The organism is Pseudoalteromonas marina, from assembly GCF_000238335.3.
GTDB classification, from domain to species: domain Bacteria; phylum Pseudomonadota; class Gammaproteobacteria; order Enterobacterales; family Alteromonadaceae; genus Pseudoalteromonas; species Pseudoalteromonas marina.
In genome coordinates, this window is record NZ_AHCB03000005.1 from 1,268,773 (window position 1) to 1,499,458 (window position 230,686).

The 230,686-nt window shown below is 38.7% G+C and carries 218 protein-coding genes, 2 tRNA genes and 3 pseudogenes (2 of these 223 running past the window's edge); 130 read left to right on the forward strand and 93 right to left on the reverse strand.

What is annotated here, in order from left to right:
• The 3 genes in view from PMAN_RS05885 to serS are tightly spaced (at most 9 nt apart) and all read left to right on the forward strand, a layout consistent with a single transcriptional unit that may run on beyond the window.
• Positions 1–689, forward strand: partial view of a replication-associated recombination protein A gene (locus PMAN_RS05885; RefSeq protein ID WP_010556383.1) — the 3' portion only. 655 nt of this gene lie to the left of the window's left edge; only the last 689 of its 1,344 coding nucleotides appear in the window; its start codon lies beyond the left edge, outside the window; the stop codon is at positions 687–689.
• Positions 682–1,062, forward strand: a complete 381-nt coding sequence (gene crcB / locus PMAN_RS05890) for a fluoride efflux transporter CrcB (protein ID WP_010556384.1) — start codon at positions 682–684, stop codon at positions 1,060–1,062. The genes PMAN_RS05885 and crcB overlap by 8 nt, the downstream gene beginning before the upstream one ends.
• Before the next feature lie 9 nt (positions 1,063–1,071).
• A complete protein-coding gene (serS, locus tag PMAN_RS05895; RefSeq protein WP_008127231.1) occupies positions 1,072–2,376 on the forward strand; it encodes a serine--tRNA ligase in 1,305 nt (434 codons plus the stop codon).
• A gap of 246 nt (positions 2,377–2,622) precedes the next feature.
• Here serS and PMAN_RS05900 read toward each other — a convergent pair whose 3' ends face one another.
• Entirely contained in the window at positions 2,623–3,585 is a 963-nt protein-coding gene (locus tag PMAN_RS05900; RefSeq protein ID WP_010556385.1) for an integron integrase, read from the reverse strand.
• A gap of 242 nt (positions 3,586–3,827) precedes the next feature.
• On the opposite strand from PMAN_RS05900, the gene PMAN_RS05905 reads away from it, so the two are divergent.
• The 9 genes from PMAN_RS05905 (at position 3,828) to PMAN_RS19115 (ending at position 7,727) form a co-directional block, all read left to right on the forward strand.
• Positions 3,828–4,181, forward strand: a complete 354-nt coding sequence (locus PMAN_RS05905) for a hypothetical protein (protein WP_010556386.1) — start codon at positions 3,828–3,830, stop codon at positions 4,179–4,181.
• A gap of 107 nt (positions 4,182–4,288) precedes the next feature.
• Entirely contained in the window at positions 4,289–4,636 is a 348-nt protein-coding gene (locus tag PMAN_RS05910; protein WP_010556387.1) for a hypothetical protein, read from the forward strand.
• 102 nt (positions 4,637–4,738) lie between these two features.
• Positions 4,739–5,239: a hypothetical protein gene (locus PMAN_RS05915; protein WP_010556388.1), complete on the forward strand. Its 501-nt coding sequence runs from the start codon at positions 4,739–4,741 to the stop codon at positions 5,237–5,239.
• Positions 5,240–5,319: 80 nt separating this feature from the next.
• On the forward strand, positions 5,320–5,694 hold the full coding sequence (locus PMAN_RS05920) for a hypothetical protein (RefSeq protein WP_010556389.1): 375 nt from the start codon (positions 5,320–5,322) through the stop codon (positions 5,692–5,694).
• Positions 5,695–5,781: 87 nt separating this feature from the next.
• A complete protein-coding gene (locus PMAN_RS05925; RefSeq protein WP_010556390.1) occupies positions 5,782–6,192 on the forward strand; it encodes a hypothetical protein in 411 nt (136 codons plus the stop codon).
• Positions 6,193–6,317: 125 nt separating this feature from the next.
• Positions 6,318–6,509: a hypothetical protein gene (locus PMAN_RS05930; protein WP_010556391.1), complete on the forward strand. Its 192-nt coding sequence runs from the start codon at positions 6,318–6,320 to the stop codon at positions 6,507–6,509.
• 143 nt (positions 6,510–6,652) lie between these two features.
• A complete protein-coding gene (locus PMAN_RS05935) occupies positions 6,653–6,943 on the forward strand; it encodes a hypothetical protein (protein WP_010556392.1) in 291 nt (96 codons plus the stop codon).
• 322 nt (positions 6,944–7,265) lie between these two features.
• Positions 7,266–7,415 (forward strand): pepsin/retropepsin-like aspartic protease family protein, encoded by a 150-nt coding sequence (locus tag PMAN_RS19110; RefSeq protein WP_010556393.1) that lies wholly within the window; start codon positions 7,266–7,268, stop codon positions 7,413–7,415.
• Positions 7,416–7,478: 63 nt separating this feature from the next.
• The gene (locus PMAN_RS19115; RefSeq protein WP_010556394.1) at positions 7,479–7,727 is read left to right on the forward strand and encodes a hypothetical protein; all 249 of its coding nucleotides are present in this window, start codon (positions 7,479–7,481) and stop codon (positions 7,725–7,727) included.
• A gap of 63 nt (positions 7,728–7,790) precedes the next feature.
• On the opposite strand, the gene PMAN_RS05945 is transcribed toward PMAN_RS19115, so the two are convergent.
• Entirely contained in the window at positions 7,791–8,972 is a 1,182-nt protein-coding gene (locus tag PMAN_RS05945; protein WP_010556395.1) for a PQQ-dependent sugar dehydrogenase, read from the reverse strand.
• On the opposite strand from PMAN_RS05945, the gene PMAN_RS05950 reads away from it, so the two are divergent.
• Positions 8,957–9,409, forward strand: coding sequence for a hypothetical protein (locus tag PMAN_RS05950; protein ID WP_010556396.1), 453 nt, complete (start codon positions 8,957–8,959; stop codon positions 9,407–9,409). The genes PMAN_RS05945 and PMAN_RS05950 overlap by 16 nt on opposite strands.
• 80 nt (positions 9,410–9,489) lie before the next feature.
• Here the strand turns inward: PMAN_RS05950 and PMAN_RS05955 are convergent, their stop codons facing one another.
• Together PMAN_RS05955 and PMAN_RS05960 are read right to left on the reverse strand one after the other, a co-directional pair.
• The gene (locus PMAN_RS05955; protein WP_010556397.1) at positions 9,490–10,689 is read right to left on the reverse strand and encodes an Nramp family divalent metal transporter; all 1,200 of its coding nucleotides are present in this window, start codon (positions 10,687–10,689) and stop codon (positions 9,490–9,492) included.
• 282 nt (positions 10,690–10,971) lie between these two features.
• Positions 10,972–12,234 carry a valine--pyruvate transaminase gene (locus PMAN_RS05960; protein ID WP_010556398.1) on the reverse strand — a complete coding sequence of 421 codons (1,263 nt, stop codon included), beginning with the start codon at positions 12,232–12,234 and terminating at the stop codon, positions 10,972–10,974.
• Between the two features lie 235 nt (positions 12,235–12,469).
• Here PMAN_RS05960 and PMAN_RS05965 point away from each other — a divergent pair, with 235 nt between their 5' ends.
• Both PMAN_RS05965 and PMAN_RS05970 read left to right on the forward strand, forming a co-directional pair.
• Complete coding sequence (locus tag PMAN_RS05965; RefSeq protein ID WP_010556399.1) at positions 12,470–13,510, forward strand: endonuclease/exonuclease/phosphatase family protein; 1,041 nt, start codon at positions 12,470–12,472, stop codon at positions 13,508–13,510.
• Positions 13,511–13,668: 158 nt separating this feature from the next.
• A complete protein-coding gene (locus PMAN_RS05970) occupies positions 13,669–14,088 on the forward strand; it encodes an MAPEG family protein (protein WP_010556400.1) in 420 nt (139 codons plus the stop codon).
• A gap of 58 nt (positions 14,089–14,146) precedes the next feature.
• On the opposite strand, the gene PMAN_RS05975 is transcribed toward PMAN_RS05970, so the two are convergent.
• Both PMAN_RS05975 and PMAN_RS05980 read right to left on the reverse strand, forming a co-directional pair.
• Positions 14,147–15,994, reverse strand: coding sequence for an ABC transporter ATP-binding protein (locus tag PMAN_RS05975; protein ID WP_021032430.1), 1,848 nt, complete (start codon positions 15,992–15,994; stop codon positions 14,147–14,149).
• 141 nt (positions 15,995–16,135) lie between these two features.
• The gene (locus PMAN_RS05980; RefSeq protein ID WP_010556402.1) at positions 16,136–16,969 is read right to left on the reverse strand and encodes a hypothetical protein; all 834 of its coding nucleotides are present in this window, start codon (positions 16,967–16,969) and stop codon (positions 16,136–16,138) included.
• Between the two features lie 285 nt (positions 16,970–17,254).
• Between PMAN_RS05980 and PMAN_RS05985 the strand changes: the two genes are divergently transcribed.
• A complete protein-coding gene (locus PMAN_RS05985) occupies positions 17,255–17,659 on the forward strand; it encodes a GFA family protein (protein WP_010556403.1) in 405 nt (134 codons plus the stop codon).
• Here the strand turns inward: PMAN_RS05985 and PMAN_RS05990 are convergent, their stop codons facing one another.
• Positions 17,660–18,463 carry a polyamine aminopropyltransferase gene (locus PMAN_RS05990; RefSeq protein WP_010556404.1) on the reverse strand — a complete coding sequence of 268 codons (804 nt, stop codon included), beginning with the start codon at positions 18,461–18,463 and terminating at the stop codon, positions 17,660–17,662.
• 292 nt (positions 18,464–18,755) lie between these two features.
• Here PMAN_RS05990 and PMAN_RS05995 point away from each other — a divergent pair, with 292 nt between their 5' ends.
• The 3 genes from PMAN_RS05995 to PMAN_RS06005 all read left to right on the forward strand — a co-directional run bounded on the left by PMAN_RS05995 (position 18,756) and on the right by PMAN_RS06005 (position 21,646).
• Positions 18,756–19,169: a hypothetical protein gene (locus PMAN_RS05995; RefSeq protein WP_010556405.1), complete on the forward strand. Its 414-nt coding sequence runs from the start codon at positions 18,756–18,758 to the stop codon at positions 19,167–19,169.
• 527 nt (positions 19,170–19,696) lie between these two features.
• A complete protein-coding gene (locus PMAN_RS06000) occupies positions 19,697–21,085 on the forward strand; it encodes a M28 family peptidase (RefSeq protein ID WP_010556407.1) in 1,389 nt (462 codons plus the stop codon).
• Between the two features lie 117 nt (positions 21,086–21,202).
• Positions 21,203–21,646, forward strand: a complete 444-nt coding sequence (locus tag PMAN_RS06005; RefSeq protein ID WP_006792842.1) for a DUF4826 family protein — start codon at positions 21,203–21,205, stop codon at positions 21,644–21,646.
• Between the two features lie 42 nt (positions 21,647–21,688).
• On the opposite strand, the gene PMAN_RS06010 is transcribed toward PMAN_RS06005, so the two are convergent.
• The 5 genes from PMAN_RS06010 to mnmA all read right to left on the reverse strand — a co-directional run bounded on the left by PMAN_RS06010 (position 21,689) and on the right by mnmA (position 26,513).
• Positions 21,689–22,147 (reverse strand): GNAT family N-acetyltransferase, encoded by a 459-nt coding sequence (locus tag PMAN_RS06010; RefSeq protein WP_010556408.1) that lies wholly within the window; start codon positions 22,145–22,147, stop codon positions 21,689–21,691.
• Positions 22,148–22,163: 16 nt separating this feature from the next.
• Positions 22,164–23,321: a ribosomal protein uL16 3-hydroxylase gene (locus PMAN_RS06015; RefSeq protein ID WP_010556409.1), complete on the reverse strand. Its 1,158-nt coding sequence runs from the start codon at positions 23,319–23,321 to the stop codon at positions 22,164–22,166.
• A gap of 87 nt (positions 23,322–23,408) precedes the next feature.
• Positions 23,409–24,779: an adenylosuccinate lyase gene (purB, locus tag PMAN_RS06020; protein WP_006792839.1), complete on the reverse strand. Its 1,371-nt coding sequence runs from the start codon at positions 24,777–24,779 to the stop codon at positions 23,409–23,411.
• Between the two features lie 31 nt (positions 24,780–24,810).
• On the reverse strand, positions 24,811–25,413 hold the full coding sequence (gene hflD, locus PMAN_RS06025; protein WP_006792838.1) for a high frequency lysogenization protein HflD: 603 nt from the start codon (positions 25,411–25,413) through the stop codon (positions 24,811–24,813).
• Complete coding sequence (mnmA, locus tag PMAN_RS06030; RefSeq protein ID WP_006792837.1) at positions 25,413–26,513, reverse strand: tRNA 2-thiouridine(34) synthase MnmA; 1,101 nt, start codon at positions 26,511–26,513, stop codon at positions 25,413–25,415. The genes hflD and mnmA overlap by 1 nt, the downstream gene beginning before the upstream one ends.
• A gap of 343 nt (positions 26,514–26,856) precedes the next feature.
• On the opposite strand from mnmA, the gene PMAN_RS06035 reads away from it, so the two are divergent.
• The gene (locus tag PMAN_RS06035; protein ID WP_010556410.1) at positions 26,857–28,128 is read left to right on the forward strand and encodes a sensor domain-containing diguanylate cyclase; all 1,272 of its coding nucleotides are present in this window, start codon (positions 26,857–26,859) and stop codon (positions 28,126–28,128) included.
• A gap of 193 nt (positions 28,129–28,321) precedes the next feature.
• Here PMAN_RS06035 and PMAN_RS06040 read toward each other — a convergent pair whose 3' ends face one another.
• Genes PMAN_RS06040 through PMAN_RS06070 form a run of 7 tightly spaced genes read right to left on the reverse strand, consistent with a single transcriptional unit; the run spans position 28,322 to position 31,458 of the window.
• Complete coding sequence (locus tag PMAN_RS06040) at positions 28,322–28,759, reverse strand: NUDIX domain-containing protein (protein ID WP_008127293.1); 438 nt, start codon at positions 28,757–28,759, stop codon at positions 28,322–28,324.
• Positions 28,752–29,435 (reverse strand): pseudouridine synthase, encoded by a 684-nt coding sequence (locus PMAN_RS06045; protein WP_010556411.1) that lies wholly within the window; start codon positions 29,433–29,435, stop codon positions 28,752–28,754. Before PMAN_RS06045 ends, PMAN_RS06040 begins: the two co-directional genes overlap by 8 nt.
• A complete protein-coding gene (locus PMAN_RS06050) occupies positions 29,435–29,764 on the reverse strand; it encodes a TusE/DsrC/DsvC family sulfur relay protein (protein WP_006792832.1) in 330 nt (109 codons plus the stop codon). Before PMAN_RS06050 ends, PMAN_RS06045 begins: the two co-directional genes overlap by 1 nt.
• Before the next feature lie 3 nt (positions 29,765–29,767).
• Entirely contained in the window at positions 29,768–30,034 is a 267-nt protein-coding gene (locus PMAN_RS06055) for a DsrH/TusB family sulfur metabolism protein (protein ID WP_006792831.1), read from the reverse strand.
• Positions 30,031–30,387, reverse strand: coding sequence for a sulfurtransferase complex subunit TusC (gene tusC / locus PMAN_RS06060; RefSeq protein ID WP_010556412.1), 357 nt, complete (start codon positions 30,385–30,387; stop codon positions 30,031–30,033). Before tusC ends, PMAN_RS06055 begins: the two co-directional genes overlap by 4 nt.
• The gene (gene tusD, locus PMAN_RS06065; protein WP_006792829.1) at positions 30,384–30,737 is read right to left on the reverse strand and encodes a sulfurtransferase complex subunit TusD; all 354 of its coding nucleotides are present in this window, start codon (positions 30,735–30,737) and stop codon (positions 30,384–30,386) included. Before tusD ends, tusC begins: the two co-directional genes overlap by 4 nt.
• A gap of 55 nt (positions 30,738–30,792) precedes the next feature.
• Entirely contained in the window at positions 30,793–31,458 is a 666-nt protein-coding gene (locus tag PMAN_RS06070; protein ID WP_006792828.1) for a Bax inhibitor-1/YccA family protein, read from the reverse strand.
• A gap of 249 nt (positions 31,459–31,707) precedes the next feature.
• On the opposite strand from PMAN_RS06070, the gene PMAN_RS06075 reads away from it, so the two are divergent.
• From PMAN_RS06075 to PMAN_RS06175, 21 genes are all read left to right on the forward strand, one after another.
• Positions 31,708–31,798, forward strand: a tRNA-Ser gene (locus PMAN_RS06075).
• Between the two features lie 51 nt (positions 31,799–31,849).
• Positions 31,850–31,940, forward strand: a tRNA-Ser gene (locus tag PMAN_RS06080).
• Between the two features lie 336 nt (positions 31,941–32,276).
• On the forward strand, positions 32,277–32,657 hold the full coding sequence (locus PMAN_RS06085; RefSeq protein ID WP_008127308.1) for a hypothetical protein: 381 nt from the start codon (positions 32,277–32,279) through the stop codon (positions 32,655–32,657).
• A 128-nt stretch (positions 32,658–32,785) separates the two neighbouring features.
• Positions 32,786–33,244, forward strand: coding sequence for a GAF domain-containing protein (locus PMAN_RS06090; protein ID WP_010556413.1), 459 nt, complete (start codon positions 32,786–32,788; stop codon positions 33,242–33,244).
• Positions 33,244–33,522 carry a hypothetical protein gene (locus PMAN_RS06095; RefSeq protein WP_006792822.1) on the forward strand — a complete coding sequence of 93 codons (279 nt, stop codon included), beginning with the start codon at positions 33,244–33,246 and terminating at the stop codon, positions 33,520–33,522. The genes PMAN_RS06090 and PMAN_RS06095 overlap by 1 nt, the downstream gene beginning before the upstream one ends.
• Positions 33,523–33,537: 15 nt before the next feature.
• Positions 33,538–34,185, forward strand: a complete 648-nt coding sequence (proQ, locus tag PMAN_RS06100) for an RNA chaperone ProQ (protein ID WP_006792821.1) — start codon at positions 33,538–33,540, stop codon at positions 34,183–34,185.
• Between the two features lie 25 nt (positions 34,186–34,210).
• A complete protein-coding gene (gene prc / locus PMAN_RS06105) occupies positions 34,211–36,235 on the forward strand; it encodes a carboxy terminal-processing peptidase (protein ID WP_006792820.1) in 2,025 nt (674 codons plus the stop codon).
• A gap of 179 nt (positions 36,236–36,414) precedes the next feature.
• Positions 36,415–37,878, forward strand: a complete 1,464-nt coding sequence (gene nhaC / locus PMAN_RS06110) for a Na+/H+ antiporter NhaC (protein ID WP_010556414.1) — start codon at positions 36,415–36,417, stop codon at positions 37,876–37,878.
• Between the two features lie 46 nt (positions 37,879–37,924).
• The gene (gene pepN, locus PMAN_RS06115) at positions 37,925–40,519 is read left to right on the forward strand and encodes an aminopeptidase N (RefSeq protein ID WP_010556415.1); all 2,595 of its coding nucleotides are present in this window, start codon (positions 37,925–37,927) and stop codon (positions 40,517–40,519) included.
• A complete protein-coding gene (locus PMAN_RS06120) occupies positions 40,520–40,741 on the forward strand; it encodes a DUF2835 domain-containing protein (protein WP_008127316.1) in 222 nt (73 codons plus the stop codon).
• 253 nt (positions 40,742–40,994) lie between these two features.
• Positions 40,995–43,091 carry a DUF1302 domain-containing protein gene (locus tag PMAN_RS06125; RefSeq protein WP_010556416.1) on the forward strand — a complete coding sequence of 699 codons (2,097 nt, stop codon included), beginning with the start codon at positions 40,995–40,997 and terminating at the stop codon, positions 43,089–43,091.
• 13 nt (positions 43,092–43,104) lie between these two features.
• Positions 43,105–44,469 (forward strand): DUF1329 domain-containing protein, encoded by a 1,365-nt coding sequence (locus PMAN_RS06130; protein WP_010556417.1) that lies wholly within the window; start codon positions 43,105–43,107, stop codon positions 44,467–44,469.
• 128 nt (positions 44,470–44,597) lie between these two features.
• The gene (locus PMAN_RS06135; RefSeq protein ID WP_010556418.1) at positions 44,598–45,593 is read left to right on the forward strand and encodes a WD40/YVTN/BNR-like repeat-containing protein; all 996 of its coding nucleotides are present in this window, start codon (positions 44,598–44,600) and stop codon (positions 45,591–45,593) included.
• Positions 45,593–47,914, forward strand: coding sequence for an efflux RND transporter permease subunit (locus PMAN_RS06140; protein ID WP_006792813.1), 2,322 nt, complete (start codon positions 45,593–45,595; stop codon positions 47,912–47,914). Before PMAN_RS06135 ends, PMAN_RS06140 begins: the two co-directional genes overlap by 1 nt.
• A 208-nt stretch (positions 47,915–48,122) precedes the next feature.
• Positions 48,123–52,964, forward strand: coding sequence for an NAD-glutamate dehydrogenase (locus PMAN_RS06145; protein ID WP_010556419.1), 4,842 nt, complete (start codon positions 48,123–48,125; stop codon positions 52,962–52,964).
• 120 nt (positions 52,965–53,084) lie between these two features.
• The gene (gene pyrD, locus PMAN_RS06150; RefSeq protein ID WP_010556420.1) at positions 53,085–54,095 is read left to right on the forward strand and encodes a quinone-dependent dihydroorotate dehydrogenase; all 1,011 of its coding nucleotides are present in this window, start codon (positions 53,085–53,087) and stop codon (positions 54,093–54,095) included.
• Positions 54,096–54,217: 122 nt separating this feature from the next.
• Complete coding sequence (locus PMAN_RS06155) at positions 54,218–54,748, forward strand: cell division protein ZapC (protein ID WP_010556421.1); 531 nt, start codon at positions 54,218–54,220, stop codon at positions 54,746–54,748.
• A gap of 90 nt (positions 54,749–54,838) precedes the next feature.
• Entirely contained in the window at positions 54,839–56,956 is a 2,118-nt protein-coding gene (gene rlmKL, locus PMAN_RS06160) for a bifunctional 23S rRNA (guanine(2069)-N(7))-methyltransferase RlmK/23S rRNA (guanine(2445)-N(2))-methyltransferase RlmL (RefSeq protein WP_010556422.1), read from the forward strand.
• A complete protein-coding gene (locus PMAN_RS06165) occupies positions 56,949–57,188 on the forward strand; it encodes a glutaredoxin family protein (protein WP_006792808.1) in 240 nt (79 codons plus the stop codon). Before rlmKL ends, PMAN_RS06165 begins: the two co-directional genes overlap by 8 nt.
• Positions 57,189–57,203: 15 nt before the next feature.
• The gene (gene uup, locus PMAN_RS06170) at positions 57,204–59,117 is read left to right on the forward strand and encodes an ATP-binding cassette ATPase Uup (RefSeq protein ID WP_010556423.1); all 1,914 of its coding nucleotides are present in this window, start codon (positions 57,204–57,206) and stop codon (positions 59,115–59,117) included.
• Between the two features lie 11 nt (positions 59,118–59,128).
• Positions 59,129–60,874 (forward strand): DUF3466 family protein, encoded by a 1,746-nt coding sequence (locus PMAN_RS06175; RefSeq protein WP_010556424.1) that lies wholly within the window; start codon positions 59,129–59,131, stop codon positions 60,872–60,874.
• Between the two features lie 70 nt (positions 60,875–60,944).
• Here PMAN_RS06175 and PMAN_RS06180 read toward each other — a convergent pair whose 3' ends face one another.
• Positions 60,945–61,448, reverse strand: coding sequence for a DUF2062 domain-containing protein (locus PMAN_RS06180; RefSeq protein ID WP_006792805.1), 504 nt, complete (start codon positions 61,446–61,448; stop codon positions 60,945–60,947).
• Here PMAN_RS06180 and PMAN_RS06185 point away from each other — a divergent pair.
• Genes PMAN_RS06185 through tcdA form a run of 7 tightly spaced genes read left to right on the forward strand, consistent with a single transcriptional unit; the run spans position 61,428 to position 68,888 of the window.
• Positions 61,428–63,695, forward strand: a complete 2,268-nt coding sequence (locus tag PMAN_RS06185) for a DNA internalization-related competence protein ComEC/Rec2 (protein WP_010556425.1) — start codon at positions 61,428–61,430, stop codon at positions 63,693–63,695. The genes PMAN_RS06180 and PMAN_RS06185 overlap by 21 nt on opposite strands.
• Before the next feature lie 60 nt (positions 63,696–63,755).
• Positions 63,756–65,495: a lipid A export permease/ATP-binding protein MsbA gene (gene msbA, locus PMAN_RS06190; RefSeq protein ID WP_010556426.1), complete on the forward strand. Its 1,740-nt coding sequence runs from the start codon at positions 63,756–63,758 to the stop codon at positions 65,493–65,495.
• 2 nt (positions 65,496–65,497) lie between these two features.
• Positions 65,498–66,478: a tetraacyldisaccharide 4'-kinase gene (lpxK, locus tag PMAN_RS06195; protein ID WP_010556427.1), complete on the forward strand. Its 981-nt coding sequence runs from the start codon at positions 65,498–65,500 to the stop codon at positions 66,476–66,478.
• Positions 66,468–66,665, forward strand: coding sequence for a Trm112 family protein (locus tag PMAN_RS06200; RefSeq protein ID WP_006794732.1), 198 nt, complete (start codon positions 66,468–66,470; stop codon positions 66,663–66,665). The genes lpxK and PMAN_RS06200 overlap by 11 nt, the downstream gene beginning before the upstream one ends.
• Positions 66,653–67,414 (forward strand): 3-deoxy-manno-octulosonate cytidylyltransferase, encoded by a 762-nt coding sequence (kdsB, locus tag PMAN_RS06205; RefSeq protein ID WP_010556428.1) that lies wholly within the window; start codon positions 66,653–66,655, stop codon positions 67,412–67,414. Before PMAN_RS06200 ends, kdsB begins: the two co-directional genes overlap by 13 nt.
• Positions 67,415–67,421: 7 nt before the next feature.
• Positions 67,422–68,090, forward strand: a complete 669-nt coding sequence (locus tag PMAN_RS06210; protein ID WP_010556429.1) for a TIGR01621 family pseudouridine synthase — start codon at positions 67,422–67,424, stop codon at positions 68,088–68,090.
• Positions 68,091–68,888: a tRNA cyclic N6-threonylcarbamoyladenosine(37) synthase TcdA gene (tcdA, locus tag PMAN_RS06215; RefSeq protein ID WP_010556430.1), complete on the forward strand. Its 798-nt coding sequence runs from the start codon at positions 68,091–68,093 to the stop codon at positions 68,886–68,888.
• 6 nt (positions 68,889–68,894) lie between these two features.
• Here tcdA and PMAN_RS06220 read toward each other — a convergent pair whose 3' ends face one another.
• The 3 genes from PMAN_RS06220 to PMAN_RS06230 form a co-directional block, all read right to left on the reverse strand.
• Positions 68,895–69,311, reverse strand: coding sequence for a SufE family protein (locus tag PMAN_RS06220; RefSeq protein ID WP_010556431.1), 417 nt, complete (start codon positions 69,309–69,311; stop codon positions 68,895–68,897).
• Between the two features lie 33 nt (positions 69,312–69,344).
• Positions 69,345–70,571: a SufS family cysteine desulfurase gene (locus PMAN_RS06225; RefSeq protein ID WP_010556432.1), complete on the reverse strand. Its 1,227-nt coding sequence runs from the start codon at positions 70,569–70,571 to the stop codon at positions 69,345–69,347.
• Between the two features lie 110 nt (positions 70,572–70,681).
• Positions 70,682–71,968 (reverse strand): citrate synthase, encoded by a 1,287-nt coding sequence (locus PMAN_RS06230; protein ID WP_010556433.1) that lies wholly within the window; start codon positions 71,966–71,968, stop codon positions 70,682–70,684.
• A gap of 421 nt (positions 71,969–72,389) precedes the next feature.
• On the opposite strand from PMAN_RS06230, the gene sdhC reads away from it, so the two are divergent.
• The 8 genes from sdhC (at position 72,390) to sucD (ending at position 82,245) form a co-directional block, all read left to right on the forward strand.
• Positions 72,390–72,767 (forward strand): succinate dehydrogenase, cytochrome b556 subunit, encoded by a 378-nt coding sequence (sdhC, locus tag PMAN_RS06235; protein ID WP_074210168.1) that lies wholly within the window; start codon positions 72,390–72,392, stop codon positions 72,765–72,767.
• Positions 72,758–73,105 (forward strand): succinate dehydrogenase, hydrophobic membrane anchor protein, encoded by a 348-nt coding sequence (sdhD, locus tag PMAN_RS06240; RefSeq protein WP_006794724.1) that lies wholly within the window; start codon positions 72,758–72,760, stop codon positions 73,103–73,105. The genes sdhC and sdhD overlap by 10 nt, the downstream gene beginning before the upstream one ends.
• Positions 73,106–74,878: a succinate dehydrogenase flavoprotein subunit gene (gene sdhA / locus PMAN_RS06245; RefSeq protein WP_006794723.1), complete on the forward strand. Its 1,773-nt coding sequence runs from the start codon at positions 73,106–73,108 to the stop codon at positions 74,876–74,878. It begins immediately after the preceding gene.
• Between the two features lie 10 nt (positions 74,879–74,888).
• Positions 74,889–75,605 (forward strand): succinate dehydrogenase iron-sulfur subunit, encoded by a 717-nt coding sequence (locus PMAN_RS06250; RefSeq protein ID WP_006794722.1) that lies wholly within the window; start codon positions 74,889–74,891, stop codon positions 75,603–75,605.
• A gap of 90 nt (positions 75,606–75,695) precedes the next feature.
• On the forward strand, positions 75,696–78,515 hold the full coding sequence (gene sucA, locus PMAN_RS06255; protein WP_010556434.1) for a 2-oxoglutarate dehydrogenase E1 component: 2,820 nt from the start codon (positions 75,696–75,698) through the stop codon (positions 78,513–78,515).
• 3 nt (positions 78,516–78,518) lie between these two features.
• Positions 78,519–80,030 (forward strand): 2-oxoglutarate dehydrogenase complex dihydrolipoyllysine-residue succinyltransferase, encoded by a 1,512-nt coding sequence (gene odhB, locus PMAN_RS06260; RefSeq protein WP_010556435.1) that lies wholly within the window; start codon positions 78,519–78,521, stop codon positions 80,028–80,030.
• Between the two features lie 176 nt (positions 80,031–80,206).
• Positions 80,207–81,373 (forward strand): ADP-forming succinate--CoA ligase subunit beta, encoded by a 1,167-nt coding sequence (gene sucC, locus PMAN_RS06265; protein WP_006794719.1) that lies wholly within the window; start codon positions 80,207–80,209, stop codon positions 81,371–81,373.
• Complete coding sequence (gene sucD, locus PMAN_RS06270; RefSeq protein ID WP_010556436.1) at positions 81,373–82,245, forward strand: succinate--CoA ligase subunit alpha; 873 nt, start codon at positions 81,373–81,375, stop codon at positions 82,243–82,245. Before sucC ends, sucD begins: the two co-directional genes overlap by 1 nt.
• Positions 82,246–82,306: 61 nt before the next feature.
• Here the strand turns inward: sucD and PMAN_RS06275 are convergent, their stop codons facing one another.
• Positions 82,307–83,377 (reverse strand): DUF3083 family protein, encoded by a 1,071-nt coding sequence (locus tag PMAN_RS06275; RefSeq protein ID WP_010556437.1) that lies wholly within the window; start codon positions 83,375–83,377, stop codon positions 82,307–82,309.
• Positions 83,378–83,595: 218 nt separating this feature from the next.
• Here PMAN_RS06275 and glnS point away from each other — a divergent pair, with 218 nt between their 5' ends.
• Positions 83,596–85,254, forward strand: a complete 1,659-nt coding sequence (gene glnS, locus PMAN_RS06280; protein ID WP_010556438.1) for a glutamine--tRNA ligase — start codon at positions 83,596–83,598, stop codon at positions 85,252–85,254.
• Between the two features lie 102 nt (positions 85,255–85,356).
• On the opposite strand, the gene fur is transcribed toward glnS, so the two are convergent.
• The 5 genes from fur to PMAN_RS06305 all read right to left on the reverse strand — a co-directional run bounded on the left by fur (position 85,357) and on the right by PMAN_RS06305 (position 87,894).
• On the reverse strand, positions 85,357–85,800 hold the full coding sequence (gene fur / locus PMAN_RS06285; RefSeq protein ID WP_006794887.1) for a ferric iron uptake transcriptional regulator: 444 nt from the start codon (positions 85,798–85,800) through the stop codon (positions 85,357–85,359).
• A gap of 186 nt (positions 85,801–85,986) precedes the next feature.
• Positions 85,987–86,514: a flavodoxin FldA gene (gene fldA / locus PMAN_RS06290; RefSeq protein WP_010556439.1), complete on the reverse strand. Its 528-nt coding sequence runs from the start codon at positions 86,512–86,514 to the stop codon at positions 85,987–85,989.
• Positions 86,515–86,528: 14 nt separating this feature from the next.
• On the reverse strand, positions 86,529–86,807 hold the full coding sequence (ybfE, locus tag PMAN_RS06295) for a LexA regulated protein (protein ID WP_002962928.1): 279 nt from the start codon (positions 86,805–86,807) through the stop codon (positions 86,529–86,531).
• Between the two features lie 2 nt (positions 86,808–86,809).
• Positions 86,810–87,031 (reverse strand): DUF2788 domain-containing protein, encoded by a 222-nt coding sequence (locus PMAN_RS06300; RefSeq protein ID WP_006793041.1) that lies wholly within the window; start codon positions 87,029–87,031, stop codon positions 86,810–86,812.
• Positions 87,032–87,126: 95 nt separating this feature from the next.
• The gene (locus PMAN_RS06305) at positions 87,127–87,894 is read right to left on the reverse strand and encodes an alpha/beta fold hydrolase (protein WP_010556440.1); all 768 of its coding nucleotides are present in this window, start codon (positions 87,892–87,894) and stop codon (positions 87,127–87,129) included.
• Between the two features lie 244 nt (positions 87,895–88,138).
• On the opposite strand from PMAN_RS06305, the gene seqA reads away from it, so the two are divergent.
• The 7 genes from seqA to PMAN_RS06340 all read left to right on the forward strand — a co-directional run bounded on the left by seqA (position 88,139) and on the right by PMAN_RS06340 (position 96,317).
• Complete coding sequence (gene seqA / locus PMAN_RS06310; RefSeq protein ID WP_010556441.1) at positions 88,139–88,729, forward strand: replication initiation negative regulator SeqA; 591 nt, start codon at positions 88,139–88,141, stop codon at positions 88,727–88,729.
• Between the two features lie 9 nt (positions 88,730–88,738).
• A complete protein-coding gene (gene pgm / locus PMAN_RS06315; RefSeq protein WP_010556442.1) occupies positions 88,739–90,376 on the forward strand; it encodes a phosphoglucomutase (alpha-D-glucose-1,6-bisphosphate-dependent) in 1,638 nt (545 codons plus the stop codon).
• Between the two features lie 78 nt (positions 90,377–90,454).
• Positions 90,455–91,507: a succinylglutamate desuccinylase gene (gene astE, locus PMAN_RS06320; protein WP_010556443.1), complete on the forward strand. Its 1,053-nt coding sequence runs from the start codon at positions 90,455–90,457 to the stop codon at positions 91,505–91,507.
• Positions 91,508–91,773: 266 nt separating this feature from the next.
• Positions 91,774–92,988: a thiamine pyrophosphate-dependent dehydrogenase E1 component subunit alpha gene (locus PMAN_RS06325; RefSeq protein ID WP_010556444.1), complete on the forward strand. Its 1,215-nt coding sequence runs from the start codon at positions 91,774–91,776 to the stop codon at positions 92,986–92,988.
• Entirely contained in the window at positions 92,988–93,965 is a 978-nt protein-coding gene (locus PMAN_RS06330) for an alpha-ketoacid dehydrogenase subunit beta (protein WP_010556445.1), read from the forward strand. Before PMAN_RS06325 ends, PMAN_RS06330 begins: the two co-directional genes overlap by 1 nt.
• Before the next feature lie 8 nt (positions 93,966–93,973).
• Complete coding sequence (locus PMAN_RS06335; RefSeq protein WP_010556446.1) at positions 93,974–95,536, forward strand: dihydrolipoyllysine-residue acetyltransferase; 1,563 nt, start codon at positions 93,974–93,976, stop codon at positions 95,534–95,536.
• Between the two features lie 415 nt (positions 95,537–95,951).
• Entirely contained in the window at positions 95,952–96,317 is a 366-nt protein-coding gene (locus PMAN_RS06340; RefSeq protein ID WP_010556447.1) for a DUF805 domain-containing protein, read from the forward strand.
• Between the two features lie 56 nt (positions 96,318–96,373).
• Here the strand turns inward: PMAN_RS06340 and PMAN_RS06345 are convergent, their stop codons facing one another.
• Entirely contained in the window at positions 96,374–97,546 is a 1,173-nt protein-coding gene (locus PMAN_RS06345) for a putative manganese transporter (RefSeq protein WP_010556448.1), read from the reverse strand.
• Positions 97,547–97,667: 121 nt separating this feature from the next.
• Complete coding sequence (locus tag PMAN_RS06350) at positions 97,668–99,293, reverse strand: M28 family metallopeptidase (RefSeq protein ID WP_010556449.1); 1,626 nt, start codon at positions 99,291–99,293, stop codon at positions 97,668–97,670.
• Positions 99,294–99,411: 118 nt separating this feature from the next.
• Here PMAN_RS06350 and PMAN_RS06355 point away from each other — a divergent pair, with 118 nt between their 5' ends.
• From PMAN_RS06355 to PMAN_RS06365, 3 genes are read left to right on the forward strand one after another with little or no spacing between them, the layout of a single operon-like run.
• Positions 99,412–100,224 carry a DUF3025 domain-containing protein gene (locus PMAN_RS06355; protein ID WP_010556450.1) on the forward strand — a complete coding sequence of 271 codons (813 nt, stop codon included), beginning with the start codon at positions 99,412–99,414 and terminating at the stop codon, positions 100,222–100,224.
• On the forward strand, positions 100,221–101,009 hold the full coding sequence (locus tag PMAN_RS06360) for an ABC transporter ATP-binding protein (protein ID WP_010556451.1): 789 nt from the start codon (positions 100,221–100,223) through the stop codon (positions 101,007–101,009). The genes PMAN_RS06355 and PMAN_RS06360 overlap by 4 nt, the downstream gene beginning before the upstream one ends.
• The gene (locus PMAN_RS06365; protein ID WP_010556452.1) at positions 101,002–102,210 is read left to right on the forward strand and encodes an ABC transporter permease; all 1,209 of its coding nucleotides are present in this window, start codon (positions 101,002–101,004) and stop codon (positions 102,208–102,210) included. Before PMAN_RS06360 ends, PMAN_RS06365 begins: the two co-directional genes overlap by 8 nt.
• Positions 102,211–102,308: 98 nt before the next feature.
• Here PMAN_RS06365 and PMAN_RS06370 read toward each other — a convergent pair whose 3' ends face one another.
• From PMAN_RS06370 to PMAN_RS06395, 6 genes are all read right to left on the reverse strand, one after another.
• Positions 102,309–103,148, reverse strand: a complete 840-nt coding sequence (locus PMAN_RS06370) for a UDP-2,3-diacylglucosamine diphosphatase (RefSeq protein WP_010556453.1) — start codon at positions 103,146–103,148, stop codon at positions 102,309–102,311.
• A 162-nt stretch (positions 103,149–103,310) separates the two neighbouring features.
• Positions 103,311–105,035 (reverse strand): proline--tRNA ligase, encoded by a 1,725-nt coding sequence (locus tag PMAN_RS06375; RefSeq protein WP_010556454.1) that lies wholly within the window; start codon positions 105,033–105,035, stop codon positions 103,311–103,313.
• An 88-nt stretch (positions 105,036–105,123) separates the two neighbouring features.
• Positions 105,124–105,828: a tRNA (N6-threonylcarbamoyladenosine(37)-N6)-methyltransferase TrmO gene (tsaA, locus tag PMAN_RS06380; protein WP_033035435.1), complete on the reverse strand. Its 705-nt coding sequence runs from the start codon at positions 105,826–105,828 to the stop codon at positions 105,124–105,126.
• Between the two features lie 180 nt (positions 105,829–106,008).
• On the reverse strand, positions 106,009–106,578 hold the full coding sequence (locus PMAN_RS06385; RefSeq protein WP_010556456.1) for an outer membrane beta-barrel protein: 570 nt from the start codon (positions 106,576–106,578) through the stop codon (positions 106,009–106,011).
• Positions 106,579–106,827: 249 nt separating this feature from the next.
• Positions 106,828–107,292 carry an acyl-CoA thioesterase gene (locus tag PMAN_RS06390; RefSeq protein ID WP_010556457.1) on the reverse strand — a complete coding sequence of 155 codons (465 nt, stop codon included), beginning with the start codon at positions 107,290–107,292 and terminating at the stop codon, positions 106,828–106,830.
• A gap of 101 nt (positions 107,293–107,393) precedes the next feature.
• Positions 107,394–109,040 (reverse strand): electron transfer flavoprotein-ubiquinone oxidoreductase, encoded by a 1,647-nt coding sequence (locus PMAN_RS06395; RefSeq protein WP_010556458.1) that lies wholly within the window; start codon positions 109,038–109,040, stop codon positions 107,394–107,396.
• Between the two features lie 220 nt (positions 109,041–109,260).
• Here PMAN_RS06395 and PMAN_RS06400 point away from each other — a divergent pair, with 220 nt between their 5' ends.
• Both PMAN_RS06400 and PMAN_RS06405 read left to right on the forward strand, forming a co-directional pair.
• Positions 109,261–110,010 carry an electron transfer flavoprotein subunit beta/FixA family protein gene (locus PMAN_RS06400; RefSeq protein ID WP_006793021.1) on the forward strand — a complete coding sequence of 250 codons (750 nt, stop codon included), beginning with the start codon at positions 109,261–109,263 and terminating at the stop codon, positions 110,008–110,010.
• Entirely contained in the window at positions 110,011–110,937 is a 927-nt protein-coding gene (locus PMAN_RS06405; RefSeq protein ID WP_010556459.1) for an electron transfer flavoprotein subunit alpha/FixB family protein, read from the forward strand.
• 140 nt (positions 110,938–111,077) lie between these two features.
• Here the strand turns inward: PMAN_RS06405 and asnS are convergent, their stop codons facing one another.
• Positions 111,078–112,475 carry an asparagine--tRNA ligase gene (gene asnS, locus PMAN_RS06410; RefSeq protein WP_006793019.1) on the reverse strand — a complete coding sequence of 466 codons (1,398 nt, stop codon included), beginning with the start codon at positions 112,473–112,475 and terminating at the stop codon, positions 111,078–111,080.
• Positions 112,476–112,772: 297 nt separating this feature from the next.
• Between asnS and PMAN_RS06415 the strand changes: the two genes are divergently transcribed.
• Positions 112,773–113,207, forward strand: a complete 435-nt coding sequence (locus PMAN_RS06415) for an ATP-binding protein (protein WP_008131176.1) — start codon at positions 112,773–112,775, stop codon at positions 113,205–113,207.
• Positions 113,208–113,209: 2 nt separating this feature from the next.
• Here the strand turns inward: PMAN_RS06415 and PMAN_RS06420 are convergent, their stop codons facing one another.
• The 6 genes from PMAN_RS06420 to bioA form a co-directional block, all read right to left on the reverse strand.
• Positions 113,210–113,839, reverse strand: coding sequence for a Vat family streptogramin A O-acetyltransferase (locus tag PMAN_RS06420; RefSeq protein ID WP_010556460.1), 630 nt, complete (start codon positions 113,837–113,839; stop codon positions 113,210–113,212).
• Positions 113,840–113,869: 30 nt separating this feature from the next.
• Positions 113,870–114,880 carry an ABC transporter ATP-binding protein gene (locus tag PMAN_RS06425; protein ID WP_010556461.1) on the reverse strand — a complete coding sequence of 337 codons (1,011 nt, stop codon included), beginning with the start codon at positions 114,878–114,880 and terminating at the stop codon, positions 113,870–113,872.
• A gap of 13 nt (positions 114,881–114,893) precedes the next feature.
• Positions 114,894–116,393 carry an ABC transporter permease gene (locus PMAN_RS06430; RefSeq protein ID WP_010556462.1) on the reverse strand — a complete coding sequence of 500 codons (1,500 nt, stop codon included), beginning with the start codon at positions 116,391–116,393 and terminating at the stop codon, positions 114,894–114,896.
• Positions 116,393–117,433 carry an extracellular solute-binding protein gene (locus tag PMAN_RS06435; protein WP_010556463.1) on the reverse strand — a complete coding sequence of 347 codons (1,041 nt, stop codon included), beginning with the start codon at positions 117,431–117,433 and terminating at the stop codon, positions 116,393–116,395. The genes PMAN_RS06430 and PMAN_RS06435 overlap by 1 nt, the downstream gene beginning before the upstream one ends.
• Positions 117,433–118,245, reverse strand: coding sequence for a hypothetical protein (locus PMAN_RS06440; protein WP_010556464.1), 813 nt, complete (start codon positions 118,243–118,245; stop codon positions 117,433–117,435). Before PMAN_RS06440 ends, PMAN_RS06435 begins: the two co-directional genes overlap by 1 nt.
• A 214-nt stretch (positions 118,246–118,459) precedes the next feature.
• A complete protein-coding gene (gene bioA, locus PMAN_RS06445) occupies positions 118,460–119,767 on the reverse strand; it encodes an adenosylmethionine--8-amino-7-oxononanoate transaminase (protein ID WP_010556465.1) in 1,308 nt (435 codons plus the stop codon).
• A 95-nt stretch (positions 119,768–119,862) separates the two neighbouring features.
• Between bioA and bioB the strand changes: the two genes are divergently transcribed.
• From bioB to htpX, 5 genes are all read left to right on the forward strand, one after another.
• Positions 119,863–120,903, forward strand: coding sequence for a biotin synthase BioB (bioB, locus tag PMAN_RS06450; RefSeq protein WP_010556466.1), 1,041 nt, complete (start codon positions 119,863–119,865; stop codon positions 120,901–120,903).
• Positions 120,904–120,916: 13 nt separating this feature from the next.
• On the forward strand, positions 120,917–122,068 hold the full coding sequence (locus PMAN_RS06455; protein ID WP_010556467.1) for an aminotransferase class I/II-fold pyridoxal phosphate-dependent enzyme: 1,152 nt from the start codon (positions 120,917–120,919) through the stop codon (positions 122,066–122,068).
• Positions 122,065–122,898: a methyltransferase domain-containing protein gene (locus PMAN_RS06460; RefSeq protein ID WP_010556468.1), complete on the forward strand. Its 834-nt coding sequence runs from the start codon at positions 122,065–122,067 to the stop codon at positions 122,896–122,898. Before PMAN_RS06455 ends, PMAN_RS06460 begins: the two co-directional genes overlap by 4 nt.
• Before the next feature lie 25 nt (positions 122,899–122,923).
• On the forward strand, positions 122,924–123,607 hold the full coding sequence (bioD, locus tag PMAN_RS06465) for a dethiobiotin synthase (protein WP_010556469.1): 684 nt from the start codon (positions 122,924–122,926) through the stop codon (positions 123,605–123,607).
• 140 nt (positions 123,608–123,747) lie between these two features.
• A complete protein-coding gene (gene htpX / locus PMAN_RS06470; RefSeq protein ID WP_010556470.1) occupies positions 123,748–124,611 on the forward strand; it encodes a protease HtpX in 864 nt (287 codons plus the stop codon).
• Between the two features lie 76 nt (positions 124,612–124,687).
• Here htpX and gloA read toward each other — a convergent pair whose 3' ends face one another.
• On the reverse strand, positions 124,688–125,215 hold the full coding sequence (gloA, locus tag PMAN_RS06475) for a lactoylglutathione lyase (RefSeq protein WP_008131158.1): 528 nt from the start codon (positions 125,213–125,215) through the stop codon (positions 124,688–124,690).
• 338 nt (positions 125,216–125,553) lie between these two features.
• On the opposite strand from gloA, the gene PMAN_RS06480 reads away from it, so the two are divergent.
• The 8 genes and pseudogenes from PMAN_RS06480 to PMAN_RS06515 all read left to right on the forward strand — a co-directional run bounded on the left by PMAN_RS06480 (position 125,554) and on the right by PMAN_RS06515 (position 129,197).
• A complete protein-coding gene (locus PMAN_RS06480; protein ID WP_006792994.1) occupies positions 125,554–125,772 on the forward strand; it encodes a hypothetical protein in 219 nt (72 codons plus the stop codon).
• Between the two features lie 99 nt (positions 125,773–125,871).
• Positions 125,872–126,282, forward strand: a complete 411-nt coding sequence (locus PMAN_RS06485) for a cytochrome c oxidase assembly factor Coa1 family protein (RefSeq protein ID WP_010556471.1) — start codon at positions 125,872–125,874, stop codon at positions 126,280–126,282.
• A 62-nt stretch (positions 126,283–126,344) separates the two neighbouring features.
• Positions 126,345–126,743, forward strand: coding sequence for a hypothetical protein (locus tag PMAN_RS06490; RefSeq protein ID WP_010556472.1), 399 nt, complete (start codon positions 126,345–126,347; stop codon positions 126,741–126,743).
• Positions 126,744–126,970: 227 nt separating this feature from the next.
• A complete protein-coding gene (locus PMAN_RS06495; protein ID WP_010556473.1) occupies positions 126,971–127,282 on the forward strand; it encodes a hypothetical protein in 312 nt (103 codons plus the stop codon).
• Between the two features lie 173 nt (positions 127,283–127,455).
• Complete coding sequence (locus PMAN_RS06500; protein ID WP_010556474.1) at positions 127,456–127,788, forward strand: hypothetical protein; 333 nt, start codon at positions 127,456–127,458, stop codon at positions 127,786–127,788.
• An 18-nt stretch (positions 127,789–127,806) separates the two neighbouring features.
• Positions 127,807–128,347: pseudogene (locus tag PMAN_RS06505) on the forward strand (GNAT family N-acetyltransferase).
• 199 nt (positions 128,348–128,546) lie between these two features.
• Complete coding sequence (locus PMAN_RS06510; RefSeq protein ID WP_010556477.1) at positions 128,547–128,780, forward strand: hypothetical protein; 234 nt, start codon at positions 128,547–128,549, stop codon at positions 128,778–128,780.
• A 108-nt stretch (positions 128,781–128,888) separates the two neighbouring features.
• The gene (locus PMAN_RS06515) at positions 128,889–129,197 is read left to right on the forward strand and encodes a DUF6419 family natural product biosynthesis protein (RefSeq protein ID WP_010556478.1); all 309 of its coding nucleotides are present in this window, start codon (positions 128,889–128,891) and stop codon (positions 129,195–129,197) included.
• Positions 129,198–129,401: 204 nt separating this feature from the next.
• Here PMAN_RS06515 and bktB read toward each other — a convergent pair whose 3' ends face one another.
• The 3 genes from bktB to PMAN_RS06530 form a co-directional block, all read right to left on the reverse strand.
• Entirely contained in the window at positions 129,402–130,592 is a 1,191-nt protein-coding gene (gene bktB, locus PMAN_RS06520; protein WP_010556479.1) for a beta-ketothiolase BktB, read from the reverse strand.
• Between the two features lie 390 nt (positions 130,593–130,982).
• On the reverse strand, positions 130,983–131,585 hold the full coding sequence (locus tag PMAN_RS06525) for a hypothetical protein (RefSeq protein WP_010556480.1): 603 nt from the start codon (positions 131,583–131,585) through the stop codon (positions 130,983–130,985).
• A 196-nt stretch (positions 131,586–131,781) separates the two neighbouring features.
• Positions 131,782–132,486 (reverse strand): metal-dependent hydrolase, encoded by a 705-nt coding sequence (locus tag PMAN_RS06530; protein WP_010556481.1) that lies wholly within the window; start codon positions 132,484–132,486, stop codon positions 131,782–131,784.
• 225 nt (positions 132,487–132,711) lie between these two features.
• On the opposite strand from PMAN_RS06530, the gene PMAN_RS06535 reads away from it, so the two are divergent.
• Positions 132,712–133,134, forward strand: coding sequence for a hypothetical protein (locus PMAN_RS06535; RefSeq protein WP_010556482.1), 423 nt, complete (start codon positions 132,712–132,714; stop codon positions 133,132–133,134).
• A gap of 27 nt (positions 133,135–133,161) precedes the next feature.
• On the opposite strand, the gene PMAN_RS06540 is transcribed toward PMAN_RS06535, so the two are convergent.
• The 3 genes from PMAN_RS06540 to PMAN_RS06550 are packed head-to-tail and all read right to left on the reverse strand — an operon-like array spanning position 133,162 to position 136,494.
• Positions 133,162–134,796, reverse strand: a complete 1,635-nt coding sequence (locus PMAN_RS06540; RefSeq protein WP_010556483.1) for a sensor domain-containing diguanylate cyclase — start codon at positions 134,794–134,796, stop codon at positions 133,162–133,164.
• A complete protein-coding gene (locus PMAN_RS06545; protein WP_021032431.1) occupies positions 134,789–135,229 on the reverse strand; it encodes a type 2 periplasmic-binding domain-containing protein in 441 nt (146 codons plus the stop codon). The genes PMAN_RS06540 and PMAN_RS06545 overlap by 8 nt, the downstream gene beginning before the upstream one ends.
• 2 nt (positions 135,230–135,231) lie before the next feature.
• The gene (locus PMAN_RS06550; protein WP_242032457.1) at positions 135,232–136,494 is read right to left on the reverse strand and encodes a hypothetical protein; all 1,263 of its coding nucleotides are present in this window, start codon (positions 136,492–136,494) and stop codon (positions 135,232–135,234) included.
• A gap of 234 nt (positions 136,495–136,728) precedes the next feature.
• On the opposite strand from PMAN_RS06550, the gene PMAN_RS06555 reads away from it, so the two are divergent.
• The 4 genes from PMAN_RS06555 to PMAN_RS06570 all read left to right on the forward strand — a co-directional run bounded on the left by PMAN_RS06555 (position 136,729) and on the right by PMAN_RS06570 (position 142,456).
• A complete protein-coding gene (locus PMAN_RS06555) occupies positions 136,729–137,544 on the forward strand; it encodes an ABC transporter ATP-binding protein (RefSeq protein ID WP_010556486.1) in 816 nt (271 codons plus the stop codon).
• Positions 137,544–138,992 carry an ABC transporter permease gene (locus PMAN_RS06560; protein ID WP_010556487.1) on the forward strand — a complete coding sequence of 483 codons (1,449 nt, stop codon included), beginning with the start codon at positions 137,544–137,546 and terminating at the stop codon, positions 138,990–138,992. Before PMAN_RS06555 ends, PMAN_RS06560 begins: the two co-directional genes overlap by 1 nt.
• Positions 138,989–140,260 (forward strand): DUF3526 domain-containing protein, encoded by a 1,272-nt coding sequence (locus tag PMAN_RS06565; protein WP_010556488.1) that lies wholly within the window; start codon positions 138,989–138,991, stop codon positions 140,258–140,260. Before PMAN_RS06560 ends, PMAN_RS06565 begins: the two co-directional genes overlap by 4 nt.
• Positions 140,261–140,344: 84 nt before the next feature.
• Positions 140,345–142,456, forward strand: a complete 2,112-nt coding sequence (locus PMAN_RS06570; protein ID WP_010556489.1) for a TonB-dependent siderophore receptor — start codon at positions 140,345–140,347, stop codon at positions 142,454–142,456.
• Positions 142,457–142,539: 83 nt separating this feature from the next.
• Here PMAN_RS06570 and PMAN_RS06575 read toward each other — a convergent pair whose 3' ends face one another.
• Together PMAN_RS06575 and msrA (PMAN_RS06580) are read right to left on the reverse strand one after the other, a co-directional pair.
• On the reverse strand, positions 142,540–143,454 hold the full coding sequence (locus PMAN_RS06575; RefSeq protein ID WP_010556490.1) for a 2OG-Fe(II) oxygenase family protein: 915 nt from the start codon (positions 143,452–143,454) through the stop codon (positions 142,540–142,542).
• Between the two features lie 174 nt (positions 143,455–143,628).
• Complete coding sequence (msrA, locus tag PMAN_RS06580) at positions 143,629–144,228, reverse strand: peptide-methionine (S)-S-oxide reductase MsrA (protein WP_010556491.1); 600 nt, start codon at positions 144,226–144,228, stop codon at positions 143,629–143,631.
• 226 nt (positions 144,229–144,454) lie between these two features.
• On the opposite strand from msrA (PMAN_RS06580), the gene PMAN_RS06585 reads away from it, so the two are divergent.
• Positions 144,455–144,649 (forward strand): CPXCG motif-containing cysteine-rich protein, encoded by a 195-nt coding sequence (locus PMAN_RS06585; protein WP_010556492.1) that lies wholly within the window; start codon positions 144,455–144,457, stop codon positions 144,647–144,649.
• A 57-nt stretch (positions 144,650–144,706) separates the two neighbouring features.
• Here PMAN_RS06585 and PMAN_RS06590 read toward each other — a convergent pair whose 3' ends face one another.
• Positions 144,707–144,907, reverse strand: a complete 201-nt coding sequence (locus PMAN_RS06590; RefSeq protein WP_006792973.1) for a hypothetical protein — start codon at positions 144,905–144,907, stop codon at positions 144,707–144,709.
• Positions 144,908–144,998: 91 nt separating this feature from the next.
• Between PMAN_RS06590 and PMAN_RS06595 the strand changes: the two genes are divergently transcribed.
• Together PMAN_RS06595 and PMAN_RS06600 are read left to right on the forward strand one after the other, a co-directional pair.
• Positions 144,999–145,487 carry a GNAT family N-acetyltransferase gene (locus tag PMAN_RS06595; RefSeq protein WP_010556493.1) on the forward strand — a complete coding sequence of 163 codons (489 nt, stop codon included), beginning with the start codon at positions 144,999–145,001 and terminating at the stop codon, positions 145,485–145,487.
• A gap of 15 nt (positions 145,488–145,502) precedes the next feature.
• On the forward strand, positions 145,503–146,384 hold the full coding sequence (locus PMAN_RS06600) for an alpha/beta hydrolase (RefSeq protein WP_010556494.1): 882 nt from the start codon (positions 145,503–145,505) through the stop codon (positions 146,382–146,384).
• 210 nt (positions 146,385–146,594) lie between these two features.
• On the opposite strand, the gene PMAN_RS06605 is transcribed toward PMAN_RS06600, so the two are convergent.
• On the reverse strand, positions 146,595–147,803 hold the full coding sequence (locus PMAN_RS06605; protein WP_010556495.1) for a porin: 1,209 nt from the start codon (positions 147,801–147,803) through the stop codon (positions 146,595–146,597).
• A 517-nt stretch (positions 147,804–148,320) separates the two neighbouring features.
• On the opposite strand from PMAN_RS06605, the gene PMAN_RS06610 reads away from it, so the two are divergent.
• The 5 genes from PMAN_RS06610 (at position 148,321) to PMAN_RS06630 (ending at position 155,795) form a co-directional block, all read left to right on the forward strand.
• A complete protein-coding gene (locus PMAN_RS06610) occupies positions 148,321–149,910 on the forward strand; it encodes an ABC-F family ATPase (RefSeq protein WP_168371069.1) in 1,590 nt (529 codons plus the stop codon).
• A gap of 205 nt (positions 149,911–150,115) precedes the next feature.
• Positions 150,116–150,598, forward strand: coding sequence for a 5-(carboxyamino)imidazole ribonucleotide mutase (purE, locus tag PMAN_RS06615; RefSeq protein ID WP_006792966.1), 483 nt, complete (start codon positions 150,116–150,118; stop codon positions 150,596–150,598).
• Between the two features lie 2 nt (positions 150,599–150,600).
• The gene (locus tag PMAN_RS06620; protein ID WP_010556497.1) at positions 150,601–151,749 is read left to right on the forward strand and encodes a 5-(carboxyamino)imidazole ribonucleotide synthase; all 1,149 of its coding nucleotides are present in this window, start codon (positions 150,601–150,603) and stop codon (positions 151,747–151,749) included.
• A 261-nt stretch (positions 151,750–152,010) separates the two neighbouring features.
• A complete protein-coding gene (locus PMAN_RS06625; protein WP_010556498.1) occupies positions 152,011–153,174 on the forward strand; it encodes an endonuclease/exonuclease/phosphatase family protein in 1,164 nt (387 codons plus the stop codon).
• A gap of 119 nt (positions 153,175–153,293) precedes the next feature.
• Positions 153,294–155,795 (forward strand): S9 family peptidase, encoded by a 2,502-nt coding sequence (locus tag PMAN_RS06630; protein WP_010556499.1) that lies wholly within the window; start codon positions 153,294–153,296, stop codon positions 155,793–155,795.
• A gap of 44 nt (positions 155,796–155,839) precedes the next feature.
• Here PMAN_RS06630 and rrtA read toward each other — a convergent pair whose 3' ends face one another.
• Positions 155,840–156,463 carry a rhombosortase gene (rrtA, locus tag PMAN_RS06635; RefSeq protein ID WP_010556500.1) on the reverse strand — a complete coding sequence of 208 codons (624 nt, stop codon included), beginning with the start codon at positions 156,461–156,463 and terminating at the stop codon, positions 155,840–155,842.
• A gap of 64 nt (positions 156,464–156,527) precedes the next feature.
• On the opposite strand from rrtA, the gene ggt reads away from it, so the two are divergent.
• From ggt to PMAN_RS06650, 3 genes are all read left to right on the forward strand, one after another.
• Positions 156,528–158,306 carry a gamma-glutamyltransferase gene (gene ggt / locus PMAN_RS06640; protein WP_010556501.1) on the forward strand — a complete coding sequence of 593 codons (1,779 nt, stop codon included), beginning with the start codon at positions 156,528–156,530 and terminating at the stop codon, positions 158,304–158,306.
• Between the two features lie 137 nt (positions 158,307–158,443).
• Complete coding sequence (locus PMAN_RS06645; RefSeq protein ID WP_008133030.1) at positions 158,444–160,138, forward strand: NAD-dependent malic enzyme; 1,695 nt, start codon at positions 158,444–158,446, stop codon at positions 160,136–160,138.
• Positions 160,139–160,316: 178 nt separating this feature from the next.
• Positions 160,317–161,042: an SIMPL domain-containing protein gene (locus PMAN_RS06650; RefSeq protein ID WP_010556502.1), complete on the forward strand. Its 726-nt coding sequence runs from the start codon at positions 160,317–160,319 to the stop codon at positions 161,040–161,042.
• Here PMAN_RS06650 and PMAN_RS06655 read toward each other — a convergent pair.
• Complete coding sequence (locus PMAN_RS06655) at positions 161,030–162,397, reverse strand: DUF2254 domain-containing protein (RefSeq protein ID WP_010556503.1); 1,368 nt, start codon at positions 162,395–162,397, stop codon at positions 161,030–161,032. The genes PMAN_RS06650 and PMAN_RS06655 overlap by 13 nt on opposite strands.
• Positions 162,398–162,549: 152 nt before the next feature.
• Here PMAN_RS06655 and PMAN_RS06660 point away from each other — a divergent pair, with 152 nt between their 5' ends.
• The 4 genes from PMAN_RS06660 to PMAN_RS06675 all read left to right on the forward strand — a co-directional run bounded on the left by PMAN_RS06660 (position 162,550) and on the right by PMAN_RS06675 (position 165,302).
• The gene (locus PMAN_RS06660) at positions 162,550–162,924 is read left to right on the forward strand and encodes an MAPEG family protein (protein WP_006792956.1); all 375 of its coding nucleotides are present in this window, start codon (positions 162,550–162,552) and stop codon (positions 162,922–162,924) included.
• Positions 162,925–162,938: 14 nt separating this feature from the next.
• Complete coding sequence (locus PMAN_RS06665) at positions 162,939–163,574, forward strand: sulfotransferase (protein WP_010556504.1); 636 nt, start codon at positions 162,939–162,941, stop codon at positions 163,572–163,574.
• A 106-nt stretch (positions 163,575–163,680) separates the two neighbouring features.
• Positions 163,681–164,253, forward strand: a complete 573-nt coding sequence (locus tag PMAN_RS06670) for a MiaE family protein (RefSeq protein ID WP_008133023.1) — start codon at positions 163,681–163,683, stop codon at positions 164,251–164,253.
• Between the two features lie 272 nt (positions 164,254–164,525).
• Positions 164,526–165,302, forward strand: coding sequence for a DNA/RNA non-specific endonuclease (locus tag PMAN_RS06675; protein ID WP_010556505.1), 777 nt, complete (start codon positions 164,526–164,528; stop codon positions 165,300–165,302).
• 281 nt (positions 165,303–165,583) lie between these two features.
• On the opposite strand, the gene PMAN_RS06680 is transcribed toward PMAN_RS06675, so the two are convergent.
• From PMAN_RS06680 to PMAN_RS06705, 6 genes are all read right to left on the reverse strand, one after another.
• Positions 165,584–166,543 (reverse strand): sugar-binding transcriptional regulator, encoded by a 960-nt coding sequence (locus PMAN_RS06680; RefSeq protein WP_006792952.1) that lies wholly within the window; start codon positions 166,541–166,543, stop codon positions 165,584–165,586.
• Positions 166,544–166,719: 176 nt separating this feature from the next.
• Complete coding sequence (locus tag PMAN_RS06685; protein ID WP_010556506.1) at positions 166,720–167,730, reverse strand: ABC transporter ATP-binding protein; 1,011 nt, start codon at positions 167,728–167,730, stop codon at positions 166,720–166,722.
• A 10-nt stretch (positions 167,731–167,740) separates the two neighbouring features.
• On the reverse strand, positions 167,741–168,571 hold the full coding sequence (locus PMAN_RS06690; protein ID WP_008133015.1) for a carbohydrate ABC transporter permease: 831 nt from the start codon (positions 168,569–168,571) through the stop codon (positions 167,741–167,743).
• Between the two features lies 1 nt (position 168,572).
• Entirely contained in the window at positions 168,573–169,445 is an 873-nt protein-coding gene (locus PMAN_RS06695) for a carbohydrate ABC transporter permease (RefSeq protein ID WP_008133013.1), read from the reverse strand.
• 138 nt (positions 169,446–169,583) lie between these two features.
• A complete protein-coding gene (locus PMAN_RS06700) occupies positions 169,584–170,891 on the reverse strand; it encodes an ABC transporter substrate-binding protein (RefSeq protein WP_010556507.1) in 1,308 nt (435 codons plus the stop codon).
• Positions 170,892–170,997: 106 nt separating this feature from the next.
• Entirely contained in the window at positions 170,998–172,326 is a 1,329-nt protein-coding gene (locus PMAN_RS06705) for a hypothetical protein (RefSeq protein ID WP_033035459.1), read from the reverse strand.
• A gap of 447 nt (positions 172,327–172,773) precedes the next feature.
• On the opposite strand from PMAN_RS06705, the gene PMAN_RS06710 reads away from it, so the two are divergent.
• The 5 genes from PMAN_RS06710 to PMAN_RS06730 are packed head-to-tail and all read left to right on the forward strand — an operon-like array spanning position 172,774 to position 178,374.
• Positions 172,774–173,157, forward strand: coding sequence for a response regulator (locus tag PMAN_RS06710; RefSeq protein WP_010556509.1), 384 nt, complete (start codon positions 172,774–172,776; stop codon positions 173,155–173,157).
• Positions 173,158–173,169: 12 nt separating this feature from the next.
• Complete coding sequence (locus tag PMAN_RS06715) at positions 173,170–174,075, forward strand: AAA family ATPase (RefSeq protein WP_010556510.1); 906 nt, start codon at positions 173,170–173,172, stop codon at positions 174,073–174,075.
• Positions 174,076–174,080: 5 nt separating this feature from the next.
• Complete coding sequence (locus PMAN_RS06720; protein ID WP_010556511.1) at positions 174,081–175,070, forward strand: DUF58 domain-containing protein; 990 nt, start codon at positions 174,081–174,083, stop codon at positions 175,068–175,070.
• Complete coding sequence (locus tag PMAN_RS06725) at positions 175,067–177,043, forward strand: transglutaminase TgpA family protein (RefSeq protein WP_010556512.1); 1,977 nt, start codon at positions 175,067–175,069, stop codon at positions 177,041–177,043. The genes PMAN_RS06720 and PMAN_RS06725 overlap by 4 nt, the downstream gene beginning before the upstream one ends.
• 8 nt (positions 177,044–177,051) lie before the next feature.
• Positions 177,052–178,374 carry a Na+/H+ antiporter family protein gene (locus PMAN_RS06730; protein WP_010556513.1) on the forward strand — a complete coding sequence of 441 codons (1,323 nt, stop codon included), beginning with the start codon at positions 177,052–177,054 and terminating at the stop codon, positions 178,372–178,374.
• 180 nt (positions 178,375–178,554) lie between these two features.
• Here the strand turns inward: PMAN_RS06730 and PMAN_RS06735 are convergent, their stop codons facing one another.
• From PMAN_RS06735 to PMAN_RS06745, 3 genes are read right to left on the reverse strand one after another with little or no spacing between them, the layout of a single operon-like run.
• Positions 178,555–178,986: an acyl-CoA thioesterase gene (locus PMAN_RS06735; protein ID WP_006792940.1), complete on the reverse strand. Its 432-nt coding sequence runs from the start codon at positions 178,984–178,986 to the stop codon at positions 178,555–178,557.
• A 5-nt stretch (positions 178,987–178,991) separates the two neighbouring features.
• Positions 178,992–179,810: a M23 family metallopeptidase gene (locus PMAN_RS06740; RefSeq protein WP_010556514.1), complete on the reverse strand. Its 819-nt coding sequence runs from the start codon at positions 179,808–179,810 to the stop codon at positions 178,992–178,994.
• Positions 179,803–180,660, reverse strand: a complete 858-nt coding sequence (locus tag PMAN_RS06745; RefSeq protein WP_010556515.1) for a 6-carboxytetrahydropterin synthase — start codon at positions 180,658–180,660, stop codon at positions 179,803–179,805. The genes PMAN_RS06740 and PMAN_RS06745 overlap by 8 nt, the downstream gene beginning before the upstream one ends.
• A gap of 203 nt (positions 180,661–180,863) precedes the next feature.
• Here PMAN_RS06745 and fabA point away from each other — a divergent pair, with 203 nt between their 5' ends.
• Complete coding sequence (gene fabA / locus PMAN_RS06750) at positions 180,864–181,379, forward strand: bifunctional 3-hydroxydecanoyl-ACP dehydratase/trans-2-decenoyl-ACP isomerase (protein ID WP_006792937.1); 516 nt, start codon at positions 180,864–180,866, stop codon at positions 181,377–181,379.
• A 68-nt stretch (positions 181,380–181,447) separates the two neighbouring features.
• Here the strand turns inward: fabA and rmf are convergent, their stop codons facing one another.
• On the reverse strand, positions 181,448–181,618 hold the full coding sequence (gene rmf, locus PMAN_RS06755) for a ribosome modulation factor (RefSeq protein ID WP_004586522.1): 171 nt from the start codon (positions 181,616–181,618) through the stop codon (positions 181,448–181,450).
• 365 nt (positions 181,619–181,983) lie between these two features.
• On the opposite strand from rmf, the gene acuR reads away from it, so the two are divergent.
• The 3 genes from acuR to PMAN_RS06770 all read left to right on the forward strand — a co-directional run bounded on the left by acuR (position 181,984) and on the right by PMAN_RS06770 (position 184,150).
• Positions 181,984–182,619 carry an acrylate utilization transcriptional regulator AcuR gene (gene acuR, locus PMAN_RS06760; RefSeq protein WP_010556516.1) on the forward strand — a complete coding sequence of 212 codons (636 nt, stop codon included), beginning with the start codon at positions 181,984–181,986 and terminating at the stop codon, positions 182,617–182,619.
• Between the two features lie 49 nt (positions 182,620–182,668).
• A complete protein-coding gene (acuI, locus tag PMAN_RS06765; RefSeq protein WP_010556517.1) occupies positions 182,669–183,661 on the forward strand; it encodes an acrylyl-CoA reductase (NADPH) in 993 nt (330 codons plus the stop codon).
• 72 nt (positions 183,662–183,733) lie between these two features.
• Entirely contained in the window at positions 183,734–184,150 is a 417-nt protein-coding gene (locus PMAN_RS06770) for a VF530 family protein (RefSeq protein ID WP_008126969.1), read from the forward strand.
• A 136-nt stretch (positions 184,151–184,286) separates the two neighbouring features.
• Here the strand turns inward: PMAN_RS06770 and PMAN_RS06775 are convergent, their stop codons facing one another.
• Entirely contained in the window at positions 184,287–184,718 is a 432-nt protein-coding gene (locus tag PMAN_RS06775; RefSeq protein WP_010556518.1) for a DUF3859 domain-containing protein, read from the reverse strand.
• A gap of 158 nt (positions 184,719–184,876) precedes the next feature.
• Here PMAN_RS06775 and PMAN_RS06780 point away from each other — a divergent pair, with 158 nt between their 5' ends.
• Both PMAN_RS06780 and PMAN_RS06785 read left to right on the forward strand, forming a co-directional pair.
• Positions 184,877–185,881: a YHYH protein gene (locus PMAN_RS06780; protein WP_010556519.1), complete on the forward strand. Its 1,005-nt coding sequence runs from the start codon at positions 184,877–184,879 to the stop codon at positions 185,879–185,881.
• Positions 185,882–185,884: 3 nt separating this feature from the next.
• On the forward strand, positions 185,885–186,406 hold the full coding sequence (locus PMAN_RS06785) for a hypothetical protein (protein ID WP_010556520.1): 522 nt from the start codon (positions 185,885–185,887) through the stop codon (positions 186,404–186,406).
• 53 nt (positions 186,407–186,459) lie between these two features.
• Here PMAN_RS06785 and PMAN_RS06790 read toward each other — a convergent pair whose 3' ends face one another.
• The gene (locus tag PMAN_RS06790) at positions 186,460–188,271 is read right to left on the reverse strand and encodes a protein kinase domain-containing protein (RefSeq protein ID WP_010556521.1); all 1,812 of its coding nucleotides are present in this window, start codon (positions 188,269–188,271) and stop codon (positions 186,460–186,462) included.
• A 208-nt stretch (positions 188,272–188,479) separates the two neighbouring features.
• Between PMAN_RS06790 and PMAN_RS06795 the strand changes: the two genes are divergently transcribed.
• Positions 188,480–190,495: a TonB-dependent receptor gene (locus PMAN_RS06795; protein ID WP_010556522.1), complete on the forward strand. Its 2,016-nt coding sequence runs from the start codon at positions 188,480–188,482 to the stop codon at positions 190,493–190,495.
• Positions 190,496–190,638: 143 nt separating this feature from the next.
• Here PMAN_RS06795 and PMAN_RS06800 read toward each other — a convergent pair whose 3' ends face one another.
• The gene (locus PMAN_RS06800) at positions 190,639–191,313 is read right to left on the reverse strand and encodes an NADPH-dependent FMN reductase (protein WP_010556523.1); all 675 of its coding nucleotides are present in this window, start codon (positions 191,311–191,313) and stop codon (positions 190,639–190,641) included.
• 182 nt (positions 191,314–191,495) lie between these two features.
• On the opposite strand from PMAN_RS06800, the gene PMAN_RS06805 reads away from it, so the two are divergent.
• On the forward strand, positions 191,496–193,013 hold the full coding sequence (locus tag PMAN_RS06805; RefSeq protein WP_010556524.1) for a leucyl aminopeptidase family protein: 1,518 nt from the start codon (positions 191,496–191,498) through the stop codon (positions 193,011–193,013).
• A gap of 43 nt (positions 193,014–193,056) precedes the next feature.
• Here the strand turns inward: PMAN_RS06805 and PMAN_RS06810 are convergent, their stop codons facing one another.
• The 13 genes and pseudogenes from PMAN_RS06810 to PMAN_RS06870 all read right to left on the reverse strand — a co-directional run bounded on the left by PMAN_RS06810 (position 193,057) and on the right by PMAN_RS06870 (position 202,221).
• Entirely contained in the window at positions 193,057–193,641 is a 585-nt protein-coding gene (locus PMAN_RS06810) for a lipoyl domain-containing protein (protein ID WP_010556525.1), read from the reverse strand.
• Between the two features lie 137 nt (positions 193,642–193,778).
• On the reverse strand, positions 193,779–194,792 hold the full coding sequence (locus PMAN_RS06815) for a DUF5924 family protein (protein WP_010556526.1): 1,014 nt from the start codon (positions 194,790–194,792) through the stop codon (positions 193,779–193,781).
• 697 nt (positions 194,793–195,489) lie between these two features.
• Positions 195,490–196,041, reverse strand: coding sequence for a cytochrome b (locus PMAN_RS06820; RefSeq protein WP_010556527.1), 552 nt, complete (start codon positions 196,039–196,041; stop codon positions 195,490–195,492).
• 403 nt (positions 196,042–196,444) lie between these two features.
• A pseudogene (locus PMAN_RS06825) lies at positions 196,445–197,022 on the reverse strand (transposase); the annotation flags it as partial.
• An 85-nt stretch (positions 197,023–197,107) separates the two neighbouring features.
• On the reverse strand, positions 197,108–197,446 hold the full coding sequence (locus PMAN_RS06830; protein WP_010557375.1) for a TonB family protein: 339 nt from the start codon (positions 197,444–197,446) through the stop codon (positions 197,108–197,110).
• A gap of 116 nt (positions 197,447–197,562) precedes the next feature.
• Entirely contained in the window at positions 197,563–198,129 is a 567-nt protein-coding gene (locus PMAN_RS06835) for a hypothetical protein (protein WP_198434403.1), read from the reverse strand.
• 122 nt (positions 198,130–198,251) lie between these two features.
• A complete protein-coding gene (locus tag PMAN_RS06840; RefSeq protein ID WP_010557377.1) occupies positions 198,252–198,578 on the reverse strand; it encodes a hypothetical protein in 327 nt (108 codons plus the stop codon).
• Positions 198,579–198,679: 101 nt separating this feature from the next.
• Positions 198,680–199,387, reverse strand: a complete 708-nt coding sequence (locus tag PMAN_RS06845) for a hypothetical protein (protein WP_010557378.1) — start codon at positions 199,385–199,387, stop codon at positions 198,680–198,682.
• 120 nt (positions 199,388–199,507) lie between these two features.
• Entirely contained in the window at positions 199,508–199,753 is a 246-nt protein-coding gene (locus PMAN_RS06850) for a hypothetical protein (RefSeq protein WP_168371076.1), read from the reverse strand.
• Positions 199,754–199,836: 83 nt separating this feature from the next.
• Positions 199,837–200,469 carry a hypothetical protein gene (locus tag PMAN_RS06855; protein ID WP_010557380.1) on the reverse strand — a complete coding sequence of 211 codons (633 nt, stop codon included), beginning with the start codon at positions 200,467–200,469 and terminating at the stop codon, positions 199,837–199,839.
• Positions 200,470–200,576: 107 nt separating this feature from the next.
• Complete coding sequence (locus PMAN_RS06860; protein ID WP_010557381.1) at positions 200,577–200,975, reverse strand: hypothetical protein; 399 nt, start codon at positions 200,973–200,975, stop codon at positions 200,577–200,579.
• A 138-nt stretch (positions 200,976–201,113) separates the two neighbouring features.
• Entirely contained in the window at positions 201,114–201,521 is a 408-nt protein-coding gene (locus PMAN_RS06865) for a hypothetical protein (RefSeq protein WP_010557382.1), read from the reverse strand.
• A gap of 121 nt (positions 201,522–201,642) precedes the next feature.
• Positions 201,643–202,221 carry a hypothetical protein gene (locus tag PMAN_RS06870; protein WP_033035854.1) on the reverse strand — a complete coding sequence of 193 codons (579 nt, stop codon included), beginning with the start codon at positions 202,219–202,221 and terminating at the stop codon, positions 201,643–201,645.
• A gap of 241 nt (positions 202,222–202,462) precedes the next feature.
• On the opposite strand from PMAN_RS06870, the pseudogene PMAN_RS06875 reads away from it, so the two are divergent.
• Positions 202,463–203,392 (forward strand): annotated as a pseudogene (locus PMAN_RS06875) (integron integrase).
• 276 nt (positions 203,393–203,668) lie between these two features.
• Here PMAN_RS06875 and PMAN_RS06880 read toward each other — a convergent pair.
• From PMAN_RS06880 to PMAN_RS06910, 7 genes are all read right to left on the reverse strand, one after another.
• On the reverse strand, positions 203,669–204,439 hold the full coding sequence (locus tag PMAN_RS06880) for an SDR family oxidoreductase (protein ID WP_010557385.1): 771 nt from the start codon (positions 204,437–204,439) through the stop codon (positions 203,669–203,671).
• 9 nt (positions 204,440–204,448) lie between these two features.
• A complete protein-coding gene (mmsB, locus tag PMAN_RS06885) occupies positions 204,449–205,348 on the reverse strand; it encodes a 3-hydroxyisobutyrate dehydrogenase (RefSeq protein WP_010557386.1) in 900 nt (299 codons plus the stop codon).
• Positions 205,349–205,358: 10 nt separating this feature from the next.
• Complete coding sequence (locus PMAN_RS06890; RefSeq protein ID WP_033035860.1) at positions 205,359–206,510, reverse strand: enoyl-CoA hydratase/isomerase family protein; 1,152 nt, start codon at positions 206,508–206,510, stop codon at positions 205,359–205,361.
• On the reverse strand, positions 206,510–207,295 hold the full coding sequence (locus tag PMAN_RS06895; RefSeq protein ID WP_010557388.1) for an enoyl-CoA hydratase: 786 nt from the start codon (positions 207,293–207,295) through the stop codon (positions 206,510–206,512). The genes PMAN_RS06890 and PMAN_RS06895 overlap by 1 nt, the downstream gene beginning before the upstream one ends.
• 10 nt (positions 207,296–207,305) lie before the next feature.
• Positions 207,306–208,463 carry an acyl-CoA dehydrogenase family protein gene (locus tag PMAN_RS06900; protein ID WP_010557389.1) on the reverse strand — a complete coding sequence of 386 codons (1,158 nt, stop codon included), beginning with the start codon at positions 208,461–208,463 and terminating at the stop codon, positions 207,306–207,308.
• A gap of 134 nt (positions 208,464–208,597) precedes the next feature.
• Positions 208,598–210,088, reverse strand: a complete 1,491-nt coding sequence (locus PMAN_RS06905; protein WP_010557390.1) for a CoA-acylating methylmalonate-semialdehyde dehydrogenase — start codon at positions 210,086–210,088, stop codon at positions 208,598–208,600.
• 91 nt (positions 210,089–210,179) lie between these two features.
• Positions 210,180–211,361, reverse strand: a complete 1,182-nt coding sequence (locus PMAN_RS06910; protein WP_008131011.1) for a thiolase family protein — start codon at positions 211,359–211,361, stop codon at positions 210,180–210,182.
• 330 nt (positions 211,362–211,691) lie between these two features.
• Between PMAN_RS06910 and PMAN_RS06915 the strand changes: the two genes are divergently transcribed.
• From PMAN_RS06915 to PMAN_RS06955, 9 genes are all read left to right on the forward strand, one after another.
• Positions 211,692–212,126 carry a MerR family transcriptional regulator gene (locus PMAN_RS06915; RefSeq protein ID WP_010557391.1) on the forward strand — a complete coding sequence of 145 codons (435 nt, stop codon included), beginning with the start codon at positions 211,692–211,694 and terminating at the stop codon, positions 212,124–212,126.
• Between the two features lie 54 nt (positions 212,127–212,180).
• Entirely contained in the window at positions 212,181–213,356 is a 1,176-nt protein-coding gene (locus PMAN_RS06920; RefSeq protein ID WP_008131008.1) for an isovaleryl-CoA dehydrogenase, read from the forward strand.
• 10 nt (positions 213,357–213,366) lie between these two features.
• Positions 213,367–214,974: a carboxyl transferase domain-containing protein gene (locus PMAN_RS06925; RefSeq protein WP_008131006.1), complete on the forward strand. Its 1,608-nt coding sequence runs from the start codon at positions 213,367–213,369 to the stop codon at positions 214,972–214,974.
• Between the two features lie 14 nt (positions 214,975–214,988).
• A complete protein-coding gene (locus PMAN_RS06930; protein ID WP_006794187.1) occupies positions 214,989–215,759 on the forward strand; it encodes an enoyl-CoA hydratase/isomerase family protein in 771 nt (256 codons plus the stop codon).
• A gap of 8 nt (positions 215,760–215,767) precedes the next feature.
• Entirely contained in the window at positions 215,768–217,759 is a 1,992-nt protein-coding gene (locus PMAN_RS06935; protein WP_010557393.1) for an acetyl/propionyl/methylcrotonyl-CoA carboxylase subunit alpha, read from the forward strand.
• Positions 217,759–218,661, forward strand: coding sequence for a hydroxymethylglutaryl-CoA lyase (locus tag PMAN_RS06940; RefSeq protein WP_010557394.1), 903 nt, complete (start codon positions 217,759–217,761; stop codon positions 218,659–218,661). Before PMAN_RS06935 ends, PMAN_RS06940 begins: the two co-directional genes overlap by 1 nt.
• A 102-nt stretch (positions 218,662–218,763) precedes the next feature.
• Positions 218,764–219,462 carry a CoA transferase subunit A gene (locus PMAN_RS06945; protein ID WP_006794184.1) on the forward strand — a complete coding sequence of 233 codons (699 nt, stop codon included), beginning with the start codon at positions 218,764–218,766 and terminating at the stop codon, positions 219,460–219,462.
• A gap of 14 nt (positions 219,463–219,476) precedes the next feature.
• On the forward strand, positions 219,477–220,133 hold the full coding sequence (locus PMAN_RS06950) for a 3-oxoacid CoA-transferase subunit B (RefSeq protein WP_006794183.1): 657 nt from the start codon (positions 219,477–219,479) through the stop codon (positions 220,131–220,133).
• A gap of 330 nt (positions 220,134–220,463) precedes the next feature.
• The gene (locus PMAN_RS06955) at positions 220,464–221,345 is read left to right on the forward strand and encodes a LysR family transcriptional regulator (RefSeq protein WP_010557395.1); all 882 of its coding nucleotides are present in this window, start codon (positions 220,464–220,466) and stop codon (positions 221,343–221,345) included.
• 1,003 nt (positions 221,346–222,348) lie between these two features.
• Here PMAN_RS06955 and msrA (PMAN_RS06960) read toward each other — a convergent pair.
• Positions 222,349–223,638: a peptide-methionine (S)-S-oxide reductase MsrA gene (msrA, locus tag PMAN_RS06960; protein ID WP_010557396.1), complete on the reverse strand. Its 1,290-nt coding sequence runs from the start codon at positions 223,636–223,638 to the stop codon at positions 222,349–222,351.
• A 245-nt stretch (positions 223,639–223,883) separates the two neighbouring features.
• Between msrA (PMAN_RS06960) and pxpB the strand changes: the two genes are divergently transcribed.
• From pxpB to PMAN_RS06980, 4 genes are all read left to right on the forward strand, one after another.
• Complete coding sequence (pxpB, locus tag PMAN_RS06965) at positions 223,884–224,534, forward strand: 5-oxoprolinase subunit PxpB (RefSeq protein ID WP_010557397.1); 651 nt, start codon at positions 223,884–223,886, stop codon at positions 224,532–224,534.
• A 3-nt stretch (positions 224,535–224,537) separates the two neighbouring features.
• Positions 224,538–225,467, forward strand: a complete 930-nt coding sequence (locus PMAN_RS06970) for a 5-oxoprolinase subunit C family protein (protein WP_010557398.1) — start codon at positions 224,538–224,540, stop codon at positions 225,465–225,467.
• Between the two features lie 320 nt (positions 225,468–225,787).
• Positions 225,788–227,461, forward strand: coding sequence for an asparagine synthase B (asnB, locus tag PMAN_RS06975; RefSeq protein ID WP_010557399.1), 1,674 nt, complete (start codon positions 225,788–225,790; stop codon positions 227,459–227,461).
• Positions 227,462–227,837: 376 nt separating this feature from the next.
• The gene (locus tag PMAN_RS06980) at positions 227,838–229,418 is read left to right on the forward strand and encodes a BCCT family transporter (protein WP_010557400.1); all 1,581 of its coding nucleotides are present in this window, start codon (positions 227,838–227,840) and stop codon (positions 229,416–229,418) included.
• 56 nt (positions 229,419–229,474) lie between these two features.
• Here PMAN_RS06980 and PMAN_RS06985 read toward each other — a convergent pair whose 3' ends face one another.
• Positions 229,475–230,179, reverse strand: a complete 705-nt coding sequence (locus PMAN_RS06985) for a 3'-5' exonuclease (protein ID WP_010557401.1) — start codon at positions 230,177–230,179, stop codon at positions 229,475–229,477.
• A gap of 3 nt (positions 230,180–230,182) precedes the next feature.
• A protein-coding gene (locus PMAN_RS06990; protein ID WP_010557402.1) for a DUF294 nucleotidyltransferase-like domain-containing protein crosses the window boundary here: on the reverse strand, positions 230,183–230,686 show its final stretch. 1,392 nt of this gene lie beyond the right edge of the window; the window shows 504 of its 1,896 coding nt (coding positions 1,393–1,896); its start codon lies beyond the right edge, outside the window; its stop codon occupies positions 230,183–230,185.

Sequence of the window (230,686 nt, forward strand, 5' to 3'; positions counted from 1 at the left end):
ATTTAACCACCGAGCATAACGGCACATATAACGTAGATGAGCACGTATTAAGCCAAGTACTGCCTACGCATTTGGCTAAATACGATAAAGGCGGCGATGAATTTTACGATTTAATCTCGGCTTTTCATAAATCGGTACGAGGCAGTTCACCCGATGGTGCGCTGTATTGGTATTGCCGTATTTTAGCCGGTGGTGGCGACCCACTTTATGTAGCAAGACGTTTACTTGCCATTGCCACAGAAGACATAGGTAACGCAGACCCACGTGCGATGGAAGTGGCATTAAACGCTTGGGATATATTTCAGCGTGTAGGCCCAAGTGAGGGCGAACGCGCCATTGCACAAGCCACTTTGTATTTAGCCAGCGCACCCAAAAGTAATGCGGTTTATATGGCGTTTAATCAAGCAAAAGCTGATGCCAAAAATGAGCCAAGTTACCCAGTGCCTGAGCATTTACGCAATGCACCAACCAACTTAATGAAAGACTTAGGTTATGGCGCAGAGTACCGTTATGCGCATAACGAAGAGGGCGCCTTTGCCGCCGGTGAAAAATACTTACCACCAGAAATGGACGGCAAGGAATATTACCTACCAAGCGATCGCGGCCTTGAGCAAAAAATTAAACAAAAACTCGATTACCTAAAAGAGCGCGATGCGCAAAGCCCACTTAAACGATACGAAAATGATTAAACTTTATATGATGATCGCCCTTGGCGGTGCCTCAGGGGCTTGTTTACGATTTTTTATTAGCGAAACCATGCTAAAACTCCTTGGTAGGGGATTCCCTTTTGGTACGTTGGCGGTTAATATTCTGGGTTCATTGTTAATGGGCGTTTTATACGGTTTGATAGATAAACAAATTATCACTGTAAGCCCCGCTAAAACCCTTATCGGTATTGGCTTTTTAGGTGCATTAACCACCTTTTCAACATTCTCAATGGACTCGTTGTTGTTGTTACAACAAGGTCACTTTATTAAAATGGCCCTCAATATCATCTTAAATGTGATGGTCTGTATTTTTATGGCTTGGCTGGGCCTTCAGCTGGTAATGCAAAAAGGTTAAAAAACTAACATGTTAGATTCTAAATATTTACGACAAGACGTTGAGCAAACTGCAGCACGCTTAGCGGCTCGTGGCTACGAGCTTGATGTTGCAAAAGTGACAGAACTTGAAGAGCAACGCAAAACATTACAAGTAAAAACGCAAGAGCTTCAAAGTCAACGTAACGCCAGTGCTAAAGCCATTGGCCAAGCAAAAGCGAAAGGCGAAGACGCACAGCCGCTATTAGACGCAGTGGCAAATTTAGGCAGCGAATTAGACGCAACTAAAAAAGCGCAAGACGAAGTACTCAACGCGATTAACGACATTGCTTTAGCAATTCCAAATTTACCAGACGAATCAGTACCAGAAGGCGCTGATGAAGACGACAACGTTGAAATACTTACCTGGGGCACGCCTAAAAAGTACGACTTTGAAGTAAAAGATCACGTAGATGTAGGGCAAGACCTAAACGGCCTAGATTTTGAAATGGGCGTTAAAATTAGTGGCGCACGTTTTACAGTAATGCGCGGCCAAGTAGCACGTATGCACCGTGCACTAACGCAATACATGTTAGACACCCACACAGACACAAACGGCTATACAGAAATGTATGTACCGTACTTAGTAAACAGCGCAAGCCTATACGGCACAAGCCAATTACCTAAGTTTGCAGGCGACTTATTCCATACATTAGGCCTAGTAAACGACGACGGTGAACAACAAGCTGGCTTTAGCTTAATCCCTACAGCAGAAGTACCGTTGACTAACAGCGCACGCGACGAAATTTACGACGAAAGTGATTTACCGATTCGCTTAACTGCGCACACACCATGTTTTAGAAGTGAAGCGGGCAGCTACGGTCGCGATACACGTGGTTTAATTCGCCAGCACCAGTTTGATAAAGTTGAACTAGTACAACTAGTTAAACCAGAAGATTCAATGCAAGCGCTTGAAGAGCTAACAGGCCACGCAGAGCAAATTTTACAAGCATTAGAACTACCATACCGTAAAGTAATTTTATGTATGGGCGACATGGGCTTTGGCGCAGCTAAAACATACGACTTAGAAGTATGGTTACCGGCGCAAGATACCTACCGCGAAATTTCGTCTTGTTCAAATATGGTCGATTTCCAAGCGCGCCGTATGCAAGCTCGTTTTCGCCGTGAAGGTGCTAAAAAGCCAGAGTTACTACATACACTAAATGGCTCAGGTTTAGCCGTTGGCCGTACACTAGTTGCCATACTAGAAAACTACCAACAAGCTGACGGTTCAGTAGTCGTACCAGAAGTATTACGCCCATACATGGGTGGACTTGAAGTGATTGGTAAAGCTTAAAGTACTAGCTATTAGTTTTTAGCTATAAGCTCTAAGTTTTAAGTAGAAAAGCCGCTGTTTTAAACGAACAGCGGCTTTTTTGTGGGTAAAAGGTTAAAGGGAAAAGGTTCGAGGTTAAAGGTAAAAGCTGAGATATTAATTCGCAGTGAAATTCATTGTGTAAGGATCGGCTTCATACATTATCGGCGCTATTTTGTATAAGGCGTACTTTAACGCGTGACACACAATTAAAAACTTTTGCTGGTTTTATAATCTCGAAAATGGGCTTACAACACCATTGGCTCCTTGCTGTAAAACATGAGTATATATTTGGGTTGTTCGCACATCACTATGGCCTAATTGTGCCTGAACCGTACGAATATCAGCGCCACTTTGCAATAGGTGCGTTGCAAATGAATGGCGTAAGGTATGTGGTGTAACGTGTTTCCTAATTTTTGCATCGTCAGCAGCCTGTTTAACAGCGCGTTGTAATTGCTTTTCATCAATATGATGACGCCTCAGCTGCTTACTCTCAGGATCAATGCTTAATTTATGTGATGAAAATAAATATTGCCAACCTAATTGTCTGTTATGGTTTGGATATTTTTTACGTAACAAATGCGGCATGTAAGCGCCGCTATATAAAGGGTTTTTCAGATCTAATTGCAGGTAACTATCAACTAATTGTATTTGAGAACGTAATTGCGGTATGAGCTCTACTGCAAGCGTCACAACACGATTTTTACCTCCTTTGCCATCCCAAATTCGAATGCAGTTATAGTCAAAGTCAATATCGTGTACTCGTAAACGCAGTACCTCCATTAATCGCATACCACTGCCATAAAGTAGTCCACAGGGTAAATAATGCTTCGCAGAGCACACTTTAAAAAAATTATTTATTTCCTGCTGCGTTAAAACTATCGGTAGTTTAGTTGCTCGTTTGCTCTTAATAAAACCTAATGATAATGAGAGTGGCTTTTTAATCACTTCTTTAAATAAAAAGCTCAACGCATTTAAGGCTTGTGCTTGAGTATTAGGAGCAACATTTTGTTGGTTGACTAAATGATTTAAAAAAAGTTCGACCTCATTATCTCCCATCGTTGTTGGGTGCCTCATAGAGTTAAAACGAATAAACGAAGCTATCCAGTATAAATACGCTTTAATGGTACTTTTAGCATAACGCTTTAGATACATTTGTTCGGCTATCATAGTTAAAAAAGGTGATTTCATGATATGAATCTCTAGCAAAATTTAACTGTATATATAGACAGTGCATATTGTTTTGTCCAATATTACTGATCTCAACCATTTCGGTGTATTTTCGCACTGATTAAAAATAATTTTCAGTTAACTAATTGTTTACAGGTGTTTATTTGATGGTTAAGATAAATGCATTGTAATTTATGGACATTTGTCGGTTTATAAAACGACAAATGTCGTAGACAAAATTGTTATAACTCACGAGGGAAATTGTGCCAAAATCAAAATTTATCATATTTCCAATTTTAGCAATTATTTCCTCAATTATTATTAAGCTAATAATTAATCTGCCTAGTGATGAAAATGATAAAAAATTTGTGTCAGTTTCCTACTTGGTCAAGCAAAATGAAATTACGAATAAGGCATTAGAAGAAGCATTTGTAAGACAGGTGGAAACTCATAATATCGCAGGGATTGTTGAAATATTTAATAAATCCCAAGAGCATAATGTAATTATGACTAGTGTCTTATTGAAGGCTTTTGATGCTGTAGATGCAATCGCAAATTTAATATTAATATTGTTAGTGATTTACGTAGTATTTGTGTATATCAAACGTGAGTTATAACAAGGCGCTTAATCGGACGTTTAACAGTTGGCTGGCGTTCGTTTCACTCACTAATTTTAGCCAACTATTAAACGCCGCTTAGCTTGGCGTTATAAAGCAAGGGAACTATGCGCTATCTAATCATTATTCTTGTCTCTTTAATTTCATCAAAAGGCTACACTCTTGATGAAGTAGAATACTGTCGAAGTGTCCCTTCAAAAGAAGATATGTTTTTGGGTGATATATCAACTTCAGATAATTTAGTTCTAAAGCTTAACAACCCTACATGTATTATGTTGCCAAGTATGGATTACAAAGCTGTTTATATAGATACAGTGAAGTTAATTGATTCTAAGCTTAAATTATCCAAAGATTTGAAAAAACAAATTAGAGTCAAAGGTGAAACTAGGTTTGTAATATCAAATAATGGAATTATTGAGATATTGCTGACAGTTAACGGTGTAAATGCTTTATAACAAGTTACTCAAAAGGACAAATAACAGTTGGTTTTTGCTCCTTCGTCGCTTATTTTAACCAACTATTATTTGCCTCTTAGTAAGGCGTTAGGTGAAATGAGAATGCGGCTAATATTCGCTATATTTATATCTATAACAATAAACTCAGGTTGTAGCCTGCTTGAGACCTCAGCTACTGTAGGATTAGCCTCTGGTCATGTTGTATCTCAATCAAGTAAAGAAGCAGCTGCACAGATAGCACCTACTTTATATGCTGATGAGATTAATATAACGGAATTAAAAAGCACTATCTGTACAACACTAGATTCTAAATTTGGAAACCGTTGGTATTATATGGGCAGTGACGATGAGTATGATTATGTGGTTACTTATCCATTTATAAAGTCACAGCAGATATATAAAATACTACGAGGTGCATTGTTTTTAAATCAGACGTTTGAAGTAACCCAAAACAAAAATGATTGGATAACGATTGTAAAATACAATTATATGAACCCAGCAAACAATCACTTCCATTGGCAGTTAGAATGCAATGCTTCTACTAGCAGTAATTTAAAATTTGGTGATTTTTCACCTAACAAGTCATTTCAGCAGGACAAATAACTGTTGGCTTTGCTCCTGCGTCGCTATTTTAGCCAACAATTATTTGCCTCTGAATGAGGCGTTATGTTGCTGGGTAAGTTATGGCCTCTTTAAAATCATTAAAAGGTGCGGCGTACGATATTGCGCACCATGCTCAGAGTGGATTGAGTTATTTACACCCATATATTGGCCAACTGTGCGAAGAAAAAGGATTAATTGAAGCTAGCGTCAATTTATTGGATAGCAATCCTTATCCATGTGAACTTCGCAGAATTGATCAATTGGAATCGTCGTGTATTGCATTGCAAGAGAAGTTCAAGGACATTTTAGCCAAGTTAAACTTACTACTATCTGAAGTACGTGGTTTGCATTTGAAATTTAGCTTTTCTTCAAGTATGGATGATTATTATACATGCTCTGTTGAGAGCACACTATTGAAGCAAGATGGAGCAAAGTTTGTTCAAAATGTTAGGTAGGCAACATAACAAAAACATAAAGACGGATTTGGCGGAAAAGCGCCGCCAAACCGCTTATGTAAAGTGTTAGCAGTACAGGAAAGTTCAGTGTTAGAAATAGGTGTCGAGGAAAAATCAGGAAATTTTATTGGGAGTGTAATTCACCTTCCATCTAATGCCTTGGTCAAAAGTTCATCTAAAACAGCCGAGAAAGCCGTATCTTTGTGTTTACGAGATCTTAGTAATCAACTTTCTAAATTACAGTGGTTTTATATCCAAGTATCTGAAGGTGTAATAACTGAATTATCAATAAATGGTCTCTTTGATTTTTCTTGTTCTGCCGTGAGTGTTACCTCATTTGAGGAGTATCTAGATAGTCAAAAAGTTATGCTTTCTTCTCTCCATCAATTTAGTTTCAATAACAAAAACTATTCTGGTTATGTTTGTAATCCCAATAGCTATCAGAAACTTATCGAGAGTATTTTAAATAATTCAGAGTTTGAGTTATCGTACTGCTAACAAGGCATTCAACAGGACTAAAAACAGCGGGCTTTTCGCTTCGCTCCATTTTAGCCCACTATTTTTAGCCCGTTAATTGGGCGTTAGCAGTACAAGAATCATTTCAATTAATGGAGTATATTTTCATGGAACAGAAAAGTGGTAAGCCTCAGTTAAAAGAATCTAATGACAATCTAGATCTTATTCGGATGCAAACCGAAGTTGCACTTGTAGATTCAATGACAAAATCAAAAACATTAACAATAATGGTAGTTGTTGGTGTTCTAGCGTTTTCTGGTTTTGCGTATTTTTTATATAAAATGGCTGGTATGCAATAACTTATGGAATGTACAGCTAACAAACTGTTAAACAAGGACAAAAAACAGTTGGTTTTTGCTCCTTCGTCGCTAATTTTAACCAACTATTTTTTGCCTGTTAACAGGGCGTTATACGTACTGCGATATAGGTGTAAATTTTGAGGATGACGAAATTCGATAGATATTTAAAAGCCTATTTCGACTTAAGTGATGAGTTTAAAAACTTGGACAATGAAACTATCCGAGAGTTAGTTAAAGGTTGGGAGCAATCACTTAAACAAATTGAGGATTTCGTTACTTCAAAAAAAGTAACAAAATCACAAATGGTATCAGGTTTGGAACAAGGGTTACGTGAGATTCCGGAGATTATCTGTGACTTACCCAGCCCAATTAAAGAACAGGCGCTATTAATGTATAATCAGGCTGTGCTTAAAACAATCCCGGAACTTGAGTAATGTACGTATAATTAAAGGTTGGGAGCAATCACTTATGAAAATACAGGGGGCAAATCTTGACTTCAGACATCAAGTCGCAATTAACTCGAAGTAACTTTAGTTTGTGCATTATTTTCCTCTTAAAGCGAAGCGCCTCTCACCCTCTTTGTTAATAAACTGGCTCTAAAAAAATTAGTTTTTGTTTTTTTAGCTTAAAAATCTCTGCCATATTTTAACTGCAAATGGGATGTAAGTGAAAAGCCACTGGCTTACTATTTATTCTGTTGTTTTGGAAGGTAACTGCAGTAAAGTGTTAGTTAATTAACCTAAATAAGGAACATTCATGGAATTAGCTAAAGCTACAAGCTTGCAATTTGAAGTATCAGAAACAGGTCATCAAATTGTTCAGGCTGAAATAAATGGGCATACAGTACGTTTAATTTTAGATACAGCGGCGGGTGCATCTGTTTTAGATAGAGCATGTATTAAATAGCTTGGAATACAAGAGGCACTAAGCGAAGAAAATGACGCAGGTTTAGGTACAACCGAACACGAAATGGGCTTAACAGACGTTGTAAAATTTGAACTGGCAGGGCAGGTGTATAAAAGTACGCAGTTTGTATCACTAGACCTAGACCATGTTCAGGCCGCTGGTGGTGGCAATTCAATACATGGGTTATTAGTCTCGCCATTTTTTAGAAAATACCAAGCCATATTAGATTTTGGTACTAATACACTGACAATTAAACTAAATGAGATAAAGGGGTCAAATCTTGACTTCAGACATCAAATTGCAAATAGCTAAAGCGTCCTAATATAACCCATTATATTTCTCTAAAAGCGGAGCGCCTCAAATCCTCTTTGTGAATTAATCAGCTTTAAACAACATCAGCTTAGCATCTTTCCCATCAGTTAATATGGCTACATTACCTTGAGTAGTTACAAATACATCTCTTAATCGTCCTGTTGCTTCTGGAAATACATGCGACTGGGTGAATTTACCATTCGCTAAATTAACGCTGTAGAGTTTTTTATCTACAAGCGTGGTGATGAGCACATGTTTTTGAAGCGAAGGGAATGCGGCGTGTTTAGAGCCATAATACGCCATACCCGATGGAGCGATTGATGGCGTCCAATCTACGCTTGGTTTTTGCATGCCTGGGTAGTCTCTAAATGGAGATATGCGCGCTTGCGAGTAATCGTCACCGTTTGTAATGACTGGCCAACCGTAATTATTTCCAGCCGTTAAATAATTTAGCTCGTCGCCACCTGCGGGGCCATGTTCGTGGCTTACAATTTGTTGCGTGTCATAGTCGTACACTAAACCTTGAAGGTTACGGTGCCCATATGAATACACTGCATGAGCTGTTGGGTTTTTGTGGTCAATAAAAGGGTTATTTTTGGGTGTTTTGCCATTTGCTGAAATGCGCAGTGTTTTGCCAAGCTGGCTAGTTACTACTTGTGCTTGCTCTCTGTAGTCAAAACCATCGCCACTTGAAAACAGTATAGTGTTATCGGGGAGAATAAGGGCGCGACCAGAGTAATGTTGTGGTGTGTCTTTATCTGTGGCTACGTTGTAAATGATGGTTGGCGTTGTAAAACGTGTACCGTTGAAGGTAGCTTTAGCTATTACGAGCCTGTTTGCATCAAGATTGCCTTGGGCGTAGGTAAAAATAACTTCTTTGGACTTAGCAAAATTAGGCGTGAGTACTATATCAAGTAAACCACCTTGACCTGCAACGTATAAACCTTCAAGTGGTAATTTTATTCTACTTTGCTCGTTATTTTTAATAACCACTACGTGGCCGTCGCGTTCGGTTATTAACCATGTGCCATCGGGCAGTTGCACCATACTCCAAGGCGAGTTTAGCTGTGTAGCGAGTGTTTGCGTTGTATATTGTTTTTTAGGTAATGCATTGTTTGCATTGACGTTAAATGAGAAGAGCAGGAATAGTATAAAAAGCGAGATGCATTGTTTACCGCGCAAGCCTTTGCTACTGTATGAAAAATTATTTAGTTTAAATTGAGATAACCATGTTGTTTTTAACACGCATACTCCCTTCATTTTTAGTTGCTTGGTTACTAACGTTTACGCTTGCTAGCTTGTTTCATAGCCAATACGTTGTCAATCAATTAGTTAATGTAGGTGTAGTTGTGGAGTTTGCAGACCGTGTTAATTTAACACTCGAAGATTGGTTAGGTTTACTTCCTACGTATGGCGCTATTATTGCCCTTGCACTCACTATTGCTTTTTTAGTGACTTGGTTTATTAATAAAAAATTAAAAGCACATAGTACTGGGCTGTTTGTTATAGCGGGTATAGCCGCTTTTGCGACGGCGCTCATTGCGATTGAGTCTATTATGAATATAACCATTATTGCTGGCGCAAGAGGGTGGGGCTTTTATTTACAATTGGTTGCAGGCGCTATTGGCGGTTACGCGTTTGCAAAACTAATTAAAGTATTTGAAAACATAAAGTTAAACTAAGTGTTTTTTAAGGCTAGTTCCTTAGCTAAAGCCGCTGTTTAATGAAAACCACGGCTTTTTAAAACCCTTTTTATACTTTATTAAAAAAATAAACCAATGAGTTTGTAACTACTTAAGCCAAAAATAAGCATTAACACAGGTAGAGTAACTAGGTTTAAAATAAACGAGTTGGTAAATTTCCCCATGACCGATTTTTGATTTACTAACCACACTAAGTAAATAGTGATAACAGGAAGTAATAAACCATTAGCTGCTTGGGCAAATATTATAACTGCGACAGGGTCTAACCCAAGAGATGCTACCGCAGCACCAAATAATAAGATGATAATAGCAACGCTTTTAAAGCGAGTACTTGCCATATCGTTTGACCAACCTAACATACCACATACGGCATAGGCCCCAGCAAGCGGCGCGGTTATTGCGCTAGTTAGCCCTGCGGCAAACAACCCTATAGCAAAAAAGTAATGGGCTCCATCACCGAGCAAGGGCTCTAGTTGTACTGCCATGTTTGCTGCGCTAATTTGCCCTGCGTTTGTTCCATAAAAAGCGACCGACGCGGTAGATAAAATAGCTAATGTGATTACACCACCCAAAGTAATTGAAAGGCCAGTATCAACATTGGTTTGCTTAATTACTTTTTGTAAGTCACTTTTGCTGTCGTGCTTAGCTGCTAAAACGCCAGAGTGCAAAAACAGGTTGTACGGCACTATGGTTGTACCAACCAACGCTAAAACAGTTGTTATTGAGCCTTCGGGCAAGCTTGGCGTAAAGCCTGACAATATATCAGCCAGTGATGGTGAAGCCATGATCAATGTCGATATAAACACCAAGCTCATTAAAATCACTAATACTATAAGTGCGTTTTCTACCACTTTATGTTTGCCGCTATAAAGTAACCCGGCACTTAAAAAAGCAATTAGAGGGGTCCATATTTGCGGATTAACGTTTGGAAATATGCCAATTAATCCCATACTCGCGCCACTTAAATTACCCGCTTCGTATGCTGCACTGCCAACACCTATGGCGCTGATCACTAAAAATATGGCTAACGATTTAAATAGCGGGGTTTGAATATTTGCCCTAAGTGCTTGCGCTAAGTCTTGGCCTGTTGCAACGCCAAGGCGTGCCGCCATTGATTGCAGTAATATAGTGGCAATAACTGAAAATAGTAATGTCCAAATAAGCGCAAAACCAAAGTTTGCGCCTGCCACACTGGCTGTAGTGATTGTACCTGGCCCAATAAAGGCAGCAGTGACGAGTAATCCTGGACCTAATCGCATAATTTACCTTAATAGTGTTATTGCATGTTGCTATTTAAAGTTACACCTAACGTTTAAAACCAATAATTATACGCCAAGCCTGTTGTGTATTGCCGCCACTTAAAATAAGTGCGGTGCAGCTATAGACATTTATTTACGGGTGCTTTTATGTAAGCATATGCTAAAAAAGGTCGAGTAGGATACCAATTTATATATAAATTTAAAGGGGATAGAACGCGTTTGCATGAACTTTAAACGAGTATGAGGGTATCAATTAAACTCATAATGACACTGTATGTGTATTTACATTATGAGTGTTTTAATTGCTTCTAGGCCTTTTTTGAGCGTTGCTTCATCGGTGGCGTAATTAATACGCACGCATTGATGTTTGTGCTCCCAGCTATCTTCAATACCTATAAAAAAGTTGTGGCCAGGAATTATATACACATCTTGTTTTTTTAGTTTTTGGTAAAGCTGTTCGCTAGTTATTTTTAAATCTTTAAACCATAGCCACATAAAAAATGCGCCTTCTACCTTATGTAAATAAACCGGTAAGTCAGCAAATATTTCATCAAATAGGCTAACAGCGACCTGTGCTTTATTTTTATAAAAAGGCAAAATGGTATTTTTACACAGAGGCAGTAGTTTATTGTCTTTGATTAAGCGGGTGACTAAGCTTGGCCCAAAACTATTAGGTGATAACACCATAGCGCCATTAACGCGGCTAATTGCTTTAATAATCTCGTTATTGGCAACCACTATACCGGTGCGCAGGCCTGGTAAGCCCAGTTTTGAAAGTGACATACACAATATAATGTTTGAGTTCCAGATTAGGTTTGCATCGGTATAAATACAGCCAGGGAATGGGTCGCCATAGGCGTTATCAATAATAAGGGGGATATTGTATTGCTTTGCGAGCAAATCTAGTTGATGAACTTCATCGTCGGTGATTACGTTACCCGTTGGGTTGGTAGGGCGCGACACACATAATGCGCTTATGCTGTTGTCGTTGGCAAGTACAGCCTTAACCGCATCAAAATCAATTACATATTTAAACCGTTTAGAGCCGTTTGGTGTATTTAGTATTTCTATTTCGGGTTTAATGGCCACAAACATATCGTCAGTTAAACCTTGGTCGGCATAGCCTACGTATTCTGGCGCAAGTGGAAAAAGTACTTTTTTATGGCTGCCATCAGCCATTTTTCCTGCAAATAGGTTAAATAAAATAAAAAAGTTAGCTTGGCTACCATTTCCTAATGCAATATTGCTCGCTGTTAAATTCCACGCATATTCTTGTGTTAACTGATTGGCAAGGGCTGCTCTAAACTCATCGTTACCCGTTGGGCCATCGTAAAGGCCCATTATTTGAGCTATTTTATTATTTTTTACTAAATGATTTAGCTCGTTAATAAACGCTGTGTTTACTTGTGGCACAGAGGCGGGGTTGCCTCCGCCAAGCATCACTAAATTAGGGTTATTACTGTTTTTAGCATTACCAAGATCTTCCATTAGCTGTGTAATGCCATTGGGTTGAGTAAATTTGCTGCCAAAGTGTGAATAGTTCATAAAACCTAATACATTTAATAAATTAGGCAAAGAGTATAACGTAAAAAAACGGAGTAAATTTATAGATGAGAATAATTCACGACTTATACATACGGCCTTCCTGCGTTATAATCATTGCAGTATTAAATGTAGGTGTTTAGTTATCAATAACCCAAATAAAATAAACGACGAATCAGTTAACTTCCCCACAGAGCCTGTAATTAATAATACCGAGCTTAAAATAGCCACCTTTAATTTGTTTAACTACCTTGAACCACCTAACGCCTATTACGAATTTGAACGTATATACACCGCTGAGCAATGGGCAAGAAAACAGCGCTGGATCACCGAATACATAAACGAGCAGCAGCCCGATGTAATTGGTTTTCAGGAAATATTTAGTATTGAGTCACTTAAAGAATTAATGCTAAACCAAGGTTATAACCATTTTGCTGTAGTTGATAAACCCCATGTTATAGATGATTTTATTTTTAAGCACCCTGTTGTTGGTATTGCCTCTAAATACCCGATTATTGATGTAATAGCAGTGGAGCATGATGAGGAACTCGCATGCTCACTTGGTTTAACACAGGCGTTTTCATTTAGTCGTAAAGTACTCAGGGCCACAGTTACGTTACCTCACTTAGGAGATACAGATTGCTATGTAGTGCACTTTAAATCTAAGCGGGGCATGCTTGAGGTAGACGAACACAATAAAGCGGTAACAGCCGAGCAAAACATTGTCGATATTTTAAAAGCGAATGTAGCAGGGAGTTGGGGCTCAACAATTCAACGTGGCAGCGAAGCGACTTTACTCATGATACAAATGATCACCCGACGAGAGGCGACTCAAAACCCCATGGTATTAATGGGCGATTTTAACAACGACCTTGCTGATGGTGTACTTAACCACCTGCTAACCAATACATTAAGGTTTGCGCCCGCAATGGATGCCAAAGCCTACCTAGCTAAGTACTGTTTGTATGATTCGTGGGCATTATTTGAAAAACTAGTAATTACTGGTGATGATGCTCAACAAGCAAATAACAGTGATGGTGAAAACACTGCTCAAACAGCACGACTAACGCGTAAAGCAACTCACTACTTTGGTACAAGCAGCTCAGTGCTTGATTATATTTTACTGTCGTGCGAGTTTGACCCAAGCTACGATGATAGTTTTTTTGAAGTAAGTAACCATAATACGTACGACAGGCATTTAATTAACCCCGAATATGAGCGAGACGACTTAACCACTGACCATGGCGTTGTGTGTATTACTTTAAACCTCAGAACTTAAAAAGCCCGTTGTAAAATGGCACTTGGTAATATGTAGTTATTACAAAAGTAATTTCCAACATATTGCAAGCTACTGAATAGATATAGTTTTTATTTGGTATTTAATTTGCACAAGTAATGCAGCTTTAATTACTTAGTTTTAAAATAAAGGATTTAACAATGAATGACGTGTCTTTATCTGCTTATTTAGGGTTCTACTTTTACTTAATTATGCTGGTGGTGCAGTGGGGTGTTGCGACCTTTAGCAAGGCCAAGGAGCCTGGTGCAGTGCCGGGTAAAATTAGCGACGATTTATCGCACGAAAGCTTTATATTTAGAGCGCACCGTACGTTTCAAAATACATTAGAAAACAGCGCACTATTTATAGGCACGGTGTTATTTGCATTTGTAATTAATTACCAAAGCGCAATTTTTGCAATGTGTGTGTGGGTGTATGTAGTTGCGCGTTTAATTCACATGATTTTATACTATGTGATTGCAACAGAGAAAAACCCAAGCCCGCGTACGTATTTCTTTTTAATTAGCTTTATTGCCAACATTGTGATGTTGGTACTAATAGGTTTTCGTTTGGTAGCTTAATAAATAAAAACCGACGTTTTAGTGTTAGTACTACTACGTCGGTTTTTTGTATTAAGTGTTATTCTACCCCAATAAATCCACCTGTTTGATGAGCCCAAAGGCCTGCATATATGCCCCCTTGTGCAATGAGTTCATCGTGTGAGCCTTGCTCAACGACGCCACCATTATCTAACACGATGAGTCTATCCATTTGTGCAATGGTAGACAGCCTATGTGCTATAGCGATAACCGTTTTTCCTGTCATTAAATCATCAAGGCTTGCTTGAATAGCCGTTTCAACTTCTGAATCAAGTGCACTGGTCGCTTCGTCTAAAATAAGAATAGGGGCATTTTTAAGTAACACTCGTGCAATGGCAATACGTTGGCGTTGACCGCCTGATAAAGTTACACCACGTTCGCCAACCTGTGCATCAAACCCCTTATTGCCTTTTGAGTCTTCTAAATCGCTAATAAAATCGAACGCTTTAGCTTGTTTTGCGGCGTTTAACATTTCAGCTTCGGTTGCATCGGGGCGACCGTATAAAATATTATCTTTAACAGAGCGGTGAAGCAGAGAAGTGTCTTGCGTTACCATAGCAATATAGCGGCGAAGACTTTCTTGGCTTACGTCAGTAATATTTTGCCCGTCAATCTTAATTGTGCCAGAGTCGGTATCGTAAAAGCGCAGTAGTAGGTTAACAAGCGTTGATTTACCCGCGCCAGAGCGGCCAACTAAACCTATTTTTTCACCGGGTTTAATATTAAGATTTAACCCATGCATTACCGGACCACGGTTAGTTTCGTTGGCGGCTTTGCCATAATTAAAATGTATATCTTTAAACTCAATACTGCCATGGGTTACTTCAAGGGTGTTTGCGTTTGGTTTATCGTCTACTTTTATTGGGTTTGATAATGTTTTCATACCATCGGTGGCGGTGCCAATATTTTCAAACAGGCTGCTTATTTCCCACATGATCCACTGCGCCATACCGTTTAACCTAAGCGATAAACTAACTGCAACAGCTATAGCGCCAGCACTAATTGCACTCATTGACCATAAATAAAGCGATAATGCGGCAACACTAAATACCAACAAATAGTTAAGCGTATTAATAGCAAAGTTAAGGCTGGTCACTAAGCGCATTTGTTTATATACGGGTTGTAAAAATACATCCATGCTTTGCTTGGCGTACTGCTCTTCGCGTTGGGTGTACGAAAAAAGTTTAATAGTTGAAATGTTAGTGTAGCTATCAACAATACGGCCCGTCATTTCTGATCGCGCATCGGCTTGTGAGCTGGCAATTTTTTTAAGTTTAGGTACAAAGTAAACCTGTATTGAAGCATACAAAGCAAGCCATACAAGCAAAGGGATCATCAAGCGCCAGTCAGCTTCAGCCACTAAAAACACCATAGCGCCAAAATAAACCACTATGTACATAAGTACATCAAGCAGTTTCATTACCGCCTCGCGAACAGCTAAAGACGTTTGCATTACTTTGGTAGCAATACGTCCTGCAAATTCATTTTGGTAAAAACTTACACTTTGGCGAAGTAAATACCGATGCGCTGACCAGCGAATCGACATAGGGTAATTACCCAATAAGGCTTGATGCAAAATAGCGGCGTGAAAGAACACCACAATAGGCAAAACGACTAACAGCATAACAGCCATTTTTATCAGTTCAGTTTTTTGCTCTACAAATAGGGTTTGTGGTGTATGGGTACTTAGCCAATCAACCAATTGGCCCATATAACTAAATAACGATACTTCTAAAATTGCTAACAGCGCAGCACTTATCGACATAAGCACTAACGAGAGTTCCATGCCCTTGGTGTAATGGCGGCAAAACGCAAATAAAGTAGAAGGCGGCTGAGTGGGTTTTTCCTCAGGAAATGCGTTGGTCATTCTTTCAAAGAGTCGATACATTTTAAAAACTTAAATAGCAAATAATGTGAAGTATCATACCATTTATGTATTTTTAAATGCAGTTTTGTATTAACTAACATGAGCTTTAGTTGAGAGATTTTATATCTAAAATTCAGGTTAGTTATTACTTATACAGGCTTTTTATCTAACAGGGTTTGAAAGGTTAATGCCTCGGCTCATATATAAGTCATCGTATTTTAAACCGCCGTTACCATAGGGCTTTTTAGCCGGACCAGTATTTGCGTTTGCCAAAAAGTAAATAAGTGGTTGTTCACGTTTCATTCTAAATTTTGCATTTTTATACACGAGTGTTTGCGTTGTAAACTCACCGCCAAGAACATACACATTGTATTGTTGGCCTTGCATTTTTGTAGGCGCGTTATTCACTACATACCAGATGCTGTACCATTGATTTGTATTAAGGGGCTTTGCTGATTGGGCGGCGTTGTAGTTTTGAATGTTGCTGTAACCTTTATCTGTTTTGACCATTAAAGCGCCATCGTTTTTAAATCCATTCGACTCGGCTTTGTCTGTTACACGTAAGGTAGGTTCAAACGCATTGTAACCATGCTTTTTAATTTCATTAGGTTGTAAGTTACTTAAGCCAAAAGCGTGATTGTTAGGAAACGCTTCTACATTTATGCGCGTAAAAAATGTATAGGTTTCTCCTACTTCAACTACTTTTGGTAGCTTAGTAAAACTGAGTGCTTTTCGATTACCAATAATGCCTTCGGCGGCTGGTTTTTTTAATAAGTAATGATTTGAGGATTCAGCCTCTCGTGAAATTTTTGTCACTTGTGGGTTGGCTATGTATGGATTGGTTTGATTGTCTGTATCAGCTTTTTGCCATGTTAGCGTTTGCGTTTCAAAATTATCGATTAACAGCCATTGATTTGTGGAAGGGTGTTGGTGATTTTGGCTGCATGCTACTAACGTGATTAACCACATTGGCAGAAGAACGTTTTTATAGCGCATTGTTTACTCTTTATTTAATTGTTATTGATAGCATAAACAGGAATAAATTATTATTGGTAATAACATATTGTTGAATAAATTAAATTTTACATTACCAAATCGTGGTTTATTTATAACCAATAACTGATTTATTGTAAACCAAAATAATTTAACGCGCTTAAGTTTAAGCAAAAGCTATATAAATTTTGTAGTCGCGCCCAGTAAATAACTATAACTTATTCATATCAAATAACTTTATAGTTAACATACGCCTGTGCTTATTTTTGAAATTAATAAGGAAGTGTTATGTATTTAGGCTCTTGTTTGTGTGGAAAAGTAAATGTGAAAATTACAGGCAATATTACCAGTATTATTCACTGTCACTGTTCTTTGTGTAGAAAAAATAGCGGAACAGCGTTTGCTACAAATGGTTTTGTAAACGCTGATGAGTTTTTAATCACTCAAGGGCAAGACTCATTAAGTGGATACGCGTTTAAACCCGGTAGAACACGGTATTTTTGTGCCTGCTGTGGTTCGCCTATTTATAGCGAAAATACCAGTGATAAAAGCCGTTTTCGTATTCGATTAGGTTTACTGGATTCAGATATTGCAGAAAAACCTATATCTCATAATTTTGTTACATCAAAAGCGAATTGGGAACAGTTAGAAACCAGTTTGCCTTGCCATGAAAAGCATGAACCCGGTCGCTAATTAAAAAGATTCAATGTGGTAAATATGATTAATATCTTGATATAAATTGGGAGCAAGATGCTTAAAAACGTCAGAATCTTGAATATTGTCGACGGTAATGTGTTTTAGTGAGCTAGGGCTTAAAACAATAACAATGTTTTTGTACTCATTAAATTCAACAAGTGCGATTGCTTTAAAGTACTTTCTTAACAAGGCCAACAACAGCTGTAACTCTTGACCTGTTTTAGGGTTTAAGTTGAGTGTTATTTGACTGCTTGAATTGCAACAGCGCGTCATATTTTGCCAAAAAAGAGCGCTGTTTAAAAATGGTTGGTGGTACTCTCCACTGAATATGTCGATGGTGATCACATCGTATTTAATTTTACATTGCTGGATAAATTGCTCTGCTGACTCTAAAAATACAGAGTGTGGTTTTGGCAAATAAAAATGTGTTTGTGCAATTTCAACCACATCTGGGTTAATTTCAACGGTGTTAAAGGTGTGTAGAGTATTTAAAAATTTTGTTTTATTGAAAAGATAATAGATAACTCGCTCTACGCCCGCGGTTCCCAACCCTAAATTTAGCATTTTAAGATTGGTTACCGGTTTTAATAAAAACAGCAGCATGCTTTGATTTACAGGTACCAAAACTTGCTCTGATTTGCTTTTGCTCATTACGCCCTGAATAACAGCATCTTGTTCACGTTTTTCGTCTAGTGTTAACCAACGGTATTGCGCGTTTTCATAAACATAGATAGGACCAAGCGTGGTTTGCTTAAATTGTACAAGGTTACATTTTAACGTTTCATTTTTTAACTGGCGCATACTCTTACTTTTTAAATTGACTACTTAACCGGAACTCTGATTAAGTGATTTACTAACGTGTTAAATCATGATGATAATTAAATTTTACTAGTCTGGGATTTTTAATAAAAACAAGGCGAATTTACCGGCAATAGGTGCTTGGGATCGCTCTATTATCCAGAGTCTAAGTTTCTTAGTTTGGCACGAAAATAAAAAGTTTACTTAAGTTATTTGGTTATAAATTTATTGATTTGCTTTACCGTGTAGTATTTTGGTTTAAATTAAATCATTTAAAAAATTCAAGGAGAGAAAAATGGGATTAATTTTAGGCCCTGTGCTGTTAATTTGGTTTGCTATTTTTATTTACTCAATTCGACTCGGTTATTTGCTTATTTATAAAAATATGGCTTTAGAGATCACGCTAATTACTTTCACCGTTGCTTTAGTTGGTGCTATTGCCTTTGTATTTTATGGTTACAGGCAATTTATAAATGAAACGTCGTTGTGGGCATTTGAAATACCCAGCTATTTTGTATTCAACAAATTTGCAATATTCACAGCTGTTTTGGCTTTATGTTTACATTTTTTTTCTACTAGTATGCAAACAAGCGCAGCCGTTAATTGTGTGGTGTTTATACTTTTGTTTATGTTTTCTGCTGCAGTGTTATTAAGTGTGGGGTTACATGACCGTTTTATAGGTTATAACAATATCCAACTTACTCATTAATTCAAGGGTAGAAGATGAGATCGTTTATTTGTGCTGTACATTTTGTGTGTGCTCAATGGCTAAAAAAAGTTGACCCAAATAATACGCAAACGGGGTACAAGGCGAGTGTCCTAATCGGTATGGTGCTATCTATTTATATTGGTTTATTTGCTCTTTTCTTTTATTTTGATTATGTAAAATTACTTACTGATTCCGTTAGAAATAATTTAATCGTGTTCAGTACACTTTATTTAGCGTTAATTTTAGGGGGTATGCATTTAGCGTTGGGTAACGCTGTTGATTATAAAAGCAGAGTTCGTGCAAGGTTGAATACAACAGTGCTTAGGCATTACACGCTTGGGTTAAAACTTTGGATATTTGGTCTGATACCTTACTTCATAACTTTGGTAACTATTTTTATATTGAACTCGAATTAGTACTATTCTTTTCTGCGCTTTAGCGTGCTTATTTTCGTATCTACCTCAAATTAATTGCGATATACAAATACATAGGTAATTGTAAACCAATAAAAATAAGGAGCTACATAAATGCTTAAACCATCAATCAAATTATTAAAGCTAAGCATGCTTGCGTTTGCTTGCTCAGCATCAAGTGGCGTTATTGCGGCTGATATGCAATATAAAGATCAACAAAATCTGCATGATATTGCGGCAAGTGTGTCAGCAGAGCGAATTGGCAGCGATATTCAAACGCTGGTGGACTTTGGTACACGTCATACACTTTCAGAGACTAAATCTGACACTCGAGGTATTGGTGCTGCTCGACGTTGGATTAAAGCTGAGTTTAAAAAAATATCCGCACAATGTGGTGGGTGCTTAGAGATTATTGAGGTATCAGACACTATTTCAGGCGAAAAACGCATACCTGATCCTGTTGAGGTGGTGAATATTGTTGCTATTCAACGCGGCAGTACTGAACCAAATAGAATGGTGATGATGTCGGGTGATATAGACTCACGTGTAAGCGATGTAATGGATTTTACTAGTGACTCTCCTGGCGCTAATGATAATGCATCTGGTGTTGCTGGTGTTATTGAAGCGGCACGCGTACTGAGTAAATATAAATTTAATGGCTCTGTGGTTTACGCTGCGTTATCAGGGGAAGAGCAGGGGTTATTTGGTGGTAAAATTTTAACCGCGCACGCTCAAAAGAATAACTGGCAAGTACATGGTGTTTTAAATAATGACATGATTGGCAATATTACCGGTATAAATGGAGTGACTGACAACACAACCGCACGTATTTTTTCAGAAGGTACACGTGTTGTTGAAACAAAAGCACAGGCTCGAACTCGTCGATTTACGGGTGGTGAGGTTGATTCTGCAAGTAGAAATTTAGCCCGTTATATTGACACTGTTGCTGATAGGTACATCCCCAACCTTGATACAATGCTTGTTTACAGGCTAGACAGGTTTGCACGAGGCGGGCACCATCGTCCATTTAACGATGCTGGGTTTGCAGCAGTGCGCATAATGGAAACAAACGAGCATTATGATCGTCAACACCAAGACCTACGAACAGAAAATGGCATTACATATGGCGATACGATTGACGGGGTTGATTTTGATTATGCAGCTAAACTAACATCACTCAATGCGGTAACTATGGCATCTATGGCTTGGGCTCCAGCCCCTCCTAAAGACGTTAAAATTACTGGCGCAGTAAAGGCTAGTACTTCGATTTCGTGGCAAAAAAGTAATGATGACACAATTGCCGGTTATAAAATATATTGGCGTTACACAAGCGAGCCGCAATGGCAGTTTAGTAAATACGTTGGTAATGTTTCTGATTTTACACTTGAGAATGTAGTAATAGACAATTATTACTTTGGTATTTCATCTGTTAGTCATGATGGTTTTGAGTCGCCCGTTGTGTTCCCTGGGGATGTTGGTTCGTTTGACCATAATATAAAATAGCAATTTGTATAAAAACAAAGCAGTCAGAGTTTTTAAAGTGCAAGCAGCCTGTTTTATGCTTGCACCTTATTTACTAAGACCTTACAGTGTTTAAAAAGAAGTAATAAGGTCATTACAATGGAACAACAACAAAAACAATTAACACCTGAAGAGCAAGCACTAGCTGAGCAACAACGTGTTGCATGGCAACGTGGATGTTTTCAAACAGCACAAAAGTATTTAGCAGAAAAAGGCATTATGCCTAAATCAGTAGTTGAGCAAGACAGCAGATTTTTAGCCCCTATTTGCGCCATGTGGAAATTTAAAGCGCAAAACGGAAAAACGTATTGGGTAGTTACAGGTCAATTACCAACAGACCATGCTGAAGTGGGTGCAGCGTCAGATGCGCGTGATGCCATGCGTTATTTTTCATTGCAATGGCAGTTAAAAGCAGACCAGATAATGAGTGCGGGCGCACGCGATAAAACACAGGCAGACTTTGCTAACCTATTAGTGAAAAGAGCACATGGCCTTTACGAGTTATACGATAACGACAAACTGTGGGCTCACGAACCAAAGTAATCAAAAAAGGGTAATCAAGCTTTGATTACCCTTACAACTTAATTAATGAACTAGTGTGAAAGGTGCTGTATCAGCACACCTAACCGGGCATTTCATTCTTTGCCTAGGTATACCTGCCTCCATAAACACATTACCCTGTTTTATAAAGCCGTTACGTTTAAATCGTTCAACTTCGTGTAGAACACAATTAACGCTAATTGATTCAATACCTTGTTCTACTGCTATGTCAAAAATATAATTAAGTAACGAGCAGTAAACATCTCGGTTTCTGTGATCAGGCAGTACAGCTAACCGTCCAATTAAGCCATCATTACATAGGCGGGCTGTTGCGACGGGACAAAAGCTGTCGTCTGTAACAAGCACATGCAAAGCTAATTTATCGAGGTTATCGAATTCAACGCGTTTAGGGATATGTAATTCGTAAACAAATACACGCTCCCTTATTTGTTGTAACTCATTTTTTTGTCGATCCCATTCAACTTTGTTTATACGATAACCCACAATTGCCTCCTACTTGTTACTCTTGGTTTGCGTTAAACCAAATGCCTTCATTAACAAGTATAGTAAACATTTGAACAAAAACTAGACTATTTTGAGCGTTAGCTAACTCATTAGTATTAAACTCGGTTTCGTCCGTTAGTAATTTTACTGCTGCTATGTCCCCGATAGGAAGAGTGAAATTGTCACCATTAATACTTACTAAAAGCTCATTTTCACACAGCTGATAAATTGCTCGTGTTCCACCTACACGTTCAAAAATAGTATCTGGCTCTGCCAATTCGTTTGCTATTTGCTCTTGGGAAAAAGCAGGTTCTACTGGTGCCAAGTCCATTTCATGTTTGGGTTGGCTTAAAGTTTTGCCAAGCCATTGCTTGAAAAGACCATCATCTTCTAGCATTGAGGCGATAAGATGCTTAACCTTTTCAACTTCATTATTTGTAAGCTCACCTTTTGAGGCTCTTGTAACTAAGTTGTGGTCTGTGTAGCGTTTTTGACCGCTTTCAGTATCAATAACATGATCGGCAAAGCTTGATAGTAAATCTTGCTGATTTGGTGCTCTAAAACCAACAGAGTAATTAAGTGCATTTTCAACCGCGTAGCCTTCATGCGGGCAGCCTGGTGGAATATATAAAATATCACCGGGCTCTAAAATGCAGTCTATGACTGCTTCAAAGGCTTCAACTTGCAATAATTTTTTATTTTGAGCAAATTGCTTAAGAGTTGGGTCGGGTAGTCCAACTCGCCAATGACGCTTTCCTTCACCTTGAATAATGAAAACATCGTATTGATCTAAATGCGGGCCAACACCCCCATTAGGGGTAGAAAAGCTGATCATTAAATCATCAATGCGCCAGTTAGGGATAAATCTGAACGGTTCTAGCAGCTGGGCTGCCTCTGGATGCCAGTGGTCGACTGCTTGCACTAATAACGTTGAATTTTCCTCTGTGAGTAAATCAAAGTCCTCGAATGGCCCTTGATGGGTTTGCCAGTCGTTATTGTGATTTGTAACAATACGCGATTCAATAGCGTCTTCCATTGCTAAGCCAGCAAGTTCGTTTGCATCAAGTGGATCTTCAAAGTGACTAAACCCTTGTTTGATCAAAAGAGGTTTTTTTTGCCAAAAGTGGGTTAAAAATTCTTGTTCAGATAAATCGTTTATTTTTAATTGATACATACGTTTGCCTGCCGGTAATTGCTTTGCTTTTTATACAAAAAAAGCGAAAGGATAACCCTTTCGCTTTTTGATAGTGGTGATTGATAATTAAACTAAATCATCAATAAATTCAACCGCACGGCCAATGTAATTAGCCGGTGTTAGTTTTTTCATTTCTACTTTAGCAACTTCAGGAAGATCTAAACCATCGATGAAGTCAGCCATTATTTCTTGATTTACGCGCTTTCCACGGGTTAAATCTTTAAGTTTTTCGTATGGCTTTTCAATGCCGTATTTACGCATAACTGTTTGAATAGGCTCTGCGAGCAATTCCCAGTTCTGGTCTAGCTCTTCAAGTAAACGTGGTTCGTTAACTTCAAGCTTGCTAACACCTTTAAGCGTTGATTGATATGCAATAAGCGCATAACCCATACCCACACCAAGGTTACGTAGCACTGTCGAATCGGTAAGATCACGCTGCCAGCGAGATACAGGCAGTTTTTGTGCAAGGTGTGCAAAAATTGCATTTGCTAAACCTAAGTTACCTTCTGAGTTTTCAAAATCAATAGGGTTAACTTTGTGTGGCATAGTTGATGAGCCAATTTCGCCAGCAATGGTTTTTTGCTTAAAGTGGTTAAGGGCAATGTAACCCCAAACATCACGGTCAAAATCAAGCAAAATAGTATTAAAACGTGCAATTGCATCAAATAATTCTGCAATGTAATCATGTGGTTCAATTTGTGTGGTAAACGGGTTCAATGTTAAACCTAGGCTCGATACAAACTTATCTGCATGAGTATGCCAGTCGTAATCTGGATAAGCGCTAAGGTGAGCATTATAGTTACCAACAGCGCCATTTACTTTACCAAGCATTTCTACTTGCGCAATTTGATCGCGTTGACGCTTTAAACGCATGTATACGTTTGCAAACTCTTTACCCATAGTTGATGGTGTAGCAGGTTGTCCGTGCGTACGAGTCATCATTGGCACTGCTTTGTACTCAATTGCTTTTTCTTTGATGGCGTTAAGTAATTGGTCACAGTATGGCAATAATACGCTGTCACGTGCTTCAGTTAACATTAAACCATGTGATAGGTTGTTAATGTCTTCTGAGGTACATGCAAAGTGAATAAATTCGTTAATAGCATGTAGCTCTGCGTTATCAGCTACTTTTTCCTTTAAAAGGTATTCAACGGCTTTGACGTCGTGGTTAGTTGTTCGTTCAATATCCTTAACGCGCTGCGCGTCGGCTTCACTGAAGTTATCAACAATAGCGTTTAAAAGTGCATTTGCTTGGTCGCTAAATGCGGGCACTTCTTTAATGTCGCTTGCTGCAGCTAACGCTTGCAACCAACGCACTTCAACAATTACACGGTATTTAATTAATCCAAATTCGCTGAAAATACTGCGTAGTTCAGTGGTTTTGCTGCCGTAGCGACCATCAACTGGCGAGATAGCCGTTAACGCTGAAAGCTCCATAATAACTCCTAAATTTTTGTTTGAACGATAATTAAATTTTTGCTTTAGCAATGGCGATTATTTTTCTTTTTGCAAAGAAAAAATGACGGCGTTTACCGCCCATTTGTCGCCACAATACTGCACTTCTGATGCCGGCAAGTAGTAATGCGCGGATTTTATTTTGAGTGAGTTGCTGTTTTAATAACTCGGGTTTACCATAAACCTGTATTCGATGCCCAAGGGGGCTTAGCACCGACGAGTATATATCTGCCAAACCGGCAACAACGGTGTCATCGGTTATAGCAAAATGGTCTAAACGACGATGAATATCATCAATACGTTTACCTAATTCGTTTAAGCTTTTGTCGTTTGCGCTAAGTGCTCGCTCAAGCTGCATTAAGCCACCTACATATTTTACAATCTCAACGTCTTTCTGAGCGCCCGCTGATAGCTGTTCCATCAACGTTTTGTAGCCATCTCGTAAATTATGAGTGCCTTGATATACATCTTCGGGTGATGCTGGCGATGTTTGTACAATACTAGACAGCAATATGTCTAAATCGTGTTCATTATTACTGCCGTATTGCGCTATTTTTTGTACTTGTTTAGCGGCTTGGCACATAGCGGCAAGCGCCATAACTTGGTGTTCATTCATTACTTGATCACCGAGTCAATAATACCGCCGCCTAAGCAAACTTCTTGCGCATAAAATACCGCAGACTGACCTGGTGTAACCGCTTTTTGAGGTTCATCAAATAACACACGGGCCATACCGTCATCACCAACAAGCAAAGTACAGTTTATATCTTCTTGACGGTAACGTGTTTTAACTGTGCAACGCGTTGTTCCTTTTGGACCTACACGGTCTACCCAGTGAAGTTGGTTAGCATTTAGACCATTACTATATAGGCGAGGGTGGTCTTTACCCTGGCCAACAATAAGTACGTTACGCTCGACATCTTTGTCTACAACGTACCAAGGTTCGCCTGAGCCTTCTTTCATACCGCCAATTAATAAGCCTTTTCGTTGGCCAAGTGTGTGGTACATTAAGCCTTCGTGCTCGCCAACGTTATTACCTTCAGTGTCTTCAATAACACCTGGTTGGGCAGGTAAAAATTTTTGTAAAAAGTCTTTAAACTTACGTTCACCAATAAAACAAATACCAGTGCTGTCTTTTTTATCATGTGTGATTAAATCTTGCTCTTCAGCAATACGGCGAACTTCTGGCTTGGCTATATCGCCTACAGGGAATAGCGTTTGAGCAATGTGTTCATGACTTAACGTGTATAAAAAGTAACTCTGGTCTTTGTTGTTATCTAAACCACGGCACATCACATATTTGTCGTCCCGAAGCTCACGACGCACATAATGGCCTGTCGCAATAAAGTCAGCTCCGAGTGCTTGTGCAGCAAATTCCAAGAAGGCTTTAAATTTGATTTCCTTATTACACATAATATCGGGGTTAGGCGTGCGGCCTGCTTTGTACTCTTCTAAAAAGTATTCAAATACGTTATCCCAATATTCAGCTGCAAAGTTAACAGTATGAAGTTCGATACCTAACTTGTCACACACTGCTTGCGCATCTTTCAGGTCTTCTGCAGCGGCACAGTACTCGTCATTGTCGTCTTCTTCCCAGTTCTTCATAAACAGGCCTTCTACTTGGTAGCCTTGTTGTTGTAACAAATATGCAGATACTGAAGAATCAACACCGCCGGACATACCAACGATGACTTTAATGTGACTATTTTCGCTCATGAATAATTTCGCTTATACAGATTACTGTTAACTTGGAAAGGCCGCGATTATAGCATGTATTTTGTTTGCGCTTAAAGAGACTAACAAGGCAAACCTTACAATTAGTGAGTAATTTATTAATATAATAAATAGCTAAGATACCTAAGGCGCTTACATAACATTTTTTTGATAAAAGTTGATTCTAATTCTACGCTTAACGTACAGAACAAAATACGAGCCATATGTTAAAAATTAATAATAAGTTCTTTAAAAGTGATTAGAGTATATATACACTCATTAATAATAAAGTTTGATGGGTTAGCCCATTCAATAAGCTGTAAAATATAATCAATGGAATGAATATATGAATCACGCATACAAAATTAATAAAATTAGATCGTTTGTAGAACAAAACAAACACCAAGTAAATCTTATCTCAAATAAGCTTTTAATCATAAACCTGCAAGAATTAAAAAAGTCAGCCTACCATCTTTTTTATGAACTAATAAAATTCAAGCATGTTCAGCAAGCTCAATCCCATCACCAAATCAGTGATTTGTTTAATTTAATTAAAAACACTACAGAAGTGCTTAGCCTCGAAATGAAGCTTTTAGATAAATTAGAACACTGGTGGCTAGAATGGTATTTTGCTTTACAAATGCATGAACAATTGAGCGCTGAAAGCAAAGAAATGCCGATGAGCTTTTTATCACGCAGTACCTTAAACCCAATGCGAAAACATGAGATAAGTCACTATGCTAAATTATTTTCCGTGCTCCCTATGCCAGTGTGTAATGTGTGTAGCAAAACCGGTGATATTCTTAGAGTAAACCAACGGTTTGTAGATGTGTTTGGTTATACTGTTGAGGATGTGCCTAACCTACATGCATGGTGGAAAAAGGCCTACCCAGATCCGCACTACAGAGTGCAAGCTCAAAATTTATGGTCTGAAGCTTTAAAAAAAGCGAAAAGTAGTAATGACGATATACCTGCCAATAACTACACAGTTGCACGTAGTGATGGCACTCAAGTGGTTATGGAGGTATCGGGCATAAAGATAGGCGAAGAATTTTTAGCCGTATTTAAAGATGCAACCGAGCGAATAGAGGCTGAGGATATTTTAAGGGATATGGCATTTTTGGACTCATTAACCAAAATTGCCAACAGGCGTCGATTTGATGAAAAACTTGCCCATGAATTTGATAAAGCAAAGGAATGTGAAGGGGCAATATCGTTAATAATTATTGATGTTGATTTTTTTAAACAGTTTAACGACCGTTACGGACATTTGGCTGGGGATTCTTGCTTATATGAAGTGGCTCAAACTATTGCTTCGACAGTAAACCGTCCTGAAGACTTTGTTGCCAGATATGGTGGTGAAGAGTTTGTTGTATTGCTCCCTGATACTGATAAGGAAGGTGCATTATTTATTGCTGAGCAAATACAAAAGGCCGTTGAAAGTTTAGCAATTGTGCATGAAGATACCTACAGTGGCTTTTTGTCAGTGAGCATGGGCGTTAACTCAACGGCTAGTTCCCAAGACGATAAGGTAAGCTTTGTTAAAGGAGCCGACAACGCACTGTATTATGCAAAAGAGCAAGGCCGAAACTGTATTGCACTACACTCTGAAAGTTAGATTAAATTTTTATTACAAAGGTTTAGGTGAGGGGGTAGCGATGGCGTGAAAGTTTTGCTCTATTTTTACTTATACTTACATGGATGCAAGTCAGAAGAATAGCGCTGGAGCAATTACACACCCCACGTCACTAAGTAATCCCTCTAGGCAGAGTAAACTTTAAAACAGACCATTAATATGCCTTAAATTTTTATTAGTTGTAAATAGTATCTAGGCTTAATAGCGGACGCGTTACCGAGTCATCAATGCACTTTTGAACGAGCGGACTTCGCAGTGGTAAAGATTTAACTTTCTCTAGGTTGAACCAATGGGCACTTATAATATCATCATCAATAGGGTTAAGTTGTTGGTTGGTGCCACTAGCATCAAATAAAAAACAAAACCTTAGGTAATGAACGCCGTTGTCAGCGTACAAGTTATAAACACCTAAAAAGCCTGTAGGGGTGAGCGATAAACCTGTTTCTTCATATAATTCGCGGCTTGCTGCTTGAGCTAGTGTTTCGTTCTTTTCTAAATGACCAGCCGGTTGATTATAGCAAATTTGCTTAGTAAATTTATCGCGTTCTTTTACTAATAAGTATTCGTTATGGTTTTTAACTATTGCGGCTACTGTTACATTTGGTTTATGCATTAATGCTACCTTTAATGATTTTATATTCACCAGTATTAATGTCGTCTAAAGTGTAATTACCTATGCTGTAACGAATTAGCCTAAGAGTAGGATGGCCAATGTGAGCTGTCATTCGGCGAACTTGTCTATTTTTACCTTCATTAATGGTAATACTGAGCCATGAGGTAGGTATAGACTTTCGTTCACGTACAGGGGGAGTTCGTTGCCAAATGTTAGGCTCTTCTATCATTTTTACATTAGCAGGCAGTGTGAGCCCATCTTTAAGCTCAACGCCTTTACACAAAGCTTGTATTGACTCAGTCGAAGGCTCACCTTCTACTTGAACCCAGTACGTTTTATTGGTTTTTTTATTAGGTGCTGTTAATGTATTTTGTAGTTTCCCGCAGTTTGTGAGCAGCAATAAACCTTCGCTATCGCGGTCTAACCGTCCTGCAGCATATACATCCTTGATAGGAATAAATTCAGCTAGCGTCTTTCTGTCTGCATCGTCTGTAAATTGACAAAGCACATCAAATGGCTTGTTAAAAAGTACAATTTTTTTGTCTTTAGCGTCTATTTGAGGTTTTATTTCTCTTTTGTTTGTAGGCTTTTTAATTGCACTTCTAGAATACGTGCGACCCGTATTACGCTTGGTTAAGGAAGCGGGGGGTTGCTTGTTACTCGATTTACTTCTCATTAAATACACCTTGCTGGTTTTGGTAATCCAGCAATTTTTGTGGCTTGTTTAGCTGGGCCTTTTGGAAACAATTTATAAAGGTAAATACTATTACCTTTATCTTCTCCGAGTGCTTTGGCCATGGCTTTTACTAGCATTCGGATGGCTGGACTTGTGTTGTATTCAAGATAAAATTCGCGGACGAAGTTAATCACTTCCCAGTGTTGTTCGCTAAGCGATATGTTTTCTTGCTCTGCAATAATGGGGGCTAGTTGCTTAGACCATTGTGTATGGTCGAGTAAATAACCTTGCTTATCTGTGTCTATTGTTTGTTGGTTAAATTCAAGCATGGGTTACCAAGTAATTAATTGCGTAGAGGTTAAAGTAAGAGACACAAACTCGTCATAGCTAATGGCAGTGTCGTTATTTGATAGCTTAATTGCACGAACGAGTGCGTCCTCTTCAAGTACTAAGAGGGTGTCTGAAAATTGTTTAAATTGTTTATTAGCAAAGCATGCGTCACCTAAAAGCAATATACGGTCATCAGCACAAATTAAGTTTTCTAGCTGGTTAGCAGAATAGTAATTTAATGGTTTTGAAAAAATATGTAGTGTGCTCATAAGGTCACCACGTGATGTTGTTTTTTGATAAGTGTTTGTTGTTCACCAAATGTAACCGCGTGCGCGTCTATGAGTAAATCAGTTTTACTTAGACCATAATCAAGGAGCGATTTTTCACATACATAGATGTTTTCTACGTCATAAATTTCTAGCGTTTTAATGTTTTTAAAAAAATCTTTAATACCTATGGTGGAAGGGGTTTGATTCTTTTTTAATGCTAAAACAGCGGGGCCACTAAATAACCAGCTTATATTTTGATCGACAGCAGCAAAAATCAACGTCATATCGAGGGCATCGCGCAGGTTAAGATCATCAAATGGGCTACTTTGACTCATTACTAATACATTAATCATTTAAATTGCACCCATTTATCAGCGTCGCTTACAAGCATTGCGAATTCAGCTAAACCTGCAACAGAAAATACGCCTGTGTTTGACGTATCTAAGCCTCTTTTTTCTGCCGCGGTTACACACAGCATAAGATTAATATTTTGACTTGATAGCGCCTGCCATAATGCGCTAATTTGAAGCTCGTCAGAGGCTAAGTCAAAATGTGTTGATGCATGATAAACGCCTTGCTGATACAAAAATATTGCGTCTATGGTGTGCCCTTGAGATAAACACGCATTAGCAAACTTAATTATGCGTTGGCTGGTGTCGTGATCTGATGGTGGTGTGTGTAATGAAAGAACAAATCGTGCCAAAACAATTCCAATAAAAAAGCCCCAATAAAGGGGCTATTTTAACAGAACTATTTAATTAGTCATCACTTGCGCCAAGTAGGTGCAGTAGTGAAGTAAATAGATTGTACACATTTAGGTATAAAGATACTGTAGCGCGAATGTAGTTAGTTTCTCCGCCGTTAATAATGCGGCTTGTATCAAATAAAATTAAGCCAGACATAATTAATACAACCGCAGCGTTAAGCACCATAAACATTAAAGAACTACCGATGAATATGTTAACAATGCTTGCAACAATAACCACAATTAGGCCAACCGTTAAAAAGCCGCCCATAAAAGAGAAGTCTTTTTTGGTGTTGAGCGCATATGCAGATAGACCAAAGAAAATAAGTGCTGTTGAACCAAGAGCTTGCATTATAAGCATTGGGCCATTAGGCATGGCAGCGTAATGGTTTAACATTGGACCTAAACCAGCCCCCATTAAACCTGTGAAAGCAAATACCCAAAATACACCAGATGCGGTGTCAGCTTTTTTGTTTACAACAAATAATAAACCAAACGAAACCAGTGTGAACACAATTCCCATAAAGTAAGGTAATTGTAGTGCCATTGAGATACCGGCAGTCACTGCACTAAATGCAAGTGTCATCGCAAGTAAAAAGTAGGTGTTTTTAAGTACCTTGTTTGTTTCAATGGTAGACATTACCGGTTTAGCGGTATTGTACGATTGATTAAACGCCATTGTAGAGCTCCTTTAAGTGAAACGTGTGTTTCGATAATTTAACTAAAATTAGATTACCAACTCTTATATGTTTGGGCAAACCTTTGTGGATCAATAGACATTAATTTTTAAATTAAAGTTCATTTAACCACCAAAAAGAAAGTTTTTGTTTTATCTTTGAACAAATTAATTGTTTTTTAAGCACTTAAGCAATTTTTTTAAAAAAAAGCTTCACAAAGCCAACGGGTTTCCCTATTATGCAGGCCGTGCGGAGAGATGGCAGAGTGGTCGAATGCACCGGTCTTGAAAACCGGCATAGGTTTGTAGCCTATCTAGGGTTCAAATCCCTATCTCTCCACCACTTATTACAATAACTATGAGTACACTCTTACTTGTAGTTTATAGCACTTTAGGAGAGATGGCAGAGTGGTCGAATGCACCGGTCTTGAAAACCGGCATAGGTTTGTAGCCTATCTAGGGTTCAAATCCCTATCTCTCCACCATTATATTAAAGCCCGCAAACAGCGGGCTTTTTTGTTTTTTGAATTTGACTATCAATTGCAATTGGCATTTATGTTTGATCAATTTTAAAATTAAGCATGAAGCTGAAGACATCAAATAACTCTCCTGTTTAACATCTGAAAATGAATCACCTGTCTTGTTACTCAAAAGCAATAACTTTACCTTTATTAAAATTATTAGCCGGGAACGGTAGGTCGTTTGTTGTTTAATGTGTTTTATTTTTGTTCGTAATTTACGACCATAGTCTCTGTTTCTAACTTTGGGTTCTTGGTGCATGCTTATAAATAGAGTTTAAGTGTGTTGTTAAGGATTATTAAATGAAACACCAATTAGCAAAAAGCGTTGCGCTTTCATTACTTTCTCCTGTGATTGTGGGTAGCCTATTAGGTATTTATTATTCAATAACGCTACAAGGTGAATTTGTCTCTATATTTTTTTCATTATTGATGACGGCCATATCTAATGCGCATATTGTTGGCTTAACAATGGCTGCATTTGTTGTCCCAGGCTATTTATTAATGTTTAAATATTCAAAAGTAAACTATTCCGGTGTTTTAACGCTTGGTTTACTTGGTGGTGCTATTTTTAGCTTTCTTTTAAGTGCCTCCACAGGCGAAATATTTTTAATAAATAGTGTTATGTCAGCAATAGCGGCAGGGCTGTTTTTATTTGGTCTTCGTAAAACTTCAAAATCATAATCGCTTTTTTATTAACCAAGGGCGTACTTAAACTACGGAAATTCCTTTTTTTTACCTGCAAAAGGTTCCAATTTTTCACCACAAAGAGTACCTTTAACTACTGTATGTTTAATAAGAAGTAGTTTGGTATGCAAAAGCACGATTTTTACCAGTCATTAGTTAAACAAACTGAATCGCTGATTGCCGGTGAGTCGAATGTAATTGCTAATATGGCAAATATAAGCGCGCTGTTATTTACCTCTTTAGATGATGTAAATTGGGCGGGCTTTTACTTTATTGATTCGCCGTCAGAATTAGTACTAGGCCCATTTCAGGGTAATCCAGCATGTATTCGTATTCCAGTAGGAAAGGGTGTATGTGGGACGGCTGCGGCTACGTTGCAAACACAACTAATTGAAGATGTTCATGCATTCGACGGGCACATTGCCTGCGACGCGGCATCAAACTCTGAGATTGTTGTACCTATCATGAAACATGGTAAAATATTTGCAGTGCTAGATATTGATAGCCCTAGTATTTCTCGGTTTGATACTGATGACAAAGCGGGATTAGAAGCATTGGTTAAATGCTTTGAGGCTAGCTTGTAATGAAAGATTTGCTAAATGTTCAGGACTACCTGTTTGCTATACAAGATGTAGGCGATTGGGAAGGCGAAGAAGAACATGTAGCGGAAACGCTCAATGATTTGATTCACATTGCTTGGGACAAACTCCCAGATGATTTAGATTGTGAATCAATCGATGAAATAATAAATGGTATTTGGGAACACCTTCGAGGTGATATGGCTGTACTTGAAGCCGATTTCGAAGAACTGGTCGACTGGGTAATACACTATGTTGATTCGTCCCTTGATGAAAAGATGTGAAAAATAGGTTCTAAAATGGAAACCACAAACAAGCTAAAAGATATTAATGAAGTATTGGAGTTCTTGTACCAAGAATTTCCACAATGTTTTAAACAAAAAGACGGTATCAAACCGCTTAAAGTCGGTATTTTTAAAGATATTGCTGAGCGTATTGAAGGGTCTGAAAAAGTAAGTAAGACTCAAGTACGTCAAGCATTAAGAAAATACACGTCTAACTGGCGTTATTTAGAAGCTGTGACAAAGTCGGAGTTTCGTATTGACCTTGATGGCAATGAAGGTGAAAAAGTTGAGCAAGAGCACATTGATCATGCTCAAAAAGCACTAGAAGAAAGCCGTGCAAAAATGGCGAAGCGCAAGAAACAACAGCGTCCACGTCAAGACTCAGATTCTAAAAACTTTAAGAAAAAGCCTGCACATGCAAACAAGGGCGCTGATAAAAATGCGTCAGCTAGCAAAGCAACTAAATCTGCACCAGCTAAACGTTCAGGTAAAATTGAACCTTTACCAGCAACAGAGGTCAAGGTTAATAACAAGGTTAAAGTTAAACTAGGCCAAGCACTTGTAAATGCAGTAATCACTGAAGTAAATAAAGACGACGTTCATGTTGAGTTAGTGACTGGTATGCAAGTTAAAACCAAAGCAGACAGCTTATACACTGTTTAAGTTGTACATAAATTAAGGAGTTTGTATGAGTAAAAAGTTTACGCTCATTCCGGTAGTTGCAGCCCTGTTTTCAGGTTCATTATTTGCTGCTGTAGAGCCTGTCACCATTGATGATTTACCTCTACTCAAGCAAGAAAGTCAACATGGCACTGCCAGTAAGCGCGTGGCAAGCTTATTTACTCGTTCACACTATATCCCGGTTCGATTTAACGATGAACTTTCTAGTAAAGTGTACGATCGTTACATCGAATCCCTTGATTTTAATAAAAGCGTTTTTTTAGCCAGTGATATTGCATCCTTTGAGCAATATCGCGATAGCTTTGACAACGCTTTAACTACCGGCAAGCTAGGCTTTACGTTTGATATTTTTAATTTAAGCCTAAAGCGCCGTTTTGAACGTTACGAATATTCACTTTCTTTATTAGAAAATGAAATGACGTTCGAAAAACAAGATGAATACTTTTTTGATCGTGAAGATGCAACGTGGCCAACATCGCAAGCAGAGCTAGACGAGATCTGGCGAGAGCGTGTTAAGTACGATGCACTGCGATTAAAAATGACTGGTAAAGATTGGGAAGGAATCAAAGAGGTTCTTACCAAGCGATACAAAAACGCTGAAAAGCGTCTAGTTCAATCTAACTCAGAAGATGCATTTCAAATTGTTTTAAATTCTTTAGCTCGCACGATTGAGGCGCATACGTCTTACCTATCACCAAGACGTGCTGAACAATTTAAAATGGATATGGACCTAGAACTTGAAGGCATTGGTGCTGTACTAACTCCTGACGAAGATTACACCGTAATTCGTAGTCTTGTACCAGGTGGTCCTGCAGACAAAACCGAACAAATTAAAGCAGATGACCGTATTATTGGCGTAGCACAAGACGGTGAAGATTTTACCGATGTGATTGGCTGGCGTTTAGACGATGTTGTAGATTTAATAAAAGGCCCTAAAGGCACGAAAGTACGTTTGCAATATTTGAAAGGTGCAGATGCTCATGGCACACCTAAAGTGGTCGAAATTACTCGTGACAAAATCCGTCTTGAAGACAGAGCTGCAAAGTCAGAAGTGTTTGAAGCTAAATATTCTGATTTATCAAGCAAGATCGGGGTTATTGAAATCCCAGGTTTTTACAATAATTTGTCTAAAGACGTAAAAGTTGAGTTAGCTAAATTAAAAGAGGCTAAAGTAGACGGTATTATTATCGACTTACGTCAAAATGGTGGTGGTTCGTTATACGAAGCGACCCAGCTTTCTGGCTTATTTTTCGATCAAGGTCCTGTTGTACAAATACATACTCTAAATAACCGAATTGAAGAGCAAAGAGATCGTGATGGAGTTACTTATTACGACGGGCCATTAACGGTTTTAGTTGATCGTTACAGTGCGTCTGCATCTGAGATTTTTGCCGCTGCAATGCAAGATTATGGTCGCGCTGTTATTATTGGCGAACAAACATTTGGTAAAGGCACTGTTCAGCAACATAAAGGTCTTGCAAGAGCGTATGATCTTTACGATAACCCATTAGGTAGCGTGCAATACACCATAGCTAAATTTTACCGTATTAATGGCGGCAGTACTCAGCACAAAGGTGTTATTCCTGACATTTCATTTCCATCGGCTATAGATCCTGCCGAGTGGGGTGAAAGTAAACAAGATAATGCACTTCCTTGGGATAGCATTGTTAAAGCAAAATATAAAAAGTTAGGAAATTTAACTCCAGTTATTCCTTACCTAGAAAAGCAGCATAAAGATCGTATTAAATCTGAACCTGAGTTCGGCTACGTGTTTGATGATATAGCGTTGTACAACGAAGAAAAAGATCGTAAAACGATTTCTTTAGTTGAAGCCACGCGTATTAAAGAAAAAGAAGAAGGTGAAGCGCGTGCATTAGTTCGTACAAATGAGCGCTTGAAACGATTAGGTAAAGATCCGGTTGAAAACCTAGATGATGTACCAGATGTAATTGATGAGCTTGACCCGTTCCTTGAAGAAGCGGCCTTAATTACTCAGGACTACATTAACTTTGGTCGCATCGCCAAAAAGTAAAAACTGGTTTTACCACTACAAAAAAGGCGCTCGTGCGCCTTTTTTGCTACCTATCACAGCCTAAATTGTTATAATCTCTAACTATTAAAAATTGAGCCGGCTTAGAAATGCTCAGTTAATACGCACTAAGTGCTAAAAATAATAATTAAACACGCTGTATGTGTGTAGGAGTCTCAACTTTGAACCCATTGGATGATAAACCAGTAAAACCCGCCTCATTTCTTGATGCATTAATTCCTATTTCAGTTTTAATTTGCTTGTTAGGGGCTGCGGTTTACTTATTTGGTGACAACTCGTCATCTGGACCAAACCAAATTGCACTTTTATTTGCAACCTTCGCAGCTGCTCTAATTGGCCTAAAAAACGGCTACACGTGGAAAAAGCTTGAGCAAGCTATGATAGAGGGGATAACACTTTCTCTTGGCGCTATACTCATCTTATTAATGGTAGGTGCTTTGATAGGTACTTGGTTGTTATCGGGCACAGTACCAACGCTAATATATTATGGCCTGCAAGTGATTAACCCTAGTTGGTTTTATGCAGCAAGTTGTTTAATTTGTGGCATTGTGGCTATGAGCATTGGTAGCTCGTGGACCACTGCAGCTACAATTGGTGTCGCTTTATTAGGTGTTGCTACGGGTCTTGGTTTAGATCAGACAGTTACAGCTGGTGCTGTTATATCTGGTGCGTATTTTGGTGACAAACTAAGCCCACTCTCTGAAACAACTAACTTAGCGCCCGCAGTGGTTGGCTCTGACTTATTTGAACATATTCAGCATATGCTATGGACAACAGTTCCTAGCTTTGTGATTGCGCTTATTATATTTATATTTATGGGCTTTAACGCAACGGCTTCTAATGAGGCTGGGCGTTTAGACGAAATTACGCTAATTTTGGAGCAAAACTTCAATATTGGTTTTGAGATGCTCATTCCTTTAATTGTGCTTTTAGTGCTAGCAATTAAAAAAATGCCTGCTTTTCCTGCTATTTCTATTGGTGCTGTGGTTGGTGCTGTTTGGGCTATGCTATTTCAGTCTGACTTAATTGGTTCTCAAATTGATACTTCTCAAGGCGAAGTGGTTGGGTATTTCAAATTAGTATGGACGACATTTTTTGACGGTTTTAGCATCGATACCGGTGATGACAAAATGGACTCACTACTTAGCGGTGGCGGTATGGCGGGAATGTTAACAACGACGTGGTTAATTATGACTGCGCTTATGTTTGGCGCTATTATGGAAAAAACAGGCTTGTTAGACATTTTCGTAAAAAGTATTTTAAAAATAGCGAAAAGTACAGGGTCTTTAATTGCCTCGACAATTGCGACGTGTATTGGTACTAACCTCATTGCAGCCGATCAATATATTGCTATTGTGGTTCCTGGACGTATGTTTAAAGATGAATATGAAAAGCGCGGTTTAAAGCCAGTTAATTTATCTCGTACCTTAGAAGATGGCGGTACGATTACCAGTCCACTTATTCCTTGGAATACATGTGGTGCTTACATGCAAAGTGTACTTTTAATAAACCCTTTCGATTACGCACTTTACGCTTTCTTTAACTTAATTAATCCCGTTCTAGCTGTTATATATGCGTATCTCGGTATTAAAATTTTACGTATTAAGCCGAAACAATCAGCCTAAATTTAGTAGCGCCTCTTCATATAGAGGCGCTTTTTTTGGAGTAATCATGACCGACTCAAAAACCCCTCAAGCTCAATATCTCAAAGACTATAAAGCACCAAATTTTTTAATAGACCACACAGACTTAACGTTTGATCTTCAGCCTACAAATACAACGGTAACAAGCGTACTGACGTTAACGCGTGTTGGTGATAATCAATCACCTCTGATTCTAGATGGCATAAATTTACGTTTAACGTCCTTATCGATAGATGCGATTGAGATAACAGATTATAGCGTTGTTGATGAGCAGCTAATTATTAATAACTTACCAGAGCGTTGTAAATTACGTATTGTGACTGAGATATCTCCTGAGACAAATACATCTTTAGAAGGTCTTTACTTATCTGGTGGAGCGTATTGTACACAGTGTGAGGCGCAGGGCTTCAGAAAGATAACATATTACATGGATCGTCCTGATGTGTTGTCTACGTTTGATGTGACTATTATAGCTGATTCAAGTTATACGCATTTATTATCTAATGGTAACCAAATTGACAAAGGTGAGACACCTGACGGCCGTCATTTTTCTAAATGGCAAGACCCATTTAAAAAACCAAGCTATTTATTTGCATTAGTTGCTGGTGATTTTGATGTATTAAACGATACCTATACAACTAAAAGTGGCCGAAAAATTGATTTAGCATTATTTGTAGATAAGGGTAATTTGCCTAAAACACCGCATGCGATGCAATCCCTTAAGAAATCTATGCAATGGGATGAAGAGCGTTTTAATTTAGAATATGACCTTGATATATACATGATTGTAGCCGTAGATTTCTTTAATATGGGTGCAATGGAAAACAAAGGCTTAAATATATTTAACAGTAAATGTGTTTTGGCCAATCAAGAAACAGCAACGGATAAAGATTACCATACTATTGAGTCTATAGTAGGTCATGAATACTTTCACAATTGGACTGGTAATCGTGTTACGTGCAGAGATTGGTTTCAGTTATCACTGAAAGAGGGGCTCACTGTATTTAGAGACCAAGAATTTAGTAGTGATCTTGGATCGCGTGCACTCAACCGCATTGATGCTGTTAAGGTGATGCGTACGCATCAGTTCAGTGAAGACGCAGGTCCTATGGCGCATCCTATTCGACCGGAAAAAGTTATTGAAATGAATAACTTTTATACCGTAACAGTATACGACAAGGGTGCTGAAGTAATCAGAATGATGCATACCTTGCTTGGTGAGGTTAACTTTCAAAAAGGGATGACGCTTTACTTTAAACGCCATGACGGTCAAGCAGTTACGTGTGACGACTTTGTCAGTGCTATGAGTGACGCATCGGGTGTTAATTTAGAGCAATTTAAGCGTTGGTATAGTCAGGCGGGTACGCCTCGCTTAAATGCTGTAGAACATTACGATAGTGCCTCAAATACCTACACACTAACCATAGAGCAAAATGCACCGATTAATCAGCCCGATAATAAACCGTTGCACATCCCGTTTGCTATTGAGTTGTTGGACGAATCTGGCAGTAGTATCGAATTACAGTACAAAGGTTTAAAAGTTAGTAATGTGCTTGATGTTACCGATAAAAAGCAGAGTTATACTTTTGAGAATGTGACTTGTAAACCTGTTGCCGTGTTGTTAGAAGACTTTTCTGCTCCGTGTATCCTAACCCAACAAACAACTGAGCTTGAGCTTTTGCATATTATGCGTTTTGCACGAAGTGATTTTTCACGTTGGGATGCACAGCAACAATTGTTTATAAAAGCGGTAAAAGCAGCAATTAACTCAGATACACAATCTCAATTAAGTGACGAGATAATTGAAGCCTTGCGTGTTTTAATTGTTTCAAAACAAGGCGATTTAGCGTTAATTGCTGAGTTATTAAAATTACCTAGCTTTGACACTTTAGCCGCAGAATTTGAAATTATTCCTGTTGATGAAATTATTCGTGTTGTAGCACAGTTCGAAATACAAATTGCCACAAGCCTTAATGATGAGCTTATCGCATGTTTTGGTTCATTACATGACGATGGTAGCATAAGCGCCGAAGCGGTTGCTGTGCGCTCACTACAGCAAATTTGCCTGCATTATGTTGCAAAGGTGCCGAGCAAACAAACAGATAAATTTATTAATCTAGCTGCTAGCTCGTCAAATATGACCAATGTATTGGGGGCACTTAGCGCTGTGGTTAAAGCCTCTCATCCACTTTGTGATGATTTATTGTCGCACTTTGATAGTCAATGGCGACATGATGTACTTGTTATGGATAAGTGGTTTGCGCTTCAAGCAATGCAAACAGGTGAAGATGCTATTATTAATATTAAGTCATTATACGAGCACCCAAGTTTTGATTTTTCTAACCCCAATAGAGTCCGTGCTTTAGTGGGGAGTTTTAGCTACTTTAATACTGAGCAATTTCATCGAGAAGACGGACAAGGATATGTATTGCTTGGTGATTTACTTGTTAAGCTAAATGCAATAAATCCACAAAATGCATCAAGAATGTTAACACCGTTTATGTCTTGGAAACGTTATGATAAAACACGTTCAGCGCTTATGAAAACGCAATTGGAACGTTTATCTAATTTAGATGGACTAAGTGACGACTTATTCGAGAAGGTTGAAAAAGCGCTTAATTAAATGCTTGAATATTACTTTAATTTAAGATTGAGCTATAACGACTGTATGGATTACTACCACGGTCGATATAGTTCTGTGCAAGTGGTTGAAGAGGGCGGAAAATCAATTCGGTTTTCTGCCGATCATTTAAGACCGTTTGTTACAAGTTTAGGTGTCAGAGGGCGTTTTAGAATGTTACTCACCCCTGAAAATAAATTTATTCGTATTGAACGAGTGGCTTAGAGCGCTATTTTTATGTTATAAAACCATAAAAATATTGTCTTTTTGTTAATTTCAATTTGTTCTATTGTTAAATAACGTGTATAAATTATCTGGTATGACGTCTTACCAATACGTAAACGTCAGCTGACACACTATATATATGACAGATTGAATGCGACTATTTGTAATTTATACAATTCGCTTCTATCGTTACGATTACACTAAAAACAATAACTTGATCACACAATATGACCCGCGACAGGGGGGAACCACAATGATAAGAAGATCGCTTTTTGTTAAAAACAAAATCGCTATAGGTTTAGCAGCCGCTAGTTTAGCCCTAACTACAGCAAGTTCACAGGCTGTAACATTTGACGCCGGAGGGTTTGATATAACCTTCGATTCAACTTTTTCTTACGGCCAAAGTATTCGTGTAGAAGATAGAGACTTTAGCTTAATAGGTAAAAGTAATAACCCTGCTTTTGATTGGACTGGTTACAACCCAGCCTTAAATACTATTTATTCTTCACAAGATGTTTGGGCACAGCCTGGGTCGTATTCAAATAATGGTGACGCAGGTAATCTTAACTTTGACAGCGGTGATTCATTCTCCAAACTGTTAAAGGGAACACATGACCTTTCAATAAACAAAGATAACTACGGTCTATTTACTCGTTTTATGTACTTTTATGACTTTGCTTTGATGGATGGTGACTTTGCCTATGCAAACCCTACATCAGGTCAAAGCGTAGATCCTTGTGATGATGAAGATACAAAAGAACAGAGCTGTGCAGACATTCGCCTACTTGATGCATTTGTTTGGGCTGATTTCGACTTAAACGACGGCAAAAACCCACTTTCAGTACGTCTTGGTCAACAAGTTGTTAACTGGGGTGAAAGCACGCTTATATCTCATGGTATAAATGTTAACCCTGTAGATATCGATAGATTGAAAGCGCCAGGCGCTGAGCTTAAAGAAGCATTTATTCCTGTTGGTATGCTTTGGGCATCATTGGGTATTACTGATAACATCACCCTAGAAGGTTTTTATCAGTACCAATGGCATGAGACTCGCTTGCCAGCTGCAGGTACTTATTTTTCTACCAATGACTTTGCAGCAGAAAATGGTTACCAACAAAATGTTCAGCTAGGCTTTACGTCTAACCCTGATATAGATGTTGCATTTTTAACTGAAAGTTTAAATAACTTAACTGCAACCTATGCTCAAGTAGCTGCGGCTCAGGGTATTGATCCTACAAGTGCAGAAGGCCAAGCTTTACTAGCTAATATGTACCTAGCGCACCCAACCAAGGTTGCACTTAAAGGTAAAGGTGGTAACGGTAAAACTGAACCAGATGATGGTGGTCAATATGGTTTACGATTAGGCATATTTTTACCCGAGTGGAATGACACTGAAATTGCGCTTTACCACGTAAATTACCACAGCCGTCGTCCTCTTATTTCAGGGCGTGTATCTAATTTTTCTCAAGCTGCCATTGCACAAGATTTAGCAATGATTTCTACAACAGAAATCACTGATGATAATGTTGCTGACTTAGTTGCATTTTCTAAAGCTGAGAATGAATACCCTGAAGATATAAAACTTTATGGTGTGAGCTTTAATACGACTATTGGCGAGACTGCGTTTGCAGGTGAATTTGCTTTTAGACAAGACGAGCCTCTGCAAATTGATGATGTAGAATTACTTTACACAGCAATGCCTGAACAGCTAGCTGTTGCTGGTATTCGTCCTGATTTTGCCGGTATTTCGCAAATGAGTATTGGTGATGCAATCAGTTCTGTAGGTCCAGGTGAAGTTGCAAAAGGTTATATTGAACGTGATACCTCACAAATTCAGTTTACTGCAACGCATTTATTTGGCCCGTCATTAGGAGCTGACAGTTGGGCTGTGGTAGGTGAAGTGGGCGCCGTTAAAATTCACGATATGCCAGATTACGATGAAATGCGTTTAAATGTGTCAGGTACTGGTCGAAGTGGTGTTATCACTGGCCCAGGTACAACAGATTACTCAACGTTGCATTTAGGTCTTTCAAATGGTCCTGAAGAAAAGTCGTTTGCAACGGGTTCATCGTGGGGTTACCGACTAATTGCTAAGGGTGACTATTTTAACCTTTACAACGGTATCAACTTTTCACCTCGCTTTGTATTTTCACATGACGTAAATGGTAACACACCTGATCCGATGTTCTTGTTCATTGAAGATCGTAAGTCATTAGGTGCTACTATGAACTTTAACTACCAAAATGCGTGGTCACTTGACGTGAGCTACAACTCATTTTGGGGCGGTGGTGGTGTAAACACCTTCTCAGACCGCGATTACGTTTCTTTCAATTTAAAATATTCTATTTAGGGGTAACATTATTATGCTTAAAAAACCTACCCTCATTGCAGCAGCTTTTGCTAGCTTGTTTGCAAGTAATGCTACTTTAGCAAAACTATCAGCTGAAGAAGTAGCGCGTTTAGGTCAAGATTTAACGCCAATGGGCGCCGAAAAAGCAGGTAACGCTGACGGCTCAATTCCAGCATGGAACAATGGTATTACTGCAGCTCCTGCAGGGTACGAAGTTGGCATGCATCACCTAGACCCTTTTTCAAGTGATAAAGTGCTTTTCACTATTGATAAATCAAACATCGATAAATATAAAGCTAACTTGAGCCCAGGCCAAATTGCTTTGTTTGAAGCGTATCCAGACACATTCAAAATGCCAGTGTATGAGACACGCCGTTCGGCCTCATATCCTCAGTTTGTTTATGATGCAACTAAAGAGTTTGCGCCTACTGCCGAATTGATTGAAGGCGGAAACGGAATTAAAAATACGGCTATTGGTATTCCATTTCCTATCCCTAAAACAGGTTTAGAAGCAATTTGGAACCATTTATTACGTTTTAGAGGTGAGTCAATCGAACGTTTTGGTGGACAAGCTGCACCTACAGCATCTGGTTCTTACAACTATGTTGGTTTTGATGAACAGCTACTTGTTAAATATTCTGATCCAAGTGCTACACCTGCCGAGCTGCAAGACTCAAACATATTGTTTAAGTTTAAACAGAGTGTTACTCAACCGGCACGTCTTGCGGGTACTGCATTACTAGTACATGAAACAATGGACCAAATATTAACGCCACGCCAAGCATGGACATATAATTCTGGTCAGCGTCGTGTTCGCCGTGCACCAAACGTTGCTTATGACGCACCGGGTACTGCAGCAGATAGCTTACGTACTACTGATGACTTTGATATGTTCAATGGCTCACCAAACCGTTACAACTGGACGCTTAAAGGTAAGCAAGAGCTTTATGTTCCATATAATAGCTACAAGCTCCACAGTGACAAGCTAGAGTATGATGACATTTTAAAGCCTGGCCACATCAATCCTGAGCATACTCGTTATGAAAAGCACCGTGTTTGGGTAGTAGAGGCAAACCTCAAAGATGATACGCGTCACATTTATAAAAAACGTGTGTTTTATATAGATGAAGATAGCTGGCAAGTAACGGTAACAGACATTTACGATAACCGTGATCAGCTTTACCGTGTAGCAATGGCTTACGGTCTTAACTACTACGAAGTACCTACTCAGTGGAGTACGTTAGAAGTTTATCATGATTTGAATTCACGTCGTTATTTAGCTATAGGATTAGATAACCAAGAAAAAATGTACGATTTTTCAAAATCATTTAATGATAATGAATTTACATCTAGCGCATTACGTCGCGCAGGTAGATAAATTAAAACTAGGCACCTAAGTTTAAGTTAGGTGCCTTTTTCCTTTCTCATCGCGTTTGTCTTTCAACGCAAAAACTTTCCTCGTTTACAAAGACAAACACTCCTTTCAGTTCAAGGCGATTAAAATTTATGAAGTATTTGGTATGTGCCAGCCTGATTATAAGCGGTGCGAGTTTTGCTCAAGATACACCAAAAAACGCAATTAGTGCGCCTAATGCACAAAAAACACTATTAACCGATATTATCAATACAGGCAATGAATTAGTTGCTGTAGGTAAACATGGCACAGTTATAAAAAGTACAAATGGTGAAACGTGGCAACAAGCAGAACTAGTGCCTACACAAGTGTTATTAACCGCTGTTGATTTTAGTGATGAAAAAAACGGTTGGGCATGTGGGCACGATGCCACAATTATTAACACTGTTGATGGTGGCAATAATTGGCAATTACAACAGGCTAAGCCTTCTTTAGATAAGCCGTGTTTAGATATTCTATTTAAAGATAAATTAGAAGGTTTTGCAGTGGGTGCATATGGCATGTTTTACCATACCACCGATGGTGGTAAACAATGGGAAAAACGATTTTTAGATTCTCTATTGTTCAGTGAAGACAGAGATTATTTAAACGACTTAAAAGACAATGATCCTGAAGGATACGAGGCCGAAACAGCATCAATCCTGCCACATTTTAATCGAATTGAACAAACTTCTGAAGGCTTAATGCTTGTTGGTGAGATGGGCTTACTAGCGAGAAGCACAGATAATGGTAAAACTTGGCTGCGTCTTGAAGAAATATACCCAGGTTCTTTCTTCGCTTTTAATTCAGATAATTCTCAAGAGGTAGTCGCAGGGCTTAGAGGTAATGTTTTCAGCAAGCAGCGTGATGAAGAAGAGTGGCTTCACCTTGAAAGTACTAAAGCTGCTACTGTAAACAGCATTATTAATTACAATAACAAACAGTGGTTAATGTTAGCAAATAGCGGGGTGATTTTTCACTTACAGGATGGGTTATTAACTCATGAGCAACTTGCCGATGGGAAAGCGATACTTGATGGTGTGATTAAAAATAACAAATTGGTAATGGCTACTGAAGATGGCATTAAAGTGAAGGAGTTGACCCCTTAATGCATACTATTTTAGATTTTATAGAAAAAGCGATTTTTAGACATCGCTTAGTTGTGCTTATAAGTTTTGCAATTATTACTTGTTTGCTTATTTTTAAAGCCACGCACATTCAACTAGACGCTTCATTTAATAAAAATATCCCTTTAAATCACGAATACATGAAAGTGTATACCAAGCATGAAAAGCAGTTTGGTGGTGCAAATAGTATTTTAATTTCAGTGTGTGATGACAGTGGTAACATATTCAATCCAGAATTTTTTACTCAGTTAAAAGCTGTTCATGATCAGCTTTATTTTATACCGGGTGTAAACAGACCACTCGTAAACTCTATATTTGCTCCTAGCGCTCGATTTGTCGAAGTAGTTGAGGATGGTTTTGCCGGAGGCCCAATTATTCCTGCAAACTTTAAGGCTAACGAACGTGGCTTAGCCGTTGTTAAAGAAAATATAGAAAAAGCAAAAGTTGTTGGTCGTATGATTGCAAGCGACTATTCGTGTGCAATGGTAACAGCGCAATTATTAGAAACTGACCCACAAACGCAAGAAAAGTTAGACACGTTAGCCTTTGCAGAAAAGCTCGAATCAGAGTTAAGAGAGCCTCTGAGTACCGATAAAGTAAGTATTCATATTATCGGTTTTGCAAAGATGGCTGGTGATATTGCAGAAGGGGCTAAAGGCGTTGTGTTATTTTTTGCAATTGCCATAGCCTTCACATTTATTATGGTTTGGCTGTTCTGTGGAAGCTTAAAGCTTACAATCTTACCCATTGCATGCTCGATCATTGCGGTTGCATGGCAGTTAGGGTTGCTTTCAAGCCTTGGCTTTGGACTTGATCCAATGTCGATATTAGTTCCATTTTTAGTATTTGCTATTGGTGTGAGCCATGGCGTACAAATGATAAACGCGATAGGTAAAAAAGTAAGCGAAGGGAAAAGTACGAGAGTTTGCTGTCAATCAAGTTTTAGAGCGCTTTTAATTCCAGGTGGTATTGCTCTTTTATCAGACACTGTTGGCTTTTTAACTTTGTTGACGATTGATATAGGTATTATCCGTGAGCTTGCAATTACGGCTAGCTTAGGTGTTGCGGTTATTATTTTTACTAACTTAATTTTATTGCCTGTTTGGGCTTCATACATGCAATTTGAAAATAGCATTCATATTCAATCAGGTGACGCAAACAAGCCAAATATGCTTGATAAAATTAGGGATTTATTAGTAAAAGCAACCGATCCTAAAGTAGCTAAAATCATTATTGGCTTTACGCTTGTTTTATTTGCTTTAGGTTACTGGCAAGCTGATAAAATGCGGATAGGTGATTTGCATGCAGGCGCGCCGTCACTTCATCAAGATGCTCGCTATAACCAGGATACTTTTTTAATATCGGACAGATACACTATTTCGTCAGATATTTTAAAAGTGATAGTTGAAGCTTACCCAGCAGCATGTACAGAATATGATGTAATGGAGCGCATTAGCCGTTTTCAATACAAAGTTGAAAATGTTGCAGGTGTTCAATCTGCAGTTAGTTTAAGTTCGGTAGCTCAGTCTGTTAATGCGGGTTACAACGAAGGTAATTTAAAATGGCAGAGCTTGCCGCGTAATTCGGCTTCATTAGTGCAGTCTACAGCACGTGTTGAAACAAGCACGGGTTTACTTAACGGTGATTGTTCTGTGATGCCTGTTATTATCTTTTTAGATGATCATAAAGCGCAGACAATCGACCGCGTTATTGCAAGCGTTAAACAGTTCGCAAATGAAGAAGGGACAGAAAAGCTTGCCTTTAAATTAGCGTCTGGTCCTGTCGGCGTAATGGCCGCTACAAACGAGTCAGTGTCTGAGGCTCAAATACCAATGATGCTATATGTATACGGTGCTGTTATTGCATTATGCTTACTGAGTTTTAGAAGCGTAAAAGCGACTATTGCTGTGGTGTTACCGCTTTATATAGTATCAACGCTTGCACAAGCGTTAATGGTACAGCTAGAAATTGGCTTAACAGTATCAACTTTACCTGTTATTGCCCTAGGGGTAGGTATTGGTGTGGATTACGGTATTTATATACTTTCGTCGATGATGGGGCAGCTTAAACAAAATGTACCATTGTCGATTGCTTATCGTAATGCACTCATTGAACGCGGTAGTGCGGTACTATTTACCGGTATTACTCTCGCTATTGGTGTAAGCACATGGATTTTTTCAGATTTGAAATTCCAAGTTGATATGGGAATACTTCTAACCTTCATGTTTTTAGTGAATATGTTAGGTGCAGTGCTGTTATTACCTGCAATTGGAAGTCTTCTGTGGACCGACCAGAAAAAATAATGTGAATAATATTGCTCCTAAATGGCCACTATTGGCCATTTATATCTATAATTTGTGAATAGATGACCAAATAGCTGAAAAGCTTGAAATGTTTTCATCGAAAAAGCTGTTTATTAGCTGTAAAAGGGTTAGAATTTATCTGACTCCACACTAATAAATGGCTGTACAAATTCCTGCTCTTGAGCAGTAATAGATTAAGGAACATACAATGACACGAAATGAAGGCCAAGCCTCGGTTATCCTAGATAATGTCTGTAAGCTTATCCAGAAAAAAGTTCACGCTGATAATGTGTTACTCGTTGAGAAATTCGCCAAAGCCTTGTACAGCAATATGTCTAAAGAGGATTTGGCAAATCGAAACGACAGTGACTTATACGGTGCTGCACTCAGCCTTTGGAATTCGCTAGAAAAAAATACTACTGACGACGCCGTTATTCGCGTTTTCAATCCCGAAGTGGCAAAAGATGGCTGGCAGTCATCACATACCATCGTAGAAATTATTGCTAAAGATATGCCGTTTTTAGTTGATTCTGTTCGTATGGCCATGACTCGTGAAAATATCGCCTCTCACTTATTACTTCATAGCCCACTTAAAATTCAACGCGATGACAGCGCTAAAATCTCAGGTTTATCTAATTTAAAAGCAGAGCAAGAATCTACATCTACAAAAACAGTTTTTTTCATAGAAATTGATCGCCAAACAGATTCGTCTGCCATTGAGTCTTTCAAAAAAGAATTAGAATCCGTACTTGTTGATGTGTCTGTAGCTGTTGAAGACTGGCAGCCAATAAGAAAAAAACTAATTGAAGTAAGTAAAGAGCTACCTAAGCGCCGCCACGGCAAAAATAGAAGTGAAGTGGCAGAAACCGTTGAATTTTTAGATTGGCTAGTTAGCGATAATTTCACCCTTATGGGCTATCGTGAATACGAGTTAAGTCCTGTTCAGGGGGACTATCAGCTTAAAGGTAAAATGGATACAAGTTTAGGGTTGTTAAAAAACTCTACTGAAGAGCATACTCGCTTGCTTTCTGAGTTACCTGAGGTGGCTCGCCAGGAAGCACGCAGCAGTAATTTATTGATCCTAACTAAAACTAATTCACAGTCTCGTGTTCATCGTCCCGCTTATATTGATTACGTTGGTGTAAAACGTTTTGATGATGAAGGGAATGTTATTGGTGAAGACCGTTTTATTGGTTTATTTTCATCTAATTTTTATAATAATAGTGCTGCTGATGTTCCTGTTTTAAAAAGCAAAATTACTCGCATAATGGATATGTGTGATTTTGCAAAAGGCACACACGCTTACAAAGCGGTATTAAATATTTTAGAAACTTACCCGCGTGATGAGTTAGTACAAGCACGCGAAAATGAGTTACTTGAAGTTGCAACCGGTGTATTACAAGTGCAAGAGCGTGATATGTGTCGCTTATTTGTGCGAAAAGATGCCTATGGTCGCTTTTTCTCTTGTATGGTTTATGTTCCTCGCGAGCGCTACAACACAGCCCTGCGCAGGGAAACTCAAGATATTTTAGGCAATGCATTTAATTCTGACGAAAAAGTCGAATTTACCACTTACTTCTCCGAGTCAACACTAGCACGTACTCATTACACTGTTCGTGTGACTGACAACAATATCGAATTTAATGTGAAAGACATCGAAAATAATTTAATAGAAGCTGCCCGTACTTGGGAAGACAAACTACAATCTGCGCTTTTAGAGTCTGCAGGTGAAGCGCGTGGAAATGATTTAAACCGTAAATATTGTAACGCGTTTGCCCGTTCATACAAAGATGAAGTGTTACCGAGTGCCGCAGTAGTTGATATTGAAAAACTAGAGCTATTAAGTGAAGAAAACAAACTTGAGATGCTTTTTTATCGCCCTCAAGAAGAGGCGAATACAAATATTGTCCGTTTGAGCTTATTTCATAAAGATGAGCCAATTCATTTATCAGATGTAATGCCAATGCTAGAAAACTTTGGTTTACGTGTAATAGGTGAAACACCTTATTCGGTTAAAACTAGTGATGGCCGAATTAATTGGATTATGGATTTCTCTATGCTGATTGCCAGTAAAGGGATGGATGATTTTGATAAGGTGTCTGCTCGTTTTCGTGCGGCTTTAACCAATGTATGGAATAACCGTTTAGAAAATGACGGTTTTAACCGTTTAGTGCTAATGGGCGGCTTAACGGGTCGTGAAGCCTCTATTTTGCGTGCTTATGCTAAATACATGCGCCAAATTGGTGTTACTTTTTCTCAAACATATATTGAAAGTACGTTTGCTAACTACCCACATATTGCGTCTCAAATCGTTAACTTATTCGCTAAACGCTTTTCTGTGAAGAGCCCTGCGAGTTCTAAAACATTGGACAAGTTAATAGCACAAATTTACCTTGAGCTTGAAAACGTAGCCAATCTTGATGATGACCGCATTATACGTTTATACGTAGATATGATTGTGGCTACGCTGCGCACTAACTACTACCAAAAAGACGCTCAGAACCAGTTTAAATCATACGTATCATTTAAAATACAACCTAGTTTGATCCCTGACGTACCGTTACCGCTACCTGCTTTTGAAATATTTGTTTATTCGCCTCGTGTTGAAGGCGTACATTTACGCTTTGGTAAGGTAGCTCGCGGTGGCTTACGTTGGTCGGACCGTCGTGAAGACTTCCGAACAGAGGTTTTGGGATTAGTTAAAGCGCAACAAGTTAAAAACACTGTAATTGTACCTGTTGGCTCTAAAGGTGGATTTGTATGTAAGCAGCTACCATCAGAGCGCGATGCTTTTATTAAAGAAGGCCAAGAGTGTTATAAAATATTTATTAGAGGTTTATTAGATATCACTGACAATATTGCACGTGGTGAAATAGTGCCAGCAAGTAATGTTGTTCGTCATGATGAAGATGATGCGTATTTAGTAGTGGCTGCTGATAAAGGAACAGCAACGTTTTCTGATATAGCTAACGGTATTGCAAATGAGTACAACTTTTGGCTTGGTGATGCCTTTGCATCGGGTGGTTCTGTAGGTTACGACCATAAAAAAATGGGTATAACCGCTAAAGGTGCATGGGAGTCTGTTAAGCGTCACTTCCGTGAGATGGATATTGACTGTCAAACTACTGATTTTACAGTAGTTGCAATTGGCGATATGGCTGGAGACGTATTTGGTAATGGCATGTTGCTGTCTAAGCACATTCGTTTACAAGTTGCATTTAACCATATGCATATATTTGTAGACCCTAATCCTGATGCCTCAAAATCGTATGTAGAGCGTGAACGTTTATTTAATATGCCTCGTTCTTCGTGGGAAGACTACAACAAAGATCTTATTTCAGCCGGCGGTGGTATTTTCTCTCGAGCTGCAAAATCGATTACCCTTAGCCCAGAAATGAAAAAAATGCTGGGTACTAAAAAAGCAAGCATGACACCAAATGAGTTGATGAAAGCATCATTAATGATGGAGTTTGATTTGCTCTGGAATGGTGGTATTGGTACATACATCAAGCACACAAAAGAGACCGATGCTGACGTAGGCGACCGTGCAAACGACGCGCTACGTATAAATGGTAAAGAATTGGGTGCTAAAGTACTAGGTGAGGGTGGTAACCTAGGTGCTACGCAACTTGGACGCATAGAATTTGCTGAACAAGGCGGACGCGTAAATACTGACTTTATTGATAACGTTGGCGGCGTTGCTTGTTCAGATAATGAAGTAAATATTAAAATTTTACTTAATGGTTTAGTTGCTGAAGGTGATTTAACACTTAAGCAGCGTGATGAACTGCTTTATTCTATGACTGATGAAGTATCAGAATTGGTATTAAAAGACTGTTATCGTCAAACACATACAATTTCAATCACGCAATCTCGTGGTACATCGACACTTAAGGAAAAGATCCGCTTTATTCATGCCCTTGAGAAAGATGGCAAATTAGACCGTGCGATAGAGTTTATTCCAAGTGATGAAGAGTTAGCAGAGCGAGCAGCATCAGGCAAAGATCTAACGCGTCCTGAGCTTTCAGTGTTAGTTTCATACGCTAAAATGGTGTTAAAAGATTCGCTTGTAACGGATGAAATTACAGAAAACCTGTATTATCGCCAATTACTAGTTAAATCATTCCCACGTCCACTACGTGAGAAATTTAATGACGCAATGAATAATCACCCACTTCGTAAAGAAATTATAGCGACTAAACTTGCTAATAATATTGTTAATGACATGGGCTTAAATTTCATGGTTCGTATGCACGAAGAAACAGGTGCAAGCGAAGCAGAAATTGCGATGTGTTACTCAATTGCCAGTGAAATTTTTGAAATGCGTGATACGTGGTCATCAATCAGCGCTTTAGATAATAAAATTCCAGCGGCAGTACAGACAGAAATGCTTTACCAACTTCGTAGAACTGTTCGCAGAGCAACTCGATGGTTCTTGCGTCATCGCAATAAATCACAAACGATTGAGCAAGGTATTGAGTACTTCTCACCAACATTTAGTGATTTGAGTGATAACTTGAACACTTATATTGTTGAAAAGGAAAGTGCTCGCATAGATGAAGCTGCAACTAAGTTAACAGATAGTGGAGTACCATTAGATATAGCTAAGCGCATCGTTTCATTATCTAGCTTGTTCTCGGTGATGGACTTAGCAGAAATTGCTAATAATTCGCGTAGAGGCATTGCTATGGTGTCTAATACTTACTTTAAGCTTGGTGCAAGAATGGGCTTACATTGGTTCTTAGATCAAATAACTAACCAACCTGTTGCTAACCATTGGCAAGCGTTGGCCCGTTCATCATATCGTGAAGAGTTAGATTGGCAGCAACGAACATTGGCTCAGGTTGTTTTAAATAGCTTTGAAGCAGATGAAAAAGACGTTGATTACCAAATTGATGAGTGGATGGATAAGCAGGAATTATTACTTACTCGTTGGAAGCAAATGCTGGCTGAATTTAAAACGTCGCAAAGTCATGATTTTGCCAAGTTCTCAGTGGCATTGCGTGAACTAATGCTATTGAGTCACAATTGTGATACACCAGCAAAATAAAATAATTTTGCGCATTATTATTTATTAACTAAGTAATAAGCTAATTATTAAAAATGTTATATAATACCTCAGCCTTGACTGAGGTATTTTTTTGTCTGTAATTTAAAGAGGAATATATTCATGTTTTACGATTTAGCTCGCCGTTTTATGTTTACCCGTGATGCGGAGTGGGCACATGAATTTGCTCTTAATAATTTAAGCCGCTTTGCTAATACGCCTTTGAGTGCCGCATGGTCGCAATCTGTAGCAAATAAGCCCGTTAACTTTTTAGGTCTTGAATTTAAAAATCCGGTTGGCTTAGCTGCAGGTTTAGATAAAAATGCAGAGTGCATAGATGCATTTAGCCAAATGGGTTTTGGTTTTATAGAGGTGGGTACTGTTACACCTCGCCCGCAAGCAGGTAACGATAAACCCCGTATATTTAGATTGCCAGAATCAAACGCTATTATTAATCGTATGGGCTTTAATAATAAAGGTGTTGATAATTTAATTAGTAATGTAAAAGCAGCAAATTACAACGGCATATTAGGTATTAATATAGGTAAAAATAAAGATACCCCTAATGAGCAAGGTAAAGACGATTACATACATTGTATGAGAAAAGTTTTTGAGCATGCCTCTTATATTACTGTGAATATTTCTTCACCAAACACACCCGGCCTGAGAGATTTACAATACGGTGCTGCACTTGATGATTTATTGCAAAGTCTTAAAAATGAGCAGCTAGATTTAATTTCAAAACATAATAAGCAAGTTCCTATGCTTGTTAAAATTGCGCCGGATCTTGATCCTATTCAAATCGAACAGGTAAGTGAATCACTGCTAAACAATAAAATTGACGGGGTAATTGCAACTAATACAACACTAGAACGAAGTGATGTGATCGGTCAGCAGTATGCTGAGGAAGCCGGTGGTTTATCAGGACACCCTGTAAGAACACGTTCTACAGAAGTAGTTAGTGAATTAAAACGATTAACAAAAGGCCAGTTACCTATTATTGGTGTTGGCGGAATTGATGATGCTAATTCAGCTAAAGAGAAGCTTAATGCGGGTGCTAGTTTAGTCCAAGTTTATACAGGTTTTATTTATAAAGGCCCTGAATTGGTAAAATCGATCGTAAACGGCTTATAAGGATCAGTTATCTAAGCTTTTGATCGTTCGATAAATGTTCTAAGCATTTATGTATAAAATGGTCAAAAGCAGTTATACTTTGAACTGATACTATTTTTAATAAAGCCCACAAGGAGGAGCAAATGTTACAAGCATCAAAGCAATGGCAGTGGATTGCTTGTCCTAATAAAAATCGTTTATTACTTGATTTGAACGATGAAATGCAGCTTTGCACACCTTATAAAATAAGGCAGCTAACAGATTTAGTTATCAAAAACCCTAACTTTAGTTTAGAAGATGCTGCATTTTACGAACAAGTTTATAATTATCTGGACGGGTTTGAAATCTGGTCTGGTGCACAAATATGTCAAATAGCATTAAATGCTACAGCGGTTAAGTTTCATTTAAAACCTGTGCTAGCAAAAAGCTGGTTTTTTAATGAATATACCGGCAGCCAACCAAGTGTTGAAGCAGTCGTTAAATTAGTCTCTAAGGCGCAAACGGGCGACTTTTTGATTGTCGATCACTGTAGTGATGCCTCGGTTTGCTTAAATTTAAGCGAGTATTTTCAATTAGACGAAAATTTATCTCTTGCTCAATTTGAAGCTATCAAAATTCTAAATAATCGCGTTCATCCTATCTTAACTCAGCAACTTAAATTTAAAACTGCCTAAGTAATTTACGCTATTAAGCATGTGTTATGGCGTGTTTGTCCCTCAACCTATGGTATAATCCTGCGCAATTAGCTATTAAGGGTTACTACTTTGCAATTTATCGCACTTACTTCTATCGGAATCGAAAATTTATTGGTTGATGAGTTAACAGAACTTGGCGCTGCTGTGTCTAAGCAAACTGTTGGTTCTGTTCGTTTTGAGGCTGACTCATTACTAGCGCAAAAGGTTTGTTTATCAAGCCGTTTTGCAACGCGTGTGCTTATGCTTATCGAAGAAAAAGAAGGCGTTGATGATAAAGATAGCTTGTATAAATTTGCTCGTTTTCAACCTTGGCAAGAATGGTTTGGCCCAACGCAAACATTTGCTGTAGATTTTAACGGTACTAATGATTCGTTAAAGAATACACAGTTTTCAGGTTTAGTAATTAAAGATGCTATTGTTGACTACTTTAATGATTTGTATGAGCAACGCCCTAATGTTGATAAACAGGATGCCAATGTTCGTGTTGTTGCACGTTTAAATCGTCACGGTGTTTCTTTATATATTGACTACTCAGGACCAAGACTATCTGAACGTGGGTACCGACAGGGACAAGGTAAAGCGCCGATAAAAGAGCATTTAGCGGCTGCAATTATTAAACGCAGCGGATGGCTAGATAACGTTAAACAACCTCTGTTTGACCCATGTTGTGGTGCGGGTACTATTTTAATAGAAGCCGCAGGTATGGCACGTAATGAAGCGCCAGGTTTGTTTCGTGAAGGCTTTGCTTTTGAGCGTTTACCTAGTTTTAGAGTGGCAAAATTTAAAGCGTTAAAAGAAGAACTACTTGCAAATATAACCGACCCGAAACTTTGGTTAATAGGCCACGACTACGATGCTCAGGTATTAAGTAAAGCCATTGATAATGCAAAGCGTGCCGAGCTTGATGACATAATTAAATTTAAGCAAAGCGACGCAACAAAGTTAACCGCAGTAGCTAAATTACCAGGTGTGGTTATTTCAAATTTGCCTTATGGTGAACGTATTGGCTCTATGGCTGAGTTAGTTGATTTACACCGTAATTTAGGTGTCGGCTTTAAAAAGCATTTTAACCATTGGAAACTGGCGTTATTGGGCATGGATGAGAGTTTATTTAAACTTTTAAAGCTTGTTAAATTAAAACGTTATAAATTTAAAAATGGTCCATTAGATGTAGAGCTTAACTTATATCAACTAGATGACAAGCAAGTCAGCTTGACGACTGATGACAAAAAAGCCCTTAATTATGAAGGTTCAATGTCGTTTGCTAACCGTCTTAAAAAAAATAAACAAGGCCTTAAAAATTGGTTAAAGCAAAACAAAGTCGACGCGTATCGCGTTTATGATGCTGATATTCCAGAATACAATGTAGCGGTTGATGTATATAACGACAGTGCTGTAATTTTTGAGTACGCGGCACCGAAAGAAATAGATGAAAAGGTGTCTGATAAGCGCCTTCAGGACGTCATTAGCTTAACAGCGCAACAACTAAACATAGCACCTGAAAACATAGCCGTAAAAGTTCGCAAAAAGCAAAAAGGTGAAGAGCAATACACCCCTATGGCTAAGCAAAATAGAACTATGGTTGTTGAAGAGTTTGGTGCTAAATTTAAGGTTAATTTATTTGATTATCTAGACACGGGTTTATTTTTAGATCATCGTTTAGTTCGTCGCTACATTCAAGAAAACGTCAAGGACAAACGTTTTTTAAATTTATTTGCCTACACAGGAAGTGCTTCAGTTCATGCAGCCATTGGTGGGGCAAAGGCTATAACCACAGTTGATTTATCCAAAACCTATTTAAAATGGGGCCAAGATAATTTTGATTTAAATAATATTAGCAACACGCGTTATCGTTTTGAGCAAGCAGATTGCCTTAAATGGCTAGAGCATGCGACTGCGCAATATGATTTAATATTTCTTGATCCGCCAACATTTTCAAATTCAAAGCGAATGAAAGATGCGTTTGATGTCCAGAGCGATCATATTAAGTTACTTACTTGGGTTAAAAAAATTCTTAGCCCGTCTGGAACATTGATTTTTTCTAACAACAAACGTGGCTTTGTTATGGATGAAGTTGGATTGATTGGTTTAGGTTTAAAAGCCGTTAATATTTCTGAGAAAACACTCTCACCAGACTTTAAGCGTAATAAAAAAATTCATAACAGCTGGTTAATTACCCATGGCTAAGTGGACTTTATACCATACGGAAGGGTGTCATTTATGTGAACAAGCCCACGCATTAATAACACCGTTATTAATGAGCGAGGGCAGTTTATTGTTAACAGACATAATGACTGACAAACAGCTTATTGCGCAATATCAGGTAAGTATTCCTGTTTTAAAAAATGAACATGGCCAACAATTGTTTTGGCCTTTTACTGCAGAACAAGTGCAAATATTTTTAGCACTGGCAGATTAAGAGCATTGTAGAATTATGGATTTAATAAGAATTTCGAAAGCACAGCTTGCCTTTGGTACACATGCGTTACTTAACAACGCAGATGCTGTTATTGAAAGTGGTGAGCGAGTTTGTATTGTGGGGCGTAACGGCGCAGGTAAATCAACGCTGTTAAAAGTATTAGACGGCCAAGTAATATTGGATGATGGTGAAATAAACCAGCTCGGTGGTTTAAAGATTTCTCGTCTTGAACAAGATCCACCTAAAGGGGCCAGCGGTACCGTATTTGATTATGTTGCCCAAGGTATGCCAGAAATTGCTAATTTACTTATCGATTATCACCATGTGAGTAATGAACTGCAAACTGAATGTACCGATCAATTATTAAATAAACTTGAGCGCTTATCTAATAAGCTAGAAGCCGCTGATGGCTGGCGCTTCGATAGCCGTATTCAATTAGTATTAACTAAGCTTGAGCTGACACCTGATGCGAAACTTGAATCGCTTTCAGGTGGATGGTTACGTAAGGTTGCACTGGCACGTGCATTAGTTAGTGAGCCAGACTTGTTGCTATTAGACGAACCAACAAACCACTTAGATATGACAAGTGTGATGTGGTTAGAGCAGTTCTTAAAAGACTTTAAAGGTGGGATTGTATTTATATCTCACGATCGTGCGTTTATTCGTGCAATTGCTACGCGTATTTTGGATTTAGACCGCGGCAAACTTATTTCATACCCAGGTGACTACGCCACTTATCTAGAACAAAAAGCGCATGACTTAAAAGTAGAAGAAAGTCAAAATGCACTCTTTGATAAACGATTAGCTGAAGAAGAAGCGTGGATCCGTCAGGGCGTAAAAGCCCGGAGAACTCGTAATGAAGGCCGTGTTCGTGAATTAAAACAATTACGTAATGAGCGCAAGCAACGAGTTGATCAAGTTGGTAAAACAGATTTCAATATTGAAACTGCAGACCGCTCAGGTAAATTAGTTTTCGAAGCTAAGCATTTATCTCATGCTTTTAAAGAGAAAACGATTGTAAGCGATTTTTCTACTTTAGTTATGCGTGGCGACCGTATCGGTTTAGTCGGTCCTAATGGTGTGGGTAAAACAACTCTATTAAAACTAATGTTTGGTGACTTAGCACCTGACAGCGGTGAAACTAAGCAGGGTGTTAACTTAGAGTTTGCTTACTTTGATCAATACCGTGAAAAGTTAGACGAAGAAGCAACAGTACAAGACAATGTTGCAGAAGGTAAGCAAGAAGTCATGATGGGGGGGCGCTCTCGTCATGTATTAGGTTATTTACAAGACTTTTTGTTTCCACCTGCGCGCGCTAGAACACCCGTTAAGGCCTTATCTGGCGGCGAAAAAAACCGATTATTACTTGCTAAGCTATTTTTAAAACCATCGAATATCCTGGTATTGGATGAGCCAACCAATGATTTAGACATTGAAACACTTGAGCTGTTAGAAGACATTATTAATCAGTATCAAGGTACCGTTATTATTGTAAGCCATGACCGTGAATTTATCGATAATACATGCTCTAGTGTATGGGCATTTGAAGGTAACGGAAAAGTGACAGATATAGTCGGCGGTTATAGTGACTATGAAGCTTATGTAAGTTATTTAGCAGAACAAGAAAAACAAGCTGTTCAACCAGCTGCAAAAAAAGTAGAAAAGCAACCGACCCCTGCTGCAAAGCCAGCCGCTAAAACGAATAAGCTTTCTTACAAATTAAAACTTGAATTAGAGCAGTTGCCTAATAAAATGGAGCAACTTGAAGCTGACGTAGAAGCCCAGCAAAATGTGGTAGGCGATCCTGACTTTTTTAAACAAGACAGTGACATAACAACCAAAGCATTGAACCATTTAGCACAACTTGAGTCTGACCTTGAAGCCGCTTTTGAGCGATGGGAAGAACTTGAAGAATTACAGAATCAGTAGTAAGGACTAAAATGAAATATAAATTACTCGCTGCCAGTATCTTAGCGACATTGAGTACATCAGCTATTAGTGCAACATACCAATTAAGTGAATTAGGCACACTCGATAATGCAAAATTTTCTTACGTTACTGATGCAAGTGAAAGCGGGCACATAATTGGTTTAGCAAATGAGTTATATAACTTACCCATAGATACCAGTTATATTGATTTTACAGATAATACAATTGAGAGTGCTTACGACAGAGAAGTTTCAATTTTCGAACTAAGTGATAAGGTAATTACTTTTACACTTGATGATATAGAGAATAATGATGCAGCTTTGACTAATCCTGATGCACATGACTTTATGGTTAGATTTTTATCAGGTTTATCGACTAATTTTGAATATCAAAAACTAAATTCGTTTACCGGTATTAGATTTAACGAAAATGAAGTTGTTGAACAGTCTCTTTTTGATGTTTCTTCAGTAGACTATGATGGTTTAACTCGTTCTACTTTTAACGTTTACAACGCCGTGAGCGAAGACGGAGTCTCAGTTGGTTGGGGGAGTGCACCCTATGACAAAGTTTCTTTCACACCAGAGGATGAAGATGAGGCTGAAACTTGGTTTACTCATGACTTTATCGAACAAGGAATTGTAATAGGTGCTGATGGCACAGAAGTACCTCTTGTTCCTGAGTTCAATGAATACGGGGGTACAAGCCGTGCCAATGATATTGTTAAAACTAATAATGGTTATATTGTTGTAGGCAATGTGTCAACGGATATTAACTTTGAAAGATTAGAAGATATTGATGAAAATTGCGATGGCGAAGATGAACCCGTTTCTTCTTGTATTAATCTATTAAATAGCAATTTTCTTGGCGGAATTTTTAACAAGCGAGCTGTCAAGTGGCAGTTGGATGACTCCCTTAATATTACTTCTGTAGAAGAACTTGGGTTAGCTTTAACTCCAGATGAAGATGAAGTGGAAGAAGACACATTTACCAGTACTGCTTTTGCAGTAAATGCAAATGGTGTTGCAGTAGGCTCATCACATACACGTTATAAAAATAATGATAATACATTTGTTACAATGCCTGTGTACTTCAAAGATGGCGAAGTTGTTACTTATATTGACCAAGAAAATGACTCTAATCAGACAGGGATTTCTTCAGCAATAAATGATGAAAATATTATTGCTGGTTATGTAACTCGAATAGTTGAAAACACTCGGGTAAGAAAATTCTTTTATCATGATATCGCTACTGGTAACACTGTTTACCCTACAAACTTCTTTTTAGCAGCAAACTCGACTGCTAACGATATCAATAATCAAGGTTATATTGTTGGTGAGAGTGAATTAGGTGGATCGGACAGTTCACGAGATAAAGCCGCATTTATTTATAAAATTGGTGAAGATAAAATAACTAACATTAATGACTTTTTACCATGTTATGAATCAGATGGTGAAACTGATTACCCATACACAGTTGTTGAAGCTAATGTTATTAATGAGAATAACGAAGTGTTTGGTGTAGCCACCAAAACAGTAGAAAAGCGTGACACACTTGGTGGTATAGTGACTGATATCAACGGTAATATTGAATTTGAAACCGTCGCTGTTGCAGTTAAATTAACTCCTCTGGATAATGGTGAAATTGAAGATTGCGCACCGCCAGAGGCCGAATTTTTTGAAAGAAGTTCAGCCAGTACCTCTTGGTTAGCGTTATTTCTGTTACCATTAATTGGTATTCGACGCGTATTTCGTTTTTAAATATTTTTGAATAAAAAACCCAGCTTTCTAGCTGGGTTTTTTTTCGTCTATACTATTCAAAGGATCGATATTATTTGCGTGCAGCTCTTGCCTTTACAACAGAGCGGCGCCATAAAATATCAATGCCAAAATAGCCTATGATTGATGCTATAGAGGCGCATACAAGCGAGCCAACTAAGAATGCAGGGCCAATGGTTTCGATACTCTGCTCAAACCAAGCCCAGTTAAGCTCAAAAGCAAAGTGTTGTTCTGGTTGATTTAAAACAAGAGTGCCAACGAGGTAAGACCCATAAAAAATAGGTGGCATGGTTAAAGGATTAGTAAGCCAAACAAGTGTTGCTGAGATAGGTAAGTTAACTCTAAATAAAATAGCAGTCGCTGCGGCTAAAACCATTTGAAAGGGAACAGGGATGAAAGCAAAAAATAAACCAACTGCAAAGGCTCCTCGAGCAGAACGTCTGTTTAAGTGCCAAAGATTTGCATCTTGCAAAAGCTTACCAAAAATTTTTAACGATTTGTGATGTCTAATTTTATTCGGATCGGGTAAAAATCTTTGGATAGTTTTCTTAGCCATTTAAAGCAACCATTTACATCAGTGTGGATCAGTCTTGGTTTTGTAATTGGCTGTATTTCAACCGTGTTTTATTACGAAACTCTCGAATTTATTATTATTACAGTGTCCATTGTAATAATAGGCGCTTATTTTAAGCCGTTTTTGTCTTTATTGTTAGGCTTTATTTGTGGAATTTGTATCGTTATAGCGCATTATCATATTTTTTATAACTTTGAGCACATAATTAATGATGAAAAGTACGCATATCCAGTCGAAGTTGTAATAAAAGAAGTCATCTCAAACAAAGCTCCCCAATATGTCAAAGCAAAATTAGTGCGTATTAATGGAAAATACTATTCTAATTTGAGTGCACCTAGCGCGATGTTAAGCGTTAATTTAGATCACCCATTGCGTGCTAATGATCGTTTTGTGGCAAGTGTTAATTTAAAAAAATTTAGAAGTAATAAGAACTTTAATGTATTTGATAACGAACTGTATGCATTTAAGCAGCGAATTTTCTTTAAAGGAAAAGTTCTTAATAAAGAATTAAAAATCAAAAGCACTTCAGAACAAAATAGTGTTCAAAGTTATAAAAGCTTCATTAAAAATACTTACGAAAATACAACACTAAATTGGCTTTACTATGCTTTATTAACAGGGGATAAGACGTTAATGACACCGAGTGATAAGCAGCTGATGCAATCACTGGGTTTAAGCCATTTACTTGCTATTTCAGGCTTACACATTGGGTTGGTGTTCGGTTTTGGTTTCTTCATTACAAAATGGGTATTTATCCACGTTAAATTGTTTAATAATCAAACGATGAATTTTTCAATTGCTTACAGTGCGATTGGTTTTGTATCAGCGTTTGTTTATGTCTATTTAAGTAACTTTTTGGTTTCAGCGACTCGTGCACTAATAATGCTTGGCTGTTATTTACTTCTATATTATTTTCAAAGGCAGCCAATGAGATGGCGCAGTATTTTGTTTGCGCTTGTTATTGTACTCGTTGTTAATCCGTTCAATACCCTTAATCCTGGATTATATTTTTCATTTTTTGCAGTCGTGGTTATTTTTTTAGTTATTAAAAATATACCTCCCTCTACCAATTCATTTCTAAAGGTACTTTTTGCATTAATTACTATTCAGGCTGCACTATTTATTGGTTTACTGCCTCTGTCTTTTTACTTTTTTAATGGCGTGAGTATTGCTGGCTTAGTCATAAACTTAGTCGCAATTCCATTTCTTTCATTGATTTTCATGCCTTGTTTATTTTTATTAACGGCTATAAGTGCCGTATTTGATATTAGTATGGTGATTATTTTTATCGATAGCGGTTTAGCTTTTATTTTTACCTGTTTAAATAAATTACCGGCAGGTTTTGGTTGGCTAAACATAGGAATTATTGGTCTAAGTGTCATTATTTATGCTTATCTTACTCTTTTAATTTTTTATTTTTCGCCATATAGGCGGCTCGCTTTTTTACCTTTAATCATGCTCTATATTGATTATTTACTTGCTGATAAGCCTACATGGAAATTACATGTATTCGATGTTGGGCACGGTCTTATGGCGCTTATTGAAAAAGATGATAAAGGGTTTATTTATGATTTTGGACCTAGTTACTTTAATCGTTTTAGCCGTGCTAAAAGTATTTTGTTACCTTTTATTGATATAAATAATATTGCAGTGACTCATTCTGTAGTTAGTCACTTTGATAATGACCATTCCGGTGGTTTATCTCATTTTATCGGCGCAGGTTTAAAGTTTTCATTTAATGAATTTCACCCTAATGGACCCTCAAAGGGGTGTATTCCAAACGAAGTAAACATGGCTGGGCTAGTAATTAAAAGCTTCTCATCCCCCTTATATGGCAATGAAAATGATGAATCTTGTGTAATAAAGGTTTCAGATAAAGAGCACAGCGTTCTATTTACAGGCGATATTTCAAAAAATAGAGAATCGCAACTGATAAACTCTAGCGATAGTTTAAAAAGTACAGTGTTACTTAGCCCTCATCACGGTAGTAGTACGTCATCAAGTAAGAAATTTATTACTGCAGTTATGCCACAGATTGTTATTCACTCAAGTGCTTACAAAGGGCAGTGGCAATTTCCTAAAACAGAAGTTGTTGAGCGTTATAGAAACATTAATGCCTTGCAGTATGTTACTGGGCAACACGGGCAAATTACGGTGGAGTTTTACGAAAAGACTGTGACTGTTATTACAGCACGAGATTACCAAAGCTACTGGTTTATAAAAGATTGACGTTTTGTTTTAGTTCTAGCAAGGATACAATAGGGTCTGTAATTGAATAAAGAGAGTATTATGGATCAAAGTACTACACAAATTTACAAGCGTTTAATTTCTTACGTAGGTGCTTACAAAAGCGTGGCAATAATTGCTATTGTTGGCATGATAGGCTATTCCGGTATGGATGCTTTATTTATTCAATTAATGAAGCCTTTTATTGATGAAGGTTTAAATCAACGAAATAACGAAGTATTAAAATACGCCCCTTTTGTAGTAATAGCTTTGGTTATTGGTCGTGGTATTTTTAATTTTATGTCATCTTATTGCCTAAGCTATGTGGGCTCGCAAGTTGTTCGTTCACTCCGACAGGAATTATTTGAACATATTTTACATTTACCTGTTTCATTTCACGATAAAAATTCAACAGGTGACCTAATTTCTAAAATTACGTTTGATACAGAACAAGTTCAACAAGCAATAACCAAAGCATTATTGATTGTAGTGCGAGAAGGGGCATTTGTTGTGTTTCTGCTTGGTGTAATGTTTTATACAAGCTGGCAATTATCTCTGATATTTTTAGTTATTATTCCTTTAGTTGCGCTGATCGTTGCAATAGTATCTAAGCGTTTTCGTCATATTTCTAAAAATATACAATCTGCTATGGGCCAAGTAACAAGAAGCTCAGAGCAAATGCTCAGTGGCCATAAAGTGATTCATGGTTTTGGCGGTCAAGAGAGAGAAATTAATCAATTTTCTAAAATTAATAATCATAACCGACAACAACGTATAAAAATGGATGCCACAAAGGCATTAAGTGTTTCAGTTATTCAAATACTTGCAGCGAGTGCTATGGCCGTTATTTTGTGGGTGGTATCAATGCCTTCAATGATAGACAGCATTAGCTCAGGCGACTTTGTTGTGCTTATTTCATCGATGATGATGTTACTTCGTCCGCTAAAACAGTTAGCTAACGTTAATAGTGATATGCAGCGCGGTATTTCTGCGGCGCAAAGTATATTCTTAATACTTGACGAAAGTATAGAAAAAAATACAGGCACAGTATCTGTAACAAAAGCCAAAGGTTTAATTGAGGTCAAAAATGTGACCTTTAAATATCCCACAAAAGATGAGCCTGTATTAAATAACTTAACGCTTACAATTCAAGCCGGCGAAAGTATTGCGTTAGTTGGGCGTTCGGGTTCAGGTAAATCAACAATTTCTAATTTATTACCACGTTACTATGATTTAGACTTACCAAGTCAAATACTGTTAGATGGTATTCCTTTAAATGATTATAAGCTTACAGATTTGCGACGCCAATTTGCGCTAGTATCGCAACAGGTTGTGCTGTTTAACGACACTATAGCTAACAATATATGTTATGGAATTCAGCGAGATATTACAGATGCTGAGTTATTGCAGGTAGCTAAGCAGGCGCACGTGTGGGAGTTTGTAAAAGACTTACCTGAAAAGCTAAATACCATGGTAGGTGAAAACGGAGTGATGCTCTCTGGTGGTCAACGTCAACGCATTGCTATAGCTAGAGCTATTTTAAAAGATGCCCCTATTTTAATATTAGATGAGGCAACATCTGCATTAGATACAGAGTCCGAAAAACTGATTCAACATGCGCTTGATGACTTAATGAAAGATAAAACATCAATTGTCATTGCACATCGATTATCTACAATTGAAAATAGCGATAAAATTTACGTTATCGATAATGGCCGTGTTATTGAAAGTGGCGATCACACCAGCTTACTTTCAAACGATGGAACTTATTCAGCGTTGTGTAAAATGCAGTTTGGCGAGTAACCGTGAATAAAATCGAAAAAAGCTGGTATGAACCAGTTGGAATTATCACATTACTTTTTTTGCCATTGTCAGCTTTATTTTGGCTAATTTCGATTACCAGAAAGCAGATGTATCGCTTTGGAATATTTAAGCAATTTAAAAGCGACATACCTATTATTGTTGTTGGTAACATTAGCGTGGGTGGAAATGGTAAAACACCGTTTGTATTATGGCTTTATGACTTTTTAACAAAACAAGGGTTGTCAGTTGGAATTATTAGCCGAGGTTATGGTGGTAAGGCGACTAATTATCCTTTAATTGTTAAAGATAATACGCCAGCTGCTGAGGCGGGTGATGAGCCTAAACTTCTGTTTCATCGTCTAAAATGCCCAATTGCTATAGGGCCAAACCGACAACGCAATATTGAGTTACTAGCGCGTGATTATAATTTAGATATCATTATCTCTGACGATGGTATGCAGCATTACAAAATGGCGCGGACTATTGAATGCTGTATTGTCGATAGTCAACGTCAATTTGGAAATGGGTTACTAATGCCTGCAGGGCCATTAAGAGAAACTCCTGCACGTTTGAAGTCGGTAGATTTGATTGTTGAAAACGGTGGGCAGAATAGTAATAACTACACATTAGAGCCTGCAGCGCTCAGGTCAGTAAAAAGTTCCTTTCCTGTTAGTGAATTGATTACAAATGGCCATGCAGTTAGCGCAATAGGTAATCCTAAGCGTTTTGAAAATACCTTAAAAAAACAGGGGATAACATTATTATCTTCAAATCACTTTAGGGATCATCATCCATACACTGCCGAAGATTTTACCCGATTTGGTAACGACAATATTCTAATGACCGAAAAAGACGCCGTAAAATGCAGCGAGTTTGCCAAAGATAATTGGTATTATTTACCAGTAAATGCAAAGCCAACACAGGCTGTAATAAATAAATTAACTTTAATATTAAAAGAAAAAGGGATCCTAAATGGCCTTTGATACTAAATTACTCGACATAATTGCATGCCCTGTATGTAAAGGAAAATTACGTTTTGATAAAGACAACAGTGAACTAATTAGTACTGCTGCAAAACTCGCATACCCTGTTAAAGATGATATTCCGGTATTACTTGAAAATGAAGCAAGAGAGTTATCGTTAGAAGAGGTTGAAAAGTGGAATTCGTAGTCGTTATACCTGCGCGCTATGCTTCAACAAGATTACCAGGAAAACCGCTAGCAGATATTTGTGGTAAACCTATGATTCAACATGTTTATGAGAAAGCATGTTTATCAGGTGCAAGCCAAGTGATAATTGCAACCGATCATCAAAAAGTATTTGATGAGGTTAGTACGTTTACTAATGATGTTGTGATGACGCGTGAAGATCACCAGTCAGGCACCGAGCGCTTAGCGGAGGTAGTTGCTTTATTAAATTTAGATAGCAATACCATAGTTGTAAATGTTCAAGGTGATGAACCATTACTAGCTCCCGATAACGTTTTACAAGTAGCTAAGTTGTTAAATGAATCATCAGCACCCATGGCTACATTAAGCGTTGCCATTGAAGATAAAGACGACATATTTAATCCTAATGCAGTCAAGGTTGTTAGCGATATAAATAAAAACGCGTTGTATTTTTCGCGTGCAAGTATTCCGTTTGATCGACATGCGATGTTAGAAGAAAAAAGAGATTTAGAGCTTTCATCATTTCAACGCCACGTGGGTATTTACGCTTACAGAGCAGGGTTTATTAATCAATATATTGCACTTAGTGTTTCTCCTTTGGAGTTATTAGAGTCATTAGAGCAGCTGCGTGTTTTGTATCATGGTTATAGTATTAAAATAGAGCAGGCAAAAGTAGCTCCGCATGCAGGTGTTGATACCGCTGAAGATTTAGCAAAAGTAATCGCGTTTTTACAAAATAAAAATGCGTGACCTTTGAATGAACTTAATATTAAACGTGGTATATGAGCATTCTGATTTTTATGTTGTCGAAAAACCAACACAACTAAGCTTTCATTCAGAAGATGGACCTGGCTTTGTTGTGCTAGCTGAGCGACAATTTAATGAGAAACTTTACGCAGTTCATAGACTAGATAAAGTAACTTCGGGTCTAATTATTTTAGCAAGAAATAAAAGCGCTGCAGTAACGTTTACGGAGCTTTTTGCACAACATTCTATTGATAAATTTTATCTTGCTATTACAGACTCTAAACCTAAAAAAAAGCAAGGTTGGGTTAAAGGAGACATGGCCAAGTCGCGCCGTGGTACCTATAAGCTATTGGCATCTAATTTAAATCCTGCAATTACCCGTTTTTATTCAATTAGTTTTAAAGCGGGTTTTAGAGCGTTTATTTTAAAACCTTTCTCGGGTAAAACACACCAGCTAAGAGTTGCCTTAAAAAGTATAGGATCCCCAATATTGGGTGATATTGCTTACTCAGGCACGGCTTCAGATAGAACATATTTGCATGCTTATGCATTGAGCTTTACTTGGAAGGGTGAGAACTTACAATTTACGCTATTACCTAGTAACGGTGATGCGTTTTTAACCTTGCTACAACATGATAATTTTCAAGCATGGCGTTCGCCATGGGAACTGGACTGGTAAATGAGTGAAAAAATAACTGACATCCGCTTTGGTGGCATTAAACGTTTATATGGTCATCAGCAATTCGATTGGCTTCAAGAGGCTCACTTTTGTGTTGTTGGCATTGGTGGAGTGGGGAGTTGGGCAGCTGAGGCGCTAGCCCGCACCGGTTTAGGTAAAATAACGCTCATAGATCTTGATGATATTTGTGCGACCAATGTAAACCGTCAAATCCATGCCTTATCTGGAACGATTGGTCATGCTAAAGTCGACGCAATGAAAGCGCGTTGTGAACTTATAAATCCAGAATGCAACATTGATGTCATTGATGACTTTATAACACTCGAAAATATTAAAGAGCACATTCACGGCTTTGACTATGTGATCGATTGCATTGATGCGGTCAAAGAAAAAGCAGCACTCATTGCCCATTGCAAGCGAAATAAAATGCCTATTATTACCACTGGTGGTGCTGGTGGTCAAACTGACCCTAGTCAAATTACATTCGGTGATGTAGCTAAAACAACGCAAGATCCTTTACTTGCAAAGGTGCGCTACATATTACGTAAACAGTATAACTTTAGTAATAACCCTAAACGAAAATTTAATGTTGATTGCGTTTACTCAACAGAGCAATTAGTTTATCCAGGGAGTGATGGTAGTGTTTGCCATGCAAAGCAAAGTACAGATGGCAGCATGAATATGGATTGCAATAACGGTTTTGGCTCTGTAACGATGATTACAGGAAGTTTCGGCTTTTTTGTAGCAGCCAAAGCTATTCGCAAATACCTAGATAAAAAGCAGCGTTTGCAGGTTTAGCACTACTTAGCTTATTTTTTGCTGTGCCATGGTTTGGATTCTATCAACCATGGCTTTAATTCCGTTACCACGTGATGTACTCAAGTGGCTAATAAGACCTAGCTTATCAAACTCCTCATACGCATCTATTTTCACTACTTGCTCTGGTGTCAGTCCGTTATATAAAGATAAAATAATTGCTAGCAAACCTTTTACGATACGTGTATCTGAATCACCAATGACTACTAACGTATTTTCTTTTAAATCAAATTCAACGAACATCCATACCTTGCTTTCACAGCCGGGAACTAGTGAACCTTCTGTTTTTAGAGCATCAGGTAAAGCGGGCAAAGTTTTGCCTAAAAGCATTATTTCACGATACTTTTGCTGCCAAGAAGACGCTTTTTCAATTGACTCAGTGGTTTTTTTAAACGTATTTGTCATGAGTTATCCTAATAAAATATATAAAAACGACGTTTAACCTAATAAGGCGATACATTCTTTGAGTGAGTTGATGAATATGTCAACATCTTCATAGGTATTGTAAAAACAAAAGCTGGCTCTTAAGGTGCCATTTATTCCTAAATGAGTCATAAGCGGTTGCGTACAATGGTGGCCTGCTCTGACTGCAACGCCATAACCGTCAAGTAATGTTGCCAAATCGTAAGGATGCTCATCTTTAAAATTAAAACTTAGCGTGCCAATATTATCAGATAGGTTGCTGTAAATTGTAATACCTTTAATGGTTACCAGTTTTTCAGCCGCATAATTAAATAGTTTTTGCTCATACTTTTGTAATTGTTCGTTTTGTAATGCGTTTAAATAATCCAAAGCCGCAGAAAAACCTACTACACCAGAAATATTAGGAGTACCTGTTTCAAATTTTGCAGGCGCAGGGCGATAAGTACTATGCGTAAGGTACACCTTATCTATCATTTCCCCGCCAGTTTGATACACATCTAAAGAATTAAGTTCTTGATATTTTCCATAAAGTACACCTAAACCTGTGGGACCAAGCATCTTGTGGCTTGAGCACACGTAAAAATCACAGTTTAAGTTATGTAAATCAGGCTTTAAGTGCATTGCGCCTTGAGCGCCGTCTATCAAAACGAGTGAATTTACTTCTTTTGCAGCAGTAATAAGGGGCTTTAAATTTGTGATATTACCAAGCATGTTAGATGCTTGTGTAATTGCAAACATACTAGGTTTTGACTGCTTTATAAAATCACAGCATTGTTTAATATTTAATGTTCCATCATCATTAACTGGTAGTGCTAATAATTTTGCGCCTGTTTGCTCACTAAGTACTTGCCAAGGCACAATGTTAGCATGATGTTCTAATACTGAGATAATAATAGTATCGTTTTGGTTAAATCGGCTTCGTAAACCATTACTTACTAAATTTATTGCCTCTGTAGCACCCTTAGTCCAAACAATTTCTTTACTTGATACATTAAAATACTTGGCTGTTTTGTCACGAGCTTGCTCGTATAAGCTTGTTGCACGCTCGCTCAATGTGTGACGGCCGCGATGTACATTTGCATTTTGGCTGGTATAAAATTCGTTTATAGCGTCTATGACTGATTGGGGTTTTTGAGTGGTTGCTGCAGAGTCTAAATAAACAAGTGGGTTAGCATTTATCTGCTGCTTTAAAGTAGGAAAGTCATTTCTAATTTTATTAATATTAAATTCTAAAGCAGGCATAGCTCTTCAACATGTTCATTTTGAGGCGCAAATTGTAATGGGTTTATAATAATTCTCAAGTATTGAACACAAAAAAGGCCGCAAAAGCGGCCTTTTATAGCTAAATAATATTAGCGCTTGTCGGCAGATACGTAGTCACGGGCAGTGTAACCAGTATACATTTGACGAGGGCGGCTGATTTTATGACCAGGCTGAGAAAGCATTTCATCCCAGTGAGTGATCCAACCAACAGTACGTGCCATTGCAAAAATTACAGTGAACATGCTTGTCGGAATACCAATCGCTTTTAAGATAATACCTGAGTAGAAATCTACGTTAGGGTAAAGTTTCTTTTCAACGAAATATGGGTCTTCTAGAGCAATTTGCTCAAGCTTCATTGCAATATCAAGAAGAGGATCTTGAATGTTTAGCTCTTCTAATACTTCGTGACACGTTTGACGCATTACTGTTGCACGTGGGTCGAAGTTTTTGTAAACACGGTGTCCAAAGCCCATTAGACGGAACGGGTCTGACTTGTCTTTTGCTTTAGCTACGTATTCATCGATACGATCAACTGAGCCAATTTCTTCTAACATGTTTAAACATGCTTCGTTAGCACCGCCGTGAGCAGGGCCCCATAAAGAAGCGATACCGGCTGAAATACATGCATATGGGTTCGCACCTGAAGAACCAGCAAGACGAACTGTAGATGTAGAAGCATTCTGTTCGTGGTCTGCGTGAAGCATGAATATTTTGTCCATTGCTTTAGCAGTAATCGGGTTTACTTTGTATTCTTCGGCTGGAACAGAAAACATCATGTGTAAGAAGTTTTCTGCATAGCTAAGGTCATTTCGTGGGTATACAAAAGGCTGGCCAATGTTTGTTTTGTATGCCATTGCAGCAATTGTAGGTAATTTAGCAACTAACCTAACAGCACTTGTTTTGCGTTGCTCTGCATCAGTAATATCTAAATCTTCATGATAAAAAGAAGAAAGAGCACCCACAACACCACAAAGCATTGCCATTGGATGTGCATCAAAGCGGAAACCTTGGAAGAAATTAGCAATTTTTTGATCTAGCATTGTGCTGCGAGTGATTTTCTCTGCAAATGCATCGTATTGCTCTTTAGATGGTAACTCACCGTTAAGAAGTAAGTAGCAAAGTTCAATATAGTCTGATTGTTCAGCAAGTTGCTCAATTGGGTAACCGCGGTGAAGTAAAACACCTTTACCACCATCAATGTAGGTGATTGCAGATTCACAAGAACCAGTCGACATGAAACCTGGGTCATAGGTAAAGTGGCCATGTGAACCTAACGTACGTACGTCGATTACATCTTGGCCAGCAGTGCCTTGATAAATTGGAAGTTCGATTGGATCAAGTCCATCAATATGAACTGTGGCTTTTTTATCTGCCATCGCTATGTATCTCCTATTAAGATATCTATTCTGATTTTTAGATTTTTAAAGTTCTGAAATCTGTTTTAAGCACATCTACGCATTTTAACGTGAAAGAGGGGGTTAAAGTCAATTTTTATAAACATTATGCACATTTGTATAATAAATATTCTGTATCATATATGTATTATACTATTGGCTAATTCGCAAACATCTCTAAATAAACAAGAATTGTAAAAAGCCTTATGGGTATATATACTAACGGAGGTTTTAAAACCGTATTGTATTTGGGTAAAGATATTTTTACATTCAAAAAATTTACATTAATGTGAACTTTTAATGTTTTAATTCGTTTATCTTGATAGTTCCACCAGAAACATTTGGTGGGTTTTTAGAAAAGCAAGTAGATGAGCTCCAATGTGAGCAAGATGGGCAAGTAACTGTGAAAAAGCAAAGACCTGTAAATCTAGATCTAACAACTATATCTATGCCGGCAACGGCTAAAGCATCAATTTTTCACCGCGTCACCGGTGTTGCATTATTTTTTGCTTTAACGTTTGTCATTTGGGCTTGGTCTGAGTCTCTCTCGTCAGCTGAAAGTTTTGAATTCGTCAAGGGTCTGTTTAACGGATTCATTGCCAAATTTATAGCTTGGGGCACTATTTCAGTACTAGGCTATCACCTTATTGGTGGTATCCGTCACATGGTAATGGATATGGGACACTGGGAAGAACTTGAATCAGGTAACCTAAGCGCTAAAATTGCAATGGCTCTTGGCGTTGTATTCGCTGTATTAGCGGGAGTGTGGATATGGTCTTAAATCAAGCAACTCTTAAACGTGATGGTGTACAAGATTATGTATCTTTACGTACCACGGCATTAATAATTAGCGCATATGCTATTTTTATTATCGGCTATTTTTTAGCGACGCCGGAAGTCACTTTCGAAGCCTGGACAGGCCTCTTCTCTAACCTAGCTATGAAAGGGTTTACGCTAGTAACCCTAGTATGCATTATGGTTCATACCCGCATTGGCCTTTGGCAGGTTTTAACAGACTATGTTAAAAACTCAAAGTTACGCGCATTTTTAGGGTTTGTTCTAAACCTAATGGCCGTTGCTTACGTAGCTATTGGTCTAATTGTATTATGGGGTGTTTAAGTGAAATATTCTGTTCGTGAATTTGACGCCGTAGTAATCGGTGCAGGTGGTGCAGGTATGCGCGCTGCCTTGGCTATTACTGAATCTGGCAAAACGTGTGCACTAATATCGAAAGTATTCCCAACGCGTTCACATACCGTATCCGCTCAAGGTGGTATTACAGTAGCGCTTGGTAATTCACACGAAGATAACTGGGAATGGCATATGTACGATACCGTTAAAGGTTCCGATTTTATCGGTGACCAAGACGCTATCGAGTATATGTGTCAAACTGGGCCAGAAGCAATTACTGAATTAGAAAACATGGGTTTACCATTTTCACGTTTTGAAAATGGCCGTGTATACCAGCGTCCTTTTGGTGGCCAATCAAAGAATTTTGGTGGCGAACAAGCAGCACGTACTGCAGCAGCAGCTGACCGTACTGGCCATGCTTTATTACATCTTCTTTATCAACAAAACGTTAAAAATAAAACAAATGTATTCTCTGAGTGGTATGCACTTGATTTAGTTAAAAATGATAACGGCGATGTTGTTGGTTGTACTGCAATTGAGATTGAAACAGGTGAAATCACTTACTTCAAATCAAAGGCGGTTGTACTAGCTACTGGTGGTGCTGGTCGTATATACGCTTCAACCACAAATGCTCACATTAACACTGGTGACGGTGTTGGTATGGCTACACGTGCTGGTATTTCTATGCAAGACATGGAAATGTGGCAGTTCCACCCGACAGGTATTGCAGGGGCAGGTACGCTTGTGACTGAAGGTTGTCGTGGTGAAGGTGGTTATCTTTTAAATAAAGATGGCGAGCGTTTCATGGAACGTTATGCACCTAATGCAAAAGACTTAGCATCTCGAGATGTTGTTGCACGTTCTATGATGACAGAAATTCGTGAAGGTCGTGGTTGTGATGGTCCTTGGGGTCCTCATATCAAGCTTAAGCTTGACCACTTAGGTGAAGAGACACTTAATTTACGTCTTCCTGGTGTATGTGATCTTGCAAAAACATTTGCTCACGTAGACCCAGCTAAAGAACCAATTCCAGTTATACCAACATGTCATTATATGATGGGTGGTGTACCTACTAACGTGAATGGTCAAGTGCTTCAAATCAATGCTCAAGGCGATGAAAAAGTAGTTGAAGGTTTATTTGCTGTAGGCGAAATTGCATGTGTATCTGTGCACGGTGCAAACCGTCTTGGTGGTAACTCATTACTTGATTTAGTAGTGTTTGGTCGTGCTGCAGGTAATTTCTTAGGTACATACCTCAGAGATGTTGAAGTATCAAAAGCTGCCTCTGAATCAGACTTAGAAGCGTCTCTTGCACGTTATAACCGTTGGGAAAACTCAACAGCTGGTCAAGGTGAAGATCCTGTTCAAATTAAGAAAGATCTTCAACAATGTATGCAGCTTAACTTCTCGGTATTCCGTGAAGGTGATTCAATGGCGACTGGTCTTCAAGAACTTAAAGAAATTCGCGAGCGTTTACAACATGCTCGTCTTGACGATAAATCGTCAGACTTCAACACGCAGCGTATCGAATGTCTTGAACTTGATAACTTAATGGAAACAGCTTACTCAACAGCAGTAGCTGCGAACTTCCGTACAGAAAGCCGTGGTGCACACTCTCGTTTTGACTTCCCAGATCGTGATGACACGAACTGGTTATGTCACTCAGTATACAATCCTGTTACGGATGAAATGAGTAAGCGTGACGTTAACTACGCGCCTAAGACGCGTGAAGCATTTCCACCTAAAGCACGTACATACTAGGAGCGAGACGATGGCACAAGTACAATTTTCAGTTTATCGTTACAATCCAGATGTTGACAACGCACCGCGTATGCAAGATTACACCTTGCAAATTGACGATGGTCACGACATGATGGTTCTGGATGCACTTTTATTATTAAAAGAGCAAGATCCTTCACTTTCATTCCGTCGTTCATGCCGTGAAGGCGTGTGTGGTTCTGACGGTGTTAACATGAATGGTAAGAATGGTTTAGCATGTATTACTCCTTTATCTACGTTACAAAATAACGGTAAAGGTACAATAGTAGTTCGTCCTCTTCCAGGATTACCTGTGGTACGTGACCTTGTTATTGACATGAGTCAGTTCTACACTCAATACGAAAAAGTTAAACCTTATCTAATTAATGACACGCCTGCTGCAGGTGAACGTCTTCAGTCTATTGAAGAACGTGATAAATTAGACGGCTTATATGAGTGTATTTTATGTGCATGTTGTTCAACATCGTGTCCTTCGTTCTGGTGGAATCCAGACAAGTTCATTGGTCCAGCAGGCCTTCTTCATGCTTACCGTTTCTTAGCTGATAGCCGAGATACAGCAACAGAAGAGCGTTTAGCAGACCTAGACGATGCGTTCAGTGTGTTCCGTTGTCACAGTATCATGAACTGTGTTAGCGTTTGTCCTAAAGGTCTTAATCCGACCAAAGCGATTGGGCAAATCAAATCTATGTTATTAAACCGTTCAGTTTAAATACATAGAAACGTAAGATGGCTAGTTCTCATTACTAGCCATCTTGTTATTATAACTATTAATTTCTGCGCTAAAGAAAAGGGCTTATAAATGCACGAAGGTGTGATGAAGGCATGGTTAGAATCTTCACATTTAAACGGCGGTAACGTTGCTTATGTAGAAGAGCTTTATGAAGCGTATTTAGATGATGCGACTTCTGTGCCAGATGAATGGCGAGAAGTGTTCGAACAATTACCAAAAGTTAATGGTGTGGATGTTGAAGTTAAGCATTCAGAAGTTCGTGCACAGTTTGCACAGCTTGCAAAAAACAAGCATAGAGAAGTAGTGGTAGCAGAGGGTAGCGGCGGTGACCTTAAACAGGTTAAAGTTCTGCAACTTATTAATGCTTTCCGTTTTCGTGGACACCAAAATGCAAACCTAGATCCATTAGGTATTTGGGAACGAGAGCGTGTTCGAGATTTAGAGCTAGATTACCACGACTTGTCAGAAGCTGATTTTGAGCGAGAGTTTAATGTAGGGTCTTTTGCAGTTGGTTCAGACTCTATGCCTTTAGGTGAATTATACCAAGCACTTAAAACTACATATTGTGGTTCTATCGGTGCAGAGTATATGCACATCACATCTACAGAAGAAAAGCGTTGGTTACAACAACGTTTAGAATCTGTTCAATCTAGGCCTAAATTCGAAAAAGAAGAAAAGCTACGTATCCTCAAGGGGTTAACTGCAGCTGATGGTCTTGAAAAATATTTGGGTGCTAAGTTCCCTGGTGCAAAAAGGTTCTCACTAGAAGGTGGGGATGCATTAGTACCTATGCTTAAAGAGCTCATTCACCGAGCTGGTGAAAGTGGCCAACAAGAAGCCGTAATTGGTATGGCTCACCGCGGACGCTTGAACGTTTTAGTGAACGTTTTAGGTAAAAATCCATCAGAGCTTTTTGATGAATTCGCTGGCAAGCATAAAGATACATTAAGTTCTGGTGATGTTAAGTACCACATGGGTTATTCATCGGACTTTGCCACTAAAGGCGGCAACGTTCATATGGCACTTGCTTTTAATCCTTCTCACCTTGAGATAGTTAACCCTGTAGTTATGGGGTCTGTACGCGCTCGTTTAGATCGTTTAGGTGACACTACGGGAATAAAAGCATTACCGATCACAATTCATGGTGATTCTGCTGTAACAGGTCAAGGTGTAGTACAAGAAACGTTTAACTTGTCTCAAACTAATGCGTTTAGTTGTGGTGGCAGTATTCGAATTGTTGTTAATAACCAAGTTGGTTTTACTACCTCTAAACAAGACGATGTTCGTTCTACAGATTACTGTACTGATATCGCCAAAATGGTTCAGTCACCAATTTTCCACGTTAATTCTGATGATCCTGAAGCGGTTGCATTTGTTACACAAATAGCACTTGATTTTAGAAACAAATTTAAGCGTGACGTAGTTATTGACTTAGTTTGTTATCGTCGACATGGCCACAATGAAGCTGATGAGCCAAATGCTACTCAGCCTTTGATGTACCAAAAAATCAAAAAACACCCAGTTCCGCGCCTTATTTATGCAGATCAACTAATCGCTGAAGGCTCTTTTTCAGAACAAGAAATTAAAGCACTTGCCGATGAATACCGTAATGGGTTAGATGACGGTAATTGCGTTGTATCTGAAATTCAACCAGAAACCTCTCATTCTTCAGATTGGGCTAAATACGTGGGCCACGATTGGGATGTTGATTACGACGCAAGTGTTTCGGTTGAAAAGCTCAAAGAACTTGGCGAAAAGGTAGCGAGCTACCCTGAAGAATATAAAGCTCAGTCGCGCGTTAAAAAGATTTACGATGATCGTAAGTTAATGGCCACTGGTGAAAAACCGCTTGATTGGGGAATGGCTGAAACACTTGCTTATGCAACTATCGCAACCGAAGGCACTGACATTAGAATGACAGGCCAAGATTCTGGTCGCGGTACTTTCTTCCATAGACATGCCGTTGTTCACAGTCAAAAAGATGGTGCGACTTATCTTCCTTTACAACACTTAAGTGAAGATCAAGGCGCTTTCCAAGTTTTCGACTCAGTACTTTCTGAAGAAGCAGTAGTTGCATTTGAGTATGGTTATGCGACTGCCGAACCAACTTCTCTTGTACTTTGGGAAGCTCAGTTTGGTGACTTTGCAAATGGTGCGCAAGTTGTATTTGACCAATTTTTGAGTTCAGGTGAGCAAAAGTGGGGTCGCTTATGTGGTCTTACTATTTTGTTACCACACGGTTATGAAGGCCAAGGTCCAGAGCATAGCTCTGCACGTTTAGAGCGTTTTTTACAGCTTTGTGCTGATCACAACATGCAAGTTTGTGTTCCGTCTACACCTGCGCAAGTATATGCAATGTTACGACGTCAGTCAGTAAGACCTCTACGTCGTCCATTGATTGTTATGACGCCTAAATCGTTACTACGTCATCCTCTTGCAGTTTCATCACTTGAAGAACTTTCAAACGGTGTATTCCATAATATGATCGACGAAGTTGATGATATTAAACCTGAGAACGTTGAACGCGTTGTTTTCTGTAGTGGTAAAGTTTATTACGAGTTACTACAAGAGCGTCGTAAGCTGGAACAAAATAATATTGCCATCGTTCGTGTAGAGCAATTATACCCGTTCCCACATGACGAAATGAAAACTATTATGGAACGTTACCAACACGTTACTGATTTTGTATGGTGTCAAGAAGAGCCACAAAACCAAGGTGCATGGTACTGTTCTCAACACCATTTTGTTGACGCAATTCCACAAGGTGCTAAGTTGAAATACGCTGGGCGTAAAGCATCTGCATCACCAGCGTGTGGTTACATGTCAGTACATACTAAAGAACAACAAGCGCTCGTTGCTGACGCGCTTACTATAGAAAATAAAGGATAAGCGATGAGCACAGAAATTAAAGTTCCTGTTCTTCCTGAGTCGGTTGCAGATGCTACCGTTGCTACATGGCATGTAAGTGTTGGCGACAAGGTAACTCGTGATCAGAACTTAGTAGATATTGAGACAGACAAAGTAGTGTTAGAAGTAGTTGCACAACATGACGGTGTAATTACAGAAATCTCTCAAGAAGAGGGTGCTACCGTACTTGGTGACCAAGTTATGGGTTTACTTGGCGATGCTGATGCAGCGCCTTCAAGCGAAAGCACATCTTCAAGTGAAGCAGAAAAATCAGAAGACGCGCCATCGGCGCCATCAGCACCAGCATCAGAAGGTAAAGAAGTGGACATCAAAGTACCTGTACTCCCAGAATCAGTTGCAGACGCAACAGTTGCTACATGGCATGTTCAACCAGGAGACGCAGTAACGCGCGATCAAAACCTGGTAGATATCGAAACAGATAAAGTTGTTCTTGAAGTAGTAGCTCAAGAAGACGGTATCATGGGCGACATCATTAACGCTGAAGGCGATACTGTTCTTGGTGAGCAAGTGATCGGTTCAGTAAAAGCAGGTGGTGCACCTGCAGCTCCTGCTGCTAAAGAAGAGGCGGCTCCTGCTGCAGATTCAACTGATAGCTCAGATGTATTAACTCCATCTGTTCGTCGTTTAATTGCTGAAAAAGGCCTAGATGCTTCTAAAATTAAAGGAACTGGCAAAAATGGTCGTGTAACTAAAGAAGACGTTGATACGTTCTTGAAAGCACCTGCACCATCAGCGAAGAAAGCAGAAGCTGCTGCTCCAGTTGCGCCAATGGGTGATCGTACTCAAAAGCGTGTTCCTATGACACGTTTACGTAAAACGATTGCTAACCGTCTTCTAGAAGCTAAAAACTCTACTGCAATGTTAACTACGTTTAACGAAGTTAATATGAAGCCAATCATGGACCTTCGCAAGCAGTACCAAGAAGTATTCGAAAAACGTCACGGTATTCGCTTAGGCTTTATGTCTTTCTACGTGAAGGCAGTTACTGAAGCACTTAAACGTTTCCCTGATGTAAATGCGTCAATTGATGGGGACGACATTGTCTACCACAATTACTTTGATATCAGCATTGCTGTTTCTACACCTCGTGGTCTAGTAACACCAGTTCTTAAAGACTGTGATAAGTTATCAGTTGCTGAAATTGAAAAAGGCATTCGTGAATTAGCACTTAAAGGCCGTGACGGAAAGCTAACGCTTGACGACATGACAGGTGGTAACTTCACTATTACAAATGGTGGTGTATTCGGTTCATTACTATCTACACCTATCATTAACTTGCCACAGTCTTCAATTTTGGGAATGCACAAAATTCAAGACCGTCCAATGGCAGTAAATGGTAAAGTTGAAATTCTTCCTATGATGTATTTGGCACTTTCTTACGATCACCGCCAAATAGATGGTAAAGAATCTGTTGGTTTCTTAGTAACTATTAAAGAGTTACTTGAAGATCCAACTCGCTTATTACTGGATGTTTAATCAAGTAGTATGAAATATAAGCTGTGAACCACAATTCACAGCTTTTTTTTTGCGCCTTTGGTCGTACTGGGGTTTTCATGTTAAGCCTTGGCAACTATACTAGGTGCGCAATTTGGGATAGTTGTTTATTGAATAAATATTCAGCTCTTTTAGTATAAAAAATTGGATAAAGCATCATGAATTTGCATGAGTATCAGGCAAAACAACTTTTTGCCGAATATGGTTTACCAGTTTCTCAAGGTTTCGCTTGCGATACACCTGAAGAAGCTGCAGCAGCTGCTGAAAAAATCGGCGGTGATATGTGGGTTGTTAAAACTCAGGTTCACGCAGGTGGACGTGGTAAAGCTGGCGGTGTAAAGCTAGTTAAAACTATCGATGAAGTTAAAGCGTTTGCAGCTAACTGGTTAGGTAAAAACCTAGTTACTTACCAAACAGACGAAAATGGTCAGCCAGTTGCTAAAATTTTAGTAGAAAGCTGTACAGATATCGCCAACGAATTGTACTTAGGTGCAGTAGTTGATCGTGCTTCTCGCAAAGTTGTTTTCATGGCGTCTACTGAAGGCGGTGTTGAAATTGAAACTGTTGCTGAAGAAACACCAGAACTTATCCACAAAGCTGAGATCGATCCACTAGTAGGTCCTCAAGCTTACCAAGCACGTGAACTTGGTTTCAAATTGGGTCTTAACCCAACACAAATGAAACAGTTCGTTAAGATCTTCATGGGTCTTGGTAAAATGTTTAACGATTTCGATTTCGCATTACTTGAAATCAACCCGTTAGTAATCACAGACGAAGGTAACCTTCACTGTCTTGACGGCAAAATCGGTATCGATGGTAATGCACTTTACCGTCAACCAAAAATCCGTGAGTTCCACGATCCATCTCAAGAAGATGCGCGTGAAGCACATGCAGCAAGCTTTGAGCTTAACTACGTGGCACTAGATGGCAACGTAGGTTGTATGGTTAACGGTGCAGGCCTAGCAATGGGTACTATGGACATCGTAAACCTACACGGTGGCAAGCCAGCTAACTTCCTAGATGTTGGTGGCGGCGCGACTAAAGAACGTGTTTCTGAAGCATTCAAAATCATCCTTTCTGACGACAATGTTAAAGCTGTTTTAGTTAACATCTTTGGCGGTATCGTACGTTGTGACATGATTGCTGAAGGTATCATTGGCGCAGTTAAAGAAGTTGGCGTAAACGTACCTGTAGTTGTGCGTTTAGAAGGTACTAATGCTGAATTAGGTCGTGAAGTTCTTAAGAGCTCTGACTTAGACATCATCGCTGCTGAATCATTAACAGACGCTGCTGAAAAAGTTGTTGCTGCTGCGGAGGGCAAATAATGTCTGTATTAATCAATAAAGATACAAAAGTTATCTGTCAGGGTTTCACTGGTGGCCAAGGTACTTTCCACTCAGAGCAAGCGCTTGAGTACGGTACACAAATGGTTGGTGGTGTTAGCCCAGGTAAAGGCGGTCAAACGCACCTTGGTCTTCCTGTATTCAACACAGTACGTGATGCAGTACAAAAAACTGGCGCAACTGCTTCAGTTATCTACGTACCAGCACCTTTCTGTAAAGATGCAATCTTAGAAGCAATCGATGCTGGCATCGAGCTAATTGTTTGTATCACTGAAGGTATCCCTACACTTGATATGGTTGACGTTAAAGTTAAACTAGATCAAACAGGTACTCGTATGATCGGTCCTAACTGTCCAGGTGTTATCACTCCTGGTGAGACTAAGATTGGTATCATGCCTGGTCACATCCACAAGCCTGGTAAAGTAGGTATTGTTTCTCGCTCTGGTACTTTAACGTACGAAGCGGTTAAGCAAACTACAGATGCTGGTTTTGGTCAGTCTACGTGTGTTGGTATTGGTGGTGATCCAATCCCAGGTACTAACTTTATCGACGTTTTAGAAATGTTCGAAAAAGATCCACAAACTGAAGCAATCGTAATGATTGGTGAAATTGGTGGTACTGCAGAAGAAGAAGCTGCAGAGTACATCAAAGCTAACGTAACTAAACCTGTTGTATCTTACATTGCTGGTGTTACTGCACCAGAAGGTAAGCGTATGGGTCACGCTGGCGCAATCATCGCAGGCGGTAAAGGTACTGCAGATGAGAAATTTGCTGCATTAGAAGCTGCTGGCGTACAAACTGTACGTTCACTTGCTGATATCGGTAAAGCACTTAAAGAGAAAACAGGCTGGTAATCAGTTTATTTAATCTTTGAAAAGGCTCGCATTTGCGAGCCTTTTTGTTTTGAGCACTTAATTAAAACGGGTAACTGATATGTTGAAAAAACCTGACGGTTAGATCTTGTCTTTCTTTACTTATATCTAGCTCATCACAAAGTTGAAAAATCGTTTTTTCAACCTGATTCATAAATTTGCCATAACCAATTTCTTGCTTGTTATGATTGGCAGCTGCAATAACAAAATGAATTGTTTCAACTAATCTTTGTTCATCGTAAAAGCACTTTAGCTGTGTTTTATCTGAGTCTATGTCAAAGCTCAGCTTTTGAAGCTCTTCGTTTCCTTCGTTAATATCCACTTTACTATTTCTAACAATAGGTTTGGCACCATTAGCTATTAATGCCCCATGTGTTAGCTTATTAAGCTCGCAGCACCGTTTGAAGCTATCTAAAAAGTAATTATAAAATTGATCATAATCGCCATTATTAATTAAAGTTTGAAATTGAGTTTTAATAGCCCTTGATACAGGAATAGAAAATGTCGTGTATGTCATCTCTGCATGTTTTTTAGGTATTTCACATTGGCGATTTTGATATCTTGGGTACAAACTTCTTAATTTGTAGCCGTAGGTTTCTTTGTTTCCTTTATTTTTAGCAAATAAGTCGTAAGTTAAATGTTGATGATCACGCACTTTAAATTGGGGTTGATCAATAAATAATTGTTCTTGCATTACCGTTAATACTTTTTGGACTTTTTTGTGAAATACAGCGGAGTTAGCTCGTATATCTTCGCCCGTAGCTAAAAAGAGTAAGCGTACCTTTTTACTTTGCGTGTCTGTTGAATAATAGAGTTTATGTGCCTCGTGATAGCGTGGGTTATAAAATATGAGCATTTGCTTATTAGTTTCTAACTGATAAGACTCATCATGGAATCTGACAACAGGAAGTTTGTCGTTTGCTAAAATATGCACATTATGGAGCTCATACTCATCGCATGCTGCAAATAATTGACGTGCTATTCTTTCGTAACAACAGTTTATTGAGTTGAAGCTTAAGTAAAAACTATCGTTAGGGGTAATTTCTGCAAGTAAGTAATGATTAGCACGTGCATTACTAGGTATATAAACACGGTGCTGGTTAAGTGTAGCCATCTCTTAATCCTTATAAAGTACGGTATTAACGCACTATAAAGCGCTTCTATGAATTAAATATTGCGCTAAAACAAACTTTATTCGTTAAAAACAGATTAGATGAATTAAAGTTAATCAATAAGTAAGATAAAGCGTAATCTATTGCTGTATGTTAGTGACTGTTTTTGTAATAATGCATTAGTTTTGTAATTAAGTAATATTTAGAGGATCGTACTCCTATGGCGGAAATTGAGAATCGCCCAAGTAACTTTATTAGAACCCGAATTGATGAAGACTTAGCAAGTAAAAAGCATGCAGCAACGCACACACGATTTCCACCTGAGCCCAATGGTTTTTTACACATAGGCCATGCAAAATCAATTTGCTTAAATTTCGGTATTGCAAAAGATTATAACGGTTTATGTAACTTACGATTTGACGACACAAACCCAGAAAAAGAAGACATTAACTACGTTAATTCTATAAAAGAAGACGTTCAATGGTTAGGTTTTAGCTGGGATGGTGATATCAAGTATTCTTCTAATTATTTTGATATTTTATACGGCTATGCTGTTGAGCTTATAAACAAAGGGTTAGCTTATGTTTGTTTTTTAACAGCAGACCAAGCACGTGAATACCGCGGAACTTTAACGGAGCCAGGTAAAAATAGTCCATACAGAGATACATCTCCTGAAGAAAACCTAGCATTATTTGAAAAAATGCGTGCGGGTGGTTTCAAAGAAGGCGAATGTGTTCTTCGTGCAAAAATTGATATGGCAAGTTCGTTTATGGTGCTTCGCGATCCAATTATTTATCGTGTTCGTTTTGCTCATCACCATCAAACTGCCGATAAATGGTGTATTTACCCAATGTACGATTTCACGCATTGTATTTCTGATGCAATCGAGGGTATTACGCACTCACTATGTACACTAGAGTTCCAAGATAATCGTCGTTTATATGACTGGGTACTTGATAACATCAGCATTGAATGTCATCCACAGCAAATTGAGTTTTCTCGCTTAAACCTTGAATACACAATTATGTCCAAACGTAAGTTAAATGACCTTGTTGTAAATAACTACGTTGAAGGTTGGGACGACCCACGTATGCCTACTATTGCAGGTTTACGTCGCCGTGGTTATACACCGGCTTCAATTCGTGAATTTTGTTTACGAATAGGGGTTACTAAGCAAGAGAACATGGTTGAAATGGGTATGCTAGAAGCGTGTATTCGTGATGACTTAAATGAAAATGCTCCTCGCGCGATGGCTGTACTGGATCCGGTTAAAGTGATCATCGAAAACTACGATGCAGACACCACAGAAACCTTATCGGTGGCTAATCACCCGAATAAGGAAGAGATGGGTCGCCGCGATGTGCCATTTACGCGTGAAATATTCATTGAACGAGAAGACTTTAAAGAGCAAGCAAATAATAAGTTTAAACGTTTAGTGCTCGATAAAGAGGTTCGTTTACGTGGCGCTTATGTTATTAAAGCTAATCGTGTAGAAAAAGACGAAAACGGTGAAATAACCACTATTTATTGTACTTATGATAATGAAACACTAGGCAAAAACCCAAGTGATGGTCGTAAAGTTAAAGGCGTTATTCATTGGGTATCAGCTTCTGAGGCTATTACAGCTGAAGTTCGTTTGTACGATCGTTTATTTAATGTGCCAAACCCAGCTGCAGCTGATGAGTTTGAAACAACATTAAATCCAGAATCATTAGTTGTTTTGACTAATGCTAAACTTGAGCCTTCGCTTGCTAATTCACAAGCAGAGCAGGGGTTTCAGTTTGAACGTACCGGTTACTTTTCAAGAGATTCTAAGTCAGAAAATGTTGTGTTTAACCAAACAGTAGGTCTTCGTGACTCATGGTCTAAAACACAATAAGCTTATTTTTACTACGCCCGCTCACTTGTGGGTGTAGTAATACTTTAAATAATAGGCACAAAAAAACCTGCAAATAGCAGGTTTTTTTATAGCTAGGATATACTAACTATTTGCATCACTAAACGCTTTACATGCAGCTTTATCATCACACTCTCCGTAAAGGTATAAAGAGTGGTTTGTTAAAGTAATACCGTTTTCTTGAGCTATTTCAAGCTGGCGACGTTCAATCATCTCATCTTCAAACTCAACAACTTTTCCACACTTTAAACATACTAAGTGATCGTGGTGAGTACTGCCCGATAATTCAAATACTGATTTCCCGCCTTCAAAGTGATGACGGCTTACAATGCCTGCATCATCAAATTGGTTGAGTACGCGATATACAGTTGCAAGGCCAATTTCTTCACCTAAATCCAAAAGAATTTTGTAAACATCTTCAGCACTGATGTGTTGGTTATCTGGAGACTGTAAAATCTCTAAAATTTTAATACGCGGTAAAGTCACTTTTAAACCGGCTTTTTTAAGTTCCAAGTTATGATCAGTCATTAAATCTGTCTCAATTTTATTTGGTTATACTAGACATCTTGCAAAGATGCTCACGATACATAAGCAACAAATAGGATAACGTGCCTAGGCCTCAAGTGCAAAGAAGAAATGATTTATATTGCAGTAAATAAAGAAAACGCTAACTGTTTGATAACTATTTAAACAGTTAGCGGTATATCGGATGGATTAGTAAGCAAGCTCGCTTAAACACATTTCATCAAATACTTGAGCAGACCATGCTTTTACGCGTTGCTCTGTGAGTTCTGGTTGACGATCTTCATCAATACCTAAACCGACAAAGTGATTATCGTCTGCCATACCTTTTGAGGCTTCGAAATCGTAGCCTTCAGTAGGCCAGTGACCTACAACAATAGCACCACGTTCAGTAACAATATCGTTGATCATGCCCATAGCGTCTAAGAAGTATTCAGCATAATCTTCTTGATCACCACAACCAAAAATAGCAACAAGTTTGCCTTCAAAGTCTACTTCTTCAAGCTCTGGGAAAAAATCATCCCAATCACATTGTGCTTCGCCGTAGTACCACGTTGGAATACCAAATAAGATTAAATCAAAATCTGCAATCTCTTCTTTAGAGCTTTTTGCAATATCATGCACAGCCACAAGCTTTTTACCCAATTCTTTTTGGATCATTTTTGCTACGTGTTCTGTGTTACCTGTGTCACTTCCGAAAAAAATGCCTACACTTGCCATGGATTTATAACCTTTTATGTATCAATAGCCAATCTTTCTTGTAAAATCGTTTCAATCAGCGCACTGCGGCTAATATTTTGTGCATCTGCCATATCACTTAACGCTTGATACAACTGCGATGAAACTTTAAATTCAACACGTTTTAAACCACGTGCTTTGTCTCTTTTTATTTGATTACGTTTATTAACCTTTAACTGCATATCCCGCGAAAGAGGATTGGTCTTAGGTCGGCCTGGACGCTTTTCGTATTCAAATAAATCGAGTGTTGTTCTATCTGTTTCTGACTTCGCCATGCCTAACCTACACCTGCGCCTTGCCAAAATACTTGAATAAGTCCTTTAGCAATAAAGCCTGAACAGCCTAAAAAGAGTACAGTCCATACTATATAGCGACCAAACTTAGGTACATTACCACTTTTAAGTACGTCTTTAATTGCCAAGCCGATGAATATCAAAATACCGGCTAAGCCAAAATACAACCCTAGGGTATCAAATTCGTTAATTAACTGACTGACCATCAACGTATAACCTTTAAATTAAACGGCGCGTACTATAGCACAAAAATATTCATATATTTAGTACGTGCAATCAAAAACAAGCGATTAAAATTACTTTAATTTTGAATTAAAAAGTCACTTATTGCCTTATTTACAGCCATAGGTTTTTGCGCATGTAACCAATGACCTGCACCGTGAATGATTTTTGCTTTCGTATTCTTGAAACGCGTGACAATTGCAGTGCGGTACTCGGGTAAAATATAATCTGAATCGTTACCTTTGATAAAAAGAGTATCGCACAAACAAGAATTGTTTTCATTAACGTTTGAGAGTATATTTGAATATTTCTTATCTAGAACAGGTAAGTTGAATCGCCACGTCAATTTTCCTGCTTCATTTTTAGCTAGGCTTTTTAATAAAAACTGACGAACGCCAAGTTCGTCAATATAAGGCTGCATTAAATGATCAGCATGCTTTCTGTCTTCTATATGCTCAGATGCAACTGCGTTAAGCGCCTGCAATATCTTAGTATGCCGCGGTGGGTAGGTAACGGGTGCTATATCAAGCACAATTAATTTTTCAATTAACTCGGGTTGAGTTAATGCAAGCTCCATAGCAACCTTGCCACCCATAGAATGACCAATTATATGTGCTTTTTTTATATTCAAGTGTCGAAGTAACTCAACAATGTCTTTTGCCATAGCAGGATAACTCATCTCATCACTGTGAGGGGAGAGGCCATGGTTTCGCAAATCTACATTGGTAACTGTAAAATGCTCACTTAACGGCTTAGCAATTACGTTCAGGTTTTCTAATGAACCAAATAGTCCATGTATTAAAATAACATCAGGACCTTGTCCCAGTTGCTTATAATTTAGCTGCATACGTTGCTCCTAAAAATTTCGCCTTAGTTTGCCGAGCAATACTTAAAAAAGCAAAAAATAGTGTCTAATTAACCATTTTATTAAATGATATTCGAAAATTAGAGAAATTGATTGACTAAAAATTTACCTAACTAGTTATAGATTTTCGAAATGCCTGCGAGTGCTTGTTGTAACTCGCATTTATTATTGGATTGGGTATAATCAGGCGTGAGAAAAAAATGTGACCCGTAATGACAGGAAGAACATGAAACAAATCGACATAGACGACGAGTTATATCAATACATTGCCAGCAACACGCAAAGTATTGGTGAAAGTGCATCCACAATTTTGCGTCGTTTATTAAACATGAGCGGCGAAAAACAATTAACCGCTGACGTAGAAATAACACAAAATCAACAAACAACAACTACATCTGTGCCATCTACTGCGCCAGAATTAAAGCACGCTGTAGCAGAAGCTGAAGTTCCAAAAACTGTCACACCAGTGAAGCAAAAAAATGCTAACGTTTTTAATGTATTAAATAAAGAAGAACTAGCAATGCAAAAAGGCGTGGTGGGTCGCTTCTTATTTATTTTAAGTGCTTTTTATCGCACTCATAAATCTGATTTTTCTGCTGTGTTGGATATTAAAGGCCGTGACCGTGTTTATTTCGCAACGAGCAAAGAAGATTTAGTAAATAGTGGAAGTAGCATGAACCCTAAAAATATCACCGACAGTGAATATTGGGTAATGACTAACTCTAATACAACACGCAAAAAAATGATGCTTCATGAAGTAGCTCTTTGCCTAGGTTACAGTGCAGAGCAAGCTGAAAAAATTCGCGATTACCTGTAAGGAAATATAATGGCTATTCACTCAGGCGCAGGCAAAACTGCTCCACAATCAGCACTTGTTAATGTTCCTAAATTAGTTTCGGCTTATTATTTAAATGAGCCAGACTTAGAGCAAAACCCAGAGCATGGCGTTGCCTTTGGTACATCTGGACACCGCGGCTGCTCTTATGATGTAAAATTTAATGAATCCCATATTTTAGCAATTACACAAGCCATTTGTGATTACCGTAAACAAAACGATATTTTTGGGCCATTATTTTTAGGTAAAGATACTCATGCGCTTAGTGAAGCTGCCTTTAACTCTTCAATAGAAGTGCTTGTTGCTAACGAAGTACAAGTAATTACTCAGCAAGATGGCGACTTTACTCCAACTCCTGTTATTAGCCATGCAATTGTTTGTCACAATAAACGCAATCCTAATGAGCTTGCAGATGGCATTGTTGTTACGCCTTCACATAACCCTCCTGAAGATGGCGGCTTTAAATATAACCCACCTAACGGCGGGCCTGCTGATACAGACGTAACTAACTGGATTGAAGACAGGGCTAACAAGTTATTACTTGAAGATTTAGTCGAGGTTGAGCTTTTCCCATTCGCTAAAGCTTCTCGCTCAGGGTTTATCCGCTACGAAGATTTAATGACTCCGTATATTAACGATTTAGAGAATATCGTTAACTTAAAAGCAATTAGTGATGCGGGCGTTAAAATAGGCATTGATCCATTAGGTGGTTCAGGTATAAATTTTTGGCCAGTTATTGCGCAAAAATATAATTTAGATCTAACCGTAGTAAACGACAGTGTTGATCCGCGTTTTGCATTTATGCCACTTGATAAAGATGGCAAAATACGTATGGATTGTTCATCGCCTTACTCGATGGCTAATTTAATTAAATTAAAAGACGATTTTGATATAGCGATTGGTAACGACCCTGATTACGACCGTCACGGCATTGTTACACCCGATGGCCTAATGAATCCGAATCATTTTTTAGCTGTTGCTATTGATTACCTATTAAACCACCGCGAGTGGAATAGTAGCGTAGAGATTGGTAAAACGCTTGTTTCGAGTTCGATGATTGATCGTGTTGTAGCGCGCAATAAGCGAAAAGTAAAAGAAGTTCCGGTAGGCTTTAAATGGTTTGTGGAAGGCCTAAACAAAGGTAATCTTGCTTTTGGTGGCGAAGAGAGTGCAGGTGCTGCGTTTTTACGCTTTGATGGCAGCGTATGGTGTACTGACAAAGACGGCTTTATTATGGGTTTACTTGCAGCTGAAATACTTGCAGTAACGGGTAAAACACCATCAGCGCTTTATAAAGAGCTAGAACAAGAATTTGGATCGCCACTTTATAAGCGTCTAGATGCGCCAGCAAGTAGTGCACAAAAATCGCGCTTAAAAGCTTTAAGTGCAGACGACGTGAAAGCCGAAACGTTAGCTGGAGAGCCTATTTTACAAAAATTAACTCATGCTCCAGGTAACAATGCAGCGATTGGCGGCTTAAAAGTTGTTACAGAAAATGGCTGGTTTGCTGCTCGCCCATCAGGTACTGAAGATATTTATAAAATATACCTAGAATCATTTAAAGGCGAAGCACATTTAGCTCTTTTAGAAAAAGAAGCTAAACAATTAGTTGATTCAGTTATTAGCTAAACCTGCTTAAACTATTTAAAAACGGCTGAATTATTCAGCCGTTTTTTTGTATCTCTCACACCATAAAGGGCTTTTATTATGTCAGCCACACCCGATTATTTAAATTTATTGCAATCAACCGGTGATTTTCTAACCATTAGCCGAGATAACGAATGGCACTTAGAACCGAGCCAGTTTTCGCTCAACAATGGAACCCGAGTTAACGTACACGATACTGGGGTTATTGAGTTTCAGCCAGCGGTTACTACCTCAAAAGATATTGTGTTATCAAGTGCCGTACATGGCAACGAAACAGCGCCTATTGAAATTTGTGATGAGCTAATAAAGCAAATTATTTCCCAAAACCTTGAGCTTAATCAGCGAGTCCTTTTTATATACGGAAACCCTAAATCAATTAATATTGGTTTGCGCTTTGTTGAAGAAAATCTTAATCGTTTATTTAATGGACACCACACTGTTGATGGTGTTGAAATGAATGACGAGCGCGTTCGAGCGGCAAAACTTGAACGCTACGTAACTGACTTTTTTGCCAGAGGGGAAAAGGGCAGTGAGCGCAGTCATTACGATTTGCACACGGCTATTCGTGGTTCAAAAAATGAAAAATTTGCTGTGTATCCATTTTTGCACGGTAAACCATGGAAAAAATCACAGCTACAATTTTTACTAAGTTGTGGTGTAAATACTGTATTAATGATGAAGTCGCCAGCGACAACGTTTAGTTATTACTCATCTTTTGTTCATGGTGCAGATTCGTTTACAGTTGAGCTTGGGCAAGTAAAGCCATTTGGCCAAAACGATATGACACGTTTTGAAAAAACAAAACAAACGTTAACTGCATTAATTAGTCAAAAAGAAGTTGAATACCCACAATTTAATGCAAGCGACTTTGAACTGTTCGCTGTTCACCGTACAATTAATCGTACTCAAGAGGATTTTAGTTTTCCATTTTCTGATGATGCAGAGAACTTTACTGGCTTTGCAAAAGGAGACCTGCTCGCAACCGATGGTAATACTCCTTATTATGCGGACGTTGAAGGAGAAGCAATCATATTCCCAAATGCAAAAGTAGCCTTAGGGCAACGTGCATTACTCACCGTTGTTCCAATGGCAATAGACAGTAACTTTGTATAATTCAACTCATTAGACCTCTTTGTCCTGCAAGTTAACTAACTGATTACTAATAATTTAAGTGGCTGTATTGTTAACTTGCCACTTATTTAACCAATATTTACTTTTGTTTCGTCACAGATTTGTTGAATAACACTTTACGTTAACGTAAAGTGTTGGCAGCTTTAATTAAATATAGTGCAGATATTGCAAAGTTTATTCAGCAATGATCACCCATAATAATAATGTAAAAGGGGCACTATGTTACTGACAACAACAGAAGGTAGGTTATGAGTAATCCAAATAACGTATCGCTGAATATTAACCATGCGCTAGAATTTATTGACGGCAATGCGCTTAATATTCCAACCCTTAGTATTTTAACTGAGGATGGCGACATTCACCCAAGTGCGACAGCACCCGCTATTTCAAAACATACCGCAATTAAACTTTATGAGACTATGCGTTTTATACGTTTATTAGATGAACGTATGCAAGGTGCTCAGCGCCAAGGCCGAGTAAGCTTTTACATGCAATGTTTAGGTGAAGAAGCTGCCGTTACGGCATCCGCTGCTGCGCTTGACCAAGAAGACATGATAATGGCGCAATACCGTGAGCAAGCTGCACTGCATTACCGTGGTTTTACACTAGACCAATTTATGAACCAAATGTTTTCAAATGAATTAGATTTAGGCAAAGGTCGTCAAATGCCAATTCATTATGGTTCGAACGAATTAAACTATATGACTATTTCTTCTCCTCTTGGCACACAAATACCACAAGCTACAGGGTATGCATATGGACAAAAAGTAAAGCATATAGATGCGAAAACAGGCGAGCTTGCAAGCATTATTGATAACGTTACTATTTGTTACTTTGGCGAAGGCGCTGCATCTGAAGGTGACTTTCATGCAGGATTAAACATGGCTGCAGTGCATAAAGCACCCGTGATATTTTTTGCACGTAACAACGGCTATGCGATTTCGACCCCGGCAGATGAGCAATTTAAAGGTGATGGTATTGCTTCACGTGGTGTGGGTTATGGCATTAAAACAATTAGGGTCGATGGCACAGACGCACTTGCTGTGTTTGCGGCAACGCAAAAAGCACGTGAAATTGCCTCAACACAAGGCGAGCCTGTTTTAATTGAATCAATAGCTTACCGTTTAGGCGCTCACTCCACGTCAGATGACCCAAGTGGTTACCGTTCAAAAGACGAAGAGGCTAATTACAAAACATGCCCAATAGAAAAATTTAAAAAGTGGCTAGTAAAACAGCAATGGCTCAACGAAGAAGACGATTTAAAAGCAAAAGAGTCTATACGTGAAGATATATTAGCGGCATTAAAGCGTGCAGAAGTAGTACAAAAGCCTGCTCTAGAAGAGCTAGTATCAGATGTTTACGACACGCCAATCCCTTCACTTGTTCGTCAATACAATGAACTAAAAGAACATATACAAAAGCACCCAGATGCTTACCCAGTTACATCAGGGAGAATTAAGTAATGGCTAAAATGAACATGCTACATGCAATTAATTCTGCTCTTGATATAACCATGAATGAACACCCGCAAGCGTGTATATTTGGCGAAGATGTTGGGTATTTTGGTGGTGTATTTAGAGCGACCTCAGGTTTACAAGAAAAATACGGAAAACACCGTGTATTTAATACGCCTCTAACTGAGCAAGGTATTTTAGGTTTTGCAAATGGTTTAGCGGCATTTGGTGCCCCCGCATTAGCTGAAATTCAATTTGCAGATTATATATTCCCGGCCTTTGACCAAATAGTAAATGAATCAGCAAAATTCAGATACCGTAGTGGTAATGAGTTTAATGTAGGTACCTTAACTGTACGCACACCATATGGTGGTGGTATTGCTGGTGGTTTATATCATTCGCAATCACCAGAAGCTTACTTTGCACATACGCCAGGTTTAAAAATAGTGGTGCCACGTAATCCATATCAAGCTAAAGGTTTACTACGTGCAAGTATTAAAGATGACAATCCGGTTATATTTTTTGAGCCCAAACGTTTGTACCGCGCATCGACGGGTGAAGTACCTGAAGAAGATTACTCAATAGAGTTAGGTAAAGCTGAAGTCGTGCAAGAAGGCAGTGACATTACAGTGCTTGCTTGGGGCGCTCAAATGGAAATTATTGAAGATGCTGCAAAACAAGCAAGTGAGCAAGGCATACATTGTGAGGTTATAGATTTACGTAGTATTTTGCCGTGGGATATAGACACAATTGCTAAATCAGTCACTAAAACTGGCCGTTTAGTGATAAGCCATGAAGCACCTATTACAAATGGATTTGGTGCAGAAATTGCTGCCTCAATTCAACAAGCGTGTTTCCTCCATTTAGAGTCACCTATTTTACGTGTGTGCGGTTTAGATACACCTTACCCACTGGCGCTTGAGAAAGAGTACGTGCCTGATGCGCTCAAAGTATTAGCTGCAATTAAACAATCAATGGATTTTTAGGGGTTCCCATGGCTAAAGATTTTATATTACCCGATATTGGTGAAGGCATTGTTGAGTGCGAAGTGGTTGAATGGCTAGTAAAAGAAGGTGATAGCGTTTGTGAAGATCAACCCATCTGTGACGTGATGACCGACAAAGCCCTAGTACAAATACCTGCTGTGCACGATGGAGTAATTACAAAGCTCTACCATCAAAAAGGCGAAATAGCTAAAGTGCATGCACCCTTGTTTGCAATGGATGTAGCAGGCGAAGCGGCTGACGTTGAAACGCAAGAGCATAACAGTGCACCCCAAAACAACAATACAGCTGAACAATTAGAAGATTTTATTTTACCAGATATTGGCGAAGGAATTGTTGAGTGCGAAATAGTCGACTGGTTAGTAGCCGAAGGCGATGAAATTGAAGAAGATCAAGCTGTTTGTGATGTAATGACTGATAAAGCCCTTGTGCAAATACCGGCCAAGTACACCGGTATCGTACAAAAGCTGTATTATCAGAAAGGCGAAATAGCTAAAGTACATAGCCCACTGTTTCAAATGACTATTGCTGGAAGTGCACCTAAGCAAAACATAGATGTAAACCAAGCCGTAGTAAAAGCGCAGACAAATGCAGCAGAGCAGGCAGCACCAGTAAAAGTTAATCAAACAGCAAAAGTGGTTAACACAAAAGCTGTTGCATCACCGGCTGTTAGACGAAAAGCACGTGAGCTTGATGTTGATTTAACACAAGTGCCGGGTAGTGGTAAAAATGGACGTATCTATAAGCAAGATATAGAAGAGTTTATTAAAGGTGAAGTACCTAACAGTATTGATACATCACCGCTTAATAGCAGTGCAGTCAACACACAAAGTAAAACGCAGAGCTCTAGCGTGCGTGTAGAGCCAATTAAAGGCATAAAAGCGGCGATGGCAAAACAAATGGTTGCCTCTGTTTCAACCATTCCACACTTTACATTTTGTGATGAAATAGATTTAACAGACCTTATTGCCCTAAGAGCTTCAATGAAAGAGCAATACAAAGCACAAGGCGTTAAGCTCACTATGATGCCTTTCTTTGTTAAAGCACTGTCGCTTGCGATGAAAGAATTCCCGGTTCTTAATTCTAAAGTAAATGAAGATTGCTCTGAGCTTACTTATTTTAACGATCATAATATTGGTATAGCAGTCGATTCTAAAATTGGCTTATTGGTGCCTAATATTAAGTCGTGCCAAAGTAAAAATATTGTTGATGTGGCTAATGAACTTACACGCCTTACTGAGTCCGCTCGCGAAGGGCGAGTACCACCTGAAGACTTAAAAGGCGGTACTATTAGCATTTCAAACATAGGTGCAATTGGCGGCACAATTGCCACACCAATTATTAATAAACCTGAAGTTGCTATTGTAGCGCTAGGTAAATTGCAGCATTTACCACGCTTTGATGAAAACGGCCATGTTGTGAGTAAGGCCATTATGCAAGTTAGTTGGTCTGGTGATCACCGTGTTATTGATGGCGGAACAATTGCTCGCTTTAATAACTTATGGAAATCGTACTTAGAAAATCCATCGGCAATGATGATGGCCATGAGTTAAAAATATAATTGTTTAAACCTAGGGCGTGTTGATCTTTGATGGTTGAATTTGCAGCAGTATGTTTGGTTTTTAGGCAAGGCAGAGCCTATGAAGTGTGGTTATTCCCCATAAATAGGCGATAACGCAGCATAAATGCCAAACATGCGCTGCCCTTCGGGTTCTGCCTAGGGGCAATAAACTCTTTGTTACTCGGTTTTTACTTAGCCCACTAGGTTACAAACCTCGCGCCGCGATTTAATCGACCCTAGATTGAACAAATTTCAATCCGCAAAGGTCAACACGCCCTAATAAATAACCAGCAATTTGCTGGTTTTTTGTTTTAAAGCTAGGCGTTTTTAATTAAGATATAGATGTTACTAAAAAGTAATTTAAAGAGCCCGTTAGGGAATATAAAAAATAACACTAAGGAAATTTTATGGAACATTATATGAACGCACTGCGTAGCTACGCAGATTTTTCAGGTCGTAACCGCCGCAAAGCTTATTGGATGTTTGTATTATTTAATACCATCTTCTCAATTATCTGTAATGTTATTGATGGCGCATTAGGTACTATGTTTATTGGTTCTTTTTATAGTTTAGCGCTATTGATACCTGGTTTAAGTGCTGGTGCACGTCGTTTACACGATACTGGCCGCTCTGGTTGGTGGCAGCTTCTGTGGTTAGTGCCAATTATTGGTTGGATTGTATTAATTGTGTTCCTTGCACAAGACTCACATGAAGGCGAGAACGATTTTGGTCCTAATCCAAAAGAGTTAGCAGCAGAACCTGCTGCTGTATAAAGTAAAGTTTTAACCTAAAAAGCTCAGTGTTCGCTGAGCTTTTTTATGCCTAAAATTTAATACGAAATAAAATACAACCCATAGCCAACCCCCAGAGCAGGAAGTGCGGTATATAAAGTGGCTATTATTGCGGCTTTAGGGGCTAACGCAATTGCAGGGAATAACGCATCTCCATCGTTTGAAATTGCATTGGCTGTTAAAGCGCTAAATGGAATAATCCCCTGTATATAAAGCGTGCTGACTATTATTTGCGGTCCACAACCGGGTAAAAAACCAATGATCACAGCAATCAGCGGTGCTAAATAAGCGTAGTGGGCAAACCATGTTTTTAAATCAAGTCCGGCTACATTCACGAGTATTTCAAATAACATAAACGACGCCACTACCCATGCAGTCACAAAGTGTGTGTCTTGGAGCACTTTAACCACTTTAGAGGATGGATTGCATTCATCCTCTTCACTGGTAATTTGTTTATATGTTTCGCCTTTAGACGAGTAAGCCCATACCGTGACAATAAATAGAGCCATGCCCGCACCAAATAAATGTATTCCAGTGTTTGTGTACTCTCCAAATTGGTTAAAGTCCACGTTAAATGCGATTAAAAACGCGATAATTAAACTTGGAAAAATCGCTAACATCCAAACAGGCTTACTGACTCTAATAATGCGGGTAGGCAATATTTTAACTTGGCGCGTTTGTTCTTTTAAAGAAGGGCGTAAAAAGTCGTGTTTATGAACTGTATTTACAAAAGCACCACACATAGTTCCAACAACTAATCCTATAGCCATTATTACAGCGCCCTCAGTAGGGCGTGTAGCTAAAAGTAAAAATGCAGCATCGCCCATTGTTGCTGTTAGTACGGCAACAATAGCACCAAAGCTTGCTTGACCTTTGGTAAATTGTGTAACCACTATTATAGCGCCCCCGCAGCCTGGTAAGGCACCTAGTAAAGCCGCAAAAAAGACCTCTAAAGCCGGTGACTTGGCACTTAGATAACTAAGCTCCAACTGAGGTAAACGCTCAATAGCGTAGTAATAAATCAGTAACGTAGCAGCAACAAATACACTGACTTGAAAAAAAGCGTCGCTTAGTGCGGTAATTGCAATATCACGAAGTGATGGCACAGCAAAGCACACCAACAAAAAAAGAGGGAGTAATAAGCGTTTATTTTGGCTAACAAAGCGTTTTGAAGCGGGCGTAATTAGTCCTATTTGTGTAATTGAGTTCATACAGTGTTACCAAATTAATAAACAGGGTAACACTGTATAATTTTAGTAAATGATAATCAATATCATTTAATTGTATTTAAATCGATTACTCACATGGAGTTTTTCGATATTAAAACCTTGGCTATTTGCGTTGAAATTCTGAATTTGAATTCCAAGTAGGCCATTGCTCTTGCTCAGAAATATCAAAACCTACTTTATAAAATAATTGTAAGTCTTGAACAGCGCCCGATAAATCCCACTCATCGCGGTAACGGTCACAAGGCTGGTGGTAACAACCGCGTAATACTAGGCTCATTCGCTTGCGATAATTGGCTGTTTCTTCATCCGCTGCTTGAGTACCACCACCAGCGTACATTGCAGGTATGCCCATATTGGCAAACGCAAAATGATCAGAACGGTAATAACCACCCGACGATGGTTTAGGATCGCCTGATAAAGTTCTACCTTGATCTTTTGCTGCATTAGCTAAAAACTCATCCATTTGAGATTTACCAATGCCTACCACACTCATATCTTTTACTTTGCCTAATAAATTTAAGCTATCCATGTTGATATTAGCAACCGTCTTGTTAGCTGCAATAACAGGGTTTGCGGCGTAATACTTAGAGCCAAGTAACCCTTGCTCTTCAGCGGTTACTGCTAAAAATGTCATTGAGCGGCTAGGGTGCTTTGGCAATTTAGTAAATGCCTCTGCAACTTCTATTAAGCCTGCAGTACCCGTTGCGTTATCGTGAGCACCGTTATAAATTTGGTCACCTTTGCGGCTTGTATCTGTGCCTAAGTGATCCCAATGCGCTGAATATACTACATGTTCGTCTGGCGATTCGCTGCCCGGTAAGGTCGCAATAAAGTTGTAAGACACTGACGTTTTAATTGTATTAGTCACATTAACAGAGGCGGTTAAATCACCCATATCAACATGATAAGCACCTTTTGCGGCATTTTCTTTAACGGTATCGAAATCTAAACCAGCTTTACTGAAAAGCTCTTTAGCCACATCACTAGTAACCCAGCCTTCTACAGCAACACGGTCCATATTGTTGTTTTCTTTTTGAAAACCAAATTGCTCACCACTCCACGAATTTTCAACAACCGACCAAGGATATGAAGCGGGTGCTGTTTCGTGTATAATAATAGCGCCTGCAGCACCTTGGCGACTTGCCTCTTCATATTTGTAGGTCCAACGACCGTAATAAGTCATTGCGTCGCCAGTAAATAAAGCAGGATCTTTAGTTGCAAAACCAGGATCGTTCACAAGCATGACCACGGTTTTACCTTTAACATCAATTCCTTCGTAGTCGTTCCAGTTATACTCTGGTGCATTAACGCCGTAGCCTACAAATACAAGCTCAGAATTTTCAATGCCTTCTTTTTCACTAATGCGGCTACTGCCCATAACCATGTCTTTTTTGTATTGGTAATCTTTGCCACCAATTGATAAAACCATGTTTGAATCAGCTTCTAGTGATACAAGGGGGACTTCTTGTAAAAAGCTATCGCCATTGCCAGGCTCAAAACCCAATGCTTTAAATTGGGTTGTTAAATAATCTAATGTTAGTTTTTCGCCAGGTGACGAAGGCGCTCGGCCACCAAATTCGTCAGATGCCAATACTTTTATGTGTTTTGCTAACTCATCGGCTTTTATACTGTTATAGCCATTAGTTACATCTGAAGGAGTTATGCTTGTTGCTGCACAGCCAGCTAAAACAGCGCTGGCAAGAAGTGTGAGAGATAAATTGCGTTTCATATTAACTCGATTATTGTTTTAAGATTAAATAAGTATATTAACTTCTATTAAGTAGGGCTAGCTTTTGCGGTAAACTGTTACAAAATTAAAGGCCTATACAAGTTAGAAATTTATAATAATGAAGCGTTTTACTCCTCCTGAACAATGGCAACCCAATTGCCTAAAAACGGGTGCATTTAATCACCTAAACAGCTTGTTTAAACTTAATGAGCAAACTCAATGGCCTTCACCAAAATGGTTTACTCCTTATTTAAATGCAACGAACGAGAATAATTTACCGATACAGTTTGTTGACGATGCACAAATAGATTTTGCTGAGCGCTATTACGAACAAGTAATTTTTGAAACTGGTGAAGTACCCACACGGACAGAAAATTGGCACGATCTATTCGGTGGTTTTATTTGGTGCTTATTTCCTAAAACAAAATCACTTATAAATCATCGGCATGTTCAGGACATTGCCGAATATGGTTTAACTAAGCGCACCAAACACAGAAACGCACTCACACTATTTGATGAATGTGGTGTTGTACTGGCCATTAGTGACAGTAAATGGCAAACCTGGCTGCGCGATCATCAATGGCACAAAGCATTTGTAGAGCACCGCCATGAGTGGGGAGAGTCAATTCAGGCTTTTATGTTTGGTCATGCCAATTACGAAATGTTGACTCGCCCTTATATAGGGCTAACAGGAAAAGCATTATTTATAAATGTGCCCGACGAAATATTTTGTAAAGATTTAGCAATGCAATACCAGTACCTTGATCAAGTACTTTATGAGAAGATTAAAATAGAACATTGCTTAGCCGATAACTCACAGCTTTCGCCATTACCATTATTAGGTGTACCTGGCTGGCATGAAGACAATGAAAACGACACATTTTACAATAATACGGATTACTTTAGACCCAAACGAAGGACATGCGCATGATAGAAGTTGCCGGGCTTAAAAAACGTTTTAAGCTGACGAAAGACCATAAAAAAAATAAAGTAGACGATATCGACCCGCGTGAAGATAAAGACTACTTTCATTCAGTACGAGATGTCAGTTTTCGCTGCGCTGAAGGCGAAGTATTAGGGTTGTTAGGCCCAAATGGCGCAGGTAAAACAACCACCTTAAGAATGATCTCAACAGCCTTAAAGCCTGATGAAGGCTCTATTACAATTGATGGCAACGATATTGTTAAAAAACCTCTTTTAGGGCGAAAGTCGATTGGGTTTTTATCAGGCTCTACTGGCTTGTATGGTCGTCTGACCGTTAAAGAAAACATAGAGTACTTTGCAAAACTTCACGGGATGAAAAAAAGCGATATAGCATCACGTTGTGATGAGCTTTTTACATTACTCGATATGCATAAATTTATAGATAAGCGCGCTGAAAATTTATCAACTGGTATGAAACAAAAAGCAAATATAGCCCGTGCAGTTGTACATCGCCCAAAAGTAGTTGTGCTCGATGAGCCTACAACAGGCCTTGATATCATGACCACACAAACAGTGATCGAATTTATCAAAGGTTTAAAAGCACAAGGCACACCGGTTATTTTTTCTACCCATCATTTAGATGAAGTCGCATTGTTATGTGACCGTGTAGCGGTAATTAACGAAGGCATAAGCTGCTTTGATGGCACAGTTGAAGAGTTTAAACAAGCCGGAAACAGTGAAGAGTTAAACCAAGCGTTTATGAACATATTAACGGAGAAGCATCATGTTTGAAGTATATAAAAAGGAATTAAAAGAGCTCCTTCGCGACAAAAAAACGCTTATGTTTGTAGTGGCGCTGCCAGTACTTATCTTTCCAATAATTTTTGCCGTTATGGCTTTTATTAGCTCGCAAGCGGCACTTGAAGCTGACCAAAAAGTTAATACTTACGTAATTATTAATGGTGATTACGCACCAGAATTTACCGACAAAGTGTTTTACCACAAAAGCTTTGAACTTTATAAGGGCAGTAAAACCTTTAATACAATAGAAGAGCTCAAAGCAGGTGTTACTGCCGGCGATATAGATATGGGTATTTATTTGCCAAGTAACGCAGAAGATACACTCGACAGTGGTGAACAAAGCAAATGGGAAGTGGTATTTAACGACGCAAAATCAATAAATTTTTTATTTGATCGGGTCAAAGAACTAGCTCAAGAATACAGCGACGTATTGCAAGCCAAAAAATTAAAAAGCTTTGGGATAGAAGATTCTACGCACAAAGCTATCCTTACCCCTATTGAAGTTGTTAAAGTAGATACGGCCGATAAACGTGAAAACTTAGGTGAAAAAATAGGTGGCTTTTTACCATATTTACTTATTCCATTGGTGTTAATGGGCGCTACATATCCTGCAATTGACTTAGGGGCCGGTGAAAAAGAGCGCGGCACACTAGAAACACTCTTACTTACACCCATAACACGCACAGAGCTGGTATTAGGTAAATTTATAACATTACTGACCACCTCTATTGCATCAACCACTATTACGGTTGTGAGTATGGGGTGTTGGGTTGCTGTTGCACTGGCGTTCGCAGACTTAGACTTTATAAAAACGGCATTTAGTACTTTGGCGGTTACCGATTTGCTGATGATTTTTGTATTATTACTGCCATTGGCTGCCATATTTTCTTCTTTAGCGTTAGCTATATCTATTTATGCGCGTACGTTTAAAGAAGCACAAAACTACATGGCTCCTTTAAGTATGGGGGTGTTTTTCCCTATTATTATTTCAATAATGCCAAATATGGAATTGACTGCTAAAACCGCGTTTATTCCGGTAACCAACGTTGCATTAGCCATTAAAGACATAATTAAAGGCACTGTAGATTACACGTTTGTAGGGCTCATATTTTTAGCAACCGCTCTTATTGCAGGTGCGTTACTAGCATTTTGCGTTAAATGGTTTAACCGAGAAGATGTACTATTTAGATAGTGTGCTACTCATCTTTAAAAAGCATCACTTAAGTGATGCTTTTTTGTTTAAGACCGTCAACAAGGGTTAAAATTTATGACTTGGTTTAAAGTCAGCAATTAGGCTGCCGACTTTTTTGGTTTCGCATGGTCATTACTCATTAGTGGCGATGAAATGTTAGATATGTCGGCGCTGTCTAAAACTGTGTGTGTATCTGACCAGTGAAGCAGTTCTATTTTTCCATCGGCTTGTTCCACTAAGGCGGTGCAGTTTTCTATCCAATCGCCGTCGTTACAATACACTATGCCGTCGCACACTTTTATTTTAGGGTGGTGTATATGCCCACAAATAATCCCATCTACTTTTTGTTTTTTTGCCTCATGAATAGCTGCGTCTTCAAATGCATTTATTGCTTCGCGTGCCTTATGAACTCGTGCTTTTATCCACGACGCTAACGACCAGTAATTACCCCCAAACAACTTTCTTATTTTATTGCTCCAACGATTTAAAAATAAAAGCAAATCGTAGCCTGCATCGCCAGCAATGCTAATAATTTTGTTATAACGAGTTGCGCTATCAAAGTCATCGCCGTGAACGAGCAAAAAGCGTTTATTGGCTTGAGTTACATGAATATACTGCTGGTGGACCTCTATACCAAATAGGGTTTGATTTATATAGTTTCTAAAGGTTTCGTCATGGTTTCCTGGTATATAAATTACGCGTGTTCCGTTGGCCGCTTTTTGTTGAATGCAATTAAGTATTTGATAGTGAGAGGGGTGCCAATAAAATTGGCGCTTCATAGACCATAAGTCAATAATGTCGCCAACTAAATATAAAACGTCAGTGTCAACAGCGCTTAGAAAATCGAGTAAATAATCAGCTCTACAATCTTTATAGCCTAGGTGAACATCTGATATCCATATAGCAGGGTATTTAGCCTTTTGTTCAGCACTTTTCATATTGTCCCTCGTTAGTTTTGTTAGCTATAAATTACTTTAGAGAGAAAAAATGACAGTTACACGACATTTTTAGTAAAGCTATATGACACAAAATTTAGGCATAAAAAAACCGCTTAAAAAAAGCGGTTTTTGCATTCACGTTATTGAATAACGAATAAGTGTTTAGGCTTGCATAGCTGCTTTAATGCTTTCAATAGCGGTATCTATGTCAATCATTAGCTTTTCACCTGTGCGACGATTTTTAAGCTCTACTTTATTTTCGTCTAGGTTACGTTCGCCAATTACAAGTGTGAAAGGCACACCTACAAGCTCCATATCATTAAACATGACACCTGGGCGCTCTTTTCTATCGTCAAATAACACATCCACACCTGCATCTTTTAAACCTTGGTAAAGGCTGTTTGCAATATCAGGAATACGATGCGACTTGTGCATGTTCATTGGTACAATAGCAAGGTCGAACGGAGCAATAGATTGTGGCCAAATAATACCGTATTTATCGTTGTTTTGCTCAATAGCAGCAGCCACAATACGCGATACACCTACACCGTAACAACCCATGGTCATTACTTGGTTTTTACCATCTTCGTTTAATACGCCTGCTTTCATGGCTTCTGAGTATTTTGTGCCAAGTTGGAATATATGTCCTACTTCAACACCACGTTTAATTTGTAATGTGCCTTGGCCGCAAGGGCTAGGATCGCCTTCTACAATGTTACGAATATCAGCAACGTCGTAGTTAGTTACATCACGGTCCCAGTTTATGCCGCTAAAGTGTTCGTCGTCTTTATTAGCACCGGCTACAAAGTCAGCCATTACGTTGGCTGTGCGGTCAACAATAATTGGCATTGTTAATCCTACAGGACCTAGTGAGCCAGGTTTTGCGCCGATTGCAGCAATGATGTCTGCTTCTTTTGCCATTTCAAGCGGTGAGTCAACGAGAGGGTGCTTTTCCGCTTTCAATTCGTTTAATTCGTGATCGCCACGAATAACAAGGGCAACTAAACCACGTTGTTCGTTTTCATCTGGGGCACCATAAACGATTAACGTTTTAACACTACGGTGTGGTTTAACACCGTAATGCTTTTTGAGCTCTTCAATTGTTTTAGCATCTGGAGTCGGGAACGCTTTTAATTCTTTTGTAGCATCAGCACGAGGCTCTGTTGGGGCAAGAGCTTCTGCTTTTTCAATATTAGCGGCGTAATCACTACCATCGCTAAATGCGATAGCGTCTTCACCTGATTCGGCTAAAACATGGAATTCATGAGACACGCTACCACCAATAGAGCCTGTATCGGCAATTACTGGGCGATAATTTAGGCCTAAACGTTCGAAAATATTACAGTATGCTTTGTGCATTGCTTGATACGTATTATTTAAACATTCTTCACTCAAATGAAATGAATAAGCGTCTTTCATGGTGAATTCACGGGCGCGCATAACACCAAAACGAGGGCGTCGTTCGTCACGTACTTTAGTTTGTACTTGATATAAAGTAAGTGGTAACTGTTTATAGCTATTCACTTCTTTGCGAACAAAATCGGTGATTACTTCTTCATGTGTTGGACCAAGTGCAAATTCACGATTATGACGGTCTGTAAAGCGCATTAGCTCTGGACCAAACTCGCTCCAACGGCCTGACTCTTCCCATAAATCAGCAGGCTGTATGACGGGCATCAGCATTTCTATTGCGCCTGCTTTGTCCATTTCTTCACGAACAATGTTTTCAACTTTACGCAAAACGCGTAAACCAGAGGGTAACCAAGTGTATAAACCCGAAGCGACGCGACGGATCATACCGGCTCTAAGCATTAACTGATGCGATACAATTTCAGCATCTGAAGGCGTTTCTTTAAGTGTTGCGAGTATATATTGACTGGTACGCATTATTTTTCCGAAATAGAGTAATATGTTCTTTTAATAGAGCTTAAGTTTACCAGCGGTTGCTTTTACACAAAAGCGCTAAGTGATTTATTTAGCTTTTTTCTATACTTGTTACTAGGTTGTGCTCGCCATTAACTTGCCAGCATATATTGTAATCATACAATGTCATTCCATAGCTCTGCTCGCCGTCTTTTTGTTTTTTGTAAGCAGGGCGTGGATCTTGTTTTAAAACATTACTAATAAAGTTTAATAAATCAGGGTATTGAGTTTGTTGCTCAATGAATAATGTCACCTCGGGGGTAAACTCTACGCTCATTTGTGTTTCTGGGCGTGTATCTGCAAAGCCAGCACTTGCGTCAAGCATGGCATCTGAATAAGGCAAGTAGGGTTTTATATCAATGATGGGCGTGCCATCAAGCAGGTCTATTCCGGCAAGTAATAAACTGAGTTGGCCATTTTTATATTCTATACCCTCAAGCTTTACTGCACTCATACCAATGGCATTTGGTCTGAAAGTAGCACGAGTAGCAAATACACCTTTGCGTTCATTACCGCCTAAGCGAGGAGGGCGCACCATGGCCGAGTAGCCTTTATCTGCGGTTTCATGAAAGCGAAACAATAACCAAATGTGGGTAAATTCATCAATACCGCGTACAAATTCTTCGCGGTTAAAATCAGGCGCAAAAATAAGTTTTGCTTTGGCTTCAGGTACTAAACGAGGTTGTCTTGGTATGGCAAACTTTTGTTTATAAGGAGATTGTATATGGCCAACGGCCGAAATGCTGTAGTCGCTCATGTCACTCAAGTACAAATAGAATAGGCGGGCATTCTACCTTTATTTATAGGCCATCGCATCACAGCAGAGCAATTTATTTAATTAGACCGTACGGTTTAAAATAAATTTAGACTGAGTGGTTTATATAAAACAGAAAAAGGTAAGCCTAAGCTTACCTTTGTTAAACAACCTGTTTATAGTTTAAAACATGTATTGCAGTGATACTGATGCTACATCCATATCAGGATCAATATCATCGTCTAGTTTGTAACGCTCGTACTCCAAACGCATTTGCACATTGCTAGAAAAAGCAAATTCTAAACCAGCACCATAAAATGCGTCACCGCCGTCTTGTGAAGTAGATACGCTTCCAACAGGGAGTTCTTGTTTTATATCTGCATCCCATTCTAACCAACCACCTTTGGCATAAACCGAAAAGCTCTCAGTTAATGGGATACCTAAACGCGCGGCCAATGACACGCCGTCAATTTCAACTTTGCTATCAATATCGCTAACTTCATCAAAGTTTTGATAAGCCAGCTCTACACTTAAATATTCATTAAATTGCGTACCAACATATCCTTTGAGCATTTGTGCGTCATCATCAAAATCAGTATCGTTTTCACTGTCTTCAAACTCAAAAGAGTACTGTCCGTAACCTATACCGGTATAAATACGTGGAGAATCAAAATCGGAAATATCTGCCTGCGCCGCAGAGTTAAAACCAAGTGTTGCTAGCGCTAGTGCTGAAAGTGAAAGTGATTTAATCATTAAATAGCTCCTTTAAAAAATAAAATGGTTTGATTTTTCAAACTTCAATTACTTATTTGCAGTGAACATGCCAATGATTAAATTGATTACTAAAACATCTAAACTAGTATTTTTGGATTGGTTATTTGGGTTGTTTAGGTTTTTTATTAAACAAATTGCTAACTGCTAAGATTTAGCGATTTTAAATAAATTGTATTTTTTACAAAGCATTAGGTGATTTTTACAGTACAAAAATTAGCTAATGCGTATTTACACTTGATGAAGTAAGTTTTCGGTTTCAATCGCAATTTCTTTCATTTTAATTGCGTAGTTTTCTAATTTTACATCTTCATTGGTGACCGCTTTAAACTCTGGCACTGCAACGGGGTAACCTGTTTCATCCATGGCAACAAAGCTTATTACACAGTGATTTGTTTCAACCACGTTCTGTGTTTTAGGGTCGCCACACCGAACTTGTATAAATATTTGCATACTTGTTTTACCGGTATGTGCAATTTTAGCTTCCACTTCTACTATTTGACCAACCAGAATAGGGCGTCTAAATTTAACACCTGCCACCGATACGGTTACACAATAATGACCACTCCAGCCAGCAGCACAGGCATAGCCAGCTTGGTCAATCCACTTCATAACCACACCACCATGTACCTTCCCACCAAAATTAACGTCGGTAGGTTCTGCTAAAAAACGAAAAACAACATTTGACGACGGCATAAGCTTTACTCTTTTTATTAGTTATACAATCAGCATAGCGCAAAAAAGGGGCCGAAGCCCCTGCAATTTAGGATATGTTTATAATTTATATGTAAAAGATATTACATATTGGGGTAATTAGGACCGCCAGCGCCCTCTGGGGTAACCCACGTGATGTTTTGGCTCGGATCTTTAATGTCACAGGTTTTACAGTGAACACAGTTTTGTGCATTAATTACAAACTCGTTGTTACCTTCTATTTCTTGCACCTCATAAACACCTGCTGGGCAATAGCGCTGCGCAGGTTCATCAAATTTCACAAGATTAACTTTTATTGGTATTGCTGCGTTTTTAAGTTTTAGGTGACAAGGTTGAGACTCTTCATGGTTCGTGTTTGATAAAAACACACTTGAAAGTTTATCAAAACTAAGTGAACCATCAGGCTTAGGGTAAGCTATTTTTTCAGCAATGTTAGCATCAACCAGCGTAGAGTAATCTGGTACATCATCTTTAAAGGTAAATGGTAAAGCACCGTTAAATACATTTTGATCGAGCGTGTTATATGCACCCCCTAAAAATTTACCTAGCTTATGCATCACCGGACCAAAATTACGAGACTGATAAAGCTCTTTATAAGCCCAAGATTGTTCAAACTGCGTGTGGTAATTTACTAAATCAGTATTAGTTTGTTCATTTTCTAATGCTTCAAAAATGACTTCAGCGGCTATCATGCCTGATTTCATTGCTGTGTGATTTCCCTTAATTTTTGCAAAATTTAATGTGCCTGCATCACAGCCTACTAATAACCCGCCAGGAAAATGCATTTTAGGCAAAGAGTGTAATCCACCTTTTGCAATAGCGCGCGCGCCATAAGCAATACGCTCACCGCCTTCAAGTACTTGTTTAAAAACAGGATGATGTTTCATTCGCTGGAATTCATCAAACGGGCTTAAATGCGGGTTTGTGTAATTTAAATCAACAATTAAGCCAACAACGACCTGATTATTTTCGCTATGATACATAAATGCACCACCGCTCGTATCACCACTTAACGGCCAACCTGTGCCATGAACTACTTTACCCTGTTGGTGCTTAGACTCATCTACTTGCCATATTTCTTTAAAGCCTAAGCCATAATGTTGAGGCGATGAGTCAGCATCAAGTGCAAACTGGTTTATAAGTTGTTTGCCTAAATGGCCTCGGCAGCCCTCAGCAAAAATAGTATATTTAGCTCTTAGCTCCATGCCTGGCATGTAGCCATCTTTTTCATTACCCTCTTTATCAACGCCCATGTCACCCGTAACAATACCTTTTACTGCGTCGTCTTCAATAATAAGTGAATGTGCGCTAAAGCCTGGAAATATTTCTACGCCTAAACTTTCAGCTTGCTCTGCTAGCCAGCGGCATACGTTACCCATTGAAACAATGTAGTTACCATTATTATGAAATGTTTTAGGCGCAGCAAAGTGGGGGATTGATGTTGCTTTTTCTTCGTTATTAAACCAATAAATTTCATCATTTGTAACTTTCGTAGTTACTGGCGCACCTTGCTCTTGCCAATTTGGTAGTAATTCATCTAACGCTTTTGTTTCAAATACAGCGCCCGATAGAACATGCGCGCCAACTTCTGAGCCTTTTTCTACAACACAAATCATGCACTCTTGTTGTTTTTCTTGTGCAAGTTGTGCGAGTTTTATTGCACTAGCAAGTCCCGCAGGTCCAGCGCCTACAACAACTACATCAAATTCCATGGTTTCACGTTCGACCATAATAACCTCTTTATTTATGACGGACTCACTCAATACTGCCTCAGTATTTGAATAAGGTATTCAGCCTATTTATTACAATGCCAATTTTTCGTTACAGGCTGTGAATAGTTAAAGGTTATTTTAGGTTGACGTTTACGTCAACAGGAAGTAGTCTGATTTCATAAAATAAATAGGTTGACGTACACGTTAGGTTGTAGGTTTAAATAATTATGGAGTTCCTATGAAAGTTCTTGTACCAATAAAACGCGTTATAGATTACAACGTAAAAGCGCGTGTCAAAAGTGACAACAGCGATGTAGATTTAACGAACGTTAAAATGGCGATGAACCCATTTTGTGAAATTGCAATTGAAGAAGCTATTCGCTTAAAAGAAGCCGGTACAGCCACTGAAGTTGTAGCTGTTACTATTGGCGCTAAAACATCGCAAGAACAACTACGCACAGCGCTTGCACTGGGTGCAGATAAAGCAATTCACATCGAAACCGATGAAAAATTAGAGTCATTACACATTGCAAAATTACTCGCAAAAATTGTAGAGCAAGAAGCGCCAGAACTTGTTATTTTAGGAAAGCAGTCGATTGATTCAGACAATAACCAAACGGGTCAAATGCTTGCAGCATTAACTAATCGTGGGCAAGGTACGTTTGCGTCTAAAGTGGTTGTTGCTGATGGAAAAGTAAATGTTACGCGCGAAGTAGACGGCGGTTTGCAAACGGTCGCACTTTCATTGCCAGCCATTATCACTACAGATTTACGTTTGAACGAACCACGTTATGCATCACTACCCAATATAATGAAAGCAAAACGCAAGCCGCTTGATGTAATAGCTGCAGACTCTTTAGGTGTAGATTTAACACCTCGTATTCAGCTTGTTAGCGTAGAAGAACCGGCTAAACGTAGTGGTGGCATTATTGTAGAAGACGTTGCACAACTTGTAGAAAAATTAAAAACAGAGGCAAAGGTGATTTAAATGAAAACACTTGTAATTGCAGAGCACGACAACGGTGCCTTAAAACCAGAAACCTCAAAAACAATTAATGCGGCTATTCAAATGGGTTTTCCTGTTGATGTATTAGTGGCCGGTGAAAACATCGTCAGTATGAGCGAGACTATTTCTAGTATAGAAGGCGTTGCGAGTGTGCTTGTTGCAGATAATGCAGCTTATGCACACCAACTAGCAGAAAGCATGACCGATTTAGTCATGTCGTTAACTGACAGCTACAGTCATATTGTGGCAAGTGCAACTACCACAGGCAAAAATTTTATGCCACGTGTTGCGGCCCTTTTAGATGTAGCACAAATATCTGAAATTATTGATGTAATAGATGCTGATACGTTTAAACGCCCAATTTATGCCGGTAACGCTATTGCGACTGTAAAATCACTTGATGCTAAAAAGGTGATTACCGTACGCGCAAGTAGTTTTGATTTACAAGGCGAGCAAGCCGTTGTAAGTATTAATACTTTAGATACAGTATCGGACTCACAGTTAAGTACGTTTGTAAGCGTTGAGCAAACTGAGTCAGAGCGCCCAGAACTTACCGCTGCTGAGGTGGTTATATCTGGCGGTCGTGGTATGCAAAATGGCGAAAATTTCGCTCTTTTAAACGGTATAGCCGATAAATTAGGTGCTGCTATTGGTGCATCGCGCGCTGCGGTAGACGCAGGCTTTGTACCTAATGATATGCAAGTAGGGCAAACAGGTAAAATTGTAGCGCCTAACTTATACATCGCAGTGGGTATTAGCGGAGCCATTCAACACTTAGCGGGTATGAAAGACTCAAAAGTGATTGTTGCAATTAACAAAGATCCCGATGCACCTATTTTTCAGGTTGCAGACTATGGACTCGTTGCCGATTTATTTGATGTGTTACCGCAATTAGAAAGCGCACTATAACCATTTATTAAACCTTATTCTGGTTGAAAGCCGTGGTGCCTGATGGGTGCTGCGGCTTTTTTTATACGCTAATTTTTAGCCATAAAAAAACCAGCCAATTGGCTGGTTTTTAATTTTTAAACAATTTACTAAATACTCATTTAGTAAGTTGCGCTGCCTTTAGTACGAGGGAAGGCGATTACGTCACGTACATTGCCCATACCTGTTACATATGCAACTAAGCGTTCAAAACCTAAACCAAAGCCTGAATGTGGCACACTACCGTATTTACGTAGGTCGCGGTACCAGCTGTAATCTTCTTTGTTTAAGCCCATTTCTTCAAGGCGCGCATCAAGTACGTCAAGGCGCTCTTCACGTTGAGAACCACCAATGATTTCACCAATACCCGGTGCAACTACGTCCATAGCGGCAACGGTTTTGCCGTCTTCGTTTTGGCGCATGTAAAATGCTTTGATATCACGTGGGTAGTTTTTAATTACTACCGGTGCTTTAAAGTGTTCTTCTGCTAGGTAACGTTCGTGCTCAGACTGTAAATCTACACCCCATTCAACATCAAACTCAAATTTCTTACCGCAGTTTTTAAGAATTTCTACTGCGTCTGTGTAATCAACTTGTGCAAAGTCTTTTTCAACAAATTCTTCTAAACGGCTAATAGCAGTTTTTTCGATACGTTGAGCAAAAAACTCCATGTCGTCACGGCGCTCTTCAAGTACCGCTTTAAATACGTACTTAAGCATGTTTTCAGCAAGCTTTGCAATATCTTCTAAATCTGCAAACGCTACTTCAGGTTCAACCATCCAAAACTCAGCCAAGTGGCGTGAAGTATTTGAGTTTTCTGCACGGAAAGTAGGGCCAAACGTATAAATTTTTGACATTGCAGACGCGTAAGTTTCGCCGTTTAACTGGCCAGATACAGTTAAGAATGCTTCTTTTCCAAAAAAGTCTTCACTGTAATCAACATCGCCTTTATCTGTACGCGGTAAGTTTTGCATATCAAGTGTAGATACACGGAACATTTCGCCAGCGCCTTCACAGTCACTTGCTGTGATAATAGGTGTGCTGATCCAGTAGTAACCTTGCTCGTGATAAAAACGGTGAATGGCTTGTGCTAAACAGTTACGTACACGTGTTACTGCGCCAATCATGTTAGTACGTGGGCGAAGGTGAGCGTGTTCACGTAAGTATTCAATGCTGTGGCGTTTTGCCGACATTGGGTATGAATCTGGGTTTTCTACCCAACCTAATACAGTGACCGTATTCGCTTGAATTTCAAACGATTGGCCTTTGCCCGCAGATTGAACTAAAACACCAGTAACCGATACAGAACAACCGGCTGTTAAGCTAGTAACTTCATCATAATTATTTAGTGAATTAGGAACTACCGCTTGAATAGGATCAAAACACGAACCGTCATGAACGGCTAAAAATGATATTCCTGCTTTTGAATCGCGGCGAGTACGGATCCAGCCTTTAATTGTTACTTGGCTGTCTACCGCAACATTGCCTTTTAATAGCTCTGAAATCGCTAAATGGCTCATCTTCACTCCAATGATATAAGTTGCCTAACTTTATTTATTTAAAAATGTACAGATTATAAACCATATTTTATTTATAGATGGTGCTGTACTAGAACCCTGTATCTTACCTAGTAAAGTAAAATAAAAAAACTATTGCGGGCAACTCTTTATAAGTTTTTATCAAGGCGGTTTATTTTTAGTCGATTTTTAGGCACAAATGACTAAGTTTGTAATTTGCTGCTCTGAAGTTTAGCGATTTTGTGGCATTATATATTCTTTGATTACTCAATACTGACCATTACTTTAGAAATGGATGCTATGAAACAAGTTTTTATTTTACGTGGACTACCTGGAAGCGGTAAGTCGTATTATGCACAAAATTTAGCAGACGAATTAGCGACTGCAGATGAAAGCCAATATTTGATTTGCTCAACAGATGATTATTTTTTAAATGAGCAGGGCGAATATCATTTTGATAAATTTAAATTACCGCAATACCATAATTTAAATTTAGCGCGTTTTATACAAGCGCTCGCACAAGATATTCCGCTCGTTATTGTAGACAACACCAATATAAAAAAATGGGAGTTTGTTGCATACACTCAAGCAGCTGTTGCATTAGGTTACCAAGTTAAAGAAGTGATAGTGGGTGAAGTAAAAGATAAATCCATGCAGCACTTATACGCTAAACGCAATTCGCATAACGTGCCGCTTAAAACCATAAGTAAAATGGCGTATATGTTTGAATGGTAGTGTTATAGTTTAGACAGTAAGTCTAAATTATTTTGAGTTATAGCATCTAAATGAGCAGTGATTTTGTCACTGCTCCAATCCCACCATGCAATAGATAGCAGTGCATTAATCGTTTTATCGTCAAAACGCTGTTTGATTATTTTTGCTGGATTACCACCAACGACAGCATAAGCTGGTACATCGTTGGTCACTACCGATTTACTAGCAATAATAGCGCCATTTCCTATTTTTACCCCTGGCATAATAGTGGCGTTACAGCCAATCCACACATCATTGCCAATTTCTGTATTTCCTTTAAATGGTAAGTCACCTGGTTGAGGTGCAGACTTTTCCCATCCGTTACCAAATATAAAAAATGGGTAGGTAGAAAAACCAGTACTCTGATGATTAGCCCCATTCATTATAAAAGTTACATCTTTTGCTATGGCGCAAAACTTTCCAATAATAAGTTTGTCGCCAATAAAATCGAAATGATAAAGTACGTTTTTTTCGAAGTGTTCAGGCCCATTAGGGTCGTCGTAATACGTATAATCACCCACTTCTATATTAGGCGACGTAATAAAATTTTTTAAATAACCTACTTGAGGAAACCCTTGCATTGGAGATGGGTTATTTGGATTTGGTCCGTTCATAGTTTCCTCTAAAGTAAAATATTTAATGCGCTAGTTTTTAAAAGCAGCCAGCGGATGAGAGGTACTTAGCGAAACATGTACGTTGTCACCAGGGTGTACAACCAGTTCATGACTCACGCGGCTAGTGACTACTGTACCACAGGCAAGTTTTATAGCGCATAATCGACTACCGCCTTCAAAGCGTACCCAAATAACCTCGCCATTATTACCTATACTGCTTTGTACTAATAAAACATCGTCGGGGCGAAGCAATACATCAACATTGCCTTGAGCACAGTCAACACCATGCGCGGGCACATTACCAATATCGGTAAGTGCTTGGCCGTTATTTAATGTGCCTTTTATAAAGCTAGCTTCACCTAAAAAACGTGCAACAAAGCGGTTTTCTGGGGTGCTAAAGCATTTTTCGGGAGTGTCAATTTGTTGTATTTGCCCACCTTTTAAAACACCAACACGATCCCCAACCGATAGTGCCTCTTCTTGGTCGTGGGTAACCCAAATAGCAGGGACACCTGCATTTTTTAGTGCGTTTCGGATATCCCAACGCAGCATGTCTTTTAACGCGGCATCTAGATTCGATAGCGGCTCATCAAGTAATACAAAGTCAGGCTGGTGAGCAAGAGTACGTGCTAATGCAACACGTTGCTTTTGACCGCCAGACAGGGTCGCAGGTTTCTTAGCCCTAAACTCTTCAAGACCAAGTAGGTTAATCCATTGATCTGCAACGCTGTGATCTTTTAATTTAAAACAAATATTTTGCTCAACCGTTAAATGCGGAAATAACGCAAAGTCTTGAAAAACCATACCTACACTGCGCTTCTCAGGAGGCACTGATTTATTAGGGGTTGCACGCCATTTATCTGCGTTTATTTCACCTTCAGAAATAGGTATTAAGCCTGCGAGTGCTTGTAATATTGTACTTTTACCGCAACCGGTGGGGCCAACAAGCATTAGGATTTCGTTTTCACCAAGCGTTAAATTCAAATCGCTCACAACGCGATTACTGCCATAATCTATAGACAACTGACTTACAGATAGCATTTACTTCAAATCCTTAATGTTCAAACTGGTTACGTTTTTCGCCAGACATCATAATAGCTAAACCACAAGCAGAGATCACCACTAATAACAGCCCAGGTATAGCGGCACGGCCAAAATAGCCAGCTTCGTAAACACGCCATAAATAAGTAGACAGGGTTTCAAACCCAGTAGGGCCTAGCAATAAAGTGGCTTCAAGTTCACGCATTGACTCTAAAAACACCAATGCACCACCAGCGACGATACCACGCATGGTTAAAGGCAAAGTAATACGTGTGAAGGCTTCGCGCGGGCTTGCACCAAGCACTCGAGCAGATTTTACTAAGCTTGGATCTAAATGTTCGGTACTAGTACGAATTGAACCAACCGCGAGAGGCAAAAAACGTAGCATGTAGGCAATAATAAGTAACCCCAAAGTTTGATACAAAAATGGTAATTGCAACCCGCCATAAACCAGCGCTGTGCCCATTACAATACCGGGTATGCCAAAGCCAAAGTAAGTAACGCGCTCCATAATCCTGCCTGCTTTGCCACTGAGTGCCGCGTGCGCAACAGGTACTGCTACTATTACGGCAACAATAGCAGCAAGTGCAGACGCATAGGTTGAATGCCATGCAATGGTAAAATCAAAATTACTTAAGCCATCTCGTGCAAGCCATATAAAAAATATTGCCAAGGGTAAGCCGATTGCTAGCAACAGCACAGGAGCGAACAGAGTAAATAACGCACTCAATTGAAGTTTACTCGGGAATAAAATAAGGGGGCGGCCATGACGCTCACTCGCTGTTTTTATTTGCGATTCTATAAGTAATAAAAAGCCTACAATAACCATTAATTGAAGCGACAGCATCGCTGCGCGACCCAGTTCAAACGCATTGTATTCAACATAAATAACACGGGTGAATGTATCAAGTCTCATCATGGCTGGGGTGCCAAAGTCAGATAAAGTATAAAGTGCTACTAATAACGACCCAGCAGCAATGCCATTTACCACGCGGGGTAGAATAACTTTGAATACACTTTGCGTCATCGACATACCCAATGTGCGAGCTGCGTTTACCATGCTGGCGTCTAAACTGAGTAAAGATGATCGGGTAGTCATCATCACAAATGGAAATGTATACAGGGTCATAACTATTGCAGCGCCGGATAGCCCATACATAGACGGTGTTTCAAATCCAAGTAAATTATTTATTTCACCCCCAGGGCCAAATGCAGCATAAAGCGTAAACGCACCAATATAACTGGGTATAGCAAGGGGAGCGGCAAATAATACAAGCCATGCTTTTTTAAATGGTAAGTGTACATAGGCGCTTATAAACGCAAGTGGTACGCCGATTAAAATTGAGCCTAAAACAGTTAAGCCCATTAAGGCCAGTGTATTACCTAATATGGTTAAATTATGGCTATCAAAATAGGAACTTGAGTCACTAGCAAGCACCATTAATATACAAATAGGGGTAAGCGTAATGAGCGCTGCAAGCAGCGCCATTGGGTAAGATGGGGGTAATCGCATTATAAAACGCCGTTGCTGCGCATTAAGTCAATAGTGGGTCGCAAATCTGCAAGCTGTGTTAAATCAATTTTAGGTGGTGAAACACTCGAAAGCGAAGGTAAACCATCAGGCTGAGCAATACCGTTTACAAGGGGGATTTCGTAGGCTTCACGTGCTAAATAACCTTGTACTTCTTTGCTGAGTAAATAGCGCATAAAGTTAGTTGCAAGCGGGTCGTTGTTAAGCGTTAATATACCCGAGGCGTTTACTAAACAACCTGCATCGTTTTGGGTAAAGGCTAAATCAAGATTGGCATCCGGCTTGCCTGATTTTAAACGTAAAGTGTAATAATGATTAGCAAAGCCAATATCAACTTCACCCCGTTCCACACCCATTACAACGCCTAATTCACCTGCGTATGTTTTTGCACGTTTTTTAACTTTTTTGAGCCATTTAGCCGTTTTATCATCGCCTTGTAAAATACGCATTGCCGTAACAAACGATTGAAAAGACGCATAAGCAGGGGCCCACCCAATACTCAAGTCGCTGTCAGCAATTTCCATAATGCTGGTTGGAATTTGATCTTTAGTTAAACGCGACGTATTAAAAGGCAATGTACGAATACGTCCCGTTACTGGCGCCCAGTCTTTATATTTAAATTGCTTCTGCAGTTGAGCCGATAAATCGTCTGGCAGCGGTTTGGCAAGACCTGCATCGGTCACTAAACCAATTGCACCTGAGTCTACAGCCCAAAATAAATCAGCACGTTTAACACCCGCTTTGGCTTCTGCAACAATTGTGTTGGCAAGTGCAGCTGTTGGTCCACGGCGAATAGCTAAATTAAAATCAGGGTTATTTTTTTGGATAGCTTGTAATACGTTTTCGTATAAACCACCTTCACCTCGGCCTAAATATAAGGTTAAATCACCTTTAAGCTTAGGTAAATCGTCAACCGAGACAGGTTTGGTTACTGTATTAGCAAAAGCTTGCGATAGAGGTAATGGCAATGAGCCAATTACCCCTAATGCTGCTAACCCTTGTATAAAGGTTCTGCGTTCCACTAAAAAACGTCCTTACGGTTTTTTTCTGCTTTTTCAATTAAACGTTTGGCGCGGTCTAATTTTGTTTGCATGCTGGTAACTACATCGCGTACTTCATCAACACTTTTGTTATCTGCGATTGCTTTTGGAAGCGTGACGTTAAAATTTTTTTCAAGTGCCTCGACTAAATTTGCATCTTGCTCTATGAGTGTTCCTTCAACGCCTTCGAATAAGTGTAGGTAAGTATCGTGAACAATTTCAGTGGCTTCGTCTTTTAGGCGCTCAGCAAGTTTTGCGATGACGCGGTCTAGTTTGTGCTTTATTTCGTCTATTGTTGCACTTTGTGTCATTTCTTTACTTGCTGTAGCTGTAACAGACTCTAACAACCCTTTTTGTTGAAATTTAGCTGCTAATTTAACAGCACCTAAACCTTGCCATAAAGCATTATTCATTGCGGTTTGTTGCACACGAACCTCAGCGGCTGATTTACCACCGTCAATTGCCATTTTTACACCGTACAAACCCTGCCAAATAGAGGCATAAACAGGCACTAAATTAGTTTCAATTGCACTGTGAAATTTTACCGATTCCCAATATTCAATTAAATCGTCGGTATTTACGGCCTTAGCGCCTTTATTTTCGTAGGTGCTAACAAGCGTGTCTACTTTGCCTACCATCCACTCAACTTCTTCGTTATAGCTTTTAAGGTTAGCTTGAAGGTGATTTACATGTTCACCAATAGGACCGTTAGCAAATACAGGTTGCGCAATAAACGCAGACGCTATTAATAAAGAGGCACCTAATGTTTTGGCTGGTTTAAAAAATAAGTTCATGAAAGAAGTCCAAAAAGGTAATTGTAAATGATAGGTATTATCATATCCGTAAATATTACGAAGAGCAATATACTAAAACTGCTAAACACGTTTTTGAAGGCATAAGGACGAATTTAATTAATACAAATGATCTATATCAAGTTAAATCCGCTTTTTGCTTAAAGTTAATGAAGCTATTGACTAATTAATACCACTATTAAATTTTAAAAAATCACTATGCTTTAGCGTAATGTTTGCCTTTAATTGCACTATAAATAGCATCGCAAAGCGTTTTAATGCTGTTTTCGTCACTTATATACGGTGGCATAAGGTAAATTAGTTTACCGAAAGGGCGGATCCATACACCTTGTTTTACAAAAAAGGCCTGAATAGTCGCAACATCGATATTGCTAACCTCTTTATTAAGCTCTACAACACCTATCGCGCCGAGCACTCTTACATCAGCAACGTCTTCCAGCTCCATACATTTGTGTAATTGCTGAAGTTGATTATTTATTTCTTCTACGCGTTGTTGCCAGTTTTGCTTAAGTAATAAGTCTATGCTGGCACATGCAGCTGCACACGCTAGCGGATTACCCATAAAGGTAGGTCCGTGCATCAAAACTCCGGCTTCACCTTCACTAATGCCTGTGGCAATTTTATCGCTTGTAAGCGTTGCCGATAAAGTCATTGAGCCACCGGTAAGTGCTTTACCTATACATAAAATATCGGGTTGGATATTAGCGTGTTCAACCGCAAATAACTTACCCGTACGGCCAAAGCCTGTGGCTATTTCGTCGCAAATTAAAAGTACATTATATTGATTGCATAGCTGCCTTACGCAGGCTAAATAATCGGGATGATAAAAATTCATACCTCCCGCATTTTGTACTATGGGTTCAATAATAAAAGCAGCTACGTGTTGGTGGTTATTTTTAAAATACTGTTCAAGTTCAAGCGCTTCACTTTGCTCAAAAGTGCTTGAAAACTTACTGGTAGGGGCTGGTACAAATACGTGCTCAGGTAAAAAACCCTTATATAGGCTATGCATAGAGTTAACAGGATCGCATACGCTCATTGCAGCAAACGTATCGCCATGATAACCCTTATAAGGAGTCATTAATTTTTGTTTTGTTTTAATACCTTGGCTTAACCAGTATTGCAGAGCCATTTTAATAGCTACTTCAACACTTACTGAGCCACTGTCAGCTAAAAATACTTTAGTTAAGCTTGGGGGGGTGATATCTACAAGTTTTTTACACAGCTCAACTGCACTTGAATGTGTGATACCTCCAAACATAATGTGGCTCATGTGATTAATTTGATTAACCATTGCTTTGTTAATAGCAGGGTGGTTGTAACCATGAATAGCGCTCCACCACGATGCCATGCCATCTATAAGTTGCTCGCCTGTTTCGAGGTAAATTATATTGTGTTTAGCGTGGGTTACAGGGTAAACGGGAATAGGCTTTGTCATTGATGTGTATGGATGCCAAATGTGTTCACGATCAAAATTTAAATCAATTGAGTGTTTATTGTTCATATGTAAACTTTAACTGGGTGGGCTTCGTTGACAATGGTACGTGAAGTTTTAGACTAATCCAACATCACCGATATGAAAAAAATAAAGAGAGAATTATGGAACTTGCACCTGTTCGCCACAATTGGACCCATAGCGAAGTTAAAGCATTATTTGAAATGCCGTTTAACGATTTACTTTTTAAGGCGGCGTCGGTTCACCGTGCTAACTTCAACCCAAATGAAGTGCAAATTTCTACCCTGTTATCAATTAAAACTGGGGCATGCCCAGAAGATTGCAAGTATTGCCCACAGTCAGGGCACTATAAAACCGACCTAGAGCGCGAGCGACTTATTGAAGTAGAAAAAGTAGTAGAGCAAGCGCGTTTAGCTAAACAAAAAGGTGCAACACGTTTTTGTATGGGCGCTGCGTGGTCAGATCCAAAAGACAGAGACATGCCTTACATTTCGAAAATGGTAAAAGAAGTAAAAGAGCTTGGTCTTGAAACCTGCATGACGCTGGGCAAACTCACAAACGAAAAAGCACACGAACTCAGCAGTGCAGGTTTAGATTACTACAACCATAATCTAGATACATCACCTGAATACTACGAGCAAATTATATCAACCCGTACCTTTGAAGACCGATTAAACACCATAGATCATGTACGCGATGCCGGTATGAAAGTCTGTTCAGGCGGTATAGTCGGTATGGGCGAGCAAGCAGCCGACCGTTATGGGTTACTTATGCAATTGGCTAACTTGCCACAACAGCCAGAAAGTGTACCTATTAATATGCTAGTTAAAGTAAAAGGTACCCCACTTGAAAACGTTGACGAATTAGACCATTTTGAGTTTATACGCACTATTGCTACTGCACGAATAATGATGCCACACAGCTATGTACGTTTGTCGGCAGGGCGTAACGCCATGAACGAGCAAATGCAATCAATGTGTTTTTTTGCAGGTGCTAACTCTATATTTTATGGCGACAAGCTGCTTACCACCGAAAATCCAGAAGCGGATGCCGATATGAACCTAATTAAAAAGCTAGGAATGAACCCAGAAACGCGTGAAGATTACTCAGATGAAGCTGTAGCAGCGTCGCTTTCATCACAAGTTGCAGATAAAGCAACGTCTGAATTATTTTACGAAGCCTAAGTAAGCGTTACTCATGCCATTTGAATTTATTAGCACACACCTTAATGAACGGGCAGAGCAATTGCTTTTACGCAAACGCCACGTGGTACAAAGCGCCACAGCACGAACCATTATGGTAAATGATAAAACCTACCTAAATTTTGCCAGTAATGATTACTTGGGCTTTGGTGATTTAACTATTGAGAGCGAAAATATTAATACGTTAGGTAGCCATAGCTCTGCATTAGTAACAGGGTATCAATTACAGCAACAAGCGTTAGAGCAGTACTTATGCACTCAGTTAGGTTATCAAGCTGGGTTGCTTTTTAATTCTGGGTTTAGTGCTAATAGCAGTGTAATTAAAGCGTTGTTTCAGGATAAAGCAGCAGCGCAAAACAGCGCTATTTTTCAAGATAAGTTAAACCACGCTAGCTTAATAGATGGGGCACTTCATTCAAATGCGGCTTTAATACGGTTTAACCACAACGATTTAAATCACTTACGATCTCGGCTCGAAAAGTCAAAAGCACAAAATAAGTTAATTATTAGCGAAGGTGTTTTTTCGATGGATGGCGATACGGCCCCTATCAAAGACCTTCTGCTCCTTGCAAAACAACACAATGCATGGCTGATGATAGACGACGCACATGGCTTTGGCGCGTTAGGTAATACAGGGCTGGGTAGTTGCGAAACACTTATTGGCGATATTTTACCCGACATACTCGTCATCACATTTGGTAAAGCAGTTGCTAGTAGTGGCGCGTGTGTATTGGGTTCACACGCATTTATAGACTACATGCTGCAATATAACCGAGATTACACATACTCAACGGCTATGTCGCCATTATTGGCAGATAATACATTAGTTCGCTTAAAGCACATTAAAAAAGCTAACACGCAACGAGTAATGTTAAATAAAAACATTGCTACTTTTAAACACCTTGCACAACAGCACAACATAGCAGTAATGGAGTCCGATACGGCTATTCAACCTATTGTATTAGGGTGTGCAGAGCAAACATTAAAAGCGGCTAATAAACTCAAGCAACAAGGAATTTGGCTAACCGCTATTCGCCCACCTACGGTTGCGTACAATACTGCACGCTTAAGAGTGACATTAACGGCAGCGCACACCCTTGATGATATTACTTATCTAGTTAAACATTTAGCAGGGGCACTATTATGATAGCCCATGCACTTGATAGTAAGCCGGTTACAAAGCCCGCAACAGTGTGCCATTTAAAAAGGTTTAACCCAGCACTTAAAAAAGGAGCACAGGTTAACTTTTCAAAAGCGGCGGGTGATTACAATACGCATGCACATGTTCAAAAAAAAGCAGCGGATGATTTGTTCAAATTAATAACGCCTTCAGCATGTAATAAAAATAAGGTGTGTGTTGATTTAGGTGCAGGCCCACTTGTAAACACCCATCAACTTAAAAGCCTTTATGGTAATGTGCTTTCCATGGATTTAAGTTTTAATATGCTCAATAGTTGTAATAAAGGCGGTTACAAAGTATGCGCAGATATGGACAATTTACCATTACAATCAAATAGTGTAGATATTATTTTTAGTAACTTTGCGGTGCAATGGTCAGCTAACTTTAACGTGCTTTTAAAGTCACTTTATGAGGTATTAAAACCGGGTGGGCAAGCTTTTATTAGCACTGTGGTTGAAGGCTCACTAAACGAAATAAAAACAGCGTTTGCTGCGGTAGATAGCCACAGCCATATTAATACATTTAATTCGGTTGATTATATAAACCAATCGGTCCAAAGTTCTGGTTTTAATGTTACAAGCTCTAAAAGCACAATTTATACAGATAAATACTCGACACCGCTGCAAGCAATTCGCTCGATAAAAGCAATTGGCGCAACCACTCAGAATACAGGAAAAACACGCCCAGGGCTATTAACAAAATCGGCGCTTAAAACGGCGTGTGCAGCGTATCCGTTAATAAACCAAAAAGCGTGTGTTTCTTATCATGTAGTATTGTTATCATTAACTAAAGCGTAAACATCGTTTGTTACAAGGCAAAGCTATGAAAGAATTTTTTATTACTGGTACCGACACCGATGCGGGAAAAACACATGTAACCAGTTTATTGTTAAAACTGCTTGCCCAACATAAAAAAAAGGCAATAGGGTATAAACCACTAGCTGCTGGGTCTGAAATGGCGTTTGACCAACTTGTTAATGCTGATGCACTTATGCTAATGGAAAGTGCAACAGTAAGCGCAAAGTATGACGTGGTAAATCCCTTTACTTTTGCACCACCCATAGCCCCCCACATAGCCGCAGAGCAGGCGGGTGTAACTATTAATGTAAACATACTTACTGCAGCCTATAAAACGGTAAAACAGCAAGGCGCTGACTACCTGCTTACAGAAGGTGCTGGTGGTTGGGCTCTGCCTATTAATAATACCGAGTATTTATACGATTGGGTGAAAGCTGAGAAACTACCGGTTATATTAGTGGTTGGTATGAAGTTGGGCTGCTTAAATCATGCACTTTTAACCGCAGCACACATACAAAGCTTAGGTATTAACTGTATAGGTTGGATAGCCAACCAAGTTGATGAACACATGGATGAATACCAAGCAAACCTTGATAGTTTAAAGGCACGCTTACCGTTTCCTATTCTTGCTATTAGCCCGTACAGCGAACAAACACCAAAATTACAAATTTATAAAACACTTCTTGAAAATTTATCAATAAATCCATAAATAGTACTTGCGCTGTGACATAGTTTGACACAGAATAACACTATTGCAATGACATAGTGTGTCATTGCAATAGTGTTGCTTACAGCCGATCAAATTTTAGTAAATCGCTCAGCAATGAATGTTATTTTTGGAGAACGCGAATGAAACGTGTATTTTTGTTTTTATTAACTAACCTTGCGGTTATGTTGGTATTAGGTGTGGTGCTTTCAATTATAATGAGCGCGCTGGGCTTAAGCCATCGTAGCCTAGGTGGTATATTACTTATTGCGGCCGTATTTGGTTTTGGTGGGTCGTTTATTTCACTTTATATGTCTAAATGGATTGCTAAAAAATCAACGGGTGCGCAGGTTATTACTCAGCCAAGTAACCAAACCGAACAATGGCTTGTAAACACTGTGGCAGTACAAGCTAAAAAAGCAGGCATTGCAATGCCTGAAGTGGCAATTTACGACAGCCCTGAAATGAATGCCTTTGCAACAGGCCCAAGTAAAAACAATTCACTAGTTGCTGTAAGTACAGGCTTAATGCAAAGTATGACCCAAGATCAAGCCGAAGCAGTGCTAGCTCATGAGGTGTCACACATTGCTAGTGGCGATATGGTAACGCTTACGCTTATTCAAGGTGTGGTAAATACCTTTGTTATATTTGCTGCAAAAGTGTTGGCAAATATTGTAGATAATTTTCTTAATGGCGATGAAGAAGAGGGCGGAATAAGCTGGACCTACATTTTGTTCGATATGTTATTCCAAGTCCTGTTTGGTGTGTTGGCAAGTTTAGTTGTAGCGCACTACAGCAGACAGCGTGAATTTGCAGCCGACAGCGGTGCCGCTAAATTAGTTGGTGCAGATAAAATGCGTTCTGCTCTAGAAAGGTTAAAGCAAAACCATCCTTCACAATTGCAAGGTTCAATGATGGCATTTGGTATTGCGGGTGGTAAAAGCATGGCTGAGCTGTTTTCATCTCACCCGCCGCTTGACTCTCGAATAAGTGCACTGAGTAAGTAATTTTACAATAAAATACAAAAGCCAGCTTAACAGCTGGCTTTTTAGTATGTGGTAACCGTTTTATCAAGAGTTGAGATTATTTACCAAAAATAATATCGGTTATGCCATCAGGTGAGAGTATTTCTATCCAGTAGCCATCAGGGTCTTTTATAAAAGCTAAGCCTTTCATTGAACCATCGTCTGGTTTTTTTACAAACTCTACATCGTATTTTGCAAAGCGCTCACTGGCTGCGTACACATCGGGTACACTAATACCAATATGGCCAAACCCTTTTGGTTCGTCGTTACCGCTGTGGTAGCCTGTAAAACTATCGTCGTTTTCTGTGCCCCAGTTGTGAGTGAGCTCTATAAGAGCAGGGCGACCAAAGACCCATTTCGCTTTTGTCTTATCATCACCTTCTGGCTGTGTTGGCTCGTAGCCTAAAAAGTACAGCGTAAACTTCATTTCAGGAAAGTCATACTTACCTAATAGCTTCATACCTAATACATTTTGATAAAATGCCAGCGACGGTTTTGGATCTTTTATACGTAACATAGTTTGCTGCATTACATAGCCTTCAGTGGCCTGTGCAATTTGCTCTGGAGATTCGTCATACTGAGACATGCGGTGATCCTTAATGAAATGAATGAAAAATTTAAATAAATTTATAAAAGCAGACTTTGCATTATCATAATCAACAGCCGCAAAAAATAAAACCACCTAGCTAAATTAACAGCCAGTGAGTTAAGTATTTTATAAGCAAAAAATGGCATATTTAATTGTACTGTTTATTTGTACAGTGTTGGTGTTTTATCCCTTAACATTATTAAAAGTCGTTTTGGTGTATTTTAACAACGAGCGTTTTAAAGCCTACGTAATTATCTGTTTACATTAAAGTTATTTAGTGGAATTATTAAGCAACGTAATGTAATTTTTGCTGAAAACTAAAAAGGAGTTTAATAATGAAATTATTTAGAATTAAAAATGCGAGTTATATTACTAAGAAGAATATCTCATCCACTTTTATGTTATTTATAGCCTCTGTAATTCCAGTTACTTTTGTAATTCAAAGAGAGCTTTTTATTGGCTCAATGTTAATGATAATTGTCGTGGGTGTTTATTTGTCGCTATTAACTGGTAAAGGTCTGTTTAAGTCTAAAAATAAAAGCACTGGGCTTTAAATTGTAATCACATAACAATCCAATTATTCCGACCTCAATTCTCTGAGCTCGTTTCGTCGGCATATTGAGCCTTTATGTGCCAAGGGAGTATAGAGTTAGATGTCATTTATGCATGTGGGATTCGCATGGTGGAATAGTAAAAGTAAATTCCATAAACGAGTAATGTCTTTTTGTGGTTTTATCATTATATTTGTAATAATAATGGTTTCCTTAATAGGTAACTTTTCTGATAGCCGTGCATTCAAAATGGCTGTAAGTAAACTATCCACTAATCCTATTGTTCAGGCTAACTTTGGTCAATCCCCAGATTTTTCATTTGATTACGCAAATGGATTTAAAATTTCCGATAGTGGGGTTAAGGGTGAAGCAAACTTCGCTATCAAAATAATAGGTAATGAAAAATCAGGACTCGCATATGTTGCAATGTACAAATCTGCAGGTATCTGGAAAATCGAAGAACTAAACTTGCTCATGGATAACGAAGAACCAATTGTGCTAATTGGCATATAACAATCATTAGAGCAGGACAATGTTCCTCACCCGTTTTAGTGCGGTAATTATTATGGGGTCCCATGAAGATAGTTATACTTTTATTTTTTCTTTTTTCCCCTCTTGTTTTTGCAGATGATTGCTCTTTTGAATACCTACGTAATGACTTTATTACTGAAAGTGCAGAGATTGATGCAAAACACAGTTTTCAGGCTAAAGGAGTGTCTTTTATTGCTGTCGCTAATGGTTTAGTTCCTGCTCGCCCTGGGTTTGAACATATTCAAATGACAGCATGTATTATATTGAAAACTAGATGGGATGTTTTGTGGGTTGGTGCAGACAGCGGTAATTGTTCTGCACAAATTGAGCTGGAAAAACAGGCCATTGCTTATTCACGTATTTTTAACGAGGAAATGCTGGAACTCGCTAAGCATAGTAAAACCTATAATTGTGCTAATGATTTGCAAAATTTACTTTATTAGTGCGAGTACGACTTTTTATATTCTATTAGACACGCACTCTTCAAAACAATTACAGGAAAGCAAATCACGTCATTCTGTTTACAATAAATGTAAGCCAGCCAAAAAAGAGCAAATAAGTCATTTGCTTTAAGCCAAATATTAACTAATAAATAGTTACAAATTACAGTTGGTTTTATTAGCGTAACTCGTTTAATTTACTGATTAAAGATTTATGTAAGAAGGATTTTATGAGTAACTTATCTACAAGAGAAAAAGTAGCGTTTACGCTATGTAATAGTTTTGCTTTTTTGTTATTAATTAGCGGCATTCACGATTTTTGGATTATCGAATTTAAAGCACAAGATTTATTAATGAGTATTGGGGCATTCTTATTGCTACTCAGTTTAGCGTTAATACCGAAAATATTTTTCTTACCTTTTGCTGATATTTTTAAATCAAAAGAAACACCAACTATAGGTATTCCCAAAGTACAGCAATGGATTATGTTCTCAGGTGTATTGCTATGCGCATTTGGTTTTGCATTGAGGTTGTTTTTTTAATAAATGTGAAACCTAAACTTACTGTATAAGTTAAAGGCTTAGTGATTATATAAAGTTTACTGCTAGATATAATAGTATGTGCTTTAGCTTATGCTTGATTACTCGTAGTTAATTACTAAATAGAGGGTGTAGCTATAAACATATTACATGTAGATGGCGCGGCTGGTTTTAGCGTGGGTGTATTGTTATTTGCTTTATTAGAGTGGGTTTCGGTTTTATATAATCTACCTGTAAATATTGTAATTTTACTTGCCAGTGCCAATGTTATCTATGGGATTTACGCTTTAACCCTTGCTTTTTTAGTCACTAAGCCTGTTTACACAATCACTGTATTGGCAATAGCTAACGCGGTATGGGTATGTATATGCATTTTTATTGCTTTATATTATGTACAAACAGCAAGTTTAATTGGCGTTGTGTTTATTATATTAGAAGCTGTGTTTGTGTGTATTTTGGCATATTACGAATTCAAATCTAGGTTTGTATTAACAAACGCACAATTATAAGCATTGAATAGGAATGAAATGGATTTTCCAATATTAAACACCCCACGCATTGTGCTTGACCAAGTAACAGCAGCAGATTCTATGGCCCTGTTTGAGCTTTTTTCAAACCAGTCGGTTATAAAATATTACGATTTAGAAGCTATGACTGATTTAACCCAAGCGAGCAATTTAATCACGTTATTTAATGCTCGTTTTAATGAAAACTTAGGAATACGCTGGGCTATTAGGTTAAAAAAATCTAATAAACTGATTGGTACTTGTGGGTTTAACTCATGGAATGCAAAGTGCTGTTATTGGTTATGATTTACACCCTGATTATTGGGGGAAAGGGTATGTAACAGACGCAGTAAATTGTATTGTAAAAACAGCTTTTGAAGGTAAATTACTGTGTAGCATACACCGAATACAAGCCGATACTGTTTTAGGTAATGCTGCGTCTGAGGCCGTATTATTAAAAGTGGGTTTTAAAGAAGAGGGTATAAGGCGTCAAAGTGGCTATTGGAAAAACCAATTTCACGATCTTAAATGCTTTGGGTTGTTAAAAACAGAGTACATATAAATGTTTAGGGACCTAATAAAAGCTCAGTAAGGAACTCATATTAAGATTTTTTTTAAAGCTATCGTTATTGCTGCTTATTGTACATTAATACGTTAGAGACTTTGTTCGTGCTCAAAAACGAGTAGCCTTTTAAAATACAGGCAGCCAACAAACTAATTTATTTTTAAGTTAAATTTAAAGGAATACAAAGGAAATTTTTATGAAAGACATTAAACGTATTTGGTTTTGGTGTACGCTAGTTATGTGCCCTTTATTAATAATTTTAGGTGTAGCGACTTTTGCACAATTATTAGGGGAGTATGTGTATTCGCCTCAATATAGCTTTTCTTCGTTATCTAGCTTTCAAATTGTGTTTATGGCTGGTGGAATTTGTGCATTTTCTATATTTTTAACCACAATAAAAGAAGCCAAAATACGCTTTTTTACAAAATGAGTTGGTTAATATTAGAAATTGCGGATGTTAAGCAGACCCGGCAAAGTTAATTTGGTTTAATCCTCTTTTAAATACTTGGACTAAACGCCACTTATCATTGAGGTTATTATGTTTAAAATAATAATTGGATGTGCTGTTATATTTTCATTCGTTTGCATGTTACTCGCCGTTGCACCATTTACGCCTGCGATTTTAGGTTCATTTTTTATGTTGTTGTTTGCAGGGGCTATAGGGTACAAAGGCTACCTTCAATCAAGTTTGGTATTATTGTTAATCAATACGCTGGCGGTTATTGGCAGCCCAGCTATAAATATTGGTAACAACAATACATTACTGTTTTTACCGATTTTATTTTTAATATCATTTGGTGGTGCTTTTTTGGGGGTAAGAAAGTTAACTTGTAAACACGTTTTATAAATCGAGTTTTGCCCAACGATAATAGTTAAACTATAAAATGAGGTAACTCTTATTTTTCTGTTTGAAGAGTTTTTAAATAATAAATTTTCACAAACAAAGACTCAAGAGGAAGTTCGCGTAAATATATAGCCTTACACGTTCTTACTTCCTCTAAAAGCAAAGTGTTTTTTTGCTCTATGTGAATACAGCTTTTTATTAAACTAACTAAAGCGCTTCAAAAATGGCTGCTATGCCTTGCCCGCCGCCAATACACATAGTAACTAGCCCATATTTACCGTTAATGCGTTTTAGTTCGTATAAGCATTTTGTTGATAAAATAGCGCCTGTTGCACCAACTGGGTGACCTAAGGCAATGGCGCCGCCATTCGGGTTCACCTTATGTGCAGGAAAGTTTAACTCGTTTGCTACGCATAAGGCTTGCGCTGCAAAGGCCTCATTAGACTCAATTATATCAATGTCGTCGATTGTTAAGCCCGTTTTTTCAAATACTTGCTGTACAGCGGGAATAGGTCCAGTTCCCATTAATGAGGGTTCAACACCAGCACGAGAATAGCCAATAAGTCGTCCAATAGGTTGAAGCCCTTGTTCGTGGGCTTTTTGTTCAGACATAAGTACAAGCATAGCTGCGCCATCGTTTATACCTGAAGATGTAGCAGCTGTTACTGTGCCATTTTCTTTAAAGTAGGGCTTAAGTGTGGCAAGTTTGTCAGTTGATGTGTCTGCACGAACATGTTCATCTGTATCAAATATTTGGCTCCCTTTACGCGATTTAATTTCGATTGGCACTATTTGAGACTTAAAAAGACCTTTTTCAATTGCTTTAGCTGCTTTATTGTGACTTTGCGCTGCGTAATTATCTTGTTCTTCGCGGCTGATTTTATATTTTTCTGCGACATTTTCTGCGGTGATCCCCATAGGATTGTTATCCCACGGATCTTGTAATGTCGTTGTGAGCTCGTCTAACATTACGCTGTTGCCCATTTTTTGTCCCCAGCGATTACTTTGAAGTGTATAAGCCGATGTGCTCATACTTTCTGAACCACCAGCAAGGGCTGCGTCCACATCACCCAATTGAATTTGTTGCGCTGCTTGTATTATTGCCTCTAGGCCCGAGCCACATAAGCGATTAAGTGTAACTGCATGGCTGCTGATAGGTAGCCCGGCATTTAAACCGATAACACGAGATAGGTAGGCATCTTTTGGGCCATTATGTATTACCTTACCAATTACGGATGAACCTATTTGGTTTAAGGGAATATGTGCTCTTTTAATGGCTTCTTTTGCGCAAAGTGTACCAAGCTCTGCAGGGGTAAAGTTTTTAAGGGTTCCGCCAAAACTGCCAATTGCTGTTCTTACGGCACTTAATACAACAACACCGGTGTTAGATTTTGTCATTTTTTCTCTTTATTATTAATCTATTAGCGAAGTAGGGTATGCTAAAGAATTAAATTTAGCTTGTATTGGCACTTTAGCATACTAATGAGGTGGGTAAAAAAGCAAAGTTATAAATAATATATAGTGCTACCAATTTAAAGCCTACAGAAATATAGCCTTGTTTACGTGCACTTTTTATTTAATAGATTCAGGGTCTCTTTTACAGGCGATTTAAGTAAACATGAGGGCAGGTATATTATGTTTTTTAGTCAATTGGATAAGTAGGTTTAGAGATTCGCAATTTGGAATACGTTGGGCGAGTGAGTTAAACGTAAAACATCGGCCTATATGTAATATTAGCCGATGTTTATAACCTATAAAATATATACCTTGCTTGTAAGGTATTAGGCCTTAGTCTGCTTTGCGGTAAAGGCTTATTAAGCATATTGATAAAAGTAATGTTGCAACCATGCCAGAAGCGCCAGCAACGCCTGATGGAAGAAATCCATCACGGCCAAAAATAATTAATATAGCATTGGCAAGCATTGCAATTGCGCCTGCTAGTGCTGTAAGGCTACCAATGGCTTTGCCACCTTTAGCAATAAAAGATAGGCCAAATACAAGGGCTGCAAAGCCTAATAATAATTTAGCTGCGTAGTAAATCATAAATGATAAAGACACTACACCACCAATTAATGGCTGTGCGCCTTCTACTGCACCCGCTACTTTTCCAAATGTTGAAAATAAAGTTAGGCCAATACTTACTTGTATAATGTTAAGAACAGCGCTAAATGTGATTGCCGACCAGCCTAGTTGAGAATTTTTTGCTTGCAGCATAGCTGCACCTGAAAATGCAACAAGTACTGTGAACAGCACCGCTTCTAGACCCCATGCATACTGCCTTGAAAAGCTAATTCCGCCACTGTAAAGCGCTGTAAAAATAGCCTGTGTTATCGCTAACGCCAACAATAAAGATGCTGCAATTAGGGTGGTGCGTTTATTCGTAAATTCCATTAAGGACCTCTTATAATTTATATCTGACGCTTTAAATGATGCAAAAGCTTTCGAACTTGCAGGTATAAGACAGGTGAAACTATTTAATAATTTCGTTTAAAATTATAAAAATATTTTGTATCAAATTGTGGCAACTAATTTAGCAATGTTATAACTAGTTAAAGTTAGTAACATTGCAAACTGCCCTAATACTAAACTAACTAGCTAAAAGCCTAAAATGAGACCAGTCACTCAAGGCCGATATAGTTTGCGCTGTAGGTGGGGCCACATAGATTAAACATGTAATAGCTATAATCGAAGCCAATGTAATTAATTTATTATCAAATTCAGCCACTTTTAGAGCCGATCCAAATGACCGTTTTATTTCCACATTACTTAAATCTACGCTGTAAATTTCATCGAGCAATAAATGAATGAAGCCGCCGAGTAAAATAAACCCACCTGTTAACCAGGCAAAAGTTGCCGAATAAAGGGTTGATTGGTCATTAAATTGCCATGTTACTTGTGTTGTTAACAACGCGCAAAGCAGTATAAATAATAAAGAGTGGCAACTGCCTCTATGTACTGTGATACATTCAAAAATGGGCCTGACAATATATTTCATAAATCCATACACTAACAAAGGCACTACAATTAACTCGACAAAACTAATTTGAATAGTTAGCTCCGTGGTAATGTAATGCATTACTATTAATACTGTACTTAGCGCAAATAAGTTAAAAATAGTATCGAGTGATGTGGAGTTATCAGAGTCTATGTCGGGTAATAAGCCGCCAATGGAGCCTAAAAACCACAACCAAAGTGCGCCGTTTAAATCAATGTGGCCTGCAGTTAATAAAGTGGCTGAGCTTAAGCCGGTGATGATGACTGCAGTATTAAGATGAGTATTGAAATTTGCCATTGTATCTCTTGATAAAAAAATAGGTTGGCATTCTATCAATTGAAAACTTAATTGTTCAATTTACTTTAAAGGTTTGGATGGAAATATGGGTTTAGGGGGCTGATTTATCACTTTTTACTAGTGTGGTTATTTGTGGTCAATGAGGTAAGTTGTAATTATTTTTATAAAAATCAATAATAAGCGTAGCTATAGTAGCTGAATTCACTAAATAAAAGGTCACTTTTGATGAATCAAAATAGATATAAAGCATCGTTTCCTGCGCCTAACATTGGTAATAACTATTTTGTTTCATCAACTTGGAGCAGTTATGGTTTCTGGGCTTTATTAGCAATGACTCCGCTTGCTCATTACATGATGTACTACAGCGAAGACGGTTTAGCGCATGGGGAAGATTTAAACACTTTAGGGTATGTAATATTTGGCGCTATTGTCTTGTTTGTTTTAAATATTGCAGCCCAATCTATATCTTGGTTAGGCAGGCTTTTGGCAGTGATGTGCTTTAGCATTAGCCTGTTCTTTATATTATTGCTTATCTACCTTAGCGTATATAGCCACTTTCCAATCGCTTATTTAGGTGCTATTTCGTATTTTGGTTTAGCGGCGTATTTTTATAATAAAGATTATTTAAAAGCCACAAAAAAGTTATAGCATTTACTATATAGATGCTCATTCACGCTATCTAATTTTTATATCGTCGTAAAAGGCGACTTTTCCTCGGCCTGTTTCTTTTACGTGATAAAGGGTTTTATCACCGTTGTGCATTAATTCATGAAGTTCAGTGCCATCAGTAGGGGCTATTGCAATACCTATGCTTGCACCCACTGCGCATGTTCTAGTGTTTGAAATACTAACTTGTTGTTGTAGCTCATCAATCAGAGCTATGGCTTGGTTCTGTGTTGCGGTTTTATCGTAAGTATTAATTTGCTGCGCAATAATGAATTCGTCACCGCCTAGGCGGATACATATGTCAGTATTGTCATTAAATCGCTTTTTAAAGCGGTTTGCTATCTCTATTAATACTTTATCACCGGCTTCGTGACCATAGGTATCGTTAATGGGTTTAAATTTGTCTAAATCAATCATCATAAGCACAAGATGTTGGCCGTGTTTAGCGCATTCGCGCAGTGCTTTTTTTAGGCGCTTTTCGCCGGCACGGCGATTAAATAGGTCAGTGAGTGGATCGTGATCGGCTTCAAATTGGGTTTGAAATTCACGTTCTGCTCGTTCGGTCACGTCATGTAAAATTACTTCTACTAATTGTTCTTGCTGGGGACTCCGGTTGTTTTGTCTTTGGTCTGTTAACCTTACAAATAAGCAGTGAAACCAAACCGTTTTGTAGCCTATTTTACACTCAACATCTAATGTTGTTTGAGGTGGATTTATATCACTTCGAATATCTAACAGTAGACTTTGTAATTTTTCAACGTTATTTAATAATTCAGGGAAGTGCAAGGTTGATAACTTTTCTTCACCGGGTAGGGTAAAGTAATGTTTAAACGCAGGGTTAAAGGTAGTGATAGTATTTTTATCATCCAGTAAACAAATGCCAGCACTGGCTTGTTCAAATATAAGTCTAAATTTTGCTTCCAGTTCTTGTGTTTTTTTTCGTAGGGTTTGTTCATTGCTAATAGTTAAATGCAACTCATGCATTAAAGCATTTATATTTTGTGTTAATCGACTTATTTCATCTCGTTTACCCTGTTTAAAGCTTAACATTTTAAGGGTTTCAGGTTTAGATGGATTAATTTTAGCAAAGCTATCAGTAAGGTTTTGAATAGGTTTCGTAAGCCACCTTTGTACAACAAGCGACACAAAAAAAGCAATGACGATAGATTGTATTAGCATTAATATGAATTCTTTTTTTAGTGCGGCTTGTGCTTGTTGCTGTATAAATTTATCGTCGGGGTATATTGATAAAACGCCTATAAAAGTGTCATCTAGAAAAGGGTGAACAAGCTTAACTAATACTGCTTCTTTTTGTTTATTAGTAGTTCCATTTGCAATAAATAACTCCATTTCTCCTTTTGTGTTTGATTTACCCTCTATGCTTGCGCCTTGCACAATATCGTTACTTAGCAAGCCGTTAATAATTTCTTGGCTTAATTCCTGATCGTTTAAATAAGCAGCTATAGTCGCTGCTTTTTCAACTGTATGGGCTAACTGCTGAACCAGTAGATAGTTGGTGTTTTTCTTTTCTTTAAGGTCTGAGTAATACGACAGCATTGACGACACTATTGATACAACAATAGCAACTAAGGCAATAGATAAAGCGACTCGTAAGTAGAGTTTTTGGCTAATAATTTTAATCAAACGTGTATACCACTTTTACTGTATCTGTAACGTGCGACAAGGGGATATAGCCAATTGCATATTGCGATGATGCAATTGTTTTTAATGCATCTTCCAATGAGGCTGATGGTGTGGGGGGCTTTCCTCTGCCCGAAAATAATAACCTGGCCCAATACGCATTTATTTGCTGCTCATCTTTATTGACCAATTTTAAGTAAAAATCGTTTTTGAATGCTGATTTCGCGGGCAGATCGAGTGGCTTTGATATTTCACCATCAGGGAAAGTTGAATATCGGCCCATATAAATATCTATTACTTCCCGTTTCGATAAGGCATTAATAGGATTGTTTTTGTTTACCACTACAACAAATTCAGTAGACTCGGCATACATGCTAACAACTAGCAGAAACATGGAAAGTATTAAATTAAAGCAAAGGTTACGAGCGATTATCATAACTAAAAAACCATGCTAGCATTTAAGCTGAGTACATGTACTTTGTGACCTTTATCGACATCTGCAGGATTACTTAAGCTCCATAATCCCGCCCCAACTGGTTTTATATCAAAGCGATCTAGTTGAGCTTTTATAGCTAACCGTTCTGACAGTTGCCATTTTACACCTACGTTTATCGAATGCTGATGTACATAGGGAATCTTAATTGAAGCTTGAGCAGCTAGAGCCAGTTGTCGTATTGGTTTTGATATTTGTTCGGGTGTACCGGGTGAAAAAACAGGGTCAATTACTTTAATTACATTGTGGCGGTTTTTTGCTGCAGAAAAGCTAGTGTAAAATATTGCATTGTTTACTCGGTAACCTGCGCTAATGTAACTGTTGAGTACTGATGGTGCAATTATCCAATCTGACTCTGAAATACCCATTTCAGATTGAATAAGCCAATTATCATAATCGTAAGTAAGCCCAAATGCAGCGTACTTTATACTATTTCCTTCGGTATTAAATTTGTTCGATATTGTTTGTGCTTGTGGCCATATACTTTGCGGTACTGAATCTAGTGAAGATATAAACTCATCCAATGCAGTTAGTTTGTAATCGCCAAAACCGGACCTTGATAACGAAAAGCGCATTGTCCATGCATCTAAAGAGTATGTTGCACTGAGGGTTGTTAAGTTATCAAAATCAATAAAAAAATCGTCATTATAAGCGTGTATTTTTGCTGTAGAGCCACCATAAGCGAGTTTTAAGCGTAAGAAGCCATCGTTAATGGCTTTACTGTATTCAACGTCTATTCCATCAAAATTACCTGCAATGTTTGCAAACGAGTAATACGAATGAGGCGGGCGCACCCACAAGTAAGCGTATCCAACGTAAGGGTACTCAGAGAGTAAGTAAAGGTCGCTGTTTAACCTACCTGCGCGGATGGCCCAGTTACGTGATGGTCGGTAACGTACAAATGCAAGTTCTAAAAAATTATCAAAGCTTTTGAATGCATGATCTTGTATCACTATTTGAACTACAGAATCCCAGTTATTTAACAAAGATATATTTGCCTGGCCACCTAAAATTGAATCACGCGTAGCTGAAAAACCAGACTTGTTTACATTTGAATAATTAGATGCAAAGCCAATATCTGAGTCGTCAGTGTAACTAAGGGCAAAAGATGCAAATCCGCTAAATTGAACATCAATGTCATTTGCATAGCTTTTATCAGTTGCAGATATTGCCATTAATACGATGATAATGAAGCCTATGATCCGCATGTTATCCGGTATTTATTTAATTAAACATAATAAAAAGATAGCACAATATCTTAAATTACCAACTCGCCAGAATGCTAGGGTTGACGGACTGTGATCACGCTTTTAGTGCCATATTATTTTACACGCTCAGCTGCTTGAAATATTGATTAAAAATACAATGTTATATTGTTGCAATTAAGTATTGTTATAGTATAACATCCTGCACATTGAATTTTTCTTTAATAGAGTGTGAATGTGACAACACCTACTGCAATTAATCAAACATCACAAATAGAACCTCAACGAGCTGAAAATACCAGCAATTTTTTATTAAATGGTACTCATAAAAATAAAGGTGAAGCCATTATTGAAGTGGACTCGCTAAGTTTTAGTATTAAAAATAACGCCATTTTAAAAAACTTAAATTTTACTGTGGGCTCAGGCGAAATTTATGCACTACTTGGCGGTAACGGTGCGGGTAAGTCAACCACGTTAAAAACGTTACTGGGTTTTAATAAACCAACGCAAGGCTGGGTAAAAGTAGCGGGTAAAGAGGTGAGTAAAGCACTTGACTTTGTTCGCGGCAAAACGGCGTATTTACCCGAGTCTGCAACGTTATACCCGCATTTGACCGCCCGCGAAAACGTAAAATACTTTTTATCACTTGCTGATATTAATAAAACAGATGAGCAAATTAATGCCGCATTTAACCGTGTAGCGCTGCAACAAGCTGCATGGGAGCGTCCTATGCAAACGTATTCTAAAGGCATGAGGCAAAAAACCGCGATTGCACTGGCTATTTTACGTGAAGCACCGATATTTTTACTTGATGAACCTACATCGGGCCTTGACCCTGTTGCCATAGATGAGTTTAACCAGCTAGTGCGCGAGCTTGCATTAACCGGCGCTACTATTTTAATGGTTACGCATGATGTATACGGCGCCTGCCAAGTAGCTAACCGTATTGGGTTACTAAGAGCCGGCGAGATGGTGGGCGAATTTGACGCGCCAGAAAACGGCCGCATTGACACCGAACAAGTGCACGCAGCCTTTGCGCAAAGAGGCGCGTAATGAGTATAAATAACTTTTCAAAGGTGGTTATAGTTGCCAAAGATGAATGGCGCTATTGGCTTCGCTCAAAACTAGCAATGACCGTTTTAGCCATTGGCTTATTGCTTACGCTTTCATCGGTTGTGGTGACCGCAATTACTATGCTTGAACTTAGCCATGATCGCCATGAACTTCAATCAAATGCCGAGCAAAGTTTTGTTGATCAACCCGATCGTCACCCACACAGAATGGTGCACTATGGGCACTATGCCTTTAGAACGCCTTCACCACTGAGCACCCTCGACCCAGGTATTGACGCATACACAGGTAACTCAATATTTTTAGAAGGACATAGGCAAAACAGTGCAATGTTCGCCGATCAACGCCAAGGTACAGCGCTTACTAAATTAGGTAGCTTAACGCCTGCATTTATAGTGCAAACATTAGCGCCGTTACTGCTTATATTAATTGGCTACAGCTCTATTAGTCGTGAGCGTGAATCGCAAACGCTGTCGTACTTATTAGCGCAAGGCACGTCGGGTATTACGCTTATTACCGGTAAAGGTTTAGCACTGCTTTCGGTAGTGGGCTTAGTTATTGCGCCACTGGCTATATCGGCTTTGTTTACGGTATCTGCGGGTGAAAGCTTATTAGCAGTTGCCAGTTTTGTTGTAGGTTACGCTTTATATTTAACTGTGTGGGTATTACTGATTTTACTCGCATCGAGCGTGTTTAGTAAAAACAGTGGTAGTTTTACGGCGCTTGCGTTTGTATGGATTTTACTGTGTATTGTTATGCCGCGCGTAGCAAGTACTTCGGCCTCAACGGCTGTGCCATCTGCCGGTAAAATAGAAACCGATTTTGCTGTTAAAGCCGAGCTTAGAAAACTAGGCGATGGCCATAACACGAACGACCCTGCATTTAAGCAATTTAAACAATCACTCCTTAAAAAGTACAACGTAAATAGCATTGATGAGCTGCCGGTAAACTTTAGAGGTTTAGTAGCCAGTGAATCAGAGGCTAAACAAGCCAACGTACTAAACCAATTTGCTGAGCTACGTATGCAAAGTGAACTTAAGCAAACTCAGGTATCGCGTTATTTTGGTTGGGTATCGCCTATGGTGGCTATTCGCTCGCTTTCTATGATTGTGGTGGGTACAAGTATAGAAACGCATCATCGTTTTTTACGTGAAACCGAACAGCTGCGTTTTGATTTTGTGCAAGGGCTTAACAAAATTCATATTGAAGAGCTTGATTACAAAGATGACATGAACCGAAACGCCAATGCTGCAGCCACTAAAAAAGCACGTGTAAGCGCTCAAAACTGGCAAATACTTCAAGACTTTAATTTTAATGTGGACAGTGCAGATGTTCGAGCACAAAGAAGTGTACCTGCGTTTTTACAGTTATTACTGTGGATTGTAGTACTTGTCGGCGGTATTAAATTTTTAGGAAAACGTTTGTTATGAGCTATTTAATTACACAACTTATGCGTGAATGGGGCTTTTTACTTCGCCAAAAATACGTAGTGGTATTACTACTGTGTAGCCTTGTTTTATCGGGTTTTGCAATTTACAGCGGGTTAAGCGAAATAAGCACACAGCAGCAAACAATAGAGCGCTTAAAAGTAGCAGATCAAAGCGACCGTGCCATAGTACATAAAAAGCAAAGCGATGCAGGCATGTTGGCGTATTACAGCTTTCATTTAACGTACTCGCAGCCATCTAACCTGGCATTTGCTGCTTTAGGTGAGCGCGATATATTCCCGTGGAAACACCGCATTAATTTATTAGCGCTTGAGGGGCAAATTTACGAAAGCGATGCACAAAATGCTGAGCTGGCTCAAGCCGGTAAAATAGATTTTGTGTTTGTAATTAGTGCGCTAGCGCCAATGGTTATTATTTTGCTGTTTCATGATTTATTTGCAAGCGAGCGTACCAGCGGTAGGCACGATTTATTAGTCACTACAGCTAAGTCTTACTTTGCTTTGTGGGGCGCTCGTATAACCGTAAGGTTTGTAGCAATAATAGTGTGTTTAATGCTGCCATTTTTTGTAGGCGGATTTATAGCTGGGGCAAGCGCGTATGAAGTGGCGTATGTATCGCTGTTGTGTATTGTCTACCTTGCATTTTGGACTGCACTAAGCGTGTGGTGGGGTAAAAATGCAACCAGTGCGCCGCGTGTTGCCTCAAGCTTAATTGGTTTGTGGGTGTTGTTTGCTTTTATTATTCCTATTTTAGGCGACCTTGCTATAAACAAGTCAGTGCATTCGCCTAAAGGTGGCGACATTATGCTTACTCAACGCGAGGCCGTAAATGATGCGTGGGATTTACCAAAATCTGCCACTATGCAGCCTTTTATTATAGAGTACCCAGCGCTTGCACCATATATTGATATGAAAAGCGAATTTGAATGGAAGTGGTATTACGCATTTCAACAAATGGGCGATTTAAAAGCGGCAGAGCTTTCAGAGGCCTATCGCGACGCAGCCGCTAAAAAATACGAGTTAGCCGGTTTTGTATCTTGGGTTTCGCCACCGCTGTTATTGCAGCGCAGCTTAACCCGTACAGCCAATACCGATTCAATTGCCGCGTATGCTTATGAGCAGCAAATTAGAGATTATCATCAACAATTACGCGAGTTTTATTACCCGTGGTTATTTTACAAAGGCGACCCAACTAAAGCAGCCCTTGAAAACATGCCACTCTTTGAAAACACCACGCAAAGCAGCAACTAAAAATACAACGCTAAACGTACCTGTTTAGCGCGATTAAAATTACTACACAACTATAAAATACTTACATTACTCACAAGGTTCACAATGAAAACCAATTCAAAAGGGCTTAAGCTCACCTATTTAAGTACTTGCTTAGTAGGCTTATTTAGCAGCCTCGTTATGGCCGCTGAGCAAAACCAGCAAAGTAAAAGCGTAAAGGATGACGCAATTGAAAAAGTAACCGTTGTTGCATCTCGCCAGGCTTATCAAGGTAACTTTAGCCCTTTAGAAACACCTCAGTCAGAGCTTAAAATTGATTTAGAAGCCCTTGAAAACGCAGGCGCAGTAAGCCTTGACCAAGCGCTTGATTTATCAGCCTCGGTTGCGCGCCAAAACAACTTTGGTGGGCTGTGGAATAGCTTTTCGTTACGTGGCTTTGTAGGTGACGAAAACCTGCCAAGTAATTACTTAGTAAATGGCTTTAATGCAGGACGTGGTTTTGGTGGCTCACGTGATTTGTCGGGTATTGAGTCGGTAGAGGTTTTAAAAGGTCCGCGCGCGGCTTTATTTGGCCGTGGTGAACCAGGTGGCACCGTAAACTTAGTTACTAAACGCCCAACGTTTGACACCGCAGGCGAAATTAAGCTCTCTGTAGGTAGTTTTGATACTTACCGCGCCGATGTTGATTACACCACGGCGCTTAGCGACGACGTAGCAATTAGACTGGTTGGTTTTTACGAAGACGCCGAAAGCTTTAGAGATACCATAGAAACCACTAAACAAGGCTTTAGCCCGTCAATAGTGTGGAATATGAATAATAACAGCCAACTAATATACGAGCTTGAATATAGCGACCAAGAGGTACCGTTTGATAGAGGTGTATTAGCGATAGATGGCGAGCTTGGCCTTATACCTGAAAGCCGCTTTTTAGGTGAGCCGGGCGATGGCCCAATTGAAGCCGATGTATTGGGGCACCAGTTAGAGTATATTCATGACTTTGATGATAACTGGAGCATTTTATTTGGTGCAAACTACCGCGATACTTCTTTAGAGGGCTTTGCAACCGAAACCGGTTTTGGTGGTGTAGTAGGTGGCGAAGTAAATCGCTTTAGACGCTATCGGGATTACGATTCTACTTATCAAGTACTAAGAGCTGAAGTGAGCGGTAACGTTAACGTAGCAGGCTTTGAAAATCGTTTAATAATAGGTATAGATGCCGATAAATTTGAAAATGATCAATTTGCACTGCGTGTACGTGGCGATCAATACATTAATGTATTTAACCCTGTTTACGGCGCGTATGAATTACCAACGCCAACATCAAATACTGACCGCGTAGAAATTCAAGAATCGGTAGGGGTATTCATTCAAGACCAAATAAGCCTAACCGATAAGTTAGATATACGTATTGGTGCACGTTTTGATGATTACGAGCAGCGCTTAAATAACCGCCTAGCTAACACTAACACTAAACAAACTGAGTCACGCGTGAGCCCGCAGTTTGGTGTGATTTATGAAGCAAGCGATTATGTATCTGTTTATGGTGCTTACGGTGAGAACTTCCGTCCGCTTTCGGGGGCCGATGCTAATGGCAATGGTTTTGAACCAAACCAATCTAGCTCTGCAGAGGTGGGTGTTAATTTTACATTAAACGATGGCGCATTATTTGGTACTGTTGCTGTGTTTAAAGTACAGCAAGACAACATGCTAGTAGTAGACGATGCAACAGCGTTTACTTACGCAGCCATTGGGGAAGCACAAAGTAAAGGCATAGAAATAGACCTAACGGGCGAGCTTACCGATACGCTTGAAGTTTGGGCGTCGTATGCGTACGTTGATGCAACAATCGAAAACTCATTTTTTGATGCTAACTTTGGTTACACAGTAGAAGCGGGTGCATCACTATTAAACGTGCCTGAGCAACAGCTTAGTTTACAGTTAATGCAATCTACAGTGCTCTACGGTAAAGCCATTAAGTTTGGTGGTGGTTTATTACATGTGGGCAAGCGTAACGGCTTTTTTGGTACCGACTTTGAGTTACCAAGTTACACAACAGCTCGGTTTTTTGTAAATTACGATGTGACAGACGAAATTGGCATTGCGGCTGAGGTAAATAACCTGTTTGATGAAACGTATTACACAAACTCGTTTGCCGATGCATGGGTACAACCTGGTACACCAAGAAACGTTAAGTTTTCTGCATCATATAAATTTTAAATTTACGTAAGTCATACAATGAAAAGGCTGCTTTTGTTAGCAGCCTTATATACAGTTAGTTTCTCTTTCAATAGTATTAAATACTAAAAGGGTACATAACCGTCAGGTATTGATTGTGGCGTTGTCCAACGCTCTTTTGCATCTATATGATTACGTTGTGTACCATGGGCTGGTAAGCGGCCTCGGTCACCAAATAACCACATTACAAAATTTGTTCTATCACCTGTTAGGATAGGTTTAGCAGCATGAGCAACATTGCCTCTGTGTATCATCGCACAACCCGGCTTAAAACTGAGCTGAGTGACTTTACCTGTTTGTTGGTCATAAAAGTCGAGTTCTGATCCTGTAAATTTTTCTTCAGGTAAATTTAAATTAATATTTAACGTGACCGCTGACGCATCGGTATGTGGGCGAATAGACGCATCTGTGTTGGGATCGTAGTAAATAGAAAACCCAAATGTTTGCGTGTCATAACCCATAATCTCAGGGAACAATAAGCGAGAAATGGGTCTCATATAATTGTTTAAGATCTCATTGTAAAATGCCTGAAAATTTGGCGCTGCTAAATAACCACTTGAACGCTTATCAAGCATTACGCCACGTCTGTTTAATACAATTCCGTATGGTGGGCGCATAGGGATACCAGAGCTCCACACTTGCTCAAGGTAACCGCGTAAATCAGATAGACGCTCTGGGTCAAAAAATTGAAACTCGTACACATCTGTTGCTACTTCTTTAAGAAGCGATTTTACCAAATGTTCTTTAGTAGGATCTTGCCAAGCTTTAGTAATCGCTTCGCGTAAGTTTTTATCAAGCAAAGAATCATCGAGTGTAAAAGCTGATTGATTAAGTTCGCTTAGTTCCCATTCACTCCAAGCATTTGTTATTAATTCGTTATTGTTTGACCAAAACTGTTGAACTGAATGCTCACGGTTTAACATAGCTTGACGTGTTGGTAAATCAAGTGCTCTGGCTAGTTGTAATTGATTAGTTTTCATATTGTGTCACTCCAGTTATTGAATACAGGTTTAACAATCTAGGAGTCTATTTTATTGGTGTAATTAAAATTAATAAATATCACTTTATAGTAAACAGTATATATAAAAAATTAATAATAGAGGAGCGTTAGCTTGAAAGGCTACACAAAATGCAGCCTGATTTAACAGCAGCTATTAATGGGTGACTCTGTCGCCCCATATATCTTCAAGACGGCTGTCGCGACCACATCGCCAACGATATGTGTTGTAGCGAAAAGGATTATTTTTATAATAATCCTGATGGTAGCTTTCTTTTCCTTTAATGGGATAAAAGGTGGAGGCGTTTAGTATAGGCGTTACTACTGTTTGATTAGGAAACTCATTCACAACGGCCTGTTTGGTTTGTTCAGCTATTTTACGTTCTTGCTCGTTAGCTACAAAAATTGCGCTTAAATAGCTAGGGCCTTTATCACAAAATTGGCCTTTTGCATCAAAGGGATCAATATTCACCCAATAGTGATCAAGTATGCCTTTGTAGCTGACTACTTGCGGGTCGTAAGTAATTTGTACTGCCTCGTAATGGCCTTTGTGGTTACCACTGTAGGTTGGATTTTTAATCTTACCGCCTGTGAAGCCTGATATTACATCTTTTACACCTTCAAGCTTTTCAAAGTCGCTTTCCATACACCAAAAACACCCACCGGCTAAAACCGCTTTTTCGGTTTTTGCAGCATGAGTAAAAGTGCTAAACAAAATTGCGGCAGATGTTAATGCAAGCGTAAGTGATTTTTTCATATAATAATCTACCTCTAGTATGAGTTTAAATACATATTCTTTATAGCTAGACCTGCTAACTGTTATTACTATTTCATTGCTTTAGCAGGCTAGGTGCAAAGTAATGTACGTAATACTTTGTAATTAAAGCCACATTTTGAATAAGTAACCCACATAACACTATGTTGTATTTTTAAAGCGTGTTTATTAAAGTGGAAACATTGATGAATAAATTAGCAGGTGTTAAATGAACCAGTTAACCGAAAAATCGATAAACTGCCCGTATTGCGGCGAAAGCATTGATGTATTACTTGATGCAGCTGACATTGATGAACAATATATAGAAGACTGCCAAGTATGCTGTAAACCAATTACATTTGTCGTTTTTGAACATGATGATGATTTGAACGTAAACGTTTACGATGAAGACGATACATTTTAAATTGGCGCAAATTATAAAAAAGGCTGCATAACTGCAGCCTTTTTTAATGATGGAGCGTTAGCTATTTTGTTCTCGAGCTAGCTGGTTAGGGAGTAGCTCTTCAATAATTTCACGTGCTGGTAATGTGTAACGTGTGCCATCAAACATGACTGAGGTAAACTCATTTATATTAGTAATGCCGGTTAGGGTCCAACCTTCACCACGTTTAGGGCAGTAAACTGTTGTTGTTGGTTGTATCACTTTAAAGTCGTCACTCATGCTTGGCTGCTCTCAATTTAATGCTTGTTTATACGTTATGGTAAGTTAATAATACGCGTTCATAAAGTGCTATTTAATTTTGTATTACAACATGTATAAAAATTTGGCTACACCTCGTGTCACGCTTCAGTTAATATCCCATAAAGATGCTGCCAGTATGCATGCTATTTTAAATAATCCTCTTGTTAGCCAGTTTAATGACTACACAACACCCCTTAGCAAAAGTGATATTAAACAATTAATACAAAATGATATTAGCGGCTATTATGAGGGAGAAGTTATACGCTTTACGATTACTCAGAATACCCTCAATAAAGTAATTGGTAGTTGTGGTTTGTATAAAATTAATAAAGAAGCAAGAACCGCATTTTTGGGTTTTGAATTAGATCCTGAATTTTGGCAACAGGGCTACATGAAAGAAACGCTGCAAACTTTAATCCCAAAACTTGTTATGCATTACGAGTTAATTACGCTTTACGCAGAGGTTAACAAAGCTAATACAGCTTCGTGCAAGTTGCTTGAGGGACTAGGGTTTACTAATAACGAAAATATTTGGTTTTGTAGTCTTAAAAATAATTAGTAAAAAGAGAGATACATGTCGTTAAAAATTAATAAAAACTATCTAATTAACCTCGTATTAGCTGTCATTACGTTAAGCTTACTTATTTTAGGCGGCCGCTACTACAATCATTATGTATCGGCTTATACAGACATTAAACTTGATTCAAAAATTTTAAATGAATCGCGTAAGGTATTTATTAGGCTACCCGTTAACTACGATACCAATAAAGTTTATTCGTTAATAATAAAAACCGACGGTAACTTTAACCTAGATACGTGGAATGAAACATTAGCGTCATTCTCAAACAAAGGACAGGCCGAGCAAGCTATATTGGTATCAATCCCTAACTTGTTTTTTACGGCTACTCGAAATCGTGATTTGGTACCTCCTTATGCTCGCCAAGACGTTAATACCCAAGCGCCTGCAACAAACAATATAGAACCCAACGGAGAAGCAGATAAGTTTTTACAGTTTATAGAGTTAGAATTATTACCTTATTTGACTAATCGATTTAAATTAAACAATAACCGTATTTTAAGTGGGTTTTCTGCTGGTGGCAGTTTTGTGTTATATACACTTCATACTAAACCGGATCTGTTTAATGGCTATTTTGCGTTTAGTCCTGCCGCCTGGTATGACGATATGACGGTAGTAAACAAAGTTGACTCGTTTTTACAGGCGTCGAATAAAAGGTTTAAAAAGCCAACGTATTTGTTTTTATCGGTAGGAGAGGAAGAGCATCCGCTTATGTTGGAGGCGTATAGTAATTTAGAGCAAGCATTAAAGGCCAGCCCTAACGAGCACTTAAAGTGGGAATCTGTTATTAATCCCAATGCGGAACATAACGATAATCCAAGACTAAGTGTTGCAGATGCGTTAGGTGGATATCAAAAGTTTTTAAATAAAAGGCCTTAATATGTTGCTAAACCAAACGTTGTCAACAACCTACAAAATATATATACAGGTTTGCTTTAAGTAACTTTATGAAAACCCCATAAAGAACACATCATACAATATATGATAATAACTAATCTTAGCAAGTGATTATATATTAGAAATAATAAGCAAGAGTGAGGTTAGGGCACAGCGCCCTAAGTCACTAGAGCGCAAAAGGGTAACTGCTTTCTACAATTGATATCTAAATCCAAATGCGATGCCGTCATCTTCTGACTGCTCCATTTGTGCTTGCTGATCTTTATCATTGCTTTCAAAGTCACTAAAATCTTTACGTGCTTCTATATACGCAATTGTGTCTTCGTCAATTAAATAATGAAGACCAATAACAGCAAATTGACGTTTAAATACATCGTTCGGATCGGTATTAAAGTTTGGCTGAATAACGTAATCATTGCCTGCATCAAATACGTTGTAGGCAATAAAAGGGCGAAAATCGTTATCAAAGCGGTACGATGCAAATGTTTCTATACCTATTGCGTCTTTAATTAAGCGACCCAGATTATCGGTGTCATGATTTTTGTTTTTATTAATATTAGCTGCAAAATAAAGACCTTTTTGATCTACGCGACCCCACATAATGCCTGCACCATATATTAGGTCTTCAACATTTTGTGTGGTGCCATCACCGTAAGTCAAATCAAACTCGCCTCGGTTTACACCAGCTGTAAGCGTTATCATGTCAGTAGGGGTATAAGTAACCGAAGCACCAAATGTGTAGTTAAATTCTACTTGTTGGGCAGCTGTATCGCCTGCATTCCAAAGCGTTTCGCATTCTTGTTCTGTAATGTCACTAACGTCACAGGTATAAAACTCGCTGTTTTTGAGCTGTGCTTGCAGTGTAAAACTTAAGTCATTGTAGCTATTACGATATTGAATAAGTTTATCGCCTCGGCCCGTACCGTTTACTGCGCCATCGTCCTTGTTATAGGTATAAACACCCGCTGCATTACCATCCCATACAAAGCTGTTATTTGTACTATAAACAACGTCGTACCATGCACCCCATTGCTTACCAATTGTAATTTGCCCGTATTTATCATGCGAGAGGCCGGCATAGCCTAAACGGTTATATAAAAATTCATCCTGGATTGATTCAAAGCGATTGTTGTAAATAATATCGCTACTACCTACAGGGTTTACACCCCATTCAACTAGTCCTAAGGCTTTCCAGCCTTGCTTAAGTTTTCGATCAATTTTAAAATTTATACGTGATGTACCGTTCACGACTTCAGTTTGGTTTTGCGTATTTATTACTCTTACGTCTATAAAACCACCCACACTCATTGAATTGCGCTCGTCCGTGTATATGTTTACTTCAGAGAATACTGAAGGGCTAACTATTATTGCTACTAGCATTGATGTTAGTTTCAATTTCATTGTGTGTTTCCTTGTTTGCGATGTGGTTAATCATAAGTGCAGGGCACACTAGCAAACACCTTTGTTTGTCAAAAGTGAAAAAACATCATCGAAATTTTTACATAATAGGTAGACATTCACGCTGAGTTAATTGTGTTTTTAAGTTGTTATGAATGTGTATTTTTATAGTAAATACACAAGTGGTTTGAAAATTTACAACCTTAAAAACATTTAATTATTGTGATGATTTTTCAAGTTAGCTATTAATTATGTTTCTAGTATAAAAACTCTAATTCTTATGTTTTTCAATTAAATAGCATAACCTTACTTAATTTTTAAAAATTTATATGAGCATGGCTATTTAGCCTTAAATTTAATATTAACAATGAGGTAAATACCAAAATAAAATAAGAAATCTATACTCTTAATCATTAAGTTTTGGTGCTTGGTAAGTTTGATTTGTGATAGAAAAATAGGCCATTTTGGTTTAAACTGCGCGCAATTTAAATACATCCTGTCTCCCTTGGAGGGTAGCGCTATTATTAGTACAGCTAACATCACCATGCAATTTGGTGCTAAACCGTTATTTGAAAATATCTCAGCAAAATTTGGCGAAGGAAACCGTTACGGTTTAATTGGTGCAAATGGTTGTGGTAAATCAACATTTATGAAAATACTCAGTGGTGAACTAGAGCCATCTTCGGGTAACGTAAGCACTGATCCAAATGAGCGTGTTGCTAAACTAAATCAAGACCAGTTTGCTTACGAAGAATACTCTGTAATTGATACTGTGATCATGGGTCACAAAGAGTTATGGGCTATTAAACAAGAACGTGATCGTATTTATTCTTTACCTGAAATGAGTGAAGAAGACGGTATGAAAGTAGCCGATCTTGAAACTGAATTTGCTGAAATGGATGGTTACTCAGCCGAGTCTAAAGCGGGTGAGCTTTTATTAGGTGTTGGTATTGCTACTGAGCAGCACTATGGTCCTATGTCAGAAATTGCACCGGGTTTTAAACTTCGAGTGTTACTTGCACAGGTTCTGTTTTCTGACCCTGATATTATGCTACTTGATGAGCCTACCAATAACTTGGACATATACACTATCAAGTGGTTAGAAGATGTATTGAATCAACGCGATTGTACTATGATCATCATTTCGCATGACCGTCACTTCTTAAACTCTGTTTGTACACACATGGCCGACATAGATTACGGTGAGCTACGCATTTATCCTGGTAACTACGACGAATACATGTTTGCTGCAACGCAAGCTCGTGAACGCCTATTAAGTGAAAATGCCAAGAAGAAAAGTCAAATTGCCGAACTCCAGCAGTTTGTATCACGCTTCTCGGCTAATGCTTCAAAAGCTAAGCAAGCCACATCGCGTGCCAAGCGTATCGACAAAATTCAGTTAGACGAAGTAAAAGCATCATCTCGTCAAACACCGTTTATTCGTTTTGACCAAGAAAAACAGCTGTTCCGTAACGCGCTAGAAATGACAAGTATTAGCCAAGGCTTTGAAGACAATACTTTATTCTCAGGCCTTGAAGGTTTAGTAGAAGTTGGCGAGCGTATTGCCATAATTGGTGAAAACGGCGTAGGTAAAACAACGTTACTTAACACGTTAGCAGGTAAACTTACACCACAGGCAGGTGAATTTAAGTGGTCTGAAAACGCTAACATTGGCTACTATGCGCAAGACCACGCTGACGAATTCGAAAAAGACATGAATTTGTTTGAGTGGATGGAGCAATGGCAGCAAGAAGGCGACGACGAGCAAGTTGTTCGCAGCTTTTTAGGTCGTATGTTGTTCTCACAGAACGATATTAAAAAGTCGGTAAAAGTAATATCAGGTGGTGAGCAGGGCCGTATGTTGTTTGGCAAAATTATGATGCATAAACCAAACATACTTTTAATGGATGAGCCAACCAACCACATGGATATGGAATCGATTGAAGCACTAAACTTAGCGCTTGAAGCATACGAAGGCACTTTACTTTTTGTATCGCATGACCGCCAGTTTGTCTCTTCTGTTGCAACCCGTATATGGGAAATAAAAGACGGTAAAATAATCGACTTTAGAGGTAATTACTCTGAGTACCTAGCAAGTAAAGAAGCGTAATTGCGTTGTAATTTTAGATTTACAAAAGGCCATGTTTAACATGGCTTTTTTTGTTTTTGTTGCGTGTTAATTATTTATAAAAAATTAGCCTTTAATCTTCATTTAATACCATTCGAACCTCGCAAATTAAACGTGTTTGGGTATAATACCCGCCTAAAACCGGACATAAGTCCGCTATTTTAAAATACATTACTGAGGAGTATTTATGACTGTTGGCATTATTATGGGTTCTAAGTCAGATTGGCCAACCATGGAACACGCTGCACTGATGCTAGAGCAGTTTGGTATTAAGTACGAAACCAAAGTTGTATCTGCACACCGCACTCCTCAATTACTTGCTGATTATGCAAGCTCTGCTGCAGAACGTGGAATTAAAGTTATTATTGCCGGCGCAGGTGGCGCAGCCCATTTACCGGGTATGGCAGCGGCTTTTACATCTGTTCCTGTTTTAGGCGTTCCTGTGAAATCAAAGGCATTAAATGGTGTTGATTCTCTATTGTCAATTTGCCAAATGCCAAAAGGGGTAGCAGTAGGTACCTTAGCAATTGGTGAACCAGGCGCTGCAAACGCAGGCTTATTAGCCGCACAAATTTTAGGGTGCCATAACCCCGACATTTTTGAAAAAATCGAAGCGTTTCGTAAAAATCAAACAGACACAATATTAGCCAACCCAAACCCTGCAGAGTAACAATGAATATTTTAATTTTAGGTGCAGGACAACTTGCACGTATGATGAGCCTTGCAGGCGCACCGCTTAATTTGAATGTAGTTGCCTACGATGTGGGAACTAAACAAATTAAGCACCCGCTAACGGGTGAGATTTACACAACTACACTTGAACAAGCAATTAGAGACGCTGATGCAATCACGGCAGAATTTGAGCACATTCCTGATGATGTATTAACGCTATGCTGCAACAGTAATAAGTTTTATCCGGGTAAAGCTGCAATTAAAACGGGTGGCGATAGAGCACTAGAAAAAGCGTTACTTAACAAAACCGGTGTTGAATGCGCGCCTTATCAGTTAATTACAGAAAAAGTACATTTGGAGTTGGCCGCTAAAAACCTGGGTAAGCCACTTGTTATAAAAACCTGCCAAGCAGGATACGATGGTAAAGGGCAGTGGCGTTTAAAATCTGATGATCAAATTGATGAAATTTGGTCTGAAATGGCTGAGTTTATAGCATCGGGAACACTAGATGCGCCGCATACTATTATTGCTGAAAAAATGATCCCGTTTGACCGAGAAGTGTCGATTATTGGTGCACGAGATAAGCACGGTAATGTTGCAATTTACCCATTAACAGAAAACGAACACACCAATGGTGTGTTAACACTTTCGGTTGCGGGTAAAAATAACCAAAATGTTGAAGCTCAAGCAAACGATGCATTTACAAAAATTGCAAACGAACTTAACTATGTAGGTGTATTGGCCATAGAGTTTTTTGATGTAATGGGCACACTATTAGTTAATGAAATTGCACCGCGTGTACATAACTCAGGTCATTGGACTCAGCAAGGTTGCCATTGTTCGCAATTTGAAAATCATATGCGTGCCGTTGCAGGTTTACCACTTGGTAATACTGAGCTTAAACATATTACAGCCATGATCAATGTACTAGGACAAGCAAGCATCCCTGCTGAGGTTCTTACATTACCTGATGTGACAAGTCATTGGTACGGTAAAACGGCTAAGCCAGGTCGTAAAATGGGTCATATAAATGTATCGGCTCATAATATGAATGATCTGTCAGATAAGTTAAGCCAATTAACTGATTATTTACCAGAACACGATTACCCGGGAATTTTAAAAACGGCAGAAAAGCTTATTCTAGGTTAGGATTGGTTTTTTTTATGGCTAAAGCTATATGGTCCAGTAGGTTATGATTAGGGAAGCCTTATTACTGTTTTGCTTATGGATGTTATTTAGGGATTGAGCAGGTCTTAGAAGCAGTTACTGTCCGACTAGTTCAAAACTTAGCGAATACAAACAATGAAATAATAAAAGCCGAGTAAACTCGGCTTTTTTTTGCCTGAAAAAACAAAAACAGGTTACATTATTAAATAATCAAAATTACTTTTTTATAAGTAGGATAATTAAATGAAATTTGATCTAACGTTTGGTGCGTTGCTAACAGCTGCTTCATTGAGTCTCAATGCGTACGCAACCGATACAATTCGTGTTGCAACGTTTAATGTAAGTATGGATGCCACAAATTACACTGCCAAAGGCGAGCCTATTAAAAGTGATGCCTTAGTCAAAGCGCTTACCTCAAACACACAACAGATTAAAAATATTGCAGAAATTATTCAGCGCGTTCGCCCTGATATTATTTTACTTAACGAGTTTGACTTTGTTCCTAAAGAAAAAGGTATTGATTACTTTAAAACGCATTACTTAACCGTAAGCCAAAACGAGCAAAACGCCATAGACTATCCTTATACTTATATAGCCCCCGTCAATACAGGCCTTGCGACAGAGTTTGACCTAGATAACGATGGTAAAAAAAGTAAAGTAATGGGTGATGCCCAAGGCTTTGGCTTTTTTGAAGGGCATTATGGTATGGCCATATTATCGAAATACCCAATCGATTTTGACAAAATCAGAACGCTTCAAACCTTTAAATACAAAGATATGCCCAATGCAAAAATGCCGTTAATGCCAAAAACAGGCGAGAATTGGTATAACGCTAAAGAGTGGCAAGCGCTTAGGTTAAGTTCTAAATCGTTTTGGGATGTCCCCGTTGTTATTGACAATAAAGCAGTGCATGTATTGGCGTCTCACCCTACGCCTCCCGTGTTTGACGGCGAAGAAGATAGAAATGGTAAACGTAATCATGACGAAATTAGATTAATTGCCGACTACGTAGCCAATGCAGAGTACCTATATGATGATAATGGCAACAAAGGTGGGCTAGATGCTCAGTCGCGTTTTGTTATTTTAGGGGATTTAAACGCAGCAGCAGAAGGTGATAAAGCGCGTTTAGAAACAACAGATCAATTGCTAAAAAATCCATTAATTAATGCACAGTTTGTACCTAAAAGTGCAGGCGCTAAACAGCAATATGAACTTGCCTATGCACAACACTTTACTGCCAATTGGCAAGCACGAGTAGACTATGTATTGCCATCAACTTACGGTTTAGATATTAAAGAAGGCGGGGTATTTTGGCCTGTTGAATCAAACGAACAGTATCGCTTAATTAAAGATAGAAGTGCATCAAGCGATCATCGCCTAGTATGGTTAGATTTAGTGATTAAATAATTAAGGCTTAAGTAAACTGAGCTTTACCCTGTTAAATGGCTATTTATCTTAAAAAATTGCATTAACTTTAGTGCTTCTGCTTAAATAGCCGTTAATTATAATAACGGTATAGAAGCACTATGATTTTTAATTTTTCTTCATCTAAAACGTTAGTAGCATTAGCTGTTGCCTCAAGCGTAATGCTTGCGGGTTGTAGTGCAACTGCAAACACAGCCTCTACAAATAATGCTTTGGAAAAAAACAAAGTTGAAGCGGTGGTTAGTACACCTGCCGATGTTGGTTCAGAAAAAATAACTTTAAAACAAGCAATGGCCGATCCTGATTGGATAGGCAACCAACCACAAAATGCCTTTTGGGCTGCTGATTCAGCAACAATTATTTATGCTCAAAAGCAACAAGGTAGCACATTACGTGACTTATTTAGCCAGTCTGTAACGTCGCAAACCGCAGAACAAATAGCATTAAATAAACTACATACACTGGGTGCTAGAAACGCGGTTTATTCAAACGACAAGGCTCTGCAAGCCTACGTTTTTAAAGGCAATGTGTTTGTAAAAAATATTAAAACTAACACACTGCGCCAAATAACCCATAGCACAGCTAACGAATCTAATCCGCAGTTTTTAAACGATGGTACATTGGCTTATCGCCAAGGTAATATGTTTTTTAAAGTTGATTTAGTAACGGGGTTAACACAAGAAATTGCTAACCTAAAACTTGCTGATAAACCAAAAGGAATTAGCGAGCCAAGTTCGTACATTGCAAAAGAGCAGCATAAGCTCATTGAATACATAGCCCTTGAGCACAAAAATAAAAAAGACCAACACGCACGTAACGCGCAAATAAACGAACTAAATACCTCTGTAGCAAATACAAGTTACTATTTAGGCAAAGGTAATAAAGTTGATAACGTAGAACTTTCACCCAATGGAGATGCGTTACTAGTTGTCGTAAAAAAACAATCAAGTTGGCGAAGTGACACCGATATAATGCCACATTATGTGACTGACGACGCCACCATAGCACCTAAAAAAGTGCGCCGTCGTATAGCTGATGCAAAAGAAGAAACATCGCAAGTTATCTACATTAATTTAAATGATAAAACACAAAACACACTAGCGTTTGATTCGCTGCCAGGTTTTGATCAAGATGTATTAGCAAGTGTAAAACAAGAAAATTATGCACGATTAGGTAAAACCTACGAATCAAAAAACTCACCACGCGCTATTAACTTGATCACAAATTGGGGATTAGGACAAAGCCCAATAGTTTGGAATAACGATGGTTCGCAAGTTGCTATTATGCTTGAAGCGTGGGACAACAAAGATCGCTGGATTGCGACCGTAGATTTTGAAAACAATAAACTGGTGTCGCAGCATCGTTTACATGACGACGCATGGATCGCTTATGCATTTAATAATTTTGGCTGGTTGAATAACGAAAACACGCTTTATTACCTTTCAGAAGAGTCCGGGTACAGCCAGCTTTATAAAAAAACATTAAACGGTAACGCCGTTGCGTTAACTCAGGGTGAGTTTGAGGTATCAAACCCAACAGTTACAAGCGATGATTCTGCTATTTATTACAAAGCTAATGTTGAACACCCTGGTCTATACGAAATTTTCCGTGTAAATCCACAAACAGCTAAAAGTGAAAAAATTACTGATCTAAATGGCATGACCGACTACACGTTAAGTCCAGATGAAGAAAAATTACTGCTTGTTCATTCAAAAATTACTATGCCTAGCGAGCTATATATTGCGGATGCTAAAGCAAATGCAACGCCAACACGTTTAACTAATACAGTATCAAGCGCTTTTTTAGCTAAAAAATTAACTGCACCGAAAATAGTTGCAGTGCCGTCTAGCCATACTGATGCGCCAATATATGCCAAGGTATACTACCCAGCTGATTACGTAGAAGGCGAAGGTGGTAAAACTCGTAAAGCGGTTATTTTTAATCACGGTGCAGGTTACTTACAAAACTCACATATGGGTTGGTCTGTATACTTTAGAGAGTTTATGTTTCATTCATTATTGGCTGATGAAGGTTACGTGGTAATGGATATGGACTACCGTGCATCTAAAGGGTATGGCCGCGACTGGCGTACAGCTATTTATCGTCAAATGGGCACACCAGAAACGCAAGATTTAGCTGATGGTGTTAAATGGATGGCTGAAAATGCTAACGTAGACACGCAAGCGGTAGGGACCTACGGCGGTTCTTATGGTGGTTTTATGACCTTTATGGCATTATTTACTGCACCAGAATTGTTTCAATCAGGTGCAGCACTTCGCCCGGTAACTGATTGGGCACACTACAATACTGCTTATACTGGCAATATTTTAAATCACCCAGATGTAGATCCCATTGCATACGAGCGTAGCTCACCAATTTACTTTGCAGAAGGTTTAAATAAACCACTGTTGATCAATGCACCAATGGTAGACGATAACGTATTTTTTCAAGACTCAGTACGCTTAGTTCAGCGTTTAATTGAGCTTGAAAAAGAAAACTTTGAAACGGCTATCTTCCCAGTTGAACCACATGGTTTTGTGCAACCGTCAAGTTGGTTAGATGAATACCGCCGTATTTATAAACTATTCAAAGACACTCTTTAAATAAACAATGTAAAACGCCACTTTGGTTAAAGTGGCGTTTTTATTTAACCTTCGGCCCTATTTTTATAATATTTAATAACAAGCTCGATGCCTAACAATGATCCACCAATAGCGCCAATTAAATGAGCATCTATTGCAACGGTCGAATTAATAAGCTCGCCAATATCAGCACTTGGACCACTCAATTGCTCATATGCTATTTTTACCCACACACCGATGAATAATAAATACCCCGATTTAAGCCCTTGTGTAATATCTTTTACTGCGCCCCAAATAATAACACCGTGTAACAGCGCGCTTAAACCTGTATAGATATGTATGTCTGGGCAATAAAAATACACGCCTAAACCACACCAAAGCGCTAAAGTGATTGTATTTATAAAGTACCGGGTAGGGGTAGTATACTCACCATGTAATAACCAAATTAAAAAAATCCCGCTTATATTTAACCCCAAATGAGCCCAATTTGCGTGTACAAATTGGCTAGTAAAAATACGCCAAAGCTCACCTTTGTTAACTAATGTTCGGTTAAATTCTAGTAAATTATTTAAATCAAATGCAGCAAAAATAGTGCTAAAAAGTATCAATAATAAAGGTGGTAAAATATAACGAGGCTGTATAGGTAAATTAAGCATTTTATTGTATTTTTTTAGTATTAATTTTTGCATATTGTGCCCGTTTAACTTTAAGATGCCAATTACCTATTGTAATTAAGTGTTTTTAGTATTTTTTATGCATTTTAAACTTAACTCATTATTTGCTATCGGCTTAGGTGTGCTGTCTTTGCCGGTGCTGTCAAAAGAACCCACAAAAGTAGAAGTTCGCGAACCAGAAGCTACCACATCAATTAGTTCTAAGCAGATTGTTGTAGGTGACAAATACATGGTTGCCGCGGCAAATCCGTATGCATCTCAAGCGGGACAGCAAATATTAGCAAAAGGCGGCAGTGCAGTTGATGCAGCAATAGCCACTCAACTTGTTTTAACACTTGTTGAGCCTCAGTCATCGGGTATTGGTGGCGGTACATTTATGATGTACTACAACAAAGAAAATAATAAGTTAACCAGCTTTGATGGAAGAGAAACGGCCCCTAAAAATGCGAATGAAAATTTATTTTTAAATAAGCATGGCAAAGCTGTCAAATGGATTGAAGCCGTTGTAGGCGGTCGTTCTGTAGGCGTACCCGGTGTTCTACATGCCTTTGCAAATGCTCATAAGCACTATGGTTTATTACCTTGGGAACAGCTATTTAAACCGGCTATTGAACTTGCTGAACAAGGGTTTGTTGTATCGCCTCGATTACATGGTTTGTTAGCTCGCCAGCTAAATCCAGGTGTTATGAGTATGCCAGTTATAAATGAATACTTTTACCCAAATGGTAAACTCATTGAGGCCGGTACTGTTAAAAAAAACCAGCCGCTTGCTGATTTATACAAAGCCATTGCTAATGAAGGCATTGATGCGTTTTATAAAGGTGAAAACGCAAAAAAAATGGTAAGTTCGGTACAAAATTCAAAAATTGCACCCGGTAAATTATCTCAGCAAGACCTTGCACAATACAAAAGCAAAGAACGCGATGCTGTTTGTATAAAATACCGTGTTTATAACGTATGTTCTATGGCACCACCAAGTAGTGGCGGTGTGGCTGTTTTACAAATACTAGGGTTACTAGAGCATACAAATATTTCTGCCTTAAAGCCTAACAGCGAACAAGCAATTCACTACTTCAGCCAAGCGTCGCGTATTGCCTTTGCCGATAGAAATGTATACATGGGTGACCCAGATTTTACTGAGGTACCAACTCAAGCGCTATTAAACAAAAGCTACATTAAATCACGCGCAACACTCATAACCGAAAAAGATCAGCATGCAGTTGCCGGCGACCCCGTTAACTACTTAAGTTATGCACAAGATGATTCGTATGAACTCCCTTCAACATCGCATGTCTCTATTGTTGATAGCTTTGGTAATGCAGTATCAATGACCAGCTCAATAGAAATGGCATTTGGTTCTACAGTTATGGTTAATGGTTATATTTTAAATAATCAGTTAACCGATTTCTCACTTTCTCCTCGTAAAAACGGTAAGTTAGTTGCTAATCGTGTAGAGCCAGGAAAACGCCCGCGCAGTTCTATGTCACCGGTTATGGTTTTTAATGAAGATGGTAGCTTACGTTTAGTTGTAGGGTCTCCTGGTGGTAGCCGCATTATTGACTACGTCGCTCAAGTAGTTGTTGGCGTTTTAGACTGGAATCTATCGGTGCAAGAAGCTATTAACTTGCCGCGTACTACTAATCGTAATGATTACACCAGCCTTGAAAAAGGCACCGTTATTGAATCACTTGCACCAGCACTCACTTCACGTGGTCATAAAGTGCGTGTGTTAGACCTAAATTCAGGTTTACATGGCGTTGAAGTGAAAAATAATAAGCTGTATGGCGCAGCCGATCCGCGCCGTGAAGGTGTTGCGTTGTCTGATTTAACTAACAATAACGCCACTTTCAAATTTTAAATTATGTATAATACAAACACGACCTATGTGCGTGTTTGTATTCTCAATGGTCTGACAAGTACTATGTTCATTGCATTTAAATTCTGAGCATTGATAATGACAGATCATAACTTAAGACTCCATTAAAGCCTGGAAATATGACAACAAATACTGATCCTAATTACTTATATATTCATCACTCTGGCCCTGGCCTTATTGAAACGCCATTACTAAACAAGGGCAGTGCGTTTAGTAAAAAAGAGCGCGAAAATTTTAACCTTGCAGGTTTACTTCCTCCACGCTTTGAAACCATCGAAGAGCAAGTTGAACGTTGTTATCAACAATACTCAAGTTTTACCGACAATTTAAATAAGCACATTTATTTACGTGCCATTCAAGATAACAACGAAACGCTTTACTACCGCTTAGTGCGCGATCATCTTGAAGAAATGATGCCGATTATTTACACCCCTACAGTGGGTGATGCCTGTGAAAAGTTTTCGGATATTTACCGCAGCGCACGTGGCTTGTTTATTTCGTACGAAGACCGTTACCAAATTGACGACATTTTACGTAATGCCACAAAGGGTAAAGTAAAAGTCATTGTTGTGACCGACGGTGAACGTATATTAGGACTAGGCGACCAAGGTATTGGCGGCATGGGTATTCCTATTGGTAAATTGTCATTGTACACCGCGTGTGGTGGCATAAGCCCAGCATATACATTGCCAGTTATGCTTGACGTAGGGACAAACAACGAAAAGCTTTTAAATGATCCTATGTATATGGGCGCGCGCCATAAACGTATAGCCCAAGACGAGTACGATGAGTTTTTAGATCTATTTATTAAAGCGGTCAAACGCCGTTGGCCAAATGTATTGCTTCAATTTGAAGACTTTGCACAACCTAATGCTATGCCGCTTCTTAAGCGCTACCGTGAAGAAATTTGTAGCTTTAACGATGACATTCAAGGCACTGCATCAGTAACAGTTGGCTCTTTATTAGCTGCGTGTCGTGTTAAAGGCTCAACTCTTAGCCAACAAAAAGTTGTATTTGTTGGTGCAGGCTCTGCGGGGTGTGGTATTGCTGAGCAAATTATTAGCCAAATGGTATTTGAAGGTATCTCTGAAGAGCAAGCTCGTAGCCAAGTATTTATGGTTGACCGTTTTGGTCTGTTAACTAATGGCATGGAAGGGCTACGCGACTTCCAACAAGCTTTAGCGCAACCAACAGACGCGCTAAATGATTGGACTTACAGTGGTGAATACGCGTCATTGTTAGATGTAATGCATTGTGCAAAACCAGACATACTTATTGGTGTATCGGGTCAGCCAGGTTTGTTTACAGAGCAAGTTATTCGTGCAATGCATTCAACGTGTGAACAACCTATAATTTTCCCGTTAAGTAACCCGTCTAAACAGGTAGAAGCACACCCAGAAGACGTCATTAAATGGACTGATGGCAAAGCATTAGTTGCAACAGGTAGCCCGTTTGATCCCGTTGAATATAATGGTGAAACTTTCCCAATTCCACAGTGTAACAACAGTTATATTTTCCCTGGTATTGGTTTAGGTGTTATTGCAGCTAAGGCTACACGCATTACAGATGCCATGCTTAGCGTGTCGAGTGAAATGCTTGCTGAGTCTTCACCGCGAGCAAACAGCGGTAAAGGCAGTTTATTACCAGCATTAACAGAAATTGAAACGCTTAGTAAACGCATTGCATTTGCTATTGCTAAAAAAGCGATAGAAGAGGGGGTTGCATTGGAAATTTCTGACGATGCTCTGTGGGCAGCCATTGATAAAAATTATTGGTTACCAAAATACCGTAACTACAAACGTTGCAGCGTTTAAGTGGTATAAGTAATTTTATGTAACCCTGCGTTACAACACATAACAAAAAACAGGCGCTTGCCTGTTTTTTTATGCTTGTTCATTTATTGTTAACCCATTAGGCTCTTAAATAGAGCTAATGCAAATCCGCGATCATACTTAATTAAACAAATTAGTATAAAACAAAAAGGATTCTATGATGAACACACTAAAACTTTTTCTCGGCAGCGCCATAGCATTAAGCACACTTAGTTTGAATGCCTTTGCCAGCTCAACACCTGATTCACCACACATATATGTGAAAGGGCAAGCGACACTTACCACCATGCCAGATTATGCACAAATGAGTGTGGGTATCACTGAAGTAAATAAAGACCTAATAGCTGCAAAAAACAAAGCCGATATCACTATGGCAAAAGCCATCAAATTAGTAAAAACGTTAGGCGTTAAAGACACTGACATTAATGCAGGGCAAATTAATATACACCGTAATACCCAATACAACCGCCAAACTGGACAGCAAGAATTTATAGGTTTCAAAATTACTCGAACACTAACGGTCAAACTTACTGATATAAGTAAATACCCTACGTTATTACAAAGTTTGGTTAATAACGGCATAAACCAAATTAACAATACCCAATTTTTAGCTAGCAACTATAACGAGCTTCATAAAAAAGCTCAAAAAATGGCAATACAAGATGCTAAAAAAGCGGCTAAAGAATTAAGCGACGACTTTGATGTTTCGTTAAAAGGATTATATAGCGCGTCGTTGAGCCCACTTAATGTTCAAACTCAGCCCTATATGCGTGCAAAAGAAATGGTAATGGCGGATAGTGCACCCGGTAATTATGTACCGGATGCGTATCACAGTGGAGAAATTAAGGTAACAGCATCTAGTTACGCTATTTATTACATTGAGTAGGAATTATTTTGGTGGTGCTCAAAACGTGCCACCAATTGACTACCTTGTTGCTCATTGATGCGTGTTATGGAATTTAGCATATTACAAATTTCGCGCCTGTCGTACTCGTTAGTCACATTCATGTTTATGTCATCAACAATAGCGAATAAATAATTAAATAAGCTTTCGCGTGCTTTTTCATTATCGTGCGCCACAAATAAAATATTTTTAAATGCTTCTAATACATTTGTCATTACATAGGCGTCACCTTTTGCATAATGACGAAGCGGCGAAAAGTTATCATGCAGTAACTCATCAAAACTGGTTTCATGTAAATATAAAAGCGGTTTTTTTTCACTGTGCTTAAACGAATAATTTATATCGTTAAGAGATAGGCGCTCAATCAGTAAAATACTCAGCATATCAATTGATTTAACAGCGGTACCTGGATCGTTAATGCCAGGGCTCATAGCTTTTACTGCTATTTCAGATATTTGTGTTAAACCATAGCGGTAGTGGTCGCTAATGTATTCTTCTATATAAAAAATAAAGCAATCTAATATTTTTTCTAAGAGCTCTTCATCGTGGGTTATATCGACATTACATTTTAAAAATGGATAACCTTTTACTGTAAAATATCCTTGGTTAACAGAAATATATAAGTTTATATCGTGCTCTTTTAAAATTGCACACAGTTTATCTGTTTGCACACCCTTATAATAACCCTCTGTTTTACTGCTTATGGAGTGCCATGTTGAAAAATCTGGAAACTCACTAACAGGGGCCTCTTTTTGTCTTTTAATGATCGCTTTAATTTCTTTTTTAGTCTGGCTAAACAAACCATTGAGGACATTATCGACTTGGATAGCGCGTGAAATAGAATGAATAAAAAATACAAATAACCCTAATGAAATCAAGCCAAAAATTAAAGCAAATAAAACACCTATAGACGGAATTGCAGTGCTGCCGCCTTCTAACTTATTAATATTTATAAGCATGATAATAGAGTAAATGATACTGCCTAAGTAAAAGCCGAGCACCATTTGATGAGACTTCCTAGTAATTAAACCAGGCACAACGCGAGGCGATAGACTCGCACTAGCAGAGTTTAAAACCACCATAACCATAGAAAAACTAAATACAGTTAATGAGATAATACTACCTGCTAGCGTACTTAAAATTGTTCGCGCATTTTCTGCGCTATCAACCAAAACCACTGAGATAAAAGACTTCAACTGCTCAACAGGGGCTAAATATTCAACCGACATTGTAATGATGGCAAAAAACAAAAAACCAACAGAAAGCACAGAAGGGTAAAAGCCAATGCTGTTTATCATTTCACGATAACTATCGGCCACTTTGCGAGGAACAAACATATAATCCCTATGATTGCGTATAAAATATGGCTATCACCTTATCATAGTTGAACTTTAAACTTGTGATAAAGCCGTTAATTTATATGTTATTATCTGCACAGCTTAACACTGCCCATACTTAATGCGTTTAAAAAAACTAATAGGAACACACTGTGATTATTTCAACATATGCTGCATTACTCGCTTTTTTTTATATTTATTTAAGCTTTAATGTCATAAAAGTTCGCAGAGCAGAGCAAATATCATTAGGTGATAACGGTAATTCAGTTTTACAACGTGCAATTAGAGCACATGCAAACTTTATGGAATATGTACCTTTTGCCGTTATTTTATTATTTTTAGCTGAATACCAAGGTCTAGCCAGTCATTATTGTCACCTTTTAGGCGCATCTTTGTTAATTGGTCGATTTTTTCATAACCTAGGTATAGTAGAAAAAAACTTAAAGTATCGTCAAATAGGGACTGTAGCTACTTTTCTGGTTATGATAATAAGCGCGTTTGTTTTATTACTCACTCGTAATAGCTAATTAAAGTACAGTACATGACTAAAATATTTGTAATAGGCTTACCGAGAACTGGCACAACTAGTGTGTGCCACGCACTACTAGAATTAGGATTATCCACTGCACACACAGCATACACAAAAGCTAGTTTTGACAATGCACAAGCTATTGCCGACACCCCCATATTTACTGATTATAAAATGCTTGATAAGCATTACCCAGGGTCTAAGTTTATATATTTGGAAAGAGAAATTGATGTTTGGTTGCCATCCATTAGGCAATTACTCACACGTATGCATACTAATTTAACACGTACAGATGGCGGTTTTAATATTCATATAAAACGGTGTTACTTAGATGTTTTTTCTAATTTATCTCTCGAAAACATTAGTGATGATAGTTACTTAGCAGACTGTTACAAGCGTCACCTAAATGCTGCACAGTATTATTTTGAAAAAAAACAAGCTGACTTTTTATCGATTGATATTGCAAAGGCGGGGAGTTATCAAAAAGTATGTGATTTTTTGAACATACAAAGTGATAAAACTGATTTTGATAAAATGAATATGGGCGGAAAAGTCACCGCATGGAACGATATTAAACACCCGTTAAAAATAGAGTCGACAGCAAAAGGGCGCATAGATAAACATTTACCTTACACCTCTCAACTGTAATTATCTAAATTAAGCCTTAAGAGCATTGCTTTACTAAAACCTATTGCGAGATTTTTATTTTCAAATACGTTAAAATTCCCGCATTATTTTTTAAGTAGTATTTATTATGTTTGAATTAAAATACCAAACGCCATTTGAATGGACCGAGGCTGTACTTGCCGACTTTAACACCTTTTTGCAAGATCATGCGGCTGCTGAAAAAAAAGCATCAGGCATGGCTATTTCAATGCTTTCGCATTACCCAGACAAGCGTAAACTTGTAAAAGCAATGACCGATTTAGCCCTTGAAGAGCTTATTCATTTTAAACAAGTACTTAAGCTATTAACTGAACGCGACACAACACTGGGTGATGACCAAAAAGATCCGTACATAAAGCAAATTCGTGCTTTATTTAGACACGGACGTGATGGCTTTTTAATGGATAGGTTATTAGTTGGCGGTGTAATTGAAGCTCGTGGGCACGAACGTTTTTCATTAGTTGCGCAAGCATTACCTGAAGGTAAAGAAAAAGAGTTTTATGTAGCCATTGCTAAATCAGAAGAAAAGCACAAAAACTTATTTGTAGAGCTAGCCTACGAATACTTTGACAAAGAAGAAGTAGACGTGCGTTTAGAAGAGTTATTAGTTGCTGAGGCTGAAATTTGTAAAAGCATTCCATTTACAGCGGCACTTCATTAATAATATTTTATTAAATTATAAAACGCAGGCATTTGCCTGCGTTTTTTTATGCCTAGGATTTATTTAAAATGCATAAATAACTATTGGTAGGGTGCTTATTACCTTTTTATTAACCGATTAACTAGAACGAATAAATTAACAATTAAACACAATACTTAAGTGCTAAATATACATGTATGCAATTAACTTATTGAATATATGAATAAAGTTAAATATATCTGTAACATAAACTTGTTAGGTTTTTATCCTCATTTATACAGGATAAAACAACAATGAAATCATTTATAAACATATCACTTACCTTAACAAGCTTACTACTAGCTTCAACTGCCAATGCTGCCAATTGCTTAGAAGGTTGTCCAACAGGATTAAACAACGGTAAAACAATTGAACGTAGTATTTATACTTTAAAAAATAACCGTTACACAAAATTTGCAGACTGGGTAGCATACCAAGTAACGCCCAATACAATGAGCGGACCATCAAGATCAAGAAGTTGGAAATCAGACCCTGATTTATATTCCCATTATACGCTTGAGCCGAGTGATTATACCGATGCATATGCAACAATTAATACTGACCGAGGGCATCAGGTTCCATTGGCATCTTTTAGTAATACAGCTGATTGGCGTTTAACAAATTTGCTTTCTAATATTACACCACAATCTTCAGCATTAAACCAAGGGCCATGGGTTAGGCTTGAAACAGCGGTAAGAAATCATGTTGATGATGGAAATAACTTATATGTAGTTACTGGTCCAATGTACGAATATTACTTTGCAGATTTACCACGAGCAAATGAAAACCATACTATACCAAGTGGTTATTTTAAAATTGTAATGAAGCAATCTGGTAACACCATTAAAGCATCAGCATTTATTATGCAGCAAAGTGCTGGCCGCAGAGATAATTTTTGTAATACCCAAGTAAGTATTGATGAAGTTGAAAGTAGAACTGGCATTAATGTTTTACCTAATTTAACGAGTAATCAGGCACAAACTATAGAATCATCCGTATTTGGTTTAGCAAGTGAATTAGGCTGTAATTAAAATATCTACATGATTAGCGGTATAAATTTATGCGGCTAATCATGATTTAAAATAAATAATAGTGAAATAGAGCATTTTATACGTTAAATAGATAAGCACTTTACCTTACTAAGTAATTAAAACACCACATTTAACATAATATAAATTATAGGTAGTTGAATGTTATTTGATAAGAGCGCATAAATGCACTCTTATTATGTCCAATACTAGACGGTATCGGACATTAGGTCGTTTTGTTCGCTATAAAAATTTTGTAATACACAATGCAATTTTCAAATAACTCAATCAATGCTGAGTAAACGTTCTGCGGTATATTCGTTAGTGATTAAACCACTAATCATATTTGATCTTACTGCGCCTAGTATAGCCAACACTTTTTCTTCACCTGCAGCTATTGCATAAATTTGTTTGTTTTCATTTGTTACTAATGGCGTACTCGCAACGCGTTGGTTTACAGTGCAATCTAGCAATTTACCATTTTTATCGTAAACCCAGCTGATCATTTCGCCAACGGCGCCTAAGTCTTGAAGCTCTTTTAATTCATCAGCGTCAACAAAACCATCTATGTGTAATGGTGACTTTTCACCTAAACTACCAATGCCAACAAAAGTTACGTCTGCATTTTTAGCAAGCTTCAGGTTCGCAGTTATATTATGTTGTGCATGAAGTTGGTTTTTTTCTTCAATACTGCGCGGTAAAACTGGCAATGGCATCGGATAATGTTTTGCATTAGTGTGTTCAGCCATTCTAACTACAACATCGTAAGGCGAAGCCGAACCATCTAACGCCATGTTACCTAACATAGCCACTATTTTATGTTGTGGGCAATCAAGTATTGGTAGTTCATCAACAATAGCACGCAAAACTCTCCCTGTTCCCATTGCTAATACTTTTGGCGTTTCTGATTTCAAATGGCGCTGTATCTCAGCGGCACCAGCTTGTGCAAGTCCAACTGTAGATGATGGTTCAGAAGGATCGCTTGGTACCACTTCACATGATGCTAAACCAAATCGGCTTTTTAATTTTTCTGCTAAATCCATACATTTGGCAATGGGGTGATCGAGTCTTACTTTTATTAGGCCTTGGCTAACTGATAAAGCAACCATTCGCTGCGCTGACTGACGAGATACATTAAGCTTTTTCGCTATTTCGTCTTGAGTTTGGCCGGCGACATAATATAACCACCCCGCTCTTGCTGCATCATCAAGTTTTCTTATTTCTGTGTTCGATAATTTTGCCACTTAAACCTCTGTAATTAAGGAGTAACTTGTGTTTGATATTATTAATGGCTTCAAACTTATGCTTTAAGGCAAATATATCATTTATTTATATAATGCCGAAGCCAATAATGAGCTAATAACCAATACCTTAAAGTTAATTATGACTAAATAAGGTATTGGCTCTATTGCTTTCAAACTTAGTTGCTAGCTTTAATCGTTACCCCGTTTTTATCAAACCTGTGTACCTTATTTTCTTGCGCAGTTAAAAATACAGAGTCACCGTATTGGAGCGAGCAATCACCGTCAGCTTTTACGGTCACTGTGCTGCCATTTGTAAGTGTTACATGTAAAAAACTCTCAGACCCTAAGTGCTCAATTACCCCTACTTTACCTGACCACGTGCCTGTATCTTGCGATATTATAAAGTGCTCTGGACGAACACCTAAGCTTGACGCTCCATTAGTGTCACCATTTGGTACATCAATAAAGTTCATTTTTGGTGAACCAATAAAACCGGCAACAAATTTATTTACTGGGTGTTGATAAAGTTCCAATGGCGTACCTACTTGCTCGATAATACCGCCATTAAATACGGCAATTCTGTCGGCCATTGTCATTGCTTCAACTTGGTCGTGAGTTACATAGATCATTGTAGTGGCTAAACTTTTATGCAGCTCTGAAATTTCAAGACGCATATTTACACGCAATGAAGCATCTAAATTTGATAGTGGCTCATCGAATAAAAACGCAGAGGGTTGTCTAACAATTGCGCGCCCTATTGCTACTCGTTGACGTTGACCACCTGATAGCTGTCCTGGTTTTCGATCTAGATAATCAGTTAAATTAAGAATTTTAGCGGCGTTAGCGATTTTAGTTTCTATTTCTGCAGCGCTTACTTTAGCGCGCTTAAGTGGAAAAGCAATGTTATTGCGAACGCTCATATGTGGGTACAACGCGTAAGATTGGAACACCATTGCTAAGCCTCTTTTAGCAGGTGGTGTATGTGTTGCATCTTGCCCGTCTATTTCAATATTTCCGCTTGTTGTGTCTTCAAGCCCCGCAATCATACGTAGTAATGTTGATTTACCACAGCCTGATGGCCCAACAAAAACAATAAATTCACCGTCTTTAATTTCTAAATCTAACGGTTTAATAACGTTTACGTCGTCAAAGTTTTTAGTGACTTGTTTTAGTGTGATGCTGCCCATGTGTGTTCTCCTACTTTACTGCGCCAAAGCTTAAGCCGCGCACTAATTGTTTTTGACTAAACCAACCAAGAATTAAAATTGGCACAATGGCCATGGCAGATGCTGCCGATAATTTGGCGTAAAATAACCCTTCAGGGCTTGAATAACTGGCTATAAATGCAGTTAATGGTGCAGCATTTGCTGCGGTTAATATCAGAGTCCAAAATGCCTCGTTCCAGGCTAAAATTACATTTAACAATAATGTTGAAGCAATGCCAGGTAAGGCTATAGGCAGTAATACATGAAATATTTCTTCGCCAATTGTTGCACCATCCATGCGTGAAGCTTCTAATATTTCACCCGGTATTTCTCTGAAATAGGTATAAAGCATCCAGATCATAATTGGTAAATTTATAAGGGTCATCACGATAACTAAACCTAGTTTTGTATCGAGTAAACCGAAGTCGCGAAATAATAAGTAAATAGGTATTAGCACCCCTACCGGCGGTAGCATTTTGGTCGAAAGCATCCACATTAGTAAATTTTTTGTTTTTTTACTTTGCACAAAAGCCATAGACCATGCAGCCGGAACAGCGATTAATAAACCTAATAAACTTGACCCTAATGAAATAACAACCGAATTCCAAAAATGCGTAAAGTATGGTGAGCGTGATAATACATCTGAGTAATTTATTAGCGTCCACTCGAATGCAAACAAAGTGGGTGTAGCTGATATAGCCTCAGATTCTGTTTTAAAACTTGTGATCAACGTCCATAAAATAGGGAAGAAAATCATTGAACTGACTGTCCATGCCGCTATGGTATAAATAAGTGTTGAACGTGTGTTATTTTTAATACTCATTTTACCCCTCCAAGTTTTTGCCAATTAAGCGCATTAAAAATATTGCTACTATATTTGCAATGATCACGGCAACAATGCCACCTGCCGAACCACCACCTACATCAAATTGCAGTAATGATTGGGTATAAATTAAATAAGTAATATTTGTTGATGAATAACCTGGTCCACCGCTTGTTGTAACCAATATTTCAGCAAATATAGAGAGTAAAAAGATGGTTTCAATTAATATCACCGCAGTCACAGCGCGAGATAAATGAGGTAAAACAATATAGAAAAACTTACTAAATGGGCCTGCGCCATCTAAATCAGCAGCTTCTAATTGTTCGCGGTCTAGTGATTGAATAGCTGTAAGCAAAATCAGTGCTGCAAATGGTAACCACTGCCAAGACACAATTATAATAATTGAAAATAATGGCATTTGAGCAAAAAAGTCTATTGGCTCAAAACCTAACCAAATTGCAAAGTGAGCAAACAAACCATTTACAGGGTTCATAAGCATGTTTTTCCACACTAAGGCTGAAACCGTTGGCATAACAAAAAATGGCGCAAGTACCATTATACGAACGTAATTACGTCCCCATATTGCTTGGTCTAATAAAATAGCCAAACCTATACCACCACAAATGGTAATGAGTAACACGCCAGTAACTAAATAAAGCGTGTTAAAAAAAGATTCAAAAAACGCTGGATCAGTTAGAAAAAACTCATAGTTTAAAAAACCTACAAATTCTTTATCTCCAGGAACCAATAAATTGTAATCAATGAATGAAAAATACAATGTCATACACAGCGGAACAATCATCCAAGCGAGTAACAATGTTACGCTAGGAAGAAGCATGAACCGAGCAAGCGTACGCGAGTTAGTTGTTGCCATAACGGTGACCTTAAAAAAGCCAATTCTATTTACTCACTATTAAGTGAAAATCAGAAACCCTTAATAATATGTAAAATCATAAATAGAACTGACATAAAATACAGGGCAAGTTAAGAGCTTGCCCACCTATAATTGATACTACTTAGGGTAACGGGCTTTACGCATGGCTCTTTCAACTAAACGTTGAGATGAGCTTAACGCTTGTTTAACGGTCATTTGCCCAGTTAAAGCGGCTGAAAATTGTTGCCCTACTGCTGTTCCTATCCCTTGAAACTCCGGAATAGCAACAAACTGAATACCAACATAAGGAACAGGTTTTACGGTTGGGTTTTTAGGATCTGCGGTTTCGATTGAATCTAATGTTATTTGAGCAAAAGGCGCTGCTTCCATATACTTAGAGTTACTGTATAAAGATTTACGAGTACCCGGTGGCACTTTTGCCCAGCCTTTTTTATCGGCTACAAGTTGAGTATATTCTTTAGATGTTGCCCAGCTGATAAATTTCATTGCAGAGTCTTGTTTTTTACTGCTTGAAGGAATGGCTAGTGTCCACGACCATAACCAATTACCACGTTTACCTAGTCCGTTGTCTGGTGCGAGTGCAAAACCAACTTTATCGGCTACTTCAGAATCTGTTTTGTTTGTAACAAATGCGCCAGCTACTGTTGCATCAATCCATATACCACACTTACCGGTTTGAAATAATGCTAGATTTTCGTTAAAGCCATTAGCTGACGAACCAGCAGGACCTGATTCATTCATAACATCAACATAGTACTGAAGAGTTTTTTCCCATTCAGGTGTATTAAACTGAGGCTTCCAGTTTTCGTCAAACCAACGTGCACCGAATGAGTTAGCCATTGATGTAATAAGCGCAATATTTTCTCCCCAACCGGCTTTACCACGCAAACACATACCATAAACGCCATCCTCTTTACTGGTCATCGCTTTTGCTGCTTTTCTAATAAAGTCCCAAGACGGTGCTTTAGGCATGGTTAACCCAGCTTTTGCCATTAAATCAGTACGGTACATAACCATTGAGCTTTCGCCATAGAAAGGAGCGGCGTATAGCTTATCGTTAACGGTAAGGCCGCTTCGAATAGCGGGTAGTAAATCATCTAAATCGTAATTTTTGCCAAGGTTATCTAACTCTGTTAACCAGTTCTGTTTGCCCCAAATTGGTACTTCATAAGTACCGATGGTCATAACATCATACTGACCGCCTTTTGTGGCCACGTCTGTTGTTACACGCTGGCGTAAAATATTTTCTTCAAGTGTTACCCACTTCAAATCTATATCTGGGTTTTGGCTGGTGAATTCATTGCTTAGTTCTTTCATGGTGATCATGTCACCATTATTAACAGTAGCAATTGTAATTGTTTCTTTTGCGTAAGCGTTGCTCATTGCCATGATGCCACAGGCAAGCATTAATAATTTATTTTTCATTTTAAATACCTTATCTCAAACAATAAAAGGTGCACTTGTACTTAAAAAAGTTAATTAAAATAGCTTTAATTACGTGAATATTAAGTACTAAGTTGCTGAATATAAGTTAAAATTTAACTGAAATCTCAGATGTGAAACCGTCAAAACCAGCGCCTATTTGGCCTGCAGAGTTAACGCCTTCTTCTTGATTTACATATTCCACTTTTAATAACGTTTTATCGTTAAACCAGTAGCCCGCAGCAACTTGAATACGCTCTACTGTATTGTCTGTTTGCTCAATTAAATCAGATGTATTTTCTGCTTCTGAATAACGAGCTGCTACATATAACTGTTTAGGGATAAGGTATTGTTGTGCTTCAAAAACAAAATATTCTACTGATGTATCACCTTTGATCACACTGTTTGAATCGTACGTTGTGCCATTAGCGTCGGCTACTCCATCGGTACCAAAGTATGTAATTCCTGCAACTGCATTACCCGCAGCATCTGCAAATGTGTAATCATCTGATGATTTACCAACCATGAACACTAAACTTGTTTCGTCAGATGGTTGGTATGCTAGATTTAGTTGTATGATTGACTGCTCAAGTCCGGGCATTGCACCTACGTGCGTGTCACGTTCATTTGATGGTGAGGCAGAAAAGTTATAGTTTTCACCATCGCCAAAACGATAGTTTGTTGTAGTTACTCCGTCTAAACTAGCTACACCATTTTCAAAGTTTAACTGATCGCCTTGATTGGCTTTGAAAAGATTTAAACCCGCTTTGAAACCGCCTTCAAATTCTAATGTGCCTTGTAAACGGTAATTGTAACCACGGTCTTCTTGGAATGCTTCGCCAAAGCTTGAGGTTGTTATATGGCCAGCCACATTGTATGAGCGAAGAAAACCGCTGTCGTAATTCTTTGTATAACTAAGTTGCGCGCCGTTTTCAGCTGTAGCGTAATCAGTTATTCCGTTACCAATTAATGCATTACCTTGGTTATCTGCTCCATCTTGGAATCCTTTGAATTGAAACGGTGATGCACCAATGTTACCAAGCCTAAGGGTCAGATTCTCATCTTCTTTTGGTGTTCCATAAAGGCCAAATAAATCAAACTCAACACCGGCAAAGTCATTATGAAATGAAAAATCTCGGTCGCCGCCACCAAAATCATTTGGCTCTTCAGCTATATCAATATCAGCTGTAATAAATTCGTTAATATGAAATTTAAGCTGTAAATTTGCTCTTACACGGCCAAATCCAGATTCTTGTACTTCATCTTCAGGACGAAACGCCCCCTCTTTTGCTTGAATAGACTGGAAATTTTGCATTAATAAAAAGTCGACATCAACGCGGTCTAAGTAGTCAGAAACATCAGCTTGAGCTGACATAGAGGTAGCCATTGCAGCTGTTAATAGTGAGATTGCGAATTTTGTATTTTTATTTTTTAACATAATAAGCTCTTCGTGTTGTGTAGTGTTTAGTGTGAGTGTGTAGAAAAGCATTATGAGCATTGGATGTGACTTTATATTAAAATCCACCAATGAGCATAAGCCCAACTGCTGAGCATAATCACAGAATGATTTTAATAGGTCAACGATTTTTTTATTACAAAACATTTACAAAATTAGAATTGTTAATTTAAAAGTCTTAATATCAATGACTTGTAAATTTATTAGATGTGGTTGAAAAAACGAGTGTGCGGGTGTTTATAAAATGGATAACTTTTAAATTAATTAGAAAGTAGTAGAATTGAGTGTTGTTTTGATATTTTTTAAGTAGAATACAAAATCAACAAAAGTATGGATGTATTGTGATTTTTTAAGCAACGTTCTTGAGGTTATTATGGTCATAGCTTAATATTAATGTACTTAAGAAGTATTAAAAGAAGTAACTTACATATGGAATTTGTTCGCCCTTTAGAGCCTATCCTCATCATTGACGATGTTAAAGAAATCCGTGATTACCTAAACCAAATATTAACCGAACTGGGTTATGAAGATATTTTAGAAAGCACGGATTTTAGCTCTGCCAAGCCAGTTATTGATAAAAAATGCCCTAATGTGATTTTTTTAGATGTAGACTTACCCGACTCTGATGGGACTGATATTTTAGAATTTATTAATATAACCTACCCAAACGCACATGTAGTTATGTGCTCAGGTCATAACAGCTTAGAAAATGTTCAGAATACTTGGGAGCTTGGAGCTAAAGGGTTTATAGCAAAACCTTTTAATGCAAAAAAAGTTGATACCGTAATGAAACGTCTCGAACACATAGAATAATAAAAGGTTAGCATGCAAAGCTCCGTTAAAGCGATTATTGAAGACTTATCAGATGTTATTTTTGGAAAACAAAAACAGATAAAATTAGCACTAACTTGCTTGTTCAGCGAAGGACACTTACTAATTGAAGACTTGCCTGGCATGGGAAAAACCACGCTTTCTCATGGTTTAGCGGCAGTACTTGGCTTATCTTATCAACGAATTCAATTTACAAGTGACTTACTACCTGCCGATATACTCGGTACAAATGTATTTAATAGTAACGATCACAGCTTTACGTTTCATAAAGGCCCTATTTTTAGTCAAGTTGTATTAGCTGACGAAATAAACCGTACAGGGCCAAAAACACAAAGTGCATTACTTGAAGCCATGGAAGAACAACAAGTCACTGTTGATGGCAAAAAGTATAGCCTTCCAGATCCATTTTTTGTTATTGCTACGCAAAATCCTTTATACCAATCGGGTACTTATCCGTTACCGGAATCTCAGTTAGACCGATTTTTAATGCGTATAAGCCTTGGTTTTCCTCAAAAAGAAGCTGAAAAACGTTTAATTTTAAATATGCAAAAACGCGACTACAGCCAACTTCCTAAACGGATAGATAAGCAGCAATTAAAACAAATTCAGGCACAAATTAGTGAAGTTACACTTAGTACTCCCATTGTTGATTACATTATAGAGCTTGTTAATTATACAAGAAGCAGCAATGCGTTTGCGTCTTCATTATCACCTCGAGCAAGCATTGCGTTAGCTAAGGCTGCTAAATCATGGGCTTATATTGATGGACGCGATTATGTAATTCCTGAAGATATACAAGCAGTTTTTACAAGTGTGTGCCAGCACCGCTTAGGTTTGCATAATGAATCGGGTGAAGCTCAAGTGAATGACATTTTAAATGCTGTGCCGGTTCCGGTGTAGCTTTTATGCCATCTAAAAAACCAAAACGCTTAAGCATATTTGCATCTTTAAAACGTACTGTTTTTGATAAATTTTTAAAACATAAACACCAAAAAAATTCAATTACGTTAGAGCACAACACAATCTATGTTTTGCCATCATCCCTTGGGTGGTATTTTATTATTGTGGCTATTTTAAACTTTGTAATGGGTATAAATTATCAAAATAATTTAATTTTGATCATGTCGTATCTGATGTTCGTGGTCATTGTATTAGCAGTTTTTATGGGCTACAGCAATGCGAAAGGCTTAACAGTAACTTTTGATAAAGTATTACCTAGTTTTTCTCCACAACAACCCATTTTAAAATTGAACTTACATAGTAATTCAATCTGCCAATCGCTCTCTATTACCTATAACAATGATTTTAAAGCAAGTACACATCATGATGAAATTTCAAATAAATCGATTAGTAGCAGTTTACCGCTTCCGTATGAAACACGAGGTTGCTACAAATTAGAACGAATAAAAATAGCCAGTAACTATCCTTTTGGTTTGGTATCTGTATGGAGCTATTTACAAGTACACACTAAAACTTATGTTTACCCTGCGCACGAATACGTATTAAGCGATGCACACATTTCTTCAGAAGATGAATATACACAAAATGGAATGACAAAAAAGTCGGGAACTGAAGAATTCGACAATCTATTAATTCATCAACCCGAAATGGGCTTAAGCAGAATATCGTGGAAACACTTCGCTAAAACAAAGCAATTATTAGTCAAAGACTTTGTAGATTTTAAAGCCACTGATGCTTTGTTTGATTTTAATTTAATGAGTGGTGCTACAGAGCAACGCCTTAGCCAGTTGTGTTATTTAGTGTGTGAAGCCACTGAACACAACACCCCTTTCATGTTAAAACTGCCAAATAAATTAATCAGTATTAATACCGGACAAGCCCATAAGCAACACTGTTTAGAATGCTTAAGTTCATTTGTAGGTGAAAAGCAATGATTGAACTTAAAAATGAAAAAGTTATTAACTTCTCTTTGTGTTTTATCTACGCCTGTTTAGTTCTATTTTTTATAGCACACCTGCCACTCCCATTTATTAGTGTATTAGCTGGCTTATGCCTATGGAATGCAGTTATTACAGCCAAAAATACCGCAAAGCCTAATGCATGGCTTGCAAACATACTTGCCGCTGGTGCTTTGGGTTTAATGATATTTACAATAGGAATGTCCGATACTGTAATATTGTTTGTGGCCATGCTGTTGTTATCAAGCTTATTTAAACTTTTACAAGCTAAAAATAAAAAGCATTTTCAGGTAATTACAACGCTTACTTTTTTTTCATTGTCGTCGGTTTACTTATTTAGCCAAACTATATTTACCACTGCTGTTGTTAGCTTTTTATATGTATTAAATTTTTCAGTAATGGGTTTATTAGAATCTAAACACAACTTAAAAATAAGCGCTAAACAAAGTTCAAAGTTATTATTAATGGCGTTACCACTGGCTGTTTTTTTACTGTTGTTTTTACCAAAAATGCCTGCGTTTTGGCAGTTACCCGGGCCAAAACTTGCTAAAACTGGGCTTTCTGAGCAAGTAGATCCGTTTGATATTGCTAAATTGTCTAACTCAGATGAACTAGTATTTAGAGCTACTTTTAATAATCCCCCGCCTGCAACACCTTACTATTGGCGTGCAATTATTCATGATGAATTTAATGGCAATGCATGGCTTGCGTCTGATTTTTTAAAATACAATAACCAACAAACAAACCAAAACTTAATATCCGAAAAAAGCATACTTATTGCAAACTATTCAGTCATTGCAGAACCTGCAACGCAAAAATGGCTTTATGGCTTAACTTATTCAACCAGCAATAGTAAAAATGTAAGCGCTAATGCGCTTGGATTATTAAGGAAAAACAATTACCAAGCAAAAAGCCTGCAATATGATGTGGCAAGTTATCAATTTTCAGTAAATTCACTTAACGAATTTGAAAGAAATAGATATACATTTTTAAGTTTAAAGCAAAATATTAAAACTAATAAGTTTGCTTTACAGTTAAAAGAACAAGTTACCAATGAGCAGGCTTTTTATGACGCATTACTAGCGTACTTTGTAGAGCAAAACTTTACCTATACATTAACGCCGACCCCAATGAGTGGCGATAATACACTAGACCAATTTTTATTTGATAATAAACGTGGCTTTTGCGGGCATTATGCCAGTGCCGCTGCTTATATTTTTAGGGTTGCGGGCATACCTGCACGTGTAGTCAGTGGTTATTTAGGTGGTGAATATAATAGCGACAATAACACGCTAACTGTTCGCCAATATGACGCCCATGCTTGGGTTGAAGTATATTTACAAAATACCGGCTGGACTATTTTTGATGCCACTGCTGTTGTTGCTCCCGAGCGCTTAAATGGATCGCTTTCCCAAAACCAAGAGCTAAACGAAGAATTTAAAAATAATTTAGATTTCGGCTTAGTTAGCTTAAGTAAATTTGCAGCAATAAACTGGTTAAGGCTTGAACTAGAGCAACTAGATTATCAATGGTCTAGTTGGGTGCTTGGCTTTGATCAAGAAAAACAAAATGATTTTTTAAAATCCATCTTTGGTAATAAAAAAAGTTGGATGGTGTCTTTAGTTGTATTAATTACAGCTGGGTTAAGTTTTGCAATTTACTTTGTGTATTTAAACTGGCCAAAAGCAAAACCAGTTAAACTCCCCCCTATAGTTAAAGCCTATAATGAAGTTTTTGATTGGGGAAATAAAAACAAAATTACATCGGTCGATTCTCTTAGTCCGTCACAACAACTTGATCATATGGCAAAGCAAAGACCTAACGCGTCTAAGGAGCTAATAGAATTTAAACATTTATTCGAAAACAGCCGTTATGCTAACAAACCGTTTACCAAAGAGCGCAAAACCAAAGCTAAAGATCTGATAAAATTAATTAAAAGTTCAAAATAGAGAAAACTATGAATGCTGTTGTTGTTGGCGTGATTTTAATGCTTGCGCTCACCTTGGTTCGTGTCAATGTTATTGTAGCTATGACATTGTCTGCTTTAGTTGCTGGGTTAACTGCTGGTTTAGGAATAAAAGAAAGTTTAGATGCATTTAATTCGGGTTTGTCAGCAGGCGCTGAAATTGCCTTAAGTTATGCAATGCTTGGTGCATTCGCAGTTGCAATATCAAAGTCTGGTTTAACCCGCATATTAGCAGATAAATTATTAGCTGAAGTAGATGCTAGAGGGCAAGGCAGCCAAACATTACTTAGTTATTTTATTTTAATGATTATATTAACGTGTGCTATCTCATCACAAAACTTGGTGCCCGTGCATATAGCGTTCATCCCAATTTTGATCCCGCCTTTGTTGGTTGTATTTAATAAATTAAAACTCGATCGACGTGCAATCTCGTGTATTTTAACATTTGGTTTAGCCTCGTCCTACATGGTACTCCCCTATGGTTTTGGTGGTATTTACTTATATTCAATTTTACATAAAAATCTTGTAGATAACGGCCTCCAAATTGTAAATACCAGTGTACCCGTAGCAATGATTATTCCTGCGTTAGGAATGTTTATTGGTCTACTCATTGCTGTATTTTTTACTTATAAAAAACAACGTACTTATAAATCGATCACAGTTACTAACCAGAGCAACCATGAACCTATAAAAAACCCAAAAAAAGTCATGTTAGTTGGCTCTTTTGCAGTTATTATCTCGTTAATTTCGCAAAATATAAGTGGCTCAATGATACTTGGCGGCTTAGTAGGCGTTATGATTTTTAGCCTATTTGGTATAGTTAAATGGGAAGAAAATGGAGACGTATTTAGTAAAGGCGTTGCCATGATGGCCATGATTGGTTTTATCATGATATCGGCGCAAGGTTTTGCATCAGTTATGCAAGCGACGGGTGATATACAAAGCTTGGTCAACAGCGGTGCAAGTTTGTTTGATGGAAATAAGCCTATAGCAGCGGCGGTAATTTTATTAGTTGGTTTACTTATCACCATGGGAATTGGAAGCTCTTTTTCAACGGTACCAATTATTGCGACCTTATTTGTTCCTTTATGCCTAGAGCTTGGTTTTTCAGTAATGGCAACAGCTGCTTTAGTCGGTACTGCTGGCGCTCTAGGGGATGCGGGCTCACCTGCTTCAGACTCAACACTTGGGCCAACATCTGGTTTAAACGCAGATGGTCAGCACGACCATATTTGGGATTCGGTAGTTCCAACCTTTATACACTTTAATATTCCACTATTACTATTTGGCTGGATTGCAGCAATGGTACTTTGAGTATCCTAAAACCTTCAATTTAAGAGGCTTATTATGTAATAAGCCTCTTATTCCCTGTTTAATTTTATTCTACACATAATTTCGATGTTAAGATTAACTTTAATACAATTAAAGTATGATGTGTTCTTATACAGCTAAAATATAAGCACCTACTCTGGTGCTTATATTTTTATATTAATTTTACTTAAACCCGTTAATCATTTTGGCGCAAACAACAGGTGTTGGCCTATGATTATCATCTACAGCAACAAATGTAAAACTACCGCTTATAGCCGAGTGTTTATCATCTTTGTGCATTGTTTCAAGCAGTATATCAACATCTACTTTTAAGCTAGTGTTACCAACATGCACAACTTTAGCGATTAGTTCAGCAAATGTACCTGCAGGTATTGCTTCTTTAAAGTCTACTCTATCAGAAGAAATAGTTACCAAGGGCTTACGGCAAAAACGCGTTGCAGCAATAAATGCAACCTCGTCCATCCATGCTAATGCATCGCCACCAAATAGTGTATTGTGATGATTGGTACGCCCTGGGAATACCGTTTTTGTAACTGATGTTGTTGAATCTTTTATACGCTGAGCAATAATTGCATCGCGATTTACGTCTGTCATAGTCTCTACTTTTTGTTGGCTAACGTATCTTGCATTAATAAGCCTGGATCAAGGCGTTCGCCTTTCCAGTTAAAGCGCCAATCTAAATGCGGGCCTGTAACTCGGCCGGTTGCACCAATTTCAGCAACTTTATTACCTTGTTTAACTTTATCACCCACGTTTACATCTAACTTACTTAAATGTATGTAAGTAGATGTAATACCATGGCCATGATCTAAAATAAGTGTTCCGCCAGAATAATATAAATCGGGTTCTGCAAAAACAACAGTGCCACCAATTGGCGCATACACCGGCGAACCAGTTTTGTTAGCTATATCTAAACCAAAATGCGCGCGACGTGGTTCACCATTAAAGTAACGCTGGCTGCCATACACACCCGAAATACGCCCTTGTGCAGGTTTTAATACTGGGTCTAAAAAGTAAGTAAGGTCTGAATTAACAGCACGGGCATTTCTTACCGCAACCGCTTCTCTGCTTATACGTTCACTTACAGATTTAGGCGGAGAAACGTATTTTTTTGCAACACCCGTTATTTTGTCAATGTTGTAATCACGCTTGGTAATAATAAGATTCTGGGTATGCTTTTTGCCATTCGTATCAACCCAGCTAAGTGTATGATTTGTTTTTGCGTCACGGCCAAAACCAAATACAAAATCACCATTTTTTGAAAGCTTTAACGGTGTGTCGTTTAAACTAACAGACTGCACATCACTAAGCTTTCCTGTTACTAAGCCGCCTTGAGTAAGGTGCCCTTTTAGCTCAACAGCTAACGAATTTACACTAAATGTTGCTAAAACCAACGCAGATAAAAGTGACTTAAGCATAACTAATTGCTCCTTTGCCAACCCCTTCATACGCGGTTATTTTAACATTTTGTTCAGGGTGCTTGGCTTTAACTTGCCCTGCAATATACCCCGCAATACATTCAACGGTTGTGTCTATCGGTAAAATATCACAGCGCGTTTCACTAATGGCCATTTCGAAATAGCCTTGAGCTGATGTATAAGCAAAACAAACATCATTATCTCTTGCGCTAATATGCTTTAAGTTTTGCGGTTCTATTTGGTCTTCACTTGTTGCTAGGTAAATATCTTCCCACTGCATTGCCCATTCTTTTTGTAAGCGAGGCATGGAAATACCGTCTAGGCTTATACCTATTTGAGAACGATGACCATGAATAATGCGCTGGCAATTGCCATCATGTTTTTTAAGACCATGACTATAATGATAATAAAAGCTTTGGCTATGTTCTGGTTTTAACGATAACTCTATTTTTTCTATGTTTGAAGGCAACTTAGGTAAAATAGTATCAACTAAAAATGCAGTTACCGACTCCACATTAATTTCATCGGATTCAATCATACAATAGGCTTGATGCGGTGCACTCATTGCCAAGTGGTGGTTGTCGCCAAAAGTGCAATCTAGTGTTTTGTGATCATCAAATTCAGTCACTGAACCATTTATGCTATTAGGAATAGCTAAACGGTGATCAATACATTCATCAATAATACCTTTAATTTGTTTTTTAACTAATCCAAAGTCTAACACCATAGACTCGTCGTTAAGTTTACCGTGCAAAGTTAAATCAACAATCCAGCTCTCGCCAACGGCGCCGCGTTTGTTACATAAGTAAGAAAAATCTATCACAGTAAGTGAGTTAACAAAAAGGATCATAAACTTCCTTTAGACTAGTTATAAGACAGCGTTAATTATAATGATTTTTGATTGTAATTGCGCGGTTTTATAAAGCAAAAACCTAACGCATTGTTTGATTGATGATTTAATACTCAATATAGTAGGTATTTAACTGCTCCGAGTTGTTTAGCGTACAAGTGTACGCTAAAGTACGGGCAATTTCTAAGCGAAGATAAAGAGTTATGGAACCTAAAAACAGCTATACAAAAGAAGAATTGATCCTATGTGGTCAAGGTGAAATGTTTGGTGAAGGCAACTGTCGTTTACCTAGCGATAACATGTTAATGATGGACCGCATTACCTCTATAAATGCTGATGGTGGAAGCCACGGTAAAGGTGAAATAATTGCTGAGCTTGATATTGACCCGACCCTTTGGTTTTTTGATTGTCACTTTAAAGGTGACCCTGTTATGCCAGGGTGTTTAGGCCTTGATGCAATGTGGCAACTAGTGGGTTTTTATCTTGGTTGGTCAGGTGGTCCTGGTCTTGGGCGCGCTTTAGGTGTAGGTGAAGTTAAATTTACAGGCCAAATACTTCCAACGTCTAAAAAAGTAACCTACCGCCTTGAAATGAAACGCGTAATTAAACGTAAACTCTTCATGGGTGTTGCAGATGGCACTGTTGAAGTAGACGGCCGCGTAATATATGAAGCCAAAGATTTAAAAGTAGGTTTATTTCAAGACACCACGTCTTTTTAATAGATTTACAATATAAATACAAAAAGGCCTCCAATTTGGCGGCCTTTTTGCTTAAATTTGGCTAATAATTAGGTTTTATACATATTTCGATTTTCAATTGCCTCTCGCCATCCACCTAACCACTCTGACTTTGGATCTATCTGTTGATAAGGGCATAGCTCTTTAGAACGACCTGCTAAACCTGCTTTGAAACCTTGAGAATGAGCTCTTTCTAAACGATCTCTTTTCTGTCTCTTCATCGGTATTATCCTCACCTTTTTTAATTATATATTTTGTAGCATAAGTGAAATCTACAATTAATGAATAGTTAATAAAAATGTAAAGTTCAAATAACAAAAACAATTAAATTGTTTGACATTAACTAAGCTGCTGATGCAAAAATGAATTAACATTTAAAGAATCAACCTGGTCATACCACCGCAATATACAACTTAGGCATCTATCTAAAACCATTAATTACTAAGTCGCACAATTTGTGTATCAACCTTAATTATTGACTAATAAAAATAACTGAAGTTCAAACAAAAATGTAATTCATAAAATATTTTTAAACAGATGAATTTAGTACTTGCACATTAAAAGCCGATCGGTCTAATATGTAGGTATGAACAAAAATAATACAGTAACTCCACGACGTGGCCGTCCTCCTAAAATAGCCAGAGATAACGCCGATACCAAAGCGTTACTCATACGCACGGGTTTAGAAACGTTAACAGAGTTTGGTTTTAGTGCCACAGGACTCGATACAATATTAAAAAAAGCCTCAGTACCTAAAGGCTCCTTTTACCATTACTTTAAAAGTAAAGAAGCCTATGGCATTGCGTTGGTTGACGCCTACGACAGTTACTTTATTGCAAAGCTAAACCATTACCTCGATCAACAAAATATTCCTCCGCTGGAACGCATAGTAAACTTTACACAAAGTGCCATTAAAGGCATGGGTAAGTACGATTATAAACGCGGTTGCTTAGTCGGTAATTTAAACCAAGAATTAAATCACTTGAGCGACGAATTTAAGAATCGCTTATTGCAAAGCTACACAGCTTGGCAAATACAAATTGAAAACTGTTTAAATCAAGCTAAACAGCAAGGCACTATTTCTAAAACTGTAAATACACAATTAATGAGCGAGTACTTTTGGATTGGTTGGGAAGGCGCAGTAATGCGAGCAAAACTTACCAAGTCAAGTACACCCCTTACGCTATACACTGAAATGTTTTTGCGTGCATTACTTACATAATGCATTTTTATTTACCAATTAAAAGACGATCGGTCTAAAAGGATATGATATGAATAACCCAATTAAAGCCATTGTTATTAATAAAGAAGACAATAACTACAGCGCTTCTTTATCGCAGCTTAACGAAAATGATTTACCTGACGAAAATACCATAATAAATGTGTTGTACAGCACATTAAACTATAAAGACGGTCTAGCCATTACAGGTAAAGGCCCGGTAGTGAGAACCTTTCCGATGGTGCCAGGTATAGATTTAGTAGGCACTGTAACAACCTCCACCAGCGATGAATTTAAAAATGGCGATCATGTTATTTTAAATGGTTTTGGAGTAGGCGAAAAACATTGGGGCGGCCTTGCACAAAAAGCAGCGCTAAATAGTGACTGGTTAATTCCCCTACCCGCTGCTATTAGTCCAAAACAAGCAATGCAAATTGGGACTGCCGGTTATACCGCTATGTTGAGCGTTATAGCACTCGAAAAACAAGGAGTTAAACCTGACGATGGTGAAATTTTAGTTACAGGCGCAAACGGTGGTGTTGGCAGTTTTGCTATTTATTTATTAAGTCAGCTCGGCTATAACGTAACCGCCGCCACAGGACGAGTAGATCAAAGCGAGTACTTAAAAGAACTTGGTGCATCTCACATAATTAACAGAGATGAGTTATCAAACCCGGGGAAGCCACTTCAAAAAGAACGTTTTGCTGCAGCTATCGATTCTGTTGGCAGCCATACGCTTGCAAATATTTGTGCGTCGCTTAAATACGGTGGTGTAGTCACTGCGTGTGGTTTAGCCCAGGGCATGGATTTACCCGCATCAGTTGCGCCCTTTATTTTACGAGGTGTTTCACTTATTGGAATCGATAGTGTTATGCGACCAAAAGCAGACAGAATTGAAGCATGGGAAAGGTTAGCTACATTAGCAAAAGCTGACTATTTAGATAAAATTTCAACAGAAATTACACTCGAACAAGTAATTGAAAATGCCGAACAACTCATGGAAGGTAAAATTCGTGGCCGCGTTGTAGTAAATTGCAAAGGTTAGGCTATTTACACTATTAAAGCCTCGTTATTAAATTTATAATACACTTTGTATTTTAATAACGAGGCAACACCTATGAGCAACCAAGAACTTTTCAGTAATAATCCACTGCAAGGCGTAAAACTAGAACAAGTGGTGGAAGAGCTGGTTGAGCAATACGGGTGGGAACTCCTGCACGCTTACTTGCAGCTTAATTGTTTTAAAAATAATCCGGATATTAAATCTGCTGTAAAATTTTTACGTAAAACCCAATGGGCACAAGAAAAGGTAGAAAATTTTTACCTTTATCGCCTTAAAAACTTGCCTAAACCAGATGATGTTCAGTACGAGTTACCGCCGCGTGATCGTGTTATACCGGCCGAACATAAACCAGGTGAACCTTGTGAACTAAGCTTTAGTGACGCAAAACGCATTCAAGCTAAAAAAGCCACTAAACAACGTGCTCGAGAACGCAAACAACGGTCTAATCCAAGTAACCCTTGGGGTAATTAACAGTGAGTTTAAAAAGCCAATTTTTATTGGCTTTTTTTATGCCTTGTTGTAACTAGCTCTTATCGTTGCAGCACTATAACTATGTAAACCGAGTAATTTAGCTTATTTAAACCTATGTTGCCGTTGTGCCTAGGAACTAGTACCCGCGCTTTTTCCAAAAATCTACTTCTGTTTGTTGCGCTTCTAATGCAACATTAAATGTTTTATCTGCAATTATTTTATTATTAAGCGTTAAAGTCATTCGCCATGGGCCTAGCTTATTGCCAATAGGCTCCCACAATGTATCGCCAAGATAAAAGTGCCAATCGTTATCTTTAACGTACTCAACGCCTTCAAAAGGCGGCATAACATCCCCCTCTTCGTTAGGTATGTCTGGGTGGTAAATACAAAAATGTAGTTTTTCACCTTTGGCTTTTTTTATATTTACTATTAGCCCAAATTCTACGTCTATTTCAGCAATCACATCGGTAGTGAATTGCTCAATTTGTGGAAGAGCCTTGCTACTACTATCCCAAGTTGAATAAATACCATAACTCTGGAGCGTAACGCTGGGTTTTAACTTTGCCATTTATCCAACCTGTACTTACTTATATACCAAAATTTTATAATAAACCCTTTGTTTAGTCTTATATAAAAGTTTAATTGCATAATTTTCATTTATATTTGCACATTGCTTGCACAATTACAGAATAATATTTTGATCTCTTTATCAGTGAGTTCAAAGTTATGAGTACATCCCTATTAAATAGTATTTCTAAAAATTCAGTGACAAAATTAAAGCTAATTGTGTGCTTTACTGCAATATCATCACTTGTTGCATGCGGTGGTTCTGAGCAAAATACTTCAATAAGCGACGTAATAACTGACAGCACAACAGTTGACGGTTCAAATGCTGATGCAAATGGTTCTACACACAATGTTTTATGTGAGTACGCTTACAATGAATACAACAACGCTGACTCTGTACAAACAACAAGCTCAGCTGACTGGACATGCACAGGCACAACACGTGACATCATTGCTAATGGAATTCCTGACCACGACGTAGGCACTTTTCCTAATCCGGCTAACCCCAATACCATCGCAGAACAATCAGTAAATGAAAGCTTTACATTAACACCGGTTCAATCATCATCCGCTACGATGATGGGCGGCCCTCGCGGTATAACTGGGCTTGTTTTAAATGGCGTTAAAATTGATGCCGGCACAGGTGGTAGCTGTGATGACTCAGGTGAAAATTGCGACCTAGGTGATAATAGCGGCAACTGGAATATAGAAGCTTTAAGCCAAACTACATTTAGTTTTGGAACAGATGCTAACAATGCCCATGTGCAACCAGATGGGACGTATCATTACCATGGAATGCCCGAAGGGTTTATAACAATGCAAGGCGGTAATGAAACAACCATGACATTAATAGGCTGGGCTGCAGATGGCTTTCCTATTTATGCACGTTATGGTTACTCAGATCCAACCGACGCCACTTCTGAACTCGTTGCAATGACAGGCAGTTACCAACACGTTACCACAGTCAGTACAAACAGACCTTCTACCGACATTTACCCATTAGGAACATTTGCACAAGACTGGGAATACGTTGCAGGTTCAGGCGATTTAGATGAATGCAATGGCCGTATTGGCGTTACACCGGAATTTCCAGATGGTATTTATCACTACTATGCAACTGACACTTACCCGTTTTTTCAGCGTTGTGTAAAAGGAGAGCTTTAAGTTATGAACCTTTCAAAATTAATACATAACATTGGGGGAATTATTATCGCTTTTTGTATATCTCAAAAAACACATGCTCACTTAATAGTTGCACAACATGGCACCCTTAATGTTGTTGAAGAGCACGTGTTTGTTGTGCTGTCGCTTCCTGCGTCGTCATTATTAGGCGTTGACGAAAACAACGATGGTTCACTTTCACTCACTGAATTTAATAAATATCGTAATCACATTAGTAAACAGGTTAAAAAGCACGTGTATTTGTCTGATCAGCAATATCGCTTTTCGATTGAAGGGCTGTTATTACACCCAGAAGTGGCGCACAGCGGTAACAATACATTTGTTGATCAAATTACCATTACCGGCAGATTCACACCTCTAATGACAAACAATATAAAATTCAATATTAATTTATTTGCCAATAACCGTAGTAAACAAACTTATAAAATTACCGCTACCAATAAACAGCAACAGCTTATTCATCAATTTGAGCTAGAGCCATTGTCTCCGCATAGTGAGTTATTTTAATGTATTAGGCTGATTTACCAAGCCATATAAAACCCATTACAAAAGCTGACACGTTATACGCGTTTTGGGTTTTTAGGAAAGAATTGCTCAGCTTGTTGTGCACATAAATCAAACTCTCGTGTATTTTTATAGGGTAGCTTCATAAAGCCCGCAACGCCCACATCGGTAATGTTTACAGCATATTGCATTAGTTTATTTAACAAACGTTTAAATTCGGCCTCTTTTGTCGAGTCGAGTAGCCTGTAGTAGTGGTGAATTTTCATTCTGTCGGGCAAGGCTTCAAAAATAATACAACCAGTATGGTGTATTTGGTTTAGCTCAAATACACATTTAATTACTTTTTTAGGAAGCTGTAATTGCTCATCGGGGTCTTTACCATCTTCAAAGTATGAATGTGGCCGGGTTATTTCGTTAGCTTTAACACTCACAACTTCATAATCTAGCTCAGGAAGACTATCAAACTTAAATGCACCGGTTCCATCTCGCTCTAATTGAATGGTTTTACGTGCATCAAATAAACAACATTTAAATAGCCCTTTTTGATTAATTGCTTGGGCTAACATCACTGTATTGTTTATTGAATCTGTAAATGCTTTGCCTAGTGACTCATCGTGCATTATTAATGACGACTCAATAAACAACGATTCATCTTTCCAATGAAAACTAAGCCCTCCTACGGCTGGGTATTTCGCAAGCCGGCTTATGGAGGCCAAAAATGCTTTTTCGGTGTCGCCAGTATCAAATAAAAATTCTTTGTAGTATCGGTCTAACTGGGCATCATTTACATCTAGTAACTGTTGGTTGTGGTCGGCTTGGCGTAAAAACTGTTTACGCGAGCTATAAACTACAGTATCTGGCGCTTCATCGGTACCGTACCAAAACGGGATGGCGGCTTTTTGCTGTGTTAATTTAAGATCGGGTAAATACGCTTTTGCCATTGTTGGTATATTACGTATAAAGTAATCGCCTGCAGCATCACGTACTGTTTTACTTTTACTGAGCATGCCATCTATAACGTTAGCGAGCTCTATAGGTAGCCCTAAAGAAATTGCAGGAATAGCCTGAGCACCAAATCGGCAAGACTGTGCAGACGCTAATGCATATAAAGTTGCTGCAACACCTTGCTCATCAAACCGCGGGGATGATTGCTCACCCGACATTTGCGCTTCGCCTATAAAGTACACATCACCCATACGCGCATTGGTCGTACTTAAATCTCCCGACATTAAATCCATAAAGTTACTGGCTACGGGCTCACCGTTACTGTGTAATTGGGCATATACCGAACTCCCCCAATCAACTAAAGATAAAGCGTCTGTTTGCGCATCCCACACCAAATTTGAAGGTTTTATATCTCCATGCACAATTGGTTGAGCACTTAACCCATTTTTGTGGTTACTTAAATCAAGTAACACATTACGTAATTTAACGGCTAATGCCATTATTTTAGCAGCGCTAAATCGCCCCTCTTTAAGCGACACTTTTTCAAGGTCTTCTCCTATGGCGCGCGCCATCATTAAAATGCCCTGCTTTTTAATGCGCTCAAACGCATAAAATTTAGGCACCAGCGGATTATTAATTTGTGAAAGCATATACGCTTCGTCTTCAAGACGGTCACGTACACTTTGAGCAAGCGTAATCCGTGAAAACTTAAACACCCAAGGCAAGCCTTTGTCGTCTTCACCTGCAAATACAAACCCAAATGCACCTGAACCAATCATTTCTACATTTTTATAACCAAGCAAAGTAAGTTGTTTAATACAAATATTAAGCCACTGGCGATGTTTTTTAGCATCACGATGCGACAGCAAATATACGGATTGCTCTTCGTTAATGTAAAAATTTCGAATTTCTTTGGCTTTCAATACAGGCTCTCTAATTATGTGATTACTGGTAAGTTTTAACACTCTGATTATTAGTTTTATATAACGACATTACAATAGCACCCATATAGTTTTCAAACTTAAGCCCTATTTGAATAATAAAACACTCAATGTTGCATCCAAAAGGTTTACTTAGTCGTTTTAATTTAAACAGCACTGAATAGTAAACATAATAGATAGGACTTTAAGGATGAAAACATTAGCAATTTTAACTATCGGCACATTATATAGCGGTTATGTACATGCCAATATAGAAAAGCTCACTGTATATGGGCACCGTGATGGTTTAATTGGCGAATCAATCAGTGCCTCTAGCGGCATTATTGGCCAAGGTGAAATTGAGCAGCGCCCAATGTTAAGAAGTGCTGAAATGTTAGAGCTCATACCGGGGATGGCGGTTACTCAACACAGTGGCTCAGGTAAAGCAAACCAATACTTTATTAGAGGATTTAACTTAGACCATGGGACCGACTTTGCCACAAGTATCGATGGTATGCCTATCAACATGCGTAGCCACGGACACGGCCAAGGTTACACCGATTTAAACTTTATAATTCCCGAATCTATTTCTACCATTAACTATCAAAAGGGTTCATATAGCGCAAGCCAAGGAGATTTTTCAAGTGCTGGTAGTGCACAGTTTAAACTCGTTGATAATGTTAAACATCAGCAAATAGAACTAAGTATTGGTGAAGATAACTATAAACGCGCGGTAGTACTCGGCTCAACTAACTTTAAAAAAGGTAAACTTATTGCGGCTGCTGAATGGCAAGGCTACGACGGCCCTTGGGATGACATAAACGAAGACGTGAATAAAAAAAATGCCCTATTACGCTATGTTGGTAAAGCATTTAATGGTGACCTATCAATAAGCGCAATGGCATACGACAACACATGGAACTCAGCCGATCAAATTCCACAGCGTGCTGTTTCGCAAAACTTAATAACACAATTAGGCTCGCTCGACACCACTCTTGGCGGCAGCTCTAGTCGTTATAGTTTATCGGGTAATTGGCAAGGGGAGCATTTGAAAGCCAGCGCTTATGTAATAAATTACGATTTAAACCTATATTCTAATTTCAGTTATTTTTTAAATGACCCAATTAATGGCGATCAGTTTAATCAGCAAGATAGCCGCAATATTTATGGCACCACTTTAAGTTATCAGTTTGAAACTAAAACATCAGGCATAAACATGCAACACACTGCAGGGCTTGAGCTTAAACACGACGATATAGATAACGTTGGGCTTTATAACACTAAAGCCAGAGAGCAGCTAAGCACTGTAAGGCAAGATGCACTCAAGCAAACGAGTTATTCAAGCTTTTGGGAGTCTAAACTTTTATTTACCCCAAAACTAGAAGCAACAGCAGGTGTAAGGTACGACTATTTTGATACAAATGTAACCAGTATTACCGCCGTAAACTCAGGTAAAGCAAGTGATGATTTAATCAGTTTTAAAGCAAGCTTAAATTATCGCTTTACTCAATTGCTAGCTGCCTATGCAAATTGGGGGCAATCTTTTCACTCTAACGATGCGCGCGGCTCCACAATAAATATCGACCCAGTAACAGGTGATCAAGCCGAACGGGTCGATCTATTAGTAAAAAGTGAAGGCGCTGAAATTGGAATACGATTTGCTGATGAAAAAAAATATAATATGTCAGCTGCGCTCTGGTGGTTAAAACTCGACTCAGAACTATTGTTTGTCGGAGATGCAGGTAATACAGAGCCAAGTGATGCGTCTAAGCGGTATGGGTTAGAAATGAGTGCCTATTACTGGATTAATGACCAATTTAATATTGATTTAGAAGCCTCGTTTACACATTCTCGCTTAGATATAAATGACAATAACAATTACATAGAAGGCGCTGTACCCGTTGTAGCAAGTACAGGTTTAAATTGGCACTTAAGTAAACAATGGCAATCATCGATCAGGGTACGCCATATTGGTAAACGCACATTAACAGACGACGGTGATAAGCGCTCAAACCCGCTAACGGTAGTTAATAGCTCTGTGAGCTATAAGCAAACCCATTGGAAAGTAGACTTTGAATTACTTAACTTGTTTAACAGTACCGACCACGATATAGATTACTATTATGCATCGCGTTTAGCCGGTGAGCCTGCTCAAGGCGTTGAAGATAATCATTTTCACCCTATTGAGCCCAGAACTGCACGCCTAACACTTAGTTTATTGTTTTAGTATTTATTAACGCAACAGCTACACTGTATATAAACACAGTGTAGCTGTAAATGGGTACTTATTTGCTCCATTTCGCCTAACCGGTTTCTTTACTTTTTGATGACCCAAACAGTACAAATACATATAATTTAAATTACAATAACTTAATTAGTAGTTGTTTTAGGCGCATTTCGCTGCGCGGGGCTTGTTTTAAAGCTTGCAATCATATTATGAGGGTTTTTACATTCAGCCTGTATTTTAGCGGCCTCAGCCCACCATATTAATTGATTAAATGTACGAGAAAAGTAGTTAAACCAAGAGTTCTGATCATCATCAGTAGCAAACTCTCCAAGCTCGTTAAACACATCCTGTGCTTTTGGAACATGAATCATCGACGATACTGGTAAACACCCAAGTTCTGATAAAAAAGTGCGCATACTAATGGCTGCACGAACCCCACCCCACTGCCCAGCAGAATAAGAAACAATCGCACTGGGTTTATACGAAAACAGTGAACTACCAAAGTGATTGAGAAGATCAGCTAATGCAGGGCTCATAGAGTGATTATATTCAGGGCTGATCATTATGTAGCCATCAGCAGATTTAATTTTATCGGCCAAATTATTCAGTTTAGTCGGGGCATTGTGCTGTGTATATGCAAAGTGAGGTTTAAATACAGCATCGTTTGGGTAATCTAACGCATCAATTATTTCAAATTCATGTTCACTAAAGTGTGACTGCAAACACAATAAACATGCTTTACTTACCCTACTTCCAAGACGTACTGGTTTAGGGGGGGAGCTCTCACGCACAGTGCCTAAAAACAATAAAAACTTCATAATATAACTCCATGTAAACATTTTGTTTTACATTATGCCTAGTATCACCGACATGCAAATAAATTTATAACGTATTTTTTATGCCGTTATACGTCGCTCTTAATTGCCGTTTCAACTTATCGCACTTAACTAAGTACTCAAAAATAGGTAAAAAACAGTTTTAAATTAATCTTAGGTGAACGATGAAACACATAATTAAAGCCTCTCTCTTAACGCTGGCAATAAGCGCTAGTTTAAATACACACGCAGCACAGTTTTCGTTTTCTTCTAAAGTAGACAACGATGCACACACATTAATTGTGTTTTATAGCCAAGATGGAAAAAACAACCAATTTAAAAACCTCGACAAACAATTTAATGGACAGCTGCAACGTATAATTGATGTTGAAAACTTTGAAGGTAAATACGCCAAAACAACACAGCTGATTGCCCCGCTTAATAGTAACTATAAACGTATATTAGTTGTCGGAACTGGTAAACAAAACGAGTTAAATAAAGCACGCATTGCTAAATTAGGCGGAAACGTGCACGCTCAATTAGTTAAATATAAAGCAGATACCGCCAATGTATTATTTGACGATGTAACGGGTGTTGATGCAAACCATTTACTTGCTGCAAACTTTGCGCATGGCGCAAACCTGCGTGACCATCGTTTTGAAAAATACAAACAAATACCTAGCACGCAAACAGTGACTTACTCGTTTGATGTCGATAGCACAAAAAAGACGAAAGCGACGTATAAACAGCTAGAAAGTATTCAGGCCGGTGTATTTTTAGCACGCGATCTTACCTCTGAAGTAGCCACTGAAATGACGCCAGTTGATTTTGCAAATGCAGCAAAAGAGCTTGAATCGTTAGGCGTGACCATTACAGTTTTAAAGCCTGAACAACTTAAAGAGCTTGGTATGGGCGCATTAGAAGCCGTTGGCCGCGGTAGCGATCAGGGTGCTCGCTTAGTCGTTGCCCATTATAAAGGCTCTAACGACGACCCAATAGCATTAGTAGGTAAAGGTATAACATTCGACTCGGGCGGTTATAGTATTAAAACAGGTTCATCTATCGCGCGTATGAAATCAGACATGGCAGGCGCTGCAGCTGTACTCGGTACGGTTAAAGCAATGGCTATGGCCAAAGCCGACAAAAACGTTGTAGCTGTGATGGGCATGGCGGCAAATATGGTTTCGCAATTTGCAGTAGCACCTGGCGATGTTGTTCGAACAGCTGAAGGCTTAAGTGTTGAAATACTCAACACCGATGCCGAAGGCCGTTTAGTTTTAAGTGATGCAATGTGGTATGCACGTAAGCACTTCAACCCAAGCATAATGATTGATGTAGCTACACTTACTGGTTCAAAAATTCGTGCCGTTGGTAACGAGTATGCGGCTGTTTTCTCAAAAGACGACACACTCGTAAATCAGCTAACACTTGCTGGCGAGCAGGTAAACGAAAACCTATGGCGTTTACCATTAGGTTATAAAGATATGCTTAAATCAGACATTGCCGACATAACAAACGTAGGGTCTGGCGGACCTGGCGCAACCACTGCAGCAACGTTTTTAGAGCATTTTGCGGGTGAAACCCGTTGGGTTCATATTGATATTGCAGGTAACGCGTTAGTTAAAAAAGGAAAAGGTGAACTATCACCTGGCGGCACAGGCTATGGTGTACGCTTGTTAAGTGAATGGCTATTAGCTAATTAATTTTATTTTACGCCAAAAGCCCACGCTTTTGGCGTTTACTCCACTAATTAAATATAAAGCGACTCGCTGTTACACCAATAATAATGCCTACCACTAGTACAGCAACCGTATAAAATACCCCTTTACTCTCACCACTATGGCTTACTTCTTGAGGTAGCTGTGCTCTGGTGACTATTTTAGATTCTGTATGTGGCGTATCATTATGTTTATCCAAGCAAGCCTGTTTGGGATCATCAATCGTTGGATCTAGATTTATTATTTCATTATGAATGGGTGTTTCAGTAACTGAGCTCTGAATATCATGGGTGTTAATTTGGTCTACGTCGCTGGTGTTATTTTGAAATGCAGGTTTATCACTCAAAGGGGCTTGTATTAACTCCTCAGTTACTTCGTCATATTCAAACTGCATCACCACTTGGTTTGAGCTAACCTGCTCACCTTCATTTATATTTATTTTGGTGACAACTCCGTTAGCCATAGCAACAATTTCAAGAACAACTTTATCAGTTTCCACATCAAGTAATGTGTCATCTTTTTTTACGTGTTGCCCCTCAGTCACATATATTTTTGTAGCCAAAGCAGACATTGTTGGTTCGGGTAAATGAGGTATTAAAACATCACTGTTCATCGTTCTTCCTTGCTTAATAAATGTAATAAGTTTACTAATACAGCCTATCAAGCCCTTTGATAGTTAACAATAATTTTTTAATACGTACAGTCCTTATTAATTTATTTATCCCTTATCAAATTTTTGTGCAGCTTGTATTAAGGCGTCACCGTAAATTTAGTTAAACCAATTAACTGGCCTGATTCAGTCATAACCTTAACTTGCCACTTTCCTGCCGCGTTTTGTGGAAAATTTACTTTGTGTGTCCATGCTCTATAACCACTTTTACGCCCACCGCTGATATTAAGCGCTATTTTATCTACCTGCTTTTTATTGTGTGTCCATACATGAAATATCTTTTCGTTTAACCCTCGCGGTGCTTTTACCGCTGTCCATGTATAAAGCCCTTTTGCGTGTAACGAGCGTTCATTTAACGAGTTAATATTTCCTATCGGTTTTTTACTTTGCTCATTTACCTCATGCGCTAATGTAATGCTTGTTAGGTGCAGCGCGGCAGGTGGAACAAAGCTTCTTAATTGCCATATGCCTACACTCAAACTGAATAAAATTATTGCTAAAATAGGTAAACGCCACCACGGCGCATTAGGCATTAAATTAGTAAGACTAGGTAATGTTAATACTACGGCTATAACTAATGCAGCAGCTAAACTTTGACTGGTTGTTAAGCTGAACAAAATAGGCAATGTAACAAGTAAAACCACAAACAAAGCGAAGTTATGAAACACCGTAAATAGCGTTCTATTTTTAGCTAATTTTTTGTAATAGAAGGGATCAATAACCGATGCAACCGCACTCAAAATAATAAGTGATGTAAAAACTGCTTGAGGATGGTCCCACTGGGTAACAACTAAAAAAAATGGCAGCGCAAAAAACAAACTCTCTTGCTGAATCATTTGTAGAGCAAAGCGTGTTACATTAGGTGAAACACTCACACCAAATCGTTCTTCAACTTTATCACGAAGCCAATTATCTACAATTAACCACAACCAGCTTATAAGTAAAACTAAAGCAACAACTTGCGCAAACGACTCCTTTCTATCAACTAGCACGTAGCTTGCAATACCAGAGCAGAACGCTAAAACAGCCAGTAAGCCCGGTCGTTTTTGCATTGCATTAATAAATTGAGTAATCAACGATTTTATTTTGTTCATTTGTTCGCTTTGTAAGTACCAAATGCACTTTATTATTATGAAGTTAGTTATGACAGATTAGCTAAACAAAAATGAACAGGACATAGATAACCCAATAATATTTTTAATATTGAGAAACTAAATAAGAGCGTGGGACTATTTTGTTAAATTGTTTATGTGGCTCAATTACAAATTATGCAAATAAAAATCTATTGTACACTCACCAAACCAACACAGTTTATAAGGACGGTACTAATAACAAATATTCAGGATAAATATAAAGCGTTCTAACTAAGGCCTTTGAGCAACTGAACGGTAAATGTTGTTCAAACAAAGGCCCAACTAAAAACAAACCACGTTATTGATTTGTGGTAGAGCTTTTTTTAAATTGAGATAAACCCCAAAATAGTATGCCAGTACCAGCACATGAAAGAAAAAAGAATAACCCCAAACCTAAAGGGGAACCCCAATTTAAAATATGATATATAAATTCCATACCCTTGCCTTCAAAAATTGAATTTAGCAAACAGTAACCCAATAATTATAAAAATACTAATTAAAGCTTTTAAAGCTAAAAGAGCAACATTTGGTTCTTTGCTGCTAACGCACTCAAATAGTTTAATTTAAAAAACGCAACGTTTAGGGATGTACCAGCTAAATATCAGTCACCAAACATTAAAGGCAAAATTAAAGCTTGGCTCCGTTGATTTTATTATTTCTAGTATTTCGGAAAACGCATTCGCGATACCGTATTATCAGCCAAAACATAATGGTGAAATAAAGCCGCAGCCGCATGTAAACCTATTACGTAATACCCCACTTCCCCTGCGGTTTCATGTATCTCTTTAATACTTTTAGCGAGTTCAAAGTTTTGAGCGGCTAATGCAGGCAACTCTAAACCAAAAAACGGGATGGGTTTACCTGCTAAACACAAAATTAACCAACCAGCTATAGGCATAGCAAACATAAACACATACAGCGCAATATGAACAAATGTAGCTAATTTATTTTGCCATTTTGCAGGCTCTGGTTGTATGGCAGGTGCTGCACCACTCACTAAACGCGCAACTACCCTCACACTAACTAAAGCTAGCACAGATAAACCCAACATAAAGTGCCACATTTTAAAGGCATCACGGGCTTCAGTGCCTTTATCAAATAATTCGCGAAGTTCAATACTGCCGTAAACAGTGACAATTAAAATAAACATAAGCCAGTGTAAGGCTATAGAGAGTTTATTGTAATGAGTCGTTGTGTTTTTAAAATTCATAATAACTCCTAAAAAACGAATTAAAGTTAAAAGCTCACTTATGCGTATGAGTACATGTTTACAGGCTAACCTTTAATCGCTCACTGCTTAATGATCTAAAACATAAAATGAGTTACTAAGTCAGTTCAATGGTTTAATGATTCTGGAATTTAAGTATTAGTTACAATAACTGAGCAAACTTAAAATAAACTTAAATACTAGGCATAAAAAAACAGCAACCTAAAGTTACTGTTTTAAAAAATCAACGTGTGTTTAAAAGTAATAAACCGCTAAAATTGAATGAGTTTCTGAGTCTTCAGTCTTTGTTTGCTAACCAATACTCGTACAGTTCGCTCTTTGATGTCTGAAGTCAAGATTTGACCCCTTTGGTTTCCAGTTCGCTCTTTGATGTCTGAAGTCAAGATTTGACCCCTTTGGTTTCACCTTCTTTTTTTAGCGCATGAAATACGCGTGGGCTACCATAGGTTTGATGATTGACATTGAAGACGTGTTTTATCTTCAGCAACAAATTAGCATCTGACAGCGCTCTAGCTGACACTGTACGCTCACGCCAAGCATAAAACCCACTACGCGACACATTAAGCCAAGAACACAAGTATTTGACGCCTAAGGCTTGTCCGAACTTTTGGATGAATCCAAATCGTTCTGATGTACTTCCGCCAGATACCGTTGCCACTTTTTTAGCAGGTCATTCTCCTGCTTGAGACGCTCATTTTCTTTCTTAAGCTTTTGAATGTTATCCAGCTCTTTTTTTGTTGGGAGTTTACTCATTGTTTTGTTGTTGCTTTGATAGCGCGGCGTGTTTTTAAACTTACCTTCTCGATATTCTTTTCGCCAACGACTAAGCATTAACGGATGAATATCCAGCGCCTCGGCAACGTCCTTTGACATGACATCGTCTCGTAAGCTTAGTTCGACTGCTTTGATTTTGAAATTAACGGGGTAAAACCATGTCTTTCTGGGTTGGGTATATCTAGGCATGTTAGCCTCCTCAAAGTGATGAGGAGGTGTCCACTAAAACGGGTGAGGAGCATAGTCCTTATTTATTAGCTTGTTATAAGGTACTTTAACGCACTAGTTTGAATTTAAAAACAACATTAAAGCATCTTTCTTCTTTGTTACTCTCCGAGAATGACCACTGCTTCATAGCTTTTTTAGCTGAGCGATCAAATACACGCCGAGGTTTTGTATCTACTATTTTTTGTGAAGTTACAAAGCCTGCAGAGTTTACTATTGCTTCTATTTTTACATACCCTCCATCTAAGCGAAGATGATCTTCAATCAAAGGCCACTTGGCGGCAACAGCATGATTAACAGAAAACTTAGACTTGTCACAAGCTGATACTTCATAGTTTGGAGTGTTAATTGATGCAAGCAACACTGTTGCGATTAATGCAGAACTCATAGTGCCTTATAAAGCCCCACTAAGGGGCAGTAATACGTAGGCTAAAATTAGGAGCGAAGCGACAGAGCCTACGTGTTACTGTCCCAGAGAGCGGAGCGAGAGCCTTAAGTGGCTTGTTAGCCGTTGTTAACTCTATTTACAGGGGGCATTTTAACGCCTAATTGTTCACCTATAAAATATAAAAAAGCATATTCTTCTATTGTCGTTGGCGCTACATCAGTATAGCGAGAATATCGCCCATGAGGGCCACAACACTCAATACCATTAATGACCCGTAACTGAGTTACTCTAACTTTAACATTGGTTGATTGCACTCCTGTCTGAGTAAGAATAATTTGGAATTTACCTGTGGTTTTCGCTTTTTCCCCATTTACGAGATAAAAATCCGATTTCCAAAAATTAGAACTTATATTGTTAAAATCAAATTGATATGTTTCAGAGTTAAATTTAGTAACCTTGGCAGTGTAAACTCCATTATGAAAGCTACTCGCTAAAGGAATCTTATTCTCAATTTGGTTTTGAATTGAAAATATACGCTCTAGTTTGGAAGACAAATTTTCCGCCGAATAAGGAAATGAAAATTCTGTTTTATTTTCCACCGCATTTGACTGCGTACGAATTCTATAATTAGAAGTGCAAGATGCTAAACATAGAATAAAAATAAATAAACTTACGTATTTCAACAGACTTCCTTTAGACGGCTAACGCCGCCATAAGCGGCCAGATAATAGTTGGCTAAAATTGTGAGGAACGAACACAGCCAACTGTTATATGTCCGTTACTTTATGGCCTTGTTATGTGTAAATTACTTTTTGAACGGTCCGTATAATTTAGAACTAGCATCTAAGCCGTTGTAAACAGATATAAACCTTTCGTTATTGCCATCAGGTTTATATAGAGTAAAAGCTAAGCCATCCATAATTATTTCGTTCCGAACTTCGCAAATTTCACTGTATTTTAGGCTTCCACGAGGGAAAGTTTTTTCTATCTCATGCGCCTTAATCAGAGTTCCAGTAGCAAGCATTGACGCAATATATTCTGAGTCAATTTCATTGCAAGATACTACGCGCACGGTGTTAGCTTCCACGCTAGAAAAAATAACAGCTAATATTACAAATGCTCGAATCATCATCTTTGCACATAACGCCTCATTCAGAGGCAATAAAATAGCTGGTTAAAATTAGCGAGGCACGAGCAAAAACCAGCTGTTTTTTGTCCTGCTGAAATGACTTGTTAGGTATTTTTGCCAATTACAGCAACATTTGACAGGAAATTATTCACTTGTTTTGCCACCTCTAATAATGATTTAGATATAGCCTCTAACTCTGCTTTTTTAACAGTTTCAGAGAAGTTGACATCTTCTTTTTGTTTTTTTGCAACAAAGTCCTGTGTACTAACAACAGACTTTGTAATTATACCTGAGCGTACATCTAGTAATATTGCCTCGACAAAGCAATAAGCTTTAGTTTCATTTGGATCAATGAAACGGTACTTATTGTATGAATTACAAGACGTTCTGTAAGCTAATAATAAGTCGGCTTGAAATCTTGCCGCAGCTTCTCTTAATGTTGGAACCGTTCTCTTCTCAGGTACTAGCATTGCTGGTAAAAATGATGCGTCATATACTTTATTAGATGACCTTAATTCAGAAATAAAACCATCAACTAATGAAGTGGTTAGAGATGTGAAGTCGTTAGAATAAAATTTCCAGTGATTATCTTGGCTTAATTTTAAAATTGCGATTCTATTTTTAGGAGGCAATTTTACTTGGTAATAAAGTAATTCATTAATTTTTTGATCGTTTTCACCAAGTAAAGAATCACTAGCAAGTCCTTTAGGTTTTGAATCATTAGCATAGTAACTACTTGGGCGATCATGTGAGCCTACTGTAGAACAAGCTCCTAGTAATATTGATAACGAGATTATTATAATTTTTTTCATCGACAATCCTTGATTATGACTCTAAATACCTAACGCCCTAATAATGGGCAAAAAATTGTTGGTTAAAATAAGCGACGCAGGAGCAAAAACCAACTGTTTTTTGTCCCTTTGAGCGCCTTGTTAGCTGTTTTGTTGGAAACAGTCCGCACTTCTTGCACATGAAGATTTAATACCTAACTCTTCATGATATTCAGCCATGATGTAAAACATACTTAAAAATATAAATGCTGATACAAAAAATAAAGCTAAGTGCTTACTAGAAAAACTTCTTCGCCAAGCTCCATCGACAAACTTAGTGAAATGCTTAAATGCAAAGATAAAAGCAATGATTGCAATAATAAAGGGAATCATTCCCAGAAAACTCATACTCTACCTTAAACAGCTAACGCCCAAATAATGGGCGAATATCAGTTGGTTAAAATAAGCGACGTAGGAGCAAAAACCAACTGTTATTTGTCCTGATTAATTTGCTTGTTAGCTTTCGCATCTAGCCCCAACTCTCTACATGAATGCAGTACACTCAAAAAGAAAATAGCCACTAAGTCTACGCCAAAGCCAAGTTGGCCTAAGTTTTCACCAGTATAGAATCTAAAATCGGTGCTTAATATGTTAGCCCTAAAGAATAATTCACCTTCTATCCCAATCAAAAAGCTGCCTAAGCCTGTATAAGTAAAAAACAAAGTGCCGGTGTTTATAGTTAAAATTTGAAGAATTTGATTAAGATAAGATAGCTCATACCCGTAGCGTGATCTTTTTAAGAGTTTATAGCCGGCTGCCCCATTAAAAACAGCAATGACTCCATAAACAATTAAGTCTAATAATTCCATGGAGCCAATTAGCACATCAGCAAAGGCAATAGTAAAACCAACACATGTTGCTATTTGCAGCCAACTCAATAGTTTGACCCTGTTTTCAGTTGAGAAAGTAAATTCTTCTTGGTCTTGTTTTTGAGCAACCTCAATTTCAGGTTTTCTGTTTTCAACTTCCAACACTAATTTTTTATAATTTTCCGGATGTGCATCTTTATCTATATTATTGAGGCAATCCATTAATTCATTGACTGAATACTTCGAGTAATCCATATGTCTCCAAGAAAGCTAACGCCTCATTAAGAGGAAATTTATAGTTGGCTAAAATGTTGAACGCAGTGAAAACAGCCAACTGTAAATTTTCCTGCTTTAATGCCTTGTTATGTATATTGAACACTAAAACTGTTTTTAAACCAAATATTGGAGTTTTTAGTAAATAGAAGCAATAGAACACCTAATTGACTAAGATTTGTAATAGCACTTAGAGAAACAAACTCAAATGGCATTAACCAAAATTGCTGAAAATTTATAAAAGTGCTGATTAAGCTTATAAAAACTAAAACGGAATAAACTACCCTTGCCCAATTTCTACCTTTATTAATTTTGTATGCAAGCCACAGCATTAAAATAGTAGTAACAGCAAAAGAGATGCATTTAGCTACCGTATTTGGCATTAAATCAGGCGCTTTACTAGTAATTATTAAGATCGAGATCAGACTAGCAAGCCAGCTAATTATAATAAGAATAATTGTGAGTTTTATACTTTTAGGTTTATCCATAACCTTCCTATGAGATTAATATTGCGATACCAGATAGATACACATAACGCCTAATTAACAGGCAAAAAGTAGTTGGCTAAAATAGGTGAACGTAGTGAACAAAAAGCCAACTGTTTTTTTTCCTTGTTGAATTTCTTGTTAGCTGCTCAAATTATCCACGATACTTTTTAATTCACTTGAAAAACCTTCAGGTGAAGCGTTAGATAAAATTGAATTACACTTATCTAAAGATATACCGCCACTCGAATGGTATTTCATTATCTTTTTCCCAGCTATATTTACCGATGTTTTTTCAATGCTCTCAAATTTTGATAAGGAATCATTTGATACATAATAATCTTTAATTTTGACTGTTATGGTTTTAAGGTTCGCATGAATTTTATCTGAATTAGCTTTTAGCTCAGGATATTTATGTCCGCAATAACCAACTTCAGACATCATTGTATAAACAGCACCAGATAAAAATGGTAATTGAGTTTGTTCAAATTCATTAGCGCTGACCAGTGAACTAAATAAAAACATCATCCCTAAACTTTTAATATACACCTAAGTTCTCCTTTGACAGCTAACGCCGCCATAAGCGGTGAGTAATAGTTTGCTAAAATGTGAAGCGTAGCGGAACCGAGCAAACTGTTGCGAGTCCGGCTTTAATGCCTTGTTATAAGAACTAATACGCCGTAAGTTCAATATTATTGAAAAACTCTAGCGCTACATTATCCAAGTTTTGTGGAAACTCCTTATTATCTGAGCGATGTGATACTTCCATTAATAAAGCTGTAGTGTGATTTAAGTTAGTACGACAAATATAACCTTGATTTTTAAAGTATTGGAAGTCTTTTGACTCTAGCCCCTTGTCTCCGTGGTCTTCGGCAACACCACTATACTTTAAGCAAGGACGCCCTTTAAATGTGAGCGTTTCATAATTTAATTCAAGTTGTTTAAAGCGAGCTTTGTTATCAAAGGTTTTTCTACTCTCAATAACTTTGTCAAAGAATTCTTTGTCTGTAGGAAATTCACCAATCCAGTAAAGGTAAGTATTTGCTATAGCAGTTTCAGATTTGTCGGAATATTCTTTACCAAAAACTACACTTGGATCAGTGTGTTTCATCAAATACCAGTTTGGCTCACTAGGCGAAGTAACTTTAGCGCCTACATGATTATAGGTCTGGCTAATGCCAGCTTTGGGCATCGTTGAAACACACCCAACTAAAAAAGCAGAAAATATAGTAATTATTAGATATTTCACCGATACATCCTTGTTCTTATAACAGCTTTATCAGAGGACACTTTCCTCTTTTTATGAGCAATGCATGTCCCCTTAATTGTTTTTTCATATTAATAACAAATCCTGTAACACATTGCCAGCTTTAAACTTTAAGTCAGGCTGCTCTTTAAATATATGCAGAATAGAGGAAAACGTCCTCATTTCTTGACTTAGGAGGAAAAACGCCAGTATTGTATGTAAATACAGTTAATTGAGATTTAAAATGAAAACTAAATCCCCTTTTCTTAATAGTATTATCAACTATATGTATAGCCATCACTATGCTAAAAAATCTATTGAAACTTATGTATTTTGGATTACTGCCTATATCCATTTTCATAATAAGCGGCACCCTACCAGTATGGGGAATAATGAAGTAGAAATATTTTTAAATCACTTAACAGTCACTAAAAAAGTAGCAGCGAGAACACAAGCAACCGCTTTAAATGCACTTGCTTTTTTATATAAACATATTAATTAGAATGAGCTTTTATTAGATTTAAATTTCGTTAAAAGTAACCGCCAACAGAAACTGCCTGTCGTACTTACACAGACTGAGGTATCGCTATTTTTTAGAAATATAAATAAACGACATTATTTGATAGCAAGCCTGCTCTATGGAAGTGGTTTACGGCTGATGGAAGCAGTAAAAATAAGAGTTCATGATATTGATTTCGACTATAAAAATATACGCATTTGGAACGGCAAAGTTAATAAAAATCGTATTGTGACACTTGCTGAAGAATTAATACCAATGCTAAGAAATCAAATAATTCAAGTTGATGAATATTTACAGTTAGATTTAAAAAATGATGCGTACGCCGGTGTATGGATGCCTCATCGACTTAGTAAAAAATACCCAAGCGCTAATAAGTCTTTACAATGGCAGTTTCTGTTCCCATCACATAAATTAAGTACGGACCCTGAAACAGGAGAAATAAGACGTCACCACTTAGATCATTCAGGGGTAAGAAAGGCTGTTAAACTGTCTTCAACAAAAGCACATATTAATAGACACGTTACCCCACATACTTTGCGACACTCATTTGCTACGCATCTACTGCAAAGCGGCGCTGATATTCGTACAGTACAAACACAGCTAGGTCACAATGATGTGCATACAACACAAATAATACCCGCTGTATTGAATTAGTGAGCAATTATAGCGACAGATAAATAGCTCAGTAACAAGGCAAAAACTTAATTATATAGTTTATCTACATGAGAAGTTTTTAACGCAGTTAATGAGTTATTTAGAGCGCTAAAATGATTAACGTTTTAATACAGCGGGTATCCTACTAATGCACTGCAACAAGGTGCCAACGGGGTTGTTAGCCCTTTTTCACGATTATAAATCTCCCCGATTTAAAACAAAAAAGCACAGCCTATAAGCGCCATGCTTTTTAAATTCAAGCGTAAAAAACTTAATTTACAAACGAATACCGCCGTCTATCTCTACTACACGACCGGTGAAAAAGTCGTTTTCGATAATGTACTGTGCGGTATGGGCAATTTCGTCGCTTTCACCAAAGCGCCCTACGGGTGTTACCGCAAGCATACGTTGTTTAGCTTCTGGCTTCATGGCGTCGGTCATGGCGGTGCTTATTACACCTGGTGCAATAGCGCCTACGCGTATACCAAAACGGCCAAGTTCTTTTGCCCATGTGGTGGTAAGTGCCACTACACCGGCTTTTGATGCCGCGTAATTTGTTTGGCCTATGTTACCCGCGCGCGCTACGCTCGACATATTAACTATGACGCCGCCTTTGCCTGATTCAATCATGTGGCTTGCAGCTTCGCGCCCTGCTAAAAATACGCCGGTAAGATTAACATCAATCACTGATTGAAATTGCTCTAGCGACATTTTTTTAACCACTTTTCCGTCTTTAGCTTTTATGAACATGCCGTCACGCAAAATACCAGCGTTGTTAATAAGCACACCAATATGGCCAAAATCATTGTTAATGGTACTAAATACGTTTTCTACTTCACTTTCCACCGTCACATTAGCAGCGTAACCTTTAATTATACCTTTTACGCCTTCAAGCTGGTTTAGTTGCTCGCATGCGTTGTTTAATAAATCTTGTGCCATGTCAATAAGTGCAATATTTGCACCCATAGCTGCAAACTTTTGCGCCATAGCGAAACCTAAACCTTGTGCTCCACCTGTGATTACTACCGTATTATTTTTAATTTCCACGGTTTACTCCTACTTCGAAAACAATTTAAATATTGCGCTAAAGTCATCACTGCCTGCACCTTGATGCTGAAGCATAGTGTACAAGTTTTTTGCCATTGAACCCATTGGCGTTGATGAATTACTTTGCTGAGCTGCTTCCATGGCAAGACCTAAATCTTTTGCCATTAAGTCAACCATAAAACCTGGCTTATAATTATTACTAGCCGGTGCTGTCTCCATTACATCTGGACACGGATTATATAACTCTAATGTCCAATTTCGACCTGAGCTTGCAGTCATAATATCGCTCAGCACTTTTGGATCTAACCCGTTATTAATACCCATTTGAATGGCTTCACTTGTGCCTGCCATTAATATGCTAAGCAGCATGTTGTTGCATATTTTTGCAACTTGACCTGCACCAATATCGCCAGCATGAAATATGTTTTTACCCATATCTACTAATACAGTATTTGCTTTTTCGAATGCGGTTTGTTCACCACCTACGATAAACGTAAGCGTTCCTGCCGTTGCCCCGGCTACACCACCTGAAACCGGTGCATCAACAAAGCGTATACCTTGCTCGTCAAGTGCATTTCCTACAACGCGTGCCGATTCGGCATCAATTGTAGAGCAGTCAATCACTAAGGTATTTTTGCTTAAAACCTCAATTAGTCCATTGTTATCGTTATTACCTAAGTATAGCGATTTCACATGCTTGCCTGCAGGTAACATGCTGATCAGAACGTCGGCATTGGTGGAACATTGCGCTGCATCAACGCCCGCTTTAGCCCCTTGGCTAGCAAGTTCACTTACGACCGACTGGTTTAAATCAAAAACAGTGACTGTGTGCCCCGCTTTTACTAAATTTGCCGCCATAGGGCCGCCCATGTTTCCTAATCCGATAAAACCAATATTAAGTTTAGTCATCGTCTTTCCTTTATTTTTGTGTTGCCGTGTCTAGGTCATCAAGTGGGTGACGAGTGCCGTAACGATTATCAAAAAAGCTATTAACTACGCTACTTGGCACATCATGGAGTGTTGGGTATTGCCAATTGGGAGCGCCGTCTTTATCGATTAACAGTGCTCTAACGCCTTCTTGGAACTCACCTACTTCACCGGCTCTTACCGACATGCCTAGTTCCATTTTAAAGCAGTCTAAAAGGGTTTTACCTTCACTTGCTTTAAGCTGCTCACTGACTAACGCACAGCTGAGTGGGCACCCATGTTTTAACGATTTTTGCGCACGTTGTAACCACTTGTCGTCGGTGCTTAAGCTTAATAGGTAATCAACTTGCTCTTGCAATGAGGCAAAACTACCTAGTGTTTGAATTGTTTTTAAATTAGCGCTAACGTTTCCTATTGGCATATCAGCAGACTGCGCGTTTAACTCATTTAATAAATTAGTTAGCACCGCGTGGTTTTCGCTTGCACTCTTACTCCAGCTTGTAGCTAAAATAGTGTTTAGCATGTCGTTGTATTTACCGCTGTCAATAAAGTGATCGCCAAGTGATACAAAACAAGCATCGTCGCAATTAATAGACGCTGACGTTAACCCTAAAAACAAGCCAACACTTTTGGGCATTTTATGCAAAAAATAGCTGCCGCCTACATCGGGGTATAAACCTATTGTTTGTTCTGGCATTGCAATACGTGAGGTTTCGGTAACAACACGGTGGCTTGCGCCAGCCATTAGCCCTAAACCGCCTCCCATTACAATCCCGTTTCCCCAAACAAGAATAGGTTTAACGTAGGTATGTATAAGGTAATCGAGCTTATATTCTTGGGTAAAAAACTCTTCAACTAAGCTTGTTGGTTCACCTTGTGCCATTGCATGATGAAGGCTTACTACATCGCCACCAGCACAAAACGCTTTTTCTCCTGCCCCTTTTAAAATAACCATTGCGATGGCATCGTCGTTTGCCCATGCCTTTAGTTGAGGAGTAAGCAATTTGATCATGTTAAAATTAAGCGCATTTAACGATTTAGGTGCGTTTAGTGTAATAAGCCCAATTAAACGGCCGTTGGCTGCGGTTGCCGTCTCAAAAAGTACTGAATCATCCGCTTTATTTAATAAGGTTAAATCACTCATTAGCCATTTACCCATTTTGCTTTACGCTTTTCTAAAAAGGCATTTACCCCTTCTTTTTGATCATCAGTATCAAATAAACCAACAAATAGTTCGCGCTCTAATGGTAAAACGCTCGCCATGGGTTGGTGGCGCCCTTTTTGAATCAATGTTTTACATGCCGCAACCGAGCTAGGGCTTTGCTCGCTTACTTGGTTTGCAAGATTAAGCGCAGCAGCAAAACTCTCACCTTGGCCAACAACCTCTTCGACTAATCCAATGTGCAGTGCTTTATCAGCTTTTAAGCGCTCGCCGCACAAAATCATGCGTTTAGCCCAGCCTTCGCCCACTAACCATGCTAAATTTTGCGTGCCACCTGCACACGGTAATAAACCGACTTTTGCCTCGGGGAGTGCCATTTGCGCTTGTTGTTCAGCAACGCGTATATCACACGCTAATGCAACCTCTAAACCGCCGCCCATCGCATAGCCGTTAATAGCAGCAACCGACACGCCTCTAAAATTAGTTAATGCTTCAAACGCTTCGCCAAATACACGCGACATGTCTGCAGCAATACCTTTGTCACCACTTGCAAATACATTAAGGTCGGCGCCTGCGCTAAAAAACTTATCGCCTTCACCCGTTAGCACTAAGGCATAAATGTTTTTATTGTTATTAAGCGCGTTAACTTTATTTTTTAAATCAATTAAGGTGTCTTTTGTCCAGGTATTCGCTGGCGGGTTAGACATCGTTAAAATAGCAACATGGCCTTCGGTTGTTAACTCAATGCTTGGTTTTGATTCAGACATACCGTGCTCCTTATAATATTTCGCTTGCTGATTCAGCTAAAATTCGACGCGCAATAATCACACGCATTATTTCGTTTGTGCCTTCAAGTATTTGATGAACGCGCACGTCACGTACATGGCGCTCTAATGGGTATTCTTTTATGTAACCATAACCACCATGTATTTGAAGTGCTTCATTACACACTGTAAAACCAACATCGGTTGCAAAGCGTTTGGCCATAGCACAATAAGTAGTTTTTTCGCTGTCGCCAGTATCAAGTTTAAATGCCGCAAGCCTTACCATTTGGCGCGCCGCTACAAGCTCTGTGTTCATATCAGCAATTTTAAATTGTAACGCTTGAAAAGCAGCCAGCGGTTTACCAAATTGTGAGCGCTCTTTGAGGTATTCACGTGCTGTATTTAAGGCCGCTTGTGCGGTACCAATTGAACAGGTGGCAATATTAATACGCCCGCCATCTAGCCCTTGCATTGCAAACTTAAAACCTTCGCCTTCTGCTCCAAGTAAGTTATGTGCAGGAATACGCACATCTTCAAAGCTTATTAGTCGTGTAGGCTGTGCATTCCACCCCATTTTTTCTTCTGCTTTACCGTATTCAACGCCTTTTGCATCGGCCGGTACAACAAACGCAGAAATACCCGCAGCGCCTTCGCCACCAGTACGCGCCATAACCACTAGCACTTCGGTTTCGCCTGCACCCGATATAAACATTTTAGAACCGTTAATAACGTATTCGTCGCCGTCGCGTAATGCTTTTGTTTTAAGTGAAGCTGCATCTGAACCAGAACCAGGCTCAGTTAAGCAGTATGATGCTAATAACTCACCCATAACTAATTGGTCTACATATTGATCTTTTATAGCGTCTGTACCGAAACTTGCAACCATCCAGGTAGCCATATTATGAATAGTGAGCATGGCAGTGGTTGCCGTACACCCTAGCGCAAGTTGTTCAAAAATAATGCTTGAGTCTAAACGTGATAAACCAAGGCCGCCCGCGTCCTCTGGTGTGTATAAACCACAAAAGCCTAACTCACCGGCTGCTTTTATCGTATCTTTAGGAAAAATATGTTCGCGATCCCATTTAGCCGCGTGAGGTGCAAGCTCTGACTCGGCAAATTGGCGAGCAGTTTGTGCAAAAGCTTGTTGGTCTTCTGATAAGTTAAAGTCCATGGTAGACCTCTTTAGTTGTGTGTTGTCGGTTTTCCCGAATTGGGATTATGAGTGAAGAGCGGCGAAGGCATATTTATGTGTGTGAAAAACCTTCGCGCCCGTCTTTGTTATTATTTTTTGTGTGTGTTTATTAATTATTTTAAGTTAATGCTCATGTTTGGGCCTGACGCTATATCGTCTTCAAACCAACGTGAGGTAATGGTTTTGGTTTCGGTGTAAAAACGAATACCTTGCTTACCATACGTATGAGTATCGCCATAAAAAGAGCCTTTCCACCCCGTAAATGAGAAGAACGGCAGTGGCACAGGAATAGGAACATTAATACCTACTTGGCCTACTTCTATTTCGTGTTGGAATTTACGTGCAACTGCACCGCTTGAAGTAAATAGCGAGGTGCCATTACCGTAAGGGCTTTCGTTAATTAAGGCGATAGCGTCTTCTAATGTGTCTACAAACATACAAGCCAAAACAGGACCAAAAATCTCTTCTTTATATAAGTCCATTTCTTTTGTAACGTCGGTAAATAAAGTTGGGCCAACCCAGTTACCTTGCTCGTAACCTTCTACAGTAAAGTCAGAGCCATCTATTAAACAGGTCGCGCCTTGTTTTTTACCGCTTGCAATAAGCGATAAAATTCGCTCTTTTGCTGCTTTTGACGTTTGTGGGCCGTAGGCTGCGTCTTTATCATCCCATAAACCTGGGCGTACTTTTTCAAAGCCTGCTTTTATTTCATCTACCCATTCACTTGCTTGACCAACAAATACAGCTACCGAAATACCCATACAACGCTGCCCTGCGGCACCAACAGATGCACCAACAAGGTTATTTACAACATGCGATTTACTCGCATCTGGCATAATTACCATATGGTTTTTTGCACCTACACAGGCTTGAACACGCTTAAGGTTTTGTGTGCCTTTTGAATAAATATAGGCACCTACACCACACGAGCCTACAAACGAAATAGCACGAACGGCTTTATCTTCTAATAACCGGTCTACCTGCGGTTTTGTACCATGTACAATTTGCAGAACGCCTTTAGGTGCACCCGCTTCAATAAATAGCTCAGCTAAACGCATTGGCGTTAGTGGGTCTTGCTCTGATGGTTTTAATATAAATGTGTTACCACACACTATTGCCAGCGGAAACATCCAAAGTGGGATCATTGCCGGAAAGTTAAACGGCGTAACACCTGCACACACACCCAATGGCTGCATGTAAGAGTAGGTATCGATTTTGCGAGCTACGTTTTCCATTGTTTCGCCCATCATCAACGAAGGTGCATTAGCTGCTTGTTCGACAACTTCAATACCTCGCCATACATCACCTTTAGCATCTTCAAAGGTTTTACCTAGTTCGTGGCAAATAATAGTGGCTAGTTCATCATGGTGTTCTTTTAAAAGCGCAGCATATTTCATCATAATGCGGGCACGCTCAGTGATTGGCACATCTTTCCATGTTTTAAATGTTTCAGAGGCTGAAGCAATAGCCGCATCCATTTCTGCATCGGTGCTACAAGGAACCTGAGCTAATACTTCTTGGTTTGCAGGGTTTATAACATCGATTAACTCTTTTGAAGCCGATTGAATAAATTCGCCATCTATTAATAGTGGAACTTGGTGCATGATTAAATCCTATTGTATTAGTGTGTTAGTTTTAAAAATAACGCAGCTTTATTATTGTTATGTTGCTGCGTATTTTTAATGTGATTGGTACTTAGTAAGCTTCTACTGCCATTGCAACGGCTTCACCGCCACCAATACATAAAGAAGCAACGCCTTTTTTAAGGCCTCGGTTTTTAAGAGCGTGAATAAGCGTAACCAAAATACGTGCGCCACTGGCACCAATTGGATGGCCAAGTGCACATGCCCCACCGTTAACATTTACTTTGCTTTCATCAAGCTTAAGCTCGTTTATTGCAAGCATTGTTACCATGGCAAAAGCTTCGTTAATTTCCCAAAGGTCTACATCAGTTGTTGTCCAACCGGCTTTTTCGAGCACATTGTTCATTGCACCTACTGGTGCTACCGTAAATTCGCTCGGTTTTTGAGAATGTGTGCTGTGCGCTACAATTTTACAAAGGGGTGTTAAACCGTGTGCTTTTGCTTTTGACTCAGTCATTAAAACGAGGGCTGCGCCACCATCCGAAATAGATGATGAGTTAGCAGCTGTTATAGTGCCGTCTTTTTTAAAGGCTGCACGTAAACTTGGGATTTTTTCTGGGCGTGCATTACCTGGTTGCTCATCAACCGATACCGTTACATCGCCTTTTCGTGTTTGAATTGTGTGCGGTGCTATTTCGTTTTCAAAGCTGCCGTTTGCAATTGCGGCATTAGCTTTGCTTAATGAGCTGAGTGCAAAATTATCCATTTGCTCACGGCCAATGCCATATTCGTCGGCGGTATCTTGTGCAAAACAACCCATGGCTTTATTGTCGTATGCATCTTCAAGGCCATCACTCATCATGTGATCTTTAATTTCACCGTGGCCCATTCGCATTCCGCCACGCGCTTTTGGAATAAAGTAAGGGGCATTGGTCATACTTTCCATGCCACCAGCAATAGCTGTTTCTATAGAGCCTGCTTTAATTAAATCGTTAGCAAGCATGGCGGCTTTTAAACCTGAACCACATACTTTATTAATGGTGGTAGCCCCCGTGCTTAATGCTAGCCCAGCTTTTAACATAGCTTGACGAGCTGGCGCTTGACCTAAACCAGCAGGGAGTACACAGCCCATAATTACTTCGTCAATTGCATCGGTGTTTAAACCAGTTTGCGCTAATGCACTTTTAATAGCCGTTGCACCTAATTCAGTAGACTGAGCATCGCTTAGCCCGCCCATAAAGCCACCCATAGGCGTACGTTTTGCTGCTACAATTACCACTGATTCTAAAGACATAGCTAACTCCATTGTATTTAAGGGTAAATAGTTGTTAGAATATTTACTCTATTAATTGTGTTTTAAATTATTATTTAATAACCATACACAATACTAACGTTTACGCTAACGTCAACTAAAAACCGTTAAAATTATACTTTCTTATCTGTAAGGTTTCTTTGCCACCTTTGGCTCTTACAATCTAAGTTAAAATTAAGTCATTGTAATTAAATAATTTAAATTACAAATACTGCACACCACTTCGCTTATATTTATTTCACACCAGCCAGCGCTTTACCTTTACGTAAACTTCACTTATATTGGAGTTATTCGAATGAGGTAATTACAATTATGAAACCAGATAATCAAACAAACTTTGCAAGTTCCGCCACTATACCGACCAGTAATGAACAAACTTTCAGCATTAGCGATTTAGCTAAAGAGTTTGACATTACAACTCGCTCTATACGCTTTTATGAAGACCAAGGGCTTTTATCACCTGATCGTAATGGGCAAACACGTATTTACTCAAAGCGCGACAAAGTGCGCTTAAAGCTCATTTTACGGGGTAAACGCTTAGGCTTTACGCTTGCCGAAACGGGCCGTTTGTTTGAACTGTACGACGCTGATAAATCAAGCGCTAAACAACTAGTCACTATGCTAGATCTGATTTCAGAGAAAAAAGCCGACCTTTCGCAGCAAATGGACGATATTAAAGTTGTCCTAATGGAACTGGTAACCGCAGAACGACGCTGTAGAGACACACTGAATAAAATAGACGAGTAGTTTATTTTTAAAATAAAAACACACTGATAACACACACTCACACAGGAATGAATCATGAGCACTATTTCACTTTATAAAGAGATGAACTTTGGTCTTGGCGAAACCGCCGATATGATCCGCGACCATGTAAATAGTTTTTCAAGCCAAGAAATTGCGCCACTAGCTGAACAAACCGACATTGACAATACATTTCCAAATCAACTTTGGCCGCAAATGGGCGAAATGGGCGTGTTAGGCATGACCGTTCCTGAAGAGTTTGGTGGTGCGGGCTTAGGCTATTTAGAGCATGTTATAGCAATGGAAGAAATTAGCCGCGCAAGTGCGTCTATTGGCTTGAGCTACGGTGCGCATTCAAACCTGTGTGTTAATCAAATCAACCGTAATGGTTCACAAGCACAAAAAGAAAAATACCTACCAAAACTTATCAGCGGTGAACACATTGGTGCGCTTGCTATGAGTGAGCCTAATGCGGGCTCTGACGTGGTATCGATGAAACTTAAAGCGGAGAAAAAAGGCGATAAGTACATTTTGAACGGCAATAAAATGTGGATCACCAATGGCCCGGATGCAGACACACTGGTTATTTACGCTAAAACAGATTTAAACGCCGGTGCTAAAGGGATTACTGCATTTATAGTAGAGAAAACGTTCCCTGGTTTTTCAACCGCACAAAAGCTCGACAAACTTGGCATGCGTGGGTCAAACACATGTGAGTTAGTATTTGAAAACTGTGAAGTGCCTGAAGAAAACATTCTAGGTAACTTAAACGAAGGCGTAAAAGTACTTATGAGCGGCCTAGATTACGAACGTGTTGTATTGGCAGCAGGCCCCCTTGGTATTATGCAAGCATGTATGGATATTGTTGTGCCTTACATTCATGAGCGTAAGCAATTTGATACCCCAATTGGGCAATTTCAGCTTATTCAAGGCAAGGTTGCCGACATGTACACACAAATGAACGCTGCTCGTTCATACGTTTACACGGTAGCTAAAGCCTGTGACCGCGGTGAAACTACACGTAAAGATGCTGCTGGCGCCATTTTATATGCCGCTGAACTGGCAACCAAAATGGCACTGGATGCGATTCAAATACTGGGTGGGAACGGCTACATAAACGAATACGCTACGGGTCGACTACTACGTGACGCTAAACTATACGAAATTGGCGCCGGTACGTCTGAAATTCGCCGTATGCTAATTGGTCGCGAACTTTTCACTGAAAGCCGTTAAGGATTAGATTATGACGATTTTAAAATCGAGCGTTAATCCACACGATCCTACTTTTGTGCAAAATCATAAGAACATGTCGGCGCTAGTGGATGATTTACGCGATAAAGTTGCCACAATAAGCTTAGGTGGTGGGACTGCTTTAAAAGAGCGTCACGAAGGTCGCGGTAAATTATTTGTACGCGATCGTATTAGTACGCTAATTGACGAAGGTTCACCATTTTTAGAAATTTCTCAATTCGCTGCATTTGGCGTCTATGAGCAAGCTATCCCGTGTGCAGGTGTCGTAGCTGGTATTGGCCGTGTAAAAGGCATTGAATGCATGATCATTGCAAACGATGCCACGGTTAAAGGCGGCACCTACTTTCCGCTTACTGTTAAAAAACATTTGCGAGCACAGGACATTGCAGAGCGATGCCATTTACCATGTATTTATTTGGTTGATTCTGGCGGTGCTAACCTACCTGAGCAAGATGATGTATTTCCCGATAAATTACATTTTGGCCGTATTTTTTACAATCAAGCTCGAATGTCGGGTAAAGGCATTCCTCAAATTGCAGTGGTAATGGGGTTATGTACTGCTGGTGGTGCTTATGTACCGGCTATGGCCGATGAAAGCATAATAGTAAAAGAGCAAGGCACTATATTTTTAGCAGGCCCGCCGCTTGTAAAAGCGGCAACAGGTGAAGAAGTAACTGCTGAAGAGCTTGGTGGTGCTGATGTTCATTGTAAAACATCAGGGGTAGCTGATCACTTTGCTGAAAACGACGAGCATGCGCTGTCTATCGCACGCCAATGTATTGAGCGCATTAATTACACACGCCCTACTGCACCGTTATTAAAAGATATAAAAGCGCCTCGGTACGATATAAGCGAACTTTACGGCATTGTAGGTACCGACCTTAAAAAGCCATTTGACGTACGAGAAGTCATTGCCCGAACAGTTGATGATTCATCGTTTGATGAATTTAAACGCTACTTTGGTGAAACGTTGGTAACCGGTTTTGCAAGCATTTACGGTAACCCTGTTGGCATAGTGGCTAATAACGGCATTTTATTCAGCGAGTCTGCTCAAAAAGGCGCACACTTTATTCAACTGTGTGCACAACGCAATATTCCACTGGTTTTTTTACAAAATATTACCGGCTTTATGGTAGGTAAAAAATACGAAGCCGAAGGCATTGCAAAACACGGCGCAAAAATGGTGATGGCGGTTTCGTGTGCCGATGTGCCTAAATTTACGGTACTTATTGGCGGCTCTTATGGCGCTGGTAATTACGGTATGTGTGGCCGCGCATTTGAACCCACCATGATGTGGATGTGGCCTAATGCCCGTATTTCGGTCATGGGCGGCGAGCAAGCCGCAGGGGTAATGGCCCAAGTTAAGCAAGACGGCTTAGCGCGAAAAGGCCAAAGTATGACCGATGAGCAAATTAGCGAGTTTAAAAAACCAATCATTGAGCAATACGATGAGCAAGGCCACCCATACTATGCCAGTGCGCGTTTGTGGGACGACGGTATTATTGACCCAGCCGACACACGTAACGTATTAGGACTTGCCTTAAGTGCTGCTAAAAATGCACCAGCGCAAGATTCTCAATTTGGCGTATTTAGAATGTAACCGGAGCGCAGTAAATGTCAGTAACACTACAAATAACAAAATCTAATGTGGCTGTACTTGTTTTAAGCCGCCCTGAAAAAAGAAACGCATTTAATAGCGAAGTAATTCACGAATTAATTCAATGCATTGAACATGCAAATACGCTTGATATAAAAGCGCTCGTGTTAAAAACAGAAGGCAAACACTTTTCAGCCGGAGCAGACTTAGCCTGGATGAAATCCATGGCTGATAACAATTACGCCGATAATCTTGCCGACTCTATGCAACTTGCAAAACTAATGCAGGTTTTAGCAACCAGCCCTCACCCAACCGTGTGTGCTGTTCAAGGCGCTGCATTTGGTGGCGCGTTAGGCTTAATTGCCTGTTGCGATATTGCACTGTGTAAAGATGATGCTCAGTTTTGCTTAAGTGAGGTTAAACTTGGGCTTATTCCTGCGGTAATTAGCCCGTATGTAATTAAAGCTATAGGTGAGCGCGCTGCTCGTAGGTATTTTTTAACTGCCGAGGTGTTTGATGCCCACACAGCCAAACAACTTGGGTTAGTTCATCAAGTAACCGGCAATTTAGACTGCGCGCTTGATAACATGTTGCAAACACTGATTGATAACGGCCCTGTTGCAGTCAAAGCCGCTAAAGCTTTAATTAATGATGTAGCAAACAAGCCTATTAGTGAACAACTTATTGAGCTTACGGCCGAACGTATTGCAAAGATTCGTGTATCTGATGAAGGCCAAGAAGGGCTTAGTGCTTTTTTTGATAAACGCCCACCCGCTTGGCAACTGTAGGATTAATTATGAACACACACACTTTAAAAAAGATACTCATTGCCAACCGAGGTGAAATTGCGTGCCGTATCATGCGCAGTGCAAAGCAAATGGGGTTAACGACTGTAGCCGTTTATTCTGACGCCGATAAGCACGCACAACATGTAAAAATGGCTGATCAGGCTTACCATATTGGGCCTGCGCCCAGTAAAGACTCTTACCTTGTAACCGATAAAATTTTACAAGTAGCAAAAAATAGTGGTGCAGATTGTATTCACCCTGGGTATGGTTTTTTATCTGAAAACAGCGAATTTGCTAAAGCCTGTGAAGCTAACAACATTGCGTTTATTGGCCCACTTGCAAGCAGCATAGAAGCCATGGGCTCTAAAACCCGCGCTAAAGAAATAATGGCTGAAGCAAATGTACCGTTAGTGCCTGGCTATTATGGTGATAATCAAGACCCTGCCTTTTTACAATCTGAGGCCGAAAAAATTGGCTATCCCGTACTGATTAAAGCGGCTTTTGGGGGCGGTGGTAAGGGTATGCGCGTTGTTGAGCAAGCTAAAGATTTTATGAGTGCTCTTGAAGGCGCACAGCGTGAAGCTATAGCAGGCTTTGGTAATGACTTAGTACTGCTAGAGCGCTATGTTAACCAGCCTCGCCATGTTGAAGTACAGGTGTTTGCAGATAGTCACGGTAACTGTGTTTATTTAGGTGATAGAGACTGCTCTTTACAACGTCGTCATCAAAAAGTAATTGAAGAAGCGCCAGCACCAGGTTTAAGTGACACATTACGAAAAGAAATGGGCGAAGCCGCAGTACGTTGTGCTCTGGCTATAAATTACCGCGGTGCAGGTACTGTTGAATTTTTACTGTGTGGCGATGAGTTTTTCTTTATGGAAATGAACACACGCCTACAAGTAGAACACCCAGTAACCGAAATGGTAACCGGTGTAGATTTAGTGAATTGGCAAATCAATATAGCAGCTGGGCACACTTTGCCTTTAACGCAATCTGACATACAACTACAAGGCCACAGCTTTGAAGCGCGAATTTACGCAGAGGATCCAAGCAACGACTTTATTCCTTGTTCAGGCGTAATTGAATCGTTAAATACTCCGCTTAATAGTGAGTTTGTACGAATAGATACCGGCATTGCACAAGGCGATGAAATCAGCCCTTATTACGACCCAATGATTGCAAAGCTTATAGTACATGATGATAACCGCGAGCAAGCATTAGGGCGTTTACGCCAAGCACTTGGGGAATTTCATTTAGCGGGTTTTAGTACCAACATTGGCTTTTTAAATAACTTAGCTAATCACCCTACTTTTAACCAGGGCGCGCCAAGTACACACTTTATTGCAGAGCAAGGCGACTCTTTAGTTACTGTTGATAGTGCGCTTTTACAATCTAGTGAGCTCATAGGTGCATTTGCGTACTTATGCTCTTTGAATAATGAGCAAGCTCAGCAAAGCAATGGTAGCCCTTGGCAGCAACTTAACGGATTTAACTTAAATTCTCCACGCATCATTAAAGTGCCCTTTAAAGATTTACAGCTGAGTGCGATTAAAACATCTGAAGGGTTCAACATTACCCATAACAACACGGTATTTAATCTTCAAGGGACAGTCATTAAAGGCGTTTGTACTGTATTTATTGATGGCAATAAGCATATTGCGCATGTCTCACACTGTAATGACGCCATTACGGTTATGAATAAAGCACTACAAACTAAGCTTGAACTCATTAATAAACATTACATAAGTTCACATGAAAGTGATGCATTGCCACTAGCAGCACCACTCAATGGTACCGTGGTTAAACATTTGGTTAAAGTTGGCAGTACGATTAGCAAAGGCGATCCTGTTGTGATCATTGAAGCTATGAAAATGGAATACACCCTCAATGCGCCACACGATGGCATTTTACAAAGCTATTGTTTTGGTGAAGGTGAATTGGTATCTCACGGTGCCCTACTCGCCATTGTTGAAGATACCACACAACAGGAAGGTGCCTAATGAGTGCCTTTCCTGATTCGGTTCGTATTGTTGAGGTGGGTGCGCGTGACGGCCTACAAAACGAGAGTTTGGTAAATACTCAGGATAAAATTTCACTGATTAATGCCCTTGCACAAGCCGGTTTAAAAGATATAGAAGCAGGTGCATTTGTATCCCCTAAATGGGTGCCACAAATGGCAGACTCGGCAGATGTGATTAACGCACTTAACTTACCAAATATTAACTTAAGCGCGCTGACACCAAACTTGAAAGGTGCACACGCGGCCCATGACGCTGGTATTAAAGAGTTTGCAATTTTTACCGCCGCAAGCGAGTCGTTCTGTAAAAAAAACATAAACTGCTCTATTGACGAAAGTATCACACGCTTCAGTGAAGTTATGAACTTTGCAAAAGAGCATAATATTCGTGTACGTGGTTACGTAAGTTGTGTACTTGGCTGTCCTTACGAAGGAGACATAGACGCTAAGGCTGTGCTTGATGTAACACAAAAGCTATTAGATTTAGGCTGTTACGAAGTAAGCCTTGGAGACACGATTGGCGTAGGTACTGCAAAAAAAGTAACTCAACTCATAGAATTACTTTTAATGCACATAGACAGCAACCGGCTTGCAGTGCATTTTCATGATACCTACGGCCAAGCGCTCACAAATATTTACGCAGCGCTAAGCCTAGGAATATCAACGGTTGACGCAGCAGTTGCCGGCCTTGGTGGGTGCCCTTATGCTAAAGGCGCGTCAGGAAATGTTGCCACTGAAGATGTCGTTTACTTACTCGATGGCCTTGGCATAAACCATGGAATTGATTTACAAATGCTTGTTGATGCAGGTTGGGCCATTACTAATGCGCTTAACAAAACGCCAATAAGTAAAGTTTCTGTAGCGCTGCACAAAAAACAACAATGACACACTTACGTGTTAACTACTTTTTAGCCTATATATTACTTAAGTAAGTGTAAAACGAAGGTAAATAGTTAACAAAATTTAGCACACAATGAGGAGAGACTCATGGCCGGTTTTGATAAGGTGGTTTCAAGCTACGAAGCTGCAATGGAAGGGTTGAAAGACGGTGATACCATTATTGCCGGTGGTTTTGGTTTATGTGGAATACCTGAAGGTTTAATAAAGCAAATTAAAAAGATGAACACAAAAGAGTTAACCGTTGTATCTAACAACTGCGGTGTTGATGATTTTGGTTTAGGTATTTTATTGCAAGATAAACAAATAAAAAAAGTAATTGCCTCGTATGTTGGAGAAAACGCCCTATTTGAGCAGCAATTATTAAATGGCGAAATAGATGTTGAGCTTACGCCACAAGGAACACTTGCAGAAAAAATGCGCGCTGGTGGTGCCGGTATTCCCGCATTTTATACCGCTACAGGTTACGGTACGCCCGTTGCAGAGGGTAAAGATGTAAAAGAATTTGATGGTCGCCCTTACATTTTAGAAGAGTCTATCACGGGTGAATTTGCCATTGTGAAAGCGTGGAAGGCTGACCGGTATGGAAACCTGGTATTTAGACATACCGCAATGAACTTTAACCCAATGGCTGCAACAGCAGGAAAAATTACTGTGGCAGAAGTGGAAGAAATCGTCGAGCCGGGTGAACTTGAACCAAGCCAAATCCACACCCCTGGTATTTATGTAAATCGCGTGATTAAAGGTAACTTTGAAAAACGCATTGAACGTGTAACAACACGAGATTGAGCAGGAGCAAAGTAATGGCATTATCACGTGAACAAGTTGCAATGCGCGTTGCGCAAGAACTACAAGATGGTTACTACGTTAATTTGGGCATAGGAATTCCGACACTCGTCGCAAACTATGTACCTGATGATATTGAAGTTATGCTACAGTCAGAAAATGGCCTATTAGGTATGGGGCAATACCCAACTAAAGCTGAGCTTGATGCTGATATGATTAACGCGGGTAAAGAAACCGTGACAGCAGCCACAGGTGCTGCCATATTTAATAGTGCAGATAGTTTTGCCATGATACGGGGTGGTCATGTAGACTTAACAGTTCTTGGTGCTTTTGAAGTTGACCAGAACGGTAACATCGCGTCATGGATGATCCCCAAAAAGCTTATTAAAGGCATGGGCGGCGCAATGGACTTAGTTGCTGGCGCAAAAAATATAATTGTTACAATGACCCATGCCAGTAAGCATGGTGAATCTAAGCTTCTTGAAGCATGTAGTTTACCGCTTACCGGTGTAAATTGCGTAAAGAAAATAGTAACAGATTTAGCCGTTTTAGAAGTTAAAGACGGCGCATTTCATTTAATAGAGCGTGCACCTGGTGTATCTGTAGATGAAATTATTAGCAAAACAGCAGGTAAATTACTTGTTGACGGTGAAGTACCAGAAATGGTTTTATAAGATTATTATATAGTTAACTTTACCCTGTACCGACCTCATTCCCAGTGCCAATGGCGCTGAGTTACCCAAAATCCCTCGTAAGAGGGATTTTTTTTGCTATCAATACTATTTTTATGGTTAATTAATACACGCTTAATAAATTATTATCTATAATAGATGCATAAATACTGTGTTATTTAGCTAGAGCTATTGCACTAATTTGTTGTTATGATGCACCAAAATTGTGAAGCTGCCCTATCAATAAAATTAAGTTATTGATAGTATTGAATAATAACATTTGGATCGATATTTGCCTGTACAGGTAATCTAAACATTTAAACACTGGAAAACATGCAAACTCCTATTCGTGGTCTTCGTTCTTTTTGCTTTGCAGCAAGAAGCCTAAGTTTTAAGCATGCAGCCAATGAGCTGTACTTAACACCGTCGGCGGTAAGCCACCAAATAAAACAACTAGAAGAACAACTTGGTATAGAGCTTTTTCATCGTAAAACACGTTCGATTAGCCTAACTACGGCTGGAAAAAACTTTTTTGATGCGATCTCCCCTATCATTACTATGTTAGAAGGTACCATTAATGAGTTTAGTCAATTACAACAAAACACAAATATCACGATTACTTTACCCGAGTTTTTTGCCAGTGAATTGCTGATGCCGAAATTAAGCGAATGGACCACTCAGCATCCTAATATTAATTTGCAAATGGACACGCTTAAAACACGTAAAGAACTTACCCGCCATAGTGATTTGTCTATTGTGCTTTCGTCAAGTAAGCCAACTGAGGGCGCAGTCACTGAGCTATTTAATTTAGAATACATTCCTGCATGTAATAAAAAATTACTTGAACAGTGGAAAAACAACGATTTACAAGCACTGAACCAAGTACCACTAATTTTACACAAAGCACGCCCTTGGGCATGGCACCAGTGGGCTGAAAAAGTGGGCATAGATGATTTTTCGCCTACGCAAATTATTCAGATAGATAGTATGTTTGGTGTTGCACGTGCCGCACAGCAAGGTATGGGGATTGCACTTATTCCTCTACCTATAAGCCAAAGCTGGTTAGACGAGCAATGGTTATATAAATTGTTTGAACAGCCATTAACGACTAAAGATAAATATTATTTGGTTCAACACGACTCAAATGTAGCCAACCACCCTCTAGATCTGTTTGCTAAATGGGTAGTTGATACTTTTAGAAAAACCCAAGAATAATGATTTTAGTTCACACTTAGTTAATTTATTTACTGTATAAACCACAAAAAATTCACATTAAATTAATGTAAAAGCCAACTTATTATCAATGAGTTGGCTTTTTTGTTATTTAATTTTTATGGTTTAAATTTTTTCACTTATCAGTTTTATTTTTATCGTTTGTTTGTATTTAGGAAACAACATAAAGTCTATTTAACGAAAACATTTAATAACTAGATGAGTTGTTATTTAAATAACTAAGTTTGAAACCAATTTAGTTTTTATGACTCAAATAAATGTAAAAAAGAATCTTTATATTGTGTGTGAAGATGTTGTCAGTGTGAAAAACAGTTCAAGTTAGGTGGTGACTTAGTTTGGGCTGTTTTTATTCTCTCCAGCAGCCACATAATATTAAAATCTGCTTTTAGCAGTAAACGAATCTTTATTGTGTGTGAAGATGTTGTCAGTGTGAAAAGCAGTTCAAGTTAGGTGGTGACTTAGTTTGGGCTGTTTTTATTCTCTCCAACAGCCACATAATATTAAAATCTGCTTTTGGCAGTAAATGAATCTTTATTGTGTGTGAAGATGTTGTCAGTGTGAAAAGCAGTTCAAATTAGGTGGTGACTTAGTTTGGGCTGTTTTTATTCTCTCCAACGGCCACATAATATAAAAATCTGCTTTTGGCAGTAAACGAATCTTTATTGTGTGTGAAGATGTTGTCAGTTTGAAAAGCAGTTCAAGTTAGGTGGTGACTTAGTTTGGGCTGTTTTTATTTTTCAACAAAAGTGAATAATATTAAAATCTGCTTTTGGCAGTAAATGAATCTTTATTGTGTGTGAAGATGTTGTCAGTTTGAAAAGCAGTTCAAGTTAGGTGGTGACTTAGTTTGGGCTGTTTTTATTTTTCAACAAAAGTGAACCACTTAGTAAATATTTATAAAGCCCTCAATTAATGAGGGCTTTTTTGTACTTGTTTCTTTACTAGTCGAAACACCAATTGTAGACCGATAGGTTTATATGCGGTATTAGCTATTATCTCGAGGGACAAAGTCTAATACGGTTGCGTTTATACAATATCTATCTTTTCCTCTAGGCCCCTCACCCGGAAATAAATGCCCCAGGTGAATACCTGTGCTTTTAGACCTTAATTCTATGCGTTGCATGCCCCAACTATTGTCCTCGTGTTCGGTTACACTGTTTTTAACAGGGTGCGTAAACGACAGCCAACCTGTACCAGAATTAAAACGATCTCGAGTGTCAAATAAAGCCTCACCACTGAGCTTATCGACAAAGGTGCCATCGGGTGTGTTTTTAAATATTTTATATTCTTTACAATATGGGCGATCTGTTTTTGCATTAAATGCAACTTTATAAGCTTCACTATCTCCTAATTTAAATGCACCTAATGCTTTGTAAAACGTCTCACGGCTTGCGTAGCCTTGGCGACCATATACTTCTTCACCATTTTCTAAAAATAGAATTGTGGGTGTTGCCCATGTCGCTGATTTAATGGTTAACCCATCTAATTGATCTGCGTATCTAAATGACAAAGGGATGGTGCCTTTGTAGTCATTTGCCACCTCTTTTTTAAACTTCTCGCAGTAAGGGCAATAGTCTCGAGAGTCTATTATCACTATTTGTTTACCCACTAATAATGCAGTGTTGTCTTTCGTTTTAACTGGTACTGGTTCGAAAACCACACCAGTAGAATGATCAGGGCAATAACCATTAGGATTTTTTTGCAAATAATTTTGGTGGTATTCTTCAGCTGCTACAAAGCCCTCAAGTGGCTTGATAACGGTGACTATATTTCCATACCCAGCATTGGTTAATAATTGTTGGTATTGCGCTTTAACCTTTAACGCTGTGTCTTTTTGCGCATCGTTGCTCGTTAATATAATAGATCGATATTGCGTACCAATGTCATTACCTTGTTTGTTTAACTGAGTAGGGTCGTGACTTTCAAAGTAATTTTTAAGTAACTCTTGCGCAGAAATAATATTGCTGTTGTAAGTCACTTTCACTACTTCAGCGAAATTGTTTTCGTCAAAGCGGCGTGATTGCTTAGTAATATTTTTGTAAGTAGCCTCAAACCCATTGCCATCTGCATAACCAGATTCTGCATCAATTACTCCATCTAGCGCTTCATAGCGTTTTTCTGCGCCCCAAAAACACCCCGATCCTAGTACAAGGCTTTCTACATGCATACTGGCTGCTACATCGCTTTGTTCGACCTTTTCCATCGATAAAGCAAACGCGCCTGCGCTAAATATAATTGCAGCGCCCGATAAATATAATAAATGCTGATAATTCATAATGTACCTCTAAACAAGTCCGTACTAATTAAGACCATTTAAATTTAATTATTATTTCAAACGTCGTGCTTATTTATTACGAGGCTAAACATATAAAGTTTACTTTTAAATCTAATTGACAATAAGATTTAAATTTAAGTGTGTTAACAATTTTGCATAAATGTTCTGTGTTGGTCTCAAGGGTATAAATAATTAATTAAATATGTGATAGGTTTGCTTAATGATGTTCGAATTAGGTTTTACTAATGCAAAATCCTCACGTTTACGCTTTATCAAACAATAGCTTATTGCTTGATGCATCTCACTTAAGCACGAGCGGAACACTCAGTATTCAAAAAAAAATTTGGTCTTTAGCAAATCACTGTAAAAAAGATAATTCATTTATTGATATTGTTCCCGCTATGAACTCACTCACTTTATATTTAAAGCAAGATATTGAGTTAGCTAAATGGCTTGAGCAATTACCAGCTATTTGGAATAACATTAAACCTAATGAGTTCGTAGCTAAACACCACAAAATTAAAACGCATTATAACGGCGCAGACCTAAACTACGTGGCAAACTTTCATAGTTTAAGCATTGATGACGTCATTAACCTTCACAGTGAGCCCCAGTACGCTGTTTTATTTTTGGGGTTTCAACCTGGTTTTGCATACTTAAATGGACTAAACAAGCAACTTTTTACACCAAGACGCTCAGAACCTCGTCTTAAAGTACCTAAAGGGTCTGTCGCTATTGGTGCTGAGCAAACAGCAATTTACCCGGCAGATTCGCCTGGTGGCTGGCATATTATTGGCCAAACTGACATACCATTATTTGATGCAACGCAAAAAAGCCCATGCTTAATTCAGCCTGGTGACACGCTCGAATTTATACCTGTATCTGTGGGGAAATAAATAATGATTAAAGTTATTAAAAGTGGCCCATTACTGAGCATCCAGGATTTTGGACGTAACGGATACCGACATTTAGGCGTTAGCCAGTCTGGCAGCTTAGACCCTTACGCACAAACCATAGCAAACTGCCTTTTAAATAATGATAAAAACGCCGCTGTTCTTGAGGTAACCGTTGGCTTGTGCGAACTTGCGTTTGAATGCAACACTGTTATTGCCTTATTTGGTGCTGATTTAAATGCAACACTTGATGAAAAACCGATTTATCCAGGTTGGACATATAATATTAAACAAAAACAGGTGCTAAAATTTTCAACCGGCAGAGCAGGATTAAGAGCCTACATTGCCGTTAAAGGAGGGATTCAAAGCCCGGTTGTTATGAACTCTAAAGCAACTGACTTAAATGCTTGTTTTGGCGGACTAAATGGCAAATCGCTCATAGCCGGTGACACTATTAAAATAACCCCTTACCAATCAGAATTTACTCAATGCGGTGCACTAATGCCGCCAAAACGTAAAATTGTTCGCGTATACCCAAGCCCTCATGCAAAACTTTTCTCAAAACAGATCATTAATGGGTTTACTCAGTCGTCGTTTAAAGTGAGTCACAATAGTAACCGCATGGGTGTTAGGCTTCAAAGTGATAATTATTCTTTAACCCACTCACACTCATTGCCTTCTCTTGCTGTAAGCCCCGGAAGTATTCAACTTCCACCAAATGGAGAACCCATTGTTTTGTTAAACGATGCGCAAACAACGGGGGGTTACCCCTTATTAGGCACCGTAATTGAAGCAGATTTGCATCAATTTGCGCAATACAGACCACTAGATACAATTGAATTTGAATATGTGACGTTTAAGCAAGCATTACACGCCAAACAAAAGCTCGACGGTCATTTAAACCAGTTAAACATTGCACTTAAAAACAAACGTTAAGCAATAATTAGTTACGTTGAACATTAACTAATTAGCAGTTGCTTATTGCACCACTGTGTTACAAAAACGAGCCGTCTGTAAAGCAAGCTCACTTGGATAACTCACTAATAGTACAGAGTTTGAACAATGGAATTGGTGCAAAAATAATCATAGTTACTCCTTGTTCACTAACAAGGTGCGGTCACTTAAACATTGGTGCATAAATTATTCTTAATTAATTGCAAAAGCTATGTGACTTGAGTAAATATTTCTGATAAAACAAGGGTTCGCAGTTCAGCAAAGTGGCTGATCTGCACACATAATAGGAATGAGGAGTTACTATGTGTTCAATCTTTGGGGTATTAGATATTAAATCTGATCCCGCTCAATTGCGAACTCAAGCAATTGAAATGTCAAAATTACTACGACACCGAGGCCCAGATTGGTCTGGTGTTTATGCGTCTGAAAAAGCAATTTTAGTTCACGAACGTCTTGCAATTGTTGGCGTATCTAGTGGTGCGCAACCTTTATACAACCCTGAAAAAACGCATATTTTAGCGGTAAACGGGGAAATATATAATCACAAAGAGTTAGCTGCAAACTTAAACACTGATTTTACTTTTCAGACACAGTCTGACTGTGAAGTAATATTAGCGCTGTATAAACAAAAAGGTCCTGAGTTTTTAGATGACTTAAACGGTATTTTTGCATTTTGCTTATACGATGAAGAAAATGACGCCTACTTAATTGGTCGCGATCACATTGGTATTATACCGCTATACACTGGCCACGACGAGCACGGTAACTTTTATGTTGCATCTGAGCTAAAAGCACTTTCTCCAATTTGTAAACATATTGAAGAATTTCCTCCTGGTCATTACCTTTACAGTAAAGATGGTGAATTAAAGCCTTATTACAAACGTGATTGGCAAACGTTCGACGCAGTGAAAGATAACAGTGCAGAGTCATCAGATGTGAAAGACGCACTAGAGGCAGCCGTTAAACGCCAACTTATGTGTGATGTACCTTACGGTGTATTACTATCTGGCGGATTAGACTCATCGGTTATTTCTGCTATTACACAGCGTTTTGCAGCTAAACGTATTGAAGATAACGACGAAAGTGATGCTTGGTGGCCTAAGCTTCACTCGTTTTCAGTGGGTCTTGAAGGTTCACCCGATTTAGCGGCAGCTCAAAAGGTAGCCGACATGATTGGGACAGTGCACCACCCTATCATTTTTACTATTCAAGAAGGTATTGATGCGCTTCGTGAAGTTATTTACCACATAGAAACTTATGATGTAACCACTATTCGTGCATCAACCCCTATGTATTTAATGGCTCGTCAAATTAAAGCCATGGGTATTAAAATGGTTCTTTCTGGTGAGGGTGCAGATGAATTATTTGGTGGTTACTTATACTTCCATAAAGCGCCAAATGCACAAGAGTTTCATGAAGAGTTAAACCGTAAAGTATCTAAACTTCATATGTTTGACTGCCTGCGCGCTAATAAGTCAATGGCCGCATGGGGTGTTGAAGCCCGCGTACCATTCTTAGACAAAGAATTTGTTGATGTTGCTATGCGCATCAATCCTGAAGCTAAAATGTGTAAAGAAGGCAAAATTGAAAAGCATATTTTACGTGAAGGCTTTGGTGGCTACCTACCTGATGAAGTTTTATGGCGCCAAAAAGAACAGTTTTCTGATGGTGTTGGCTACAGCTGGATAGATACATTAAAAGAGTATGTTGAAGAGCAAGTAAGCGATCAAGACCTCGCTAACGCTAAGTTTAAATACCCTATTAATACCCCTGATTCAAAAGAAGCTTATTACTACCGTGCTATATTTGAGTCGCACTTCCCAGGTGACGCCTCGGCTAAGTGTGTACCACACGGTAAGTCAGTCGCTTGCTCGACACCAGAAGCACTTGCTTGGGATGAATCATTCCAAAATAATGCGGACCCTTCTGGTCGTGCAGCGGGCGTACACAACGACGCTTACACAGGTAAAAAATAAGCACTAACGTATACACTGCATAAGTTTTATGCAGTGTATAAACTTCCACCACCCCGTTAGGTTCATTTCCTTCTTCAACTTACTAGACTGCTTGGTCTATAAATAATTACTTTAATTATAGTTTAAGTTCTAAGCTTATAGTTTTTATCTACCTACTATTATTTTTTTAAATAGCTATTTTTATGGCTAACATTACCCTTAAAACACGCTATTTTAACTATTTGTTACTTTTATCGTTTATGTAGCTGCGTATCATCTGTAAGATAGAAAAATAAATAGTTAGTCTTCAAATTATTTTTTATTCTCAGTATATAGACTAATGTATTTAATGGGCGGCTGGATAACCAGTTATTTATAATTACAAAAGAGGTATTGCATGAAGGAAAATCATGACAAATATAGTATTGATAATACAGATTACACCGTAGGACAGGATAACGTCCAAAAGTGGGGGTTTGATATTCATAACCCTGTTTTTGGGATTAGTGCGGGTCTTATTATTTTATTTTTAGTTGCCTTACTTGTCACCGAGCCACAAACAGCTAAAACTGCACTCGATACTATTAAATTCGATATTATTAATAACTTTGATGCGCTATTTATGTGGGCTGCTAACTTTTTCGTCGTTTTCTGTTTAGCGCTTATTGTATCTCCATACGGAAATATACGCTTGGGAGGAATTGAAGCTAAACCCTCTCATACTCGCCTTTCATGGCTTGCAATGTTATTTGCCGCTGGTATGGGTATTGGCCTTATGTTTTGGGGTGTAGCAGAACCCGTCGCTTATTATACTGGCTGGTACGAAACACCACTGAACGTTGCAGCAAACACACCAGAAGCTGCAAAATTAGCCATGGGCGCAACCATGTTCCACTGGGGTCTTCATCCGTGGGCAATTTATGCAGTGGTTAGTTTATCTCTGGCTTTTTTTGCTTACAATAAGGGGCTCCCGCTTTCAATCCGTTCGATTTTTTATCCGATTTTAGGTGATAAAGCGTGGGGATGGCCGGGACATATTATTGATATTTTAGCTGTTTTGGCTACCTTATTTGGATTAGCAACTTCGTTAGGTTTAGGTGCGCAGCAAGCCTCAGCGGGGATAAACCATGTATTTGGTTTAGAAGGCGGTATTGGCTCACAAATTTTAGTTATTGTAGGGGTTACTTTATTAGCCGTTATATCCGTTGTTCGCGGTATTGATGGCGGTGTAAAGCTATTAAGTAATATAAACATGCTGATAGCGTTTGTATTACTGTTGTTTGTTTGCCTAGTTGGATTTGCTGTAGCTATGGGGAATGTTCCAAATACAGTAATGGGGTATGTAGAAAACATTATTCCTTTGAGTAACCCACACGGCCGTGAAGACGAAACATGGATGCACGGTTGGACTGTATTTTACTGGGCATGGTGGATTTCGTGGTCACCGTTTGTTGGTATGTTTATAGCCCGTGTTTCACGCGGACGCACTATTCGTGAATTCTTAATCGCTGTATTACTTATTCCAACTTTAGTAACGGTATTGTGGATGTCTATCTACGGTGGTATTGCAATTGATCAAATTATCAATGGTGTTGGCGCGCTTGGGCTTAATGGCTTAACTGAAGTCCCTTTAGCAATGTTTCACATGCTGGATGAACTGCCGCTTTCAAATATATTATCGTTTATTGCGATTGTTCTTGTACTTGTGTTTTTTATTACCTCGTCAGACTCTGGGTCGTTAGTAATCGATTCTATTACAGCCGGTGGTAAGATTGACGCTCCCGTTCCCCAGCGTATATTTTGGGCTACGGTTGAGGGCGCCATTGCTGCTGCGCTACTTTGGATTGGCGGAACACAAGCCATTGAAGCTTTACAAGCGGGTGCTGTGTCAACAGGTTTACCATTTACGTTTGTGCTTTTACTTATGTGTGTGAGCTTATTATTAGGTTTAAGAACTGAGCCTCGCCCAGTTAAGTAATAAATTAACAACAATAAAAAACGCCGCATTTTTGCGGCGTTTTTATTTATATATGTTCAGCTCCATATAGTGCACAACGGTGTTTCTTCTGTGTAATGATGGCGCAATTGAGCTTGTAAAAGCTCAGCGGTTGCAAGCGCATCGGTTAACGCATGATGCCCTTCATAAGCAGGTAGAGAATAACGTTTACGACAGTCATTTAGCCTTAGCGATCCCAGTTTAGTGTTAAATAGCAGCCCTATTAAGCCTTGTTTTGCTTTGAGGGCTCTTCGCTCAAGTTCCATGGTATCTACAACCATAAACTCAATATGCTCTTTTAATCGCAATAATAAGGCACTATTAAAAAAGCCACGTTCTATTGCCGCATAGTGAACAACAATCACCTTAGAACGCAAAGCATCAAGTAAAGGGGCTATAATGTTGTCAAAGTCAGGCGCGTTATCAACATCGTTATGAGTAATACCGTGGATCACAATAGATGATTCACTTAGGTTTCGTCTTGGCTGAACCACCCAATGTTTACTCTGTTTACAGTATATTCGCGCTAATGTGAATGGCACTAACCCCACACTCACAATATCATCTGTTTTACTATTAAGCCCAGTTGTTTCAAAATCTAATGCAACAAAAGGAATGTCTTTTACAGAAGCGCTAGCATCACTAAATGTAGATAAATAAAACTCTTTTAGTAAGTTGTTTTGCGCATCATCGGCAAGCTGAGCATAACGTGTATTCCAGTTTTTAACTTCTTTGAAAAACATAGATTATTTCACACCCGAGTGTGCGGTATAACAAAATTTAAGGTAATTTTGCGCCTTATCTAGAATAGCAAAAGCATCTTTTAAATGACGCTGTTCAAATGGAGAAAGTAGATGCGGATCAAGATTATTGTCGGGTACTTCACCCTGCTCAATTTGCCATGCCTGATGACGTATACGGGTCATCGAAATGTACTCTAACGCATCACGTAAGTCTTGCGCTTTGCCTGCAGGCAAAACATTGGCTTCTATAATATCTTCTAGGCGATCAAATGAATTTTGCTTACGAGATCCAATGGCAAGTGCATGGACGCGAACAACATCACTTAATGGCGCTGTGCCACGTCGTTTTAAATTCATAGATTTTTGATGCTGCCCATTGTGTTCTAGAACAAACCCTTTAAAAAAACCAAGTGGAGGTGTTCTATTACGAGCATTTGCTGCCATATTTGCTAGAAACAGTCTGTTATTTGCACTGTGTTTAGCAATATATGTTTTTAACTCATTAGC

Bases quoted from the DNA above. Each gene is read 5' to 3' on its own strand.
- crcB (WP_010556384.1), top strand. From the start codon at position 682: ATGATTAAACTTTATATGATGATCGCCCTTGGCGGTGCCTCAGGGGCT.
- serS (WP_008127231.1), top strand. From the start codon at position 1,072: ATGTTAGATTCTAAATATTTACGACAAGACGTTGAGCAAACTGCAGCA.
- PMAN_RS05900 (WP_010556385.1), bottom strand. From the start codon at position 3,585: ATGAAATCACCTTTTTTAACTATGATAGCCGAACAAATGTATCTAAAG.
- PMAN_RS05910 (WP_010556387.1), top strand. From the start codon at position 4,289: ATGCGCTATCTAATCATTATTCTTGTCTCTTTAATTTCATCAAAAGGC.
- PMAN_RS05915 (WP_010556388.1), top strand. From the start codon at position 4,739: ATGCGGCTAATATTCGCTATATTTATATCTATAACAATAAACTCAGGT.
- PMAN_RS05920 (WP_010556389.1), top strand. From the start codon at position 5,320: ATGGCCTCTTTAAAATCATTAAAAGGTGCGGCGTACGATATTGCGCAC.
- PMAN_RS05930 (WP_010556391.1), top strand. From the start codon at position 6,318: ATGGAACAGAAAAGTGGTAAGCCTCAGTTAAAAGAATCTAATGACAAT.
- PMAN_RS05935 (WP_010556392.1), top strand. From the start codon at position 6,653: ATGACGAAATTCGATAGATATTTAAAAGCCTATTTCGACTTAAGTGAT.
- PMAN_RS19110 (WP_010556393.1), top strand. From the start codon at position 7,266: ATGGAATTAGCTAAAGCTACAAGCTTGCAATTTGAAGTATCAGAAACA.
- PMAN_RS19115 (WP_010556394.1), top strand. From the start codon at position 7,479: ATGGGCTTAACAGACGTTGTAAAATTTGAACTGGCAGGGCAGGTGTAT.
- PMAN_RS05950 (WP_010556396.1), top strand. From the start codon at position 8,957: ATGTTGTTTTTAACACGCATACTCCCTTCATTTTTAGTTGCTTGGTTA.
- PMAN_RS05955 (WP_010556397.1), bottom strand. From the start codon at position 10,689: ATGCGATTAGGTCCAGGATTACTCGTCACTGCTGCCTTTATTGGGCCA.
- PMAN_RS05960 (WP_010556398.1), bottom strand. From the start codon at position 12,234: ATGAACTATTCACACTTTGGCAGCAAATTTACTCAACCCAATGGCATT.
- PMAN_RS05970 (WP_010556400.1), top strand. From the start codon at position 13,669: ATGAATGACGTGTCTTTATCTGCTTATTTAGGGTTCTACTTTTACTTA.
- PMAN_RS05975 (WP_021032430.1), bottom strand. From the start codon at position 15,994: ATGTATCGACTCTTTGAAAGAATGACCAACGCATTTCCTGAGGAAAAA.
- PMAN_RS05980 (WP_010556402.1), bottom strand. From the start codon at position 16,969: ATGCGCTATAAAAACGTTCTTCTGCCAATGTGGTTAATCACGTTAGTA.
- PMAN_RS05985 (WP_010556403.1), top strand. From the start codon at position 17,255: ATGTATTTAGGCTCTTGTTTGTGTGGAAAAGTAAATGTGAAAATTACA.
- PMAN_RS05990 (WP_010556404.1), bottom strand. From the start codon at position 18,463: ATGCGCCAGTTAAAAAATGAAACGTTAAAATGTAACCTTGTACAATTT.
- PMAN_RS05995 (WP_010556405.1), top strand. From the start codon at position 18,756: ATGGGATTAATTTTAGGCCCTGTGCTGTTAATTTGGTTTGCTATTTTT.
- PMAN_RS06000 (WP_010556407.1), top strand. From the start codon at position 19,697: ATGCTTAAACCATCAATCAAATTATTAAAGCTAAGCATGCTTGCGTTT.
- PMAN_RS06005 (WP_006792842.1), top strand. From the start codon at position 21,203: ATGGAACAACAACAAAAACAATTAACACCTGAAGAGCAAGCACTAGCT.
- PMAN_RS06015 (WP_010556409.1), bottom strand. From the start codon at position 23,321: ATGTATCAATTAAAAATAAACGATTTATCTGAACAAGAATTTTTAACC.
- purB (WP_006792839.1), bottom strand. From the start codon at position 24,779: ATGGAGCTTTCAGCGTTAACGGCTATCTCGCCAGTTGATGGTCGCTAC.
- hflD (WP_006792838.1), bottom strand. From the start codon at position 25,413: ATGAATGAACACCAAGTTATGGCGCTTGCCGCTATGTGCCAAGCCGCT.
- mnmA (WP_006792837.1), bottom strand. From the start codon at position 26,513: ATGAGCGAAAATAGTCACATTAAAGTCATCGTTGGTATGTCCGGCGGT.
- PMAN_RS06035 (WP_010556410.1), top strand. From the start codon at position 26,857: ATGAATCACGCATACAAAATTAATAAAATTAGATCGTTTGTAGAACAA.
- PMAN_RS06040 (WP_008127293.1), bottom strand. From the start codon at position 28,759: ATGCATAAACCAAATGTAACAGTAGCCGCAATAGTTAAAAACCATAAC.
- PMAN_RS06045 (WP_010556411.1), bottom strand. From the start codon at position 29,435: ATGAGAAGTAAATCGAGTAACAAGCAACCCCCCGCTTCCTTAACCAAG.
- PMAN_RS06050 (WP_006792832.1), bottom strand. From the start codon at position 29,764: ATGCTTGAATTTAACCAACAAACAATAGACACAGATAAGCAAGGTTAT.
- PMAN_RS06055 (WP_006792831.1), bottom strand. From the start codon at position 30,034: ATGAGCACACTACATATTTTTTCAAAACCATTAAATTACTATTCTGCT.
- tusC (WP_010556412.1), bottom strand. From the start codon at position 30,387: ATGATTAATGTATTAGTAATGAGTCAAAGTAGCCCATTTGATGATCTT.
- PMAN_RS06070 (WP_006792828.1), bottom strand. From the start codon at position 31,458: ATGGCGTTTAATCAATCGTACAATACCGCTAAACCGGTAATGTCTACC.
- PMAN_RS06085 (WP_008127308.1), top strand. From the start codon at position 32,277: ATGAAACACCAATTAGCAAAAAGCGTTGCGCTTTCATTACTTTCTCCT.
- PMAN_RS06090 (WP_010556413.1), top strand. From the start codon at position 32,786: ATGCAAAAGCACGATTTTTACCAGTCATTAGTTAAACAAACTGAATCG.
- PMAN_RS06095 (WP_006792822.1), top strand. From the start codon at position 33,244: ATGAAAGATTTGCTAAATGTTCAGGACTACCTGTTTGCTATACAAGAT.
- proQ (WP_006792821.1), top strand. From the start codon at position 33,538: ATGGAAACCACAAACAAGCTAAAAGATATTAATGAAGTATTGGAGTTC.
- prc (WP_006792820.1), top strand. From the start codon at position 34,211: ATGAGTAAAAAGTTTACGCTCATTCCGGTAGTTGCAGCCCTGTTTTCA.
- pepN (WP_010556415.1), top strand. From the start codon at position 37,925: ATGACCGACTCAAAAACCCCTCAAGCTCAATATCTCAAAGACTATAAA.
- PMAN_RS06120 (WP_008127316.1), top strand. From the start codon at position 40,520: ATGCTTGAATATTACTTTAATTTAAGATTGAGCTATAACGACTGTATG.
- PMAN_RS06125 (WP_010556416.1), top strand. From the start codon at position 40,995: ATGATAAGAAGATCGCTTTTTGTTAAAAACAAAATCGCTATAGGTTTA.
- PMAN_RS06130 (WP_010556417.1), top strand. From the start codon at position 43,105: ATGCTTAAAAAACCTACCCTCATTGCAGCAGCTTTTGCTAGCTTGTTT.
- PMAN_RS06135 (WP_010556418.1), top strand. From the start codon at position 44,598: ATGAAGTATTTGGTATGTGCCAGCCTGATTATAAGCGGTGCGAGTTTT.
- PMAN_RS06140 (WP_006792813.1), top strand. From the start codon at position 45,593: ATGCATACTATTTTAGATTTTATAGAAAAAGCGATTTTTAGACATCGC.
- PMAN_RS06145 (WP_010556419.1), top strand. From the start codon at position 48,123: ATGACACGAAATGAAGGCCAAGCCTCGGTTATCCTAGATAATGTCTGT.
- pyrD (WP_010556420.1), top strand. From the start codon at position 53,085: ATGTTTTACGATTTAGCTCGCCGTTTTATGTTTACCCGTGATGCGGAG.
- PMAN_RS06155 (WP_010556421.1), top strand. From the start codon at position 54,218: ATGTTACAAGCATCAAAGCAATGGCAGTGGATTGCTTGTCCTAATAAA.
- PMAN_RS06165 (WP_006792808.1), top strand. From the start codon at position 56,949: ATGGCTAAGTGGACTTTATACCATACGGAAGGGTGTCATTTATGTGAA.
- uup (WP_010556423.1), top strand. From the start codon at position 57,204: ATGGATTTAATAAGAATTTCGAAAGCACAGCTTGCCTTTGGTACACAT.
- PMAN_RS06175 (WP_010556424.1), top strand. From the start codon at position 59,129: ATGAAATATAAATTACTCGCTGCCAGTATCTTAGCGACATTGAGTACA.
- PMAN_RS06180 (WP_006792805.1), bottom strand. From the start codon at position 61,448: ATGGCTAAGAAAACTATCCAAAGATTTTTACCCGATCCGAATAAAATT.
- msbA (WP_010556426.1), top strand. From the start codon at position 63,756: ATGGATCAAAGTACTACACAAATTTACAAGCGTTTAATTTCTTACGTA.
- PMAN_RS06200 (WP_006794732.1), top strand. From the start codon at position 66,468: ATGGCCTTTGATACTAAATTACTCGACATAATTGCATGCCCTGTATGT.
- PMAN_RS06210 (WP_010556429.1), top strand. From the start codon at position 67,422: ATGAACTTAATATTAAACGTGGTATATGAGCATTCTGATTTTTATGTT.
- tcdA (WP_010556430.1), top strand. From the start codon at position 68,091: ATGAGTGAAAAAATAACTGACATCCGCTTTGGTGGCATTAAACGTTTA.
- PMAN_RS06220 (WP_010556431.1), bottom strand. From the start codon at position 69,311: ATGACAAATACGTTTAAAAAAACCACTGAGTCAATTGAAAAAGCGTCT.
- PMAN_RS06225 (WP_010556432.1), bottom strand. From the start codon at position 70,571: ATGCCTGCTTTAGAATTTAATATTAATAAAATTAGAAATGACTTTCCT.
- PMAN_RS06230 (WP_010556433.1), bottom strand. From the start codon at position 71,968: ATGGCAGATAAAAAAGCCACAGTTCATATTGATGGACTTGATCCAATC.
- sdhD (WP_006794724.1), top strand. From the start codon at position 72,758: ATGGTCTTAAATCAAGCAACTCTTAAACGTGATGGTGTACAAGATTAT.
- PMAN_RS06250 (WP_006794722.1), top strand. From the start codon at position 74,889: ATGGCACAAGTACAATTTTCAGTTTATCGTTACAATCCAGATGTTGAC.
- sucA (WP_010556434.1), top strand. From the start codon at position 75,696: ATGCACGAAGGTGTGATGAAGGCATGGTTAGAATCTTCACATTTAAAC.
- odhB (WP_010556435.1), top strand. From the start codon at position 78,519: ATGAGCACAGAAATTAAAGTTCCTGTTCTTCCTGAGTCGGTTGCAGAT.
- sucC (WP_006794719.1), top strand. From the start codon at position 80,207: ATGAATTTGCATGAGTATCAGGCAAAACAACTTTTTGCCGAATATGGT.
- sucD (WP_010556436.1), top strand. From the start codon at position 81,373: ATGTCTGTATTAATCAATAAAGATACAAAAGTTATCTGTCAGGGTTTC.
- PMAN_RS06275 (WP_010556437.1), bottom strand. From the start codon at position 83,377: ATGGCTACACTTAACCAGCACCGTGTTTATATACCTAGTAATGCACGT.
- glnS (WP_010556438.1), top strand. From the start codon at position 83,596: ATGGCGGAAATTGAGAATCGCCCAAGTAACTTTATTAGAACCCGAATT.
- fur (WP_006794887.1), bottom strand. From the start codon at position 85,800: ATGACTGATCATAACTTGGAACTTAAAAAAGCCGGTTTAAAAGTGACT.
- fldA (WP_010556439.1), bottom strand. From the start codon at position 86,514: ATGGCAAGTGTAGGCATTTTTTTCGGAAGTGACACAGGTAACACAGAA.
- ybfE (WP_002962928.1), bottom strand. From the start codon at position 86,807: ATGGCGAAGTCAGAAACAGATAGAACAACACTCGATTTATTTGAATAC.
- PMAN_RS06300 (WP_006793041.1), bottom strand. From the start codon at position 87,031: ATGGTCAGTCAGTTAATTAACGAATTTGATACCCTAGGGTTGTATTTT.
- PMAN_RS06305 (WP_010556440.1), bottom strand. From the start codon at position 87,894: ATGCAGCTAAATTATAAGCAACTGGGACAAGGTCCTGATGTTATTTTA.
- seqA (WP_010556441.1), top strand. From the start codon at position 88,139: ATGAAACAAATCGACATAGACGACGAGTTATATCAATACATTGCCAGC.
- pgm (WP_010556442.1), top strand. From the start codon at position 88,739: ATGGCTATTCACTCAGGCGCAGGCAAAACTGCTCCACAATCAGCACTT.
- astE (WP_010556443.1), top strand. From the start codon at position 90,455: ATGTCAGCCACACCCGATTATTTAAATTTATTGCAATCAACCGGTGAT.
- PMAN_RS06325 (WP_010556444.1), top strand. From the start codon at position 91,774: ATGAGTAATCCAAATAACGTATCGCTGAATATTAACCATGCGCTAGAA.
- PMAN_RS06330 (WP_010556445.1), top strand. From the start codon at position 92,988: ATGGCTAAAATGAACATGCTACATGCAATTAATTCTGCTCTTGATATA.
- PMAN_RS06335 (WP_010556446.1), top strand. From the start codon at position 93,974: ATGGCTAAAGATTTTATATTACCCGATATTGGTGAAGGCATTGTTGAG.
- PMAN_RS06340 (WP_010556447.1), top strand. From the start codon at position 95,952: ATGGAACATTATATGAACGCACTGCGTAGCTACGCAGATTTTTCAGGT.
- PMAN_RS06345 (WP_010556448.1), bottom strand. From the start codon at position 97,546: ATGAACTCAATTACACAAATAGGACTAATTACGCCCGCTTCAAAACGC.
- PMAN_RS06350 (WP_010556449.1), bottom strand. From the start codon at position 99,293: ATGAAACGCAATTTATCTCTCACACTTCTTGCCAGCGCTGTTTTAGCT.
- PMAN_RS06355 (WP_010556450.1), top strand. From the start codon at position 99,412: ATGAAGCGTTTTACTCCTCCTGAACAATGGCAACCCAATTGCCTAAAA.
- PMAN_RS06360 (WP_010556451.1), top strand. From the start codon at position 100,221: ATGATAGAAGTTGCCGGGCTTAAAAAACGTTTTAAGCTGACGAAAGAC.
- PMAN_RS06365 (WP_010556452.1), top strand. From the start codon at position 101,002: ATGTTTGAAGTATATAAAAAGGAATTAAAAGAGCTCCTTCGCGACAAA.
- PMAN_RS06370 (WP_010556453.1), bottom strand. From the start codon at position 103,148: ATGAAAAGTGCTGAACAAAAGGCTAAATACCCTGCTATATGGATATCA.
- PMAN_RS06375 (WP_010556454.1), bottom strand. From the start codon at position 105,035: ATGCGTACCAGTCAATATATACTCGCAACACTTAAAGAAACGCCTTCA.
- tsaA (WP_033035435.1), bottom strand. From the start codon at position 105,828: ATGAGCGACTACAGCATTTCGGCCGTTGGCCATATACAATCTCCTTAT.
- PMAN_RS06385 (WP_010556456.1), bottom strand. From the start codon at position 106,578: ATGATTAAATCACTTTCACTTTCAGCACTAGCGCTAGCAACACTTGGT.
- PMAN_RS06390 (WP_010556457.1), bottom strand. From the start codon at position 107,292: ATGCCGTCGTCAAATGTTGTTTTTCGTTTTTTAGCAGAACCTACCGAC.
- PMAN_RS06395 (WP_010556458.1), bottom strand. From the start codon at position 109,040: ATGGTCGAACGTGAAACCATGGAATTTGATGTAGTTGTTGTAGGCGCT.
- PMAN_RS06400 (WP_006793021.1), top strand. From the start codon at position 109,261: ATGAAAGTTCTTGTACCAATAAAACGCGTTATAGATTACAACGTAAAA.
- PMAN_RS06405 (WP_010556459.1), top strand. From the start codon at position 110,011: ATGAAAACACTTGTAATTGCAGAGCACGACAACGGTGCCTTAAAACCA.
- asnS (WP_006793019.1), bottom strand. From the start codon at position 112,475: ATGAGCCATTTAGCGATTTCAGAGCTATTAAAAGGCAATGTTGCGGTA.
- PMAN_RS06415 (WP_008131176.1), top strand. From the start codon at position 112,773: ATGAAACAAGTTTTTATTTTACGTGGACTACCTGGAAGCGGTAAGTCG.
- PMAN_RS06420 (WP_010556460.1), bottom strand. From the start codon at position 113,839: ATGAACGGACCAAATCCAAATAACCCATCTCCAATGCAAGGGTTTCCT.
- PMAN_RS06425 (WP_010556461.1), bottom strand. From the start codon at position 114,880: ATGCTATCTGTAAGTCAGTTGTCTATAGATTATGGCAGTAATCGCGTT.
- PMAN_RS06430 (WP_010556462.1), bottom strand. From the start codon at position 116,393: ATGCGATTACCCCCATCTTACCCAATGGCGCTGCTTGCAGCGCTCATT.
- PMAN_RS06440 (WP_010556464.1), bottom strand. From the start codon at position 118,245: ATGAACTTATTTTTTAAACCAGCCAAAACATTAGGTGCCTCTTTATTA.
- bioA (WP_010556465.1), bottom strand. From the start codon at position 119,767: ATGAACAATAAACACTCAATTGATTTAAATTTTGATCGTGAACACATT.
- bioB (WP_010556466.1), top strand. From the start codon at position 119,863: ATGGAACTTGCACCTGTTCGCCACAATTGGACCCATAGCGAAGTTAAA.
- PMAN_RS06455 (WP_010556467.1), top strand. From the start codon at position 120,917: ATGCCATTTGAATTTATTAGCACACACCTTAATGAACGGGCAGAGCAA.
- PMAN_RS06460 (WP_010556468.1), top strand. From the start codon at position 122,065: ATGATAGCCCATGCACTTGATAGTAAGCCGGTTACAAAGCCCGCAACA.
- bioD (WP_010556469.1), top strand. From the start codon at position 122,924: ATGAAAGAATTTTTTATTACTGGTACCGACACCGATGCGGGAAAAACA.
- htpX (WP_010556470.1), top strand. From the start codon at position 123,748: ATGAAACGTGTATTTTTGTTTTTATTAACTAACCTTGCGGTTATGTTG.
- gloA (WP_008131158.1), bottom strand. From the start codon at position 125,215: ATGTCTCAGTATGACGAATCTCCAGAGCAAATTGCACAGGCCACTGAA.
- PMAN_RS06480 (WP_006792994.1), top strand. From the start codon at position 125,554: ATGAAATTATTTAGAATTAAAAATGCGAGTTATATTACTAAGAAGAAT.
- PMAN_RS06485 (WP_010556471.1), top strand. From the start codon at position 125,872: ATGTCATTTATGCATGTGGGATTCGCATGGTGGAATAGTAAAAGTAAA.
- PMAN_RS06490 (WP_010556472.1), top strand. From the start codon at position 126,345: ATGAAGATAGTTATACTTTTATTTTTTCTTTTTTCCCCTCTTGTTTTT.
- PMAN_RS06495 (WP_010556473.1), top strand. From the start codon at position 126,971: ATGAGTAACTTATCTACAAGAGAAAAAGTAGCGTTTACGCTATGTAAT.
- PMAN_RS06510 (WP_010556477.1), top strand. From the start codon at position 128,547: ATGAAAGACATTAAACGTATTTGGTTTTGGTGTACGCTAGTTATGTGC.
- PMAN_RS06515 (WP_010556478.1), top strand. From the start codon at position 128,889: ATGTTTAAAATAATAATTGGATGTGCTGTTATATTTTCATTCGTTTGC.
- bktB (WP_010556479.1), bottom strand. From the start codon at position 130,592: ATGACAAAATCTAACACCGGTGTTGTTGTATTAAGTGCCGTAAGAACA.
- PMAN_RS06525 (WP_010556480.1), bottom strand. From the start codon at position 131,585: ATGGAATTTACGAATAAACGCACCACCCTAATTGCAGCATCTTTATTG.
- PMAN_RS06530 (WP_010556481.1), bottom strand. From the start codon at position 132,486: ATGGCAAATTTCAATACTCATCTTAATACTGCAGTCATCATCACCGGC.
- PMAN_RS06535 (WP_010556482.1), top strand. From the start codon at position 132,712: ATGAATCAAAATAGATATAAAGCATCGTTTCCTGCGCCTAACATTGGT.
- PMAN_RS06545 (WP_021032431.1), bottom strand. From the start codon at position 135,229: ATGATAATCGCTCGTAACCTTTGCTTTAATTTAATACTTTCCATGTTT.
- PMAN_RS06550 (WP_242032457.1), bottom strand. From the start codon at position 136,494: ATGCGGATCATAGGCTTCATTATCATCGTATTAATGGCAATATCTGCA.
- PMAN_RS06560 (WP_010556487.1), top strand. From the start codon at position 137,544: ATGAGTATAAATAACTTTTCAAAGGTGGTTATAGTTGCCAAAGATGAA.
- PMAN_RS06565 (WP_010556488.1), top strand. From the start codon at position 138,989: ATGAGCTATTTAATTACACAACTTATGCGTGAATGGGGCTTTTTACTT.
- PMAN_RS06570 (WP_010556489.1), top strand. From the start codon at position 140,345: ATGAAAACCAATTCAAAAGGGCTTAAGCTCACCTATTTAAGTACTTGC.
- PMAN_RS06575 (WP_010556490.1), bottom strand. From the start codon at position 143,454: ATGAAAACTAATCAATTACAACTAGCCAGAGCACTTGATTTACCAACA.
- msrA (WP_010556491.1), bottom strand. From the start codon at position 144,228: ATGAAAAAATCACTTACGCTTGCATTAACATCTGCCGCAATTTTGTTT.
- PMAN_RS06585 (WP_010556492.1), top strand. From the start codon at position 144,455: ATGAACCAGTTAACCGAAAAATCGATAAACTGCCCGTATTGCGGCGAA.
- PMAN_RS06590 (WP_006792973.1), bottom strand. From the start codon at position 144,907: ATGAGTGACGACTTTAAAGTGATACAACCAACAACAACAGTTTACTGC.
- PMAN_RS06595 (WP_010556493.1), top strand. From the start codon at position 144,999: ATGTATAAAAATTTGGCTACACCTCGTGTCACGCTTCAGTTAATATCC.
- PMAN_RS06600 (WP_010556494.1), top strand. From the start codon at position 145,503: ATGTCGTTAAAAATTAATAAAAACTATCTAATTAACCTCGTATTAGCT.
- PMAN_RS06605 (WP_010556495.1), bottom strand. From the start codon at position 147,803: ATGAAATTGAAACTAACATCAATGCTAGTAGCAATAATAGTTAGCCCT.
- purE (WP_006792966.1), top strand. From the start codon at position 150,116: ATGACTGTTGGCATTATTATGGGTTCTAAGTCAGATTGGCCAACCATG.
- PMAN_RS06620 (WP_010556497.1), top strand. From the start codon at position 150,601: ATGAATATTTTAATTTTAGGTGCAGGACAACTTGCACGTATGATGAGC.
- PMAN_RS06625 (WP_010556498.1), top strand. From the start codon at position 152,011: ATGAAATTTGATCTAACGTTTGGTGCGTTGCTAACAGCTGCTTCATTG.
- PMAN_RS06630 (WP_010556499.1), top strand. From the start codon at position 153,294: ATGATTTTTAATTTTTCTTCATCTAAAACGTTAGTAGCATTAGCTGTT.
- rrtA (WP_010556500.1), bottom strand. From the start codon at position 156,463: ATGCAAAAATTAATACTAAAAAAATACAATAAAATGCTTAATTTACCT.
- ggt (WP_010556501.1), top strand. From the start codon at position 156,528: ATGCATTTTAAACTTAACTCATTATTTGCTATCGGCTTAGGTGTGCTG.
- PMAN_RS06645 (WP_008133030.1), top strand. From the start codon at position 158,444: ATGACAACAAATACTGATCCTAATTACTTATATATTCATCACTCTGGC.
- PMAN_RS06650 (WP_010556502.1), top strand. From the start codon at position 160,317: ATGAACACACTAAAACTTTTTCTCGGCAGCGCCATAGCATTAAGCACA.
- PMAN_RS06655 (WP_010556503.1), bottom strand. From the start codon at position 162,397: ATGTTTGTTCCTCGCAAAGTGGCCGATAGTTATCGTGAAATGATAAAC.
- PMAN_RS06665 (WP_010556504.1), top strand. From the start codon at position 162,939: ATGACTAAAATATTTGTAATAGGCTTACCGAGAACTGGCACAACTAGT.
- PMAN_RS06670 (WP_008133023.1), top strand. From the start codon at position 163,681: ATGTTTGAATTAAAATACCAAACGCCATTTGAATGGACCGAGGCTGTA.
- PMAN_RS06675 (WP_010556505.1), top strand. From the start codon at position 164,526: ATGAAATCATTTATAAACATATCACTTACCTTAACAAGCTTACTACTA.
- PMAN_RS06685 (WP_010556506.1), bottom strand. From the start codon at position 167,730: ATGGGCAGCATCACACTAAAACAAGTCACTAAAAACTTTGACGACGTA.
- PMAN_RS06690 (WP_008133015.1), bottom strand. From the start codon at position 168,571: ATGAGTATTAAAAATAACACACGTTCAACACTTATTTATACCATAGCG.
- PMAN_RS06695 (WP_008133013.1), bottom strand. From the start codon at position 169,445: ATGGCAACAACTAACTCGCGTACGCTTGCTCGGTTCATGCTTCTTCCT.
- PMAN_RS06700 (WP_010556507.1), bottom strand. From the start codon at position 170,891: ATGAAAAATAAATTATTAATGCTTGCCTGTGGCATCATGGCAATGAGC.
- PMAN_RS06705 (WP_033035459.1), bottom strand. From the start codon at position 172,326: ATGTTAAAAAATAAAAATACAAAATTCGCAATCTCACTATTAACAGCT.
- PMAN_RS06710 (WP_010556509.1), top strand. From the start codon at position 172,774: ATGGAATTTGTTCGCCCTTTAGAGCCTATCCTCATCATTGACGATGTT.
- PMAN_RS06715 (WP_010556510.1), top strand. From the start codon at position 173,170: ATGCAAAGCTCCGTTAAAGCGATTATTGAAGACTTATCAGATGTTATT.
- PMAN_RS06720 (WP_010556511.1), top strand. From the start codon at position 174,081: ATGCCATCTAAAAAACCAAAACGCTTAAGCATATTTGCATCTTTAAAA.
- PMAN_RS06725 (WP_010556512.1), top strand. From the start codon at position 175,067: ATGATTGAACTTAAAAATGAAAAAGTTATTAACTTCTCTTTGTGTTTT.
- PMAN_RS06730 (WP_010556513.1), top strand. From the start codon at position 177,052: ATGAATGCTGTTGTTGTTGGCGTGATTTTAATGCTTGCGCTCACCTTG.
- PMAN_RS06735 (WP_006792940.1), bottom strand. From the start codon at position 178,986: ATGACAGACGTAAATCGCGATGCAATTATTGCTCAGCGTATAAAAGAT.
- PMAN_RS06740 (WP_010556514.1), bottom strand. From the start codon at position 179,810: ATGCTTAAGTCACTTTTATCTGCGTTGGTTTTAGCAACATTTAGTGTA.
- PMAN_RS06745 (WP_010556515.1), bottom strand. From the start codon at position 180,660: ATGATCCTTTTTGTTAACTCACTTACTGTGATAGATTTTTCTTACTTA.
- fabA (WP_006792937.1), top strand. From the start codon at position 180,864: ATGGAACCTAAAAACAGCTATACAAAAGAAGAATTGATCCTATGTGGT.
- rmf (WP_004586522.1), bottom strand. From the start codon at position 181,618: ATGAAGAGACAGAAAAGAGATCGTTTAGAAAGAGCTCATTCTCAAGGT.
- acuR (WP_010556516.1), top strand. From the start codon at position 181,984: ATGAACAAAAATAATACAGTAACTCCACGACGTGGCCGTCCTCCTAAA.
- acuI (WP_010556517.1), top strand. From the start codon at position 182,669: ATGAATAACCCAATTAAAGCCATTGTTATTAATAAAGAAGACAATAAC.
- PMAN_RS06770 (WP_008126969.1), top strand. From the start codon at position 183,734: ATGAGCAACCAAGAACTTTTCAGTAATAATCCACTGCAAGGCGTAAAA.
- PMAN_RS06775 (WP_010556518.1), bottom strand. From the start codon at position 184,718: ATGGCAAAGTTAAAACCCAGCGTTACGCTCCAGAGTTATGGTATTTAT.
- PMAN_RS06780 (WP_010556519.1), top strand. From the start codon at position 184,877: ATGAGTACATCCCTATTAAATAGTATTTCTAAAAATTCAGTGACAAAA.
- PMAN_RS06785 (WP_010556520.1), top strand. From the start codon at position 185,885: ATGAACCTTTCAAAATTAATACATAACATTGGGGGAATTATTATCGCT.
- PMAN_RS06795 (WP_010556522.1), top strand. From the start codon at position 188,480: ATGAAAACATTAGCAATTTTAACTATCGGCACATTATATAGCGGTTAT.
- PMAN_RS06800 (WP_010556523.1), bottom strand. From the start codon at position 191,313: ATGAAGTTTTTATTGTTTTTAGGCACTGTGCGTGAGAGCTCCCCCCCT.
- PMAN_RS06805 (WP_010556524.1), top strand. From the start codon at position 191,496: ATGAAACACATAATTAAAGCCTCTCTCTTAACGCTGGCAATAAGCGCT.
- PMAN_RS06810 (WP_010556525.1), bottom strand. From the start codon at position 193,641: ATGAACAGTGATGTTTTAATACCTCATTTACCCGAACCAACAATGTCT.
- PMAN_RS06815 (WP_010556526.1), bottom strand. From the start codon at position 194,792: ATGAACAAAATAAAATCGTTGATTACTCAATTTATTAATGCAATGCAA.
- PMAN_RS06820 (WP_010556527.1), bottom strand. From the start codon at position 196,041: ATGAATTTTAAAAACACAACGACTCATTACAATAAACTCTCTATAGCC.
- PMAN_RS06830 (WP_010557375.1), bottom strand. From the start codon at position 197,446: ATGAGTTCTGCATTAATCGCAACAGTGTTGCTTGCATCAATTAACACT.
- PMAN_RS06840 (WP_010557377.1), bottom strand. From the start codon at position 198,578: ATGATGATTCGAGCATTTGTAATATTAGCTGTTATTTTTTCTAGCGTG.
- PMAN_RS06845 (WP_010557378.1), bottom strand. From the start codon at position 199,387: ATGAAAAAAATTATAATAATCTCGTTATCAATATTACTAGGAGCTTGT.
- PMAN_RS06850 (WP_168371076.1), bottom strand. From the start codon at position 199,753: ATGAGTTTTCTGGGAATGATTCCCTTTATTATTGCAATCATTGCTTTT.
- PMAN_RS06855 (WP_010557380.1), bottom strand. From the start codon at position 200,469: ATGGATTACTCGAAGTATTCAGTCAATGAATTAATGGATTGCCTCAAT.
- PMAN_RS06860 (WP_010557381.1), bottom strand. From the start codon at position 200,975: ATGGATAAACCTAAAAGTATAAAACTCACAATTATTCTTATTATAATT.
- mmsB (WP_010557386.1), bottom strand. From the start codon at position 205,348: ATGACTAAACTTAATATTGGTTTTATCGGATTAGGAAACATGGGCGGC.
- PMAN_RS06890 (WP_033035860.1), bottom strand. From the start codon at position 206,510: ATGAGTGATTTAACCTTATTAAATAAAGCGGATGATTCAGTACTTTTT.
- PMAN_RS06895 (WP_010557388.1), bottom strand. From the start codon at position 207,295: ATGTCTGAATCAAAACCAAGCATTGAGTTAACAACCGAAGGCCATGTT.
- PMAN_RS06900 (WP_010557389.1), bottom strand. From the start codon at position 208,463: ATGGACTTTAACTTATCAGAAGACCAACAAGCTTTTGCACAAACTGCT.
- PMAN_RS06905 (WP_010557390.1), bottom strand. From the start codon at position 210,088: ATGCACCAAGTTCCACTATTAATAGATGGCGAATTTATTCAATCGGCT.
- PMAN_RS06910 (WP_008131011.1), bottom strand. From the start codon at position 211,361: ATGTCTTTAGAATCAGTGGTAATTGTAGCAGCAAAACGTACGCCTATG.
- PMAN_RS06915 (WP_010557391.1), top strand. From the start codon at position 211,692: ATGAAACCAGATAATCAAACAAACTTTGCAAGTTCCGCCACTATACCG.
- PMAN_RS06920 (WP_008131008.1), top strand. From the start codon at position 212,181: ATGAGCACTATTTCACTTTATAAAGAGATGAACTTTGGTCTTGGCGAA.
- PMAN_RS06925 (WP_008131006.1), top strand. From the start codon at position 213,367: ATGACGATTTTAAAATCGAGCGTTAATCCACACGATCCTACTTTTGTG.
- PMAN_RS06930 (WP_006794187.1), top strand. From the start codon at position 214,989: ATGTCAGTAACACTACAAATAACAAAATCTAATGTGGCTGTACTTGTT.
- PMAN_RS06935 (WP_010557393.1), top strand. From the start codon at position 215,768: ATGAACACACACACTTTAAAAAAGATACTCATTGCCAACCGAGGTGAA.
- PMAN_RS06940 (WP_010557394.1), top strand. From the start codon at position 217,759: ATGAGTGCCTTTCCTGATTCGGTTCGTATTGTTGAGGTGGGTGCGCGT.
- PMAN_RS06945 (WP_006794184.1), top strand. From the start codon at position 218,764: ATGGCCGGTTTTGATAAGGTGGTTTCAAGCTACGAAGCTGCAATGGAA.
- PMAN_RS06950 (WP_006794183.1), top strand. From the start codon at position 219,477: ATGGCATTATCACGTGAACAAGTTGCAATGCGCGTTGCGCAAGAACTA.
- PMAN_RS06955 (WP_010557395.1), top strand. From the start codon at position 220,464: ATGCAAACTCCTATTCGTGGTCTTCGTTCTTTTTGCTTTGCAGCAAGA.
- msrA (WP_010557396.1), bottom strand. From the start codon at position 223,638: ATGAATTATCAGCATTTATTATATTTATCGGGCGCTGCAATTATATTT.
- pxpB (WP_010557397.1), top strand. From the start codon at position 223,884: ATGCAAAATCCTCACGTTTACGCTTTATCAAACAATAGCTTATTGCTT.
- PMAN_RS06970 (WP_010557398.1), top strand. From the start codon at position 224,538: ATGATTAAAGTTATTAAAAGTGGCCCATTACTGAGCATCCAGGATTTT.
- asnB (WP_010557399.1), top strand. From the start codon at position 225,788: ATGTGTTCAATCTTTGGGGTATTAGATATTAAATCTGATCCCGCTCAA.
- PMAN_RS06980 (WP_010557400.1), top strand. From the start codon at position 227,838: ATGAAGGAAAATCATGACAAATATAGTATTGATAATACAGATTACACC.
- PMAN_RS06985 (WP_010557401.1), bottom strand. From the start codon at position 230,179: ATGTTTTTCAAAGAAGTTAAAAACTGGAATACACGTTATGCTCAGCTT.